The 205,900-nt window shown below is 70.8% G+C and carries 171 protein-coding genes, 1 tRNA gene and 6 pseudogenes (1 of these 178 cut by a window edge); 105 read left to right on the top strand and 73 right to left on the bottom strand.

All coding sequences use genetic code 11. The features are described from left to right. Positions 1-363 precede the first annotated feature (363 nt). The 6 genes and pseudogenes from AB0D34_RS18775 (at position 364) to AB0D34_RS18750 (ending at position 7,692) form a co-directional block, all read left to right on the top strand. Positions 364-1,968 (top strand): ABC transporter substrate-binding protein, encoded by a 1,605-nt coding sequence (locus tag AB0D34_RS18775; protein WP_362662810.1) that lies wholly within the window; start codon positions 364-366, stop codon positions 1,966-1,968. 12 nt (positions 1,969-1,980) lie between these two features. Further along, positions 1,981-2,940, top strand: a complete 960-nt coding sequence (locus AB0D34_RS18770) for an ABC transporter permease (RefSeq protein WP_362662808.1) — start codon at positions 1,981-1,983, stop codon at positions 2,938-2,940. Continuing rightward, positions 2,937-3,809 carry an ABC transporter permease gene (locus tag AB0D34_RS18765; RefSeq protein ID WP_362662807.1) on the top strand — a complete coding sequence of 291 codons (873 nt, stop codon included), beginning with the start codon at positions 2,937-2,939 and terminating at the stop codon, positions 3,807-3,809. Before AB0D34_RS18770 ends, AB0D34_RS18765 begins: the two co-directional genes overlap by 4 nt. A gap of 245 nt (positions 3,810-4,054) precedes the next feature. Next, positions 4,055-5,836, top strand: a complete 1,782-nt coding sequence (locus AB0D34_RS18760; RefSeq protein ID WP_362662977.1) for an ABC transporter ATP-binding protein — start codon at positions 4,055-4,057, stop codon at positions 5,834-5,836. Further along, positions 5,827-6,876, top strand: coding sequence for an LLM class flavin-dependent oxidoreductase (locus AB0D34_RS18755; protein ID WP_362662805.1), 1,050 nt, complete (start codon positions 5,827-5,829; stop codon positions 6,874-6,876). The genes AB0D34_RS18760 and AB0D34_RS18755 overlap by 10 nt, the downstream gene beginning before the upstream one ends. Then, positions 6,869-7,692, top strand: a pseudogene (locus tag AB0D34_RS18750) (sulfurtransferase). The gene AB0D34_RS18755 and the pseudogene AB0D34_RS18750 overlap by 8 nt, the downstream one beginning before the upstream one ends. A 23-nt stretch (positions 7,693-7,715) precedes the next feature. On the opposite strand, the gene AB0D34_RS18745 reads toward AB0D34_RS18750, so the two are convergent. Further along, complete coding sequence (locus AB0D34_RS18745) at positions 7,716-9,506, bottom strand: LLM class flavin-dependent oxidoreductase (protein WP_362662803.1); 1,791 nt, start codon at positions 9,504-9,506, stop codon at positions 7,716-7,718. A gap of 88 nt (positions 9,507-9,594) precedes the next feature. Continuing rightward, positions 9,595-11,046, bottom strand: coding sequence for an MFS transporter (locus AB0D34_RS18740; RefSeq protein ID WP_362662801.1), 1,452 nt, complete (start codon positions 11,044-11,046; stop codon positions 9,595-9,597). 135 nt (positions 11,047-11,181) lie between these two features. Here AB0D34_RS18740 and AB0D34_RS18735 point away from each other — a divergent pair, with 135 nt between their 5' ends. The 3 genes from AB0D34_RS18735 (at position 11,182) to AB0D34_RS18725 (ending at position 14,207) form a co-directional block, all read left to right on the top strand. Further along, a complete protein-coding gene (locus tag AB0D34_RS18735) occupies positions 11,182-11,673 on the top strand; it encodes a MarR family transcriptional regulator (RefSeq protein WP_362662799.1) in 492 nt (163 codons plus the stop codon). A 175-nt stretch (positions 11,674-11,848) separates the two neighbouring features. Next, complete coding sequence (locus AB0D34_RS18730) at positions 11,849-12,574, top strand: response regulator transcription factor (protein ID WP_362662797.1); 726 nt, start codon at positions 11,849-11,851, stop codon at positions 12,572-12,574. Positions 12,575-12,770: 196 nt separating this feature from the next. Continuing rightward, positions 12,771-14,207, top strand: coding sequence for an FAD-dependent oxidoreductase (locus AB0D34_RS18725; RefSeq protein ID WP_362662795.1), 1,437 nt, complete (start codon positions 12,771-12,773; stop codon positions 14,205-14,207). Between the two features lie 65 nt (positions 14,208-14,272). Here the strand turns inward: AB0D34_RS18725 and AB0D34_RS18720 are convergent, their stop codons facing one another. Then, positions 14,273-15,076 (bottom strand): SDR family NAD(P)-dependent oxidoreductase, encoded by an 804-nt coding sequence (locus AB0D34_RS18720; protein ID WP_362662793.1) that lies wholly within the window; start codon positions 15,074-15,076, stop codon positions 14,273-14,275. Positions 15,077-15,152: 76 nt separating this feature from the next. Further along, positions 15,153-16,247 (bottom strand): FAD-dependent oxidoreductase, encoded by a 1,095-nt coding sequence (locus tag AB0D34_RS18715; RefSeq protein WP_362662791.1) that lies wholly within the window; start codon positions 16,245-16,247, stop codon positions 15,153-15,155. Positions 16,248-16,397: 150 nt separating this feature from the next. On the opposite strand from AB0D34_RS18715, the gene AB0D34_RS18710 reads away from it, so the two are divergent. From AB0D34_RS18710 to AB0D34_RS18690, 5 genes are all read left to right on the top strand, one after another. Next, positions 16,398-17,312, top strand: coding sequence for an NADP-dependent oxidoreductase (locus AB0D34_RS18710; RefSeq protein WP_362662789.1), 915 nt, complete (start codon positions 16,398-16,400; stop codon positions 17,310-17,312). Positions 17,313-17,358: 46 nt separating this feature from the next. Next, complete coding sequence (locus AB0D34_RS18705; RefSeq protein WP_362662787.1) at positions 17,359-18,096, top strand: TetR/AcrR family transcriptional regulator; 738 nt, start codon at positions 17,359-17,361, stop codon at positions 18,094-18,096. 207 nt (positions 18,097-18,303) lie between these two features. Further along, positions 18,304-18,570, top strand: coding sequence for a hypothetical protein (locus AB0D34_RS18700; protein WP_362662785.1), 267 nt, complete (start codon positions 18,304-18,306; stop codon positions 18,568-18,570). A gap of 192 nt (positions 18,571-18,762) precedes the next feature. After that, the gene (locus AB0D34_RS18695; protein ID WP_362662784.1) at positions 18,763-18,936 is read left to right on the top strand and encodes a hypothetical protein; all 174 of its coding nucleotides are present in this window, start codon (positions 18,763-18,765) and stop codon (positions 18,934-18,936) included. Between the two features lie 185 nt (positions 18,937-19,121). Continuing rightward, the gene (locus tag AB0D34_RS18690) at positions 19,122-19,655 is read left to right on the top strand and encodes a hypothetical protein (protein WP_362662782.1); all 534 of its coding nucleotides are present in this window, start codon (positions 19,122-19,124) and stop codon (positions 19,653-19,655) included. A gap of 311 nt (positions 19,656-19,966) precedes the next feature. Here the strand turns inward: AB0D34_RS18690 and AB0D34_RS18685 are convergent, their stop codons facing one another. Then, entirely contained in the window at positions 19,967-21,130 is a 1,164-nt protein-coding gene (locus AB0D34_RS18685) for a magnesium and cobalt transport protein CorA (protein ID WP_362662780.1), read from the bottom strand. Here AB0D34_RS18685 and AB0D34_RS18680 point away from each other — a divergent pair. Next, the gene (locus AB0D34_RS18680) at positions 21,011-22,327 is read left to right on the top strand and encodes a winged helix DNA-binding domain-containing protein (protein ID WP_362662779.1); all 1,317 of its coding nucleotides are present in this window, start codon (positions 21,011-21,013) and stop codon (positions 22,325-22,327) included. The genes AB0D34_RS18685 and AB0D34_RS18680 overlap by 120 nt on opposite strands. 85 nt (positions 22,328-22,412) lie before the next feature. Here the strand turns inward: AB0D34_RS18680 and AB0D34_RS18675 are convergent. The 4 genes and pseudogenes from AB0D34_RS18675 to AB0D34_RS18660 all read right to left on the bottom strand — a co-directional run. Continuing rightward, positions 22,413-22,670: pseudogene (locus tag AB0D34_RS18675) on the bottom strand (LysE family transporter); the annotation flags it as partial. A gap of 117 nt (positions 22,671-22,787) precedes the next feature. Next, the gene (locus AB0D34_RS18670) at positions 22,788-23,579 is read right to left on the bottom strand and encodes a serine protease (protein WP_362662777.1); all 792 of its coding nucleotides are present in this window, start codon (positions 23,577-23,579) and stop codon (positions 22,788-22,790) included. A 216-nt stretch (positions 23,580-23,795) separates the two neighbouring features. Further along, a complete protein-coding gene (locus AB0D34_RS18665; protein WP_362662775.1) occupies positions 23,796-26,621 on the bottom strand; it encodes an AAA family ATPase in 2,826 nt (941 codons plus the stop codon). A 163-nt stretch (positions 26,622-26,784) separates the two neighbouring features. Beyond that, a complete protein-coding gene (locus AB0D34_RS18660; RefSeq protein ID WP_362662976.1) occupies positions 26,785-27,615 on the bottom strand; it encodes a helix-turn-helix transcriptional regulator in 831 nt (276 codons plus the stop codon). 116 nt (positions 27,616-27,731) lie between these two features. Between AB0D34_RS18660 and AB0D34_RS18655 the strand changes: the two genes are divergently transcribed. Continuing rightward, positions 27,732-29,399, top strand: coding sequence for an AMP-binding protein (locus AB0D34_RS18655; protein WP_362662774.1), 1,668 nt, complete (start codon positions 27,732-27,734; stop codon positions 29,397-29,399). Beyond that, positions 29,396-30,985: an AMP-binding protein gene (locus AB0D34_RS18650; RefSeq protein ID WP_362662772.1), complete on the top strand. Its 1,590-nt coding sequence runs from the start codon at positions 29,396-29,398 to the stop codon at positions 30,983-30,985. The genes AB0D34_RS18655 and AB0D34_RS18650 overlap by 4 nt, the downstream gene beginning before the upstream one ends. A 238-nt stretch (positions 30,986-31,223) precedes the next feature. Here AB0D34_RS18650 and AB0D34_RS18645 read toward each other — a convergent pair whose 3' ends face one another. Next, complete coding sequence (locus AB0D34_RS18645) at positions 31,224-31,919, bottom strand: hypothetical protein (RefSeq protein WP_362662770.1); 696 nt, start codon at positions 31,917-31,919, stop codon at positions 31,224-31,226. Between the two features lie 156 nt (positions 31,920-32,075). Between AB0D34_RS18645 and gcl the strand changes: the two genes are divergently transcribed. Beyond that, the gene (gene gcl, locus AB0D34_RS18640) at positions 32,076-33,860 is read left to right on the top strand and encodes a glyoxylate carboligase (protein ID WP_362662768.1); all 1,785 of its coding nucleotides are present in this window, start codon (positions 32,076-32,078) and stop codon (positions 33,858-33,860) included. A gap of 230 nt (positions 33,861-34,090) precedes the next feature. Here the strand turns inward: gcl and AB0D34_RS18635 are convergent, their stop codons facing one another. The 3 genes from AB0D34_RS18635 to AB0D34_RS18625 form a co-directional block, all read right to left on the bottom strand. Continuing rightward, complete coding sequence (locus tag AB0D34_RS18635) at positions 34,091-34,330, bottom strand: hypothetical protein (RefSeq protein WP_356590107.1); 240 nt, start codon at positions 34,328-34,330, stop codon at positions 34,091-34,093. Between the two features lie 344 nt (positions 34,331-34,674). Then, positions 34,675-35,565 carry a 2-hydroxy-3-oxopropionate reductase gene (locus AB0D34_RS18630; RefSeq protein ID WP_362662766.1) on the bottom strand — a complete coding sequence of 297 codons (891 nt, stop codon included), beginning with the start codon at positions 35,563-35,565 and terminating at the stop codon, positions 34,675-34,677. A 28-nt stretch (positions 35,566-35,593) separates the two neighbouring features. Then, complete coding sequence (locus AB0D34_RS18625; RefSeq protein ID WP_362662764.1) at positions 35,594-36,415, bottom strand: TIM barrel protein; 822 nt, start codon at positions 36,413-36,415, stop codon at positions 35,594-35,596. Between the two features lie 139 nt (positions 36,416-36,554). Here AB0D34_RS18625 and AB0D34_RS18620 point away from each other — a divergent pair, with 139 nt between their 5' ends. The 6 genes from AB0D34_RS18620 (at position 36,555) to AB0D34_RS18595 (ending at position 40,549) form a co-directional block, all read left to right on the top strand. Beyond that, positions 36,555-36,806, top strand: coding sequence for a hypothetical protein (locus AB0D34_RS18620; protein ID WP_362662762.1), 252 nt, complete (start codon positions 36,555-36,557; stop codon positions 36,804-36,806). Positions 36,807-36,853: 47 nt separating this feature from the next. Beyond that, entirely contained in the window at positions 36,854-37,162 is a 309-nt protein-coding gene (locus tag AB0D34_RS18615; RefSeq protein WP_362662975.1) for a helix-turn-helix domain-containing protein, read from the top strand. Positions 37,163-37,246: 84 nt separating this feature from the next. Continuing rightward, entirely contained in the window at positions 37,247-37,759 is a 513-nt protein-coding gene (gene uraD, locus AB0D34_RS18610; RefSeq protein ID WP_362662761.1) for a 2-oxo-4-hydroxy-4-carboxy-5-ureidoimidazoline decarboxylase, read from the top strand. Positions 37,760-37,761: 2 nt separating this feature from the next. Next, positions 37,762-38,157: a hydroxyisourate hydrolase gene (uraH, locus tag AB0D34_RS18605; protein ID WP_362662759.1), complete on the top strand. Its 396-nt coding sequence runs from the start codon at positions 37,762-37,764 to the stop codon at positions 38,155-38,157. Positions 38,158-38,163: 6 nt separating this feature from the next. Further along, positions 38,164-39,060: a factor-independent urate hydroxylase gene (gene pucL / locus AB0D34_RS18600; RefSeq protein ID WP_362662757.1), complete on the top strand. Its 897-nt coding sequence runs from the start codon at positions 38,164-38,166 to the stop codon at positions 39,058-39,060. A 112-nt stretch (positions 39,061-39,172) separates the two neighbouring features. Next, positions 39,173-40,549, top strand: a complete 1,377-nt coding sequence (locus tag AB0D34_RS18595) for an 8-oxoguanine deaminase (RefSeq protein ID WP_362662756.1) — start codon at positions 39,173-39,175, stop codon at positions 40,547-40,549. A 143-nt stretch (positions 40,550-40,692) separates the two neighbouring features. On the opposite strand, the gene AB0D34_RS18590 is transcribed toward AB0D34_RS18595, so the two are convergent. The 3 genes from AB0D34_RS18590 to AB0D34_RS18580 form a co-directional block, all read right to left on the bottom strand. Further along, positions 40,693-41,502: a chitosanase gene (locus AB0D34_RS18590; protein ID WP_362662755.1), complete on the bottom strand. Its 810-nt coding sequence runs from the start codon at positions 41,500-41,502 to the stop codon at positions 40,693-40,695. Between the two features lie 30 nt (positions 41,503-41,532). Then, positions 41,533-42,219, bottom strand: a complete 687-nt coding sequence (locus AB0D34_RS18585; protein WP_362662753.1) for a 2-phosphosulfolactate phosphatase — start codon at positions 42,217-42,219, stop codon at positions 41,533-41,535. Between the two features lie 149 nt (positions 42,220-42,368). Beyond that, complete coding sequence (locus tag AB0D34_RS18580; protein WP_362662751.1) at positions 42,369-43,805, bottom strand: MFS transporter; 1,437 nt, start codon at positions 43,803-43,805, stop codon at positions 42,369-42,371. Positions 43,806-43,916: 111 nt separating this feature from the next. Here AB0D34_RS18580 and AB0D34_RS18575 point away from each other — a divergent pair, with 111 nt between their 5' ends. Continuing rightward, complete coding sequence (locus AB0D34_RS18575) at positions 43,917-44,312, top strand: helix-turn-helix domain-containing protein (protein WP_362662750.1); 396 nt, start codon at positions 43,917-43,919, stop codon at positions 44,310-44,312. Position 44,313: 1 nt separating this feature from the next. On the opposite strand, the gene AB0D34_RS18570 is transcribed toward AB0D34_RS18575, so the two are convergent. From AB0D34_RS18570 to AB0D34_RS18550, 5 genes are all read right to left on the bottom strand, one after another. Beyond that, the gene (locus AB0D34_RS18570) at positions 44,314-44,730 is read right to left on the bottom strand and encodes an acyl-CoA thioesterase (protein WP_362662748.1); all 417 of its coding nucleotides are present in this window, start codon (positions 44,728-44,730) and stop codon (positions 44,314-44,316) included. A 55-nt stretch (positions 44,731-44,785) separates the two neighbouring features. Continuing rightward, on the bottom strand, positions 44,786-45,418 hold the full coding sequence (locus AB0D34_RS18565) for a hypothetical protein (protein WP_362662746.1): 633 nt from the start codon (positions 45,416-45,418) through the stop codon (positions 44,786-44,788). A gap of 136 nt (positions 45,419-45,554) precedes the next feature. Further along, positions 45,555-45,944, bottom strand: a complete 390-nt coding sequence (locus AB0D34_RS18560; protein WP_362662744.1) for a hypothetical protein — start codon at positions 45,942-45,944, stop codon at positions 45,555-45,557. A 12-nt stretch (positions 45,945-45,956) separates the two neighbouring features. Next, positions 45,957-48,269, bottom strand: coding sequence for a hypothetical protein (locus AB0D34_RS18555; RefSeq protein ID WP_362662743.1), 2,313 nt, complete (start codon positions 48,267-48,269; stop codon positions 45,957-45,959). A 93-nt stretch (positions 48,270-48,362) separates the two neighbouring features. Then, complete coding sequence (locus tag AB0D34_RS18550) at positions 48,363-49,571, bottom strand: pyridoxal phosphate-dependent aminotransferase (protein ID WP_362662741.1); 1,209 nt, start codon at positions 49,569-49,571, stop codon at positions 48,363-48,365. Positions 49,572-49,658: 87 nt separating this feature from the next. On the opposite strand from AB0D34_RS18550, the gene AB0D34_RS18545 reads away from it, so the two are divergent. Next, a complete protein-coding gene (locus tag AB0D34_RS18545) occupies positions 49,659-50,285 on the top strand; it encodes a winged helix-turn-helix transcriptional regulator (protein ID WP_362662739.1) in 627 nt (208 codons plus the stop codon). 42 nt (positions 50,286-50,327) lie between these two features. On the opposite strand, the gene AB0D34_RS18540 is transcribed toward AB0D34_RS18545, so the two are convergent. From AB0D34_RS18540 to AB0D34_RS18530, 3 genes are read right to left on the bottom strand one after another with little or no spacing between them, the layout of a single operon-like run. After that, positions 50,328-51,143, bottom strand: a complete 816-nt coding sequence (locus AB0D34_RS18540) for a hypothetical protein (protein WP_362662737.1) — start codon at positions 51,141-51,143, stop codon at positions 50,328-50,330. Next, positions 51,143-52,408 (bottom strand): VWA domain-containing protein, encoded by a 1,266-nt coding sequence (locus AB0D34_RS18535; protein ID WP_362662735.1) that lies wholly within the window; start codon positions 52,406-52,408, stop codon positions 51,143-51,145. The genes AB0D34_RS18540 and AB0D34_RS18535 overlap by 1 nt, the downstream gene beginning before the upstream one ends. A gap of 9 nt (positions 52,409-52,417) precedes the next feature. Further along, a complete protein-coding gene (locus AB0D34_RS18530) occupies positions 52,418-53,929 on the bottom strand; it encodes an IucA/IucC family protein (RefSeq protein WP_362662733.1) in 1,512 nt (503 codons plus the stop codon). A gap of 74 nt (positions 53,930-54,003) precedes the next feature. On the opposite strand from AB0D34_RS18530, the gene AB0D34_RS18525 reads away from it, so the two are divergent. Genes AB0D34_RS18525 through AB0D34_RS18515 form a run of 3 tightly spaced genes read left to right on the top strand, consistent with a single transcriptional unit; the run spans position 54,004 to position 56,760 of the window. Next, complete coding sequence (locus tag AB0D34_RS18525) at positions 54,004-55,548, top strand: IucA/IucC family protein (RefSeq protein ID WP_362662732.1); 1,545 nt, start codon at positions 54,004-54,006, stop codon at positions 55,546-55,548. A gap of 22 nt (positions 55,549-55,570) precedes the next feature. Further along, positions 55,571-56,476, top strand: a complete 906-nt coding sequence (locus AB0D34_RS18520; RefSeq protein WP_362662730.1) for a HipA family kinase — start codon at positions 55,571-55,573, stop codon at positions 56,474-56,476. Continuing rightward, on the top strand, positions 56,473-56,760 hold the full coding sequence (locus AB0D34_RS18515) for an Rdx family protein (RefSeq protein ID WP_362662729.1): 288 nt from the start codon (positions 56,473-56,475) through the stop codon (positions 56,758-56,760). Before AB0D34_RS18520 ends, AB0D34_RS18515 begins: the two co-directional genes overlap by 4 nt. A gap of 11 nt (positions 56,761-56,771) precedes the next feature. Here AB0D34_RS18515 and aceB read toward each other — a convergent pair whose 3' ends face one another. Both aceB and AB0D34_RS18505 read right to left on the bottom strand, forming a co-directional pair. Continuing rightward, positions 56,772-58,397 carry a malate synthase A gene (aceB, locus tag AB0D34_RS18510; protein ID WP_362662728.1) on the bottom strand — a complete coding sequence of 542 codons (1,626 nt, stop codon included), beginning with the start codon at positions 58,395-58,397 and terminating at the stop codon, positions 56,772-56,774. A 184-nt stretch (positions 58,398-58,581) separates the two neighbouring features. After that, complete coding sequence (locus AB0D34_RS18505) at positions 58,582-59,181, bottom strand: nucleotidyltransferase family protein (protein WP_362662726.1); 600 nt, start codon at positions 59,179-59,181, stop codon at positions 58,582-58,584. A 204-nt stretch (positions 59,182-59,385) separates the two neighbouring features. Between AB0D34_RS18505 and AB0D34_RS18500 the strand changes: the two genes are divergently transcribed. Further along, complete coding sequence (locus tag AB0D34_RS18500) at positions 59,386-59,667, top strand: DUF5955 family protein (RefSeq protein WP_362662725.1); 282 nt, start codon at positions 59,386-59,388, stop codon at positions 59,665-59,667. 240 nt (positions 59,668-59,907) lie between these two features. On the opposite strand, the gene AB0D34_RS18495 is transcribed toward AB0D34_RS18500, so the two are convergent. Next, positions 59,908-60,702 carry an IclR family transcriptional regulator gene (locus AB0D34_RS18495; protein ID WP_362662723.1) on the bottom strand — a complete coding sequence of 265 codons (795 nt, stop codon included), beginning with the start codon at positions 60,700-60,702 and terminating at the stop codon, positions 59,908-59,910. Between the two features lie 262 nt (positions 60,703-60,964). Here AB0D34_RS18495 and allB point away from each other — a divergent pair, with 262 nt between their 5' ends. Both allB and alc read left to right on the top strand, forming a co-directional pair. Then, positions 60,965-62,299, top strand: a complete 1,335-nt coding sequence (gene allB / locus AB0D34_RS18490; protein ID WP_362662721.1) for an allantoinase AllB — start codon at positions 60,965-60,967, stop codon at positions 62,297-62,299. Between the two features lie 39 nt (positions 62,300-62,338). Then, positions 62,339-63,454, top strand: coding sequence for an allantoicase (alc, locus tag AB0D34_RS18485; RefSeq protein ID WP_362662719.1), 1,116 nt, complete (start codon positions 62,339-62,341; stop codon positions 63,452-63,454). A gap of 151 nt (positions 63,455-63,605) precedes the next feature. Here the strand turns inward: alc and AB0D34_RS18480 are convergent, their stop codons facing one another. Next, positions 63,606-64,361: an SDR family oxidoreductase gene (locus AB0D34_RS18480; RefSeq protein WP_362662974.1), complete on the bottom strand. Its 756-nt coding sequence runs from the start codon at positions 64,359-64,361 to the stop codon at positions 63,606-63,608. A gap of 153 nt (positions 64,362-64,514) precedes the next feature. On the opposite strand from AB0D34_RS18480, the gene AB0D34_RS18475 reads away from it, so the two are divergent. Beyond that, a complete protein-coding gene (locus AB0D34_RS18475; RefSeq protein ID WP_362662717.1) occupies positions 64,515-65,141 on the top strand; it encodes a dihydrofolate reductase family protein in 627 nt (208 codons plus the stop codon). A gap of 23 nt (positions 65,142-65,164) precedes the next feature. Here AB0D34_RS18475 and paaK read toward each other — a convergent pair whose 3' ends face one another. Together paaK and AB0D34_RS18465 are read right to left on the bottom strand one after the other, a co-directional pair. Beyond that, positions 65,165-66,511, bottom strand: a complete 1,347-nt coding sequence (gene paaK, locus AB0D34_RS18470) for a phenylacetate--CoA ligase PaaK (RefSeq protein ID WP_362662715.1) — start codon at positions 66,509-66,511, stop codon at positions 65,165-65,167. Further along, positions 66,511-66,797, bottom strand: a pseudogene (locus AB0D34_RS18465) (phenylacetic acid degradation protein PaaD); the annotation flags it as partial. The gene paaK and the pseudogene AB0D34_RS18465, both read right to left, overlap by 1 nt. A 206-nt stretch (positions 66,798-67,003) precedes the next feature. Between AB0D34_RS18465 and paaA the strand changes: the two are divergent. The 5 genes from paaA to paaE are packed head-to-tail and all read left to right on the top strand — an operon-like array spanning position 67,004 to position 70,780. Further along, complete coding sequence (gene paaA, locus AB0D34_RS18460) at positions 67,004-67,984, top strand: 1,2-phenylacetyl-CoA epoxidase subunit PaaA (protein WP_362662713.1); 981 nt, start codon at positions 67,004-67,006, stop codon at positions 67,982-67,984. Beyond that, positions 67,981-68,283, top strand: coding sequence for a 1,2-phenylacetyl-CoA epoxidase subunit PaaB (gene paaB / locus AB0D34_RS18455; RefSeq protein WP_362662711.1), 303 nt, complete (start codon positions 67,981-67,983; stop codon positions 68,281-68,283). The genes paaA and paaB overlap by 4 nt, the downstream gene beginning before the upstream one ends. 28 nt (positions 68,284-68,311) lie before the next feature. Next, the gene (paaC, locus tag AB0D34_RS18450) at positions 68,312-69,145 is read left to right on the top strand and encodes a 1,2-phenylacetyl-CoA epoxidase subunit PaaC (RefSeq protein ID WP_362662973.1); all 834 of its coding nucleotides are present in this window, start codon (positions 68,312-68,314) and stop codon (positions 69,143-69,145) included. Beyond that, on the top strand, positions 69,139-69,654 hold the full coding sequence (gene paaD, locus AB0D34_RS18445) for a 1,2-phenylacetyl-CoA epoxidase subunit PaaD (protein WP_362662709.1): 516 nt from the start codon (positions 69,139-69,141) through the stop codon (positions 69,652-69,654). Before paaC ends, paaD begins: the two co-directional genes overlap by 7 nt. A gap of 1 nt (position 69,655) precedes the next feature. Then, positions 69,656-70,780, top strand: a complete 1,125-nt coding sequence (gene paaE / locus AB0D34_RS18440; protein ID WP_362662708.1) for a 1,2-phenylacetyl-CoA epoxidase subunit PaaE — start codon at positions 69,656-69,658, stop codon at positions 70,778-70,780. A 95-nt stretch (positions 70,781-70,875) separates the two neighbouring features. On the opposite strand, the gene AB0D34_RS18435 is transcribed toward paaE, so the two are convergent. Both AB0D34_RS18435 and AB0D34_RS18430 read right to left on the bottom strand, forming a co-directional pair. Next, positions 70,876-71,262 (bottom strand): ribonuclease domain-containing protein, encoded by a 387-nt coding sequence (locus AB0D34_RS18435; RefSeq protein ID WP_362662706.1) that lies wholly within the window; start codon positions 71,260-71,262, stop codon positions 70,876-70,878. Between the two features lie 109 nt (positions 71,263-71,371). After that, a complete protein-coding gene (locus tag AB0D34_RS18430) occupies positions 71,372-71,572 on the bottom strand; it encodes a hypothetical protein (protein ID WP_362662705.1) in 201 nt (66 codons plus the stop codon). A gap of 169 nt (positions 71,573-71,741) precedes the next feature. Between AB0D34_RS18430 and AB0D34_RS18425 the strand changes: the two genes are divergently transcribed. The 3 genes from AB0D34_RS18425 to AB0D34_RS18415 all read left to right on the top strand — a co-directional run bounded on the left by AB0D34_RS18425 (position 71,742) and on the right by AB0D34_RS18415 (position 75,000). Beyond that, the gene (locus AB0D34_RS18425) at positions 71,742-73,001 is read left to right on the top strand and encodes a histidine kinase (RefSeq protein ID WP_362662703.1); all 1,260 of its coding nucleotides are present in this window, start codon (positions 71,742-71,744) and stop codon (positions 72,999-73,001) included. Between the two features lie 81 nt (positions 73,002-73,082). Continuing rightward, entirely contained in the window at positions 73,083-73,772 is a 690-nt protein-coding gene (locus AB0D34_RS18420) for a response regulator transcription factor (protein ID WP_362662701.1), read from the top strand. A 40-nt stretch (positions 73,773-73,812) separates the two neighbouring features. Continuing rightward, a complete protein-coding gene (locus AB0D34_RS18415) occupies positions 73,813-75,000 on the top strand; it encodes a cytochrome P450 (RefSeq protein ID WP_362662699.1) in 1,188 nt (395 codons plus the stop codon). Between the two features lie 407 nt (positions 75,001-75,407). On the opposite strand, the gene AB0D34_RS18410 is transcribed toward AB0D34_RS18415, so the two are convergent. After that, positions 75,408-76,430: a Gfo/Idh/MocA family oxidoreductase gene (locus AB0D34_RS18410; RefSeq protein WP_362662697.1), complete on the bottom strand. Its 1,023-nt coding sequence runs from the start codon at positions 76,428-76,430 to the stop codon at positions 75,408-75,410. 130 nt (positions 76,431-76,560) lie between these two features. Here AB0D34_RS18410 and AB0D34_RS18405 point away from each other — a divergent pair, with 130 nt between their 5' ends. From AB0D34_RS18405 to pcaC, 6 genes are all read left to right on the top strand, one after another. Continuing rightward, entirely contained in the window at positions 76,561-77,298 is a 738-nt protein-coding gene (locus tag AB0D34_RS18405) for a GntR family transcriptional regulator (protein WP_362662972.1), read from the top strand. A gap of 142 nt (positions 77,299-77,440) precedes the next feature. Further along, a complete protein-coding gene (locus AB0D34_RS18400; RefSeq protein WP_123763956.1) occupies positions 77,441-78,589 on the top strand; it encodes an ROK family glucokinase in 1,149 nt (382 codons plus the stop codon). After that, positions 78,586-79,170, top strand: a complete 585-nt coding sequence (locus tag AB0D34_RS18395) for a sugar kinase (protein ID WP_362662695.1) — start codon at positions 78,586-78,588, stop codon at positions 79,168-79,170. Before AB0D34_RS18400 ends, AB0D34_RS18395 begins: the two co-directional genes overlap by 4 nt. A gap of 89 nt (positions 79,171-79,259) precedes the next feature. After that, positions 79,260-82,127, top strand: coding sequence for an SNF2-related protein (locus tag AB0D34_RS18390; protein ID WP_362662694.1), 2,868 nt, complete (start codon positions 79,260-79,262; stop codon positions 82,125-82,127). A gap of 530 nt (positions 82,128-82,657) precedes the next feature. Beyond that, a complete protein-coding gene (locus AB0D34_RS18385) occupies positions 82,658-84,499 on the top strand; it encodes an SWIM zinc finger family protein (protein ID WP_362662692.1) in 1,842 nt (613 codons plus the stop codon). Between the two features lie 243 nt (positions 84,500-84,742). Further along, a complete protein-coding gene (gene pcaC / locus AB0D34_RS18380; RefSeq protein WP_362662690.1) occupies positions 84,743-86,041 on the top strand; it encodes a 4-carboxymuconolactone decarboxylase in 1,299 nt (432 codons plus the stop codon). Positions 86,042-86,227: 186 nt separating this feature from the next. Here pcaC and AB0D34_RS18375 read toward each other — a convergent pair whose 3' ends face one another. Continuing rightward, positions 86,228-86,755: a DUF309 domain-containing protein gene (locus AB0D34_RS18375; protein ID WP_362662688.1), complete on the bottom strand. Its 528-nt coding sequence runs from the start codon at positions 86,753-86,755 to the stop codon at positions 86,228-86,230. A 100-nt stretch (positions 86,756-86,855) separates the two neighbouring features. Between AB0D34_RS18375 and AB0D34_RS18370 the strand changes: the two genes are divergently transcribed. Further along, a tRNA-Pro gene (locus tag AB0D34_RS18370) sits at positions 86,856-86,929 on the top strand. A gap of 169 nt (positions 86,930-87,098) precedes the next feature. On the opposite strand, the gene AB0D34_RS18365 is transcribed toward AB0D34_RS18370, so the two are convergent. Further along, a complete protein-coding gene (locus AB0D34_RS18365; RefSeq protein WP_362662686.1) occupies positions 87,099-88,289 on the bottom strand; it encodes an MFS transporter in 1,191 nt (396 codons plus the stop codon). Between the two features lie 242 nt (positions 88,290-88,531). Between AB0D34_RS18365 and AB0D34_RS18360 the strand changes: the two genes are divergently transcribed. From AB0D34_RS18360 to AB0D34_RS18325, 8 genes are all read left to right on the top strand, one after another. Next, the gene (locus AB0D34_RS18360; protein WP_362662684.1) at positions 88,532-91,852 is read left to right on the top strand and encodes an EAL domain-containing protein; all 3,321 of its coding nucleotides are present in this window, start codon (positions 88,532-88,534) and stop codon (positions 91,850-91,852) included. A gap of 37 nt (positions 91,853-91,889) precedes the next feature. Then, positions 91,890-95,168, top strand: a complete 3,279-nt coding sequence (locus AB0D34_RS18355) for an amino acid adenylation domain-containing protein (RefSeq protein WP_362662682.1) — start codon at positions 91,890-91,892, stop codon at positions 95,166-95,168. Next, positions 95,165-95,953, top strand: coding sequence for a leucyl/phenylalanyl-tRNA--protein transferase (locus tag AB0D34_RS18350; protein WP_362662680.1), 789 nt, complete (start codon positions 95,165-95,167; stop codon positions 95,951-95,953). The genes AB0D34_RS18355 and AB0D34_RS18350 overlap by 4 nt, the downstream gene beginning before the upstream one ends. A 181-nt stretch (positions 95,954-96,134) precedes the next feature. After that, the gene (locus tag AB0D34_RS18345; protein ID WP_362662678.1) at positions 96,135-96,551 is read left to right on the top strand and encodes a response regulator; all 417 of its coding nucleotides are present in this window, start codon (positions 96,135-96,137) and stop codon (positions 96,549-96,551) included. Further along, the gene (locus tag AB0D34_RS18340; protein ID WP_362662676.1) at positions 96,551-96,925 is read left to right on the top strand and encodes a response regulator; all 375 of its coding nucleotides are present in this window, start codon (positions 96,551-96,553) and stop codon (positions 96,923-96,925) included. Before AB0D34_RS18345 ends, AB0D34_RS18340 begins: the two co-directional genes overlap by 1 nt. After that, a complete protein-coding gene (locus AB0D34_RS18335; protein WP_362662674.1) occupies positions 96,922-98,022 on the top strand; it encodes a HEAT repeat domain-containing protein in 1,101 nt (366 codons plus the stop codon). The genes AB0D34_RS18340 and AB0D34_RS18335 overlap by 4 nt, the downstream gene beginning before the upstream one ends. A gap of 2 nt (positions 98,023-98,024) precedes the next feature. Then, positions 98,025-99,506 carry a glycosyltransferase family 2 protein gene (locus tag AB0D34_RS18330; RefSeq protein WP_362662971.1) on the top strand — a complete coding sequence of 494 codons (1,482 nt, stop codon included), beginning with the start codon at positions 98,025-98,027 and terminating at the stop codon, positions 99,504-99,506. Continuing rightward, on the top strand, positions 99,503-101,602 hold the full coding sequence (locus AB0D34_RS18325) for an ATP-binding protein (RefSeq protein WP_362662672.1): 2,100 nt from the start codon (positions 99,503-99,505) through the stop codon (positions 101,600-101,602). The genes AB0D34_RS18330 and AB0D34_RS18325 overlap by 4 nt, the downstream gene beginning before the upstream one ends. 38 nt (positions 101,603-101,640) lie before the next feature. Here AB0D34_RS18325 and AB0D34_RS18320 read toward each other — a convergent pair whose 3' ends face one another. After that, entirely contained in the window at positions 101,641-102,570 is a 930-nt protein-coding gene (locus AB0D34_RS18320; protein ID WP_362662670.1) for a glycoside hydrolase family 16 protein, read from the bottom strand. A gap of 302 nt (positions 102,571-102,872) precedes the next feature. Between AB0D34_RS18320 and AB0D34_RS18315 the strand changes: the two genes are divergently transcribed. Together AB0D34_RS18315 and AB0D34_RS18310 are read left to right on the top strand one after the other, a co-directional pair. After that, positions 102,873-105,656 (top strand): response regulator, encoded by a 2,784-nt coding sequence (locus AB0D34_RS18315; protein ID WP_362662668.1) that lies wholly within the window; start codon positions 102,873-102,875, stop codon positions 105,654-105,656. 58 nt (positions 105,657-105,714) lie between these two features. After that, a complete protein-coding gene (locus tag AB0D34_RS18310) occupies positions 105,715-107,256 on the top strand; it encodes a GGDEF domain-containing protein (RefSeq protein ID WP_362662667.1) in 1,542 nt (513 codons plus the stop codon). A 513-nt stretch (positions 107,257-107,769) separates the two neighbouring features. Here the strand turns inward: AB0D34_RS18310 and AB0D34_RS18305 are convergent. Together AB0D34_RS18305 and AB0D34_RS18300 are read right to left on the bottom strand one after the other, a co-directional pair. Further along, a complete protein-coding gene (locus AB0D34_RS18305) occupies positions 107,770-109,014 on the bottom strand; it encodes a glycoside hydrolase family 16 protein (RefSeq protein ID WP_362662665.1) in 1,245 nt (414 codons plus the stop codon). 1,383 nt (positions 109,015-110,397) lie between these two features. Then, positions 110,398-111,039 (bottom strand): TetR/AcrR family transcriptional regulator, encoded by a 642-nt coding sequence (locus AB0D34_RS18300; protein WP_362662663.1) that lies wholly within the window; start codon positions 111,037-111,039, stop codon positions 110,398-110,400. 261 nt (positions 111,040-111,300) lie between these two features. Between AB0D34_RS18300 and AB0D34_RS18295 the strand changes: the two genes are divergently transcribed. Continuing rightward, positions 111,301-112,374 (top strand): phosphotransferase, encoded by a 1,074-nt coding sequence (locus tag AB0D34_RS18295; RefSeq protein ID WP_362662661.1) that lies wholly within the window; start codon positions 111,301-111,303, stop codon positions 112,372-112,374. Positions 112,375-112,520: 146 nt separating this feature from the next. Then, entirely contained in the window at positions 112,521-113,606 is a 1,086-nt protein-coding gene (locus AB0D34_RS18290) for a GNAT family N-acetyltransferase (RefSeq protein ID WP_362662659.1), read from the top strand. Between the two features lie 12 nt (positions 113,607-113,618). On the opposite strand, the gene AB0D34_RS18285 is transcribed toward AB0D34_RS18290, so the two are convergent. Continuing rightward, on the bottom strand, positions 113,619-114,464 hold the full coding sequence (locus AB0D34_RS18285) for an alkaline phosphatase family protein (protein ID WP_362662658.1): 846 nt from the start codon (positions 114,462-114,464) through the stop codon (positions 113,619-113,621). A 464-nt stretch (positions 114,465-114,928) separates the two neighbouring features. Between AB0D34_RS18285 and AB0D34_RS18280 the strand changes: the two genes are divergently transcribed. The 7 genes from AB0D34_RS18280 to AB0D34_RS18250 all read left to right on the top strand — a co-directional run bounded on the left by AB0D34_RS18280 (position 114,929) and on the right by AB0D34_RS18250 (position 122,650). After that, positions 114,929-116,758, top strand: a complete 1,830-nt coding sequence (locus AB0D34_RS18280; RefSeq protein WP_362662656.1) for a glycosyltransferase — start codon at positions 114,929-114,931, stop codon at positions 116,756-116,758. After that, a complete protein-coding gene (locus AB0D34_RS18275) occupies positions 116,755-117,180 on the top strand; it encodes a hypothetical protein (RefSeq protein WP_362662654.1) in 426 nt (141 codons plus the stop codon). The genes AB0D34_RS18280 and AB0D34_RS18275 overlap by 4 nt, the downstream gene beginning before the upstream one ends. Before the next feature lie 255 nt (positions 117,181-117,435). Further along, positions 117,436-118,188 (top strand): glycosyltransferase family 2 protein, encoded by a 753-nt coding sequence (locus AB0D34_RS18270; RefSeq protein ID WP_362662652.1) that lies wholly within the window; start codon positions 117,436-117,438, stop codon positions 118,186-118,188. Beyond that, positions 118,185-119,480: a glycosyltransferase gene (locus AB0D34_RS18265; protein ID WP_362662650.1), complete on the top strand. Its 1,296-nt coding sequence runs from the start codon at positions 118,185-118,187 to the stop codon at positions 119,478-119,480. The genes AB0D34_RS18270 and AB0D34_RS18265 overlap by 4 nt, the downstream gene beginning before the upstream one ends. Before the next feature lie 55 nt (positions 119,481-119,535). Then, positions 119,536-120,834: a hypothetical protein gene (locus tag AB0D34_RS18260; protein WP_362662649.1), complete on the top strand. Its 1,299-nt coding sequence runs from the start codon at positions 119,536-119,538 to the stop codon at positions 120,832-120,834. Further along, entirely contained in the window at positions 120,831-121,838 is a 1,008-nt protein-coding gene (locus AB0D34_RS18255) for a glycosyltransferase family 2 protein (protein ID WP_362662647.1), read from the top strand. The genes AB0D34_RS18260 and AB0D34_RS18255 overlap by 4 nt, the downstream gene beginning before the upstream one ends. Then, complete coding sequence (locus AB0D34_RS18250) at positions 121,835-122,650, top strand: polysaccharide deacetylase family protein (RefSeq protein WP_362662646.1); 816 nt, start codon at positions 121,835-121,837, stop codon at positions 122,648-122,650. Before AB0D34_RS18255 ends, AB0D34_RS18250 begins: the two co-directional genes overlap by 4 nt. Positions 122,651-122,695: 45 nt before the next feature. Here AB0D34_RS18250 and AB0D34_RS18245 read toward each other — a convergent pair whose 3' ends face one another. The 3 genes from AB0D34_RS18245 to AB0D34_RS18235 all read right to left on the bottom strand — a co-directional run bounded on the left by AB0D34_RS18245 (position 122,696) and on the right by AB0D34_RS18235 (position 125,955). Next, complete coding sequence (locus AB0D34_RS18245) at positions 122,696-123,508, bottom strand: glycoside hydrolase family 16 protein (RefSeq protein ID WP_362662644.1); 813 nt, start codon at positions 123,506-123,508, stop codon at positions 122,696-122,698. Further along, complete coding sequence (locus AB0D34_RS18240) at positions 123,505-124,788, bottom strand: NAD(P)-binding domain-containing protein (protein WP_362662642.1); 1,284 nt, start codon at positions 124,786-124,788, stop codon at positions 123,505-123,507. The genes AB0D34_RS18245 and AB0D34_RS18240 overlap by 4 nt, the downstream gene beginning before the upstream one ends. A gap of 111 nt (positions 124,789-124,899) precedes the next feature. Then, positions 124,900-125,955, bottom strand: coding sequence for a phosphotransferase (locus AB0D34_RS18235; RefSeq protein ID WP_362662640.1), 1,056 nt, complete (start codon positions 125,953-125,955; stop codon positions 124,900-124,902). A 140-nt stretch (positions 125,956-126,095) separates the two neighbouring features. On the opposite strand from AB0D34_RS18235, the gene AB0D34_RS18230 reads away from it, so the two are divergent. Further along, positions 126,096-127,325: an ATP-grasp domain-containing protein gene (locus tag AB0D34_RS18230; RefSeq protein ID WP_362662638.1), complete on the top strand. Its 1,230-nt coding sequence runs from the start codon at positions 126,096-126,098 to the stop codon at positions 127,323-127,325. On the opposite strand, the gene AB0D34_RS18225 is transcribed toward AB0D34_RS18230, so the two are convergent. Next, positions 127,312-128,145, bottom strand: a complete 834-nt coding sequence (locus AB0D34_RS18225; protein WP_362662636.1) for a class I SAM-dependent methyltransferase — start codon at positions 128,143-128,145, stop codon at positions 127,312-127,314. The two genes, AB0D34_RS18230 and AB0D34_RS18225, sit on opposite strands and share 14 nt — an antisense overlap. A 144-nt stretch (positions 128,146-128,289) precedes the next feature. On the opposite strand from AB0D34_RS18225, the gene AB0D34_RS18220 reads away from it, so the two are divergent. From AB0D34_RS18220 to AB0D34_RS18210, 3 genes are all read left to right on the top strand, one after another. Then, positions 128,290-129,615 (top strand): UDP-glucose/GDP-mannose dehydrogenase family protein, encoded by a 1,326-nt coding sequence (locus tag AB0D34_RS18220; protein WP_123763995.1) that lies wholly within the window; start codon positions 128,290-128,292, stop codon positions 129,613-129,615. A gap of 16 nt (positions 129,616-129,631) precedes the next feature. Continuing rightward, on the top strand, positions 129,632-130,609 hold the full coding sequence (locus AB0D34_RS18215) for a UDP-glucuronic acid decarboxylase family protein (protein ID WP_362662634.1): 978 nt from the start codon (positions 129,632-129,634) through the stop codon (positions 130,607-130,609). Between the two features lie 475 nt (positions 130,610-131,084). Then, positions 131,085-132,902 carry a glycoside hydrolase family 15 protein gene (locus AB0D34_RS18210; protein WP_362662632.1) on the top strand — a complete coding sequence of 606 codons (1,818 nt, stop codon included), beginning with the start codon at positions 131,085-131,087 and terminating at the stop codon, positions 132,900-132,902. Between the two features lie 62 nt (positions 132,903-132,964). On the opposite strand, the gene AB0D34_RS18205 is transcribed toward AB0D34_RS18210, so the two are convergent. From AB0D34_RS18205 to AB0D34_RS18195, 3 genes are all read right to left on the bottom strand, one after another. Continuing rightward, the gene (locus AB0D34_RS18205) at positions 132,965-136,090 is read right to left on the bottom strand and encodes a bifunctional diguanylate cyclase/phosphodiesterase (RefSeq protein ID WP_362662630.1); all 3,126 of its coding nucleotides are present in this window, start codon (positions 136,088-136,090) and stop codon (positions 132,965-132,967) included. Positions 136,091-136,272: 182 nt separating this feature from the next. Next, positions 136,273-137,331, bottom strand: a complete 1,059-nt coding sequence (gene galE / locus AB0D34_RS18200; protein WP_362662629.1) for a UDP-glucose 4-epimerase GalE — start codon at positions 137,329-137,331, stop codon at positions 136,273-136,275. An 828-nt stretch (positions 137,332-138,159) separates the two neighbouring features. Continuing rightward, a complete protein-coding gene (locus tag AB0D34_RS18195) occupies positions 138,160-138,363 on the bottom strand; it encodes a hypothetical protein (protein ID WP_362662627.1) in 204 nt (67 codons plus the stop codon). Positions 138,364-139,046: 683 nt separating this feature from the next. Here AB0D34_RS18195 and AB0D34_RS18190 point away from each other — a divergent pair. Beyond that, the gene (locus AB0D34_RS18190) at positions 139,047-139,682 is read left to right on the top strand and encodes an MBL fold metallo-hydrolase (RefSeq protein ID WP_362662625.1); all 636 of its coding nucleotides are present in this window, start codon (positions 139,047-139,049) and stop codon (positions 139,680-139,682) included. A 30-nt stretch (positions 139,683-139,712) separates the two neighbouring features. Then, complete coding sequence (locus tag AB0D34_RS18185) at positions 139,713-140,492, top strand: exodeoxyribonuclease III (RefSeq protein WP_362662624.1); 780 nt, start codon at positions 139,713-139,715, stop codon at positions 140,490-140,492. Between the two features lie 11 nt (positions 140,493-140,503). Here AB0D34_RS18185 and AB0D34_RS18180 read toward each other — a convergent pair. Further along, positions 140,504-142,049 (bottom strand): annotated as a pseudogene (locus tag AB0D34_RS18180) (GDSL-type esterase/lipase family protein). A gap of 231 nt (positions 142,050-142,280) precedes the next feature. Between AB0D34_RS18180 and AB0D34_RS18175 the strand changes: the two are divergent. Further along, on the top strand, positions 142,281-142,688 hold the full coding sequence (locus tag AB0D34_RS18175; RefSeq protein ID WP_362662622.1) for a DUF6278 family protein: 408 nt from the start codon (positions 142,281-142,283) through the stop codon (positions 142,686-142,688). Between the two features lie 126 nt (positions 142,689-142,814). Continuing rightward, positions 142,815-143,561, top strand: coding sequence for an amino acid ABC transporter ATP-binding protein (locus tag AB0D34_RS18170; RefSeq protein WP_362662620.1), 747 nt, complete (start codon positions 142,815-142,817; stop codon positions 143,559-143,561). Positions 143,562-143,731: 170 nt separating this feature from the next. On the opposite strand, the gene AB0D34_RS18165 is transcribed toward AB0D34_RS18170, so the two are convergent. Together AB0D34_RS18165 and AB0D34_RS18160 are read right to left on the bottom strand one after the other, a co-directional pair. Beyond that, positions 143,732-145,297, bottom strand: coding sequence for a CocE/NonD family hydrolase (locus AB0D34_RS18165; protein ID WP_362662619.1), 1,566 nt, complete (start codon positions 145,295-145,297; stop codon positions 143,732-143,734). Positions 145,298-145,413: 116 nt separating this feature from the next. Then, positions 145,414-146,175, bottom strand: coding sequence for a hypothetical protein (locus tag AB0D34_RS18160; RefSeq protein WP_362662618.1), 762 nt, complete (start codon positions 146,173-146,175; stop codon positions 145,414-145,416). A gap of 144 nt (positions 146,176-146,319) precedes the next feature. On the opposite strand from AB0D34_RS18160, the gene ggt reads away from it, so the two are divergent. Further along, a complete protein-coding gene (ggt, locus tag AB0D34_RS18155; RefSeq protein WP_362662616.1) occupies positions 146,320-148,125 on the top strand; it encodes a gamma-glutamyltransferase in 1,806 nt (601 codons plus the stop codon). A 54-nt stretch (positions 148,126-148,179) separates the two neighbouring features. Here the strand turns inward: ggt and AB0D34_RS18150 are convergent, their stop codons facing one another. The 3 genes from AB0D34_RS18150 to map form a co-directional block, all read right to left on the bottom strand. After that, on the bottom strand, positions 148,180-150,687 hold the full coding sequence (locus AB0D34_RS18150; protein WP_362662615.1) for an ATP-dependent Clp protease ATP-binding subunit: 2,508 nt from the start codon (positions 150,685-150,687) through the stop codon (positions 148,180-148,182). Positions 150,688-150,806: 119 nt separating this feature from the next. Continuing rightward, positions 150,807-151,589, bottom strand: coding sequence for a sporulation protein (locus AB0D34_RS18145; protein WP_362662613.1), 783 nt, complete (start codon positions 151,587-151,589; stop codon positions 150,807-150,809). Positions 151,590-151,633: 44 nt separating this feature from the next. Then, positions 151,634-152,401: a type I methionyl aminopeptidase gene (map, locus tag AB0D34_RS18140; protein WP_362662611.1), complete on the bottom strand. Its 768-nt coding sequence runs from the start codon at positions 152,399-152,401 to the stop codon at positions 151,634-151,636. Positions 152,402-152,434: 33 nt separating this feature from the next. Here map and AB0D34_RS18135 point away from each other — a divergent pair, with 33 nt between their 5' ends. From AB0D34_RS18135 to AB0D34_RS18095, 9 genes are all read left to right on the top strand, one after another. Beyond that, complete coding sequence (locus AB0D34_RS18135) at positions 152,435-152,686, top strand: helix-turn-helix transcriptional regulator (protein WP_362662609.1); 252 nt, start codon at positions 152,435-152,437, stop codon at positions 152,684-152,686. Positions 152,687-152,820: 134 nt separating this feature from the next. After that, positions 152,821-154,527 carry a hypothetical protein gene (locus AB0D34_RS18130; protein WP_362662607.1) on the top strand — a complete coding sequence of 569 codons (1,707 nt, stop codon included), beginning with the start codon at positions 152,821-152,823 and terminating at the stop codon, positions 154,525-154,527. 181 nt (positions 154,528-154,708) lie between these two features. Then, a complete protein-coding gene (locus AB0D34_RS18125) occupies positions 154,709-155,551 on the top strand; it encodes a nitrilase-related carbon-nitrogen hydrolase (protein ID WP_362662605.1) in 843 nt (280 codons plus the stop codon). After that, entirely contained in the window at positions 155,548-156,837 is a 1,290-nt protein-coding gene (locus AB0D34_RS18120) for an aspartate aminotransferase family protein (protein ID WP_362662603.1), read from the top strand. The genes AB0D34_RS18125 and AB0D34_RS18120 overlap by 4 nt, the downstream gene beginning before the upstream one ends. Positions 156,838-156,860: 23 nt before the next feature. Continuing rightward, on the top strand, positions 156,861-158,417 hold the full coding sequence (locus AB0D34_RS18115; protein WP_362662601.1) for a PucR family transcriptional regulator: 1,557 nt from the start codon (positions 156,861-156,863) through the stop codon (positions 158,415-158,417). Between the two features lie 155 nt (positions 158,418-158,572). Next, complete coding sequence (locus AB0D34_RS18110) at positions 158,573-159,415, top strand: nitrilase-related carbon-nitrogen hydrolase (protein WP_164421243.1); 843 nt, start codon at positions 158,573-158,575, stop codon at positions 159,413-159,415. A 31-nt stretch (positions 159,416-159,446) separates the two neighbouring features. After that, a complete protein-coding gene (gene hydA, locus AB0D34_RS18105; RefSeq protein ID WP_362662599.1) occupies positions 159,447-160,841 on the top strand; it encodes a dihydropyrimidinase in 1,395 nt (464 codons plus the stop codon). A gap of 11 nt (positions 160,842-160,852) precedes the next feature. Next, positions 160,853-161,872 carry a TIGR03842 family LLM class F420-dependent oxidoreductase gene (locus tag AB0D34_RS18100; RefSeq protein WP_362662597.1) on the top strand — a complete coding sequence of 340 codons (1,020 nt, stop codon included), beginning with the start codon at positions 160,853-160,855 and terminating at the stop codon, positions 161,870-161,872. Between the two features lie 115 nt (positions 161,873-161,987). Next, on the top strand, positions 161,988-163,544 hold the full coding sequence (locus AB0D34_RS18095) for an NCS1 family nucleobase:cation symporter-1 (protein WP_362662595.1): 1,557 nt from the start codon (positions 161,988-161,990) through the stop codon (positions 163,542-163,544). Positions 163,545-163,563: 19 nt separating this feature from the next. Here the strand turns inward: AB0D34_RS18095 and AB0D34_RS18090 are convergent, their stop codons facing one another. Further along, on the bottom strand, positions 163,564-164,229 hold the full coding sequence (locus AB0D34_RS18090; protein WP_362662594.1) for a hypothetical protein: 666 nt from the start codon (positions 164,227-164,229) through the stop codon (positions 163,564-163,566). Positions 164,230-164,412: 183 nt separating this feature from the next. After that, positions 164,413-164,832, bottom strand: a pseudogene (locus tag AB0D34_RS18085) (DNA-binding protein); the annotation flags it as partial. Here AB0D34_RS18085 and AB0D34_RS18080 point away from each other — a divergent pair. After that, positions 164,801-165,349: pseudogene (locus AB0D34_RS18080) on the top strand (response regulator transcription factor). The pseudogenes AB0D34_RS18085 and AB0D34_RS18080 sit on opposite strands and share 32 nt — an antisense overlap. 43 nt (positions 165,350-165,392) lie before the next feature. Beyond that, a complete protein-coding gene (locus AB0D34_RS18075) occupies positions 165,393-166,214 on the top strand; it encodes a class I SAM-dependent methyltransferase (RefSeq protein ID WP_362662592.1) in 822 nt (273 codons plus the stop codon). 53 nt (positions 166,215-166,267) lie between these two features. On the opposite strand, the gene AB0D34_RS18070 is transcribed toward AB0D34_RS18075, so the two are convergent. Next, positions 166,268-167,260 (bottom strand): phospholipase D-like domain-containing protein, encoded by a 993-nt coding sequence (locus AB0D34_RS18070; RefSeq protein ID WP_362662970.1) that lies wholly within the window; start codon positions 167,258-167,260, stop codon positions 166,268-166,270. Positions 167,261-167,855: 595 nt separating this feature from the next. Here AB0D34_RS18070 and AB0D34_RS18065 point away from each other — a divergent pair. Beyond that, positions 167,856-168,719, top strand: coding sequence for an ANTAR domain-containing protein (locus AB0D34_RS18065; protein ID WP_362662590.1), 864 nt, complete (start codon positions 167,856-167,858; stop codon positions 168,717-168,719). Between the two features lie 38 nt (positions 168,720-168,757). On the opposite strand, the gene AB0D34_RS18060 is transcribed toward AB0D34_RS18065, so the two are convergent. The 4 genes from AB0D34_RS18060 to AB0D34_RS18045 all read right to left on the bottom strand — a co-directional run bounded on the left by AB0D34_RS18060 (position 168,758) and on the right by AB0D34_RS18045 (position 172,534). After that, on the bottom strand, positions 168,758-169,663 hold the full coding sequence (locus AB0D34_RS18060; protein ID WP_362662588.1) for a hypothetical protein: 906 nt from the start codon (positions 169,661-169,663) through the stop codon (positions 168,758-168,760). 78 nt (positions 169,664-169,741) lie between these two features. After that, positions 169,742-170,503: a ZIP family zinc transporter gene (locus AB0D34_RS18055; protein ID WP_362662586.1), complete on the bottom strand. Its 762-nt coding sequence runs from the start codon at positions 170,501-170,503 to the stop codon at positions 169,742-169,744. Between the two features lie 76 nt (positions 170,504-170,579). Continuing rightward, positions 170,580-170,846, bottom strand: coding sequence for a hypothetical protein (locus AB0D34_RS18050; protein ID WP_362662584.1), 267 nt, complete (start codon positions 170,844-170,846; stop codon positions 170,580-170,582). A gap of 29 nt (positions 170,847-170,875) precedes the next feature. Then, the gene (locus AB0D34_RS18045) at positions 170,876-172,534 is read right to left on the bottom strand and encodes a penicillin-binding transpeptidase domain-containing protein (RefSeq protein ID WP_362662583.1); all 1,659 of its coding nucleotides are present in this window, start codon (positions 172,532-172,534) and stop codon (positions 170,876-170,878) included. 171 nt (positions 172,535-172,705) lie between these two features. Between AB0D34_RS18045 and AB0D34_RS18040 the strand changes: the two genes are divergently transcribed. The 7 genes from AB0D34_RS18040 (at position 172,706) to AB0D34_RS18010 (ending at position 183,063) form a co-directional block, all read left to right on the top strand. Next, positions 172,706-174,532 carry a gamma-glutamyltransferase gene (locus AB0D34_RS18040; RefSeq protein ID WP_362662581.1) on the top strand — a complete coding sequence of 609 codons (1,827 nt, stop codon included), beginning with the start codon at positions 172,706-172,708 and terminating at the stop codon, positions 174,530-174,532. 120 nt (positions 174,533-174,652) lie between these two features. After that, positions 174,653-175,498, top strand: a complete 846-nt coding sequence (locus tag AB0D34_RS18035) for an inositol monophosphatase family protein (protein WP_362662579.1) — start codon at positions 174,653-174,655, stop codon at positions 175,496-175,498. 179 nt (positions 175,499-175,677) lie between these two features. Continuing rightward, a complete protein-coding gene (locus AB0D34_RS18030; RefSeq protein WP_362662577.1) occupies positions 175,678-177,090 on the top strand; it encodes an NAD(P)/FAD-dependent oxidoreductase in 1,413 nt (470 codons plus the stop codon). Positions 177,091-177,162: 72 nt separating this feature from the next. After that, positions 177,163-177,420 (top strand): hypothetical protein, encoded by a 258-nt coding sequence (locus AB0D34_RS18025; RefSeq protein WP_362662575.1) that lies wholly within the window; start codon positions 177,163-177,165, stop codon positions 177,418-177,420. Between the two features lie 307 nt (positions 177,421-177,727). Continuing rightward, entirely contained in the window at positions 177,728-178,237 is a 510-nt protein-coding gene (locus AB0D34_RS18020) for an O-acetyl-ADP-ribose deacetylase (RefSeq protein ID WP_362662573.1), read from the top strand. 181 nt (positions 178,238-178,418) lie between these two features. Further along, positions 178,419-178,979, top strand: coding sequence for a hypothetical protein (locus AB0D34_RS18015; RefSeq protein ID WP_362662571.1), 561 nt, complete (start codon positions 178,419-178,421; stop codon positions 178,977-178,979). 226 nt (positions 178,980-179,205) lie between these two features. Further along, complete coding sequence (locus AB0D34_RS18010; protein WP_362662570.1) at positions 179,206-183,063, top strand: glycoside hydrolase family 2 TIM barrel-domain containing protein; 3,858 nt, start codon at positions 179,206-179,208, stop codon at positions 183,061-183,063. A gap of 102 nt (positions 183,064-183,165) precedes the next feature. On the opposite strand, the gene AB0D34_RS18005 is transcribed toward AB0D34_RS18010, so the two are convergent. After that, a complete protein-coding gene (locus AB0D34_RS18005) occupies positions 183,166-183,522 on the bottom strand; it encodes a metalloregulator ArsR/SmtB family transcription factor (protein ID WP_362662569.1) in 357 nt (118 codons plus the stop codon). 57 nt (positions 183,523-183,579) lie between these two features. Between AB0D34_RS18005 and AB0D34_RS18000 the strand changes: the two genes are divergently transcribed. From AB0D34_RS18000 to AB0D34_RS17985, 4 genes are all read left to right on the top strand, one after another. Next, a complete protein-coding gene (locus AB0D34_RS18000) occupies positions 183,580-185,571 on the top strand; it encodes a heavy metal translocating P-type ATPase (RefSeq protein WP_362662969.1) in 1,992 nt (663 codons plus the stop codon). 61 nt (positions 185,572-185,632) lie between these two features. Next, positions 185,633-187,126, top strand: a complete 1,494-nt coding sequence (locus AB0D34_RS17995) for an AlkA N-terminal domain-containing protein (protein WP_362662968.1) — start codon at positions 185,633-185,635, stop codon at positions 187,124-187,126. A gap of 28 nt (positions 187,127-187,154) precedes the next feature. After that, positions 187,155-187,640 carry a methylated-DNA--[protein]-cysteine S-methyltransferase gene (locus AB0D34_RS17990; protein WP_362662567.1) on the top strand — a complete coding sequence of 162 codons (486 nt, stop codon included), beginning with the start codon at positions 187,155-187,157 and terminating at the stop codon, positions 187,638-187,640. An 18-nt stretch (positions 187,641-187,658) separates the two neighbouring features. After that, positions 187,659-188,423, top strand: a complete 765-nt coding sequence (locus tag AB0D34_RS17985) for a DeoR/GlpR family DNA-binding transcription regulator (protein ID WP_362662565.1) — start codon at positions 187,659-187,661, stop codon at positions 188,421-188,423. On the opposite strand, the gene AB0D34_RS17980 is transcribed toward AB0D34_RS17985, so the two are convergent. From AB0D34_RS17980 to AB0D34_RS17955, 6 genes are all read right to left on the bottom strand, one after another. Beyond that, complete coding sequence (locus tag AB0D34_RS17980; protein ID WP_362662563.1) at positions 188,420-188,926, bottom strand: GNAT family N-acetyltransferase; 507 nt, start codon at positions 188,924-188,926, stop codon at positions 188,420-188,422. The genes AB0D34_RS17985 and AB0D34_RS17980 overlap by 4 nt on opposite strands. A gap of 286 nt (positions 188,927-189,212) precedes the next feature. Further along, on the bottom strand, positions 189,213-189,950 hold the full coding sequence (locus tag AB0D34_RS17975) for a Sir2 family NAD-dependent protein deacetylase (protein ID WP_362662562.1): 738 nt from the start codon (positions 189,948-189,950) through the stop codon (positions 189,213-189,215). A gap of 102 nt (positions 189,951-190,052) precedes the next feature. After that, positions 190,053-190,547 carry an NUDIX hydrolase gene (locus tag AB0D34_RS17970; protein ID WP_362662560.1) on the bottom strand — a complete coding sequence of 165 codons (495 nt, stop codon included), beginning with the start codon at positions 190,545-190,547 and terminating at the stop codon, positions 190,053-190,055. Next, complete coding sequence (locus AB0D34_RS17965) at positions 190,544-190,894, bottom strand: hypothetical protein (RefSeq protein WP_362662558.1); 351 nt, start codon at positions 190,892-190,894, stop codon at positions 190,544-190,546. The genes AB0D34_RS17970 and AB0D34_RS17965 overlap by 4 nt, the downstream gene beginning before the upstream one ends. 59 nt (positions 190,895-190,953) lie before the next feature. Beyond that, the gene (locus AB0D34_RS17960; protein WP_362662557.1) at positions 190,954-191,211 is read right to left on the bottom strand and encodes a hypothetical protein; all 258 of its coding nucleotides are present in this window, start codon (positions 191,209-191,211) and stop codon (positions 190,954-190,956) included. 27 nt (positions 191,212-191,238) lie between these two features. Continuing rightward, positions 191,239-192,312, bottom strand: coding sequence for an ADP-ribosylglycohydrolase family protein (locus AB0D34_RS17955; RefSeq protein WP_362662555.1), 1,074 nt, complete (start codon positions 192,310-192,312; stop codon positions 191,239-191,241). Between the two features lie 167 nt (positions 192,313-192,479). On the opposite strand from AB0D34_RS17955, the gene AB0D34_RS17950 reads away from it, so the two are divergent. Further along, complete coding sequence (locus AB0D34_RS17950; protein ID WP_362662967.1) at positions 192,480-193,598, top strand: glycerate kinase; 1,119 nt, start codon at positions 192,480-192,482, stop codon at positions 193,596-193,598. 143 nt (positions 193,599-193,741) lie between these two features. Here AB0D34_RS17950 and AB0D34_RS17945 read toward each other — a convergent pair whose 3' ends face one another. After that, on the bottom strand, positions 193,742-194,938 hold the full coding sequence (locus AB0D34_RS17945; RefSeq protein ID WP_362662553.1) for a helix-turn-helix domain-containing protein: 1,197 nt from the start codon (positions 194,936-194,938) through the stop codon (positions 193,742-193,744). A gap of 181 nt (positions 194,939-195,119) precedes the next feature. Between AB0D34_RS17945 and AB0D34_RS17940 the strand changes: the two genes are divergently transcribed. From AB0D34_RS17940 to AB0D34_RS17920, 5 genes are read left to right on the top strand one after another with little or no spacing between them, the layout of a single operon-like run. Beyond that, on the top strand, positions 195,120-195,914 hold the full coding sequence (locus AB0D34_RS17940) for an ABC transporter ATP-binding protein (RefSeq protein ID WP_362662551.1): 795 nt from the start codon (positions 195,120-195,122) through the stop codon (positions 195,912-195,914). 3 nt (positions 195,915-195,917) lie between these two features. Beyond that, entirely contained in the window at positions 195,918-196,682 is a 765-nt protein-coding gene (locus AB0D34_RS17935; protein WP_362662549.1) for an ABC transporter ATP-binding protein, read from the top strand. Continuing rightward, the gene (locus AB0D34_RS17930) at positions 196,679-197,569 is read left to right on the top strand and encodes a branched-chain amino acid ABC transporter permease (protein WP_362662547.1); all 891 of its coding nucleotides are present in this window, start codon (positions 196,679-196,681) and stop codon (positions 197,567-197,569) included. The genes AB0D34_RS17935 and AB0D34_RS17930 overlap by 4 nt, the downstream gene beginning before the upstream one ends. Beyond that, a complete protein-coding gene (locus AB0D34_RS17925) occupies positions 197,562-198,641 on the top strand; it encodes a branched-chain amino acid ABC transporter permease (protein WP_362662545.1) in 1,080 nt (359 codons plus the stop codon). Before AB0D34_RS17930 ends, AB0D34_RS17925 begins: the two co-directional genes overlap by 8 nt. Then, positions 198,638-199,909: an ABC transporter substrate-binding protein gene (locus tag AB0D34_RS17920; protein ID WP_362662543.1), complete on the top strand. Its 1,272-nt coding sequence runs from the start codon at positions 198,638-198,640 to the stop codon at positions 199,907-199,909. Before AB0D34_RS17925 ends, AB0D34_RS17920 begins: the two co-directional genes overlap by 4 nt. A gap of 74 nt (positions 199,910-199,983) precedes the next feature. Here the strand turns inward: AB0D34_RS17920 and pssA are convergent, their stop codons facing one another. The 6 genes from pssA to AB0D34_RS17890 all read right to left on the bottom strand — a co-directional run. Continuing rightward, positions 199,984-200,838: a CDP-diacylglycerol--serine O-phosphatidyltransferase gene (pssA, locus tag AB0D34_RS17915; protein WP_362662541.1), complete on the bottom strand. Its 855-nt coding sequence runs from the start codon at positions 200,836-200,838 to the stop codon at positions 199,984-199,986. Continuing rightward, positions 200,825-201,481 carry a phosphatidylserine decarboxylase gene (locus tag AB0D34_RS17910; protein WP_362662539.1) on the bottom strand — a complete coding sequence of 219 codons (657 nt, stop codon included), beginning with the start codon at positions 201,479-201,481 and terminating at the stop codon, positions 200,825-200,827. Before AB0D34_RS17910 ends, pssA begins: the two co-directional genes overlap by 14 nt. A gap of 170 nt (positions 201,482-201,651) precedes the next feature. Continuing rightward, the gene (locus tag AB0D34_RS17905; RefSeq protein ID WP_362662537.1) at positions 201,652-202,857 is read right to left on the bottom strand and encodes an acyl-CoA dehydrogenase family protein; all 1,206 of its coding nucleotides are present in this window, start codon (positions 202,855-202,857) and stop codon (positions 201,652-201,654) included. 5 nt (positions 202,858-202,862) lie between these two features. Further along, entirely contained in the window at positions 202,863-203,369 is a 507-nt protein-coding gene (locus AB0D34_RS17900) for a MaoC family dehydratase (RefSeq protein ID WP_356590282.1), read from the bottom strand. 5 nt (positions 203,370-203,374) lie between these two features. Next, entirely contained in the window at positions 203,375-204,334 is a 960-nt protein-coding gene (locus tag AB0D34_RS17895) for a CoA ester lyase (protein ID WP_031475710.1), read from the bottom strand. Then, a protein-coding gene (locus tag AB0D34_RS17890) for a protein meaA (protein WP_362662534.1) crosses the window boundary here: on the bottom strand, positions 204,331-205,900 show its 3' portion. Its footprint extends 479 nt past the window's final position; 1,570 of the gene's 2,049 nt are visible here — the last part of the coding sequence; its start codon lies beyond the right edge, outside the window; its stop codon occupies positions 204,331-204,333. Before AB0D34_RS17890 ends, AB0D34_RS17895 begins: the two co-directional genes overlap by 4 nt.

The following is a 205,900-nucleotide window of genomic DNA, read 5'->3' as shown; positions in this document are numbered from 1 at the left end:
GATGACCGAGGCCGCGTCCGCCGTCCCGTGGCGTTCGCCGAGGATCGGCGGCCCGGCTTCCGCAGGGGCTGAGGCGCTTGCCGAGGGCCGGCGTCCTGGTTCCCCGCGGGGCCGTGGCGGCCGTCCGTGGGGCGGTTGCCAGGGGCTGATGACCGAGGCCGCGTCCGCCGTCCCGTGGCGTTCGCCGAGGATCGGCGGCCCGGCTTCCGCAGGGGCTGAGGCGCTTGCCGAGGGCCGGCGTCCCGGTTCCCCGCGGGGGCCGTTCCCCCGTCCGTGAGGCGTAGGCCTCGCCCCCTCGCCGTTTCCACCCGCCGTTCCCCCTGGGTCCTTCGAGACCCGAGTTCCCTTGAGAAAGGTCCTGAGATGCTCACCAGAACCACCCGCTCGCGCCGTCGGCTCCGTCTTGCGGGCGCGCTGCTCGCGGTCGTCCTGCCCGTCGCCGCGTGTTCGGGCGGGGGCGGGGACTCGGGCGGTACGAGTGACGGGGCGCCGCACGACGGGGGGACGCTGCTGGTCGGGGCCGAGGCGGATCCGGGGTGCCTGGATCCGCAGCAGACGGCGCAGATCAGCGCCATCGACATCACCCGGTCCGTGGTCGACTCGCTCACCGCCCAGGATCCGAGGTCCGGCAAGATCGTGCCGTGGCTGGCGAAGTCGTTCACGACCAGCGCGGACGGCAGCGCGTTCACGTTCGTGCTGCGCGACGGCGTCACCTTCAGCGACGGCAAGCCCGTCGACGCGGCGGCGGTGAAGGCCACCTTCGACAACCTGGTGAAGCTGCCCGCGAACGGCGCCCCCAGCTATCTGATCGGCTACCGGGGCACGAAGGTGACCGACGCGCACACCCTCACCGTCAGGTTCGCGACGGCCAACGCCCAGTTCCTCCAGGCCACTTCGACCGTCGGCCTGGGGATCCTGTCGCCCGGGTCGTTCACGGCCTCGCCCGCCGACCGCTGCCGGGGCAGGTTCATCGGCTCGGGCCCGTACGTCCTGGACCACTACACCACCAACCAGGAAGCCGTGCTGAAGAAGCGGGCGGACTACGCCTGGCCGTCGTCCCTCGCCACCCACCAGGGCGCCGCCCACCTCGACGAGGTGAAGTTCACGTTCATCCCGGAGGCCGGCGCCCGCACCGGCGCCCTCTCCTCCGGCCAGGTCGACATCGCCAAGGCCCTCCAGCCCACGGACGAGGCCCAGTTCAAGGGCAACGGCTTCCGCGTCCTGTCGGCGCCGGGCCCCGGGCTGGTACCGCCGCTCTCCCTCAACCACCAGGGGATCCTCGCCGACCAGAAGGTCCGCGAGGCGCTCCTCAAGGGCATCGACCGGCAGGGGCTCGTCGACTCGGTGTTCAGCGACTCGTACAAGCCCGCCACGAGCGTGCTGTCCTCGACGACGCCGTACTACGAGGACTTCTCCGACAGACTCCGCTACGACCCGCAGGGCGCCGAATCCCTGCTGGACGGGGCGGGTTGGAAGAAGGGCAAGGACGGTGTCCGTGAGAAGGACGGCAAACCGCTCGCCCTCACCTGGCTGATCCCCGCGCCGATGCCGCCCGCGAACGAGGCCGTGCAGCAGCAGCTGAGGAAGATCGGAGTCGACGTGAAACTGAAGGCCGTCGCCCCCGCCGTCTACGTCGAGCAGCAGCAGAAGGGCAACTTCGACCTTACCGCCGTCGGCGTCACCCGCGCGGACCCCGACGTCCTGCGCAACATCTTCTACACCAAGAGCGCCAACCTCTGGCACCTGCCGCCGAGCAAACTCGACACCTACCTGGAGCAGGAGGTGGCGGCGACCGACACCAAGACCCGCCAGACCGCCGTGTCCCACGCGGTCCGCTGGATCCTCGACCACGCCGACACCGTCCCGCTGTACGAGGGCGCCCAGGTCCACGGCGTCTCCGACAAGGTCAAGGGCTTCACGCTCGACGCCTCCAACCGGTTCGACCTGTACGACACCTGGCTGGGCTGAGGGAGGCCGACCGTGCACACAGCCCTGTACGTGGCCACCCGGACACTGCGCGCGGTGTTCGTCGTCTGGGCCGCGTTCACCCTCACCTTCGTCGCGCTGCGGCTGCTGCCCGGCGACCCGGTCGCACTCATGCTCAGCGGACGCGGCGGCTTCGCCGAACTGACATCGCAGCAGGTCGCCGAGGCGCGCGCGGAACTCGGCTTCGACCGGCCGCTGATCGTCCAGTACGGCTCCGCGCTCGCCGGCGCGCTCCACGGTGACCTCGGCGCGTCCCTCCAGACCGGCCAGCCGGTCTCCCGCATGATCGCCGACGCGGTCCCGCCGACCCTCCAGGTCGGCACCCTCGCGCTGCTCCTCGCACTGACCCTGGGCACCTTGCTCGGGGTCGCCGCGAACCTCACCGCGAGCCCTCTCCTGCGCCAACTCCTGCGCTCAATCCCGTCGTTCGCGGTGTCCCTGCCCTCCTTCTGGGTGGGGCTCGTACTGATCCAGTTCCTCGCCTTCCGCTGGCACCTCTTTCCCTCCCTCGGCGACAGCGGCTTCGACAGCGTGATCCTGCCCGCCTGCACCATGGCGATCCCGGGTGCCGCACTCGTCGCCCAGGTCCTCGGCAAGTCCCTCCACACGACCCTCCAGGAGCCGTACGCCGACACTGTCCGCGCGACCGGCGCGGGCCGGACCCGGCTCCTGTTCGGCCACGGGCTGCGCAACGCGGCCATCCCGGCCGCGACCGTCGCCGGGATGCTCGTCGGCTCGCTGATAGGCGGCGCGGTCGTCGTCGAGACGGTATTCTCACGGCCCGGCATGGGCCGCATCACCCAGTCCGCGGTCTCCGCGCAGGACCTGCCGGTCGTACAGGGGGTGGTGGTGGTCGCCGCCCTGGCCTTCGCGGTGGTCAACCTGCTGGTCGACCTGCTGTATCCGGTGCTCGACCCCCGCATCCGCGCCACGGGACGGCTGGTGACCGCATGACGACGCTGACTCGACCGCCCGTCGAGCCGGACCGGGAGCCCCCACGGCTTCACCGCGTGTTCTCGGCCCCACTCCGCTCACCGGGCGTCACGCTCTCCGTCCTCGTCCTCCTGCTGGTCCTCGGCTGGGCCCTGGTACCGGACTGGTTCACCTCCCGCAGCGCCCTCACCGGCGTACCGGCGGACCGCTTCCGGCCGCCGAGCAGCCAACACCTCTTCGGAACAGACCAGTTGGGCCGCGACATCTATGCCCGAGTGGTCCACGGCGCAGCCCTGTCGCTGCGCGCCACCGCGTTGGCCATCCTCATCGCCCTGGGCGGCGGAGTGGTCCTCGGGCTCGTCGCCGGGTTCTTCGGCCGCTGGACGGACGCGGTCATCATGCGGGCCGTCGAGGTGACGATGTCCGTCCCGCCGCTCCTGCTCTCCCTGACCCTCGTCACCGCGCTCGGCGTGGGCAGCGGCCAGATCGCCGTCGCCATCGGCGCGACCAGCGTCGCCGCGTTCACCCGGGTCATGCGGGCGGAAGTACTGCGGGTACGGGCCGCACCGTACGTCGAGGCCGCGATCCTCTGCGGAGCGCGATGGTGGCGCATCCTGCCCCGCTACATCCTCCCGTCCGCCGTCGGCCCCGTCCTGGCCCTGGCCGCCCTCGACTTCGGCCTCGTCGTCCTCGCCGTCTCCAGCCTGGGCTTCCTCGGCTACGGCGAACCACCACCGGCCCCCGAATGGGGCTCCCTCGTCGCCGACGGCCGCAACTACCTCGCCACGGCCTGGTGGCAGACCACTCTGCCCAGTCTCACGGTCACGGTCGTCGTCCTCGCGGCGAACCGGCTGTCACGGGTGCTCGAAGCGGAAGGGGGGCATCGGTGAATCCGATGGAACCGGTGCGTGATCACGACTCGGCGGGGGGCCGCGGTTCCCGTGCGGAGGCGTCGGCGTGGGGTCTTTCCGTGTACGGACGTGACGAGGCGCCGGACAACGACGGCTCCGGCGACGGCTCGGCGAGGGACCGGGGCTCTGGGGCGGAGGCCGGGCGCGATGACGGCGCGGCCGGGAGTACCGGTGCTTGCGCTGCGGTTCCCCCTGCGCAGTCGGCCGGAGAGCCGCTGCTGTCCGTGCGAGGGCTGCGGATCGGGTACCGCGCCGCGCGTGGCACGCACCTCGCTGTGGACGGGCTGGATCTGAGAGCGGCGGCCGGCGAGATCACCGCTGTGGTGGGGGAGTCCGGGTCGGGAAAGAGCAGCACCGCCCATGCGCTGGTCGGGCTGTTGCCGGCCGGGGGCGTGGTGCTGGGCGGTTCTGTCCGGCTCCAGGGCGAGGAGCTGACCGGGCTCGGGGAGCGGGCGTGGCGGCAGGTGCGGGGTCGGCGTATCGGGCTGATCCCGCAGGACCCCGGTGTCAGCCTCGACCCGGTCAAGCCCGTCGGCGCGCAGGTCGCCGAGGTACTGCGGGTACACGGCCTGGCCACCCGCAGGGACGCGTCCGCCCGAGCCGTCGACCTCCTCGCCGAGGCCGGACTGCCCGACCCGGCACAACGAGCCCGCCAGTACCCCCACGAACTCTCCGGTGGCATGCGCCAACGCGTGCTCATCGCCATCGCCACCGCCGCCCGCCCCCGCCTCCTCGTCGCCGACGAACCCACCTCGGCCCTCGACGTGACGGTCCAACGCCAGCTCCTCGACCACCTCCAGGAAGTCGTCAGCACCACCGGCACCGCCATGCTCCTGGTCACCCACGACCTCGCAGTGGTCGCCGACCGGGCGCAGCACGTGGTGGTGATGTCGCAGGGGCGAGTGGTGGAGGCGGGGCCTGCCGGCCGGGTACTCGCAGACCCCCGCCACCCGTACACACGCGAGCTGCTGGCGGACGCACCGACCCTCACCCCCCGGCCTCGGCGTGGCCCTTCCGGTAGGGCGGGCTCGGTCCCGGTGACTGCGCCCGGCACCACATCGGTGGATGCGCCCGGTGACACGCCCCCGCTCATGGCCCGGCTTCTTGGCCGCCGCTCCCCCTCCCGCACGGCTGACCCCGCGCCGGCGGATGCGGCCACGCGCTCCACTCGGCCCGCCTTCGGCGAACCGGCCTCACCGGCACCGCTGTTGAGCGTCACCGGTCTCACCCGGGCTTTCCCCGTCCGGGGGCCGGTGCTGTCACGACGTCGTACACGCACCGCCGTCGACGGGGTCGGGTTCGTACTGGGCAGGGGCGAGACCCTCGGTGTGGTGGGGGAGTCCGGGTCGGGGAAGTCGACAACCGCGCGGATGATCCTCGGGCTGGAGCGGGTCGACAGCGGCACGGTGCTGCTCGACGGGGTCGATGTCACCGCCGCCCGGGGAGCCGCGCGGCGGGCGCTGCACCGTCGTATCCAGCTGATCTATCAGAATCCCCACGCCTCGCTGAACCCCCGTTTCACCGTGGGGGAGTTGCTGACCGAGCCGTTGCGAAACCACGGGATCGGGAGCAGGGCCGAGTGGGGCGGGGAGGTACGACGGCTCCTCGACGATGTGGCGCTGCCGGCCGGCGTGGAGCGGCGCAAGGCGGCCGAGCTGTCCGGGGGCCAGCGGCAACGGGTCGCCATCGCACGGGCGTTGGCGCTCGGACCGGAAGTGCTGGTGTGCGACGAGCCGGTGTCCGCCCTCGACGTCACCATCCAGGCCCGGATCCTGGAGCTGCTCCTCGGGCTTCAGGAGCGGCGTGGGCTGAGTTATCTGTTCATCTCTCACGACCTGGCCGTCGTCGCGCAGGTCAGTGACCGGATCGCGGTCATGCGCCGCGGTCGGATCGTGGAGAGCGGGCCCGCGGAGGAACTGCTGAGGGCGCCGCAACACCCCTACACCCGGCAGCTGTTGGCCGCCGTGCCGGGCCGCAGCGCGACGGAGGACATTCCATGCAGCTAGGGCTCATCACCTTCGGCAGTCTTCTGCCCGACCCCCTCACCGGCAAGACCCTCACCCAGCAGCAGCGGCTGCGGGACGTGGTGCGCGCGGCGGCCGAGGCGGAGGACGCCGGGTTCGTCTGGTACACCGTCGGCGAGCACCACTTCGGGGAGCGGGACGTCATCTCCTCGCCCGCGCTGGTGCTGGCCGCGATCGCGGAACACACGTCGACGATCAGGCTGGCCACAGGGACCACACTCGTCGCCAACCGCGACCCCGTACTCGTCGCCGAGGACTACGCGCTCGTCGACCTCCTGTCCGGCGGCCGGCTCGAACTCATCGCGGGCGGCTCCTTCTTCCCGGAGCCGTACGCGGTGTTCGGCCAGTCCCCCGAGTCGAAGGCGGCGCGCAAACGGGAGAACACCGAACTGCTGATCCGGTTGTGGACCGAGGAACGGGTCACCTGGCAGGGACAGTTCAGGCCACCGCTGGCCGAAGTCACCGTACAGCCGCGCCCGTTGCAGCCGAAGCCGCCGCTGTGGATCAGCGGTGGCGTCGGGTCGGAGTCCGTACAACTCGCGGTGGAACACGGGCTGCCGCTGGTCGTCGGGACCACCGCGCGTGAACCCGGCACGTTCGTACCGGTCTTCGACGCGTACCGCACCCTGTGGCAGGAGAGCGGACGTACCGACCCGCCCGGCAGGCTGGGCGCCGCCAGCCACGTCTTCGTCGCCGAGTCCTCCCAGCGGGCGCGGTCCGTGTGGGCCTCCTACATCAGCAACTACCTGACCGTGAAGAAGCCCGGCACCACGCACGTCACGACCCCGCCGGACTTCGACACGTACATCGGCGACAACGGGCCCGCGATCTGCGGCAGCCCCGCCGAGGTCGTCGACAAACTGGGCCGCCTGCACGAATTGTGGGGCCACGACCTGCACCTCCTCGCCATCGACGTCGGCGGCATCCCGTACGCGGAGGTCCAGGCGGCCACCGAACTGACCGCCGCCGAGGTCCTTCCCCAGCTCGCCGGTCTCGGGACCGAGGCGGTGACCCGTGCCTGAGCTGCCGCCCGTGGTCGACGCCGGGTGGGTGCGCGCCCACCGCGACACCCTCGTCCTCGCCGACGTCCGCTGGTTCCTGGACGGCCGCAGCGGCTACGAGGCCTACCTCAGTGGCCATCTGCCCGGCGCGGTCTGGGTCGACGTCGACACGGTCCTGTCCGCCCGGCCCGACGAGACCGGCGGTCGCCACCCCCTCCCCGATCCGGCCCTGTTCGCTCGGGCGTTGGGTGCGCTCGGCATCGGGGACGGTACGACCGTGGTGGCGTACGACGCCGACGGTGGGCCGTACGCCGCCCGGCTGGTGTGGCTGCTGCGCCGCACCGGCCGGCCCGCCGCCCTGCTCGACGGCGGGCTGACCGGCTGGCCCGGCGAGACCGAGACCGGCGCCGTCGTACTCCCGCAGGCGCGGCTGACGCCGGTGAAGTGGCCCCAGGAGGCGCTGCGGAGTGCCGATCAGGTCGCGGCGGGCGACGCGATCGTCCTCGACGCCCGTGCCGCCGACCGCTACTCCGGTGCGAACGTCCTGCCGACGGACGTCCGCTCCGGCCACATCCCCGGCGCCCGCAGCGCCCCCTGGAGCGCGAACCTCAACCGGGACGGCTCACGCCTGATCAACTCAGGGCACATTACCGGGCGTTGGGAGTCGATGACGGCACCGGTGTGGTCGTCTACTGCGGCAGCGGAGTCACTGCCTGCCACGACCTCCTCGCCCTCGAACACGCCGGCATCACCGGCGCGGCCCTCTACCCGGGCTCCTGGTCCGCCTGGTCGGCGGACCTGTCCCGGCCGGTGGCGACGGGCGGGGAGCCCGGGTAGGGCGAGCGGTTCGGGACCGGCGTTCACCAGCCCGTCCCGAACCTCGCCATCGGCTCGATCAACTCCCGCTCCTCGTACGCGAGATGCGACAGGAGCGCGTCGGTGAGCAGGTCCATCACCGTCCGCAGCGCCTCCCGTTCCTTCTCGGCGCCCTCCTCGCGGACGAAGGCGACCAGTTCGCGGTCGATGCGCTCGATCAGCCCGTGGATGGCGTGGTGCTCCTCGGTGAGCCGGTCCAGCACCTCACCGAGCCGGGGGTCGGAGCGGCGCAGGTGGGGAAAGAGGTCTCCGTCCTCCCGGGTGTGGTGCAGGGTGGTGATCCGGCAGTACGACGCGCAGTACGCGCCGAGCGTCCAGGAGTTCTGCCGCAGACTCAGCTGCTGGATCTCCGACCGCGCGTCCCCCGGGGCGAGGGTGTCGGCCAGCACCTCGCGCACCACCTCGCGGAGCCGGTCGAGATCGGCGCGGAGCTGGTCGTGCGCGGCGACGAGATTCCGGGCCGGCTCCTGCTCGCGACGCGGATAGCGCCGCTCCGGGTCGGGGGGCGGCCCGACGGGGCGCGTCGACTCGTCCCACAACCGCTCGGCGGACCGCCACGCCTTCGGGGGCGGGGTGGGCCGTACGGTCAGCGGATCTCTGGAAGAGGTGGCTCGGGGGCGGTTCGGGGCGAAGGCGGCCGGGGCCCCAGCACCACCTGTACGCCGTCCCGCGACACTGTCCCGGCCACGTGCTGCTTCCGCGACACTGTCCCGGCCACGTGCTGCTTCCGCGACACTGTCCCGGCCACGTGCTGCTTCCGCGACACTGTCCCGGCCACGTGCCGCGTCCGCGACACCGTCCCGGCCCCTTGCCGCGTCCGCGACAGCCTTACGCTGCCCGGTGGTGCCGACCCGGCCACGTGCCGCGCCCGAGCCGTCCGCCGAACTCGGTGTGTCAGTCGCACGTTTGCGTTCCGCCGTCACCAACTCCCGTGTCGCCGGTGCCACCTCCGCCGCGAACGCCTGGAGCAGGGCCGGCTGATGGGCGGGCAGCAGGAAGCAGCTGGTGCCGTGTTCCAGGGTGAGCGCGGCGAGTTGCTCGGGCCAGGCGTCGAGCGGGCCCTGCGGGAAGCCGCCCGGCCCCGGTGAGAGGTTGTACAGCCGGCGTACCTCGAAAGGGTGGCGGCCGGCGGCGACCGCCGCCTCGTCGACGAGCCGGTGCCCTGCGGCCAGGTGGCCCGGCGGTACGTGCGGAACGCTGGGCAGCCAGCCGTCCGACGCCGCACCGGTCAGCTGCAGCATGCGGCGGCCGACGGCGCCGACCCAGATTCCGATGGGATGCGCGGGCACAGGGCCCGCGGTGGCGCCGTCGAGCCCGTAGTGCTCGCCGGGTACGCGGACCCGGCGGCCTTCGCTCCACAGCGCACGGATGACGTCGATGGCCTCGCGGGTCGCCCGCACCGCCTCGCCGGGCCCGCGGCGCGGTCCGCCGTCGCCGGCGATGGCGTCCCAGTAGGCCCCGGCCCCCAGCCCCAGTTCGACCCGGCCCCCGCTGAGCAGGTCCAGGCCGGCGGCGGTGCGGGCCAGCACGGCGGGCGGGCGCAGCGGGAGGTTCGCGACGTTCGGGAAGACCCGTACGCGGGTGGTGGACGCGGCGATCACAGCGAGCGCCATCCACGCGTCGAGCAGTTCCGGCCGGTAAGGGTGGTCCGGCACGCTCACCAGATCCAGTCCCGCCCGGTCGGCGACCCGGGCCAGCGCCACCGCGTCGTCGGCGTGCTCCGCACTCGGCACCAGGACGGCACCGAAGAGGAGGTCGTGTCCGTAGTCAGGCATCTGTGTGCGAACTCCTGTTCATCGGCGCGCGACTGGGGCCCAAGAGGAGCGTGCTTGGAAACGTGGGGGTCCCCGCACACCCATCCCCTCAAGCCGCCGACCGCGACTGCTCCTTGCCGGGAGCCGCCACCGGCGCCGGAGTCCTGCCCCAGAACCTTCCCGGCCCCGCCAGCGCGGCCAGCGTCGCGACACCCAGGGCGATCGCCGACATGACGAACGCGGCGGTGTAGCCGGACTCGGCGGGTACCCGAGTGCCGGGGATCGTCTTGGAGGCGACGATCGACGCGGCGATCTGGGCGCCGAGGGAGCCGCCGATCGTACGCATGATCGTGTTGATGCCGGTCGCCTCGCCGGTCTGGCCGCGGTCCACCGCGCTGACGACGAGGTTCGCGAGGGCGGCGAAGGCGAAGCCGACACCGATGCCGAGGACCCCGGAGCCGACGTACATGGTCCACTCGGTGTCGTGCGCGACCGCGTAGACCACGAAGCCGGCGACGCCGATCAGGCAGGCCAGGACCAGCGGTAACTTCCAGCCGACGGCCGCGCCGATGCGCCCGGCGAGGGGGCTGGCGATCAGCATCGTCACGGCCATCGGCACCATGAACAGCCCGGCTTCGGTGACGGACGCGTCGAAGCCGTACCCGGCCCGGGACGGGGTCTGGGCGAGCAGCGGCACCAGGGTGAACGCGCCGTACATGCCGAAGCCGATGATGAGCGCGGTGATGTGACTGGTCAGCACGGCGGGTCGGCGCAGCAGTTCGAGGTCGATGAGGGGCTCGCGGACCTTGCTCTCGGCGTATACGAACACGGCGAGCAGCACCACGGCGGCGAGGAACAGGCCGACGATCCCGCCGGACGTCCAGCCCCACGACTTGCCCTCGCTGATGGCGAGCAGCAGGGCCACGACACCCGCGCTCAGCAGCACCACACCGGCCCAGTCGATGCGTCCGGGGTTGGTGACCGAGGACTCCCGGATGAACGCGGTGACGGCGGCGATGCCGAGCAGGATGACGACCAGTCCGAGCCAGAAGATCCAGTGCCAGTCGAGGGCGTCGACGATCGGGCCGGGGATGACGAGCCCGACGCCGAAGCCGATGCCGAACGTGGAGGAGATCAGGCCGATCGCCACCGGCACCCGCTCACCCGGGAACTGGTCGCGCACGATCCCGAACGCCAGCGGGAAGGCGGCCGACCCGACACCCTGCACCGCGCGTGCCGCGATCAGCAGGGCGAGCGAGTCGGACAGCGCGGCGAGCAGGGTGCCCGCGGCGAAGACGGTGAGGCTGGCGATCAGCACCCGGCGCTTGCCGAACATGTCACCGACCCGCCCCAGCAGGGCAGTCGCCACCGACGCGGTGAGCAGGAAGGAACTGAGTACCCAGGAGACGGCCGTCGTGGAGGCGTCGAACTCGCGCTGAAGGTCGGGCAGGGCGGGCACGACCATCGTCTGCATCAGGGAGAAGGACAGGACGGCCAGGAGCAGGGCGGCGAACGGGGCGGCGGTGCCGCGCTGTGCGCCGGGGACTGGTGTGTCGGTCATGGAGCGGTCCTCCGGGGACGGGCGCCTCGGTCCGCTGTTTCGGAGCACGGATCGAGCGCCGAACTAGTATCGCCTTGGAATAATTCCATGATGTCATCATCACGTCCAGTCATCGTGTTCCCTTATCGTGAACGCATGAGCGAAACCCCTGAATCCGCTGCGGGCGCCTCCGTCCAGGACGGCGCGTCCCGCCCGCCGAGCCTGCTGGCGCTGCCGTCCTACCTCGCCGGGCACATGGCGCGAATCGGCCACGACGCGCTCGTCGAGGCGGTGGGCAGGCATGGGCTGCGGCTGCCGCACTTCGCGACCCTGACCGCGCTCTCGGACTTCGGCCCGCTGCCCCAGCACGTGCTGGCGGACCGGCTCGGCTTCCAGCGCAGCCACCTGGGCGGCTACCTGGACGCGGTCGAGGAGCGCGGGCTGGTGCGCCGCACCCGCGACCGGTCCGACCGCCGTCGGCAACTCGTCGAACTGACCGACGAGGGGGCCCGGTTGCAGCGCCGGTTGTGGCAGGTGGCCCAGGAGTCCCAGGACTCCTTCCTCGGCTGCTTCACCCCCGAGGAGCGGAACACGCTGACGACGCTGCTGCGCAGGCTGCTGGACGCCGACGACCGGGCGCACGCCTGATAAGACGCAACCGGCTTTCGTGAAGACGATTCGGCGCGCCAGGTGACCGAAAGTCGTTTCATGTTGCTGCAACAGAAAATTCACTGCGCCGGATGGAATGTGCGGCCCCGGTTTCGTAGAATCGTGCGTGAGTTTTTCCGTCGTGCGATGAGCACGGCTTACCGGGGGAGAGAGTATGACTCAAACGTCAGAGTTCTTGCCGGGGTCTCTTTTACTCAACCAGCGCGCGGTACCCGGCACCGCGGGCTGGCGCATCCTGCTGGTCGAGGGCGACGCCTCCGAGGCCGGTGCCCTGGAGGAGGCGCTGCGCCGGCACGGCCACGAGGTGGCCGCCGTGGACCGGGGCAGCGTCGCCCTGGCGGCCCACGAGAGCGTGGACCTCGTCCTGACGGAGCTCGAACTGCCGGACCTGGACGGACTGGAGGTGTGCAAGGCCATCCGTGCCGTCAGCTGTGTCCCGCTGATCGTCGTCACCGTGCGCGGCTCGGAGCTGGACAGAGTCCTCGGACTCCAGGCCGGCGCGGACGACTACCTGGTCAAGCCGTACGGCTTCCGTGAGTTGATGGCCCGCATCGACGCGGTCATGAGGCGGGTGCGCAACCAGAACGGGCAGGGCCGGGCGATCGACCACGGCCCGCTGCACATCGACGTGAAATCCCGCGAGGTCTGCGTGGACGGCCACGGCGTGGACCTGACCCGCAAGGAGTTCGACCTCCTCTGCCTGCTCGCCTCACACCCCGACACGGTCATCCCGCGCAAGCGCCTGCTCCAGCAGGTGTGGGGCGACTCCTGGTCCCGGCGGACCGTCGACACCCACGTCAGCAGCCTCCGCAGAAAGCTCGGCGACAGCCGCTGGGTCGTCACCGTACGCGGCGTCGGATTCCGCCTCGGACACGCCTGAATTTCCGCCGATGGCAACGATAAGGGCTCCGTGCGGCCTTTTTGCATAACTCTTGTCGCCGCGGCGGAATAGATCGAGGTGCCCGCCAGAAAAACACTCGCGCGGCGCCGGACCCGGAAATGGATTCCGGCGCCACCGCGTTTTCCGACCCCTACAGGGGCGGACTCCGATTTCCACCGATGGAAGCGAGTCGCGGATGTCTCACACGTATGAGTCCCCCGTCGTCGTGGCCGGCGCAGGCCCCACCGGGCTGCTGCTCGCCGGGGATCTCGCGGCGGCCGGCGTCGACGTCGTCGTACTGGAGAAGCGCCCGAAGGGCATCAGCAACCTGACCCGCGCCTTCGGCGTGCACGCCCGGACCCTCGAACTCCTCGATGCCCGGGGGCTCGCCGACGAACTCGTCCTCACCGGGCAGACCATCCGCGAGCTGCGGCTGTTCGGGGCGGTTCCGTTCGACATCGGCACGCTGCCGTCCCGGTTCCCCTTCCTGCTGGTCACCCCGCAGTACGAGGTGGAGAAGCTGCTGCTGCGCCGGGCTCTGAAGAACGGCGCGGTCATCCGGTACGGCACGGAGGTCACCGGTCTGGAGCAGGGCGGAGACGGCGTCACCGTGTCGGTGCGGACGGCGGCGGGCGACACGACCGTACGGACCGGGTATCTCGTCGGCGCCGACGGGGCGCGCAGCGCCGTGCGGGAGGCGCTCGGGCTGCCCTTCCCCGGCAAGGTGGTGATCCGGTCGGTCGCGCTCGCCGACGTGAGGTTCACCGAGGAGCCGCCCCTCGTGGTGCGGGTGCACGGAACCGGCGGCGCGTTCGGTTTCATCGCACCCTTCGGCGACGGCTACTGGCGGGTCGGCGGCTGGGACCGCGCGCACCGGGGTGAACCCGACGACGCCCCGGTCGAGTTCGAGGAGCTGCGCGCACTCATCGAGCGGGCCTTCGGCTCCGACTTCGGGATGCACGACCCGCGCTGGCTGTCCCGCTTCCACAGCGACGAACGCCAGGTCCCGGACTACCGCGTCGGGCGCGTCCTGCTGGCCGGCGACGCCGCCCACCAGCACTCCCCGGCCGGCGGCCAGGGCATGAACACCGGCCTCCAGGACGCCGCCAACCTCGGCTGGAAGCTGGCGGCGGTACACCACGGCCGGTCCGCCGACGCCCTGCTGGACACCTACCACGCCGAACGCCACCCCATCGGCAAGGCGGTCCTGCGCAGCAGCGGCCTCAACCTGCGCCTCGCCATGGCCCACAACCCGCTGGAGATCGCCCTGCGCGCCGTACGCAAGCTGGTGGTCACCCACGTCCGCCCGGTGACCCGGCAGGCCGTCGGAGAGATCACCGGCATCGGTTTCTCCTACCCCGCCCCGAGAGGCGCGCACCCTCTCACCGGCAAGCGCGCCCCCGACCTGGAACTGGACCGAGGGCGCCTGTACGAGGTGCTGCGCGAGGGACGTTTCGTGCTGGCCCTGCCTCCGGGTACGGAGACCGGCGGGCTTGCGCGGGACGGGCTGGTCGTCGCCCACCGCACCGGCGGCGACGAGGCGCTCCTGGTCCGCCCCGACGGCTACTACGCCTGGGCGGGGGCGCCGCAGGTCCAGGTCATCGAGGCGGGCCTCGCACCCTGGACGGGCTGAGCGGACCTGGCGGACCGCGTCGGAGCGGTCCGCCACCACCGGCCGCACGCAGACCATCCCGGCCCTCAGCGCGGCGGCATCGGCGACAGCGTCGGCAGGTGGGCGAGGAAGCCGCCGTCCACGGAGAGCACCTGCCCGGTGATGAACGAGGCGGCCGGGGAGGCGAGGAACGCCACCAACTGGCTCACGTCCTCGGGAGTACCGAGGCGCGGGATCAGGTTCGCGCTCTGGAACATCTGCTGCACCGGCACCGGCATGTCCGCCTCAAGCGCCGGCGTGCGGACCAGCCCCGGCGCGACCGCGTTGCAGCGGATACCGTCCGCGCCGTACGCGGCGGCCACGAACCGGGTCAGCGCGATCAGCCCGCCCTTGGAGCTGCCGTAGGCGACCATCACCCGGTCACCGGACAGGCCCTGGCCGCTGGTGATGTTGATGATCGAGCCCCCGCCGCGCTCGATCATCACCGGAACCGTGTGCTTGCACAGCAGCATCGGCCCCCGCAGGTTGACCGCGAGGACCTGGTCCCACAGCTCCACCGACATCGACACGACGTCCCGGTCCTGCCGGATCGCCGAGGTCAGCGCCGCGTTGTTGTCCAGGACGTCGATGCCGCCGAAGGTGTCGACGGCGAAGTCCACCAGCCGCTCGACGCTCGCCTCGGAGGATATGTCGACGTCGTGCCCGACCACCGGGAGTCCCTGCGCGGCCAGCTTCTCGGCCGCCGCCTTCGCGGTGTCGGCCTCGACGTCCGCGAGGACGACCTGCGCCCCCGCGACCGCCAGCGCCTCCACCGTCGCGACGCCGATACCTCCCGCGCCGCCGGTGACCACGGCCACCTTGCCGACCAGGGACTGCGTTCCGTTCGTCATCGGTCAACGACCTCTCGTAGCCAGGCGGATATGCGGAGAAGTGGCGCTGCACGGTCGTAGCGGGTGTCCGCAATGGTCAGACGGAGACGCCGAACAGCTCGCCGAACCGCCCGAGCAGCAGGTCGGAGCCCTTGTAGCCGGAGGTCTCCGCCGCGCCCAGCACGACCGGACCGTCGGGGCCCGGCACCTGCGAGGCGCCGCCGGTCGAACCCAGCGGCACGAGCACCGCGTCCGGCCCCGGCCGGTAGCTCTGCTCGACCGGGCGCCCGGCGGCCAGCGCCCTGATGTTGGCCGCGACCGTGACGGCGTGTTCGGTGGCCGCCTTGGAGCGCTTCGGCTCGGGCACGGCCGTGACGTCACCGATGGCGAACACGTTCGGCGCGCCCGCCACCCGCAGGTGCTCGTCGACCTCCACATGCCCGTCCGGCCGCCGGGCGGCGGCGAGTTCACCGGCCAGCATGTCGCTGAGCGGCGTCATGCCGTAGCAGCGGAACCACAGGTCCGCGTCGATCCGGACGCCGGCCTCGGTGGTGACCGAGAACGGCTCGCGCACCCCCGCGGACGTCGACGGCGGGGCGGTCAGCGCGCTGCCCAGCTCCAACCGCACGCCCCGCTGGGCCAGTTGCTCGCGCAACGCGCCGCGCAGCTCGGGCAGATAACGCCCGCCCAGCACGTCCTCGGCGGGGTCGACCACGACCACCTCCGTCTGCGGCCACCGCTCGGTGATCTCCCCGGCCAGCTCAAGCCCGACGGGACCGGCCCCGAGCAGCAACACCCGGGAGGAGGCGGCGAGTTCAGCCCGTGTGTCCGCGTGCCGCAGCACGGAGGCGGCACTGTCCTCGGTGTCCGGCTTCGCCGGGTAGGGGTACGACGAACCGGTGGCGAGGACCACGTAGTCCGCCGCGATGCGGGTGCCGTCGGCCGTGGTGACACCTCCCGCGTCCACCGCCACGGCACGGGCGCGCACGTGTCGGCCCCGGGCGAACAGCCCGTCGTACCCGAAGTAGATCCGCCGGGCCCACTCCTCGTCGACCAGCCCGCGCAGGGCCGCGACCGCGTGGACGAAGGCGTCCTTGGGATCTATCAGGACGACGTCGAAGTCCGGGTCCAGCTCACGGGCCAGCGCAGCCCCTCCGTACCCGCCGCCGACGATCGCGACCGTGCTGCCCATACGTTGCGCTCCTTGTGCTCACCGCGTCGGTTACCACCGGCGGAAGACAGGGCTCCGCCGACGCCCGGGAAGCCTAACCGGGCGCCTGGGTAAAGTGCAATCTGTATGGCAATTAAGCCCGGAAGTCAGACAGAGACATCGAGGTGTCGCATGCCCGTGGCCTATGTGTACGACCGTTTCGGCGGACCGGAGGTCGAGCACTTCGCCGACCTCCCGCGACCGGTTCCGGGCCCCGGTGACCTGCTGGTGGCCGTACGCGCGGCCGGCGTCAACCCCGTTGACTGGAAACGCCGTTCGGGCCGCCGCCCGGCCGGGGCGCCCGCTGTCGTGCTGCCCGCCGTGATGGGCGGCGAGGCGGCCGGCAGGGTCGTCGCGCTCGGCCCCGGCGTCACTGGCTTCGACGTGGGCGACGCGGTCCTCGGCGGTCCGACGACAGGCGGGTTCGCGCAGTACACCCTGCTGCCCGCGCGAGCGGCGGTCCGCAAACCGCCGGAGGTCTCCTGGACCGACGCCGCGGCCCTGCCCATCGCCGCCGCCACCGGCTACGGCGCGGTACGCCAACTCGCCCTCCCGCCGGGCGCGACGCTGCTGGTGACCGGTGTCGGGGGAGGTGTGGGCGTGGCAGCCGCGCAGGTCGCGATGGGGTTGGGGCTGACCGTGGTGGGCTCGGCGGCCGAGGACAAGCGGGCGTTCGTCGAGGACCTCGGTGTACGGTTCGTCGCCTCCGGTCCCGGCCTCGCCGCGCGGATACCGGGCCGCGTGGACGGGGTACTCGACCTGGTCGGCGGAGAGGTCCTGCGCGAGAGCGCGGCGCTCCTGGCGGACCGTACGAAACTGGTGAGCGGCGCCGACCGGGACGCCGTCGCCGCACTCGGCGGCGCGCCGGTGGGGTCGGTGCGCGACCCCGCGCTCCTGAGCGCGGTCGTGGAACTGGTCCGCACCGGCGCCCTGGACCCGAAGGTGACGCACGTGATCCCGTTCGAGCAGGCACCGCGGGCGGTCCGGGCCGTGGAGGACGGACACAGCCGGGGCAAGACCGTCCTGGAGATGCCACCCTTGCCCTGAGAGCCCGAGCGGCGGACGCTCGGTCCCCAAGGAAGTAAAATGCATCGTGCATGGCAATGTGGCCGACGGGCCATCTGATCCACCGGAGGCTCCCCTGAACACCACACCCGCGGCCCCAGCGGCCCCCGAGGACCCCGACGCGCCGCCACGCCTCGGCCGACCCGGCGGCAGAGCCGCGAAGCGCCGGGCCATCACCCAGGGCGCGCGTACCGTCTTCGGCCGCGAGGGATACAGCCGCACCAGCATCGAGGCCATCGCCGCCGAGGCCGGGGTGTCCACCCGCACGATCTACAACCACTTCCAGGGCAAGGACCACCTCTTCTCGGAGGTCGTCCATGACAGCGCCGGCCAGGTCGCGGACGCCTTCATCGCGACGGTGGCCGAACAGCTCTCCGGCACCGACGCCCGCGCCGACCTGATCGCCCTCGGTCGCGCCCTCGTCGGCCAGCGCACCCAGTTCCCCGAGCACTTCGCGATGATCCGGCAGATCAAGGCCGAGGTGCAGCACTTCTCGCCCGCCCTGATCGACACCTGGCAGAAGGCAGGACCGCTGCGCGTCCAGCACGAGGTGTCCCGGCGCCTCTCCCAGCTCACCGATGCCGGCCTCCTGCGCATCTCCAGCCCCGCTCGCGCCACCCTCCACTTCGTCGCCCTGGTCAACTCCGAGGTCACCATCAGCCCCTACGCCAGCCGCGCCCCGAGCCCGGCACAGGTCCGCGCCTGCGTCACCCGCGCGGTCGACGCGTTCCTGCATGGTTACGGGGGCGCCGCCGGCAAGGACTGAGCGTGGCCCGTCGCCACGGTGGCGCCGCCGGCCGTCCGGTGCTCAGCCCTCCGTTCGCGGACCGCGAGGACCCGCGCGTGGCCGACGAACCGTCTGCGACGCGGACGATCTTCGGTGGAATCCGCGCGAGTCTTCGCCGGATCTACTTCACTCCGGAATCGTGCTCTCCGGCGCCGATCTCGTCTGCTGGCGGCGCAAGCAGCAGCAGTGGAGCTCGATCGCCGAACGGGCTCCCGCGCCACGGCCGACTACCTTCACCGCGTCTTCGAGCCCACCGCCCGCGCCATCGCCGGCCTGGAGCAGGCGCTGGTCGGCATGGGCCTGCTCGAAGAAGCGCGCTCCTTGGATCTGCGACGCCCCAAGGACTACTTCGAGCGCGTCTGGAGAACCGCCTTCCGAGCCTCCGACCTCGCAAAGCTCAATGACGCCGACGACACGGAGCTGGACCCGTTGGACCTTGGGGAGGTCTCATGACCACGCAGACCGAGCCCCGGACCGCCCCGCGGTCGCGGCCCGCCGGCAAGCCTCCGCCCTCATGCTCGACCGGATCCGCGACGCCCTCGGGCAGATGCTCCGCGAACGATCCCGGGTGACCTTCGCCGCGGTCGCCCGCCGGGCGGACGTCTCACGCACGTTCCTCTACCAGAACGGCGAAGCGCACGGCTCGTGGAGGACGCGGCCGAGTCGGCTGCGGGCCAGACGGTCAAGGACCGGACGGAGAAGGCCGCCAACGCCGAAGCGACCTGGCGCGAGCGGGCCCTCGACGCCGAGGAGATCATCAAGGCGGACCAGGCCCGCCGGGCGCGCAGTGACGGCGTCTCCTGGAGCATCCGCAGATAGCTGACCATTCGCTCGGGTTCCGCCTCGAGCATCCGCGTCATCACGTCGAACACCCGGCGCAGCGCCTCCCAGGGCCGCTCCTCGTCGGGCCGGGCGGCGAGCGCGTCGGTGACCTGCCGACCGATCTCGTCCAGGTCGGCCAGAACGAGGACGAGGACGCGCCCGGGCTGCTCGACGACTTCGCCGTGATCGAGGACGGGCTCGACGAGATGGCCGCCGACATGGAGGCGATCACGAAGACGGTTGAGACGATTGGAGTGCTGACCGAGCAGTCCGGCACCGAGATGCTCGATCTGACCCAGGCGAACGCGCCCATGAGCGCGCGGCTCGCAGCCATCGCCCGGTACGCGGAGACGATCAGCGCGCCCGCCGGCGAGCTGAACGCCGTCGCTACGGCGTTCGCAGAGCGAATGACGACGCTGGACAGTGGGGTGCGGGCCGCGCTGGGCCTCATCGAGATGACACCGCCCGACGAACGAGGCGACGAGGCGGACGAGTTCTTGGAGCAACTCATGTCCGTGGACGAAGCCGCGCAGCACGGTCTGGCACAGATGGGCTCCTTCGGCCTCTCCGCGGGCGCCATGGTCCGGGTGAGCCGGCACCTGCGCAAACCGGTGAAGGAGATTTCCGCTGCGGTGAAGCAACTGACCTCCGCCATCACGAGGATGGGGGAGTGGGCGGCCAAGGCCCGCGCGCTGGCCCACAGCGCCACCGCATGACACTTCCGCGAAGGGACCCGAATCCTCCCCAGGGCTCGGGTCCCGTGCCATCACGCCTTCTGCCTGCACACGCCGCTACCAACTCCCTGTTCTTGGGAGTGCCTATGCCTTACACCTCATAACAGCGGTCCGGTGCGCTGCAGGTTGGAGGCCATGCCTCCACTGTGGCGGTCGCGCGGGGTCGGGCGCTTGTGGCTTCAACCAAGGAGTCAATGTCACGGGGCGAAGTCGCCGGCGCAGGGCCTGTGTCGTCGGCTGATTCTTCCCAGATTCTCCCCAGCGGCACAAGAACTGAGCTCGGTAAGAAGGACTCAGAGCCAGTCCCGCCGCTTGAAGATCACGTACAAACTTGCGCAGACCACCCCCATGAGGCCGATCGCGAAGGGATACCCGAAGCTCCAGCCCAACTCAGGCATGTGGTCGAAGTTCATGCCGTAGATGGTTCCGACCAACGTGGGAGCAAACAGAATCGCCGCCCACGACGAGATCTTCTTGATCTCCTCGTTCTGTTCGAAGCCCGCCTCGGCCAACGCCCGCATCTCCGCGTTCTGTTGCTGGGTGACGAGGGTCGCGTTGACCGTGAGGATGTCGGTGAGGGCCTGGCGGAAGCCGTCGACTCGTTCGCTGGTGTGGGTGACGTGGTCGGCGACGTCCCGCAGGTAGCGTTGCAGTTCCTCGTCCGTGCCGTACTTCGCGAAGCCGGCCATCAGGGCGTGCAGCATGCCGACCAGGGGGCGGGTGGCGCGCTGGAACTCGACCATCTCGCGGGAGAGTTCGTAGATACGGCGGGAGACCTCCGGGTCGCCGCGGAAGACCTCCGTCTCGATCTCGTCGATGTCGTTCTGGACGCCCGAGACGACCGGCGCGTAGCCGTCGACTACCGCGTCCAGTATGGCGTAGAGGACGGCTTCGGGGCCCAGCTTCAGCAGCTCCGGCGTCTCCTCCATGCGGTGGCGGACCGCGGAGAGGTCGGGGGCCGCCCCGTGCCGGACCGTGATCACGAAGTCCGGGCCGACGAACACATGCAGCTCGCCGAAGTCGACCTCCTCCGGGGCGTCCAGATAGCGGGCGGCTCGCAGGACGACGAAGAGCGTGTCGCCGTAGCGCTCCAGCTTCGGGCGCTGGTGGGCCTCCATCGCGTCCTCGACGGACAGTGGATGCAGGTCGAACTCCGCGGCCAGGGAGAGGAGTTCACCCTCGGTGGGGCGGGCCAGGCCGATCCACGCCATGCCGGACGGCTGTTCGTGCAGCTCCCGGTAGGTTTCCGCGAGCGTGGCGGGGGAGGAGACGCGGACTCCGTCGCGGTAGAGGGTTGCGGACAGAACATGTCCGCAAGCCCCTCTAGCGTGTTCCGTATGACCAAGACGACCGGGTCGGCCCCCCTGCTCAGCCCCCGCGCCCTCAACCGCGCGACCCTCGACCGCCAGCTGCTCCTGCGCCGGGCCAATCTGTCCGCGAAGGACGCCGTCGGGCATCTGCTCGGCCTCCAGGCCCAGAACGTCAAGCCGCCGTACTACGCCCTCGCCGCCCGGCTCGACGGCTTCGCCCCCGAGGAGCTGTCCGCGCTCATGGCCGACCGCGAGGTCGTCCGGATCGTCACCATGCGCTCGACCATCCACACCCACACCGCCGAGGACTGCCTCACGCTACGACCCCTCGTGCAGCCCGCCCGCGACCGCGAACTCACCAACTTCCGCAAGGGACTTCACGGCGTCGACCTCGACCGTCTCGCCGTCCTCGCCCGGGAACTCGTCGAGGCCGAGCCGCGCACCATGAAACAGCTGCGTGAGGCGCTGGCCGCCGAGTGGCCGGACGCCGACCCACAGGCCCTGGCCATCGCCGCCCGCTGCAAACTCCCGCTCGTCCAGGTCACCCCAGGCGGGCTGTGGGGCAGGAGCGGCCAGGTGGCGCTCACCACGGCGGAGCACTGGCTGGGCCGCCCCCTCGGCGGGCCGTCGGAGCATTCGGGTCCGGCTGACACCGGGCCGTCGGAGCATTCGGGCCACGCTGACACCGAGCCGTCGGCGCACCGGCGGGACCGCTCAGGCGCCGAGCCGTCCGGCCACCGGCCGCCCCGCCACCCCGCCGAGCCGTCCGGCCACCGGCCGCCCCGCCACCCCGCCGAGCAGCCGGAGCTGCCCTCCGCGCAACCCGTCACCCCGACCCCCACCCCCGACGCCACCGTCCTCCGCTACCTCGCCGCCTTCGGCCCGGCCTCCGTCAAGGACATGCAGACCTGGGCCGGTCTGACCAGGCTCCGGGAGTCCTTCGAGCGGCTGCGGCCCGGGCTGCTGACCTTCCGGGACGAGCACGGCGTCGAGCTCTTCGACCTCCCCGACGCCCCCCGCCCCGGCGAGGACACCCCGGCCCCGCCCCGCTTCCTGCCGGAGTTCGACAACCTGCTGCTCCCCCACGCCGACCGCACCCGCGTGGTGCCGCCGGAGTACTGGGGCCGCAGCTGGCAGGGCAACCAGGCCTACTGCACGCTCCTCGTCGACGGTTTCCTCGCGGGCGTATGGAGGCTCACGGAGGACGCGCTGGTCGTCGAACCCTTCGGCCGGCTCACCAAGGCCCAGCGGGAGGACGTCACGGAGGAGGGGGAACGGATGCTGGCCACGCTGCACCCGGGGACGCCGTACGACCTCCGGTTCGGGACGGTCGTAGGAAAGTGACCACCTGAAAGGTGATCACCTGAAGGGATTCTCAGGACTCGCCCCGCGCCGGTCCGGCAGACCGGGAGGTGATCGCCGGCGCCTACAGATCGGCCCGGTGGCGGAAGGCCTGGACACCGAGGAGGACCAGGTACGCGACGCCGGCCGGTTTCACCGCCAGATACACGGCCGCCGACCGCTCCACCAGCGAACCGATCCCGACCGCGACGGCCACTACCAGCGGATACGAGGCGAAGACGCTGCCGATCGCCGTCGCAGTCCGGCGACCGTGGGCGCGGCCGATGACGGCCAGCACGCTCGGGCCCGGGACCACGATCATGAGCGACGACAGCACCGTGGTCATTCAAAAACGGATCGCACACATGGACAGGGGGCGCTGCGGGCCGCTCGTGGAGGCCCGCAACGCCCCCTTGCTTCTCACCCGAGCGCCGGTGGGACGCTCAGGAGAACCTCTGGGGACCTACGAGTTGACCTGCGCGGTCACCAGGCTGGAGAAGGTGGTCAGCCGGGTGTAGACACCCGGGTAACCCGCCTGCGCACAGCCCTCTCCCCAGGAAGTGATCCCTGCCAGGACGCCCCCGATGAGCAGGGGACCGCCGCTGTCGCCCTGGCAGGTGTCTGTACCGCCGGATGTGTATCCGGCGCAAACCATGTCGCTCGCGACGAAGTCGGAGCCGTAGGAACTGGCACAGCTGGAGTTGGACACGATCGGCACGGTCGCGGTCCGCAGCTGGTTGGAGGAGCTGCCGTTCTCCGAGGTGGTGCCCCAGCCGAGGATGCGGGCGGTGGTGCCGGCCGCGTACACGCTGGTCTGGGACGAGGAGACGTACGACGCCGTGGTGTACGGCATCGAGGTCGAGAGGGTGAGGACGGCCACGTCGTCGCCGTTGGTGGCGTCCGTGTAGTCCGGGTTGATCCAGATCTTGCTGACTCTGCTGACCGTGCCGTTGGTGCCGTTGAGGTAGGTGCGGCCGCCGACGACCCTCACGCTGCTGGTGGTCTCGCCGACCATGCAGTGGGCCGCGGTGACGACCTTGGTCGCCGAGACCAGGGTGCCGCCGCAGAACTGGTTCTGCGAGGCGTCCGTGATCTGCATCATGAACGGGTACGAGGTCGTGGTCGTCGTCGTACCGCCGACGATGGGCTGGGGAGCGGCGACAGCGGTGGGGGCGCTGAGCAACGCGGTGGCGGCGGCAGCGGCCGTCGCCAGGCCGACGGCGGCGGCCTTCTTCGCACGGGTGAGACCGAACATCGGTGAGTCTCCTCAGGGTTGCCGGTGGGGGGTCGCGCGGGTGTGGGGGGTTGGTACACGGGGGTCGCGGGACCGACCCCCGTATGCCCGGGCGAGCGGCACGTTCATAAGCTAGAACGCGGAAGTTCCCCTTCCCAATGAGGGAACCCCCTAAGGGAGTTGGGCAGGGAAAACCCTCGGTCGGCCCTGTGCGGACCAGGGGTGACGGGCCCTCGGCTACGGCCTGCGTCCCGCCGCCAGCCTGACGATGTCCACCCGGGAGCGGATCCCGAGCTTGCGGTAGACCCGCGTGAGGGTCGCCTCGACCGTCTTCACGCTGATGAACAGCCGCGCGGCTATCTCCCGGTTGGTGGCGCCCTCCATGACGAGCGCCGCCACCTGACGCTCCATCGAGGCGAGCCCTTCGAGACCGGCGAGGCCTTCCAGACCGTCCGGTGCGGCCACGGGAGCGGCCGCGTTTTCCGTCGGCCGGGCCAGCGCGGCCGCCTCCACCTGACGCAGCCAGGGCAGCGCCCGGCAGCGCCTGAAGAGCCGGGCCGCCTCGTCGTACGACGTCGGTCCCGGCCGTCGGGTGCGCAGCTGGGCCAGGGCGAACGCGGCCCGGGCCTCCTCCAGGCCGTGGCCCAGCTTGGCGAGCCGGTCCTGAACCGACGTCAACCGGTCGAGAGCGGCCTCGTGTTCACCCCGCGCCGCCCGCACCAGCGCCTCGGCCCGGTCCAGTACGGCGAGCACGCTCTCGCGGCCCAGCCGGAGCGCGTTCACCCGCGTGACGTCGATGACGTCCTGCGCCTCCCCGATCTCCCCGATCCGTACGAGGGCCTCGGCGAGGTCGCCCTGCCAGCGCCCGCGGGCCGGGTCGGTGATGCCGAGCCCCTGCTCCAGCTCGCGCACCCGCCGCAGCGAACGCACCGCGCCCTGCGCGTCCCCGGCGACGAACTGGGCGTATCCGAGGGCGGTCAGGCCCCTGGACTCGTACATCTGGTCGCCGTTCTCCTCGGCGTGGTCGACCGCCTCCCGGGCCAGCTCCAGCGCCCGCTCGACGTTTCCGCCCGAGGCCTCCGCGAAGGAGGCGAGCACGGCCGAGGCCACCTCGCCGATCCCGGTGTCGCGGGCCATCATCAGGCTCTCCCGGGCGAGGTCCAGCGCCCGTCCGCAGTGCCCGGAGCGCAGCTCGGTCTCGGCCAGCCCGCGCAGGAAGTGCACCTCGCTCTCGACCGACCCGCGCCGCCGGACCTCCCGCAGCAGCGCGGTCACGGTGGCGCGGGCCTCGGGCAGCTGGTCGCTCATGATCAGCCAGCGGAAGCGGGAGTACCCGGCGCCGTTGTGGTGGCAGGAGACCCGCGGGTCCTGGGGCTCCTTCAGGGCGCGCTTGATGGTCGCGGGGGCGTCCGGGTGGCCCATCAGGGTCTCGATCTGGGCCTGGAAGGACAGCGCCATCAGCTCGTTGTAGCGGTCGTCGGCCCGTGCGGCCAGCGCCGCCGCGCGCGCCGCCTCCTCGCGCGCCTCGTCGAAGTCGCCCTCGACGAGCAGCGCCCGCCAGGCCAGCTGGTAGCGGATCAGGGAGAGCAGTCCGGGGTCGTCACCCGCGTCGGCCAGCGCCTGCGGGAAGACCGCGTCGACCTCCGTCATCGCGTGGCCCGCGGTGTCGATCACGATGATCCAGGCCCGCACCCGGTCCGCGGGCACGGTGGCCCGGGTGAGCACGTCCCGGGCGATGTCCCGGGCGAGGTCCAGCTCACCGGCCGTGATGGCGTCCTCGGCCGCCGTGAGCCGTCGTACGTCCGGAGCGGGCTCGGTGTCGGCCGGGGTGTGCCGGGCCGACAGCAGTCCCAGGGAGGCGGCCATCGAAGGGGCGCCCCGGTCCCGGGCCAGGGCCGCGGCCTCGGCGAGCCGGGCGGCCACCTCCGGATCGGTGCCGTTGGTCGCGAGGGCCAGGTGGCGGGCCCGCTCGATCGGGTCGGAGGCGGCCCTGGACAGCGCACGGTGCGCGTCCCGCCGTTCCTGCGCGGGCGCCTCCGCGTACAGCGCGGCTGAGATCAGCGGATGCGCGAACCGTACGGCGGGACCCTCGGCCTCCGTCGCCAGCAGACCCAGCGCGGCCGCCTGGGCCATCTCGGCCTCGGCGTCGGCGCGGCCCGCCGCGTGCAGCAGGGACGGGGTGGGACGGGCGCCCGCGCTCGCCACCAGGAGGGTTCTGCGGGCCTCCTCGGACAGCATCTCCAGGCGGCTGAGCACCAGGGCCCGGAGCGAGGTGGGAACCGGCAGCGGTTCACCGGGCCGGGGCGGGGTCGGATTCTCGGAGAGCGCGCGGCCCAGCTCCAGGGCGTAGAACGGGTTGCCGCCGCTGGTGCGGTGGATGTCGCGGACGGTGGAGCGCTGCAGACCGGTGTAGCCGCGGTGGTCGAGCAGCGCGGCCACCTGGGCGCGGGTGAGCGGGTTGAAGCGGACGGCGAGACTGTCCGGGGGCAACGCGCGTAGATGGCGGTCGTACTCGGGGCCGTCGGTCCGGACGGCGCACAGCATCCGTACGGGGATGTCGCCGAGCCTGCGGGCGGCGAAGCCGAGCAGCTCCAGGCTCGCGGGGTCCAGCCACTGCATGTCGTCGGCGACGATCAGGACAGGTCCCTCGGCGGCGAGGGCGCGCAGCGCCGACAGCACGGCCAGGCGCAGGGCGAGGCCGTCGCTCTGAAGGGTGGACTCGCCGCGTCCGGTCAGCGCGGATTCGAGCGCCGTGCGCTGGGCGGCGGGCAGCTTGTCGGAGATGTCGTCCAGGACCAGGCCGAAGAGGTCGGCCAGAGCCAGGAAGGGGAGATGGGATTCCGACTCGGTGGCCGAGCAGCGCAACACGGTACGGGCCGCTTCGCCGCATTCCGCGGTCAGGGACCTGAGGACGGTCGACTTTCCAATTCCGGCGGGCCCGTGCAGCAGCACGCTGCCGCCGCGGGCCAGCTGCTCACGGGCCTGGGCGAACAGCTCGTCCCGGCCGATGACCAGGTCAGGGCGGCATCTCGCAGGCTCCTGGAAGTCGCGTGGCACGGTCACCGCTCCCCTCCCTGTGTCGTGTCCTGGCCAATATTAGGCAAGGTGCTTTGAAATTCGGCCGGAAGACGTGGTGAGGGAGATAACAACCCGTTCCGCATAGGTAAATTCAAAGCGCCCGTGGATGAATGAGATGTCTACGGATGTTACGGGAGCGGCCGGATTGTCACGGGAGCAGTCCCGCCCGGCGCGCTGCGACCACCGCCTCGCCCCGCGTTCTGGCCCCGAGCTTGCGCATGGCGGAGCGCAGGTAGGCCTTGACGGTCTCGGCGGTCACACCCAGCCGGTCGGCCGCCCCGGCGTTCGTCGCCCCGGCCGCCACACACGCCAGGACGTCCAGCTCGCGCGGCGCCAGGGCAGCGCCCGCCGAAGGTACGGCGTCCGTGGTCAGGAGCGCGCAGGCGTCCAGCAGTTCGGCCCGCAGCGCGGGGTCGGTGATCCGCGGGGCCAGCGCCCGCAGCGCGGCGTGCGCCTCCCGGACCTGCTCCCGGGCGGCGGTGTCACCGGGCCGTGGCTCGGCCCGCGCCGCCACCAGCATGTCCCGCGCCTCGTCGTCGACGACCAGCGCCTGCTCCACGTCCCGCGCCGCGTCCACGGCCGCCGTGAGCGTACGGTCGCCGAGCGGCCCGGCATCGCGCAGGGCGCCGTAGAGCACGCCCCGCACCCGGCGCCGTACGACCACCGGCACGGCCAGCACCGCGCGCAGGCCCTCGGCGGCCACGGCGGTGTCGTACTCGTGGCTGATCTGCCGGGACACGGAGTAGTCCGCGACGGCGCACGGACGGGCCAGCGCGACGGCCTTGCCGCCGAGGCCGTTGCCCGCGGTCACGGCGAGAGCGAGGAGCGCGGTGGTGTCCGTACCGCTCAGTTCGCTGATCCGGATCCGCCGCCGCCCGGACTCCACCAGGCCGCCGAAGGCGACCGGAAGCCCCGTGCCGCGCCGCAGCCGGACGAGCGCACGTCGGATCTCCACCGCACCGGCCGCGTCCACCGTCACCTGTTCGTCCCTTCGCTGCGGCACACACCCCCGTTCGGGGGTAGTGAGACCTGCATCACGGATTACACGATGGCAGAGAGCCGCCCGGCAATGGTCCGGCACGAGGAGGACACGAGATGACGGCCACAGAGGACTTCCGCGGGGCGCGGGACTTCCTGTTGCAGCACCGCGAGGACTACGCCACGGCGTACGAGGGATTCGCCTGGCCTCGCCCGCAGCACTTCAACTGGGCGCTCGACTGGTTCGACGTCATCGCGCAGGGCAACGACCGCACCGCCCTGCACATCGTCGAGGAGGACGGCGGCGAGGTCCGGCTGACCTTCGCCGAGATGGCCGAACGGTCCAACCGGGTCGCCAACCTGCTGCGTGAGCGCGGGGTGGAGGCCGAGGACCGCATCCTCGTCATGCTGGGCAACCAGGCCGAGCTGTGGGAGACCGCCCTCGCCGCGATGAAGCTGCGGGCCGTCGTCATCCCCGCGACCCCGCTGCTGGGCCCCGCCGACCTGCGTGACCGCGTCGAACGCGGCCGGGTGCGGCACGTCGTGGTGCGGGCCGAGGACACCGGCAAGTTCGACGAGGTGCCCGGCGACTACACGCGCATCGCCGTCGGAGGCGTACCGGAGGGCTGGCAGCCGTACGAGGACGCGTACACCACCCCCGAGGAGTTCCTGCCCGACGGCCCGACCCTCGCCGACGACCCGCTGATGCTGTATTTCACCTCCGGTACGACAGCCCGGCCCAAGCTGGTCGAGCACACCCACACCTCGTATCCGATCGGGCATCTGGCGACCATGTACTGGATCGGCCTCAAGCCCGGTGACGTGCACCTCAACATCTCCTCGCCCGGCTGGGCCAAGCACGCCTGGTCCAACCTGTTCGCGCCGTGGAACGCCGAGGCGACCGTCTTCATCCACAACTACACCCGCTTCGACGCGGGCCGGCTGATGGCGGAGATGGACCGCGCGGGGGTGACGACCTTCTGCGCCCCGCCGACCGTGTGGCGCATGCTCATCCAGGCCGATCTGACCCAGCTGCGGCACAAGCCGCGCGAGGTGGTGGCCGCGGGGGAGCCCCTGAACCCCGAGGTCATCGAGCAGGTCCGGCGGGCCTGGGGCATCACCATCCGGGACGGCTTCGGCCAGACCGAGACGGCCGTCCAGGTCTCCAACAGCCCCGGCCAGCCGCTGAAGACCGGCTCCATGGGCCGTCCGAGCCCCGGCTTCACGGTGGAGCTCCTCGACCCGGTGTCCGGCGCGCCCGGTGTGACCGAGGGCGAGATCGCGCTGGACCTGTCGGCCCGGCCGGTCGGCCTGATGACCGGCTACCACGGCGACCCGGACCGTACGGCGGAGGCGATGGCGGGCGGTTACTACCGGACCGGGGACGTGGCGTCGAGGGACGCGGACGGGTACCTGACCTACATCGGGCGCAGCGACGACGTCTTCAAGGCCTCCGACTACAAGATCAGCCCCTTCGAGCTGGAGAGCGCGCTTCTCGAACACGAGGCGGTGGCCGAGGCGGCCGTCGTGCCCGCCCCAGACGAGCTGCGGCTCGCGGTCCCGAAGGCGTACGTCGTGCTGGCGGAGGGCTGGGAGCCCGGACCCGACACGGCCAAGGTGCTCTTCGAGCACTCCCGGGAGGCCCTGGCGCCGTACAAGCGCATCCGCCGCCTGGAGTTCGCAGACCTGCCCAAGACCGTCTCCGGCAAGATCCGCCGGATCGAACTGCGTGAGGCGACGGCGGCCGGGTCGGACGCCGAGTACCGCGAGGAGGACTTCCGATGAGCAGCTCGTACACCCATGGAACCGGCGCGACTCCGCTCCTCGGCGACACCATCGGCGCCAACCTGGACCGCGCGGTGGCCACCTGGCCGGAGCGGGAGGCGCTCGTCGACGTGCCGTCCGGGCGGCGGTGGACCTACGCCCAGTTCGGTGCCGATGTGGACGAGCTGGCGTCGGCGTTGCAGGCCTCCGGGATCGTCAAGGGCGACCGGGTGGGGATCTGGGCGGTCAACTGCCCCGAGTGGGTGCTCGTCCAGTACGCCACCGCGCGCATCGGCGCGGTCATGGTGAACATCAACCCGGCGTACCGCACGCACGAGGTGGAGTATGTCCTCAACCAGGCGGGCGTCTCCCTGCTGTTCGCCTCGCTCAGTCACAAGACCAGTGACTACCGGGCGATGGTCGACGAAGTGCGGGGCAGGTGCCGGGAGTTGCGGGAGGTCGTGTACTTCGGCGACCCGAGCTGGGAGGCGTTGCTGGGACGCGGGGGCGGTTCCGCCGAGTACCCGGAGCTGTCCTGCGACGACCCCATCAACATCCAGTACACCTCGGGCACGACGGGTTTCCCCAAGGGGGCCACCCTCTCCCACCACAACATCCTCAACAACGGTTACTTCGTGGGGGAGTTGATCGCCTACAGCGAGCAGGACCGGATCTGCATCCCCGTCCCCTTCTACCACTGCTTCGGCATGGTCATGGGCAACCTGGCGGCGACCTCGCACGGCGCCTGCATGGTCATCCCGGCCCCCTCCTTCGACCCGACGGCGACCCTGCGCACGGTCCAGCAGGAGCGCTGCACCTCGCTGTACGGCGTCCCGACCATGTTCATCGCGGAGCTCAACCTCCCCGACTTCGCGACCTACGACCTCTCCTCGCTGCGCACCGGCATCATGGCGGGCTCGCCGTGCCCGGTGGAGGTGATGAAGCGGGTGGTCGCCGAGATGCACATGGCGGAGGTCTCCATCTGCTACGGCATGACCGAGACGTCCCCTGTGTCGTTGCAGACGCGGAGGGAGGACGACCTGGAACACCGCACCGGCACGGTCGGGCGGGTGCTGCCGCACATCGAGGTCAAGGTCGTCGACCCGGCCACCGGGGTCACCCAACCCCGGGGCGCCGCAGGGGAGTTGTGCACCCGCGGCTACAGCGTGATGCTCGGCTACTGGGACGAGCCCGAGAAGACGGCCGAGGCCGTCGACGCCGCGCGCTGGATGCACACCGGTGACCTGGCGATGATGCGCGAGGACGGCTATGTCGAGATCGTCGGCCGCATCAAGGACATGATCATCCGGGGTGGCGAGAACATCTACCCGCGCGAGATCGAGGAGTTCCTCTACGCCCACCCGAAGATCGCGGACGTCCAGGTGGTCGGGGTGCCGCATGAGCGGTACGGCGAGGAGGTGCTGGCCTGCGTGATCCCGCGGGACCCGGCACAGCCGCCGACGCTGGAGGAACTGCGCGCCTTCTGCGACGGTCGGCTGGCCCACTACAAGGTCCCGAGCCGGCTGCGGATCCTGGAGTCCTTCCCCATGACGGTGTCCGGAAAGGTGCGCAAGATCGAGCTGCGGGAGACGTACGCGGAGGGGTGAGGACTGTGCCGGCCGGTGCCGGTGCCGGTGCCGGTGTGGGTGTGGGTGCTGGTGCCGGATCCTGGTGCACAGCCTCTCGGGCGGACAGTCACCGGCGGCGCCCGGCGCGTGCCGGGATCGGTCTGCCGGGTGCGGACGTCGGCTTGGCGATGCGGGACCTGTTCGAGGACGTGCGGGGCCGCCTCTCTGCGCAACCCCGGGAACCGTGGGCCGCGCACCTGACGACGTGATGCGGGGCCTACCCTCCCAGCTCGTCGGCCAGGCCGTTCACCGGCTGCGGGGTGCCCGTCAGGTCCAGGACGAACAGGGGGACGCCGAGGGAGTCGGCACGGGTGCGGGCCTCGGTGGTGTAGCCGGCCAGTGAGAAGTAGACGCAGTGCGCGGACTCCGTCATGGCCGTCAGCCACAGGCACTCCACGTCCCGCGGCGAGGCGGGCCGTACGGTCGGGTCCACCTGGGCCAGCAGACCGCGCGCCGCGAGCCCGATGCCGGACGGCGGCCGCTGGTCCGCGCGCCGGATGTCCTGGTAACCGAGCCAGCGCAGATACAGCGCGGCGACGGTGACCGCGTCGCGCGCGGTGCGGATCGTGATCGGCTGGAACGCTCGGCGCGGGCGAGCGGGGGAGTTCCCGTCCGTCTCCGTCGCCGTCTTCGCGTCCTCCTCCGGGCAGGTGTCCCCGGTCACCGGAATCCGCAGGACCGCCCCGCAGGCGCAGCCCAACTCCGGCTGCGGCCACTGCGCTCCGCGGCCGCAGACCGCGCACTCCACGGTGACCCACGCCTCGTCCCACACCTGGTGGGTGACAGCCGTGGGCGTGCCGTGCCGGTCCAGCGGCGGGTGGACGGGCGCGCCGCACTCGCAGGGGTACGACGGCGCCGCGTAGAGGTGCTCGCGCCGGCAGGCCGGACAGCGCACCGACACGCTCTCGGACATGGCCACATCGTCCTCCAGGACCCGCCCGGTTGTCCGCCTCTTGACGGTCTTCACCCACCCACCTACATTGCTTCCAGATAGTAGAAAACTTATTCCGTAATACGGAAGTGCTCGCGGCGGGGCGCGACGGGAGTACGCATCCGACAGGAGTACTCGATGGCTCGAATGACCGCTGCCCGCGCGGCAGTTGAGATCCTCAAGCGCGAAGGCGTCGCGGACGCGTTCGGCGTGCCCGGCGCGGCGATCAACCCCTTCTACGCGGCGCTCAACGCCGCCGGCGGCATCCACCACACCCTCGCCCGCCATGTCGAGGGCGCCTCGCACATGGCCGAGGGCTACACCCGCACCCACCCGGGCAACATCGGCGTCTGCATCGGTACGTCGGGACCCGCGGGCACCGACATGATCACCGGCCTCTACTCCGCGACCGGCGACTCCATCCCGATCCTGTGCATCACGGGCCAGGCCCCGACCGCCGTGATCCACAAGGAGGACTTCCAGGCCGTCGACATCGCCGCCATCGCCGCGCCGGTGACGAAGATGGCGGTCACCGTCCTGGAGGCCGCCCAGGTCCCCGGCGTCTTCCAGCAGGCCTTCCACCTCATGCGCTCCGGACGTCCAGGTCCGGTCCTGATCGACCTGCCGATCGACGTCCAGCTGACGGAGATCGAGTTCGACCCGGAGACCTACGAGCCGCTCCCGGTCTACAAACCGGCCGCGAGCCGCGCGCAGATCGAGAAGGCGATCGGGATGCTGAACGCCTCCGAGCGCCCCCTGATCGTCGCCGGCGGCGGAGTCATCAACTCCGACGCCGCCGAACTCCTCGTCGAGTTCGCCGAGTTGACCGGCGTCCCGGTCGTCCCGACCCTCATGGGCTGGGGCGTGCTGCCCGACGACCACGAACTGAACGCCGGCATGGTCGGCCTGCAGACCTCGCACCGCTACGGCAACGCCACCTTCCTGGAGTCCGACTTCGTCCTCGGTATCGGCAACCGCTGGGCCAACCGCCACACCGGCAAGCTGGACGTCTACACGGCGGGCCGGAAGTTCGTCCACGTCGACGTCGAGCCCACCCAGATCGGCCGGATCTTCGCGCCGGACTACGGCATCGCCTCGGACGCCAGGGCCGCCCTGGCCCTCTTCGTCGAGGTGGCAAGGGAGTTGAAGGCGGCGGGCAGGCTCCCCGACCGCTCGGCCTGGGCGGCCGCGGCCCAGGAGAAGAAGGCGACGCTCCAGCGCCGTACGCACTTCGACGACATGCCCATCAAGCCGCAGCGCGTCTACGAGGAGATGAACAAGGCCTTCGGCCCGGAGACCCGGTACGTCTCCACGATCGGCCTCTCCCAGATCGCCGGTGCCCAGATGCTGCACGTCTTCAGGCCCCGCCACTGGATCAACTGCGGCCAGGCGGGCCCGCTCGGCTGGACGATCCCGGCCGCGCTGGGCGTCGCCAAGGCCGACCCGGAGGCACAGGTCGTGGCCCTGTCCGGGGACTACGACTTCCAGTTCATGATCGAGGAGTTGGCCGTCGGGGCCCAGCACCGGATCCCGTACGTCCACGTCCTGGTGAACAACTCCTACCTGGGCCTGATCCGCCAGGCCCAGCGCGCCTTCGACATCGACTTCCAGGTCAACCTGGAGTTCGAGAACGTCAACTCCCCGGAGTTGGGCCTCTACGGCGTCGACCACGTCAAGGTCGCCGAGGGGCTCGGCTGCAAGGCGATCCGGGTGACGGACCCGGCGGAGCTGGGCGCGGCCCTCGAACAGGCCAAGAAGCTCGCCGCCGAGTTCCGGGTGCCGGTGGTCGTGGAGGCGATCCTGGAGCGCGTCACCAACATCTCGATGTCCACGACCAACGACATAGGAAACGTGGTCGAGTTCGAGGAGATCGCGACGGAGCCGGCCCACGCGCCGACGTCGATCAGGCCGCTCGAGGTCTGACCCCGGGCACAGCTGAAGGGCGGTCCCACCGTGAAGGTCGGACCGCCCTTTTCCCGTGCCCGGCTCCCCCCGAAGCCGTCCCCCTTCGTGTGGCCCGCCGCCCCCGTGCCGGCGGGCCTCACGTGTAGAGAATGTGCCCGAGGCAGGGGCCTGTTGAAGCCCCCTGACCCATGTTCAGAGGTTGATTTGAGGATTCCGTAGCGGGTGTACGACCGCTGTCGTACGCCCGCTCACCGCTCGTGGTGCTCGGAAAGCCCCGGCCAGTCGTCCGGACCGCCGCCCTGCCACTCCACGATGTCGTCGTCCTCGACCTCGATCCGGTCCAGGTCGGCGAGCCGGAGCAGCTCGACGACGTCGTCCAGGTGTGAGGCGACGCCGAGATTCTCGTCGTCCGCGGTGACCCGCCGCGACCCGTCCAGCGCCGGGGCGTGCACCACGACATGAGGATGCTGTGCTGGATGTGCTGCCATGCCTTCAGAGTCCTGCGATCCGCGGCGCTCCGCACCCCGGGAACGCGGCGGAGCGCCGGATACGGGACCGTCCGTATCCGGCGCTCTGGGTTCCTGCGGGTCTTGCCGGGACCGCGGCGGCCGCGACGGAACCGGGAACGCGCTCCTTCCCTCAGGTCGAAGAAGGAGGGCCCGGGACCTTCACCACCGCACTGGCTCGCCTGCCGCCGCGGTCCATCCCCTGCCCGCACCCGGTACCGGGTGCGGGCAGGGAGTCCCAGTCGTGGGTATGGGTTCCGGTCCGCGGCGGCGCCTGGGCGCGACAGGACAGATGTCAGCGCCGCCGCGGACCGGAAGTCAGAGTGTCAGACCTGGGCGCCGGACAGCCGCCCCACGCCCCGCAGCAGCGCCGAGTGGTCCAGGCCCCCGTCGCCCTGCGCACGCAGGCTCGCGACCAGCTGGGCGACCACGGCGCCGACCGGCAGGGCCGCGCCGACATTGCGGGCGGCGTCGGTGACGATGCCCATGTCCTTGTGGTGGAGGTCGATCCGGAAACCGGGCTTGAAGTCGCGCTGAAGGAAGTTGTCCTTCTTGCGTGTCAGTACGGTCGAGCCCGCGAGGCCCCCGTTGAGGACGTCCAGGGCCGCCTTGAGGTTCACGCCCGACTTCTCCAGGAAGACCACGGCCTCGGCGCACGCCTGGATGTTCACGGCGACGATCAGCTGGTTCGCGGCCTTCACGGTCTGGCCCGAGCCGTGCGGACCGCACAGCACGATGGTCTTGCCGAGCGCCTCGAAGACCGGCTCGGCCTCGTCGAAGTCGGCCTGTTCACCGCCGACCATGATGGACAGCACGGCCTCGATCGCGCCCGCCTCACCGCCGGAGACGGGGGCGTCCAGGACCCGGATGCCCTTGTCCTTGGCCGCCTTCGCCAGGTCCACCGAGGTCTGCGGGGTGATCGAGGACATGTCGATCAGCAGGGCGCCGGAGCGGGCGTTCTCCAGGATGCCCTCCGGGCCGTACGCGATGGCCTCGACCTGCGGAGAGGCCGGAACCATCGTGATCACGACGTCGGCGTCCCGCACGGCCTCGGCGATCGAAGCGGCGGCGGTGCCACCGGCGGCGGCCAGCCGGTCCAGCTTGTCCTGTTCGAGGGTGAAGCCGGTGACGTCGTAACCCGCCTTGACGAGGTTCTCGGACATGGGGGAGCCCATGATGCCGAGGCCTATCCAGGCGATCTTGGGGAGGTTGCTCATGATGGGGGTGCCTCTCAGGTGAAGGGGGTCAGCGGGCGAGCCAGTCGAAGGCCTCGGCGCTCGGGCGGTCGCCCGGCTTGTACTCGAGGCCGACCCAGCCGTCGTAACCCGCCTTCCTCAGCTGGTCGAGGAGGTCTTCGAGGGGCAGCGAGCCGGTTCCCGGAGCGCCGCGGCCCGGGTTGTCGGCGATCTGGACGTGGCCGGTCTTCGGGGCGAACTCCTCGATCACCGCCGGCAGGTCCTCGCCGTTCATGGACAGGTGGTACAGGTCCATGAGGAAGCGCGCGTTGTCCAGGCCGGTCGCCTGGTTCACCTTGTCGACGATCCCGACCGCGGCAGGGGCCGACACCAGCGGGTACCGCGGTGACTCCGGCTTGTTGAGCGCCTCGATCAGGAGGATCGCGCCGATCCGGTCGGCCGCGCGGGCCGCGAGGACCAGGTTCTCCAGCGCGAGCGCGTCCTGCTCGGCCGGGTCCACGCCGTCGACGCGGTTGCCGTACAGGGCGTTGAGCGCCTTGGCGCCCAGTGATCCGGCGAAGTCGGCGGCCACGTCGATGTTGGCGCGGAACCGCTCCGACTCCTCGCCGGGGAGGGAAAGGGCGCCGCGGTCCGGGCCCGGCAGCTCGCCGGCGTAGAAGTTCAGGCCCGTGAGCTGGACATCCGCGTCCTCGATCGCCTTCTTCAGGGCGTCGAGCTCGGAGCGCTCGGGGGTGGGGGTGTCGATCCAGGGCCACCACAGCTCGACCGCGGTGAAGCCGGCCGCGGCGGCTGCCGCGGGGCGCTCCAGGAGCGGGAGTTCCGTGAAGAGGATCGACAGGTTGACGTTGAAGCGCTGCTCCGTGAATCCCATGGGGTCCTGGCGCTCCCTTCCGTGTCGAGTGTTTCCGTATTGCGGAAGTTGGTTTCTGCTTATTGGAAGATTGCCGTCGGGTCGAAAGGGTTGTCAAGAGGGCCCGGCGGAAAACGGCACCGCGGGTTAGGTTGTGCGCGTGCGATTGAGAGTGGAGTTCACGACCGAGCCCTTCGACCTCGACGAGGCCCCGGCGCACGCGCTCGTGGCCCGCGAGGTCATCGAGGCGGCCGACCTGGACGCGGTCGACGTCGGGCCGTTCGGCAACACGGCGGAAGGCGGCGCCGACGAGATGCTCACCGCCGTGGACGCCCTGCTGCGCAAGGCCCTGGAGGCAGGCGCCACCCGGATCTCGCTCCAGCTCAACGTCATCGGGGAGGGTGGCGAGTGACCGGCGACGAGCCCTTCATTGCTGCGGTCAAGCCCCTGGTCGACGCCATGGGCGGCGAGATGCTCCCGCCGGACGAGGCCGGGCCCGACGACGTCGTGCTCTCCTGGGAGGGTGTCGACGTCGTCGCCGTACGGCTGCCGCAGCTCGCGGACTCCCTCGACCACATCCTGGCCGCCATGGAGCGCAAGAAGGGCAAGCCGCTCGCGGACCTGGACCGCAAGGCCAAGCAGGAGGTCGTACGGATACTCGAGGCGCGCGGCGCCTTCTCCGTACGGCACGGCGTGGAGACCGTGGCGAGCGCCCTCGGCGTCAGTCGCTTCACGGTCTACAACTATCTGAACCGGGACAAATCGTAGGCGGCGGGGCTCAGCCGGTTTCGTAACCCCGAATTTTCAACAAAGTGTTGACGTGAAGTCGCGTGGGGGCGTTAGCTGACTCCCGTGACTTCGACTTCCACGCCCTCCGGCCTGGCCCGGTTCAACGTCCTGGAGGAGCACGCGGCCCACGCGGTCCTCCTGGAGGCGTGCGCCTCCACGGCGTGGGCTCGGCGTCTGCTCGCCGCCCGCCCCTACGCCACCGCGGACGACCTCTACGCCACCAGCGACACCGCCACGGCCGAGCTGACCGCCGACGACCTCGCCGAGGCGATGGCCGGCCACCCGCCGATCGGCCGCCCCAAGCCGGGCGACCCCGCCTCGGCCCGCGAGCAGCGCGGTATGGCCGGCGCTTCCGAGGAGCTCAGGGCGGAGATGCTCGAACTGAACCTGGCGTACCAGGAGCGGTTCGGCCATGTCTTCCTGATCTGCGCGACCGGCTGCACCGGCGAGCAGATGCGGGACGCGCTCAAGGAGCGGATCGGCAACGGTCCTGACCAGGAACGCGAGATCGTCCGCGTCGAGCTGGGCAAGATCAACCGTATCCGGCTCGCCCGCATCGCCGAAGAGGACGCCTGACCATGAGCACGAGCACCACCGCCTCCGTGTCCACGCACATCCTGGACACCAGCGTCGGCCGCCCCGCCGAGGCAGTCGCCGTCCGGCTCGCGGCCCGCGGCGGCCGCGACGCGGACTGGCAGGCGCTCGGCGGCTCCGCGACCGACGCCGACGGGCGGTGCAAGGACCTCCCGGCGCTGCCGGAGGGCACCACCCACGTACGGCTCGATTTCGAGGTCGAACCGTACTTCTTGAAGAAGCAAGCCGATGCGCAGCAGGACGCCCCCGCGAATCGGGACAGCGGTGCCGGAGTGTTCTTCCCGGAGGTGGCGATCACGTTCGCCGTCGTGCCGGGCGAGCACTACCACGTACCGCTGCTGCTCAACCCGTTCGGCTACTCCGTTTACCGAGGGAGCTAGCTACAGATGCCCATCTTTCTGGGACAGAACCAGTACGGCAAGGCCGAGAACCGAGTCGTCAAGATCACGCGGGACGGCGCCACCCACCACATCAAGGACCTCAACGTCTCGGTGTCGCTGAGCGGCGACATGGACGAGGTCCACTACTCCGGCTCCAACGCCCACGTCCTGCCGACCGACACCACCAAGAACACGGTGTACGCGTTCGCCAAGGAGCACGGCATCGAGTCCGCCGAGCAGTTCGGCATCCACCTCGCCCGCCACTTCGTGACCTCGCAGGAGCCGATCCACCGGGCGCGAATCCGGATCGAGGAGTACGCCTGGGAGCGGATCGAGGTGCCGGGGGAGGCCAGGCACTCGTTCGTGCGCAAGGGTCAGGAGACCCGGCTGACCCAGATCACCTACGACGGCTCGTCGTGGGAGGTCGTCTCCGGCCTCAAGGACCTGACCGTACTGAACTCCACCGACTCCGAGTTCTGGGGCTACGTCAAGGACAAGTACACGACCCTGCCCGAGGCGTACGACCGGATCCTGGCCACCGAGGTCTCCGGCCGCTGGCGCTTCAACTGGACCGACGACACGCAGGACATGCCCGACTGGGACACGTCGTACGAGCAGACGAAGCAGCACATGCTCCGCGCCTTCGCCGAGACCTACTCGCTCTCGCTCCAGCAGACCCTGTACCAGATGGGTTCGCGGATCATCGAGAACCGCGGTGAGATCGACGAGGTCCGCTTCTCGCTGCCGAACAAGCACCACTTCCTCGTCGACCTGGAGCCCTTCGGCCTCAAGAACGACAATGAGGTGTACTTCGCTGCCGACCGGCCCTACGGCCTCATCGAGGCCACCGTTCTGAGGGACGGCTGCGAGGCGAAGATCCCGGTCGACCTCAGCAACCTCTAGCAACTCCCTTGCGGCACCCGCGGCCGGGACGTTCGACGGAGCTTCCCGGCCGCGGCACTCAAATCCCCGGGGTCCTGCCGTGCCCACTCCACCTCAGCGCAAAGGACGAACCATGGCAGCAGACCGGCGCATCGTCATCGAGAACTGTTCGATCGCGACCGTGGACGCGCACGACACCGAGTACCCGAGCGGGTACGTCGTCGTCGCCGGCAACCGCATCGAGTCGCTCGGCGCGGGCAGGGCGCCCGAGGGCCTGGAAAACGTCGACCGCCGTATCGACGCCACCGGCCACCTCGTGACCCCCGGCCTGGTCAACACCCACCACCACTACTACCAGTGGATCACCCGGGGCCTGGCCACCGACCACAACCTCTTCAACTGGCTCGTCGCGCTCTACCCGACGTGGGCGCGCATCGACGAGGAGATGGTCTACGCGGCCGCCCAGGGGTCGCTCGCGATGATGGCCCGCGGTGGCGTCACCACCGCGATGGACCACCACTACGTCTTCCCCGCCGGTTCCGGTGACCTGTCCGGCGCGATCATCCGCGCCGCCCGCGAGACGGGGGTCCGCTTCACCCTGGCCCGCGGCTCCATGGACCGCAGCGAGAAGGACGGCGGGCTGCCCCCGGACTTCGCCGTCGAGACCCTCGAAGGCGCCCTCGCCGCCACCGAGGCCACCGTCAAGGAGCACCACGACTCCTCCTTCGACGCGATGACCCAGGTCGCCGTCGCGCCCTGCTCGCCGTTCTCCGTCTCCACCGAACTCCTGCGCCAGGGTGCCGAGTTGGCTCGCCGTCTGGGCGTACGGCTGCACACCCACGGCTCCGAGACCGTGGAGGAGGAGCAGTTCTGCAAGGAACTGTTCGGCATGGGACCCACCGACTACTTCGAGTCGACCGGCTGGCTCGGCGAGGACGTGTGGATGGCGCACTGCGTCCACATGAACGACTCCGACATCGCCGCCTTCGCCCGCACGAAGACCGGCGTCGCCCACTGCCCGTCCTCCAACGCCCGTCTCGCGGCCGGTATCGCCCGCGTCCCGGACATGCTCGCGGCCGGTGTCCCGGTCGGCCTCGGCGTCGACGGTACGGCGTCCAACGAGTCCGGCGAACTCCACACCGAGCTGCGCAACGCCCTGCTCATCAACCGCCTCGGAGCGCACCGGGAAGCGGCCCTGAACGCCCGCCAGGCCCTGCGCCTCGGAACGTACGGCGGCGCCCAGGTCCTGGGCCGCGCGGCCGAGACCGGCTCCCTGGAGGCGGGCAAGCTCGCCGACCTCGTGCTGTGGAAGCTCGACACCCTCGCCCATGCGTCGATGGCCGACCCGGTGACCGCGCTGGTCTTCGGCGCGGCGGCGCCGGTCACGGCCTCGTTCGTGAATGGCCGTCAGATCGTGGAGAACAGCCGCCTGTTGCACGTCGACGAGGACGCCGTCGCGCGCTCGACGCGGGAGCAGGCGCGGCGGCTGGCGCGGATCGCCGGTCACTGATGCTCGTACGGCCCTAAGGCCTCGGTCTCCGGTCGGGAGGGACGGCTCCCGACCGGCAGCCGTGGACCCGCTTTCCGCGTTCCACGGCGGCCGTGCCCGGGGCGCGTGTTGGACGCACGCGCCCCGGAACGGTCCACGTCCCCTCAGCCGATCTCGTAACTGTCCCCGTACACCTTCCACTTGAGCGGTGTGTCCAGGTCGAGGTTGCCGGCCTTGAGGAAGACCCGCTGGGCCGTCTCGACCCGGCTCACGTCACGGTGCGCCACCTCCTGCTTCATCGCCCACACCCGGGCGTCCAGGAAGGCGTGCAGGTACGCGGTCTCGTCGCCGCCGTCCGGGGGAGTGTCCGCACCCTCGCGGGCCCGGCCGCGGATGCCGCCGAAGCTGAGAGCGTCAGTGCCGGGGCCGTGCATGACCATCGCGTCGTAGTAGACGAACTGGCCGAGCGTGCCGAGGCCGTCCTCCTTGGCGCGCGCGACCGCCGGGTCGAAGTAGACGCGGTCACGCTCGTCCCGCTGTGCCGTGCGGAACGCGGAGGTCTTCGCCGCCGCCCGCCAGGCCGCCGGGAAGCCCGGGTCGAGACCGTCGTGCGAGTCGGTCCCGTCCACCGCGCGCAGGGCGGGCAGGTACGGGGCCAGGGGGTTGCCCGGGGCCCGGTCCGTGTAGAGCTCGACCAGCGCCAGCATGTCGCTCGTGCCGGAGCAGAAACCGATGATGCCGGCGGTGTAGCCCCGGCCGTCCCCGATGTCCTCGATGTACTCGTACTGCGCCTTCCAGTCCAGCGAGGAGTTCTCCGCGCTGGACACCAGCCGCATCGCGATGTCCTTCTTGGCCGGGACGTCGAGCCCGGTCGGGTCCGCGTCCTCGGCGGACGGCCGCCGGGTGCTCAGCACTCCGGCTCCGAGGGCGGCGAGCAGGGTGCGGCGGGCGGCTGTTCTGGACAGGAGGGCCACGTCGTCTCCAAGTGGGGTGCCGACGGCAGGTCACTGTGAAATGGCGTGTGTGCGCAGGACCATGAGCGAGTCCTCCGAGGTCGCCACCATGGCGAAGGGAAACCGGTCGACCTCGAGACAGAGCGCGACGTCGTCGGGGTGGACACCTTGCCGCACCCCCTCCACCAGCTCGGCGGCGGCACGCGACTCGGCGGCACGACGGAGGAACCCGGCGGCGTCCGTCCCGGTCCCGGTGGCCCTACGGGCGATGTACTGAGCACATGCCAGATCCTCCTCCGCCTGCCCGTCCTCGCCGGTGACCACGAACGTGACACGCTCACTCCGGTGCCTCCGCAGCAGTGCGGCCGTCGCCCCCGCCACCACGAAACCGGCGCACAGCACCAGTGGCGACTCCCTGACCGCGAGGGCGCCGACCGTTCCCGCCGTGGTCTTCTGCACGACGGTCCGTCCGGAGAGGTCCATGGACCGCAGCAGCCCCGGCGAGTTGACCGTGTCGAACCCGGGCGCGGGCGGCCCGTCCTTGAGCGCCACCCAGTCCGGGTGGCGGGCCTTGAGCGCCAGGGCTCCTTCGAGCGACTCGGCGAGAACGATCTTCTCCGCGCCCTGGGCAAAGGCCCAGGCGGCCACGGTGAAGGCACGCATGACGTCGACGACGACGGCCACGGGCGGCGCTTCGGTGTGTTCCAGATCCGCGATACCAAGGAAACGGGAGTCCATTCCGACCATGATCACTGAAGCCCCGCCCAACGTTCCACGGCTTTTCCAAGGGTCCCGAAAGCGCCCTGAAGGGGCGCGGGGAACTGCGCGACTGGCCACAAAGCACCTGCAACCGCAAGGCGGCATGGCGAGGCACATCCCTAGGCGCCCTACCCCCGCACCCGCCCACCCGGCCGCAACACCACCGCAGCCAACCCCACCGCCGCCACCGCAACGACCGCCCCCACCCGAAACGCCAGCTGGTACCCCTCAGCAGTCGCCGACACCAGCTCAGCTCCTTCCGCAAGCTTCCCCTCCGTCCGACTCGCCGCCACCACCGACAGCACCGCAAGCCCCAGCGAACCCCCCACCACCTGCGTGGTGTTGAACAGCCCGGACGCCAGCCCCGCGTCCTCCTCCCGTGCCCCCGCCATCGCGAGCCCCGTCAACGCGGGCATCGCCGCCGCGAACCCGGTGGCCAGCAACAGCAGGACCGGAAGGACGTCCACGAGATAGGAGCCGTCGGCCGGGGCACGGCTCAGCAGGGCCATCCCGGCGGCGATGAGAACGAGCCCCGCCAGCAGCACCCGGTAGGCCCCGAACCGGCCGATGGTCCGCGCGGACAGCCCCAGCATCAGCACCCCGATCGCGACCGGCGCCGGCAGGAACGCCGTACCGGTGAGCAGCTCACCGAAGCCCAGAACCCGTTGGACATACAGCGCACCGAGGAACTGGAAGCCGTACATCGTCGCGATCATCAGGATCTGTACGGCGTTGGCACCGGACAGCAGCCGGGAGCCGAACAGCCGCAGCCGCAGCAGCGGGCGGGCGGCGCGTGCCTGACGCAGGGTGAACGCCGTGAACAGGGTCAGGGCGAGGGCGGCGAGGAGAAGCGTGGTGGTCAGGTCGCGGTCGCCGGAGCCGACGATCACGTACACCGTCAGCATCAGCGCCCCGGTGATCAGCGCGGCCCCCGGATAGTCCGCCCCCCGGCCGAGCCCCTCGCCGTTCTCGTGGGCGAGGACGCGGACAGCCGCCCACAGGGCCACGATCCCGATCGGCAGATTGATCAGGAAGATCCAGTGCCAGTTCAGGGCCTGGGTCAGCGCGCCGCCGAGGAACGTGCCCAGCGCCCCGCCCGCCGCCCCGACCGCGCTGAACACCGCGATCGCACGGGCCTGTTGCCGCGGCTCGGGGAACAGGGAGACCAGCATGCCGAGCACCACCGCCGAGGTCATCGCCCCGCCCACGCCCTGCAGGGCACGCGCCGCGATCAGCACGCCCTGACCGGTCGCCACCCCGCACAGCACGGACGCGACCGTGAACACGGCGAGCCCCGCGACGAACATCCGCTTGCGCCCGACCAGGTCGCCGAGCCGGCCCACCAGCAGCAGCAGCCCGCCGAACGGGATCAGATAGGCGTTGACCACCCAGGCCAGCCCACTCGCCGAGAACCCGAGGTCGTTCTGGACGGCCGGCATGGCTACGGTGACGATGTTGCCGTCCAGGACGGTCATGAGGGTTCCCGCGCACAGGACGACGAGAGCCGTCCAGCGGGAGTACGTTCGGTGCAACGTGGGTGTCGAGGTCTCGACTGTGGCCGTCATGGCGACGTGGCCTCCGCATTCTCCGTGGGTTCCGACAAGTGGCGTTGGTGCACGACTTGTAACGGGGAACATCGTCAGTGACCATGGAGAGCGGCGTAAGGAGGCAGTCCGATGTCCCAGAGGAACACCGGTGTTACCGTCCATGTCGTGAACGCGCACGCGTGTCCGGTGCGGGAAGTTCTTGACAGGGTCTCCGGCAAATGGAGCGTGCAGATCCTGGTCGCGGCCGCCCACGGACCCATCCGCTTCACCGAGTTGGAGCGCAGCATCGAGGGCATCAGCCGCCGTATGCTCACCCTGACCCTGCGCAACCTGGAGCGCGACGGCCTCGTCACCCGCACCGTCCACCCCACGGTGCCGCCCCGGGTCGAGTACGAACTCACCCCGGTAGCCCTTGAGTTGCACGAGACCCTGCAACGCCTGACCGACTGGGCCGAGCGCAACAGGGTCTACATCGCCGAGGCGCGGGCGCAGTACGACGACGAGCGGGAGCCGGAACCGGTCTGATCTACAGCAGGCTCGGGTCCGACGCGAGCCCCTTGAAGACCTCGCCCGCGTTCGCGACCAGTCGCCGCTCCTTGAGGTCCATCAGGCCGCCGACCGCGGTGATCTCGGCCGCCACGGTGCCGTCCTTCTTGCGGATCGTCTGCTGTATCCGGAAGGTCTTGCCCTCGCCCCACTCGAACGCGCAGCTCACCTCCACCTCGTCACCGGCCAGCAGCTCCCGCCGGTAGCGGATGGTCGTCTCCAACGCGACCGGGCCCACTCCGCTGCCGATGAGTTCTGCCTGGGTGATCCCGGCGGCCCTGAGCAGCGACCAGCGGGCGTGTTCCGCGTAGTTGAGGTACACGCTCTGGTTGAGATGGCCCTGCACGTCCGTCTCGTACCCGCGGACGGTCACCGGTACGGAAAACGGCTCGCTCACGTCAATCCCCTCTCACGGCACGGCAGTTACGGTCCTTGATCCTGACACGTGCCCGCTACACGCGGCGCGGGGAGGCCAGCAGGTACCGGGTTCTGGTGCGCGGCTCGGTGTACTCGCCGACCTGCCAGCCGGCGCCCTCCAGGGTGATCGCGCAGGCCCGCAGTGCCCCGGCGTCCGGTACGTGCACGGCGACGGCCTCCGGCTGCGGAGTGGCGCGCACCCGGTAGCCGGGCGAGCCACCCGCTTCCGGCGTATGCCCGGCCGCCTCCAGGGCGAGCGCGGCCGCCTGCACCAGATGGGTGCGCTCCCAGCCGCAGGGCCGGTCCGTGGCCCGGTCGGGACTGGTCATCCGGCGCAGCTCCAGCAGCCCCTGCCAGGCACTGTGCACCTCACGCACCCGGGCCGCAGAGGTGTCCGCGGGCTCCTCGGTGCCGCCTATGTGCGCCGAGAACACACCGGTGGCCGGGGGGAGGGAGACCGGCGCGGGCGACGGTGCCTCCTCGACCGTCTCGCGTATGCGGTGCCCGGCCGGTGTCAGGAAGTGGTCGTGCGGCGGCCGCGGATGCCGGAAGGCCAGCCCACGCTTCACGAGGGCGTCGAGCTGACTGTCCGTGCCCTTCAAGCGCCCGGTGACGGGGTCGGCGGCGTCGATGACACGCCGTTGCGCGGCGGTGGGCGGACGGGTCATGACGGGCACCTCCCCGGAAAGCGGCCTGGTCGAAGGGCCGACACGCTCCCGCGATCAGCCCACTCGAAGACTACGACCCGGGTCTGACACTCCACTCGGTGTTCGCATGTGCCGTGTCCACCCCGGCCGCGTGGTCTCAGATCCCCGGCAGCCCCTGCACCGACTGCGCGAGCTGCCCCACCGCGACGACGAGCGGGGTCACCGGCTGGACGAACTCGTTGAGCCGGTCGAGGGCCCGCCGCAGGACCGTGGGCTGCGGTTCGGCCTCGTCGAGCTCCTCGCGCAGGCGTCGCAGTTCCCTGTCGGTCGCGTCGGGATCGGCCAGCGCCGCCCGGTGTTCCACCAGCAACCGCTCGACCAGCGCGAGGAGTTCGGCCGTACGCTCCGCGTCCTGCGGCTGGAAGGACACCGAGCCGGAGAACGCCTGGGCGTGATCGCCGATGGCCTGGTTGCCCACGTAGTGGGTGCCGCCGCTGATCATGAGACCGTTGTTGACGGGAGGGTCCTGTCGTCTGTCGTCGCTCATGGATGAGGCCTCCTACTTGGCGCCGCCGACGGCGCTCGGGGCGGTCGTGCCGGGCTGCCGCGGGACGTTCTGCGTGGCGGTCGCGCCGGTGCCGATCGCCTGGTTGCCGATGATGCTCGTGCCGCCCTGCTGGATGAGGCCCTGGTTGAGGATGGTCTGCTGCTGGGCGCGGAAGTCGGTGGTGTCGTAGCCGCGCGCGTCGAGGAACTCGCGGATCGCGGCGAGGGTGTGGCGCCCCACCAGGGAGGTGATCCGCGCGGCGTCCACGACCTGGAAGTAGTTGTGGTAGTCCGGGCTCACCGCCAGCTCCCGGACGCTGACGCGGGCGCCGAAGTCGTAGACCGGATCCTGTTCCAGCGCCTTGAGCTCGTCCGTCATCCGTCTGCTGTGCCGTTCCTCGAAGCGGGCCTGGCGCAGCGCCCGGAACGGCGCGGCGAAGAAGGCGGCGGCGGTGCGCGGAACGGCGTCGAGCAGCAGCCCGCGCCGTGCGCCGGGGGAGAGGGGGCCGCGCAGCCGGTCCACGACGTGGTACTCGGCGCGCACCGGGCCGAGCACGTGGTTGCTGCAGTACAGGTGGAGCGTGGTGCCCGCGGTCGAGAAGTGCAGGAACACGCTCGGCACCACGTCCCCGCCCCACAACGGCACATGGACCGCCAGACAGTGGCGGACCGCTCCCGTGGGACGCTCCATGATCCGCTCGACCTCGTCGGCCGACAGCCGTGCGACGGGAGCGAGGCTCGTGGTCCTGATGAACCGCTCGTCGTCACCGACGCTGGTGCCGCTCACGAACACCCGGTCCTCGATGACGAGCGAATCGAGGACCTCGGTGCCGTCCACCGCGCTCCCGTCGACCGGACCGCGGCCGGCGGCCGCCCGGAGCCGTGCGCGTACATGGTCGACGAGCTCGGAGACGGTGAACGCCTCCGGTGCGGCGGACCGCGAGACCCCGCCGGCGGGGCCCTCCGCGGGCAGCAGCGGCACGGCGAGCGGCCACCGCGAGGCCGCCGACGCGTAGCCGAGGAAGGGCGTGTAGCCGCTGTACACCGTGACGTTGCCGTCCTGCGCGTCCCTGAGGACCGCCAGCCGCTCGGCCATCCACCGGCGCCGCGGCACGGTGGGGCGGGGCTGCCGGGGGAACGCCTCGCGGGTCATGGTCGTGCGCAGCAGCCGGTCGACGTCGAGATCATGGCGTACGACGGTGACGTACGCGAACGCCACCGCACCGAAGGACAGCAGGGCGGCCGGCACCCCGCCGAGATAGGAGCCCAGCAGCCAGCTCACGAAGCCGGGAGTGGGCAGCTGCGAGACGAGGGCACCGAAGAGGAAGGCGACGAGCACCGTGACGCCGGCCGCGATTCCGCTGCCCACCAGCACCCTGACCTCGGGCTGGGGCCGGCCGCGGGTGGCCAGACTCGGCCGGCCGTTCGGCCGCCGGGTGGCCGACAGGAGCAGCGCGACGAACAGCAGCCACAGGGGCGCGAACACCGCCACCACGGTGAAGGCCGCGGTCAGCCGCTGGTCGCGGCTGTGCCGCAGCTCCTGGGCCGTCAGACAGTGCCGTACCACCTTCACCAGGTCGACGCCGGGCGAGGCCGCCACGGCGCCGGCCTCGTCGGCCAGGACGTCCTCCACCACCCGGTCGGCGAATCCCTCGTCCACGTAGGCCGCGGCGCACAGATACCGGGTGACGTCACCCGGCGCGCTCCCGACCGGCATGTGGACCGGCGCGGTCGTCATGCCGAGCCCTCCCTCTCTCCAGCGACGGAGCGGCGCCGCCCCGGCGCCGACGGAGCCTGTTCCCGGCAGCCGGGCGGTCAGCAGCGCGAGCAGGGCGCCGACCTCCAGGCCGAAGATGAGGGCGCTGCGCAGCAGGTCCTTCAGCAGGCTGCCGGGCGGCGTCAGTAGTTCGTCGGGGACGAAGGCCTCGTACAGGCCCCACCACGTCAGGTTGGCCAGCGTGGACGCCAGCACACCCACGGTGAGGCAGCGGATCCAGGTCGACCTCCCGCGGGCCGACAGCCGGGACGCGAGGTGGGCGAGACCCACGAGCAGCACCAGGACGGCGAGATCGTTCACGACCAGTGCGGAGGTGCTGCCGTACCGCTCGGAGGAGACCGCCCAGCCCGGCAGGAACGCCGCCTCCAGGAACCAGCGCAGGGTCTCCTCGTCGGTCCGCAGTTGCCTGAAGAACTCCTCCTCGTAGAAGTCCCGCACCGGCCCCTGCACCCAGGGGCTGCCCGCCAGGACCACGAGCAGGATCAGGAGCGTGAGACGGCCACGTAAGGCCGAGGGCCTGCTTGGCGCGCGCAGACGAGACAAGAACACGCGGGACCCCCATCCCCTGATCCCCCCGGATCAGTTGCCGCACTCCAGGGCATCCCCGCTCTCCGTGAACCTGAACCCCGTCGACAACAACTGCTACTGCCGATATCCGCTCAGGAAGCGCCCGATCCGCCCGATCGCCGCCTCCAGGTCCTCCGCGTAGGGCAATGTCAGGATGCGGAAGTGGTCCGGTGTCGGCCAGTTGAAGCCGGTGCCCTGGACGACCTGGATCTTCTCCCTCAGCAGGAGGTCCAGGACGAACTTCTCGTCGTCGTGGATCTTGTGGACCTTGGGGTCGAGACGCGGGAACGCGTACAGCGACCCCTTCGGCTTCACGCAGGACACCCCGGGGATCTCGTTGAGCTTCTCCCAGGCCACCGTGCGCTGTTCGTGCAGACGCCCGCCGGGCATGGTCAGCTCGCGGATGGACTGGCGGCCGCCGAGCGCGGCCTGGATGGCGTACTGCGCGGGCGCGTTGGCGCACAGCCGCATGGAGGCCAGCATGGTCAGGCCCTCCAGGTAGTTCTTCGCGTGCTGCTTCGGCCCGGTGACCACCAGCCAGCCCGAACGGAAGCCGGCCACCCGGTACGTCTTCGACAGACCGCAGAAGGTCAGCACGACCAGGTCGGGCGCGAGGGCCGCGGCCGAGTGGTGCACGGCGTCGTCGTACAGGATCTGGTCGTAGATCTCGTCGGCGAAGACCATCAGGCCGTGCCGGCGGGCGAGATCGAGGATGCCCTCGATGATCTCCTTCGGGTAGACCGCGCCGGTGGGGTTGTTCGGGTTGATGATGACGACGGCTTTGGTGCGGTCCGTGATCTTCGACGCCATGTCGTCCAGGTCCGGGTACCAGTCGGCCTGTTCGTCGCAGAGGTAGTGGACCGCCTTGCCGCCGGCGAGCGTGGTGACCGCCGTCCACAGGGGGAAGTCCGGGGCGGGGATGAGGACTTCGTCGCCGTCCTCGACGAGCGCCTGTACGGCCATGGAGACCAGCTCGGAGACGCCGTTGCCGAGGAAGACGTCGTCGACGCCGACTTCGAGGCCCAGGGTCTGGTAGCGCTGGGCGACCGCGCGGCGGGCGGAGAGGATGCCCCGGGAGTCCGTGTAGCCGTGCGCCTGGGGGAGCATCCGGATCATGTCCTGGAGGATCTCCTCCGGCGCCTCGAAGCCGAACAGCGCGGGGTTGCCGGTGTTGAGGCGCAGGACGCTGTGCCCCGCCTCCTCCAGCGCGTTGGCGTGCTCGATCACCGGGCCGCGGATCTCGTAACAGACCTCGCTGAGCTTGCTCGACTGCCGGAACTCCATGCGCTGCTGCCTCTCCGGTTTCCTGTGTTGCTTGGTTTTACCAAGTAGGAGCTTGGAAAGTCCAACAACTTGTCTAGACTGCGTCGCATGTCACCTCGCCGAAGCTACGACCAGTACTGTTCCGCGGCCCGCGCCCTCGACCTCGTGGGCGACCGCTGGACCCTGCTGATCGTCCGGGAACTGCTGGCAGGCCCGCGCCGCTACACGGACCTGCACGCCGACCTGCCGGGCGTGAGCACGGACGTACTGGCCTCACGGCTGAAGGACATGGAGCGCGACGGCCTGACCACCCGACGCCGACTGCCCCCACCCGGAGCGGCCTACGTGTACGAACTCACCCCGCGCGGCCGCGAGTTGCTGCCCGTGCTCCAGGCCCTCGGCACCTGGGGCGGGCCCGAACTGGGTGAACGGCGGCCCACCGACGCCGTACGCGCGCACTGGTTCGCACTGCCACTGCTGCGCTCGCTGGAGGGCGAGGGCCTCGTCGAAGTGCGCCTTGAGGAGGGGGACTTCCATGTGTACGTCGGCGCGCAGGAGGGTCCCGCGTACGGCGACGGCCCGGCCCCCGGGGAGCCCGACGCCCGGCTCGTCCTGGACGCGGGGACCTGCGGGGCCCTGAGCCGGGGGGAGTTGAGCCTGCCGGACGCGGTGCGGGACGGGCGGGTCGAGGTGACCGGGGACGGCACGATCGCCAAGGCGCTGCGGGAGGCGTGAACGCGAAGAAGGCCCGCCGGAGCGGGCCTTCTTGATGAGCCGTCAGCTTCCCGGCGGCACCCGGGACGGCCGTCCCGCCCCGCGTGTCAGCGCGTACCCGCCGACGCCCGCCAGCGCCGCCAGCGCGCCGCCCACCGCAGTCCACACCCAGCGGTCGGACCACCAGCCGGAGGACCAGCCGTCCTCGGGCTCGATCGCGGACAGCACCGCGGACGAGGACTCCTCCGAACTGTCGTCCTGCGCCTCGGACTTCACCGTGATCCCCGGCACCAGAGGCTCGGCCAGCGAACCGTCCACCGCGGCCGAGCCGCCGATGTCCTTGGAGTCGACGCGCACCTCGGTGCTGACCGGGAGGCCCAGATCGGCGGTGGTGAGGCCGACGACCGTGAGCCGGACGTAGTACGTGCCCGGCAGCGGGTCGTTGGCCCAGGTCTCCGACCAGGCACGGACCGTGCGCAGGGTGCAGGCCAGCTCGACGCTGCCCACGTCCGCCGCCGCGATACGCGTCTGGGCGCCGTACTGGCAGGACTGGCGGCGCCGCAGACCGTCGTACACGTCGATCTGCCAGGTCTGCGCGCCATGGGTCTGGGGCAGCTTCACCGTGGCCTTGACGGTGGGGCGCTGGCCGGAGTCCGCCGGGAACGACCAGTACAGGTAGTCGCCCGTGGAACCGCTCGCCGTGGCCGTCTGGCCCTGCTCGATCTCGGTCGCCGTACGGAAGGAGGTGCCCGCCGAGGTGGGCGCGTCACCGTCCGTCGAGGCCGAATCCGTGGGCGAGGGCGTGGAGTCGGCGGCCGCCGGTGCCACCGCGAGGCCGAGCATCAGCGCCGCGGCGCCCAACACGCGTGTGATCCGCATCAGTTGGTCCTCCAGACCGCGACCCGCCAGCGTGACAGCCAGCCCCACAGCAGACCGGCGACGAAGCCGGCCAGGATCAGCGCGCCGAGCAGCCACCAGCCGCGCCCGAGGCCGAAGGAGGCCACGTCGCTCGCCTTCGACGGCCCGTCCACCACGTCGACCGTCAGCTCGAGCGGCAGACCCGGGGAGGTCTTCACTCCGGAGGCCGCCGAGAAGGAGTTGGTGACCTGGACGCACACGGCCTCCGCGGCCGCGTCCTCGTCGTCGCTCTCGGCCTTCGGGTACCTGAGCCCCGTCGAGATCACATCGGTACGGCCGTTGCCCGCCGCCTCGCCGCGCACGATCTCCCGGCCGTGCACGGTCACCGCCCGCAGCAGCACTCCGTACGAGGGGTTCACGGCCCGGTCGGCCGCCACGCTCACCGAAGTCCGCAGCTCCTGGCCCGGCTCGACGTCCACCCGGTACCAGCGCTGCTGGGTGAACTCCTCGCGGTCGGTGTACAGCCCGGACTTCAGGGTCGGTGCCGCGGCGCAGGTGTCGGCGCCCTCGGTGGCCACCGGCGTCACCACCGGGTCGGCCGCCCGGTCCACCAACTGGTTGACCTTGTCGGTGAGTTCGTCGGTGTGCTCGACCGAGGTGTAGGTGCCGCCGGTCGCCTCGGCGATGCAGCTCAGCTGCTTGCTCATCTTGGTGTTCGGGACCAGACCGAGGGTGTCGATGGTCAGGTCGACACCCTCGGCGGCGATCTCGCGGGCCACCTCGCACGGGTCGAGCGGGGCGCAGGTGTCCTCACCGTCGGTGATCAGCACGATCCGCTTGGAGCCGTCCCCGGCCGTGAAGTCGTCGGCCGCCTTGAGCAGCGCGGGACCGATCGGGGTCCAGCCGGTGGGGGAGAGGGTCGCGACCGCCGTCTTGGCCTCGGTCCGGTCCAGGGTGCTGACCGGGTACAGCTGGGCGGTGTCCTTGCAGCCCGTCTTCCGGTCATCGCCCGGGTAGTTGGCGCCGAGGGTCCGGATGCCGAGCTGGACGTTCTCCGGGGTCGCGTCGAGTACCTCGTTGAAGGCCTGCTTCGCCGCCGCCATCCGGGTGCCGCCGTCGATGTCGGTCGCCCGCATCGAACCGCTCACATCGAGGACGAGGTCGACCTGGGGCGCGGTCCCACCAGTGGGTTCACCGGCGACCGCCGTGGCCGGGAAGGCCGCCCCGGCCGTCAGGGCGACGAGCAGGGCGCACACTCCCGCCGCCAGCCGTTTTCTTGTGATCATCGCCGGATCCTATTGATCAGGTGCGCCGGGCTCCAAAACGAGCGGGTTGGGCAGCCGCGTCCACTGGTCGCCCGGTGTCCCCGGCGACAGCCGCATCAGCGTCAACGCCTTTGCGGGCAGCGGCTCTTCGAGCAGCGCGGCCAGATCCGGGGTGCGCGGCAGATCCCGTACGGCCGTCTCCAGCGCCTCACGCAACGCCGTCGCCGAACCCGCCGTGGCAGCGAGTGCCCCGGCCACCAGGGAGCCGAACAGCTTGCGCCGCAGGGTGGTTTCGTCGTCCGTGACGACCCGTCCGGACAGGGCCGGGACCGGGATGCCGTGCCGGGCCAGCCGCGTGGGGCTGATCCGGATGTCGGCGAGGTCCCGGTAGACCAGGCGCACCGGCGCGTCGGACTCGGACAGCACGACGAGGAGGTTCTGGCCGTGCGCCTCCAGGGATACCCCGAGATCGAGCAGACGCAGCCCGGCAGTGAGGGCCAGCCGGGCGAAGTCGGCCAACCAGGCCGGATCGTCGGGCAGTTCGGTGGAGGTGAGGGCCGCCACGGGCAGCACCCGGTCGCCGTAGGCCTGGGGCGACTCCCGCACCACCGCCGCGAGATCGGGGGAGCCGGCCGTCGCGGCTCCCAGGGTGCGGGTGAAGTGCAACAGGCCGTCCATGCGCGCCGACAGGGTCTCGGCGAACGCGGAGAGGGTCGCGGAAATCCCGATGGAGTAGCCGGAGATGTCCCGCACCGAGGACGTCAGCCGGGCGCTCAGCGCGGTCTTGACGTGCTGCGGACCATCGGCGAGGGCGAGGGTGCGCAGGGACATCAGCGGGTGCGCGTCGACGCCGTCCGAGACCGTCCGCTTCAGTACGTGCTCCGCCTGCCAGGGATGCACGGGCAGCAACAGCCGCTTCCCGTCCCGCAGTTCCGACGGCCACTCACCCGTCACCAGACACTCGTCCGCCGGGACCGGGACGAACCCCAGCCGCACGAGTGGCCGGTGCTCGGGCCCGTAGGCCAGCTGCTCGGCCACCGAGAAGCCGGGCCGGGAGCGGCAGTTGGGGTGATACGGGTGCCCGTCCACGACCCGCTGTTCCCACTCCCAGTCGTGCCCGGGCCACTTCTCCACCTTCGCTGTCTGTCCGGCCCTCGACAACGCCAACGACGTGACGCTGTCGGCGAGTTCGAGAGCGAGGTCCGCGCCGTGCGGTACGCCCAGGTCGGTCGTCAGCCGGGCCGGATCGTCGTAGGCGACCTCGTCCAGCCGTACGACGGTGACATAAGGGGCCGTGGCGAACGGGTCCGGGTGCGGTCCGTGCAGCCGGCGGCCGTCCGAAAGGCGCAGGGTGAGTCCTTCCCGGCCCGCCTCCCGCCCGGTGACCCAGGGCAGCGGCTCGTGGGTCAGTCCACGCCACAGCCGGGTCAGCACGGCCGCCCGGGCGCCGGGCAGTTCGGCCGGGTACCGCGCCGCGAGGTCGGGGCGTACGGCGGCCAGCTCTTCGGCGAACTCGGCCTCGGCGGCGGAGGGACGGTGCACGGGCGGACTCCTCGGGTACGAGTGGTGTCACGGTGGGGCGGTGACGGCAGACATACTGATCGTCATCGCCCCAGATGAACCGTAGAGAACGAGTGGATCGCGTGGATCTCCTGCCCCCGTCGGCCAATACCGCCGTCGCACACCGCGCCGACGCGTACGCGGCGGCACCTCTGCTCAACTGTCTGCTGCGCGAGGTGGCCGAACCGCTCCCGGAACCCGGCGAACGCCGGGTGTACCGGCTCCCCGGCGGGAGACTGCTGCGCGTGCGGGGCGACCGGCGACCCGCCGAGCCAGAGGTGGCCACGGCGGACGGGGTGCCCACGGCGGACGGCTGGCGGCGCGTCGGCCACACCGAACTCGTCAAACTCGTCGCCGAGGTACTGACCCGGCACACCGGCGTCCCCAACCACGAACTGCCCGCCGAGATGAGCGACAGCCGGGACGCGGTCGCCGCGCTGCTCACGGCACGCGCGCGTGCGGCGGCGCCGTCCGACCCGTATCTGCGCTCCGAGCAGTGCCTCGTCACCGGCCACCCGTACCACCCCGCTCCCAAGGCCCGCGGCGGCGGTCCGGTCGCCGCCTGGCTGCCGTACGCCCCCGAAGCCCATGCCCGTTTCCCGCTGGTCCTGCTCGGCCTGCGGGAGGACTGCGTCGTCGAGGAGGGCGACACCTCGGCCCTCGACGCGCTCGGCGAGGCCCCGCCCGGCTACCGGCTGCTGCCCGCACACCCCTGGCAGCTCGACCTGGTGGGCTCCGCCGAGGCCTGTGCGGAGGCCTTCGCGGACGGCCGGCTGATCCGGCTGGGCACCACCGGCTTCGAGGCCTGGCCGACGGCGGCGATCCGCACGGTGTACGCCCCCGCTGAGGATCTCTTCCTGAAGTTCAGCCTCGACGTCCGCATCACGAACGACATCAGGCGACTCTGGCGCCACGATCTGCTCAAACTCCGCCGTACGGATGAAGCGACAGTGCGGGCGTTCACCGAGAGCTCCGGCTCCGCCGCCTGGCTGAGCGATCGCGGCTACCGCACCGCCGACTTCGCCTTCGAGGAACTCGCGGTCCTGGTGCGGGACGGCCTGCGGGACCGTGTGCGGCCGGGCACGACCCCGCTGCTCGCCGCGGCTCTCGTGGAGGGCTTCGAGGGCAACCCGCTCGACGGCACCGATGATCCGGCGGCCTGGTGGGAGGCGTATCTGGGCGCGGTCGTCCCGCCCGTCCTCGCGGCCTTCGGCGACCACGGCGTCGTACTCGAAGCGCATCTTCAGAACACGCTGGTCGCCGTGGACGCCGACGGTACGCCCGTGCAGGCGCTGTTCCGGGACGCGGAGGGCGTGAAGCTGCTGCCGGAGGTCCCGCGCGCGGCCGGGTGGGAGCGGCTGGTGTACTGCCTGGTCGTGAACCACCTGTGCGAGGTCGCCGCGGCCCTCGCCGAACGGCACCCCGGCTTCGACCCCTGGCCCGCCGCCCGCCGCGAACTGTGCCGCCACGACCTCCCCGAGGCCGCCGCGCTGCTCACCTCGCCCACCCTCCCCGGCAAGACGAACCTGCTGCTGCGGTGGACCGGCGCGGACGGGGCGGACGCCCGCTACCTGCCGCTGCCGAATCCGCTGGCCGGGTGAACGCTGGCATACCCTGGCCGGTGTGCTGCGCGATGTGACTGCTGTTCGATACGTGACCCCGCTGAGGTCCGGCGGCTCCGTCCCCGCCGTCGTCGAGGCCGACGACCTCGGCACCTACGTCGTGAAGTTCACCGGCTCCGCCCAGGGCCGCAAGGCGCTGGTCGCCGAGGTGGTCGTGGGAGAGCTCGCGCGGGCGCTGGGGCTGCGGTTCCCGGAGCTGGTGCTGGTGCACTTCGATCCGTCGGTCGCCGACGGCGAGCCCCACCAGGAGGTCCGCGAACTCCACAGCGCGAGCGCCGGCCTCAACCTCGGCATGGACTACCTGCCGGGCGCCCGCGACCTCACCCCCGAGCTCGCCCAGGTGTTCCCGGTCGACCCGCTGGAGGCCGGCCGGATCGTCTGGCTCGACGCGCTCACCGTCAACGTCGACCGTACGGTCCACAGCTCGAACCTCATGGTCTGGCCCACGCTCGGCATCGCACCCCCGCGCCTGTGGCTGATCGACCACGGTGCCGCCCTCGTCTTCCACCACCGCTGGGACGGGTCCGACCCGACGAAGGCGTACGACTTCCGCCACCACGCCCTCGGGCATCACGGCCCCGATGTGCGCGCCGCCGACGCGGAACTCGCGCCCAAGGTCACCCTCGACGTCCTGCGCGAGGTCACGGCGGCCGTCCCCGACGCCTGGCTCACCGACTTCGCGACTCCGGACCAGGCACGTGAGGCCTACGTGACGTACCTCCACGCGCGCGTACGGGCCTCCGAGGCATGGCTCCCCACCGACTTCCCCACCCGGGAGGAACTCGCCGCCGAGGAGGCACTCCGGGCGGCGAGGACACAGCAAGGCCGGCCCCAGTGGCTGAAGCAGGTCCCCGACCTGCACGGCAAACCGGCCGCGGAACAGGATTGGTCGGTGCACCTCGGATGACGGAGCCTTCTTCGGACCCCCGACGGGTCGAGATCGAGTACTGCACCCAGTGCCGCTGGCTGCCGCGTGCCGCCTGGCTGGCGCAGGAGCTGCTCACCACGTTCGAGACGGAGCTTTCCGAACTCGTGCTGAAGCCCGGCAAGGGCGGGATCTTCGTCGTCCGCGTCGACGACGAGATCGTCTGGGACCGGAAGGAGCAGGGTTTCCCGGAGCCCACGGCCGTGAAGCAGGCCGTACGCGACCGAGTGGCCCCGGGGAAGTCCCTGGGCCACTCGGACAAGTGAGCTTGTGAAGATCAGCCGCGCAGCTGCTCGTACGCCGGCAGCGTGAGGAAGTCGGCGTAGTCGTCGTCGAGGGAGACCTGGAGCAGCAGGTCGTGGGCCTGCTGCCAGTGACCGGCCGCGAAGGCCTCCTCACCGAGCTCGGCACGGATGTTCGCGAGCTCTTCGGCGGCGACCTTGCGGGCCAGCTCCGGCGTGGCCCGCTCGCCGTTCTCGAACTCGACGCCCGCGTTGATCCACTGCCAGATCTGCGAGCGGGAGATCTCCGCGGTGGCCGCGTCCTCCATGAGGTTGAAGATGGCCACCGCGCCGAGCCCGCGCAGCCACGCCTCGATGTAACGGATGCCCACCTGAACGGCGTTGACCAGCCCGTTGTACGTCGGCCTGGCCTCCAGGGAGTCGACGGCGATCAGGTCGGCCGCCGCCACGTGGACGTCCTCGCGCAGCCGGTCCTTCTGGTTCGGCTTGTCGCCGAGCACCTTGTCGAAGGACTCCATGGCGATCGGGACCAGGTCGGGGTGGGCGACCCAGGAGCCGTCGAAGCCGTCGCCGGCCTCACGGTCCTTGTCGGCACGGACCTTCTCGAAGGCCACCTTGTTGACCTCGGCGTCCCGGCGGGACGGGATGAACGCCGCCATGCCGCCGATCGCGTGCGCGCCGCGCTTGTGGCAGGTGCGCACGAGGAGTTCGGTGTACGCCCGCATGAACGGGGCCGTCATCGTGACCGCGTTGCGGTCCGGCAGGACGAACTTGGCGCCGCCGTCACGGAAGTTCTTGACGATGGAGAACAGGTAGTCCCAGCGGCCCGCGTTCAATCCCGAGGCGTGGTCGCGGAGTTCGTAGAGGATCTCCTCCATCTCGTACGCGGCCGTGATCGTCTCGATCAGGACGGTCGCGCGGACGGTGCCCTGCGGGATGCCGCAGTACTCCTGTGCGAAGACGAACACGTCGTTCCACAGGCGGGCTTCGAGGTGCGACTCGGTCTTCGGGAGGTAGAAGTACGGGCCCTTGCCGAGGTCGAGCAGACGCTGGGCGTTGTGGAAGAAGTACAGGCCGAAGTCGACCAGGGCACCGGGCACCTGGGCGCCGTTCGCGTCGACCAGGTGCCGCTCGTTGAGGTGCCAGCCACGCGGACGCATGACGACGGTGGCGAGCTCGTCGTTCGGGCGCAGGGCGTACGACTTGCCGGACTTCTCGTCGGTGAAGTCGATGTTCCGGGTGTACGCGTCCGCGAGGTTGACCTGCCCGAGGACGACGTTCTCCCAGGTCGGCGCCGAGGCGTCCTCGAAGTCCGCGAGCCACACCTTGGCCCCGGAGTTCAGGGCGTTGATGGTCATCTTGCGGTCGGTGGGGCCGGTGATCTCGACCCGGCGGTCGTCCAGGGCCGCGGGGGAGGGGGCCACCTTCCAGGAGTCGTCCGCGCGGATCGCGGCGGTCTCCGGGAGGAAGTCGAGGGTGGAGGTACGGGCGATCTCGGCGCGGCGCTCGGCGCGGCGGGCCAGGAGCTCGTCACGCCGGGGCGTGAACCGGCGGTGCAGCTCGGCCACGAAGGCGAGGGCCGCCTCGGTGAGGACCTCCTCCTGCCGCGGCAGGGGCTCGGCGTCGACGATGGCCAGCGGGGACGGCGCTGGTGCGGACATGAGCTGTCACTTCCTTCAGCGGTGGCACCGGGTGCCAGTCGAACCGGGTACACGAGCGGCGCCCCTCGTAAGGGCAGGGCGCTTCTGAACAGTGGATACTAGTTTCCTCATCGTGGAAGTTCAATCGTTTGTTGATATCGAGATTCTTCGAGTCGAGCCAAGGTGGCTCTGCGTGCCACCGCGTTCACTCAAGGTGCGCCAGATCCGCCGTGGTGTCGATGTCGTACGGCTCGGCCACGTCCCCGCACTCGACGAGCACGATCGCTCCCCGGTGCTCCTTCAGATAGGCGCGTGCCCCCCGGTCCCCGGTCGCAGTCGCGGCGATCCCGGCCCAGTGCGCGGCACCGAAGAGCACGGGGTGACCGCGTACGCCGTCGTAGGCGGCCGAGACGAGGGAGGTCTCGTCCTCGTACGCGCCGAGCACCCGGGTGACCGCTTCCGGCCCGATACCGGGCTGGTCGACCAGCGAGACCAGCGCGGCCCGCGCCCCCGTCCCGGCGAGCGAGTCGAGCCCGGCCCGCAGCGACGACCCCATGCCCTCGGCCCACTCCGGGTTCTCCACCAGCACACAGTCGCCGAGCTCCGCCCGCTCCCGTACGACCGCTGCCGCGGCCCCCAGGACCACGTGCACGCGGGTGCAGCCGGCCGCCCGCAGGACGCCGACCGCGTGTTCGACGAGCGGGCGGCCCCGGTGTTCGAGCAGTGCCTTGGGCCGTCCGCCGAGGCGCCGCCCGCCGCCCGCGGCCAGGAGCAGCCCGGCGACCTGCTGTTCGTTCTCCGTCATCCCTCCTGCATACCTGACCTGTCGGGGTGTGCCGGGTTTCCACGGGCTGAATTTCGGTCCGTACGGTGGCGCCCGGCGCCCTGCGTGGCGTTTACTGACCCGCGTCCCTCGGGGTCTGACCAACGCCGACGGGGCTTCACGGTGCTGGGCGCACGAAGGCGTGCGAGGGGGAGAGCTGTGTTGCGGAGCTTGGGGCAGAGGCCAGTGACCGGCAGCGACAACGATGTGAGAGTGGCGGAACTGCGGACCGCGGTGTCCCGGCTGCGCCGCGAACTCGCCGCGCACCCGGCCGAGTTCCCCGACCGGGGCATCGCCGAGGACGAACTCGCGGCGCTGGCCGCCATGACGATCGACGGCCCGCCCGAAGTCCCGCGCCTGCGGCGGTCCTTGCTGCTGATCGCGGGGGCTATCGGGTCGGTGAGCGCGTTGTCGCGGGGGCTGTCGGCGGTACGGGACGCGGTGGAACTGTTCGGGGAGCCGCGCTGATCGCTCCGCGGGTGGGGCCGGGCGCCGTCGGGGGTGCCAGGTACTGCAGTCGGGCGGCTGCGGGCCGGTGGGGGCTGGTCGCGCAGTTCCCCGCGCCCCTAGGGGGTTGCAGTCACCCCGGTCTCCAACACGCAAGCCCCCACCGGGGCCGCACAGGCCGCCGCAGGCATTTCAGGGGCGCGGGGAACTGCGCAAAAACGCCCGCCCCCACCCAGCCCGCACAGGCCACCGCACGCACCGTCACGCCGGGTTCTGGCTGGCCAGTGCCTCGGACAGCTCCCCGGCCACCTGCTGCAGCACCGGCACGATCTTCTCCGTCGCCGCCTCGGTGACCCGCCCCGCCGGACCGGAGATCGAAATCGCCGCCGCGGTGGGGGAGTTGGGCACCGACACCGCGAGACAGCGGACGCCGATCTCCTGCTCGTTGTCGTCGACGGCGTACCCCTGGCCGCGCACCGCCTCCAGGGCCGCGAGGAAGCCGTCCGGCGTGGTGATGGTCTTCTCCGTCGCGGCCGGCATGCCGGTGCGGGCGAGGAGGGCGCGGACCTCGGCGTCGGGGGTGTGGGCGAGCAGGGCTTTGCCGACGCCCGTGGAGTGCGGCAGGACACGCCGGCCGACCTCGGTGAACATCCGCATGGAGTGCTTCGACGGCACCTGGGCGACGTAGACGATCTCGTCCCCGTCGAGCAGCGCCATGTTGGCCGTCTCGCCGGTCTCCTCGACCAGGCGGGCGAGATAGGGCCGGGCCCAGGTGCCGAGCAGCCGGGAGGCCGACTCGCCGAGGCGGATCAGGCGGGGGCCGAGGGCGTATCGCCGGTTGGGCTGCTGACGGACGTATCCGCAGGTCACGAGGGTACGCATCAGGCGGTGGATGGTGGGCAGCGGCAGCCCGCTGCTCGCGGACAGTTCGCTCAGTCCGACTTCTCCGCCCGCGTCCGCCATCCGCTCCAGCAGATCGAAGGCGCGCTCGAGGGACTGGACCCCGCCACCGGCGGATTTGGCGGAGTCGGTGGTGCTGGCGCTGGACGTCGGCACGGCGCGTTCCTTTCGGAGCTGCCTTTCGGGTCTGGGCAGGAGGCAGAAGCCTACCCGGCAGTCGGTTGACTCCCCGCTGGCGCATAGCTACGTTCTGCTTGCTGGAATTATAATTCCGCCTTGCGGAAACGTCCAGAGTGGCGACGGCGGGTGCACTGTGAGGAAGTGTGCCCTTGACGGCGCTCGAACGGGAGTGAAGACTCCTTCAACAGAAAGTTGAATTCCGTTACGCGGAAGTTAACGGTGGCCGAGAGGGGTCCGGGTGTCCGACACTGAACTGGTGCTGCGCTCGACGCGCGTCATCACACCCGAAGGGACGCGGCCCGCGTCCGTCGCGGTCGCCGGCGGCAGGATCACGGCCGTCCTTCCGTACGACGCCCCTGCGGGCGGCGCCCGTCTGGAGGACCTCGGCGACGACGTCCTGCTGCCCGGCCTGGTCGACACCCACGTACACGTCAACGACCCCGGCCGCACGGAATGGGAGGGCTTCTGGACCGCCACGCGTGCGGCGGCGGCCGGCGGTATCACCACCCTCGTCGACATGCCCCTCAACTCCCTCCCGCCCACGACGACGGTCGACAACCTCCGTACGAAGCAGGAGGTCGCAGCCGACAAGGCCCACATCGACGTCGGCTTCTGGGGCGGCGCCCTGCCCGACAACGTCAAGGACCTGCGTCCGCTGCACGAGTCGGGTGTCTTCGGCTTCAAGGCGTTCCTGTCGCCGTCCGGCGTCGACGAGTTCCCGCATCTCGACCAGGATGGGCTCGCCCGGTCCCTGGCCGAGATCGCCTCCTTCGGCGGTCTGTTGATCGTGCACGCCGAGGACCCGCACCACCTGGAGGCCGCCCCGCAGCAGGGCGGCCCCAAGTACGCCGACTTCCTGGCCTCCCGGCCGCGCGACGCCGAGGACACCGCGATCGCCCAACTCATCGCCCAGGCCAAGCGGTTGGACGCGCGCGTGCACGTCCTCCATCTGTCGTCGAGTGACGCGCTCCCGCTGATCGCCCGGGCGAAGGCGGAGGGCGTCCGCATCACCGTCGAGACCTGCCCGCACTATCTGACGTTGACCGCCGAGGAAGTCCCGGACGGGGCAAGTGAGTTCAAGTGCTGCCCGCCCATCCGCGAGTCCGCCAACCAGGACCTGCTGTGGCGGGCGCTGGCCGACGGCACGATCGACTGCGTGGTCACCGACCACTCGCCGTCCACCGCCGACCTCAAGACGGGCGACTTCGCCACCGCCTGGGGCGGCATCTCGGGCCTCCAACTGAGCCTGGCCGCGGTGTGGACGGAGGCCCGCAGGCGCGGGCGCTCCCTGGAGGACGTGGTCCGCTGGATGTCCGCGCGGACCTCGGAGCTGGTCGGCCTGGACCAGAAGGGTGCCATCGAGGCCGGCCGCGACGCCGACTTCGCGGTCCTCGCACCGGACGAGACCTTCACCGTGGATCCGGCGGCCCTCCAGCACCGCAACCGCGTCACGGCGTACGCGGGCAGGACCCTGTACGGCGTCGTGAAGTCCACCTGGCTGCGCGGCGAACGCATCGTGTCCGACGGCGAGTTCACCTCCCCGAAGGGGCAACTGCTCACCCGTACGCCCTGATTCCACCCGCACCGGCTCACTCCCGAAAGGCATCCAGACGTGACGGCGATACCCAGCTTCACCGGCGACGCGAACCCGTACGGAGGCGGTGACCCGTACGCGGACTACCGCACCGCGGACTTCCCCTTCTCCCAGTACGCCGACCTCGCCGCGCGGACGCTCGGCGCCGGAGTCATCGCCGCCAACGACGAGTTCTTCGCCCAGCGGGAGAACCTGCTGGTGCCCGGCCGGGCCGAGTTCGACCCCGAGCACTTCGGGCACAAGGGCAAGATCATGGACGGCTGGGAGACACGCCGCCGCCGTGGCGCCTCGGCCGAACACCCATGGCCGACGGCCGAGGACCACGACTGGGCACTGGTCCGCCTCGGCGCGCCCGGCGTGATCCGGGGGATCGTGGTCGACACGGCACACTTCCGCGGCAACTACCCGCAGGCGGTGTCGGTCGAGGGCACCTGCGTCTCCGGCTCACCGTCCCCGCAGGAACTCCTCGGCGACGATGCGAAGTGGACGACCCTGGTCCCGCGCACGCCGGTGGGCGGCCACGCGGCGAACGGCTTCGCCGTCTCCCTCGAACAGCGCTTCACCCACCTGCGGGTCAACCAGCACCCCGACGGCGGCATCGCCCGTCTGCGGGTGCACGGCGAGGTCGTCCCGGACCCCGAGTGGCTCGCGGTCCTCGGCACCTTCGACGTGGTCGCCCTGGAGAACGGCGGCCAGGCGGAGGACGCCTCGAACCTCTTCTACTCCCCGGCCTCCAACACCATCCAGCCGGGCCGCTCCCGCAAGATGGACGACGGCTGGGAGACCCGGCGCCGCCGCGACCAGGGCCACGACTGGATCCGCTACCGCCTGGTGGCCCAGTCCCAGATCCGCGCGCTGGAGATCGACACGGCGTACCTGAAGGGCAACAGCGCGGGCTGGGCCTCGGTCTCGATCCGAGACGGTGAGGACGGCGACTGGCGCGAAATCCTCCCGCGCACCCGCCTCCAGCCCGACACCAACCACCGCTTCGTCCTGCCCACCCCGGCAGTGGGCACCCACGCCCGCGTGGACATCTTCCCGGACGGCGGAATCTCCCGCCTACGCCTGTTCGGCTCCCTGACGGAACCGGGCGCGGCCACGCTGAGGGCGAGGCACCAGGAGCTGGGCGGCTGAGTCCGATATCAGCCCGTCCGGCGTTTGAGGACGAGGCCCCTTCAGGGCCGATGGGGGTCTGGGGGCGCAGCCCCCAGGAACCGGGGTCGAAGGGGCGGCGCCCCTGGGGACGGGACGGGTAGGGGCGGCGGGGGCGAGGAAAACCCCCACCTCACGCCGCATGCCCCCCGTCCACCGAGAACTCCGCCCCGGTGACGTACTCCGCACCCGCCAGATAAGCCACCATGTCCGCCACCTCCCCCACCTCCCCGAACCGCCCCACCGCGGTCATCGCAGCCTGCCCCGCCGCGAACCGCCCGTCCGCCGGATTCATGTCGGTGTCGATTGGCCCGGGATGAACGATGTTCGCCGTGATCCCCCGCGCCCCCAACTCCCGCGCCAGCGCCTTCGTCAGCCCGACCAGCGCCGACTTGCTCGTCGTATAGAGAACGCCCCCCGGCCCCGGCACCCGCTGGGTCATACAACTACCGATCGTGATGATCCGCCCACCCGCCCGCATCCGCGCCGCCGCGGCCCGCGACGCGAGGAACACCCCGCGGACATTGACCGCCAGCACCCGGTCGACATCGGCGAGGGACAGCTCGTCCAACGGCCCGAGCACCCCCACCCCCGCGTTGTTCACCAGCACGTCGATACCGCCCAGCGCCTCCGCCGTACGATCCACCGCCCCCGCCGCCTCCGCCGCGTCCGCGGAGTCCGCCCGCAGGCCCACCGCCCTGCGCCCCAGCGCCTCGACGGCCCGTACGACGTCCTCCGCCGCCTCCTTGCCCCGTACATAGGTCACGGCCACGTCCGCGCCCTCCCGGGCCAGCCGCAGCGCCGTGGCCGCTCCGATCCCCCTGCTGCCCCCGGTGACGAGCGCGACCTTGCCGTTCAGCGTTCCGTACGTCGTTGTCATGGACCCCATCCCACCGCGTCGGCCCGCGGCCTGCTGGCGGCGTACGGACATCGACCTCCACCGGCGAGTTCGCGCCCCATGGCACCCGGGCCGATGAGTTGCGCCCCCCACCGGGGTCTGAGCTGATGACAACAGACCCCACCAAGAGAGAAGGCACCCGTCATGGGCAAGCTCGTCTCCCAGATCTTCGTCAGCCTCGACGGCGTCTACCAGGCCCCCGGCGGCCCTCAGGAGGACCCCAGGGACGGCTTCGGACAGGGCGGCTGGACCGTGCCGTACGGCGACGAGGACTTCGGCAGCTTCGTCGCCGAGGTCTTCGGAGAGGTCGGCGCGTTCCTCCTGGGCCGCCGTACGTACGACATCTTCGCCGCGTACTGGCCCAAGGTGACCGACCCCGCCGACCCCGTCGCCGGCAAACTCAACGCCCTGCCGAAGTACGTCGTCTCGTCCACCCTCACGGCCCCCGAGTGGGCCGGCACCACCGTGGTCTCCGGTGACCTGGCCAAGGAGGTCACCGCCCTCAAGGAACGCACCGACGGCGAGCTCCAGGTGCACGGCAGCGGTGCCCTTCTCCAGTCGCTGCTGGACCTCGGCCTCGTCGACACGCTCCACCTGATCACGTTCCCGGTGGTCCTCGGCGCGGGCCGCCGGCTCTTCAAGGAGGGCGCCACACCGACCGCCTTCCGGCACACCGGTGGACGGATCACCTCCACGGGCGCCTCGATCCAGTCGTACGACCTCGCGGGCCGCCCGGAATACGGCTCCTACGTACTCCCCGAGAACACCTGATCGCCCAGAACGCGAGGGGGCGTTCACACACCCCGCAGATCCTTGACCCGGCGGAGTTTGCCCAGTGATCGTTCCAGGGTCTCCGGATCGACGATCACCACCTCGACGCTCACGCCGACGCCGTCCTTGACGCCCTTGGCGATCGCCTCGGCGGCGGCCTCGCGCTGTTCCGGGGTGGCGCCCTGGCGTGCCTCCACACGGACGGTCATGTGATCCATCCGGCCTGGCCGGCTCAGCTGGATCTGGAAGTGCGGGGCGACGGAGGGGGTGCGCAGCACGATCTCCTCGATCTGGCTGGGGAAGACGTTCACCCCGCGCAGGATGATCATGTCGTCGCTGCGGCCGGTGATCTTCTCGATGCGACGGAAGGCGGGCCTGGCGGTGCCGGGCAGCAGCCGGGTCAGATCGCGGGTGCGGTAGCGGATGATCGGCAGGGCCTCCTTGGTGAGGGAGGTGAAGACCAGTTCGCCGCCCTCGCCCTCGGGCATGACCCCGTCCAGGAGGGGGTCGACGACCTCGGGGTAGAAGTGGTCCTCCCACACGTGCAGACCGTCCTTGGTCTCCACGCACTCCTGGGCGACGCCCGGGCCGATCACCTCCGACAGGCCGTATATGTCGACGGCGTGGATGTCCATCCGCTCCTCGATCTCGCGGCGCATCTCCTCGGTCCAGGGCTCGGCGCCGAAGATGCCGACCCGCAGGGAAGTGGAGCGCCGGTCGACGCCCTGGCGCTCGAACTCGTCGAGAAGGGTGAGCATGTAGGAGGGCGTGACCATGATGATCTCGGGCTCGAAGTCCTGGATGATCTGCACCTGGCGCGCGGTCATGCCGCCCGAGGCGGGGATCACCGTGCAGCCGGCCCGTTCGGCGCCGTAGTGGGCGCCGAGACCGCCGGTGAACAGGCCGTAGCCGTAGGAGATGTGCACCTTGTGGCCGGGGCGGCCGCCGGCCGCGCGGATCGAGCGGGCGACCACGTCGGCCCACAGGGAGATGTCGTTCTCGGTGTATCCGACGACGGTCGGACGTCCGGTGGTGCCGCTGGAGGCGTGAACACGGCGGACCTGGTCCATCGGGACGGCGAACATGCCGAAGGGGTACGTCTCGCGCAGGTCGGCCTTCGTGGTGAACGGGAAGCGGGCCAGGTCCTCCAGCGCGCGACAGTCCTCGGGCGCCACGCCGGCCTCGTCGAACTTCTTGCGGTACAGCTCGACGTTGTCGTAGGCGTGCCGCAGGGTCGTGCGCAGTCGGCGCAGCTGAAGTGCTCGGAGATCCTCGCGGGACATCCGCTCCGCCTCGTCCCGCAGTTCGTCGGGGAGGGGCTCACCTCGGCGGGCCGTCGTGACCGCCGGGCCCTCGGTGCTGCTGCTCATCACGGCTCCTTCTTCTCTGTACCGCGCGCCTCGCGGCCGCCGGCTCCCGTGCCCCGGAGGCTACGACTAGGCCACGGAACTCCGCGATCACCTCGCCGGTCGTAGATGCCGCTGCGGCCGAACCGGGTGCGGTCCTGGGCGGTGGCCACCAGTACGTCGCCCTCGCGCGCGGGAGCGACGAAAGTCGGCGCCGGCCCCGGCGGCCACGGTGACGGGCCGTGGCTTTGCAGGCGCAGGCCGAGTCGGCGAGGAGGAACACACAGCCGGCGATCCCGTGCCCGTTGAGGGCTTGCGGCACCGATTTCACCACCTTGCCCCCGACCGACCATTCGGTTAGCGTGCGGCACGGCCAGGTAATCCAGCCGGGCCATCGCGTGTCAAGGGATGGCTGAACGCCCGCCGGGCGGGCGCTGACGGATCCCGCACTAGCCGGACGTGAGGGGTGAGCCGTATCATGGACCGAACGAACGGTCGGTTGGGGAAGGTGGAGGCATGAGTACGACGCAGACCGGCTCGGAGGGTGGCGCGGAGCCGGAACTCCAGGCGCACTTCGACGCGACGATCGCCCGTGACCAGCGGATCGAACCGCGCGACTGGATGCCCGACGGCTACCGCAGGACCCTGGTCCGGCAGATCGCCCAGCATGCCCACTCGGAGATCATCGGCATGCAGCCGGAGGGCGAGTGGATCACCCGGGCGCCCTCGCTGCGCCGCAAGGCCATCCTGTTCGCGAAGGTCCAGGACGAGGCCGGGCACGGTCTGTATCTGTACTCCGCCGCCGAGACGCTGGGCGCCGACCGGGCCGACCTGACCGAGCGGCTGATCGAGGGCCGCCAGAAGTACTCGTCGATCTTCAACTACCCGACGCCCACCTTCGCCGACGTCGGGGTGATCGGCTGGTTCGTGGACGGCGCTGCCATCTGCAACCAGGTGCCGCTGTGCCGCTCGTCGTACGGGCCGTACGCGCGCGCGATGGTGCGGATTTGCAAGGAGGAGTCCTTCCACCAGCGCCAGGGCTACGAACTGCTGATGACGATGATGCGCGGCACCGAAGCCCAGCGCGAGATGGTCCAGGACGCGGTCAACCGCTGGTGGTGGCCGTCCCTGATGATGTTCGGCCCGCCGGACGGCGACTCGCCCAACTCGGCCGCCTCCATGGCCTGGAAGATCAAACGGCACAGCAACGACGAACTGCGGCAGCGCTTCGTGGACATGACCGTCCCGCAGGCAGAGAAGCTCGGAGTGACGCTCCCCGACCCGGACTTGCGCTGGAACGAGGAGCGCGGCCGCCATGACTTCGGCACCCCCGACTGGTCCGAGCTGACCAGGGTCATCAAGGGCGACGGGCCATGCAACGCCCAGCGTGTCGAGCGGCGCCGCACCGCCCACGACGAGGGTGCCTGGGTCCGGGAGGCGGCCGTGGCCCACGCGGCGAAGCAGACGGCACGCGCGCGTGAAGGAGCGACGGCATGAGCGACACACAGAGTCCGAAGGCCGGCTGGCCGCTGTACGAGGTGTTCGTGCGCGGCAAGCGCGGACTGAACCACGTCCACGTCGGCTCGCTGCACGCCGCCGACGACCGGATGGCGCTCACCCACGCGCGCGACCTCTACACGCGCCGCAACGAGGGCGTGAGCATATGGGTGGTGCGCTCGGAGCACATCGCGGCGTCCACGCGCGACGAGAAGGACCCCTTCTTCGCGCCCAGCGCCGACAAGGTGTACCGGCACCCCACCTTCTATGACATCCCCGACGACGTCCCGCACATCTGAGGAGCAGGAGATGAGTGACGAGCAGGGGATGGGCGACGACCACGTCTACATGACGCTCGCCGAGGGCCACGACGACGGAAGCGACGCCCGCTGGGCCTTCGGTACCGGCTTCGAGGACCCGCTGCACGGAGTGGACCCCACCGTGCCCGCCGGCGTCGACCGGGCGGGGCTCGCCGAGTGCTGTCTGGCGCTCGCCGACGACGCCCTGGTCTCCGCGCAGCGACTGGCCGAGTGGACCACCCGCGCCCCCGAGCTGGAGGAGGAGGTGGCGCTGGCCAACATCGGCCTCGACCTGCTCGGCCAGGCCCGTCTGCTGTACGCGCGCGTGGGGCAGGTCGACGGCTCCGGCCGCGACGAGGACGCATACGCCTACTTCCGCGCCCCGGACGACTTCCGCAACGTACGTCTGGCCGAACTCCCGAACGGGGACTTCGCGTTCAGCGTCGTGCGGCTGCTGGTGCTGTCCGCCTGGCGGCTCGCCCACTTCGAGCGGCTGACCGCCGACGACGACCCGGTGCTCGCCGCGGTCGCCGCCAAGGGCGTGAAGGAACTGGCGTACCACCGGCAGTGGGCCGCCGAGTGGGCGGTGCGGCTCGGCGACGGCACGCAGGAGTCGCACCGGCGCATGCGCGTGGCCTTCGAGCAAGTGGCCCCCTATCTGGGGGAGTTGTTCACGGCGTACGACGTCCGGGACGAGGTCGTCGCGGTGCTGGAGCAGGTCGCGGACGCGGCCGGGCTGCCACTGCCCGCCTGGCGCCCGCTGGCGGGTGCCGGCCGCGGGGGCGAACACACCGAGCACCTCGCCCCGCTGCTGGCCGAGTTGCAGAGCGTGGCCCGGGCCCACCCGGAGGCGACATGGTGACCACCCTCACGGACGTCGAACGCGCCCGGCACATCGCCGAGCGGGTGCCGGACCCCGAGCTGCCCATGCTGACCCTGGCCGACCTGGGTGTGCTGCGCGGCGTCGAGATCACCGCTCAGGGCACGGTCGTCGCCGACCTCACCCCGACCTACTCCGGCTGTCCGGCCATGGCCGAGATGCGCGCCGAGGTGGCCGCCCGGCTCCAGGCGGCCGGGTACGCGCGCGTGGAGGTCCGTACGGTGCTGAACCCGCCGTGGACCACGGACTGGATCACCCCCGCCGGGCGCCGCAAGCTCGCCGAGCACGGCATCGCACCCCCGGGACCGGCGGCCCGTCCCATGACCGGCCCGGTGCCGCTGGTGCTGTCGCCGACCCGGCGCACCCTGCGGTGCCCGCGCTGCGGCAGCGCCGACACCGAGGAGACCTCCCGGTTCGGCGCCACCGCGTGCAAGGCACTGTGGCGCTGCCGCGCCTGCCAGGAGCCGTTCGAACACCTCAAGGAGATCTGAGATGGCAGAGCTGTTGTCCACGGAGCGCGACCGCGGTGCCTCCGTCGCGGTGCGGGGCGGGCGTCGCCGCCCGGCCTTCCACGCCCTGCGCGTCGCCTCCGTACAGCGGCTGTGCGAGGACGCCGTCGCCGTCGGCTTCGACGTGCCGGACGACCTGGCCGCCGAGTACGCCTTCTCGCCCGGTCAGTCGCTCACCCTGCGCCGCGAGATCGACGGGCGGGACGAACGGCGTTCGTACTCGATCTGCTCCCCGGTCGGCACGCGCCCGCGTATCGGGGTACGGGAGGTGCCCGGCGGCCTGTTCTCCTCCTGGCTGGTCCACGAGGTGCGGCCCGGTGACGTGGTCGAGGTGATGGTCCCGACCGGCGCGTTCACCCCGGACCTCACCGACCCCGGCCACCACGTCCTGATCGCCGCCGGATCCGGCATCACCCCGATGCTCTCCATCGCCGAGTCGCTCCTGGCCGCCGACGACCGCAACCGGGTCACGCTCTTCTACGGCAACCGCCGCACCGACACGGTGATGTTCGCCGACGAACTCGCCGACCTGAAGGACCTCCACCCCACCCGCTTCCAGCTCGCCCACGTGCTCTCGCGCGAGCCCCGCGAGGCCGACGTGCTCTCCGGACGCCTGGACGCGGAGCGGCTCGCCGCGCTCGTCGACGGCCTGGTCGACGTCGAGGGCGCCGACCACTGGTGGCTGTGCGGTCCACACGGCATGGTCCGTGACGCCCAGGAGGTCCTCGCCGGGCTCGGGGTGCCGGGGGAACGGGTCCATCGGGAGCTGTTCTTCGCCGACGACGCGCCGGTACGGGAGGTACGCCACGAGGATGCCGCGCCGGACGGCCCGGTCAGCCAGGTCACCATCACCCTCGACGGCCGCTCGACCACCGCCGCACTGCCGCGCGCCGCGTCGATCCTGGACGGCGCCCAGAAGACCCGCCCGGACCTGCCCTTCGCCTGCAAGGGCGGCGTCTGCGGCACCTGCCGGGCCCTGGTCACCGAGGGCGAGGCCGACATGCGCCGCAACTACGCCCTCGAAGCCGGCGAGGTCGACGCCGGCTACGTCCTGACCTGCCAGACCCACCCCGTCTCCGAGACGCTCACGGTCGACTTCGACAGCTGAGCGGGATGCCTCGCCCCGCGACCGGCGGTGATGTGGGGGGGTGCGCGGGGCGAGGGCTACGGGGTCGAACCGACCGGAACCGAGCCGTGGGGGACTCAGCAGCCGAAGTCGACCAGGTCGAACGTGGCGTAGTGGTCGGAGGTGTAGTAGTCCTCCTGGGTCTCCTCACCGGTGACGATGCGGCGCGCACCGCGGGTCGAGGAACCCGGGGTGATCACGGTGTACTCGTGGTAGTAGCCGGTCGACTGGCTCGGCAGGACACCTTCCCGGTTCTGGAAGACGGTGCCGTCCTGCGAGTAGGGGTAGGGGCCGCCCTGGTCGATGAGGTCCAGGGTGTCGTGCGCCTGGGAGGGCAGGTCGCTGTAACAGATGCTGCCGACGGCGGCGGCCGCCGGGGTGGCGGTGACGGTACCGCCGACGAGCAGAGCGGACAGGACGGCGGCAGCGGCGCCGATTCGGGTGATCCGTGGGGGGAATCGCATGCCCTCATGATGACGCGCGTAGACAGTGGCATGTCAATGACAACTCCGGAGATTTTCCCGTCACGTCCGATGAGTTTTCCGGAAGTTAACTTCGCACGCCGGCCCGCGGTCAGCCGGGCTTCCGGCTCTCCGCGGCGGCGAACAGAGCGAAGGCCAGCACGATCAGGGCGACGCTCGCGTAGACCTCGTAGCCGTCGAGGAAGCCGATCCGCTGGACGAGCCCGATGTGCCAGTCGGTGAACTCGTGCAGCAGACCCGTCGCGCCCTGCACCAGGGCGAGGAAACCGAGCAACTCCAGCAATTGCTTCATGAGGAGACCCTCGTCCCGCGGACCCGTCCCGGGCATCGGCCGTGGGGCGGGACCCGTTCCGCGAAAGCATCGGCCCCGCAGGAGCTCGTACGCCCAAAGTCTGCGGTGCTGCGACTTTGGTCGCGGATCCCGTTCGTGGACGGGAGATCCGAGCCCTCACTGCGTAGATTTGTCGACCGTGAGCGGTGACGAGACGGTGTCCGACCCCCAGGCCTTCCCCGGCCGGCGCTGGCTGATGCCGTCCGCCGTGATTCACGAGTTCGACCCCGCCGCCGTACGGCCCGGACGGCGGCCCCGGCGCACCGCGCGTGACTGGATCGTCGACTTCTCCTGCTTCCTGGTGGCCGTCCTCGTCGGCATCACCGGCGCGGAGTCGGTGACCAGCAACCCGCATGTCTCGGAATCCCTTGCCACCGTCGACCAACTCCTCGGTGCCCTCGCCTGCGGCGCGGTATGGCTGCGCCGCCGCTGGCCCGTGGCGCTGGCCGTGGCCACGCTGCCGGTCGGGATGGTCTCGGACACCGCGGGCGGCGCGTGCCTGATCGCCCTGTTCACCCTCGCCGTGCACCGCCCCTTCCGGTACGTGGCCTGGGTGGGCGGAGCCAACATCGCGCTGGTCCCCGTCTACTTCTGGCTGCGCCCCGCCTCCGACCTGCCGTACGTCGTGTCGGTCGCCCTCTTCGGCCTGCTGACCGCGGCGGTGGTCGCCTGGGGCATGGTCGTGCGCGCCAAACGGCAGCTCATGTTCAGCCTGCGCGACCGCGCCCGGCGCGCCGAGACCGAGGCACGGCTGCGGGCCGAGCAGGCCCAGCGGCTGGCCCGGGAGGCCATCGCGCGCGAGATGCACGACGTCCTCGCGCACCGGCTGACCCTGCTCAGCGTCCATGCGGGCGCCCTGGAGTTCCGGCCGGACGCGCCCCGGGAGGAGGTCGCGCGGGCGGCCGGTGTCATCCGGGAGAGCGCGCACGAGGCGCTCCAGGACCTGCGGGAGATCATCGGTGTGCTGCGGGCGGCGGACCACGACGACACGGGCCGCCCCCAGCCGACCCTGGCCGCCCTGGACACCCTGGTCGCCGAGTCCCGCGAGGCCGGCATGAAGGTCGTCCTCGACAACCACGTCACCGACCCCGCCGCCGTACCCGCCGCCGTCGGCCGCACCGCCTACCGCATCGCCCAGGAGGGCCTCACCAACGCCCGCAAGCACGCCCCCGGCACGGAGGTCACGGTCACCGTCTCCGGCCGCCCGGGCGAGGGCCTCGTCGTGACCGTCCGCAACCCCGCACCCGAGGGCGGGGTACCGCACGTCCCCGGCTCGGGGCAGGGCCTGATCGGCCTCACCGAGCGCGCCGCGCTGGCGGGGGGCCGGCTGGAGCACGGGGTGGAGGAGGACGGGGCGTTCGGGGTGCGGGCGTGGCTGCCGTGGGGGTGACGTTCCTGGTGTCGTCGTCAGGGCAACTCGCGCGGCCACAAGGGTGATTGCGCCCTGCCTCCGCGTGATTACGTAGGGTCCATGACTGTGATCAGACTGCTCCTGGTCGACGACGACCCCCTGGTGCGGGCCGGCCTGTCCCTGATGATGGGCGGGGCCGAGGACATCGAGATCGTCGGTGAGGCGGCGGACGGCACCGAGGTCGAGGCCGCCGTCGACCGGACCCATCCGGACGTCGTCCTCATGGACATCCGGATGCCGTCGGTCGACGGCCTCGCGGCCACCGAGCGCCTGCGCGGCCGCCCCGACGCCCCGCAGGTGGTCGTCCTGACCACGTTCCACGCGGACGAACAGGTCCTGCGCGCACTGCGCGCGGGAGCCGCCGGATTCGTCCTCAAGGACACCCCGCCCGCCGAGATCCTCGCCGCCGTGCGCCGGGTCGCGGCCGGTGACCCCGTCCTGTCGCCCACCGTCACCCGGCAGTTGATGGAACACGCGGCCGGAACCGCCGCCGACACCCGACGGGCACGCGCGCGTGAGCGCGTCGCGGCCCTCAACGACCGCGAGCGCGAGGTCGCCGTCGCGGTCGGCCAGGGCCTGTCCAACGCCGAGATCGCCGCCGCCCTCTACATGAGCGTCGCCACCGTCAAGACCCACGTCTCCCGCGTCCTGGCCAAGCTCGACCTCAACAACCGGGTGCAGATCGCCCTGTTGGTGTACGACGCGGGACTGCTGGAGCGATCGCCGGAACCCGAGCAGGACGGGCACTAGGCGTCGATCCCGGGCGTTGACCGTGTGAAGGGGGAGTCTCATGACCGAAGCAGTGATCGATCTGGGGAAGTACGGAGAGGCGTTCCGCGCCGATCCGCACCCCGTGTACGCCGAGTTGCGCGCTCTCGGCCCCGTCCACCGGGTACGACCACCCGGCTCCGACGCCGACTACTCGACCTGGCTCGTCGTCGGCCACGAGGAGGCACGAGCGGCGCTCGCCGACCCACGGCTCTCCAAGGACGGCCGCAAGATCGGCATGCTCTTCCACGACGAGGAGCTCATCGGCCGCCACCTGCTCGGCAGCGACCCGCCCGAGCACACCCGGCTGCGCGCCCTCGTCTCCCGCGCCTTCACCATGCGCCGGGTGGAGCAACTCCGGCCCAGGATCCAGGAGATCACCGACGACCTCCTCGACGCGATGCTGCCGTACGGCCGCGGTGACCTGGTGCGGTCCCTCGCCTACCCGCTGCCGATCACCGTGATCTGCGAACTCCTCGGCGTACCCGAGATGGACCGCACCGAGTTCCGGAAACTGTCCACGGAGGTCGTGGCACCGACCAGCCCCGAGAGTTCGTACGACGCCGTCCTGCGCCTCGGCGAGTACCTGACGGAGCTCATCGAGGACAAGCGGTGCGCGGGACCGAGCGACGACCTGCTCGGCGACCTCATCCGCACCACCGCCGAGGACGGCGACCGGCTCTCCCCGGCGGAACTGCGCGGTATGGCCTTCCTGCTGCTGATAGCGGGCCACGAGACCACGGTCAACCTCATCACCAACGCCGTGCACACCCTGCTCACCCACCCCGGCCAACTCGCCGCCCTGCGCGCCGACATGAGCCTCGTCGACAGCGCGGTCGAGGAGACGCTGCGCTATGAGGGCCCGGTGGAGAACGCGACGTTCCGGTACGCCGTGGAACCCCTGGACATAGCGGGCAGGTCCATAGCCAAGGGCGACCCGGTGATGATCTGCCTCGGCGCGGCCGACCGCGACGGCTCCCGCTACCCGGCCCCGGACCGCTTCGACATCCGCCGGGACCCCCGCGGCCACCTCGCCTTCGGCCACGGCATCCACTACTGCCTGGGCGCCCCCCTGGCCCGCCTGGAAGCCGGCACGGCGATACGGGCCCTCCTGGACCGCGCCCCGGACCTCGCCCTCGACGGACCGCCGGGGGAGTGGCTGCCGGGGATGCTGATCAGGGGGGTGCGGAGTTTGCCGGTGCGGTGGTAGGGGGCGGGGTCTGGAGGTGCGGTGATACGGGGAGGGGGCCGGCGTCTGGCGGTGCTTGGCGCTCGGGCTCGGCGGCAGGCTCGACCGGTGCGGGGGAGTGCCCGGCGGTCGGGCTCGGTCGGGCTGGGTCGGGCGGCGGGGCTGGCGTGGGTGCTCGGCAGTCGGCCTTGTCCGGAGTGGCCGGTGGATGGTCGTGTCTGCCCGGCTCGGCCGGTTCGGCCGGGCCTCCCGAGAGCTCGGTTGCAGGGCCTGCGCCGCTCCGCGGGACCCCGAGCGGCGCCTGTGTCCTGAGCCGTTCCGGTGGCCGGATGACCCCTGGTTCGCCGGCGCCTCCGGCGCGGCCAGGCCCCCGCCGACCCGGCCGTACGGCTGCGGTCTCAGTGGTGCGCCCCGCGCCCCGGCCGCCCTCAGAACGCGGCCGTGCTCGACCCGCCCGGGATCTCCGCCAGCCGTACGGCCCTGCGCTCGCGGCGGGACACCTCGCACGCCTCGGCGATCCGTAGTGCCTGGAGGGCCTCACGCCCGTCGCAGGGGTTGGCCCGCTCGCCCCGGACCACCTCGATGAACGCGGCCAGCTCGGCCTCGTAGGCCGGTCCGAACCGCTCCAGGAACCCCGTCCACGGCTTGTCCGCCGCGGGCGGCCCGGTGGGCTCCGTGGACGCGATCGGCGTGCGGTCGTCCAGCCCCACCACGATCTGGTCCAGCTCCCCGGCGAGCTCCATGCGCACGTCGTACCCGGCCCCGTTCAGCCGCGTGGCCGTCGCCGTGGCGAGGGTCCCGTCGTCGAGCGTGAGCAGGGTGGCAGCGGTGTCGACGTCCCCCGCGGCCCGGAACATCGGCGGCCCGGCGTCGGACCCGGCCGCGTAGACGTCGACGATCTCGTGCCCGGTCACCCAGCGCAGGATGTCGAAGTCGTGGATCTGGGTGTCCCGGTAGAGCCCGCCGGACAGCGGCAGCCATTCGACCGGCGGCGGCGCCTGGTCGGAGGTCAGCGCCCGCACGGTGTGCAGCCGTCCCAGCCGCCCCGAGCGCACCGCCTCCCGCGCGCCCGTGTAGCCGGTGTCGAAACGACGCTGGAAACCCATCTGCAGAATCGTCCCGGCGGTCTCCACCTCGGCGATCGCGTGCAGGGTGCCGGGCAGATCGAGTGCGATGGGCTTCTCGCAGAACACCGGCAGTCCCGAGCGTGCCGCCCGGCCGATCAGCTCGGCATGGGCCGAGGTCGCCGTAGTGATCACCACGGCGTCGACGCCCCACTTGAAGATCTCGTCGACGCCCGGGGCCGCGGTCTCCCCGAGGCGGTTCGCGAGCTCCTGGGCCCGCGCTCCGTCCGCGTCCGTGAGTATTAAGGAACCGACCTCCCGATGGCGGCTGAGCGTGTTCGCATGAATGGTGCCGATGCGGCCCGTCCCTATGACCCCGATGCGCATGTGAACAAAATGTGGGCGATGGCCGCCCGCTGTCAATCCGTATGTCCGGACAACCGAACTACACAACTTCCCGTCAACAACGCACGGAGCTACGCTCGCTCCCGTGCCGAAACCAGAAGTAGACCCGACCGTGACCCTTGAGCTCAGCGTGGACCGCAGCAGCCCGGTGCCGTTGTACTTCCAGCTGTCCCAGCAGTTGGAGGCCGCGATCGAACACGGGACGCTCACCCCCGGCAGCCTGCTGGGCAACGAGATCGAGCTCGCCGCCCGGCTCGGTCTGTCCCGGCCCACCGTCCGCCAGGCCATCCAGTCCCTGGTCGACAAGGGCCTGCTCGTGCGCCGCCGCGGAGTCGGCACCCAGGTCGTGCACAGCCAGGTCAAACGCCCGCTGGAGCTGAGCAGCCTCTATGACGACCTGGAGGCGGCCGGCCAGCGCCCCGCGACGAAGGTCCTGGCCAACACGGTCATCGAGGCCACCGCCGAGATCGCCGCGGCACTCGGCGTCCCCGAGGGCAGCGACGTGCACCGGGTGGAGCGGTTGCGCCTCGCACACGGCGAGCCGATGGCACACCTCTGCAACTACATCCCCCCGGCCCTGCTCGACCTCGACACCGCACAACTGGAGAACACCGGCCTGTACCGCATGATGCGCGCGGCCGGCATCACCCTGCACAGCGCCCGCCAGTCCATCGGAGCGAGAGCGGCCACGGCCGAGGAGGCGGAACGCCTGGCGGAGGAGGCGGGAGCACCGCTGCTCACGATGCAGCGCGTGACGTTCGACGACACGGGCAGAGCGGTGGAGTACGGCACGCATACGTACCGTCCAACTCGCTACTCATTCGAATTCCAGCTACTGGTGCGCCCTTAGGGGCGCCGGGCTGCATCGATTTGCGGCTCCGCCGCGTGGGCGCGCTCAGCCCTCACGCACCCGTACGCGGCGACGAATCGCGCACCCCCCTTTGCTGCCCCGTTCGGCACCTGCCGTGAGCGTGCGGCAGAATCGGGCCTTGATGAGCACCTACGGCAACTTCAGCGCCCCCATAGGCTCCCGCCGCGCCCCCGCCCTGCGGACCGTCGGCACGAGGGAACGCCGCTCACACCTGACGGCACCCCGCGTGCCCACGGTCGGCATCGACATCGGCGGCACCAAGGTCATGGCGGGTGTCGTCGACGCCGACGGCAACATCCTGGAGAAGGTCCGCACCGAGACCCCGGACAAGTCCAAGAGCCCCAAGGTCGTCGAGGACACCATCGTCGAGCTGGTCCTGGACCTCTCCGACCGCCACGACGTCCACGCCGTCGGCATCGGCGCGGCGGGCTGGGTCGACGCCGACCGCAACCGCGTGCTGTTCGCCCCCCACCTGTCCTGGCGCAACGAGCCCCTCCGGGACCGCATCGCCGGCCGTCTCGCGGTGCCCGTCCTGGTGGACAACGACGCCAACACCGCCGCCTGGGCCGAGTGGCGCTTCGGCGCCGGCCGCGGCGAGGACCACCTCGTCATGATCACGCTCGGCACCGGCATCGGCGGCGCGATCCTGGAGGACGGCCAGGTCAAGCGCGGCAAATACGGCGTCGCCGGCGAGTTCGGCCACATGCAGGTCGTCCCCGGCGGCCACCGCTGCCCGTGCGGCAACCGCGGCTGCTGGGAGCAGTACAGCTCCGGAAACGCCCTGGTCCGCGAGGCCCGTGAGCTGGCAGCTGCCGACTCGCCCGTCGCCTACGGGATCATCGAGCACGTCAAGGGCAACATCGGCGACATCACCGGCCCGATGATCACCGAGCTGGCCCGTGAGGGCGACGCGATGTGCATCGAGCTGCTCCAGGACATCGGCCAGTGGCTCGGCGTCGGCATCGCCAACCTCGCGGCCGCCCTCGACCCGTCCTGCTTCGTCATCGGCGGCGGTGTCTCGGCCGCCGACGACCTGCTGATCGGCCCCGCGCGGGACGCGTTCAAGCGCCAGCTCACCGGCCGCGGCTACCGCCCCGAGGCCCGGATCGCCCGCGCCCAGCTGGGCCCCGAGGCCGGCATGGTCGGCGCCGCCGACCTCGCCCGCCTGGTCGCCCGCCGCTTCCGCCGCGCCAACCGGCGCCGGGTGGAGCGCCACGAGCGCTACGAACGGTACGTGGAGGCCCGCCGTACGTCCCGGGACACCGCATGACGGCTTCCATGCCACGCCAGGCCCCGGCGCCCCCGGGGGGACCCGAGCGGCCCACCGAGGACCGCCGCCACATGATCCGCCGCCGGGCGATCACGCTGCTCATCATCGGCCTGCTCATCGGCGTCCCGGCCGGCTACCTGGTGATCTCCGCCAACCAGAGCCGCGACAGCGGCAAGGACAAGGAGGCCAAGTACTCGGCGACGGGCCTCACGCCCGGCTGGCCGTCCAAGGTCCAGCGACGCCTTTACCAGGTGCCCGTGCCGCACCCCGCGGACCTGGTCGCCTCCTATGAGACCAACAACTGGAAGACCAGCCGTCTGTACGTCCAGTTCCGGACGACCGACGCCGGCCTGGCCGCCTTCCTCAGCGGCATGGGCGTCAGCCGCGCCGACCTCAAGAAGAACGACGTCTCCATCAGCGAGCGGGACCGGAAGGTCAGCGGCTGGAACTTCGACACCCCGCGCTCCTGGTGGGGCCTGACCCACGCGCAGAAGGACCCGGCGCCCACCCAGGACGTCATGGTCAACCTCACCGTGCCGAACGCCCCGAAGGTGTACGTCGTCTCGCGCACCGTCCCCTGACCCGGCCGGTCGCCGGAGCCGATTGTCAGACCCCGCCCGTAGAGTCGAAGACGACTGATCCGGCATGCGGGCGGGAGGTGACAGGACGTATGAGCGACAGGGCCATGGTGGCCGAGCGCGGGGGTGAGCGGCAGGGATCCGCCGTCCCCGTCCGGCTCGCCGCCGTCTTCCTGCCCGCGCCCCTTCCCCGTGAGGGCCGGATCGCGTTCTGGGACCCCGAGGGCTCGCCCCTGGCGACCGAGAGCCCGGAGGCCGACGCCGCTTCGGTGGAGCGCACCGAGCTCACAGTCGTACGACCGCATGGAGCCGGAGTCCGACGCAGGACCGCCCCCGCCCTCACGCTCCCGCTCGGCGAGGCCCTGCCCCTGCTGGTCCGGGCCCGGCGCGATCCCGCCGCCCACCCCGCCACCGCCTGCTGGGGCGCGGCCACCCTGCACGCGCTGCGGCTCACGGCCCGCGGCCGACTGCTGCCCGGCCTCACCGCCACCGGGCACGACGCCTGGCGGGCCGGACCGCTGGACCCGGACGACATCGCCCACCTCCGCGCGGTCGCGGCCGCCCTGCCCCCTGAGGGTCACGCGGTGCCGCTCCCCGGCCCGGGCGCGCTGCGGCTGCCCGAACCGGAAGCGCTGATGCGCTCCTTCCTGGACGCGGTCGCGGACACCCTGCCCCGGACCCCGGCCGCCCCGTTCGCCTCCGGCAAGCCCTTCGCGGCCCGGGCACCACAGCGGCTGCCGCATGCCCACGACTGGGCCGCGGAGGTCGCCGCCGGCATGGACGCGGGCGTGCGGATCTCGCTCCGCCTCGACCTGTCGGCGTACCACCTGTTCAACGCCGACGACGCCGGTGCGCGCAGCGCGGGCGCCGCGATCGTCCAGGTGCACAGCCTCGCCGACCCGACCCTGGTGGCCGACGCGGCGGCGCTGTGGGCGGGGGACGCCGACGCCGTCTTCGGGCCACGCGCCCGCGTGGACGCGGCCCTCGCGGTGCGGCGGGCCGCCCGGGTCTGGCCACCCCTGGACCGGCTCTCCGAGCAGGACGTGCCCGACGTACTGGCGCTGTCCGACGAGGAGTTGGGCGAGCTGCTCGGTGTGGCGGCGACCCGGCTCGCGGCGGCCGGGGTGGCCGTGCACTGGCCGCGGGACCTGGCGCACGACCTCGCCGCGGCGGCGGTGGTCCGGCCCGCTCCGGGCTCGGCGACCGACGGCACCGGCTTCTTCGAGAGCGAGGAACTCCTCCAGTTCCGCTGGCAGTTGGCGCTCGGCGGCGACCCGCTCAGCGAGGCCGAGATGGACGCCCTGGCCGAGGCCCACCGTCCCGTCGTACGCCTCAGGGACCAGTGGGTGCTGGTCGACCCCGCTCTCGTCCGCAAGGCCCGCAAACGCGAACTGGGCCTGCTCGACCCGGTCGACGCCCTGTCCGTCGCTCTGACCGGCAGCGCGGAGGTCGACGGCGAGACGGTGGAAGCCGTACCGGTCGGCGCGCTCGCCGCCCTGCGCGACCGCCTGACGGCCGGCGTACGCCCCGCCGAACCGCCGCCCGGCCTGCATGCCACCCTCCGCGACTACCAACTCCGCGGTCTGGCCTGGCTGGACCTCATGACCTCCCTCGGCCTCGGCGGCTGCCTCGCCGACGACATGGGCCTCGGCAAGACGATCACCGTCATCGCCCTGCACCTGCGCCGGGCCCGCCGCGAGCCGACCCTCGTGGTCTGCCCGGCCTCCCTCCTCGGCAACTGGCAGCGGGAGATCACCCGGTTCGCGCCCGGCGTCCCCGTCCGCCGTTTCCACGGCACGGAGCGCAATCTGGACGACCTCGACGGCGGCTTCGTCCTCACCACGTACGGCACCATGCGCGCGGCTGCCGCGCGGCTGGCCGAGCAGCGCTGGGGCATGGTCGTCGCGGACGAGGCCCAGCACGTCAAGAACCCGTACTCCGCGACCGCGAAGGCCCTGCGCACGATCCCGACACCCGCGCGTGTGGCCCTGACCGGCACCCCGGTCGAGAACAACCTCTCGGAGCTGTGGGCCCTGCTCGACTGGACGACCCCCGGGCTCCTCGGCCCGCTGAAGTCCTTCCGCGCCCGCCACGCGCGCGCGGTGGAGAACGGCGAGGACGAGGAGGCGGTGACCCGGCTGGCCCGTCTGGTCCGCCCCTTCCTCCTGCGCCGCAAGAAGTCCGACCCGGGGATCGTCCCCGAGCTCCCGCCCAAGACCGAGACGGACCATCCGGTCCCGCTCACGCGCGAACAGGCCTCGTTGTACGAGGCGGTGGTGCGCGAGTCGTTGCTGGCGATCGAGACGGCGGAGGGCATCGCGCGCAGGGGCCTGGTGCTGAAGCTGCTGGGGGCGCTGAAGCAGATCTGCGACCACCCGGCGCTGTACCTGAAGGAGGAGGTCGCGCCCGCGGCCGGTGACCGCCTCGTGGCCCGCTCCGGCAAACTGGCCCTGCTGGACGAGTTGTTGGACACCCTGCTGGCGGAGGACGGCTCTGCGCTCGTCTTCACGCAGTACGTGGGGATGGCCCGCCTGATCACCGCCCACCTCGCCGCCCGCGCGGTCCCGGTGGACCTGCTGCACGGCGGCACTCCGGTGCCGGAGCGCGAGCGCATGGTGGACCGTTTCCAGAGCGGGGCGATCCCGGTGCTCGTCCTGTCGTTGAAGGCGGCGGGCACGGGCCTGAACCTCACCCGCGCGGGTCACGTCATCCACTTCGACCGCTGGTGGAACCCCGCCGTCGAGGAACAGGCCACCGACCGCGCCTACCGCATCGGCCAGACCCAGCCGGTCCAGGTCCACCGCCTCATCACCGAGGGCACCGTGGAGGACCGCATCGCCGAGATGCTCGAATCCAAGCGCGCCCTCGCCGACGCGATCCTCGGCTCCGGCGAGTCCGCCCTCACCGAACTCACCGACCGCGAACTGACCGACCTGGTCTCCCTCCGGAGGCCGTCATGACCCCGGGCCCGGCCGACGAGGCCCGCCGAGCCCTGCGGGCAGCACGGGAGCGGGCAGCCCGCGAGGCGACGGAGAGCGGGGCCGGGGCGCCGGCTACCGGGGACACACAGGGGGCGGGCGAGGCTGGTACGCCGGAAAACCCTGCGGTGGAGGAGGCACGGGGCTCTGCGGCGCCCGGGGCGGGCAGTTCTGTGGCTGAGGGGGGTGGGGGTGCTGCGGCGCGGGGGGCGGGCGGTGCGGTGGGCGAGGGGCTTGGCCGTTCTGTGGTGGAGGGGGCGGGTGGTTCGTCGGTTGGGGGATTTGGCAGTTCTGTGGTGTCCGGGGCGGGTAGTTCCGTGGCTGAGGGGGGTGGGGGTTCTGCGGTGCGGGGGGCGGGCGGTGCGGTGGGCGAGGGGCTTGGCCGTTCTGTGGTGGAGGGGGCGGGTGGTTCGTCGGTTGGGGGATTTGGCAGTTCTGCGGTGCCCGGGGCGGACAGTTCCGTGGCTGAGGGGGGCGGGAGTCTTGCGGCGCGGGCGGCGCTCCGGGATGCCGTGGCCGCCAGACGGTCGGCCGCGGGTACGGCCCGGGACGACGCCGTAGTCCCTTCGGACGCGGGCGACGACACCGAGGCCCCCACTGCCGCCGACAGTTCCACGGCCGGGGAGGCGGACCGAGCTCCCGACGCCACCCCCGGCAACGCCGCCCGCCCTCTCGACACGCGCCCCGCCGACGCCGCCCGAGAAGCGCTGCGGGCGGCGCGCAAGAGGCGGGCGGATGCCGAAGCCGCCGAGGTGGAGGCCGCACGCGCGCGTCGGTCGCGCCGTACCGCCCCGGCCGCGCCCCGGGACCGAAGCCGAACCCCGCGTCCCGCCCCCGGTGTACGGGCGCGTGATGTGCGGGAGTTGCTGGCCGACGCCTTCCGGATGCCTGACGACGCGGCCCTGACGGCGGAGGAGCCCGAGGACAACAACGGTACGCGGCAGAGGAGTTCCGAGCCGGAGACACCCGTACCCGACGACGGTCCCCAGGGCACCCACACCGACGAACCCGCCGCACGCCCCGACGCCGACACCCCCTGGCCCCCCACCGCACATCCCCCCGCCCCGGCCTCCCCCCACCGCCCTCACTCCATGGCCGCCCCCAGCCGGGACAACGACCTGCGCCGCACCTTCCCCGCCTTCCAGCCCCGCTCCTCGGAAGACACCCACTTCGCCGCCACCTGGTGGGGCAACGCCTGGGTCGCCGCGCTGGAGGAGGGCGCACTGGACGCCAAGCGGCTTGCGCGGGGCCGGGGTTATGCCGAGCAGGGGCATGTGGACGCGATCACCGTGACCCCGGGGCTCGTGCTCGCCTACGTGCAGGGCAGCCGCCCCCGCCCGTACCGCGTACAGGTGCGGCTGCGGACGCTCGGCGACGCCGACTGGGACCGGTTCCTGGACCACGCCGCCGACCGGACCGGACACATCGCCGCCCTGCTCGACAGGGAGATGCCCGAGGCGCTGGCCGAGTGCGGAGTGCCGTTGCTCCCCGGACCCGGCGACCTCGAACCGCAGTGCAGCTGCCCCGACCGCGGTCACCCCTGCAAGCACGCCGCCGCCCTCTGCTACCAGACGGCCCGCCTGCTGGACGCCGACCCCTTCGTCCTGCTTCTCCTGCGCGGCCGGGGCGAGCGTGAGCTGCTCGACGCCCTGTCCCGCCTCAGCGCCGCCCGCGCGGCCCGTGCCGCCCAGGAACAGGAGCCGGCCCCACTGCCGGGCGTACGGGCCGCCGAAGCCCTCGCGCCCCGTCGGCTCCCGCCGCTCCCCGCCCCACTGCCGGTCCCCCCGCACCCCGAGCAGCCACCGGCGTACCCGGCGTCCCCGGGCGGCCCCGACCCCTTCGCCCTGGACCAGCTGGCCACCGACGCGGCCGCCCGCGCCCACGCCCTGCTCGGCACCGGCCGCGACCCGGTCGGTGAACTGACCCTGTGGCAGGACGCGGTACGGCTCGCCGCGGCCCGCCCCGGTTCCGGACTCACCGCGGGCACCCGCGCCCTCTACGCCTCCCTGGCCACCGCCACCGACCGCACCCCGGCCGACCTGGCCCGCGCGGTCGCCGCCTGGCGTCAAGGCGGACTCGAAGGTCTCGCCGTACTCGAAGAGCCCTGGGACCCTCCGGCCGGCCGCTTCGACCGGGCCAGGCCGCTGCTCCTGGCCGCCGACCTCCCCGCCTTCCGCCCCTGGCGCAACCATCTCACCCACCCCCGCGGCCACGTCCAGCTCCGCCTGGGCCGCGACGGCCTCTGGTACGCCTACGAGTCGGAACCGGGCCACGACGACTGGTGGCCGCGCGGCACCCCGGACCTGGACCCCGTCGGCGCCCTCACGGGCCTGGGCACGCCGGGCGACCTCTGACCACCCGCGACCGAGAACGCCGACGGCCCGCCCGGCCCGCCCGGTCCACGCGCTCCGACGCCCCACAGGCCCCTACGGCCACCGACCGAGAGCCCTCCGGCACCCCTTCGACGCCCCTTCGTCCCCGCGGTCCCGCATCCGGTGAAGGCTGTGTGAGAGTTCCCCGTCGATGTTCGGGAGCCAGGTGTGGGGGGTGGGGGTGCAGGGACCGGACGGTAAGAAAAGGCGGTTAGCGTGGGGGCCGTGAGTGAGACGAAGACCCCCGCCCTCCAGTACCGCTTCGACGGCCCGGAAGACGCCCCGGTCCTGATCCTGGGGCCGTCGCTCGGGACCACGTGGCACATGTGGGACCGCCAGGTCCCGGAGCTGGTCAAGCAGTGGCGCGTCTTCCGGTTCGACCTGCCGGGACACGGCGGCGCACACGCCTACCCGGTCGGCTCCGTCGGCGAACTGACCGACCGGCTGCTCGCCACGCTCGACCAGTTCGGCGTGCAGCGCTTCGGCTACGCGGGCTGCGCGCTCGGCGGCGCGGTCGGCATGGAGCTGGCGCTGCGCCACCCGGAACGGCTCGCCTCGCTCGCGCTGATCGCCGCCTCCCCGCGCTTCGGCACGGCCGACGAGTTCCGGCAGCGGGGGGTGATCGTACGGACGAACGGGCTGGACCCCATCGCCCGGACATCCCCGGAGCGCTGGTTCACCTCCGGGTTCGCCGCCGCTCAGCCCGCGATCACCGACTGGGCCGTGCAGATGGTGCGCACCACCGACCCCGGCTGCTACATCGCGGCCTGCGAGGCGCTCGCCGCGTTCGACGTGCGGGCCGACCTGGCGAGCGTCGGGGTGCCGACCCTGGTGCTCGTCGGCTCCGACGACCAGGTCACCGGACCGGCCGAGGCCCGCACCCTGGTCGCGGGCATCCCGGACGCCCGGCTCGCCGTCGTCCCCGGCGCCTCCCACCTGGTGCCGGTGGAACAGCCCGCCGCCGTCACCGACCTGCTGGTCAGACACTTCTCCACCGCCTGGCAGCCCGCCTTCGACTCGTCCACCGGCCAGACGGCGATCCCCGCGGCCCCGGTCAAGCCGGTCCTGACGGCCGCGCCGCCGCAGCCCGTGCCGATCGCCGAGATCGCCCCGGCCGCCCCCCACCCCCACTCGGCGGTCCGGCCCGATCCGTACGACGCCGGTCTCAAGGTGCGCCGCGAGGTGCTCGGCGACGCGCACGTCGACCGGGCGCTCGCGCAGGCCGACGAGTTCTCGGGCGACTTCCAGGAGTTCATCACCCGCTACGCCTGGGGCGAGATCTGGGACCGGCCCGGCCTCGACCGCCGCGCACGCAGCTGCGTCACCCTCACCGCGCTGGTCGCGGGCGGACACCTGGACGAGCTCGCCTCCCACACCCGGGCCGCCCTGCGCAACGGCCTCACCCCCTCCGAGATCAAGGAGGTGCTGCTCCAGGCGGCCGTGTACTGCGGTGTCCCGGCGGCCAACAGCGCGTTCAAGGTGGCCCAGCAGGTCATCCGCGAGGAGACCACGCCCACCGAGTGATCGTCCGAGATGATCGTCACGAAGGCGACGTTGCGGCAACGCGCGTCCAGCACGGTTGGCTGGGAGACGGCCGGGCGGTGCGGTTTCCGCGGCGACTGTCACAAGGGCACGATCACATGGCTGGGCCATCCGTGCATGCGGGGACGGCCCGCGCGGGTAGTCCGGACGGCGGCTCGTCCGGGGTCCCTACAGGGCCTCTCGCCTCTGCCCGCGCAGCCGGGGTGCCCGCGCCGCCGCGTCGACGCTCGCGCCGGTCTCCACGACGTCCGCGAGCCGTCGCGCCCAGTCCGCCAGACCCACGAGATCCATCCCGTACGGCGAGGGCTGCCCGAGCTCCGCCGCCCACTCCTGCACGCCCCCGGCACCGCGGCGCAGCAGCCTCGCCCCGCCCGTGACGTTTCCCCGGGCCGCGTGGGTCAGCCCCACGGCGAGCTGGGCCAGCCCCCGCCACAGCGCCCGCTCCTCGTCGGGACCCGACTTCCAGGCGTCCTCGAAGACCTCGTGCGCGTGGAAGGGGCGCCCCGCGTCCAGCAGCTCCTGCGCCTCGGCCACGGTGTCCTCGGGGCTGCGCAGCACGCCCTCCGGCTGCCGTGCGACACCGTCGGCGCCGTACGGCAGCGGCCGCCCGAGCCCGTCCCGCGGCCGGGCGTTGCGTGCCCGCCCCTCGCCGTCCCGGTCCCGCGCGTCCTGCCGTCCTGAGGATGTACTGGCCATACGTCGATTGTCCCGCGCCCGGTGCCCGCTTGGGCCCGGCCCCGGCGGGGGGTAAATTTTCGGTACGCGCGTTCCCGTGGTCCATCGCGGGGCAGCGCACCGGGACGTGGCGCAGCTTGGTAGCGCACTTGACTGGGGGTCAAGGGGCCGCAGGTTCAAATCCTGTCGTCCTGAGCGTGCGAAGGGTCTTCGCAGGCGTGAGCCTGCGGGGCCCTTCTTCGCGTGGGTCGGATTCCCGCTTCGAGGTGGCGGATGACGCTCATCGCCATCTCGGGTGAGGGCGGGGGCCATTCCAACCGCACACAAGGTTGCCGCAACCACTCACGGTGGGGCCCGGCCGTACTCACTGCGCGCCGGCGCGGGTCAGCCGTGGCAGGGCCAGGGAGATTGTCGAGGCGGCGAGCAGGGCCGCCGCGCACGGCACCCCGTAGCCCACCGAGGCCCCCGCCATGTCGACCACCCACCCGGCGGTGGCGTAGCCCAGCGCCACCCCTACGGAGAGGCCCGAGACGATCCAGGTGATGCTCTCAGTGAGCTGGGCGGCCGGCGCCAGGTGGCCCACCAGTCCCATTGTGGTGATCAGGACCGGCGCGACGGCCATGCCCGCCACGAAGAGCATCCCCGCCAGCGCCGCGAGGCTCCGCGCGAACAACAACGGTGCCATCGTCACGGCCATCACCCAGACGCCGGCCAGCAACCGCCGGGTGATTGCCCCCCGCGGACTGATCGCACCGAAGGCCGCGCCCGCCAGGCCCGAGCCGAGCGCGTACACGCCGAGCAGCACGCCGGAGAGAGCCTTGTTGTGGTGCGCGTCGGCGAACGCCACCGTCGTGACCTCCACCGAACCGTAGGACGCGCCCACCGACGTCAGCGTCAGCACCAGCAGGCCGAGTCCCGGGACGCGCAGGGCGTTGGCCGCAGCGCGCTGCGGCTCGGGGCGCACCGGCGGTTCCGTACGCCGCTGGGCCGCGAACAGCAGGACGCCCACGGTGAGCAGGACCGCGGCCATCAGCGGTCCGGCCTCGGCGCCGACGCTGGTCGACAGCGTGATCGCCAGGGCGGGGCCGATGACGTAGATCACCTCGTCGAGCACCGACTCCAGGGAGAACGCGGTGTGCAACAGCCGCGGTGACTGCCGGTGGAGCTCCGCCCAGCGGGACCTGACGAGCGCGCCCATGCTGGGCATGCAGCCCGCTACCGCCGCCGCGACGTACAACGTCCAGTCCGGGGCGGCGTACCGGGCGCACAGCACCAGCGCACAGATGGCGGCGACCGTCACGGCCGTCGCCGGGAGGACGACCCGGCGCTGGCCATGACGGTCGACCAGCCGGGAGATCTGCGGTCCGATCGCCGCGGCGGCGAGCGCCTGTGTGGCGGAGACCGCGCCGGCGAGCCAGTACTCACCGCCGAGTTGCGACAGCATGATGACGATGCCGACGCCGGTCATCGACAGCGGAAGGCGTGAAATGAAGCCCGCAGCGGAGAAGAGCAGACTCCCCGCGGGAGAGAAGATCCGGCGGTAATCGGAGAGCATGGGACTCCACGCTCCATCAGGAGCCGATCGTCGCTGGGCGGATCCGGTCCGGTTGCTGCGTCCTTCTCGTACTCCATTTTCGCGCATGGCGCGGTATCTCGCGACGCGGCGCGGTATCTCGCCGTGCGCGTGCGGCAAATGGCAATCCGGGTAAGCTGGGTGGGAGACACGTCGATATCTCGGCGAGAAGGAGCCCGCATAACGGCGGCCGTGTATGCCGGAGACCGCGTATACCGGCGATCGTGTTCATAGGCGACCAGGCCGAGTCCCGGCTCGGAGAATTCTCCTCATGTCAGCCCGATTTCTTCACGGGCTTCTCCGCGGCCCGGGGCCTTTCGCCAAGCTCGGCCCGCCCGGCAAGTGCCCGTCCCCGGAGGTTAGTTGGGATGAACGCGCGACTGCGAAGCCAGGCTGCGATGGCTGCTGTCAGTACATGCATCGTCGCACTGACGGCGTTCTACTACGTATTCCCGGAACATCGGATGATCTTCGTCGCCATTGGGGTGACCGGAGTTTTCGGTACTGTCCTTGGTGTCTTTCTCAACCACCCAGCGCACCGACTCCCCTGGCTGTTGCTCGCCGCGGGAAACCTCGCCTTCGTCGCGGGCCAGGCCACGCAGATCATCCTCATCGAGTTGCTCCAGGAGGAGATGCCGTTTCCGTCGATCGCCGACGGCTTCTATCTCGTGGCATATCCGCTCTACGCGGCCGGCCTGCTGAGCTTTGTCCACTGGCGCACAAGTTGGCGCGACCGCGCGAGCCTCGTCGACGCGCTGACGCTGACAGCCGGCCTGGCGCTGCTGTCGTGGCTCTTCCTCATCGATCCGTATGCCCGCGTCGAGGGCCTCACCTGGGTGCAGAAGGCGTTCTCCATCGCCTACCCGCTCGGCGACATCCTCGTACTGGCGATGTTGCTGCGCCTGCTAGCCGGCCGCGGCGGCAAGAGCCGCTCGCTCATGCTGCTCACCGCGGGCACTGTCGGCCTGCTCACCACCGACGTGGCATACGGCCTGATTCAACTGAACGGGACCTGGCGCACGGGTACGGTGGTCGATCTCGGCTGGGCCGTCCTGTACGGCGCCTGGGCGGCCGCCGCGCTCGATCCCACCATGCGGTCGCTCACCCAGCCGGTGGCATGGCGCGGCGAGACCGGCACCGGGCGGCTGAGCCTGCTCGCCCTGGCGTCGTTGATTGCGCCGGTCATCCTCCTGACGCAGGCGGTGCGCGGGGTGAGGGCCAACGTCGGTGTCATCGGGGTGTTCTCCGCGGTGCTCTTCCTCCTCGTCCTCTACCGCCTGGCAGGCGTGGTGGCGACCCACCGGCGGGCGGTAGGCCGGGAGAAGGTGCTGCGCAACGCGGTGTCGTCGCTGGGCGGAGCGGGCGATCTGCGGGATCTGGCCGTCGCCGTCCACTCCGCGGTGACGGAGTTGATGCCGCACAGCCCGCCGCGTTCCGCACTGCTCACCCTGCCGGACACCCTCTGGGTGAACGGGGCACACAGCGGCGTACAGGGGCCCCTGTCCGCGCAGGCGACCGCAGCCGTACGGGAACTGATCGCGTCCGGCGAGATCCGCCTGGTCACCCTGGACGGTGTGGGACCCGATCTTGCCGCCCGCCTCACGGGCTCGGACGATGAGCCGACCCGCGCCGTCCACGCGCTGGTCTGCCCGCTCACCTCGCAGGTCCACCCCTCTGGCGACCCGCTGATCGGGGCGCTGATCGTGGCCGGGGACGAGCACGACCTGCTCGTGCTCCGCGACACGCTGGCGACTCTCGCCGCGCAGTCGGCACTTGCCGCGGCGCGGGTCGCCCTGGCCGACGAAGTCAACCGGCGCAACAGCGAGATGTACTTCCGTACGCTGGTGCAGAACGCCTCCGACGTCATCCTGATCCTCGACGACGACGACCGGGTCCGTTACGCCAGCCCCTCCGCCGACCAGGTGCTCGGCGTTCCGGATCTGGAGGGCACCCTGCTCGTCGAGCTGGTGCCGCCGCAGGACAGCCGCGCGGTGGTCGAAACGCTCGGTCGGATACGGAACCGCGAGTACCAGACCAGGCGCGAGCACTGGCGCATGGTCCGCACCGACCGGGCGACCATCGAAGTCGAGGTGAGGTGGAGCGACCTGCGCGAGGAGGCCACCGTCGGCGGGGTGGTGCTCACCCTGCGGGACGTGACCGAACAGCGCAAACTCGAACGCGAACTCACCCACCAGGCGTTCCATGACTCGCTCACCGGTCTGGCCAACCGCGTGCTCTTCCAGGAGCGGATCAACCACGCCCTGGTACAGGCTCAACGCGAGGGCACCGTGGTCGGCGTGCTCTTCGTCGACGTGGACGAATTCAAGGTCGTCAACGACATACACGGCCACGGCGTGGGCGACGAACTCCTGGTCGCGCTGTCACTCCGGCTGCAGACCACCGTCCGTGCCTCGGACACCGCCGCGCGCGTAGGTGGCGACGAGTTCGCACTGCTGGTGGAGGGCTCAGCCACGCCGGCGGGCGTGGAAAAGTTCACCGAGCACGTGATGTCCGTGTTCGCCGAGCCGTTCCGACTCAGCGTGGGGCCGGTGAGCACGTACGCCAGTGTCGGCGTCGCGACGACGGAGGACAGCATCGACTCGGTCGAACTGCTGTCACACGCCGATCTCGCGCTGTACGCGGCGAAGACGGCGGGCAAGCGCCAGTGGCGCCGCTATCACCCGGAGCTGCAGAGCGGCATGGCCGAGCGTGCCAAGTTGCAGGCCGGCTTGGACAGTTCGTCGATCGAGACGTCGTTCATGGTGCTGTACCAGCCCATCGTGGAACTGGCCAGCGGGCAGATCGCCGGGTTCGAGGCGCTCGTTCGCTGGCCCCACGCCACGCGCGGCATGGTAATGCCGGAGCAGTTCATCAGGCTGGCCGAGGAGAGCGGGCAGATCGTCCCGCTCGGCGCCTGGGTGCTTGATCAGGCCTCGGCGGAGGCTGTCCGGTGGGAGGACTCCGTGCTGCGCCACGGGGCGGCTGACCGCAAGGCACCTTACGTCAGTGTGAACGTGTCGCCGCGTCAGTTCCGGGACGACGAGTTCCACAACGTTGTGCGGCGTGCCCTGCAACTCTCCGGCATCGAACCGTCGTCTCTCGTACTGGAACTGACCGAAAATGTGCTGATGTACAACGACGATCGCATCCTGGCTGAGATGAGTTCGCTCACCGACCTCGGGATCCGCTTCGCGATCGACGACTTCGGAACGGGCTACTCGTCGCTGAGCTATCTGCGTGAGTTCCCGATCTCGATACTCAAGATCGACAAGTCGTTCGTCGACCAACTCGGGCGTTCGACCGAGCAGTACGCCCTGGTCGAGGGCATCGCGCATCTCGCCGACACACTCGGCCTCACGGTGATCGCCGAAGGAGTGGAGGACGTGAGGCAGCAGGAACTGCTGGTCTCCATGGGCTGCCGACTCGGCCAGGGCTATCTCTTCGCCCAGCCGGTCAGCGCCGAGGAGGCGGAGCAGCTCATCCTCGCGCCGCCGCTCGGCCGCCTGGCAGAATTGCCCGGGGCGCCCGCGGAAAGGAAACGGTGATGGCGGCTGCCCTCTCCCGCGACGCAGGAGGTCCCTGGTGACGGAACGTGATCACCTGTCGACAGAGTCGGCTGCGCGGTGTGTCGTGCTGCGCAACGACGAGCAGCAGTACGCGATCTGGCCCGCCGACCACCGGATTCCGGCCGGATGGCATCGGATCGGCGGACCGGAGTCCGCCGAGTGGTGCGGGAGCCTGGTCGACCGGCTGTGGACCGACATGCGGCCTGTGAGCGCCCGCGCCGGGGGGTGGCCCCCGGGACCCGGGCGGGGCACCGTGCCCGAGCTGGTCCGGGAGCGGGCGCGACGTGAGCCGTCCGCTCTCGCGGTGCTCTCGGACGAGGGACGGCTCAGCTACGCCGAGCTGACCGGCCGCGCCGACCGGCTTGCCCACCGGCTGCGGGAGTCGGGTGTCGCCGCGGAGTCCGTCGTCACCGTGTGCCTCGACCGGGTGCCCGAACTGGTCGTCGCGCTGCTGGCCGTGTTGAGCTCCGGCGGCGCGTTCCTGCCCCTGGACCCGGCGACTCCGCGGCAACGGATGGCCGCGCTGGTCGGGGAGACCGGTTCACGCCTCATCGTCTCCAGCCGCGAGCACGCCCCGATGTTCGTCGAGTGCGAGGCGCGGATCGTTCACACCGGGGAACCGGACGGGCAGGCGTCACCGACGGGGCCGCGGTCGACCCCTCCCGGCCCCCGGCCGGACGACCTCGCCTACGTGATCTACACCTCCGGATCCACCGGACCTCCCAAGGGAGTGATGATCACCCACCGGTCGCTGGCCCACTCCCTCACCGCGGTGGCCCGGGCATACGAACTGAGGCCCGGCGACCGGGTGCTGCACGCTGCGGCGCTCGGTTTCGACACGTCACTGGAGCAGATCTTCGCGCCGCTGATCAGCGGCGCGACACTCGTCCTCGCGGGAACACATATGTGGGCGCCCACCGACCTGTTGCACCGCCTTCCGGAGCACGGGATCACCGTCGCCGACCTGACCCCCGCCTACTGGCATCGGATCGTCTCCGTCCCGGACCGCGACGCGAGTCTCGCGTCGCTGCGGCTCGTCATCGTCGGCGGCGAGATCGTCACGGCGAAGGACTGCCGCGCCATTCGGCACCGCATCCCCGGCGCGCGGCTCGTCAACGCCTACGGACTCACCGAGACCACCATCACCTCCACGCTCTGCGAACTGAACGAGGAAGTGCTCGCCGCGCCGGACACCGCCGTCGCCCCGATCGGCAGGCCCCTGGAGGGGAATCACGTCCACGTGCTCGACGCCGAACTGCTCCCGGTGCCGCCGGGCGGCCGCGGCGAGATCTACCTCGGCGGCCCGGGGCTGGCACGCGGTATCTGGCGACAACCCGCCCTGACCGCACGGCAGTTCCTGCCAGACCCGCACGGCTCGGCGCCCGGGGGCCGGATGTATCGCACCGGGGATCTGGGCCGTCGACGCTCGGACGGCAACCTGGAAGTCCTGGGCCGGGTCGACGACCAGATGAAGATCCGCGGGTTCCGGGTCGACCCGGCTGAGGTCGAGGCCGCACTGGTGTCGCAGCCGGAGATCGGCCAGGCGATGGTGGTGGCCCGGACGCGCGCCGGCGGCGGCCGAGACCTCGTCGCGTACTTCACGCCGACCTCGCCGCCGACCGGCGGCGAGGCGGTGCTGCGCGCACGGCTGCGGTCGGCACTCGCCGAGGTCCTGCCGGGCCACATGATCCCGTCGGTCTTCCACGCGGTGGAGCGGCTGCCCGTCACGCCCGGCGGGAAACTCGACCGCAGGGCCGTGCCGGAACCCCTGGCCCCGGCTCTGACGGTCGGCGTCGACGACTGTCCGGTGCCGCAGGGGATGGCCCAGTTGTGGGGCCAGATCCTGGAAGTGGACTATGTCCGTCCGCACGACGACTTCTTCGAGCTGGGCGGCAACTCGTTGCTGGCCATGGAGATGCTCGCCCGGACCCGCGTCGTGTTCGGCATCGGCGTCACACAGATCCGCGACCTGACCCGTTCACTGCTGCGGTATCCGACGCTCGCCGCGTTCGCCGAGTCCGTGCGCCAGGCACGTGCCGGCACACTGGCCCACCCGGACGGCGGGAGCGTCGACTTCGCCGCCGAGACCGATCGGCACCTTCCGGCAGTGGGCCGTGACGCGTCGGCTCCGGCGCCCCGGCGCCCCGGCGACGTCCTCCTCACCGGGGCGACGGGGTTCTGCGGCGCGTACATGATCGAGGAGTTGCTGCGCAGGACGACGGGACGGATCCTCTGCCTGGTCAGGGCCTCCGACGACCAGCGCGGCATGGAGCGGATTCGCGCGAGCCACCGGCGGTACACCCTCAGCGATCTGTCCAGCGAGCGCGTCCAGCCGGTCGTCGGCGACCTGGGCAAGCCCGGACTGGGGCTGTCCCCAAGCCGGTTCGAGGAGCTGGCGTCGACCATCGACGCCGTCTACCACTTCGGCGGCCAGGTCAACTTCATCTACCCGTACCACGAGTTGCGTGCGGCCAACGTCGATGGAACGTACGAGATCATTCGCCTCGCCGCCCGCCGGGCCGTCCCCGTCCACTTCACCTCCAGCATGGCGGTGCTCGCCGGATTCGGGCCGGCCGGGGTGCGCGAGGTGACGGAGAACACGCCGCTGCGCTTCCCCGAGTACCTGTCGGTGGGATACGTGGAGACCAAATGGGTCGGCGAAGCACTGCTGAAGAAGGCGTCCGACGCGGGCCTGCCGGTCGCCGTCTACCGCCTGATGGACATCACGGGCCGCAACGGAACCGGCGTGATGAACACCAGCAGCGAGCTGGCCGCCCTCTTCGGCTTCATAGCGCGAACCGGGCTCTGCCCGGACGCCCGGCTGCTGCTGGACTTCCTGCCGGCCGATCACCTCGCCCGCGCCATCGGACACATCTCCACCCGCCATCCCGCTCGCGGTGAGGTCTACCACCTCACCAACCCCCGCCCAGCGCTGCTGAATTCGCTCGCCGAGCGCCTGCGCAGGCGGGGTTACCCGGTCCAGGAGATCCCGTACGCCGAGTGGATCGCCGCTCTGGTGAAGTACGCGGCCGGGCACCCCACGGACCCGATCACCCCCTTCGTCCCGCTCTTCGTCGACCGGTGCGCGCGCGCCGACATCACCGTGAGCGAGATGTACTTCCAGGGCGTTTTCACGGAGTTCACGCGTGACAACGCCGAACGGGCGCTGGCGGGCGCAGGGATCGACATTCCGCCGGTGGACGAGGAGATGATGGACCGCTACATCGACTTCCTCCAGCAGGCCGACGACGTCCGGCCGGTGAAGAGTCAAGGGCAGGAAGCGGCACAGTGGTGAGCCGATGCCCTCGCTGGGAGGCGCTGGATGTGCTGGAAGCGGCGCCCGACGGTCCGGTGGCCTTCGGCGCCGACCTCAGTCCCGCCGGCCTCCTGGAGGCGTACCGCGCCGGCGTGTATCCGTTCCCGGCGTCCGACGAGTACACCCGCGCCCTCAACGAGGTGGTCTTCGCCGATCAGGTCCAGGAGGGCCGCATCCGGCTCGTGGGAGAGGAGTCGGCCGATCCCTACGCCGTCTCCTGGTGGTGTCCCGACCCCAGACCGGTGCTGCCGGTGTCGGCCACGCACCTCAGTCGGAGCCTCGCCCGGCGGCTGCGCAACCGCCTGCCGTGGTCGACCAGCCTGGACCGGCGGTTCGAGGAGGTCGTCCGCGAATGCCGTGCCGGCAGGGTCCCCCTTTGGCTCACCGACGAGTTGATCGCAAGCCTGGTCCGCCTGCACGATCTGGGGCATGCTCACAGCGTCGAGGTGTGGGAGGACGGCGATCTGATCGGCGGTGTCTTCGGTCTGCGGGTCGGATCGGTCTTCAGCATGGACTCGATGTTCTTCCACCGTCCCGGCGCCGCGAAGGTCGCGGTGACCGACCTCGCGGCGCGCTTCGCTCAGGCCGGCGGCGAGCTGCTCGACGCACAGCGGGACAGCCCGCACGTCCGTGACCTGGGCTGCGTTCTCGTGCCGCGAGAGCAGTACGTGCAGTGCCTCCACAGCACCGCGCGCGACACTCTCCCGATACCCACTGCCACCTTGCCCGCCCGCCGCCTCGCCCAGCCGACGGGATCGCGCTGACCGCGTTCGTCGCGCTGCTCGCCCCGTACCGTGCGAGGTACGCGAGCCCGGGGTGCGCGAGCCGTCACCAAGGGAGGTGGCGACCTGAGATTCCTCTGCCCGCTGCTCCGCGTGCCCGTGCCGCGCTCCGACTGGGGCCGATGAGGCATATGTGGTGAAAGTGCACTGTTGGATCTAGTTTATGACTGACGGGTCCGACTTCGTGGACAGGACGGTGATGTTCCCACCGCGCGTACTCGTGATCGAGGACGACCAGGATGTGAGCGCCCTGCTGGAGCGGCACTTCCGCGAGCGGGGGTGCCCCGTGGCCGTCGCGTGTTCGGGGGAGGAGGGGCTCGGCCTCGCCTTCGCCGACCCTCCGGACATCGCGGTCGTCGACGTGATGCTGCCCGGTATCGACGGACGGGAGGTCGTCCGCAGACTGCGGGCGGACGAGCGGACGAGGAGGTGCCGTCTGGTCGTCTCCTCGGTGCTCGACCCGGAAGATCTGATCGGCCTCGCGGACGAGGTGCTGGCCAAGCCGTTCCGGCAGTCGGCCGTGGCGCGGCTCGTGGACTCCTACCGGAGCTCCGTGGCCCAGGAGTCCCAGGAGGAGTAATGGCTCATGTCCTGATAGCCGACGACGACGCGGACATCCGGGATCTGGTGGCGTTCAAGCTGGCCCAGAGCGGTCACCAGGTCACGGCCGTGGAGGACGGCATGGCGGCGCTCCGCGCGGCGCGTGAGAACACGGTGGACCTGGCACTGCTCGACATACGGATGCCGGGTATGTCGGGCCTGGACGTATGCCGGGAGCTGCGCGCGGCGGCCGAGACCGCGACGCTCCCCGTCATCATGATCACCGCCCGGTCCCAGGAAGGGGACGTCGAGGTCGGCTTCGCGGCGGGAGCCGACGACTACATCATCAAGCCGTTCAGCCCGCGGGAGCTGTCCAGCAGGGTCACAGCCGTGCTCAACCGGGTGGACCGGTGATCCCCGCCGGCGTCATCAGCGGCGCGCTGCTCTGCCTGTCGGCCGTCGTCCTGACGCTGGGCCTGCTGATCGTCGGCAACCGTTTCGTCCGCAGGCACCGACAGCGCAGACGCGAGCGGATCGCGGCACCGGTACGCGGTCCCCTGCTCCAGCTCCTGTGCGCGGAGGAGGACGAACAGACCGAACTGCTGCACCGGCTGGCGGGGATCGACAGGCGGACCTGGGTCGCCCTGGAGCCGACCCTGACGGCGCTGCTGGGCAAGGTCTCCGGCGGAGCCCGTACGGCGCTGGTCCGCCTGTACGAGCTGCGGGGGGCCGGCGTGGACGCCATCGCCGACCTGTCGAGCCGCAGCGCGGCCCGGCGGGGGCGCGCCGCGCAGGTGCTCGGTCAGCTCTGTCACCGTCCCGCCGCCCCGTCGCTCTGCCGTCTGCTGGCCGATCACGATCCCGAGGTACGCCTGGCCGCCGCGCGGGCGCTGGGCCGGTGCGGGGGACCGGAGGCAGTGCCGTACCTCCTGGAGTCCCTCCACGGATCGCGGACCGTGCCGCCCGGTGTGGTCACCGGGGCGCTGGTCTCCCTGGGACCGGAGGCACAGCGGGGTCTCGCCGCGGGACTGGAACATCCGCAGCCTCTCGCCAGAGCCGTGACCATCGAGGTCCTCGGCGCGACCGGCGTGGTCTCCCATACGTCCGAGATCGCCCGTGCACTGCGCGAGGACCCCCAGATCGAAGTACGCATCAAAGCGGCACGCGCGCTGGGCAGACTGGGCATGCCCGACGGCCTGGAGCCGCTGCTGGCGGCCGTCCGGCCCGGTGGGTCGGTCGCCCTGCGCATGGTGGGCGCCGGGGCCCTCGGCAGTCTGGGAGCCGTCGCCGCGACGGGCCCGCTGGCGGAGCTGCTCGGCGATCCCGACCCGCATGTGGCAGCCAACGCGGCTCGCTCGCTGCTGCAGCTCGGTCCGGAAGCGCTCGCCGCGCTGCGCGCGGCGGCCGACGACCGCTCCGGCGGGCCGGCCGCCGCCCAGGCCAGAGCCGCGCTTGCCGCATCGGCGGTCGGGGGCGCACGCCACGGTGTCCGCGCGGAGGTGGCGCTGTGAGCATGTTGGCCGGCGAACCGTGGGCGTCGCTGCTGGGCGCGGTGCACTCGCTGATCACCGTGTGCGACAGCGTGGTGATCGTGTACTTCGTGGCCATCAACACCAGTTATCTGGTGCTGATCCTCATCGCCCTCGGGGAGTTCGTCAGAACGCTGCGCCGGGCTCCCTTCGCGGGCTATGACGAGGCTGCCACCAGCCCCTTCACACCGCCGGTTTCGGTGATCATGCCCGCGCACAACGAAGCAGCCGGCATCGTCGAAGCCGTACGGGCCATGCTGCTGCTGAACTACCCGGAGTTCGAGGTCGTCGTCGTCGACGACGGCTCCACCGACGGCACGCTGGATGCCCTGAGGGACGCCTTTGACCTCGCAGAGGTGGAGTACGTGGTGCCCGAGGACGTCCCCGTACGCGGCAGGGTCACCTCCGTCCATCTGCCCAGGGGCGGCCCGGTGCGTCTGGTGGTGGCCCGCAAGGACAACGGCGGCAAGGCCGACGCGCTCAACGTCGGGATCAACCTGGCGCGCTATCCGCTGCTGTGCATGGTGGACGCGGACTCGATCCTCGACTCCCAGGCGCTGCTCGCGGTGGCCAAACCGTTCTGCGACGATCCGCTGCGGGTGATCGCCTCCGGTGGTGTGGTCGGCCTCGCCAACGGCTGCACCGTCGTGGCGGGGCGTGTGGTCGAGGCGCGTGTTCCCCCGGATCTGCTCGGCCGTGTTCAGGTGGTCGAGTATCTGCGCGCCTTCCTGCTCGGCCGCACCGGATGGTCCAAGCTCGGCAGCCTGCTGATCATCGCCGGTGCCTTCGGTCTCTTCCGCAAGGACGCGGTCGTGGCGGCCGGCGGAATGGACCCGGACTGCATCGGCGAGGACGCAGAGCTGGTCATCCGCCTCCACAAGCACATGCGCGAGCAGGGCCGCGACTACCGCATCGTCTTCGTCGCCGAGCCGATCTCCTGGAGCGAGGCGCCCTCGAAGCTGAAGGTCCTGGCCCACCAGCGGCGGCGCTGGCACCGCGGCCTGACGGAGATCCTGCTCAAGCACCGCCGCATGATCGGCAACCCCCGCTACGGCCGCATCGGCCTGCTGGCACTGCCTTTCTACGTGCTCTTCGAACTGCTGGCCCCGCTGGTGGAGCTCGCGGGACTGGTTCTCGTACCCCTGGGCGTACTGGTCGGCGCGGTGAACGCGGACTTCCTCTGGCACTTCCTGCTCGCCGCCTACGCCTACGCCGTCGTCGTCGGCATGGTGTCGGTCGCGGTGGAGGAGTACGTCTTCCACCGGTTCACGCGGTGGCGGGACGTCTGGGGCGGCCTCGTCGGGGTGGTCGCCGAGAACATCGGATACCGCCAGCTGACGGCGTGGTGGCGGCTGCGCGGCATGTGGGACGCGCTGCGCCGATCTCCTCAGGTGTGGGGTGCCATGACCCGTGCCGGATTCGACTCTTCCGGCGAGGTGAGGAAGAGCGGAGGTGATCGTGCATGAGCCGTGCTTCCGTTCGGGGCGGTGGCCGGGTGGCGCACCGGCTCGGCCTCGCATTCGGACTGCTGACCCTTCTGATCGCCCTGTGCGGAGTCGGCACACTGACCGGCGCGCTGGTGCTGGAGACCCAGCGTGACCGCGTCGCCGACAGGGTCCAGCCCGCCGAGGGCGACAATCTGCGCCTGCTCAACGCTGCCGTCAGCGCGCAGCGTTCGATGCGGGGCTATTTGGTCACCGGCGACCAAAGCGAGCTCGCCGCCTTCCGCGCGGCCCGGGACGGCATTCCGTCCGTCATCGACGACATCCGCGGACACGACGTCGCGGACGAACGTAATGTCGCGACGCAGCAGCGGCAGCTGGACGCGTATCTGCGCGTCGCCGACGACCAGGCGCACGCCACTGCGGGAAGCGCGCAGGCCGTCGCCCTCACCCGCGAGGCCACCCGGCGGTTCCAGGCGTTCGAGGTGACCAACGCCCGCCTGAACGACCAGCTGAACGAAGAGGTGCAGCGTCAGGACGAGCACGCCGACACGGTGATCCGGGCGGGCATCGCCGGGCTCGGCGCCGCGCTGATCGCGGCCCTCGCCGTGGCCGTGTACACGTCGGTGCACGCCACGCGCGCCCTGACCGGGCCCCTGCGGAGCACCGAGTGGACGCTCGGCAGGCTCACCCTGGGGGACCATGCGGCCCGGGCCGAGGTGACGGGGCCGGAGGAGATCCGGGCGGTGGCGCGGTCGGTCAACCTGCTCGCGGACGAGAGAGACCGGCTGCGCGCGGACGAGGAGGAACGCCGGCGACTGTCGAAGGCCGCGAGGGAGACCGGCATCCGGATCAGGGGCCGCCTCGACGTCGACCATGTTCTCGACGCAGCGTGTACCGGTATCGGCGAGGTCCTGGCCGCCGACTACGTCTTCATCCTGCTCGCCGAGAACGGCGGCTCCGAGTTTCCGGTGGCCCGGCTGTGGTCCGCGGAGCGGGGCCTGCTGCCCGACGAGGAGCGCAGGCGCATACCGACGCTCCCGGCGGACGTGGTCCACGATCACTACCGGCGGGGGACTGTCTGGCTGGTCACCGACCTGCCCCAGTACATGTCCGAGACCAGGCCGATGCCAGGTGCCCCGGGGTCCTTCGGAGAGATCGGTATGCCGACCGAGAACCGCATCGCCGCAGCGGCGCTGGGCCTGGATTCGGCGGTGATCACCCCCATAGGGGTGGGGGAGGAACCGATCGGTGCCGTCTCCGTGGCCCGCACCAGCGCCGACCGCCCCTGGCGGCCGGTGGACATCGAGATCGCCGAGTCCATGGCCAGCGGCGTCGGCCGGGCACTGCACACCGCTCTGCTCTACGAGCAGGAGTCCAGCCTGGTGGAAAAGCTGCGCGCCCTGGACAAGGCCAAGAGCGACTTCCTGTCCACCGTCTCCCATGAGCTGCGCACCCCGTTGACCAGCATCGTGGGATACATCGAACTGCTGAAGGACGAGGACACCGGTCTGCTCTCCCCGTCCCAGCTGCACATGCTGGACGTCGTCGACCGCAACGCCAACCGGCTGCGGGCGCTGATCGAGGACCTGCTCACGCTCTCCAGGATCGAGTCGGGAGCGTTCACCTCCCGGAAGGCACCGATCGACCTGCGACGGCTGGTGGCTTCGGCGGCCGAGGCGATCAAACCGGCCGCCGAGGCCGCCTCGGTATCACTGGAGACGTGCTGCCCCGAGCAGCCGCTGGTCCTGGAGGCGGACGGCGAACAACTCGACCGGGTCCTGATGAACCTGCTGTCCAACGCGGTGAAGTTCACCCGCGACGGCGGGAAGGTCAGCGTACGAGCCGACGCGCAGGACGGGGAGGCGGTCCTGAGCGTGAGCGACACCGGCATCGGCATCCCCGCAGCCGAACAGGAGAAGCTCTTCCAGCGGTTCTTCCGCGCCTCGAACGCCACCGAGCAGGCCATCCCGGGAACCGGTCTGGGGCTGACCATCGTGCGCACGATCGTGGCGAACCACGGCGGCCGGACGGAGGTGCGCTCCGAAGAGGGCCGGGGTACCACGATCACCGCCTGGCTGCCGCTCACCGGTACGGATGGTGCGGAGGGCTCCACCTGAATGGCGGTGCCGCAGGTTGAGGGTTCGGATGTGTCCTGTCAGACGGTGTCCTCGAAGGCCACGCCCCGCGTCCGGTAGTCGTCGACGACGCCCTGCACCTGGGGCGGGGTCAGCACCTGGTCCTTGAGGTGGTACACGTAGTCGACCTTCTCCTCGTACGCGCGCGCCTTCCTGCTGTTCGTGCCCAGGAGGTCGATCAGCCAGTGGTTGAAGCGGATGTCCATCGACGTCTCGGGCAGGTACGGTTCCCCGTGCGAGGCGAAGAGCCTTCCGTCGATGTAGTAGTTGATGTGCTCGGTGTCGACCGTGACGACCAGGTCGTGCCAGCCGGCGAAACCGGCGCGCTCCTGGGTGGTGGTGGAGACGGACTGCCAGGGGGCCTCCTGGTAGGTCTCCCACGAGGTGGCGAGCAGGGCGCTGTCGGGGATGCCCCATCCGCCGTTGGGCAGGTACTCGTAGTCGAGTTCGCTGTAGTCCGGGTCCATGAGGTAGTTCAGCGGCGAGTAGGTGAAGAAAGCCTGCACGATATGGTCGCGGTCTGGTCCGGACACCGGCACGTCGCTGAAGCGGACGCGGGCGGCGTAGGTGCCGCGGTGGAACTTGCGCTGCTGGTAGAGCTCGGTCTGCTCGGTGCCGGCTGCTGTGCCGTTGGTGCCCGAGCGCATGGTCATGATGGAGTTGCCGGACTCGGTGGCGAAGGTGATGTTCTGCGGCTTCCAGGTGGCACCCCCTACGCCGGGCCCGCCCTGACCGGACTTCAGGGTCCAGCCGTGCAGGGGGATCTGCGGATCGGTGTGGTCGGCGTAGTCGAAGTCGTCGAACAGTGCCTGGCCGGCGACAGGCTGAGCGGCCGTCGTGCCCAGGGCGGGGGCGGGTGCCGTGGTGCCGGCTAGGGCAGCGCAGACCAGTCCAGTCGCGGTAAGTGCGAGACCGCTCGTTTTCCCGAGAGCCGGGGCGAATTTGGTCATCGGGGGCGTGCCCTTCGTGCAGAGGGAACCTGAATCACCGTCAGAAGACTGGCATGGGAAGCCATGAGCACGACGGTGCCTGGCGACCAGGCCACCCGATTGCCACAGCCGACCGCAGCCCCGGGTGGGCGTTCGCTCTGTCGATTTGCGATCTTCAGTCGTGCATTCTTTTCTGGAAATGTTCGACGAGCGGATCGCTTTATCTCATCTCCGTCGTCGCACGCCGCACCGAAACCGTTGCGACCGGTCTGTCGGTGGTCACGGCCGCGTTGTGGTCGTGTCTGACAATGTGGAGGCGGACGATGGAACCCGGACCCACCCGAGCGCAATATGCGGCCGACGACGAGGAGCGGTTTCGGCTGCTGCTGAAGAACTCTCCGGACATGGTCTTCCGCCGGACGATGGACGGCGTCTACCGAGAGGTGTCCGCCGGGGGGCAGGCAATGCTCGGTCGGCCGGTCGAGGAGATCGTGGGCACGTCGGTGGAGTCCTGGGTCCATCCGGGCGATGTGGAGGAATTCGAGTGGGCGGAGCGGGATCTGCTCCGCGACGGCCGGGTGGCGGTGTGTTTGCGTCTGCGGCATGCCGACAGGCACTGGATGTGGACGGAGACGACGTCCTGGGTGGTGCGGGACCCCGCCGGCGAGCCGTTCGAAGTGCGCGGGTTCATCCGTGAGGCGGAGGGCCAGCGGCGCAGGGAGCAAGCGCTGCGGCTGTTGCAGGATCAGGCGCGTTCGGTCATCGAGACCGCCCGGGATGCCTTCGTCTCCATCGACGAGGACGGCCTGGTCATCGGCTGGAACCTGAGCGCCGAGAGGCTGTTCGGGTTCAGCCACCGCGAGGCGATGGGCCGTCCGCTGACAGAGACGATCATTCCTGAGCGGTACCGCGCCGAACACAGGGCCGGTCTGCAGCGGGTGCTGGCCGGCGGGGAGGCTCATGTGCTGGGCCGTCAGATCGAGCTCACCGCCCTCCACCATGACGGCCACGAGATCCCCGTCGAACTGGCGGTGTGGCGGCTGAAGTCGGCGAAGGCGCGCTGCTTCAACGCCTTCATCCGGGACATCAGCGAGCGCAAGCACACCGAGGCCGCCCTGGCGGAGGCCCGCGACCAGGCGATCGCCGCTTCCCAGGCGAAGTCGCAGTTCGTCGCCTCCATGAGTCACGAGATCCGCACCCCCATGAACGGCGTCATCGGGCTGAGCGACCTGCTGCTGGGCACCGAACTGGATGCCGAGCAGCGCCGTTACACGGAGGGCATCCAGGCAGCCGGCACGGCACTGCTGTCGCTGATCAACGACATCCTGGACTTCTCCAAGCTGGAAGCGGGCAAGCTGGAACTGGACGAGGTCGCTTTCAGCCCACAGGTGCTGGTGGAGGAGGTCGTCTCGCTCGTAGCGCAGACCGACCAGGCCCGGGGCCTGGAACTGCTCAGCGACTGTCATCCCGACCTGCCCGCGATGGTGCTCGGAGACTCCGGCCGACTGCGGCAGATCCTGCTCAACCTGGCGTCCAACGCGGTGAAGTTCACCGAATCCGGCGAGGTCCTGCTCCGTGCCTGCCCAGCCCCGTCCCGGCCGCCCGCCGATCAGGCGCCGTGGCTGCGGTTCGAGGTGGCAGACACCGGCATCGGCATCGCCGCGGCCGATCAGGATCGGATGTTCGACGCTTTCTCCCAGGCCGATGCCTCCACCACCCGCCGCTACGGAGGCACCGGTCTGGGCCTGGCCATCTGCCGCAGGCTCACCGAGGCCATGGGAGGATCCATCGGCCTCACCAGCCGGCCCGGCCAGGGCAGCACCTTCTTCTTCACCGTCCCTGTACGCGCACCTGACACCCCCGAACAGCCCACGGCCCCTCTGTACCCCGACGCCCTTCGCGGGCTGCGGGTCCTGGTCGTCGACGACAACGACACCAACCGGCTCATCCTCGACACACAGCTGCGCAGATGGCACATCCAGCCGACCGTGGTCACCGGTGGCCCCGAGGCCCTGGTGGCCCTGCACGAGGCAGCGGCCGCGGGTCGTCCCTTTGCCCTGGTCCTGCTGGACATGTACATGCCTGAAATGGACGGCATGGAACTCGCCCGCCGGATCACCATCGACCAGAACTTCGCGCACGTGCGCCTGCTGCTGCTCACCTCCGGCCCCCGACTGCCCGACGCCGAGCTGCAGGCGGCAGGCATCGACCGCAGCCTACCCAAGCCCGTCCACCAGTCCGAGCTCCTGGACGCCCTGGTCGAACTCACCAGCCGGACACCGCCGGTGGCCACGGCGGCTCCGGCAGCGCAGGTCCCCACCACGCCCCAGCCCGCCCACCGGGGCCGTCTCCTGCTGGTCGAGGACAACGAGATCAACCAGATGGTCGCCCAGGGCATGCTCACCCGCCTCGGCTACAGCACGGACACCGCCGCCGACGGCATCGAAGCGCTGAGCATGGCCGAGGCACACGACTACCAGGCCGTGCTGATGGACTGCCGCATGCCCCGGATGGACGGCTTCAGCGCCACCCGGGAACTGCGCCGCCGGGAACGGGACAACGGCGGTCACCTGCCGGTGATCGCCATGACCGCAGGTGCCCTGGCCGAGGATCGGGAACGGTGCCTGGCCGCGGGCATGGACGACTACGTCTCCAAACCCGTCACCGCCGACCAGCTGGAACAGGCACTCGCCCGATGGGTCCCTCCCACCCACCCACAGGCGGACAAGGAGGACCTCCGCGCCTCCATCGAGGATCGGCTGAACGAACTACGCGGCGACGGCACCCCGGCCGAGCACGAACTGGTGGACCGGCTGGTGGACCACTTCCTCACCCGGGCACCCGAGATGACCAGCGCACTCTTCCACGCACTGGACCGCCACGACACCGCGGAGATCGCAGATCTGGCACACAGCTTCAAAGGCGCTGCCGGCAACATGGGAGCCGAGGGCCTCGCCGTCTGCTGCCAGGAGCTGGAAGAGCACGCGCGGGCCGGGGACCCGACCTCACTGGCCGATGTCGCTCCCCGCCTCCAGGTCGAACTCGACCGTACCTGTCGCACTCTTGAGGCGCTCCGCTCCCACCCTCCCGGCCACGAATCTGGATGAGGAGCCGCAGTGTACCGGCGCCCGGAGGCGTGCGGGCCGGAGGAGTGAAGGAGAGCCTGTGGGCAAGGTCCAAGTGCTGTCGCCGTCCTGCCGCGATGCGCCGGCCTGGGCGTACGCGGCAGCAGGGACCGCGGTGATCGTCACCTATCTGGTCACCTCCTCACCGGCGCGCTTCATGCTGGCCGCACTGATCTCCGCCTCCGTCGTCTTCGCGATCGCGGTGGGGGTGACCAGGAACAGGCCCCCATCGGTCCTTCCGTGGTGCCTCCTCGCGGCGGGCATGGCGCCGTACGCGGCCGCGGACACGATCTGGGGCCTGTACCAGGTCCGCGACGCCGACGTTCCGTTCCCGGGCGTTGCCGACATGCTCTACCTGGGCAGCTACCTGTTGTTCACCGCGGGCCTGGTGACGCTGGCCCGGCAGCAGTCAGGCCGCCTGCACTGGGCGGGGCTGCTGGACGCGGGAATCATCACGCTGGGGTTCGGCATTCTGTCGTGGGCGTTCATCATCGCCCCCTACCTGCGCAGCGAGCTGTCCGCGTGGCCGCTCGCGGTGTCCATCGCCTATCCCGTCACCGACCTGGTGCTGTTGTCCGTGGCCGCGCGGCTGATGCTCACCACCGGCATGCGCACACCGTCGTTTCTCCTGTGCATCGGATGGCTGGTGGTCCTGCTCGTTGCCGACGGCCTCTACTACGGAACGTCGGCGTCGACCGGGACCGCGATCGCGGAGGACGTGTCCGAGGTGGGGTGGATGGTCTCGTCCCTCCTGCTGGGGGCGGCGGCGCTGCACTCGTCCGTCGCCCAGACGGCACAGTCGGCGCAGGACCAGGAGAGGCTGCCCCGGCGGCGACTGTCGGTCCTGGTCGGGCTCATCCTGATGGGACCCCTGATCGTGCTGGCCGATGTCGGTGGCATCCGGGACGAGCCCGTGAACGTCACGGTGATCGTCGGTCTGATGGCGAGCCTGTCGCTGCTGCTGGTGCTGCGCGTCGCGTTCCTGGCCCAGTACGCCCAGCTCAGGGCCGCCGAAGCGCGGATGCAGGCCCACGACCTCGCGGCATCACTGCGAGAGCAGGCAGAGCTCCAGAAGCAGCTGAGCCATCAGGCGACCCACGACCCGTTGACCGGTCTGGCCAATCGAGCGCTGCTGAACGATCGCCTCACGTCTGCTCTCGGCCGGTGCTCCGCCTCTTTCTCCGTCGGACTGCTGATGCTCGATCTCGACGGCTTCAAGGACGTCAACGACACGCTGGGGCACCCGGCCGGCGACGAACTGCTGGTCGACGTCGCACGGCGGCTGACGAGCAGGGTTCGCGAGCAGGACATCGTTGCCAGGATCGGCGGGGACGAATTCGCACTCCTCGTGGAAGGCGTGGCCGCGAGCACACTGCACGACTACACCACCCGGATCCTCGACTCCTTCAAAGACTCCTTCACCCTCGACCACGACCATTCGGTCCACGTGACAACAAGCATCGGAGCACGGAGCATCACCAGGCCGACCACGCCGGCAGAAGCGCTGCGGGACGCCGACACCGCCCTGTACCGAGCCAAAACCGCGGGCAAGAACCGGGCCGCGTTTTTCGAATCGCCGTAGCGGTCCTCAACCGGGGGCCGACGTCGGCGTAAACGTCGATGAGTATCTGCCGGAAGAGCTCGGGGGAGGTTGCCGTGCTGGAGGAAAGGCGGCGCCGCCGTGTTCGCACAGCCGTCAGACGCGGTTCGGGGGCCTGAGCGCCGGAAGATTGTCCGGCCCGTACGGGCCGGTTGGGTAGCGGCGGCAAGGCGGCAAAAGTCAGACGGCGTCGGCCCGGAGGGCTCAGCAGTTCAGCGTCGGCGCCGCTCAGGCTGCCATCGGGGAAGAGGGCGCCGGGCAGTTCGCGAGGGCAGGTGGCTGTGCTGGACCAGACGGATTCCGACGACGAAAGACGCGTGCTCTTTCTGCAGCCCGCCCCCTCCCGGAAGTTGCGCGGACATCACCCACGCATATCAGTTGGGAGTGGTAAAGACCCTGGAAGGCGGGCGACCGTCAGCACACCGCAAATCGCTGCGGCGAGTGGGCGTCACGGGCCTAGGGGAGAGCCCGCGACGCCCACCTGATTCGGCAGGCTCAGTGCTGCCAGACCCTCACGTAGTCGACCATCATGTCGGCGGGAGTCAGCCTCGGCCCGCCGTGCTGATCGCTGACCCCGTTGTTGAGAATCAGGTACATCGGCTGTGACGTGATTCCCGTGGTGATCTGTCCGACCTGCTTTCCGTCGTAGTAGTAGGTGACCGAACCCGCTTTCCATTCAGCGCCGTAGGTGTGCCATCCAGTGAAATTGCCGGAGGCGCAGCCGCCAGGGCCACCCGCGTTGGAATGGAAGTGATAGCACGCCTGTCCGCTCAGCCCTTCCATGACGTCCATTTCACCGTCGGCCGGCCAGTTCTGCCCATCGGTCCAGAATGCGGGCCAGTTGGCGATCTGAGTGCCGGAGGCCGGCGAGTAGATCCTGGCCTCGAAGGCGCCGTAGGTGAACTGGGCCTTGCCGTTGCTCTCGACCAGGCCCGAGCGGTACGGGTAGGTCGTGCCGTTGTTCGCCGTGGTCTGCTGCTGGATGGCCGTGAGGTGCAGCGAGCCACCGCTGACGCTGACCTGGGACGGGGCATAGGCGCCGATCTCGGCCGAGTTGACCGGCTTCGTGATGCAGGTGGGGCAGCCAAGCCAGTTCGGATTCCAGTGGGTGGAATCGAGCGTGGTGCCGCTGAACTCGTCGCCGAAAACCTTACGCCAGGTGCCGGGCATACCCAGCGGGGCGTCCGCGCTGGTTGGCGCGGGCTGGATTGGTGTCGGCGTCGTCGTAGGCGTGGGAGTGGGTGTAGGCGTGGGAGTGGGTGTAGGCGTGGGCGTGGGCGAAGGTGTAGTGGGGCTCGAACTCGTGCCGCCGGACGTGAAACTCTTCACCGGGGCGAGGCTGCGCCACGTGCCCTGCACCTTGTACGCAACGAAATAGGTGTACGTGCCCGCAGGGAACGTGCGGCTGCCCGAGGTGTAGGTCGTCTCGGAGGCGCTCAGCCTCGCCGTGCGCGCACCAGGAAAGTCATAGGTCGAACCGTTCGTCGAGCGTGCAGCGACCTCTAGCTCCTGCACCTTCGTAGGGCGGTTGGAATGGAGTGTGGCGGTGGCCGTGAATTGTCCGCCGGCCGCCGCCGTGACCGACAGGGAATCGACGATCACACCGGTCGACGTCGATGTCGACTGGGTTGCCTGCGCCGTGGTGGCGGCGGCAATGATCGCGGCGGCAACTATGAACGGCGACAACTTGTGGGCCAAGGTGAGCCGGGGACGGCGTCTGTTTCCTTTGGTCATGCGCATGTGGTGGTGGACCTTTCCCCCCGCGTGTCCGGCAGTGGGTCGCGTCGGGAGTGCCCCGAACGGAGTGGACTTTGCGCGAGCCAATTCCGGTGCGCAACCACCGTGCGCATCTCAAGGGCCGGTTGCTATGGCGTTGTGCTCTCAAATGCGTATGTGCCGAGGGAAGGTTGAGAGAATTGGACCTTTCTTGTGATGTGCGCCATAGCGAATTCCCGCTCGTCCCATTTGAGGTGAAAAATGGGATAAAGTGATGAGGATTCGGACGTGAGGGTGAGGGGTGCGGCAGGAAGAGCCGTTCCAGTCGGGCCGCACCTGGGTGGCTGTCTGCAGGGCGCTCCGGGGGTCGGCCCGCACCGCGGCGTGGACGGGCCGCGGCCTGGAAGGGGCGGTCGGGCAGTGCCCATGGGTGACCCTGCAAGGAATCCCGTCGGGCCGGACCCGCACGAAGAAGGGTCTTCACAGCTACGAGCTGCGAAGACCCTTCACTCTGTCGGGGCCACGGGATTTGAGCCTGCGATACCTTGACGTCGAGTCAAATGTGGCGACCCGCGGGTGATGTACAAGGTCGTGGACACGGTCACCACGGAGGCCGACGTGGAGAACGAGCCCGAGGAAACCGGTCGTGGGCAACACCGGTTGATCGCGCTCGGCGACGAACCGCACAAGCCATGAGTCGTCAGGCGCACCTGCTACGGGAGCTCGTCGCGCGGGAAGGACGTTCACCGAGGATGCGGGCATCCGACTCAAGAAGACGACCCCGCGGGCCGTGTGCCGGCTGCTGGCGCTGATGCATCCGCTCAGCGCCGTAATACGCGGTTCGATCCCCGTGGCCACCATCCGCGAACTGTACGAGGCAGGGCTGCGCGATCCCTGCCGTATGGCGGACGGGCGTCGGCGGGAGCGGGTGGACCCGCTCGACGGGGGCGGCTACCGAAACAGGCCCACGACCCCTCCGGTACTGCGGAAGTAGTCCATCACCGTGGGCCAGAACAGGTGCAGGTCCCAGGCGGCCTGGACGGCCGTGGAAGGAGGCTCACCTGTTCGCTGAATCACGCGGGGCGGGTCTGCAAAGCCGTTGGCGCGTAAGACGAATACTCCGCAGCCGGGGTGGGCCCGCGCGGCTACGTCCATGGTCATCAGGTGCGCCTGTCGGGTGCCGTCCACGAGCCGCTCGACCTTCGTGACGGACAGGCCGTCCAGGTGATCACAGGACCACGAGCTTCCTGCATCCGAGGGCCGCGCCGCATACCCACCATCAGTTGATCCCGCTGGTCGGGGCGTCGGCAGTGGCGCAACTGCAGGAGAAACTCAAGGTGGTGGATCTGGAACGGACCGCGGCGCCGCGGCCCCGGGTGGACGCGGCGCACTCAGCGCTGAGGACCGTCAGGCTTCTGTTCCCGCCAACCGATCGAGCAGCGCGTCCAGTCCGGTTGCCAGCTCCTCCTGTCCACCCGGCTCGGCGAGGGCGGCGGCCGTCTCCCGCAGCATGGGCAGCTCCTGGGGTGACAGGCGGTGGAGGCCGAGACGGAACGCGGGATCGGTCTCCTCGGGGTTGTCCACCGTGGGGCGCAGTTCCACGGACACGTAGCCGAGGAGCCAGGCGGTGAACGCCCGGAAGACGGCGGAGGCGCGGGCCTCGTCCAGACCGGCCTGCCTGAGTAGGGCGAGCACCCGCTCGTGGTCCCGCAGGACGGCGAGCGGCCGTCGCGCCAGCGGGACCGCCAGCATGCGCGTGGCCAGCAGTGGGACCGCCTGCGGATGTGCGAGGCAGACCTCGTACATCGCCCGCGCTATGCGGTGGAGCTCGGAGCGCCACGCGCCCTCGGTGGCGGCTTCGGGATCCGCGCTCAGGCGTTCCTCGAGCTCCAGGTAAAGGGCCTCGACCAGGCCGTCCAGAAGGTCATCCTTGCTCGCCGCGTATCGGTAGAGCGCCATCGCCTCCACGCCGAGCTCGGCGCCGAGTCGGCGCATGCTCAGCGTCGAGAGCCCTTCACGGTCGACCAGATCCAGAGCAGCGGCCAACATGCGTTCCCGACTGAGCCTGCCATACCGCCCGTGGTCGCTGGCGCGCCGGGCCGGGTCAGCCCCTGACGCTTTCTCCATCGTCCTGTCTCCCGTTCCGTTCACCGGCTGGCGAACACCTGACCGCCCGTTTACGATGTAAACATACACGGCTGGACATAGGCTCGTCCAGGATCTCGACACAGCTGGAGATCGGAGAGATCCACCCGCCCGGTGGGCGGGTGTCGGCGACAGCGAAATAGCTCTGGCCCGAGAGGACACCGGATGACCCTGACAGCGGAACTGCGCGGAAGGCTGCCGATGCGTCCTTTCGGTCCACTGACCCGCCCCGTGGATTTCCTGACAGTCCGACGGCTCGCGGGTGATCTTTGCGGGAAGAGCGCTCTGTACGGCGGTCTCAGCGGGACCCGGCGGACGCTCTCCGACCTCCTGGTGTTCCGACTCGACGGCGACAGCCTGCCCCCCGTCGTGGTCAAGCACCCCCGAAGCCCCCGCGCGATCGCATCGCTCGCGCAGGAATGCGAAGCCGTGCGGCGGCTGGAACGGGACGAGCGTCTTGGAGCATGGCGGCACCTCCTGCCGGTGGTGGAGGAGTGCCGTTTGCACGCCCCGCTGCCCTGCGTGGTGGAGCGGTGCCTGCCCGGCCTCGAAGGGGACATGCTGTTGCGCGTCCGCCCGCAGCTTGCGAATCGGATGGCGGTTTCCGCGCTCGGCGTGATCCGCGAACTGCACCGGGCTACCGGAACAACCGTGGACGTCACCGCTTACCTGGGCGGTTGGATCGATCCTCGGCTGGCCGCCCTCGCCGAAGAGGTCCGTTGGTGCCGCCATGGCAGGGGCGCGGAGGCATTGTGTGTGCTGCGTGACCGCCTGGTGCGCGCACTGACCGGACGCAGACTGACGATTGCGTGGACGCACGGCGACTTCCATCCCGGGAACGTGCTGCTCGGGCGCCGGCACGGAGCGCCACTAGGAGTGATCGACTGGGCGGGTGCCGTGCCTGAGGGCCCTTCAGTCGTCGACTGCTACACCTTCGTGCTGACCATGCGGCACCAGCGCGACGCGCTGAAACTCGGACGGATCGTCGCCGATGTGGTGCGACGGGCGTCCCTGCTGCCGGAGGACCGGTGGCTGCTCGGCGAGGTGGGGGCGCAGGCGGCCGATGGGGAGGGGCCCCCGGTCGACGGCGAACGGGAGACGGCGCTCACCCTGCTGACATGGCTGTGGCACGTGGCCGGAAACGTGACGAAGTCGAGCCGCTACGGACGCAGCCACCGATGGATCGCGGACAACGTCATTCCCGTGCTTGACGGCGTGGCCGCAGGCGGGAGCCCGTGACGGCACTCGCCGTTCCGCGACGCCGCCGGATACCGGGCCGAGATGCCCGGCCCGCCCGCCCCGCCTAGCATCGGACGTGGGGGCGTGGGTCCTCGGTCCGCGAGCGTCGTCCTTGCGGGGCCCGCACGCCCGGCAGGAGAAGGCCCGTGAACGCACCTGCTGTGCTCCTGATGAACACCCCGGCGGGTCTCGCACACGTCACCACTCCGGCGCCACGTCACGTCTGGTGGGAACTGGCCGGCGAGGACGCGGACACCCATGTGACCCAGACTCCGGCTTGGCTGGACTGTCTGTGCGACACGGGGCCGTACCGGGACGTCAGCCGCCTCTACGAGTTCGAGGGAGGCCGTCGGCTCGTGTTCCCCCTCGTCGCCAGGAAGCACCGCCCGCAGCGCCTGGACATGGAGGAGTCCTGGCCGGCCGACTGGGGCATTGGGGGGCCGGTGTGCCCGGGAGGCGTGAGCCCGGCGGAGGCACGCGCGGTCTTCGACGACCTCGCGCGGCGGAGTGCCCTTCGGGTCGGGGTGCGATTCCGGCCGGCGGACCAAGCCCTGTGGGCGAATGCCGCACCCGCGGGCTTCCAGTCCGAGCCCCACATGACACAGATGGTGGATCTCGACGGTGGCTTCGGCACCGTCTGGGAGCGCCGCTTCAGATCTCATGTGCGGCGCCAGGTCCGCCGGGCCGAGCGCTCGGACGTAGAGGCCGAGGTGGACCGTACCGGCCGGCTCGTCCCTGTCTTCTACGACTTGTACCGGAAGTCGATCGTGCGCTGGGCCGAACAGCAGCACGAGCCGCTGGCGCTGGCCCGCTGGCGCAGGACGCGGGCGTTCCCCATGCGCAGGCTGGAAGCGGTGGCTGCCCGGTTCGGCGAGGGATGCGCGATCTGGATGGCCTGGAGCGGCGGAGAGCCCGCCGGGGCGCTCGTGGTCCTGCGCCACGGTCGTCACGCCAAGTTGTGGCGCGCTGCGATGGATCGGAAACTGGCCCATCCGGTCCGTGCGATTCCCCAGCTGTACCGGCTGGCGATCGAGGAGGCGTGCGCCGAGGGCTGCCGGACGTTCGACATGGGCGAGTCCAGCCCTGGGTCCTCCCTCGCCTCGTTCAAGGAGGGGTTCGGAGCGGAGAACTTCTCCTCCCCGCGCTACCTTCGTGAACGGCTTCCCGTCTCGGCGGCCGAGCGCGGGCTGCGGGCAGCCGTCAAACGCGTCATCCGCTTTCAGGACGCCTGACGTTCCATCCTCTCAGTCATTCGGCCACACGTCAACGGCGTCTGCATCGGCGCTGTGTCCCAGCGGCTTCAGGTCATATGCGTCCAGCAGGGTGCGGAGCAGACCGTACAGATTGTTCGGCTGGTCATGGTTGCCCGGCTGGACGTGCTCGCCGACGAGAATGGTGGGAATGCGGTTGGGTTGGTCGCCTCCCGATTCGTCCTCGTCCCAGGTGACCACGAGCAGACTGTTGTGAGTCCTCGCCCAGTTCGCGTAGTCGCCGAGGCTGTCCCGCAGCCAGGTGTCTGCCTGCCGCACGCTGCCGTCGTGCATGTCGTGCTCCAGGTCCGGGATGACGAACGCAACTGTTGGCAGATCCGTGAAGTCACGCGGAAAGTCGGTCCACGGACGGTTCACGGAGGCGGGAAGGCTGCTGAAGTTCACCCAGGGGTTGTGCCGGCGGACGTACGCACCGCTGGTGCAGCCGGTGAAGCCGACATGGGGCATGCTCTGCGCGTAGCCGACGAAGGTCAGGTCAGCCTGCAGGAGTTGAGAGCCGAGATTGCGGGCCGTGAGGGTGTGCGGGCAGGAATTGTCGCCCACTCCCTGGGTGGATCCCGAAAAGAGCGCCAGGTAATTGGGCTGACTCGGATGGGTGATGGCGTAGAACTGGGTGAGTGAGGCACCCTGTCGGGTCAGTTCGTTGAGGTACGGGGCATCCGGGTTTCCGATGATGTCGTTGTACCCCCGGTTCTCCTCGATCACCACGACGATGTGGTCCGGACGGGGGATTCCGGCCTGAGCCGATGAATGGTCACAGCCGGCTGTCGCCAGGAGCATCGCCATCACGGCCGCCCACGCGACGAGCCCCCTCGCCATGAGACGTCCCGGCCCCGGTCGTGGGCTCCTCGCCAGTGACTTCACCGTTCTCCCTCCGGGAACCGTTCCGACGCGCAGCTTCCGTGCCACTCCGAGCTGTCATTTGCAGCGATCGGCAGTACCGTCACAATCAGTACTAATACCCCATATTGCTTGAAATGCGCCGCTGCTGCGCACCGGCGGACGGAGTGCCGTCAACCGGTGTCACTCATCGGCCGTTCGCTGGGATGGGAGACCGATGGACAGGCCGGATACGGGAGGCAGCACATGAGTCGCCTGAACATGCCTGCCGACCATGCTGGGAGGGGAGCGGGTCCGGCTCAGGAGTGGGCCTCCGGCGTCACGAGCACGCCCTCGCTCGGTCGGTGTCCGCCAGGGGCGAGGCGGGTGGTGAGGCCCCACCACGGCCGAAGCCCTTGGTGGCGGAACGCCGTTGGAGCACCGGTTCCCGGGGAGAGGTCTTCATGGGCAAGCTCCAGACGCTGACGAGCGGGCGCGTCGCGTCCTTCACCAGCGCCGTAGCACGGTGGCCAGGCTCGGCCGCCGACCGGCGCCGCTCGAACAGCACGACGGCACGCCAGTGGACGGCGCGCTTCGTACTCCCTGTGGCCCTCGCACTGTGGCTGCTGTCTCTGCGTCATGTGGAACTCGGCGAGATGCGCGACTACGGCCTGCTGCAGGTGCTGCCGGTGCTCTTCTGGGTCGCCCTCGGCCTGCTCACCTTCGGCTTCTGCCTGGTGCTGACCGACCGACGGACCGCCGGTGGCTGGTTCACGGGCTACGTCCTGGGGCTGATCGCGGTCATCCACGCGACCCCCACGCTGCTCTACCCGACACTGCGCTACAGCTGGGCGTGGAAGCACGTCGCTGTCGTGGACGCGGTGATCCGCAACCGCGGTGAAGTGCCTCACGCGGAGAAGCTGGACCTCTACAACCAGTGGCCGGGATTCTTCGACCTCAACGCGCTCTTCGTCCAGTCCGCCGGCCTGGACTCGGCCCTCGGCTACGCGACCTGGACCCCGCCCGTCTTCAACGCCTTGCTGCTCGCCCCTCTGCTGCTGCTCTATCGGACGGTCACGCGTGACCGCCGACTGGTCTGGGGCGGAGCGTGGATCTACTACTCGTGTTCCTGGGTGGGCCAGGACTACTTCGCCCCCCAGGCCTTCGCGTTCCTGCTCTTCGTGACGGTGATCGCCCTGGTCATGGGACAGTTGCCCACCTCCGTGCTGTATCGTCCGGGCGGCATCCGCACAGACCGATGGCCCGTCGGCCGGTTCATGCTGGTCGTGCTGGTTCAGTTCGTCATCGTCTCCTCGCACCCGCTCACCCCGCTGATGCTGCTCAGCGCGTTGGTGATGCTGTCGATTCCGCGCCGCAACAGGCGCGTGGTGCTGCCTCCCCTGGCCAGTGCGCTGCTCCTCACCGTGGCCTGGGACGCCACCGTCGCCCGGCCCTACATCTCGGACAACGTGAGCAGCTTCCTGGACGCGCTGCTGCAACCCGACAGCAACGTCGTCTCCGGGCTGGCCGCGCTGGGTGCCGCGGCACCAGGCCATGTCGTGGTGTCCTGGGTCGACCGGAGTCTGTCGGCCGGCGTGTTCCTGCTGGCGGCCGCCGCCTTCCTGGTCCGCCCGTGGGTCCGCCGCACAGGCCTGGCCCTGCTCGTCCTGGCTCCGCTGCCGGTCCTGACAGCGAACGCCTACGGGGGAGAGATGATCTTCCGCGCCTATCTGTTCGCACTGCCTTCGGCCGCTTTCCTGATCGCGGCCCTGCTCTTCAAGTGGAGCAAGCGTCCACGCCTTCGCGCCATTGCCGTCTTCCCGCTGCTGCTCGCTCTGCTCGGGGGGCTTGTCTTCGGCTATTACGGCAAGGAAGCGGCGGACTACTTCACGAAGAGTGAGGTCGCTGCAGGGCGCTTCGTCGCGGCCACCGCTCCTCCCGGGTCCACGATCGTCTCCCTCACCTCGGCCGTGCCCGGACTGTACCTGCGCTATGACGAAAACCAACGGGTGCAGTTGGACCAGCAGGACATCAGCGACCGGCGGCGTCTGGTGAGAGACCCGGTGGCAGGCCTGGAGGGGTTCGTCCAGCGGGCTACCCCTGCACGGCCCGCCTACATCATCCTCAGCCGGGCTCAGGCCGCCGACACCTACCTCAGGGGGGTCCTGCCGGCAGACACCATGCAGCGCATGGACTCGACCCTGTCGAAGACCTGGGGCTACATCCCCGTGTACCGCAGCAAGGACGCGGTGGTCTACCGGTATCAGGGCGGGAAGAGCGGAGACGGGTCATGACCCCCCTGCGCTGGGCACTGGCGCTGTCCGGCTGGGCGGTCCTGGCGGTAGCCACCTACCTGCCGGACGCGGGCGTCCCGCTCGTCGCGGCCACGACGGTGTTCCTGCTCGTCTGCCCCGGCCTGGCGGCGTCCCGGTGGGCCCGGTCCGCCCCGGCGTACGCCAGGGACCGGGCGGCTGTTCTGGAGGCGGGCGTTCTGACCCTTGTGCTCAGCCTGTCACTGGGGGTACTCGTCGCCGAGACCTTGTATCTGAGCGACACGTTCACCGTTACCCGGGCGCTGCTCGCCCTCGCCGTCGCCACATCTGTTCTGGCCCTCACTCCCAAGCGCCGTGGACGCCACAGGGCGCCGCGTGCCGCCAGGGACGCGGGTGCGCCGGCGGCTGCCGCCGATCGGCCCCAACCGCGCGCCTCGGAGTGAGGCGCCACGGCGGTCTCGCTCAGGCGCCGCACCGGTCCACCTGAGGCGTCGCAGCACTCCTGCGCAACCCGAAACGCCGGCTCGGTCCCTGCCTGTCCGGCAGGGACCGAGCCGGCGTGTGTCCGCGTCATCCGTCCCCGACATCCGGGTTGCCTGAAATATCCCGTTGCCCCCACTTGACGTTGTTTGAGAAACGGGTAAAAGTGTACATATACGTCGTAAACATATGCCGTAGACACTCGGAGAAACGTGATCATGTACAACGACCCGATCATCAGCAACGAGGAAAAGGCCCGGCCGCCCGCCATCGTGAGCCTGGTCGTCCCGGCCCGCAACGAGGCGCGGAACATACCGTGGGTCTTCGAGCAGATCCCGGCCTGTGTGGACGAGGTCATCCTCGTCGACGGCGAGTCCAGCGACGCCACGGTCCCCATGGCGCAGCACTGCCTGCCGACCGTGCGCAACGTGAGGCAGAGCGGCCCCGGCAAGGGCAACGCCCTGCGTACCGGCTTCCTTGAGGCGAAGGGCGACTACGTGGTGATGATGGATGCCGACGGCAGTATGTCGCCGGCCGAAATCCCCCACTTCCTTCACTTCCTGGAGCACGGCTACGACTTCGTCAAGGGCTCGAGATTCGTCGCGGGCGGCGGCTCCCTCGACATCACCCCCATCCGGCGGATGGGTAACCATGTGCTCCTGGCCGCCACCAACCGGCTCTACCATGCTTCCCTGACCGATCTGTGCTACGGCTTCTGTGCCTTCCGGCGCAGCTTCCTGGACCAACTCGACCTGCATGCCGCCGGCTTCGAGATCGAGGCCGAGATGATCGCGCACGCCTTGCGCTCCGGTCTGCGCATCGCCGAGGTCCCCAGTCTGGAACTGCCCCGGCGCAACGGTCGCTCCAATCTCCATGCCATATCCGACGGGCGCCGGGTGCTGCGCACCCTGCTCTCGGAACGGCCGGGTGCACGGTCCTCCACGGCCCGGGGCGAGAGGAGCGCATCGTGAACTCCGTCCCGGTGCGCTCCGCCCCCGTCCGGCCCCCGGTGCCGGTGGTCGACATCGACCTGGCCCGTCCAGGCGAGTTCCGGCTGCCCGGCGACCGGGGGCCGGTCCGCCCGCAGGGACAGGTTCGGGCCCTCGTACGACTACACGGCCTTCCCTTGGGCATGGTCAGCGCCGCGGACACCTCCGGCCCCGCGGGTCTCTGGCGGGCGGTGGCCAATGCCGCCTACGTGGAACTGGCCGGTCAGCTCGCCCGGCACCGCGCCGTGGAGCGGACCGGAACACCGGACGGTGGCACCGACGGGGGTGAGCGGCGCCACGTACTCCACAAGGCACCCTTCATCAGCGTGGTCGTGGCCACCCGTGACCGGTCGGAGCAACTGCGCTGCTGTCTGCGCTCGCTCCTGCGGTCGGAGTACCCCGAGTTCGAGATCATCGTGGTCGACAACGCCCCGGCCGACGGTGCGACCGAAGCCCTGGTCCGCGAAACTTTCGCGGGGCAGGTTCGGTACGTCCGCGAACCCGTCGCCGGGCTGGCCCGCGCCCACAACCTGGGGCTCGCCCGGGCACGCGGCTCCGTCGTCGCCTTCACGGACGACGACACGCTCGTAGACCCTCGATGGCTGTCGGCCCTGGCCGAGACCTTCACGCACGACGCGCGGATCGGCTGTGTCACCGGGCTGATCGTGCCCGCCGAACTGGAGACCCCGGCCCAGACCGTCCTGGAGCGGCAGGGCGGTTTCGCGAAGGGGTACGTACCGCGTACCTGGTCGCTGTTCGATCCGCCGACGGACCCGCTGTTCCCCTTCACCGCGGGACGCTTCGGCTCCGGTGCCAACATGGCCTTCCGTACCGAGGTGCTCCGCTCCCTCGGCGGCTTCGACATCGCGACCGGTGCCGGGACCCCGGGCCGGGGCGGCGACGACCTGCTCGCCTTCTTCGAGGTCCTGACGGCCGGTCACAAGCTCTCCTACCAGCCGAGTGCCATCGTCTGGCACTGTCACCGCCGCACGTGGGACGCCGTGGCCGGCCAGGTGTTCGGCTATGGCGCCGGACTCGGTGCCTATCTCACCGGCGCGCTGCTGAAGAACCCCCGGAGGCTGCCCGCCCTGCTGCGGCGGCTGCCCCGCGGCATCCGCTACGCCATGACCAGATCGCGCGACCGCAGCGCCGATCCCGAGGCCGACTGGTCCAGGCGCCTGGCGCTTCTGGAAGTGCGAGGGATGGTCTACGGCCCCTGCGGCTATCTCCGCGGACGTCTCACCGGCGTCGGTGCAGGCAACCGACAAGGTTGAGGTGAGCGGCTTGGACACCAGTTCGGTAACCGACTCGACTGCGAGTGCGACGGGTATGCGACGACGCTCCCCCTCCGCCGTGCTGCGCGCCGGCGTCGCCGCCGCGCTCCCCGGTGAACCCGTACTGCGCACCGGGCACGTCCTTGCGGTCAGTTCCCTCATCAACTCGGGTCTCGGCTTCTTCTTCTGGATTTTCGCGACGCGCTGGTACGACGAGCGCACCGTCGGCCTGAGCTACTCGGCTCTCTCGGCATCCTTGCTGCTCACGGGCATCGGGCAGCTCAACCTGAACGACTTCCTGGTGCGGTTCGTGCCGTCCGCCGGTCGCCGCACCCGCCGCCTGGTCCTCACGTGCTATGCGGCGAGCACGTCCTTCAGCCTGGTGGTGGCCGTGGCCTTCCTGGCGATGGTGCCGGTGGTCGCACCCAGGCTCGAATTCCTGCTGACACCGGTCACCGCGGGCTGCTTCGTGGTGGCAACCGCCGGTTACGCCGTCTTCGTTCTGCAGGACGGCGCCCTCACCGCGGTCCGCCGCCCAGGCTGGGTCGTGGGCGAGAACGTGATATTCGCCGTCACGAAGATGGTGCTGCTGGCTCTCTGCGCCGCCCTGGGCCTCTTCTCCGGGATCCTGCTCTCGTGGGCGGGAGCTCTCGTGGTCTCGCTGATCGTGGCCAACTTCCTCCTGATGGGCAGGGCCATTCCCCGGCACGAGCGGGAAACGAAGACCATGCCAAAACCGCCCCGCCTGCTCAGGTATGCCGCGGCGGACTGGGTCGGCTCCCTGTTCCGGATGGCCGCGTACACCATTCCCCCGCTGATCGTGCTGAACATCCTCGGTGCCGAGCAGAGCGCCTACTTCTCGGTGGCCTGGAATGTCGCCTACGTGCCCTACCTGCTCGCCCGCAACATGGGAACGTCCCTGCTTGCGGAGTCGATGCGCGGGCCCGAACGACTCGTGGAACACGCTCTGCGCGTACTGCGCCACGCGGGTCTGCTGCTGCTCGGCACCACGGTCGTCCTGGTCGCCGCTGCACCGCAGATCCTGTCGCTCTTCGGTGCCGCGTACGCAGCCGAAGGAAGCACTGTGCTGCGGGTACTGGCATTGTCCGCGCTGCCGAACCTTCTGCTGAGCGTGGCCATCGACGTGGCCCGGGCACGGCGGCGCCTGCGCTGGGCGGTGGGGCTGCAGGTGGTCATGTGCGTCCTGGTGCTCGGGCTCACCCGTCTGCTGCTGCCCGAACTCGGCGTCGTGGGCGCCGGCGTCGCCTGGCTCGTCACCCAGGGCGTGATCGCCGTCTGCCTGCTCATGTGCTGGTCCCGCTGGCTCGTCCCCATGACTGAAAGGTCATCATGAACAACGCACCCTTCACCGAACGCACCGTCCCCACCCTGTCGGTCGTCATCTGTGCCTATACCCTCGATCGCTGGGAGGACCTGCGGGCCGCCATCGGGTCGGTGCAGTCCCAGGACCCTCCCGCCGACGAGGTCGTGCTGGTGGTCGACCACAACCAGGCACTCCTGGAGCGGGCCGAGCAGGAGCTGTCCGACGTCCTGGTGGTCCCCAACCAGAGGCGGCGCGGCCTGTCCGGGGGGCGCAACACCGGGGTGGCAGTGTCCCACGGCGATGTGGTGGCCTTCCTCGACGACGACGCGACCGCCGAACCGGGATGGACGGGCCGTCTGCTGGCACCGTACGCCGATCCCCGGGTGGTGGGCGTCGGCGGGCTGGTCCGGCCGTGGTGGGTGGCCGGGCGGCCGGTGTGGTTCCCGCCGGAGTTCGACTGGGTGGTGGGCTGCTCCTACCGGGGACAGCCCCAGCGGGCGGCCCCGGTCCGCAACTTCATCGGCGCCAACATGTCCTTCCGCAGAGGGGAACTGCTCGCCGTCGGCGGTTTCCTCGACGCCCTGGGACGCGTGGGCACCCGTCCGGTGGCGAGCTGCGACGAGACGGACCTGTCCCTGCGTATCGCGGCCCACCACCCGGAGGCCGTGCTGCTGTATGAGCCCGCCGCCGAGGTACGGCACCGGGTCCCCGAGTCTCGCGCCAGCTGGGCCTACTTCCGGAACCGCTGCTACGTGGAGGGGCTGTCCAAGGCGTTGGTGGCCCGACGCTGCGGCAGCGGGCCGGCGCTGGCCAACGAGCGCGCGTATGTGCGGTCGGCCATCTCGCGGGCCCTCGCCCGGAACCTGATCCGGATCCGGCGCCCCGGCGCGCTGCGTGCGATCGGGGCACTGTCCGCGGGGACGTGCGCCACCGTCACCGGTTACCTCGTCGGATGGGTCAGGCCGCTGGATTCCCAAGGCCTCTCCTGGCGTCCCCGTACTTCGTTGCAGCCCCGAGAGACGGTTCGCTCATGACTGCCGTACACGTCTTCCTCTACCACGCGGTGTCCGACGACTCACCGCCGTGGCTCGCGCCGTTCACGGTGACTCCACGCACGTTCGTGGAGCACCTGGACATGATCGCCGACAGCGGAATGCACGTGGTCCCCCTGCGGCAGCTGGTCGCGGCACAGCTCGGCGGCCCTCCCCTGCCACCCCGGTCCGCGGTGCTGACCTTCGACGACGGATACGCTGACTTCGCCTTCACGGTGGCTCCGCTGCTCGCCGCACGGGGACTTCCCGCCACTCTGTACGTGACCACGCGCGCCCTGAGGGCCGCGGGGAGGCCCTCAGGCGGCGGACCCTTCCCGTATGTGGACATGCTCAGCTGGGCCCAGGTCAGGGAGCTGGACGCGGCCGGAGTCGAGATCGGCGGACACAGCATGACCCATCCGCAACTGGACACTCTGCCCCGGAAGTCGGCGATGGAGGAGGTGGCCGGCTGCAAGCGGGAGATCGAGGACGCGCTCGGGCATCCCGTCGTCTCGTTCGCCTACCCGCACGGCTACTCCAGCCGCGCCGTTCGCGCGCTGGTGCGGGAGGCCGGCTGGACCTCGGCCGCCGCCATCCGGGCGGACTCGGCCTTCAGCTCGGACGGGGACGACCCTCTGTGGTTCGCCCGGCTCATGGTCCGGGCCGACACCGGCCGGGAACGCTTCACACTCTGGGCCGGCGGTACGGGCGCCCCCATGGCACCGTTCGCCGAGAGCCTGCGGACCCGTGGCTGGCGGGCGTACCGCCGGGCGAGAGCGGCGACCGGACGGCCGTACCGGGGGCTTCCCGCCTGACCCCGGGCCGGAAGCCGCGGACGCCCGGGCCGCTCTGACGGCGCGTCAACGCTGCCAGACCCGGACCCAGTCCACGACCATGCGCGCCGAGACGGTCCCAGAGGGCGGGGCGTGAGGAAGACCGACGGCCAGGTTGATGAGAACCTCCATGGGCACGTGGGGAATCCGCTCGGAGGCGGTCACCCGGAACCGTTCGACCCCGTCCACGTACCAGACCAGTTTGTCCTTCTCCCAGAGCACCGCGAAGACGTGATGGTCATCGGGGAAACCGGCCGCTGTGAAGGTTCCCTGCTGCTTCCTCTTGTTGCCCTCCGCGTTCCGCCAATGCACGAACATGGAGAGCTCACGCGTGGTGCCGAGGAACTCCATGATGTCGATCTCGGGTGGGGTGAAGCGGCTCGCGGGCATCATCCAGAACGCGGGTGCCATCCCGCCCTGCGCCGGGATGCGGATCGCCGCCTCGAAGTAGCCGTAGGTGAAGGTCTCTCGTGGCTTCGCGTACCAGTTGTCCCGGCCGGTGGAGATCATGCCTGACACCCAGGGATATTCCTCCCCGTCGCTGCCGCGGATGGCACGGCGTTGGGCGGTGAGGGTCAGGTTTCCCCCGCCCACGGAGACCTGACCGGGCTGGTACCACTCCAGTTCGTTGTTGGAGCTGATGGTGCAGCCGTCCTCGTTCCAGTCGTAGCACGTGGTCCAGCGGTCCTTGTCGAGTCGTGAGCCGTCGAAGTCGTCGTGGAAGACGAGTCGCCAGTCCCCGGACACCGGAGGCTTGGGCGCCGGGGCGCCGGGCGTGGAACCGCAGGCACACGCCAGCAGCAGCATGAGGACACCGAACACCGCGCCTCGTGACGTCATGCTTTCGCGCGAGTCCCGGCCGCGACGGACCCGGCCACTTTGCGCGCGGCGAATCCGGTACCGGCGACGAACCGCAGCACGGGGCCGAAGGTGGGTGCCGCGGCCAGTCCGGTGAAGAACAGTCCGGGCACGGAGGACTCGAACCCGGACGACAGCCGCGGGGCACCGCGGAACGTCCGTACCTGCCTGCGGAGTTCGGGCGCCAGTAGTCCGAGCCGGTCGACGTCCACCCGGTATCCCGTGGCCAGCAGCAGATGGTCGACGCTCAACACCTCCGTACGCCCGTCGGCCTCCAGCAGCTCGAGGCGCAGAGTGCCGTCCGCGACCTCCGCGGAGCGGACCGTACGGCGGCACAGCACCGGGAAGCGGTCGTCCACACGGTGCCGCAGCCACCAGCCGCCGGACGGACCGAGCACGGTGTGCAGCAGGCGCATCCGCAGACTCTCCGGCAGATGGCGGTAGGCCTCGCCCCCGTAGCTGCACGCAAGCAGCGACCAGCCAGGTCCGAGCGGCGAACCCGGCTTGACGATCCGTACGGGGCGTGGCCGGTCGGCCAGGCGGTCGGTCTCCGGCGGGCCGCCGAACGCGACGGACTCGGCGCGGGCGATCACGGTGGGACGGGCACCGGCCTCGTGCAACAGCGCGGCGCTCTCCAGTGCCGACTGGCCGGCACCGAGGACGGCGACCCGCTGCCCCGCGAACCGGGTCAGATCACGGTGCCGGCTGGTGTGGGAGACCAGCTCCTCGGGGAAGGGACCGCCCAGTTCGGGCGGCTCGTGGGCGAACGGGACCTGCCCGGTGGCCATCACCACGTTCTCGGCGAGGAACTCCTCTCCGGAGTCCAGGACGATCCCGAACAGCCCGTCCGCCGCCTGAACGGTTCGTACCCTCTGGCGCTCCACTTCGGGTACGCGGCGCTCCTGGAACCACCGTCCGTAGGCGATCATCTCGTCGATGGGGATGGGGTACAGGTCACCCACGGATCCGAGTCCCCGCGCGGCCCGGAAGTCTTCGAGGCGGTATCCCGCTTCTGGGGCGGAGATGGCGGAGGCGGCGGGTACCGACTTCAGATACATGCCCACGGGCATGTTGGAGTGCCAGGACTCCATGGGGTCACCGAACACCCGCCGTGGTGTTCCTGCCGCGCTCAGCCAAGCGGCCGTGGCCAGCCCGTAGGGGCCGGCACCGATGACAACGGTGGGCAGCCGCTGACGGGGGGCACTGGTCTCCCCGTTTTTGGCCGTTCTGCGCCGGGCGGTGAATCCGATGTTCGCGGGCATGGTCACTCCCTTCTCAGGCCCACAAGGGGCTCTGCCAACAGCGTGCTCCGGTACCGCCCACGGCTCGGGACCCCGGAAACTTCGACCTCGTGTCGCGCGGCGCCGGTGCCGTCATGGCCGGGCACCGGCCCAACGGGCGGACTCCCGCAGGACGGGCGCGACCGTGTCGGTGAGCCACCCGTGGCTGTGGCCGAACCTCGGGGACTTGCGGAGGTTGCCCGCGACATGCCACAGCCAGGTCAGCAGGGGGATCGCCACCGGATCGCCGGCACCGCGGTCAGGGTCCACCCCGGCGAGAGCCAGCAGGTCGCGGTCGGCATCCGGCACCCGGCCGGCGCGCAACGTATCGGCGACCAGTTCACCCAGTGAGCGGCCGGTGAGGACACTGCGCAGGGCCAGCACGAAGGTGTAGGCGTCGATCTCGCAGGGCCCGTCCGCGTGGCCGTTGCTCCAGTCGAAGACACCGGTGACCCGGAGGGGTTCCCCTCCGAGCAGTACGTTGCCGGGGTGGTAGTCGCCATGGGTCCAGCCCTCGGTCAGCACGGTGCCGGCCAGGGCCGCGTCCAGCCGGTGGCGCAGCGCCTCGAATTCCGTGGCTCTGCGGCCGGATCCGTAACGGGAGATCCCGGCGGAGAGAACCGCCAGCTGCGACTCGCACCAGGGCAGGGCCCGCTCGGCCGCCCTACGGCGACGCCCGGTGGTGGCCTGCAGATCCGCCCACAGACGTAGGGCCGGAGCGACCGCGGGGTATGGGTCGTGAGGGGCGTCCCGGATCAGTTTCTCCAGCGGGAATCCCGGGAGCGTGGTCTGGGCGAGTGTCCCCGAGGGCCCGGGCTGGCCGACCACTCGGGGCAGCAGTGGACGCCAGGGGTCGAGCCGCTCGTCGGCGTAGAGCCGCTGCAGGATTTCCCGCTCCCGGGCCGTGATGGCGGCCGCGGACTCGGTCCTGGGGTGTTTGACCACCACGCTCCCCGCGCCGCGCCGCAGTTCGAACACCAGGAGACCCGCTTGGAGCCGGGAGGAGCGCCGGACCACGGTGATGTCGCTGCGACCGATGCCGCGCACGAGCCGGTGGGCCCGGAGGCGGTCGTCGAGGCCACCCAACGCACGGGGGAAGTAGAGGGGCAGGAAACCGCAGAGGGAGGACACCTTGGCGGGAGTCTTCATACCAGACCTTGCCGAACCGTCTGCGAGCACGATCCGCTCTGCTCGCGATAGGGATATGGGCGATATGTTAGCTTTACGCCGATTCTAGAGTGGAGCCCGCATTTCTTCCTGCCGGGAGATCCCTTCTCAGAGAGGAGTGAGTGGTCGCCTTGCTGGACAACGCGGTGCCGGTACTCCTCGCCAGGATCGGCAACTACCCGCAGCATCACGGCAGCGTGGGCGTCGTGCGCACGCTCGGCCGGCTGGGTGTGCCGGTCCACGCCGTGGTCGAGGACCGCTTCACCCCTGTTGCGCTCTCGCGCCATCTGACGCGCAGGATCGTGTGGCCGACGACCGGCACGGAGGAACCGGAGCGGCTCGTGGAGGGTCTGCTGTCCATCGGCCGGGAGATCGGTGGCCGGAGCGTGGCGGTGCCGACCGACGACGAGGCGGCGATCCTGCTGGCGGAGTACGCCGACCGGCTGAAGGAGTTCTTCCTGCTCCCGCCCGTGCCGGCTCACCTGCCGCGGCTGCTGGCCTGCAAGGCGAGCCTGCACCGGATCTGCGCCGAGGTCGGCGTGCCCTCGCCGCGGTCACGGGCGCCGCGCAACCGCGACGAACTGGTCGACGCGGGCCGCGAGTTCGGCTATCCGCTGGTGCTCAAGAACCTGGAGCCGTTCAGCCGACTGCGTACCCCGGCCGTACGCGGCAGCACCGCGATGGTGCGCGACGAACGCGAACTGCTCGACCGATTCCCGAACGGCGCGCCGCCGGTCCTCGTGCAGGAGTACATTCCGAGGCAGCAGGCGGAGGACTGGATCACCCACCTCTACTGTGGTCCGGGCGGTGTGCCGCGCGTCCTGTTCACCGGCTTGAAACTGCGCTCCTGGCCACCGTACGCAGGAGTGACCACCCGGGCAGTGGCGCTGCGCAACCCCGAACTGGCCGAGCTGGCGGAGCGGCTGTGCCGCTGCATCGGCTACAGCGGAGTGGCGGACCTCGACTGGCGTTACGACCGTCGGGACGGGCAGTACAAGCTCGTGGACTTCAACCCGCGTACGGGCGCCCAGTTCCGCCTTTTCGAGAACAGCAACGGAGTCGATGTCGTCCGCGCCATGCATCTGGACCTGACCGGCCGAGCAGTACCTGATGGCCCTCAGGTCGAGGGGCGGGCCTTCGTCGCCGGCCAGTTGGACTTCCCCTCGGTGGCGGCGTGGCTGCGCGAGGAGCGCCGACTGCCGTCGGACATCCTGCACGGGCGGCCCACGGAACGGGCCTGGCTCTGCCGGGACGATCCCCTTCCGGCCGTGGTCGAGGCGATCCGCTTCACCGGTCTGGTGGCGCGCCGCCTGATGCGGTCGGCGCGTCCCGGTCGGCTCAAGTCGCCTTGACCGGGTGTCCGGTGGGCTGCATGCGCACGATGCCGAACAGGCCTTCTCCGTCGGCGGACGGACAGATCAGTGCGCGGGCCTGCGGAGCACTGCGTGTCCAGTCGGCGAATCCTTGGTGCGTGCTGATGTCGTCGACGAACATCATGCCGCCGGGGTGCAGTACCTGACCGACGCACTTCATCTCGAACCGCGTGTTCCTGGCGGTGTGCAAACTGTCGTGGACGAACATGTCAACCCGGCCGAGCTCCCGCAGGAGCCCTGGAAGCCGCCGTCTGCTGGACCCCTCGATGTACGACCATCTCGACCGGCGGTGGGCGGGCACCGCGATTCCCGTCTGCGCCCTGAGATCGCGTTCGAAGGGGTGCGGAAGGTCCACGCTCCACAAGTGCCCCTCGCCGTTGCGTTCCAAGGCCTCCAGCACGATTCGGCTGGTGATGCCCCGGGCGACGCCCGTCTCGACTGCCACTGTGGGACGCGTATGGAGCACCGTGCACCACAGAGCCCGTCCCAGAGCCGCGTCAGCGTCGCTGTACTGGCCGTAGGTGTGGCGTCCGAACGCGAATCCGCAGTCGTGGAGTTCCTCGGCCACGGTGTCCCACAGCTCCTGGCCGATGCGCCGCTCGGGGCAGGGCCACGGAGCGTCGAGCCACTGATGGAGCCGGGCCTCCCAGAGCTTGTCGACGTCGTAGTCGACGGCGTGCTCGAAGTAACTGGCCAGCCCCTCCGGGACGAGACGGGCCGCCTCCAGTGGATCCGTGACGAATGACCCCGCCAGATGGCGAAGGCGGCTGACCGTCTCACTTCGGAAGATCTTTTCCATGATTGCCGGCTTTCGTTTCCGTCTGCCTTCGGGACCTCTTCGGGCGATGGGTTGACCTGACCCCCCTTCTGGGTAACTATGTACGTATACATCGTAAATATACACCTTTCATCCCAGCCGCACACACCGCCCATGGAGAGCGACATGCGCCTGACAGTCATCGGCACCGGATACGTCGGAGCAGTCCACGCCGCCTGCATGGCGGAGATCGGGCACGAGGTCCTGGGCCTCGACGTCGACGAGGAGCGGATCGCCGCGCTCGCCGCCGGACACCCCCCGTTCTACGAGCCCGGTCTGTCCCGGATGCTCCAACGGGCGGTGACGACAGGACGGTTGCGCTTCACCACCTCGCCGGCCGAGGCCGCCCGGTTCGCCGACACCCACTTCGTCTGCGTCGGCACCCCGCAGCAGTCCGACTCGGGCGCCGCCGACCTGCGCCATGTCGAGGGCGTGGTGGACGCGCTGGCACCGGGGCTGCGCCGGGCCGGCCACAACGGAGCCCTGGTGGTCGGCAAGTCGACCGTGCCGGTCGGTACGGCGGACCGGCTGGCCGCACGGCTGCGCGCGGCCGGTGCCGACGCCGACGTCGCCTGGAACCCGGAGTTCCTGCGCGAGGGATGCGCGGTCCAGGACACCCTCCGGCCGGAGCGCATCGTGGCGGGCGTCCGCTCGGCGCGCGCCGAGGCGCGGCTGCGCGCGGTCTACGCATCCCTCCTGGCCGCCGGTACGCCGTTCATAGCCACCGACACCGCCACCGCCGAACTCGTCAAGGTGGCCTCGAACTCCTTTCTGGCCACCAAGATCTCCTTCATCAACGCCATGGCCGAGATCTGCGACGCCACGGGCGCGGACGTGCTCACCCTGGCCGAGGCGATGGGCGCCGACTCCCGTATCGGGCCCCGTTTCCTGGCCCCCGGTCTCGGCTTCGGCGGCAGCTGCCTGCCCAAGGACATCCGGGCCTTCGCCGCGCGGGCCAAGGAAATCGGCCGGGGCGATTCGGTGGCGTTCCTCCACGAGGTCGACGAGATCAACACACGGCAGCGCAGGCGCATCGTCGACCTCGCGCAGCGGCTCGTCGGCGGGACCTTCGCGGACCGCGGCGTCGCGGTCCTGGGGGCCGCCTTCAAGCCCGGCAGCGACGACGTGCGGGACTCGCCGGCGCTCGCGGTGGCGGAGGAGCTCCGCCGCCGCGGGGCCCGGGTCCGCGTGCACGATCCCGAAGCCGTCGACAACGCCCGGGCCGCATACCCGGCACTGCAGTACGCCCTGGACGTCGCCAAGGCGTGCGAGCGGGCCGACGTCGTACTGCACCTCACCGAATGGCCCCAGTACCAGGAACTCGACCCAGCGGCCCTCGCCACTGTGGTGCGCAACCCGGCCATGGTCGACGCCCGCAACACCCTTGACGCCCAGGCCTGGCACTCGGCGGGCTGGCGGCTGTGTGCCCCGGGCCGTCCGCGGCTCGGCTGATCGGCAGGAGGATCCCATGCGTGTGGTGATTGCCGGTGGAAGCGGCTTCCTTGGATCGCATCTGTGCGAAGCCCTGCTGGACCGGGGCGACCGTGTCTGCTGCCTGGACGACTTCTCCTCGGGTCGCGCCGCGAACGTCGGCCACCTCCTGCGCGAGTCCGGATTCGAGTGCGTCCCGTGCGACGTCACGGGGCGGATCAGAGTCACCGGGAAGGTGGACGCCGTCGTCCACCTCGCGAGCGCCGCCTCACCGTTCGACTACTCCCGGCGCCCGCTGCAGACGCTGGCCGCCGGCAGCCGGGGCACGGAGAACCTGTTGAGGCTGGCTCTCCGGCACCAGGCCCGCTTCGTCCTGGCCTCCACCAGTGAGGTCTACGGCGACCCCGAGGTGCACCCGCAGAACGAGGACTACTGGGGGCACGTCAACCCCGTCGGACCGCGCAGCGTCTACGACGAGGCCAAGCGCTTCGCCGAGGCCCTCACCATGGCGTACCGTCGCAGCGAGGGCGCCGACGCCGGCATCGTGCGGATCTTCAACACATACGGACCGCGCATGCGGCCGCACGACGGCCGGGTGGTCTCCACCTTCATCCGGCAGGCGCTGGACGGGGAGGCGCTGACCATCTTCGGGGACGGCGGCCAGACCCGCAGCTTCTGCTACGTGGACGACCTGATCCGCGGCCTGCTGGCCATGGTCGACACCCATGGGGCGGGTCCGTTCAACCTGGGCAACCCCAGCGAGCGGACCATGCGTGAGCTCGCCGCGATGGTGCTGCTGATCACCGGCTCGGACGGCGGACTGCGCTTCCTGCCCCTTCCCGTCGACGACCCGGTCCGTCGGCGCCCCGACATCACGCGTGCTCGCGAGGGGCTCGGCTGGCAGCCGACGGTGCCGCTGGAAGCGGGGCTGCGCCGCACTGTCGCCTGGTTCGCGGCCCACTCGGACACATCCGTACGCCCCCAGGAGCACTCCTCGGTGGGACGGTCATCATGAACGCGCTCGTCCCGTGCGGCGGAGCTGGAACCCGGCTCCGCATCGTCGGCGACATTCCCGGTGTCGTCCACGACTTCCACCGCGAACGGCCCGACGCCCGCATCCTGATGACCGAGGGGCCCGAGCCGACCGCCTTCGGCATCGTCGGACCGGGCGGGCCGGGTGGTGGGCCCGGAGGTGAACTCGCGGCACCCGACGCGCGACCTGGCGTCGGTCGGGGTCTGCCTCTTCACCCCTGTCCTGTCCGAGGCCGTACGGTCGTCCCGGCGCGGCGGGCTGAAGATCACCTACGCTCTCCCGCGGCGGCTCGACCATGGTCGCTACGGGTGCGTCGTGGCCAAGGGGCCCACGGAGACCACCCGCCGGTACCCCGCGCACCGCTCCTGGGGGGAGCCGCGGGTGCGGCGGGCCGAGCTGCCGAGGGCCCGACCCGCGCGCGCCCCGCCACCCAGCTGCGGGTACGGAGACACCGATCATGAGCGCGCCCATCGAGGACTACGCCCTCCTCAGCGACCTCGAAACCGCCGCCATGGTCGGCAGGAGCGGTTCGATCGACTGGCTGTGTCTGCCCCGTTTCGACTCGCCCGCCTGTCTGGCCGCGCTGCTGGGCACCGAGGACAACGGCTTCTGGCGGGTCGCTCCGGTTGCGGCACCCGCTACCTGTAACCGCCGCGCCTACCGGCCCGACACGCTGATCCTGGACACCTGGTGGGAGACCGCGGAGGGAGCGGTCCGGGTCACCGACTTCATGCCGCCCCGCGCCCAACTGCCGTGCATCGTCCGCGTGATCGAGGGCCTTTCGGGCGCCGTGCCGGTACGCAGCGAACTGCGTCTGCGCTTCCACCAGGGCCGCGTGGTGCCCTGGGTCAGGGTCACCGACGACTCCACCGTCGCGGTCGCCGGGCCGGACTCCGTGTGGCTGGGCGCGGACGGCCCCGTGCGCGCCCTCGGCAAAGACGGCTCCACGGTCCTCGACTTCACCGTCCTGCCCGGCCAGCGGCTCGCCCTCACCCTGGTGTGGTCGCCCTCGCACCACCCTGCGCCGCCCGCATCGGTGTCCGCCCCGGCGGAGTCGATGCTCAAGGAGACCAACGACTTCTGGCGACGTTGGGCGGGCCAGTGCCGCTACCAGGGGCCGTGGCGGGACGCCGTGGTGCGCTCGCTGATCACCCTGAAGGCACTCACCTTCGCGCCCACCGGCGGCATCGTCGCCGCGCCGACCACGTCGCTGCCCGGGTGCATCGGCGGCGAACGCAACTGGGACTACCGGTACTGCTGGCTGCGCGACTCCGCACTCACCCTGTCCTGCCTGCTGCGCAGCGGCTACCGGGACGAGGCGGCGGCCTGGCTGGACTGGCTGGTGCGGGCCATTGCCGGTGACCCGGCCGACCTGCAGACCGTGTACGGCCTCGGCGGACAGCGGCTGCTGCCGGAGACCGAGGCGCCCTGGCTGCCCGGCTACGAGGGTTCGCAGCCGGTAAGGTTCGGGAACTCCGCCGTCGGCCAGTTCCAGCTGGACGTGTACGGCGAGGTCCTGGACGCGCTGTACTTGTCCCTGCGGGCGAGCATCCCCATGCCCGCCCATGTGTGGGACCTGGTCGGAGAGATGATGGGCTTCCTGCAGCGGCACTGGCGGGAACCCGACCAGGGCTTGTGGCAGGTTCGGGGGCCGCGGCGGCAGTTCGTCCACTCCAAGGTCATGGTGTGGGTGGCCGCCGATCGTGCCCTGCGCATGGGGGAGCTGCTGGGCCGCAACGGTTCTTCGGCCGAGTGGCGGGCCATGCGGGACGAGGTGCACCGGCAGGTCCTCCGTCAGGGCTGGGACGCGGAGCAGCGGTCCTTCGTGCAGTCCTATGGTTCCGCCGACCTGGACGCCTCGGCCCTGCTGATGCCCCGGCTCGGCTTCCTGCCCGCCGGGGACCCGAGGGTGCTGTGCACCGTCCGCGAGACGCAGCGGCTGGACCACGGGGGGTTCCTACGGCGGTACGCGCCGGGCGGTGACGGCCTGCACGGGGTGGACGGTATGCACGGCCGCGAGGGCGCGTTCGTGGCGTGCACCCTGTGGTACGCCGACGCCCTCGCCGCGACCGGGCACGCCGAACAGGCCCGCGAGGCCTTCGAGCGGGTGCTCGCCGTCCGCAACGACGTCGGACTGCTCTCGGAGCAGTGGGACCCGGACGCCGGACGCCAGATGGGCAATGCACCGAAGGCGTTCAGCCACATCGCCCTGGCGGAGACGGCGTTCGCCCTGTCAGCAGTACCATCCCGCAGTCCCCGTAACCGGGAAGCGTAGGGTCGGGGCTGATCAGGGTCACCGCAGGCCCGTCGCCCAGTGGCGTGAACCCACCACCGGGATCACGCACGGCGCCGCCCGCGGCCGAACTCCGACGAGTCCGCAGGCCACCGTGGTGCCGTCGCGCCGGACGGAGGGGTGTGGTCGGACCGGTGCAGGACGACCTCACTCTCCTCCAGGCTCATCGGCGGGGCGAACAGGTATCCCTGCCCGAACCGACAGCCGATGGAGGCGAGCAGCTCGCGCTGTGCCTCTTCCTCGATGCCCTCGGCGATCACCTGCAGGCCGAGCGTGTCGGCCAGGTGGACGATTCCCTCGACGAGTGCCACCTGCTTGGGGTCCTCCGGGATGTCGTCGATGAACGTCTTGTCGATCTTGAGCACGTCGATGGGGAAATCCCGCAGATAGCGCAGCGAGGAGAACCCTGTGCCGAAGTCGTCGACCGCGATGCGAACCCCGAGGTCCTTCAGCGTCCCAAGGAGTGCGTCGATGTGGTCGTCCCGCCGCATGAGCACCGACTCGGTCAGCTCCAGCTGCAGTGAGTCCGGGGTGAGGCCGGCGCTGTCGAGGGACCTGCGCACCTCGTTCAGGAAGCCGGTGTCCCGCCATTGGCGGGCGGACACGTTGACGCTGACGTACGGTCGCGGTACGGGCCGTGGGGTCCGATTTTGCAGTCGGGCGATGTCGGCCGCGGCGTTCCGTAGTACCCAGGCTCCCAACGGCGTGATCTGCCCGGTCTCCTCGGCTAGCGCGATGAACTGGAGCGGTGGGATCGTCCCACGTCGGGTGTGCGGCCAGCGGGCCAGTGCCTCGAAGCCGACGACCTCGCCCAAGGTGATGTCCACCACCGGCTGGTAGAGCAGGTTGAATTCCTCGTCGGCGATCGCCCGGTCCAGTCGTGCCCGCAGGTCGTGGCGCTCCGCCATGTTGTCACGCAGATCCGGCTGGAAGCGGCGCCACTGGCGCTTACCCGCGCTCTTGGCCGAGTACAGGGCCAGATCGGCGAGGGCCAGCAGCTCTTCGGGATCCGCGCTGTCCCACGCAGTGGCCACGCCCACGCTGGCGGAGACGCTCACCGAGTCGTCGGCCAACCGGAAGGGCCGGTTGAGACTCTGGATCACCTGTGCGGCCAGAAGTTCGGCATCGACGGGCTGTCTCGCACCCTCCATCAGCACCGCGAACTCGTCACCACCCAGACGCGCCGCGGTGTCGGTGCGGCGCAGCGTCCTCGACAGGCGCTCTCCCACCGTGGTGAGCAGCTGGTCGCCGACCGAATGGCCCAGTGTGTCGTTGACGATTTTGAAGTCGTCCAGGTCGATGAAGAGCAGACAGGTGAGAGTCGACTCCCGGCGTCCGCGCAGCAGGGCGCGCTCGGTCCGCTCCAGCAGGAGCGTCCGGTTGGGCAGACCGGTCAGTGGATCGTGGAAGGCCCGCTGGGTGAGTTCGTGCTCCAGTTGACGCTGTTCGGTCACGTCCCGGAGCGTGATCACCAGTCCACCGACGGTCTTGTCCTGCCGCAGGTCACGGCACCGCACCTCCACTTCGATGTGGCTGCCGTCGTTGAGCACCCACCAGTAGTCGTGGGCCTCCTCCTGGTTGTTGCCACGCAGGATTGTCAGCGTCCGGTGCACCCGGCCGCGATCCCGCGCGTCCACCAGTTCCTGCAGTGCCGTGCCTGTCAGTGCGGCGTTGCCGAAGACGGCTGCGGCGGACGGACTGGCGTAACGCACGGTTGTGTCGTCGTTGAGGATGAGGATGACGTCCGAGGCGTTGTGCACCAGAGTCCGGAAGTACGCCTCGCTCTCCTTCCGGGTGATCTCCCGCCGGAGCGCCGCGCGTTCCGCTGCCAGACCCGCGTACGAGGCCAGGATCTCCAGCGTTTCGCGTATCTCGGTGAGCCGCTGCTCGGGTCCCGCGGCCAGCAGTACGCCAGGGAGCTCTCCGCCGGTCGGGCGGTCGGGCTGGACCATGGGGCACACCAGGGCGGTCGGCAGGTCGCCGAGCCGGCCGGCGATGTCCGGACCCAGCTCCGCGACGGTGGCGATGAGGGTGCCGGAGAGTGCGGCGGCGGTCGGCTCGCCCTGTGGGCTGCCGTCCGTGCCGGTGCTGCGCCGTTCGCCGGGCGACCCGGCCAGGAGGGGGTACAGCCCCAGGGCCTGCTGGGCCGACAGCAGCATGCTCGCGTGCCGCACCTTCGGCCCGAACAGTGCCGTGACCGCCGTGTTGCAGGACTGTTCGATCTCCTGCGCTCCTTCTGCCGCGACGAGTGAGGCGGTCGCCGTGCGCAGGGTCAGTTCACGCGCCACGGACTTGCGGTGTGCCACGATCATGTCCGCGAGGCGGAGGATCACGAGCACGATCAGCAGGCTGGAGAAGGCGGCCAGCACCGCCGCGTCGTTGACGGTGCCCAACTGTTCCTCGAAGAACAGGATCGTGGGCGCGACCAGCGTGGCCGCGGCGAGCAGCGGGAGCCGATGCCAGGGCGGGAGGGGAGACTGGGGCCGGCGTTCCGGCTCGGTCAGTTCCCTCATGGAGGGGTGCAGGCCGGCCAGTCCCCAGGCCGTGTAGAAGACGATCCAGCCGGAGTCCAGCACGGTGCCGGCCTGCGATGAGCCGTCGAGCTGCAGGATTCCGTGGGCGATGTCGAAACCGAGCAGGGCGACGGTGCCCAGGGCCAGCAACTGCAGGGAGCGTTCGCGGCCCGGGAAGGGGCCGGGGACGAGCAGTCGGACCAGCATCGCCAGCACCAGGACGTCGCCCAGCGGGTAGGCGATGCGGATCGCGCGCTGCTCCCAGGTCAGGCCCTCGAGCACGGTGAGCGGTTGCACCAGGTAGACCCAGACCGGTAGCGCGAGCCCGGCCGTGATGATCAACGCGTCCAGGAGGCTGGGCAGGTCACGGTCCACCCGGCGGTACCGGACGAGGCCGAACAATCCCACTGCCAGGAGGGGGTACACAGCGAGGTGGCACGCGTCCCCCGGCGACGGGAACGGATCGGAGGCCTGGAAGTACTGCTCCTGCACGTTGTAGTAGGTGTCGCCCGCCGCGAAGGCCAGCAGCCCGGCGGCGAGCACCAGCCAGGGCCATCGGTGCGTCGGCCGATTGACGTGGACACCGGTGAGAATGGCCGCGGCGCCTGCCAGGCTTACGAGCGCCCACATGGGGGTCCGCAAGCTGGGAATGGTCATGTAGAGAGCGATGGCACACGCGGCCGAGGTGACGTAGCCAATCATCAGCCGGTGGGCCGGCAGCAATCGCAAAACGAGCCTCCCCTGCTTGGAGGAGGCCGGGCGCGAACCACGCGTCGACCTGGGCCTTCTTCACCGATCGTAGGCACGTGAGGCGCCGGCTGCATCTCGGCACCGGTCGGTCAGCGCTCCTTCGCCCCGGGCCGCCGGGCAGACCCTGCGTAGCCGTGGGGATTGAGCCGCTGGAAGCGCCAGGCGTCCCGGCACATGTCGTCGAGGTCCCGTAGCGCGCGCCAATCCCAGGCACGCGCCACGGCGCCGGCGTCCGCGATGAGTTCGGCCACGTCGCCGGGGCGCCGCGGCACGACGTCGTACGGAATGGGTCCGCCGCACGCCGCGGAGAACGCGGCGACAACATCGAGGACCGAACTGCCGCGGCCGAGACCGAGGTTGTAGACATGCATGCCCGGGGCGTCGACGAGGTGGTCGAGCGCGACACGATGCGCCTCGACGGTGTCCATGACGTGGATGTAGTCGCGGATCGCGGTTCCGTCGTGCGTGGGGTAGTCGCCCCCGTACACGGGGAGCCGTTCCCGCAGGCCGACGGCCACCTGCGCCAGGTACGGCATCAGGTTGTCGGGAGTGCCGCAGGGGTCCTCGCCGAGCAGTCCGCTGGGGTGGGCGCCGACCGGGTTGAAGTAGCGCAGACACAGCACGGTGTACTCGGGGCACCTGCGGCAGACGTCGGCGAGGATCTGTTCGCAGGCCCACTTGGAGGCCGCGTACGGATTGGTGGGCCGGGCGGGGGTGGCTTCGTCGAGCGGTCCGTGTCCGGCGTCGCCGTAGATCGAGCAGGAGGAGGAGAACACGAGCTGGTGTACGCCGTGCTCATGCATGGTCCGCAACAGGGCGGTCGTGCCGCCGACGTTGGTGTCGTAGTACTCGATGGGCTTCCGTGTCGACTCGCCCACCGCCTTGTGCGCGGCAAAGTGCACGACGGCGTCCACGGAGTGGCGGTCGAAAACGGCCGAGAGGGCATGTCGATCACGGATGTCCAGTTCGTAGACGGCCCCGACGAAACGGCCGGCGATGCGTTCCACGCGGGCGAAGACCTGTGGTGTGCTGTTGGAGTAGTTGTCGACCACGATCAACTCATAGCCGTGGTCGAGCAGTTCGACGCAGGCGTGACTGCCGATGAAACCGGCTCCGCCGGTGACCAGAACCGTTGACGGTGCACTCATGGGCGCGGCTCCTTCGTGCGCACGGCGTCAGTCCGTGTCCACCACTCCCCACCGGCCCAGGCCGGTGGGGAGTGGTGGACAGAAGGTGTGACGGGCACGGATGTCGGCAGCGACGACAGGAACCCGGGGGCGAGTGACAGCCGCGCCGTCGGCAGAGCGGACGAAGTGATAGACGTTCATCCGCGGCAGACGGGTGAGCACCGCGACCGGCGGCAGCATGGTCCGTTGACGGTGGTCAGACCGAGGAGCGGGTAGTACGCCGCCGAAGTATGGGCGAAGTGCAGGCGCGCGACGACGGGCAGTCGTTCGAGGCGGCGCGCCAGCGGATCCAGCAGCATGACGATGAGGCTCCGGGACCAGCGGTACTCCGGTGTGGCCAGGTCTGGAAAGGGGAGTGGCCCCGCTCCCGTGACCCGGCTGGATGAGACCGGGCCGGACGGCCTTGTGGGGGGATCCGACCCCGGCCGGTCGGGATCGACCTGGCGCACCCGCAGGGCGGTGAGACAGAAGTGACTGGGCAGCCCGGTGGGGCAGATCAGTAGTGTTCCGTTGATGATCAGTTCTGCCCGGCCGGAAGGGTGCTGCGCCTACAGCCGCCGGGAGCAGGGGCAGAAACAGACGACGGAAGCCGCCCGGCCAAGGGCGATCACCAGACCGGAAGATGTCGCCCTCCGAGATGTGGGCAAGTCGGCGTTCTGCTCTAGGAGGATCTGCCGAAATCGGCTCACTGCGCGCCATAGCGCGACCCTTCTGACTGCGATGCAGGGAGACACTGTATGTTTACGTCGTATATGCGATTCTGCGCCTATTGTTCCCGGGCGTCAAGGGTCATAGGCGGGAGGACATCACCGGCGAGGGCGCGGAGTCGGTCGTGCCGAGCGAGGTACGCGAGACATCGCCCAGAGGTGCCGTCTCAGCGGCGACGGTCGCCGCGGACGACTGAGCGGAGCGCACGCCGGTCACGGCCCTGAAACGGTCGGCCATCCGCCGCAGCCGCCCCACGGGCGAACCGAGCCTGCGGACAGCGGACACCGCGTGGCACCCCGGTGCTGCCCACCGTCCGGTCACCCGGCAGGCGGTTACGGGCCGCGAGTGCCATGGTGGCCGTTGTCCCGCGGGCCCGGGCGTATGTCCGGGCCGTGTCGCCTACGCGCGGGAACGTCCTCGGCGCAGGACTTCTCGGCTCCGGTGTCGACGAGTTTGCGACCGACCGCCCCTTCGGGCACCCCGCGCTGTGCCACCAGCTCGGTTGGCGTCGGCGTACCCGATGCGCGCCCACGCGCCGAGTACGCATCGTGCAAAGGGTGAAGTGGTCTTTGCAGGCAGCGGCTTGTGAGGGCCCATTTCGTGTGGTCGTGTGCGTGAGAGGCCTTACGAACCGTGGAGTCGGCAGAGCAGGTCGAAGACCGAAACGCCAAGCGCTGTGGCAGCAGCGACCTCTCGGGCCGGCCGTTGCGATGTCCTCTTGGCCGGGTCCAAGTCGGCCGGGAGTCCGGCGGTGAAGAACTCGCGAGGGCACATGGTCGGGGCTCCTTGCCGGTGCGACGGGTTATGCGGATAGCCGAGCCGAGCGGATCTCGACGGCGGCACTCCGCAACCGCGCGGTGCATTGCGGGTAGTGAGGCGCGGTGGGGTCGGGGCCCTGGAGGAAGGGCGGCGGGAGAGCACCTGCCGGTGGTGCCCGTCCGCGCGGGACGAGGGGCAGGATGGATCCCATGAAGCTCACGAAGAAGTCGCACGCCTGCGTCCGCCTGGAGAAGGACGGGCAGACCCTCGTCCTCGACCCCGGAGGATTCAGCGAGGAGGATGCCGCCCTCGGCGCCGACGCGATCCTCGTCACCCACGAGCACCCGGACCACTTCAGCGAGGAACGGCTGCGGACGGCCCTGGGCGCCAACCCGGCCGCAGGGATCTGGACACTGCGCTCGGTTGCCGAGAAGATCTCCGCCGCCTTCCCGGGCCGCGTACACACCGTCGGCCATGGCGACACCTTCACCGCCGCCGGCTTCGACGTCCAGGTCCACGGTGAACTGCACGCGGTCATCCACCCGGACATCCCGCGCATCACCAACGTCGGCTACCTGATCGACGCCGGTCGCGTCTTCCACCCCGGCGACGCTCTCACCGTCCCCGACCACGCCGTCGAGACGCTGATGCTGCCCGTCATGGCCCCCTGGAGCAAGATCTCCGAGGTCATCGACTACGTCCGTGAGGTCAAGCCCCAGCGCGCCTACGACATCCACGACGCCCTCCTCACCGACCTCGCCCGTCCCATCTACGACAACCAGATCGGCACCCTCGGCGGCACGGAGCACCTGCGGCTGAAGCCCGGGGAGAGCACGGCTCTGTGAGTGTCAGTGCCGCCCGGTAGGTTGTCGGGCATGCGCATCGCGACCTGGAACGTCAACTCGATCACCGCCCGTCTCCCGAGGCTGCTGGCCTGGCTGGAGAGCACCGGCACCGATGTGCTGTGCCTCCAGGAGGCCAAGCTCGCCGAGGAGCAGTTCCCGTTCGACCAGCTGCGCGAGGCGGGCTACGAGGCGGCGGTCCACGCGACCGGGCGGTGGAACGGCGTGGCGGTGATCTCCCGGGTGGGCCTGGAGGACGTCGTCAAGGGCCTGCCCGGCGACCCCGGCTACGACGGCGCCCCCGAACCCCGCGCCATCTCCGCGACCTGCGGCCCGGTCCGCGTGTGGTCGGTGTACGTACCGAACGGCCGCGAGGTCGACCACCCGCACTACGCCTACAAGCTCCAGTGGTTCGAGGCCCTCAAGGCCTCCGTCGCCGGCGACGCGGCGGGCAGTCGCCCCTTCGCGGTCCTGGGCGACTACAACGTGGCGCCGACGGACGACGACGTCTACGACGTGGCCGCCTTCGAAGGCCTCACCCATGTCACCCCGGCCGAGCGCGCAGCCCTCGCCTCCCTGCGCGAGGCGGGCCTGTCGGACGTGGTCCCGCGCCCCCTCAAGTACGACCACCCGTTCACGTACTGGGACTACCGCCAGCTCTGCTTCCCCAAGAACCGCGGCATGCGCATCGACCTGGTGTACGGCAACGAACCGTTCGCGAAGGCCGTCACCGACGCGTACGTCGACCGGGAGGAGCGCAAGGGCAAGGGGGCGTCCGACCACGCACCGGTGGTCGTGGACCTGGACGTCTAGACCCCAGGGCTTCACAGCAGCGTCAGGTCCACCGACTCCGCGAGCGCGGTGAGCCCCGAGTCTCCCGGATGCAGATGGTCCCCGCTGTCGTACCCGGCCCGCATGCGCTCGGGGCGGGCCGGGTCGCGCACCACGCCGTCGAAGTCCAGGACGCCGTCCAACACCCCGGCGTCCCGGATCCAGGAGTTGACCGCGAGCCGCTCGGCGTCGACGGCGGCCGTGCACCGCGCCTCGCCCGCGCAGGGCAGGATCGTCGCCGCGAGCATCCGCAGCCCTCGCGCGTGCCCCCGCTCCGCGAGCTCCCGCAGTCCCGCCACGACCTCCCGCGCGGACGCCCCCGACCGCAGGTCGTTGACCCCCTCGAACACCACGACCGTACGCACCGACGCCTGGGCCAGCACATCCCGGTCGAACCGGCTGAGGGCGCTCACCCCCTGGGTGACCGTGGAGACCCCGTCACCGAAATACCCGTCGAAGACCACACGGTTCCCGGAGATCCCCTGGTTGAGCACCCCACAGGCCGGCACCACCCCTTGCTCCTGCAGCCGTGCGGCCGGCACGTCCGGCCACCGCCGGTCCCGCTCACATACGACCGCTGTGCCCCGAGCTGGTGGACCGGCGCCGCCGCCACCGTCCCCGGCAGATGGAAGCTCACCAGCAGATCGGCGCCCGCGGGCACCTCGAAGCCGAGCGGACCGCTGAATGCCTGCGCCCCGGCCGGGATCTCGACACCGGGCACCCCGCGAAGGCCACCGCCACGGGTCTCTCCCACGCCGTGGCGCCTACCGCCCGCACCGCCACACTCGCGCTGTCGATCCGCACCGGCACCGCTGCGAAGGTGTTGTCGAACCGCAGCCGCACCCGGGGACCACCCGCCGAGGTGTGCACCACGAGCCGCAGCGTCCGGTCGGTCCACGGCCCCACGGCCAGGAAGCCGGAGACCGCGGCTGCCCAACTCCCGCTCCAGCCGACTCCCTTGGCCCGCACGGACAGCGCGAACACGTGCATGCCGGGCGCGTGCGGCAGCCGTACCGAAGCCACCTCGCGATCGGGCGCCAGCGGGACTGTCACGACGTACAGCCGCGCCTTCTCGGTGAATTGACCCTCGGGTGTGTTCACATGCGGCAGCGCGACCGCCTTGGTGGCGAGCGGGCCGCGCCGCCAGTCGGGGGCGGCCAGCCGGTACCCCGAACTGCTGCCGCCCCGGTACGTCACGGTCCCCGAGCCCGTGACCGGTTCTCCGCCCGTGCCCGTCACCAGAAAGGCGAGCGCGTTCCCGCGGCCGCTCACGCGTACGTCCTGCCCGGCGGCCCGCACATGGTCGGGAGCGCCGGCCCTCCGGTCCGGCCAAGTCAGCGCGGCCGCCTGCACGGTGAGGGTGCGGCCCGGGGTCCAGCCGGCGGCGGCGAGGTCCTGTGCCGAGAGGGAGGCGCCCGAGCCGTCGAGGTCCGCCTCACCGGGCCGGGCGTCGTCGCTGACGGCGGTACTGTCGAAGAGCCGCTCCAGGGGCAGCGGCACCGGCCTCTCCTGGAAGACCGGCTCCGCCCCGGCAGCCATGCCCCCTGGCGCAAGGGCCGCGAACAGAGCGAGAACCACCGCGCCACCCCGGACACGTCGGTGCACAGACGGTCTCCTTCTGCCCATAGGGGATGAAAAAGCGCATCGCGAAGCTAAGGAGACATCCGCGGCAGGTCAACGCGCCATGCGTGAAGTCGGCGCGAAGTCGAGCGGAAACGACGGCCCGCGCGCCTGTGGTGCCCACGGCCGGGTGAGTGACACGCTGGGCGTATGAAGATCCCTTTTCTGGGGGGCCGGAGCGAGAAGCCCGGGACCCGTGACCCCGAGGGCATCGCCGAGCTTCTCTCCGAGTGCGAGCTCCTGCGCTCCCACGCGTCCCGTTCGGGTGTCCAACTGGACGACACGGCGGCCTCGTTGGAGGCGCTCGACCAACTGGTGCCGGGCTGGCGGGACGACGAGGAGATCCTGCTCTGGCTCGGCAACGACGCCGGGCTGTATCTCGGGACCGTCATCGTGCGGACCGTTCCCGGTGCGGCCTGGGATCTGCGGGCGGACGGGCAGCCCGTGATCCGGTTGGAGTCCGGCCGTGAGTTCGATGTCGTGGCAGCCGGTCACGAGTGGGCCGGCAGCGGAGTGCCCGAGCTCTCCCAGCTCTACGCGGAGGTCGCCGAGGAGTGAATCCATGGCCGTAAGTGCGGTGTAAATACGGCTAATGACCGGAAAGTGCGTGTCGTTCCTTATGCGCGATCTTGCCTCGATAGGTTGCGGCAACCACGACACAGCTGAGAGTGAGTAGGGCTGGGCATGGCCGTCGTCGATCCGTTGATCGAACTGCGTGACGTCAACAAGTACTACGGGGAGCTGCATGTCCTGCAGGACATCACCCTCACCGTCGGCAAGGGGGAGGTGGTCGTGGTCATCGGCCCTTCGGGGTCGGGCAAGTCCACGCTCTGCAGGACGATCAACCGTCTGGAGACCATCAAGTCCGGTTCCATCACGCTCGACGGACAGCCGCTGCCCGAGGAGGGCAAGGCCCTCGCGAAGCTCCGTGCCGAGGTCGGCATGGTCTTCCAGTCCTTCAATCTGTTCGCCCACAAGACGGTTCTGCAGAACGTCTCACTGGCCCAGGTCAAGGTCCGCGGACGCAAGAAGGACGAGGCCGACCGGCGCTCCCGTCAACTCCTCGACCGGGTGGGCCTCGCCGACCAGGCCGACAAGTACCCCGCCCAGCTGTCCGGCGGCCAGCAGCAGCGCGTGGCCATCGCCCGTGCCCTCGCCATGGAGCCCAAGGCCCTGCTGTTCGACGAGCCCACCTCGGCCCTCGACCCGGAGATGATCAACGAGGTCCTGGAGGTCATGCAGCAACTGGCCCGGGAGGGCATGACCATGGTCGTCGTGACCCACGAGATGGGCTTCGCCCGCTCGGCCGCCAACCGTGTGGTGTTCATGTCCGACGGCCGGATCGTCGAGGACCGCGCCCCCGACGACTTCTTCACCAACCCGGACAGCGAGCGCGCCAGGGACTTCCTCTCCAAGATCCTCAAGCACTGAGCGGAGCGACGGCCATGTCTTCGAGCCTCGACTACGATGGTCCGCTCACCCTCACGGTGATGGCGACCAGGCCTCCAGGGACGCTGCTGCCGCGTGAGGGTCCCCCCACGGCCCTTGAACCGTAGGGGGCAGCAGTCACAGAGCCATACCCGCCCGGCGTCGGCCGGAGATCACTGTTCGCGCAGCGGAATCGACACGTACGACGGGTCGTTCGCCGGCGAGGAGAAGGTCAGCTGAGCGCCGGACGGGTTGTGCTCGATGTAGAGCGGGTCGACCGTGTCGACCACCAGGGCCAGACGGTGCCCTGCCGGGACGTCGTAGGCCGTGGAGAACAGCTCCAGGTCGACGTCGAACGGCTTCCCGGGCGTCTGCCCGTGGAAGGTGTACGGCGCGTTGGAGACCAGCTTGCCGAGGCCGAGCGGCCCCACGTCGTACAGGTAGGCGACGAGGGTGCCGCTCTCCTTGGTGGGAGTGAGCGTGGTGTGCAACTTCGCGGTGCCGCGCACCTGTTGGGCGGCCGTGTACTTCTCCGACCGCCATACGGCGGCCCAGCGGCGCGGAAGCAGGGGGATCGAGGCGACCGGGGGAGCCTGGGCGATCTGGTCGAGGATGCTGGACAGGAAGACGATCCCGCCGTCGGCGCCGGAGTCGACGTTGGTGTGGATCGTGGTCGTGCCCGAAAGGGCGATCTTCTTCTGGGTGGCGCCGACGGACTTCCAGTCGGGGTAGCCCTCGTAGCCGCCCGTGGAACGGGACTTGAGCCGGACCGGCTCCTCGCGGTTGATCCCGTTGTCCGCGCTTTTGAGGTAGTGGTCGAACCAGCGCTCGGTGTCGGTCCACACGTCGTTGGGCAGGCCGAACAGCCCGGTCAGCTCGGCCGTGGCGTGGTCGCCGGGGCGCAGCTCCAGTCTCTTCGGGCCGGTGAGCTTCTCGTAGAAGTCGGCGTACTGGTTGGGCGGGAAGACCGTGTCGCCCCAGGCGTTGGCCATCATGACCGCGGCGCCGTTCTTGTTCAGCTGGTCCACGTATGTGTCGGCCGAACGTTTCTTCCCCCAATTGATCATGTCCTGTTCCTTCGACAGGTTCGACGCGTAGAAGTTGTCGAAGATCTGCCGGATTTCGGCGCTCTGGCGGCCGGTGACCAGGCTCGCGCCGTCCAGCAGGGCCGCGGCCTGGACGTGCTGGGTGCGGCCGGAGTAGATCGAGTCGATCAGGTCGGCCCAGCCGCTGAGGGCGGCGACCGCCTTGATGCGCTTGTCGTGTGCGGCGGCGAGGAGACTGATTCCGGCGCCGTAGGAGACGCCTCCCATGCCGATGTGCTGCGCGTCCGCCGGGGTGTTGGCGAGCGCCCAGTCGATGACCTTGGACGCGTCGGCTATGTCGGGAGGGCCCGCCACTTCTATCTCCCCACCCGACTGCCAGAACCCGCGGACGTTGTAAGTGACCACGACATAACCGGAGTTCGCGAGTTTCTGGGCCTGGGCCAGGTACTCGACCTGGGGCAGGCCCCAGCTCGTGGGCATGACCAGCAGCGGGTAGCGCTGCGAACTGTCGGTTCCTGCGGGCGTGATGACGTTCGCCTTGAGGACCGTGCCGCCGTCGCCGCTGATGTCGACGAAGCGGATGGCGTCGGCCGCCTGCGCGGTGGGGGCGAGTCCGAGGGCGCTACCGGCGATCAGAGTCGCGGAGACGGCGCCCACGGTGGTCGTACGCAGGGCCTTGCGAGGGTGTCCCACGGGTCACTCCCTACTCGTGTCAGTGGAAAGTGACCAGACGGTAACCTCGGCGCTTTACCAGAGGTAACCCGTCGGTAAGTTACGCAGGAGTAACGATTGTTGTGGTGTGAATCAATTCAGGAGGCGCGGTGTGAGTTCCGTGCGGGAGCAGGGGTCGGCGGCGGAGCCTGGGCCGCGCGGGTCACGTCGGCGACCAGTTCGGCGACATCGGGGCCGTAGGCATGCGAGTTGACCACCTTCAGCAGGAGGACGAACGGGTTGTTGCCGTACTTGCGGGCCAGCCGCTCGTGGTTGCGGGCCAGGTAGCGGGTCGCGGCCTGGTTGGTGATCGCGGTCTGGCCGCAGAACAGGAAGACGGGCCGGCTCAGTCCGGGCTGACCTGCGGTCAGGCGGGCCAGCAGGACGTACTCGGACACCCCCTTCTCCAGGAGGTAACGCTCGCTACCGATCTGGAACGTCATCCGGACCGGGCCCGGTTCCGACGAGTCGATGATCACCTGCACCCCGGGCAGCATGGCGCTCATGTGCGCCATCATCCGGCGGTTCGACGACGGGCCGCCGACGCAGAACTCCGTGCGCTCCCCGAAGCCCTGCCGGGCCACGTCCTGGGCGACCACTTCGGCGTGCGCTCCGCAGTCCTTGATGAGGGCGGAGAGTTCGAGGAGGGCGAACACGTCGTAGCGGTGCACCGTGAGATCGGTGCCGCCGGCGTCCCGGTTGACGACCAGCAGCGACTCCGAGTTGGCCGGCAGTCCGAAGAAGGCCTGCTTGCGGCGGAGTTTCCGCCTCCACAGGTACGTCCTGGTGAGCCAGCCGAGCACCGCGCTGATGCCGGCGGCGACCACGCCGAGGACGATGTTGCGCACGTCGTCATTCATGTGCGCGCATGCTAGCGGCCCGACACGACTGGTACGTATCGGTGTTCGAAGTGTGGCATTCGCATGACACCTGTCCCGAAGGGGGCTGTCGGGGCCCCCGCGATGTGGTTACGCTGCGCGGACGGTCCTGGACTGGAGGTAAGGATGCGTCGCCCTGTCGCACGGAAACTGTCGGTCCTGGCGGTCTCGGCCGCCGTGGTGTCGGTGGGGGCGGCAGCCCCGCCGCAGACCACCTCGACACCCTCGGCACCCGGGAAAGTGCCCGTCGCCGTCGGTTACGGCGGTGCCGTCTCCAGCGTCGACGCCGACGCCTCCGCCGCCGGTATCGAAGTCCTGCGCAAGGGCGGCAACGCGGTCGACGCGGCCGTCGCCACCGCCGCTGCGCTCGGCGTCACCGAGCCGTACTCCTCCGGCATCGGCGGGGGCGGCTACTTCGTCTACTACGACGCCAAGTCCCGTACGGTGCACACCATCGACGGCCGCGAGACGGCACCGCTGACTGCCGACTCGAACCTGTTCGTGGAGAACGGCAAGCCGCTCGCCTTCGCCGACGCCGTCAGCAGCGGACTGAGCGTCGGCACGCCGGGCACCCCGGCCACCTGGGCCGAGGCGCTCGGCGAGTGGGGCAGCAGATCGCTCGGCAACGTCCTGAAGCCCGCCGAGCGGATCGCCCGTGACGGGTTCGTCGTGGACGACACCTTCCGCTCGCAGACCGCGTCCAACGAGACCCGGTTCCGGTACTTCCCGGACACCGCGAAGCTGTTCCTGCCGGGCGGGCAGCTGCCGGTCGTCGGGTCCACCTTCAAGAACCCCGATCTCGCCCGCACGTACGCGGAGTTGGGCCGCAAGGGTGTCGGTGCGATCTACCACGGCGACCTCGGTGACGACATCGTCGACACCGTCAACAAGCCGCCGGTGGACCCGGGTTCCGGGTGGATCGCACGGCCGGGGCAGCTGTCCGAGAAGGATCTCGCTGCCTACCGGGCCAAGCTGCAGAAGCCGACCAAGACTTCGTACCGAGGGCTCGGCGTCTACTCCATCGCGCCTTCCTCCTCCGGCGGCACGACCGTCGGTGAAGCCCTCAACATCCTCGAACGCACGGACCTTTCGAAGGCCAGTGAGGTCCAGTACCTGCACCATTTCATCGAGGCCAGCCGGATCTCGTTCGCGGACCGGGGGCGCTGGGTCGGTGACCCCGCCTTCGAGGACGTACCGACGAAGGGACTGCTGTCGCAGCAGTTCGCCGACTCGCGGGCGTGCCTGATCAGGGACGACGCGGTGCTCACCAGTCCGCTGGCGCCGGGGGATCCGCGTGATCCCGGGGCCTGCCGGGACCGGGGGACGGCGGCTCCGACGACGTACGAGGGTGAGAACACCACGCATCTGACGGTGGCCGACAAGTGGGGGAACGTCGTCTCCTACACGCTGACCATCGAGCAGACCGGAGGCAGTGCGATCACCGTTCCGGGCCGCGGGTTCATTCTCAACAACGAGCTGACGGACTTCTCGTTCACGCCGGCGAACCCCGCCGTGCATGACCCGAACCTGCCGGGGCCCGGTAAGCGGCCGCGGTCTTCCATCTCGCCGACGATCGTGCTCGACCGGCACAACAAGCCTGTGGTGGCGCTCGGTTCGCCCGGTGGGGCGACGATCATCACCACGGTGCTGCAGGTGTTGACCGAGTTCGTGGATCGTGGGTTGCCGTTGGTGGATGCGATCGCTGCGCCTCGGGCGAGTCAGCGGAATGCTGCGCAGACCGAGCTGGAGCCGGGGTTGTACAGCAGTGGGGTGCGGTCTCAACTGGAGGCCATTGGGCACTCGTTCAAGTTGAATCCGGAGATCGGGGCGGCTACTGGTGTTCAGCGGTTGCCCGGTGGGAAGTGGCTTGCTGCTGCGGAGACTGTTCGGCGGGGCGGAGGATCGGCCCAAGTGGTCTATCCCGCTTCGTAGTCGGCTGCGGGTGCGTGGGGGCTGGTCGCGCAGTTCCCCGCGCCCCTAAAAGACTCACCTGAACGTCAGAGCGCCTGCTGCCGCGTCTACTGTCACCCGGCCGCCGTCCTTGATCGTGCCGTTCAGGAGTAGTAGGGAGAGTTGGTTGTCGACCTCTCGCTGGATCGTGCGGCGCAGCGGTCGGGCGCCGTACTCCGGCTGGTAGCCGCGTTCCGCCAGCCAGTCCACCGCGCTGTCCGTGAAGTCGACCGTGACGCCCTGGGCGTGGAGCAGGCGGCGGGTGCTCTGCAGCAACAGCTTGGTGATCTCCCGTAGTTGCTCTCCTGTGAGCTGACGGAAGACGACTATCTCGTCGATGCGGTTCAGGAACTCGGGGCGGAAGTGGTCCCGCAGGGGGCGCAGGATCTGTTCCCGGCGGGCCTCCTCGTCCGTGCCGCCCGACCCGAAACCGATGCCCGCGCCCCTGCGGGTGATCGCCTCCGAGCCCAGGTTGCTCGTCATCGCGATCACCGTGTTGGTGAAGTCGACCGTGCGGCCCTGGGAGTCGGTGAGCCGTCCGTCGTCGAGGACCTGGAGGAGGATGTTGAAGACGTCCGGGTGGGCCTTCTCCACCTCGTCCAGGAGGAGCAGCGAGTACGGGTGCCTGCGAACCACCTCGGTGAGCTGGCCGGCCTCCTCGTGGCCCACGTATCCGGGCGGGGCGCCGATCAGGCGGCTGACCGTGTGGCGTTCCTGGTACTCGCTCATGTCCAGGCGGATCATGCGCTCCTCGCTGCCGAACAGTGACTCGGCGAGGGCGCGGGCCAGTTCGGTCTTGCCGACTCCGGTCGGGCCGAGGAAGAGGAAGCTGCCGATCGGGCGGTCGGGGCTCGCGAGGCCCGCGCGGGAGCGCAGTACGGCGTCCGAGACGACCCGTACGGCCTCGTCCTGGCCGATGACCCGCCCATGCAGGTGGTTCTCCAGGCCGAGCAGGCGGTCCTTCTCCTCCTCGGTGAGGCTGCTGACCGGAATGCCGGTGAGCCGGGACACCACCTCGGCGACCGCCTCCGCCGTGACCTCCAGGTGCTGGCCCTCGTCGGCCTCGTCGTCCCCGGTGGCCTCGCCGATCCGCTGCTTCAACTCGGCGATCCGGTCACGCAGTCGGGTGGCCTGCTCGTACTGCTCGTCGGCGACCGCCTGGTCCTTGTCGCGGGTCAACTGCTCGACCTCGCGCTCCAGGGCCCGTACATCGGTGCCCTTGGTGCGGGCACGGAGTCGTACCCGCGCTCCCGCCTGGTCGATGAGGTCGATCGCCTTGTCCGGCAGGCGGCGGTCGGGGAGATAGCGGTCGGACAGCTCCACGGCGGCCACCAGCGCCTCGTCGGCGTAGCGGACCTGGTGGTGGGCCTCGTAGCGGTCGCTCAGCCCGCGCAGGATCTCGATCGCGTCCGTGGGAGTGGGCTCCGGGACCAGGATCGGCTGGAAGCGGCGGGCCAGGGCCGCGTCCTTCTCGATCCGGCGGAACTCCTCCAGCGTGGTCGCGCCCACGATGTGCAGCTCGCCGCGGGCCAGGGCGGGCTTGAGGATGTTGGCGGCGTCCATCGAACCGCCCTCGCCGCCCCCGCCCGCGCCGACGACGGTGTGCAGTTCGTCGATGAACACGATCAGCCGGTCGGAGTTGTCGCGGATCTCGCCCACGATGTTCGTCAGGCGCTCCTCGAAGTCGCCCCGGTAGCGGGTGCCCGCGACCACTCCGGTCAGGTCGAGGGCGAAGACCCGTCGACCGGTCAGTACGTCGGGCACGTCACCGTCCACGATCCGCTGGGCCAGGCCCTCCACGATGGCGGTCTTGCCGACGCCCGCGTCTCCGATGAGCACCGGGTTGTTCTTGCCGCGCCGGGACAGCACCTCGATGGTCTGTTCGATCTCCGCGTCGCGGCCGATCACGGGGTCGATACGGCCCTGACGGGCCAGGTCGGTCAGGTCGCGGCCGTACTTGTCCAGGGTGGGTGTGCTCGTGCTGCGGGGTGCCTCGCCGCGGGGCTGTCCGGCGTCCGGGGCCGCCTCGGGAGGCAGGCCGGTGGAGGCGAACCTGGCCGAGTTCAGGATGTGCCCGGCCGCCGAGTCGGGGTTCGCGGCCAGGGCGCTGAGCACGTGTTCCGGGCCGATGTAACCGGCGCCCCGGGCCCGCGCCAGTTCGTGGGCGTCGAGCAGGGCGCGCTTGGCGGCCGGGGTCAGGGACAGCGAGGTCGGTGGGGGCGCCTCCTCCGGCTGGTGCTGTACGGGGCCGGAGCGCTCGTCGATCTCCGAGGCGAGGGAGTCGGGGTCGGCGCCGGCCCGGCTCAGCAGCGTCCGGGTCGGCTCGGCGGCGAGCGCGGCCCGCAGCAGGTGCTGGGTGTCCAGGTCCCGGCTGCCGTGCTCGGCGGCGTACTGCGCGGCGCCCCGCACCAGCTCCCGGGCCGGCTGGCTCAGCAGCTGGCCGAGGTTGATCTGGCGGGGGCCGGGACGCGGTCCGCCGAAGAAACGGGCGAGAAACTCTCCGAAGGCGTCATAGCCTTCCGGTCCGCTGAAACCGCTGGTCATGGCGTTCCCATCCGGCATCCCCGCGCGGCCGGGGACGCCCTCGCTGATCGACGTGCCGGGTCGGGTAACCAGGGCGGAAGCCGGTTACACCTTCGCACGGATGCGCGGGTGGGGCACTTTCAGTGATCGTCCAGCAGGGTCAGTTCGCTCAGGACCTTGCGGACCTGCGGCCGCCAGTCGACCGTGCCGACCTCGTGGTGGGCGGCGGGGAAGCGGCGGGCCGGGGGTTTGTCCTCCCAGTGCCGCTCGTCGGGGGCGGCACGCCGGACATGGATCATGGCACCGACGGCGTTCGTCTGGAAGGTGACCTCCAGCGCCTCCGGGCGGTCCTGGCCGGGAGCGTGGCCGGTGAGCCGGAAGGTCTGGATGATCCCGAGACGCTGTTCGGTGCCTGGGACGTCGCTCTCGACTACGTCCGCCGAGTCACAGAGGTAACCCTCCTCCGCGAACAGGTCGAGGATCGCCTCGTGCAACGGAAGCGGCGCGACATGCAGCAGGTCGTCGTCGACGTCGATACCGCCCTCCTCGTCGTCGCCGCGCGTGATCCGGCTCTTCACGGACAGGGCGACGCCCAGGGCCCGTCCGCCGAGTTCGCTCAACGGGGTCTCCCAGGGCAGCCGTTGCGAGAAGGTGAGCCGTCGCTCCTCGCCCGCGCGGAGGGTGACCTGGCCGGGCTCCGCCGAGTGCGTGTCGACCTCGTACTCGCTCTCCCGGCCGTCGTGGTCGGTGCACCGGACGTGCACACACAGGTCGAGGTAGTCGATGTACGTCTCGCGCCGCCCGCCCCTGAGCAGGACCTCGCCCCGCAACTCCCCGCCGGGCATCGCCGGTCCGAGGATCCGTGTGTCCACCTCGATGGCCTCGCCCGGACCGCCGATCCCGAACAGTCGCTTGAACCCCATGTGCGCCCCTCCCCGAGCCCGCCATGATCAGCCCGCAGGGTAGCTCAGCGCGCGGTCAGGACGCGTGGCCCGGCGTCGGTGATTGCCACGGTGTGCTCGGTGTGCGCGGCCCGTGAGCCGTCGTTCGTCTTGAGTGTCCAGCCGTCCGGCGCCGCGTGGTACTCGTCCGTGCCGCCTGCGATGAGCATCGGTTCGATCGCGAGCACCATGCCGTGCCGCAGCGCGAGGCCCCGCCCCGGGCGCCCCTCGTTCGGCACCGGCGGGTCCTCGTGCATCCGGCGGCCGATGCCGTGTCCGCCGAAGTCGTCCATGATGCCGTACCCGCCCTCCCGGCACACGGTGCCGATGGCGTGCGCGATGTCCCCGATGCGGTTGCCCACGACCGCCGCCCCGATCCCGGCCGCGAGTGCCCGCTCGGCGGTCTCGACCAGCCGTACGTCGGCGGCGCGCGGCCTGCCCACGGTGAAGCTGATCGCCGAGTCGCCCGCCCAGCCGCCGAGTTCGGCACCGCAGTCGATCGAGACGAGGTCGCCGTCGCGCAGCCGGTACGCGGTCGGGATGCCGTGCACGATCGCGTCGTTGACCGAGGCGCAGATGACGGCCGGGAAGGGGGTGGACGCGAAGGACGGCCGGTACCCGAGGAAGGGCGAGGCCGCCCCGGCCTCCCGCAGCACCTCCCGGGCCACCTCGTCCAGCTCCAGCAGGGAAACACCCACGTCAGCGGCTTTCCGTACGGCGGTCAGGGCGCGCCCCACCACCTGTCCCGCCTCGTACATGGCGTCGATCGATGTGTCCGTCTTCAGTTCCACCATGCCAATTACTATACCGGTATTAGAATGGGGAGCATGGTGCGCACCCCTCTCACCCCAGAAGAACGCGAACGTGGCGAGCGGCTCGGCCGGCTGCTGCGCGAGGCCCGCGGTGGCCGGAGCATGACGGAGGTCGCGGCGACCGCCGGGATCTCCGCGGAGACCCTCCGGAAGATCGAGACCGGGCGGGCGCCGACCCCGGCGTTCTTCACGGTCGCCGCGCTCGCCCGGGCCCTCGACCTGTCCATGGACGAGCTGGCCGGACTGTGCGAGCTCGCGGGTGTGTGAAGGGAGTTCGCTCAGCGGTCAAGGCCGGGTCATGAGGCTCCTGCTGCTCCTTTGAAAACTTGCCGTAGCCCGTTCGTAACACTGCTGGTGTTGCCTTACGGACCGGAGTACTCCGGTCTAACGGGAGTTGAGCGATGGCAGTGGATCAACTCCCGGGCCAAGTGCGGGAGTTCGCGAACTACCTGGGCGGCGTACTGGGGCGCCTCGATCAGGGTAGCGGCTGGTGCGCGGTGTTCTGGCAGCGCGACCCGGACGGTATGCAGGCCTGCCTCGACGGCCGCGAAGTGCCGCCCTGGGACGTGGTGGAGTCGCTCCTGCAGGACCTCTCCGCCGAGTACGGCCCCGAGGTCGCCCGCGCGGAGGCCGAGCGGGCCAGGACCCTGCACGCCGGTGCCCAGTCCGCCCACGACCGACGCCCCGGCGGCCGGGACGCCCTCGGCGACCGCTTCGACGTCATGCTCCGCGAACAGCGCTACGCCGCCGAACGGCAGGCCGAACTGGGCCGCCTGCTCGCCACCGCCGCCACCCGGACCGACGCCGACGCCATCCGCCTCGATCTCGCCTGGTCCCGCGACGACCACGAACGCGCCGTCCGCCGGTGCGCCGAACTCCAGTCCCGAATGGCCGAGTTGGACCGCCACCGGTCGGACGCAGAGCGGGCGCAGGCGATCCGGCGGGGGCCGTTGGCCGACGGCAGAGCGTTCCGCGAGGCGTACGGGGGCGGGGGGCGAGGGGACAGCGCCTGGGGCGACGTCCGGGAGGGGGCGGGCGCTGGGCGCGGGCCCGGCGGCTACGAGGACGGTGGACAGGGGAGCCTCGGCCACGAGGCCGCCGTACACGGAGGCGGCGATTTTCCGGACATGCCGCAGCAGCGGGACACCCACTCGGCGGCCGGAGCGATCCGGAGCGGACACACCCCGCAGTGGTCGGACCTCTCCGACACGCCCCACCCCCGAACCGGTGGACACCCGCAGCAGCCGACGGACGCGAACGGCACGGCGTACACCCCCGCTGGGCAGGCCCCGGCCACCAGCCCCGACCGACCCCACCGGACCGACGCCGCCGCCCAGCCACCGGAGGCCCCCGCTCCCGCGCCCAAGCAGCGCAAACGTCGTCGCGGCAGTGCCCGTTTCGCCGGGATGGCCGAGCAGGAGGCCGCCCCCGTCGTCGTACCGCCGACCGCCGTACCGGATCTGCCCGCCGCGCCCGCCGCCCGGGGCCGTACCCTGCGTGGGGCGCGGTTCGCGGGGGCAGCGGACGCGGGGGACGTGCGGCCGCCGGCGCGTGGTGAGCCGGTGGATGTCGCGGACGGAGCGGCCGCGCGGGAGACCGCCGACACCGTCGTGACGCTCGTCCGGCTGCGCTCGGAGGGGCGTACCGGCGAGGCGCACGCGCTGCTCGTCGAGGTGGCCCACTGGCCCGCCGCCCGTTTTCCGCTGCTCGCCGCGGAGCTCAAGGCTGCCGGTCTCGGCGCCGACTGGGCGAGCCTGCTCTGGGAGGCCGCCTCACTGCCCGCCGACCGGCTGGTGGCCGCCGCGGACGCGCTGGTCGCGGCCGGGCGGGGTACCGACGGGGAGCAGGTCCTGCGGCAGGGTGTCGCACGGCCCGCAGGCGAGATCGGCGAGGCAGTGCTCGGGCTGGTCGCCGAGGGCCGCCGCCGTGAGGTCTCCGCCCTCCTCGACGCCTACGTCCGTGTCCGCACCCCCGAAGAGGCCGCCCGCAGCGCCGAACCCGACCCGGGGACCCTCGTACCGCTGCTCCTGGCGGCCGCGCGGGGTGTCTCCGACGAGCGGCACTGGGACCTGGTGCACGCCCTGCGGGTCGCCGGGTTCTCCGCCTGACAGGTCCCCCACAACCCTGCTGACCGGCCACGTCACTCGCCCAGTGGAGTGTGAAACGTGATCGACTTCGCGGGTTAACGGCGATGGTCTTGGCAAGCCTCTCCAGGAGGCTTACGTTCGTCCCTCTACGGCCGTGTCTACGGGCGTAGAGGCTCTGACGTCCCCGCCGAAGGAGCAGCTCATGGCCAACGTCGTTCGTGCCGCTCTGGTCCAGGCCACCTGGACCGGCGACACCGAGTCCATGGTGGCGAAACACGAGGAGCACGCCCGCGAGGCGGCCCGACAGGGCGCGAAGATCATCGGGTTCCAGGAAGTGTTCAACGCCCCCTACTTCTGCCAGGTCCAGGAACCCGAGCACTACCGCTGGGCCGAGCCGGTGCCCGACGGTCCCACCACGCGTCGTATGCAGGAACTCGCCCGCGAGACCGGCATGGTGGTCGTCGTGCCGGTGTTCGAGGTCGAGCAGTCCGGCTTCTACTACAACACCGCGGTCGTGATCGACGCCGACGGGAGCATCCTCGGCAAGTACCGCAAGCACCACATCCCGCAGGTCAAGGGCTTCTGGGAGAAGTACTACTTCAAGCCCGGCAACCTCGGCTGGCCGGTGTTCGACACCGCCGTCGGCAAGGTCGGCGTCTACATCTGCTACGACCGCCACTTCCCGGAGGGCTGGCGACAGCTCGGCCTCAACGGCGCCCAGCTCGTCTACAACCCGTCCGCCACCCACCGGGGTCTCTCCTCCCACCTGTGGCGCCTGGAGCAGCCCGCGGCCGCCGTGGCCAACGAGTACTTCGTCGCAGCCATCAACCGGGTCGGTGTCGAGGAGTACGGCGACAACGACTTCTACGGGACCTCGTACTTCGTCGACCCGCGCGGCCAGTTCGTGGGGGACACGGCGAGCGACAAGGAGGAGGAACTGGTCGTCCGCGACCTGGACTTCGACCTCATCGAGGACGTGCGGCAGCAGTGGGCCTTCTACCGCGACCGCCGCCCCGACGCCTACGAAGGGCTGGTGCAGCCGTGACCGAGGACCTGCTGGGACGTCACCGGGCCGTCCTGCCCGACTGGCTCGCCCTCTACTACGAGGACCCGCTGGAGATCACGCACGGCGAGGGCCGGTACGTCTGGGACTCCGAGGGCAACAAGTACCTCGACTTCTTCGGCGGCATCCTGACGACGATGACCGCGCACGCGCTGCCCGAGGTCACCAAGGCGGTGAGCGAACAGGCCGGGCGGATCATCCACTCGTCCACCCTGTACCTCAACCGGCCGATGGTCGAAATGGCCGAGAGGATCAGCCAGTTGTCCGGCATCCCGGACGCGCGCGTCTTCTTCACCACCTCCGGCACCGAGGCCAACGACACAGCCCTGCTGCTCGCCACCACCTACCGCCGCAGCAACACCATCCTGGCGATGCGCAACAGCTACCACGGCCGCTCCTTCAGCGCGGTCGGCATCACCGGCAACCGCGGCTGGTCGCCCACCTCGCTGTCCCCGCTCCAGACGCTGTACGTCCACGGAGGCGTGCGGACCCGCGGCCCGTACGCCTCGCTCAGCGACGACGACTTCATCGCGGCCTGCGTCGACGACCTCCAGGACCTGCTCGGCCACACCCGCCCGCCCGCAGCCCTCATCGCCGAGCCGATCCAGGGCGTCGGCGGCTTCACCTCCCCGCCCGACGGCCTCTACGCCGCCTTCCGCGAGGTGCTCCACGAGAGGGGCATCCTGTGGATCGCCGACGAGGTGCAGACCGGCTGGGGCCGCACCGGCGACCACTTCTGGGGCTGGCAGGCACACGATCAAAACGGGCCGCCGGACATCCTCACCTTCGCCAAGGGCATCGGCAACGGCATGTCCATCGGCGGGGTCGTCGCCCGCGCCGAGATCATGAACTGCCTGGACTCCAACAGCATCTCGACCTTCGGTGGCACCCAGATCACCATGGCGGCCGGCCTCGCGAACCTGTCGTACCTCCTGGAACACGACCTCCAGGGCAACGCCCGGCGGGTCGGCGGACTGCTGATCGAGCGGTTGCGAGCGGTCGCGGCACAGGTTCCGGGTGTACGGGAGGTGCGCGGGCGTGGGCTGATGCTCGGCGTCGAGCTGGTGAAGCCCGGCACCGACGAGGCCGACCCGCAGACCGCGTCCGCCGTGCTCGAGGCGGCCCGCGCCGAGGGGCTGCTGCTCGGCAAGGGCGGCGGGCACAACACCAGCGCCCTCAGGATCGCCCCGCCCCTGTCACTGACCGTCGCGGAGGCCGAAGAGGGCGCCGCGATCCTCGAACACGCTCTGAGGAGCACCATCCAGTAGGTCCACAGCAAGGGAACACCGTCATGAGCACCACCTTGGAGCCCCTGGAGTCCTTGGAGCCGACGCTGTCGGTCCGCCAGGTCCTCATGCTGGAACGGGTCCTCGCCGGGGAGCCCGAGGTGGTGGCCGGTGCCGGTCAGCTCGACCGCGCCGTGCGCTGGGTGCACGTGGCCGAGGCGGCCGACGTCGGCGTGATGCTCAGCGGCGGCGAGATGGTCCTCACCACCGGCGTGCTGCTCGCCGGTGACGAGAGCAAGCAGGCCGAGTACATCCAGTCCCTGCACCGCGCGGAGGCCGCGGCCGTCGTCCTCGGACTCGGCCGCGCCTTCCCGGCCCCGCCGGACGTGATGCGCCGGGCCGCCGAGCGGTGCGGGCTGCCCATGGTCGTCCTCCACCGGCCCTTCCCCTTCGCGGAGTTGACGGAAGAGGTCCAAGCCCGGCTGGTGCGACGGAAGTTCGCCGCCGTCAGCATGTCCGAGGCCGTGCGCACGGCCCTCACCGGACTCATCACCGCCGGTGCCCCGCTCCAGCGGATGCTCGACGAGATCGCCCACCACAGCGGCTGTCCCGTCGTCGTCACCAACCTCGCCCACCGCGTCCTCGCCACCGCGGGGGAGCGGTCCGCGGTGGACGACGTGCTGCGCGACTGGGAGCGCATCGCCCGCCAGGCCGGCGGCAGCGAGGGCGACGGCTGGATCCGCGCCGAACTGGGCGGGCGCGGGGAGCGCTGGGGCCAGATCATGCTGTGCGGCTACCGGGGAGACACGGCTACGGGGCGCCTCCTCGCCGACCGCGCTGCCGAGTCCCTCGTCCTGCACCGCATGCTCGGCGGCACCTCCGCCCACACCTGGGAGGAACAGTCCGCGCAGAGCCTGCTCACCGACCTGGTCAGCGGGGTCGTACCGGCCCGGCAGCTCCTGCCCCGTGCGCGGGCGGCCGGACTGCCCGTCAACCGGCGCACCTTCGTGCCGCTCGTCGTACGGGACGGCGATCCCGCCGAACTCGACCGGGTGCTACGGCTGTTGGGGCTGCCCGGGATCGTCGCCGAACTCGCCGACGGGGCGACCGCGGTGCTGCTGAGCCTGGCCCGGGACCAGGACGCCACGGTGCTCACGGCGAACTTCGCGGCCCGGCTGACGAGGACGGTGGTGGCCGCCGCCGACCCCAGGAGCGCCTGGGACGACGTGCCCGCCGGTATGCGTGAGGCACGGCATGTCGCGGACGCCGTCCCCTCGGGGGCACTCGACCTTCCGGCCGTCGTCCGCCTCAAGGACGTCCATCTGCGCGGCCTGATCCGACTGCTGCGCGACGACCCGCATGTGCAGTCCTTCGCGGAGCGCGAGCTGGACGGGCTGTTGTGCGACTCGGGCTCGGGGGAGGGCCTGCTGGCCGTCCTGCGCACCTATCTCGCCACCGGCCGCAACAAGTCCCGCACCGCCCAGCTCCACCACGTCTCGCGCCCCGCGCTCTACCGGCGCCTCGAAGCGATACAGGGCCGGCTCGGCGTCGACCTCGACGACTTCGAGCAGGCCGCCTCCGTACACATCGCACTCCTCGCGCACGACGCGCAACAGAGCTGAAACATGCCATGACCTGGGAAAACGGCGGTGAAACATGGGCTCACGAGAGGGTGACACCGTGGCACGCCGCAGGCCTGCAGACGTGACACCGTGCAACTCAAAGCCGGTTTTCGGACTTCCTAGTCTTCTCGCACACCGAGCGACCGGAGGTCCCGATGAGCAGAGTGATTCGTGCCGCCCTTTTCCAGACCGCGTGGACGGGCGACAAGGAGTCGATGATCCAGGTACACGAGCAGGCGGCCCGGGACGCGGCCGCGCAGGGTGCTCAGGTCCTGTGCTTCCAGGAGCTGTTCTACGGACCGTACTTCTGCCAGGTCCAGGACAAGGCGTTCTACGAGTACGCCGAGCAGATCCCCGACGGGCCCATCGTCAAGCGATTCCAGGCGCTGGCCAAGGAGTTGGGCATCGTCCTGATCCTGCCGATGTACGAGGAGGAGCAGCCCGGCGTCCTCTACAACACCGCCGCCGTGATCGACGCGGACGGCTCGTACCTCGGCAAGTACCGCAAGCACCACATCCCACAAGTCCCGGGATTCTGGGAGAAGTTCTACTTCCGGCCCGGCAATCTGGGCTGGCCGATCTTCGACACCAAGGTCGGGAGGATCGGCGTCTACATCTGCTACGACCGCCACTTCCCGGAGGGCTGGCGGGCGTTGGGCCTCGCGGGTGCCGAGATCGTCTTCAACCCGTCGGCCACCTCGCGCGGCCTGTCCGCCTACCTCTGGCAGCTGGAGCAGCCGGCCGCGGCCGTCGCCAACGAGTACTTCGTCGGCGCGATCAACCGGGTGGGTGTCGAGGAGCTGGGCGACAACGACTTCTACGGGACGACGTACTTCGTCGACCCGGAGGCGCAGTTCGTCGGCGAGGTGGCGAGCGACAAGGAGACCGAACTGGTCGTCCGCGACCTGGACATGGCCAAGCTCCGCGAGGTCCGCGACCGCTGGCAGTTCTACCGCGACCGCCGCCCGGACGCCTACCCGCCGCTGACCGCACCCTGACCGAACCAACCACCCTGGCAGGAGAGGGAACATGAGCAGCCGTACCGTCATCCGCGGTGGTCTCGTCATCACCGCGTCGGACGAGATCCACGCCGACGTGCTGATCGAGGACGGCCGCATCGCCGCCCTCGCCGTGCCCGGTACCCAGAGCTGGACCGCGGACCGCACGATCGACGCCACCGGGAAGTACGTCATCCCCGGTGGCGTCGACGCCCACACCCACATGGAGCTGCCCTTCGGCGGCACCTTCGCCTCCGACACCTTCGAGACCGGCACCCGGGCCGCCGCCTGGGGCGGTACGACGACCATCGTCGACTTCGCGGTGCAGAGCGTCGGCCACACCCTGCGCGAGGGACTGGACGCCTGGCACGCCAAGGCCGAGGGCAACTGCGCCATCGACTACGGCTTCCACATGATCGTCTCCGATGTGAACCAGGAGACGCTCAAGGAGATGGACCTGCTGGTGGAGGAGGGCGTGACCTCCTTCAAGCAGTTCATGGCCTACCCCGGCGTCTTCTACTCCGACGACGGCCAGATCCTGCGCGCCATGCAGCGCTCCGCCGAGAACGGCGGCCTGATCATGATGCACGCCGAGAACGGCATCGCGATCGACGTGCTGGTGGAGCAGGCGCTGGCCCGGGGAGAGACCGACCCGCGCTACCACGGCGAGGTCCGCAAGGCGCTCCTCGAAGCCGAGGCCACCCACCGCGCCATCAAGCTCGCGCAGGTCGCCGGCGCGCCCCTGTACGTCGTGCACGTCTCGGCCATGGAGGCAGTGGCCGAGCTGGCACGGGCGCGTGACGAGGGGCTCAACGTGTTCGGCGAGACCTGCCCGCAGTACCTGTTCCTGTCCACGGACAACCTCGCCGAGCCGGACTTCGAGGGCTCGAAGTACGTGTGCAGCACGCCGCTTCGGCCCAAGGAACACCAGGCCAAGCTCTGGCAGGGGCTGCGCACCAACGACCTCCAGGTCGTCTCCACCGACCACTGCCCCTTCTGCTTCGTCGGGCAGAAGGAACTCGGCCGCGGCGACTTCTCGAAGATCCCCAACGGCCTTCCCGGCGTCGAGAACCGCATGGACCTGCTCCACCAGGGCGTGGTCGAGGGGCGCATCTCGCGCCGCCGCTGGATCGAGATCGCCTGCGCCACCCCGGCCCGGATGTTCGGCCTGTACCCGAAGAAGGGCACCATCGCCCCGGGAGCCGACGCCGACGTCGTCATCTACGACCCGCACGCCGAGCAGATCGTCTCCGCCGAGACCCACCACATGAACGTCGACTACTCGGCGTACGAAGGAAAGCGCCTCACGGGCCGGGTCGAGACGGTTCTCTCGCGCGGCGAACTTGTCATCAGCGAGCGGGAGTACACCGGACGCGCCGGACACGGCACGTACACCCCCCGCTCCACCTGTCAGTACCTCAACTAGGAGTGGCGCCCATGGACTTCGGACTCGTCCTGCAGACGGATCCGCCCGCCTCGAAGGTCATCAGCCTGATGAAGCGGGCCGAACGCAACGGCTTCACCTACGGGTGGACCTTCGACTCCGCCGTGCTCTGGCAGGAGCCGTTCGTGATCTACAGTCAGATCCTCTCCAATACCTCGAAGTTGACGGTCGGCCCGATGGTCACCAACCCGGGCACCCGCACCTGGGAGGTCACCGCCTCCACCTTCGCCACCCTCAACGACATGTTCGGCAACCGCACGGTCTGCGGCATCGGCCGTGGCGACTCCGCGATGCGTGTCGCGGGCCGTACGCCCAACACCCTCGCCCGGATCAGCGAGGCCATGAAGGTCATCCGGGCGCTCGGCTCCGGTCAGGAGGCCGACCTCGGCGGCACGGTCGTCAAGTTCCCGTGGATCAAGGAGGGCGCCGAACTCCCCGTGTGGATGGCGGCGTACGGGCCCAAGGCGCTGAAGATGACCGGTGAGGAGGCCGACGGGTTCATCCTCCAGCTGGCCGACCTGTACCTCACCGAGTACATGGTGAAGGCCGTCAAGGACGCGGCCGTCGCAGCCGGTCGGGATCCCTCAGAGGTCAAGATCTGTGTCGCCGCCCCCGCCTACGTCACCGAGGACGACTCGCCCGAGGCGCTCGCCCACGCGCGCGAGCAGTGCCGCTGGTTCGGCGGGATGGTCGGCAACCACGTGGCCGACCTGGTCTCCAAGTACGGCGCGCACTCGGCCGCCGTACCCGACGAGCTGACGGACTACATCAAGGCACGTGAGGGGTACGACTACTCGCACCACGGACGCGCCGACAACCCCGACACCGCGTTTGTGCCCGACGAGATCGTCGACCGGTTCTGTGTCATCGGACCGGTCGAGAAGCACATCGAGAAGCTGAACGCGCTGCGCGAGCTGGGCGTCGACCAGTTCGCCGTGTACGACATGCACGACGCGCAGGAGGCGACCATCGACGCGTACGGCTCGAAGGTCATCCCTGCCGTCAACGCCTGACCCCCCGTCCCCCCACACCTTGTTCGCCCCTCTCCTCCCCGCCGTCCCGGGGCGGAGAGGGGTCCAAGGCCCCCGCACGGCCTTTCCCGTCCCGCTCTGATCGATTGGCCTGCCCATGACCGAAACAGTCCCCACGGGGTCGCCGATATCGCAGAACGCGGCCACCGCCGGCCGCGTCGAGCTCGCCCCCGAGGCCTTCCCCGCCGACAGTCCCTTCGCCAACGAGGACCTGCGTCCCGTACCGGTCTCCGAGCGCAAGTGGACGACGTACAACTTCGCGGCCCTGTGGATCTCCATGGCGCACTGCATCCCCAGCTGGACCCTGGCCTCCGGCCTGGTCGCGCTCGGCATGGACTGGAAGCAGGCCGTCTTCACCATCGCCCTGGCCAACATCATCGTGCTGCTGCCGATGCTGGCCACCGGGCATGCCGGACCCAAGTACGGCATCCCCTTCCCGGTGCTCGCCCGCGCCTCCTTCGGGCTGCGCGGCGCCAACATCCCCGCGCTGATCCGGGCGGCCGTGGCCTGTGGCTGGTTCGGCATCCAGACCTGGATCGGCGGCAGCGGCATCTTCGCGCTGGGCTCCAAGCTCACCGGCGGTCACTGGGAGGACGCGGGCAAGATCGCCGGTAACCCGTGGCCGCTGTGGCTGTGCTTCCTGCTGTTCTGGGCGCTCCAGATCGCGATCATCTACCGCGGCATGGACTTCCTGCGGCACTTCGAGAACTGGGCCGCGCCCTTCGTGATCGTCGGCGCCCTGGTCCTGCTGGTCTGGATCGCGGTCAAGGCGGACGGCTTCGGTGCGCTGCTTGACCAGCCGTCCAAGCTCGGCTGGGGGCCCGACTTCTGGCCGGTCTTCTTCCCGTCCCTGATGGGAATGATCGGCTTCTGGGCGACCTTGTCCCTGAACATCCCTGACTTCACGCGTTTCGGCGCCAGTCAGAAGGCGCAGACCTGGGGGCAGGCCCTCGGCCTTCCCACGACGATGACGCTCTTCGCGGTCCTCGCCGTGCTGGTCACCTCCGGCTCCGAGGTCGTCTACGGCGAGGCCATCTGGGACCCGGTCGCGCTGGCGGCCAAGACGGACAACGCCTTCGGTCTGCTCTTCGCGCTGATCATCGTGCTCGTGGCCACGATCTCCGTGAACATCGCGGCGAACGTGGTCTCACCGGCGTACGACCTCTCCAACCTGGCTCCGAAGTTCATCAACTTCCGCACGGGCGCGCTGATCACGGGTGTCGTGGGCATCCTGATCTTCCCGTGGAAGCTGATCTCCACGCCGGAGTTCTACATCTTCACCTGGCTCGGGGTGGTCGGCGGTCTGCTCGGCACGGTCGCGGGCATCCTCATCGCCGACTACTGGATCGTCCGGCGTACGGTCCTGCACCTCGTGGACCTGTACACACCCGGCGGTCGCTACTGGTACACCAACGGCTGGAACTGGCGGGCCATCGTCGCCTTCGTGGTCGGCGGTCTGCTCGCGGTCGGCGGGTCGTACTCCGCGGTGGGCGCGGACGGCAAGAAGACGGGGCCGTTCCCGACCGACGGTCTGATCCCGTTCCTCAAGCCGCTGGCCGACTACGGCTGGGCGGTGGGCCTGGGCGCGTCGCTGCTGCTGTACATCGCGCTGATGCTGCCGAAGGGCAGGGAGCAGGAAGGCATCGCGGCCTGACGGTGGGCGGTCAGGAGGCTCAGGCCTTCTGACCGCTCTGCAGCGCCGCCACCGCCTCCTTGGCGGCCTTGATGGCACCCTTGTTGATCTCGTCCGTGCTGGGCGCCTTCTTCGACTCGAAGTCGCTGCCGTTGTACGTCACGGTCACCAGCGCGTTGGACGCCTGGATGATGACCACGCCCTCACGGGTCTGCTGCTTGTCCTCGGTGGTGAGGTTCACCACCGAGTACCCGGCGTCCCCGACCCCCGGCACGTTTCCGCCGCCGCTCTTCTCGGCGATGTTCTCCTTGTACGACTTCGCGGCCGCCGCGTCGGACTCCGTGATCTCGAAGGACACGTCGAGCCAGCGGTAGTCGTACCCCTTGAGCGCGTTCCAGGAGCAGGTGCGGCGCAGGTTGGTGTCCGTCGAGGGGATCTCCTTGCCGGCCGTCTTGGCGCCCGGCACCAGCGACTTGATCGTCGCCGCGCCGATGCTGCCGCAGGGCGCGGGGGAGGTGGCGTACTGCTTGGAGGCCGCTGCCGTGGACGCACCCGAGGGCGACTCCTCGGCGGACTGCGGCGTCGCCTCCTTCTCGGCGGCCGGGGTCGCGGCCGGGCCGGAGGTCAGCGCCCAGCCCGCCGCGGCGAGCACGAGGACGGGGGAGATGCGCGCGGTGAGGGCGAGCGGCAGGGAAAGAGTTCGCACGGCGCACTTTTCGTGGGGGACGGACGGTGCGGACGGGCCCGCACTGCGGACGGGACGCCAGTTTCACATGTCTCCCTGTGGGGGCGGAAGTGTGAACTCGCTCCGTGCCTGCGCCGTCACTGCGCTCTGCCGTCGATGCGTCATGTGTCCGTTTATGTCCGGACGATGGGGCGGTAGAGCGCCGACCAGGCAGTGGTCGGTGTGCTCGGGGCGCCGACATGCCGCCACGTCCTCGTCGGTGATCCGGTACGGCGCGAGCGCGGTCAGCAGCACCAGGCGCGCGCCGGGACGTTCCAGCCGGTCCGGCAACCCGCTCAGGTCGAGTGGCGGATGCGAGCCGTCCCAGTCCAGCGGTGTCTCCTCCACGAGGTCCTGCTCGTCGATGTCGAGGAGGCCCGCGCCCGTCATGGCCGCCCGGAGCAGCGCCGCGTACGCGAGGCCGACGGGGGTCCCGCCCGCCCACGCCTGGGCCTCGCCGGGTCGAGCAGGTCGAGCAGTTCCAGGGCGGCGCCGGGTCGGGCGGGGCGGCGTACGGCCCGCGAGGCTGCGTACCGCGCGGAACCGCTGGACGTTGCCCGGCAGCAGGTTCTCGGTCAGCAGGGCTCGCCCTGTGTCGGTCTCGGGGGAGTCGGCGGACGGTGAGCGGGGTGTCGAGCGGGTACGCGCGCAGGTATCCGACATCGCGCTGATCGACGTACAGATGCCGGTGATGACGGGCATCGAGGCGACCCGCAGAATCGCCGCGGATCCGGTGCCGGCGGCGGTCCGCGTGGTGATCCTCACCAACTACGGCCATGACGAGTACGTCTTCGAGGCGCTGCGGGCGGGCGCGAGCGGCTTCCTGCGAGGCGGTGGCCCGGGGTGAGGCAATGCTGTCGCCGGCCGTCACCCGCACCCTGATCGGCGAGTTCGTCTCCCGCCCACCCGACCGCTCCAGCGACCCCGGCCTGGAATGCCTCACCCGCCGCGAACGCGAGGTCACGGCCCTGGCCGCGCGCGGTCTGACCAACGAGGAGATCGCCGAGCACATGGTGATCAGCCCCTTCACGGCCAAGACGCACGAGCCCAACTGGTCGTGTTCGCCTACGAGTCGGGGCTGGTGACCGCGCGCGGCGGCTGATATTCCGTTGCCCGCCCGCACCGGCGATCAGCACTCTGGGGTGATGACGGAGACGACACCGCGAGTGCACCAGGAGATCCTCGCCTACTACGCCCGGGGCGCGGAGGACGCCCGCCTGAGACCAGGAGGCGCCCCCGCCGGGCGGCTGGAGTTCTGGCGTACGCAGGACGTGCTGCGACGGCTGCTGCCCGCGGCGCCCGCGCGAGTACTGGACGTCGGAGGCGGCAGCGGCGTGCACGCGGAGTGGCTCGCCGAGGACGGGTACCAGGTCGAACTCGTCGATCCGGTACCGCTCCACGTCCAGCAGGCCGCGCGGATCCCCGGGGTCACCGCCCGCACCGGCGACGCGCGCGAGCTGTCTGCGCCGGAGGACACGTACGACGCCGTGCTGATGCTCGGGCCGCTGTACCACCTGCCCGAACGGGCCGACCGGGTAAGGGCGTTGGCGGAGGCGCACCGGGTGGTCCGGCCGGGCGGACCGGTGGTCGCGGCCACCATCAACCGGTTCGCGCAGCTGCACGACCTGCTGCGAGAGGAGCGCTACTTCACCCCGGAACACCGCGACCGCACCGACGCCGTGCTCGTGGACGGCCGCCACCCCTACCACGACGAGGGCTTCTTCACCGTCGCCCAGTTCGCCCAACCGGACGAGGTGACGGCGGAGTTCACCGACGCGCGGCTGGCCGTCGAGGGCCAGTACGGCGTCGAGGGCGTCGCCTGGCTGATGGGCGGCATCGAGGACTGGCTGGACGACCCCGAGCGCCGGGAGACCGTACTGGCGGCGTGCCGGCACATCGAGTCCGAGCCGACGCTGCTGGGGGCGAGCGGGCATCTGCTCACCGCGGGCAGACGGCCGTCGGTGTGACGGGGCGGCCGTCTGCCCGGTGGTGACCGCGGTGGCCTCCGGGCCCCCAGGGGTCAGGCGGCCGTACCGCCCGCGTAGTCGCTGTTGAAGGTGGTCTCGACGGTGGTGGCCACGGACTGGGCCACCCCGGTGCCGGTCAGGATGATGCCCAACTCGCGGTTGTTGGTGAGCGAGTTGCTGCTGATGTTCATGGAGCCCGCCTCCACCTCCTGGGTAGCGAGACCGTAGTCGGCGACCATGGCCTTGGCGTGGATGTAGAAGCCGTCGGGGTCGGAGTACCCGACGACGGTGCCGCCCGCCGCCTCGATCTCGGAGACCTCGGTCGCGTAGTCGCCCGGGGTCTCCAGCACCACCCGTACCTTCACCCCCGCCTTCGCGCGCGCGGCGATGGCGTCCACGACCGCGCTGTCGCTGAACTCCAGTTCCTCCACGTCGAGCGTCTTGGTGGCGGCGTTGACAACGGACAGCAGACGGCTGCGGGAGTCGGTGGGGGACCAGAGCAGGTGGTCGCCGTCGGTGGGGGTGACCGAGGTGCCGGCGTAGTCCGCGGCGAAGACCTTCTCGATCGCGGCGACATCGCGGCTGTCGTCGGTGAACACGCCGTAGTCACGGCCGGTCGCGTAGTACTGGGAGGTGAGATTGCCGGTGAGGACAAGGGACTTGGCGCCGTCCACGGTGATCGTCTTCTGGTGCGTGTAGACGAAGCTCGACGGCGACCACACGACGCCGACGCCCGCGTTCGTCAGCGCGGTGTAGGCCGAGTTGTTGGCGCTCTGGTGGGCACGGTCCAGGACGACCCGGACGGTGACGCCCTTGCTCTTGAGGGCGATGAGGTCATTGACGGCCGTCGTGTCCTCCAGCTCGTACATGGTCATGTCGAGGGAAGTGGTGGCCGAGTTGACGAAGTCGTAGATCGTGGGCTGCCCGCCGCTCTGTGAGAAGGCGAAGGCGGTGTAGGTCGCGGCACTGGCGGGGACGGAGGTGGCGAGTACGGCGGCACCGGCGGCGACGGCGACACCGGTACGGGCGAGGACCTTCCACAACATGCGTGACTCCTGGTCGAGTTGGGCCCGCGTGGGGGTGGCGGACGTGCGCATGACACCACGCGCGTAGAACGCGGAGGAAGGGAAGGTGGGTGAACTCGGGGTTACCGGGGGTCCGGAGGGTCGGGCAAAAGGGACTTCGTGCAGGTGGGGCGTGGTTCATGGAGTTCTCGTGCGATCGCAAAATCTTCGTAGGCTTCGCGGCCGCGGTCGTAACTGTGCAACCGCGCAGGAGGCGGCGATGGTGGTGCCCTGTGCGCGGGGGCGGACCCGGACGAGGTCGCCCAGTGGGCCGTGAACCCGGTGCCGGGGCCTCCCGGCAGCCACCGCTCGCCCTCCCCGGCCAGGGAGACGGCGCCGCACAGCGAGAACGGCACGCGCCCTGGCCGGTCCACCCCGTCATGGTGGATCGCCGCCCTGCCGGCACTGGTCATCGGTCCGTCGCGTCGCATCCCACGCCCCCGGAGCGAGCGAGGTGTTTCCGCCGGATGGATCTGGTTAGGCTCGTCTGGGGTGCTTGGGAAGCAGGTACGCCCGCGGCGGCTCAGCAGAGCCGGTCGCGGCCCACGTTGTCTGCCGTACGAACGGAGCGCCTGTCATGACTCAGCTGCCCGCCGAGCCACCCCCGGGAGACCTCCCGGCCATCGACGCCGCCGGTGGACCCGACAAGGAGACGCTGCTCTGGCAGCAGGAGGATCTCGACCGGCGCAACCGCCTGTACGGCCACGCCGGAGTAGCCCGAGCTGAGAACGTGCTGCTGAAGCGCTACGGCCTGGCCTCCGCCGAGGAGGCGTTCGCCCTGTTGAGGGACACCTCGCAGCAGTTCAACATCAAGCTCTCCACGCTCGCCGACGCGGTGGTGCGCACGCCTGCTCCGGACCAGGACTCGCGGCTGTGGTTTCCCGGCCGGGCCCGCCACAGCCCGCCTCGTGCTCCCGGCCTGCCGGTGGACAGCGGCCGCGGCAGCCAGGGTGCTGTTCTCAAGACGGTCCTGCACCGGGTGCTGTCCATCACGGAGACACCGATGGGCAACGTCCAGCTGGCCGAGAGCGGCCGACTGAGGCTCGCCCGGCACACCGGGCTCAACAAGTACTTCACCGACTTCTTCGCCTTCGTCGACGCGCCGACGACCGCGTGCTCGCAGGCGGTCGCCCAGCGCAGGCAGGTCACCGTACGGGACGTGACGACCGCGGCCGTGTTCGACGAGGGCTCACGCCACGCCATCCTGCAGACGGGCAGCCGCGCCGCGCACAGCGTTCCGCTCGTCGACCGAAACGGCGTGCCGGTGGGGATGGTGTCCTCCCACCACGAACGGCCACTGGCCGGCTTCACCCGCGCTCAGCTGGCAGCGTTGCAGCAGACCGGCGCTGACACAGGCCGCTGGTTGTCCTGGCACTGGTACACCGTCGTCCTGGACGCTCTGGAAAGCCTCCACGCCACCGCCACCGGCGCGCCCAGCTGACCTGTCCGTCGAAGCTGCCGCGTCTCCGTCATGGATGATCAGTCGCCGTCGGTCAGCCTCTTGAGACGGGCTGCCGCCGCTTCCGCGCGGCGCTGAGCCTGCCGGAGCACGCGCTCGTCGGCCCGTTCCCGATCGCGGGCCCGGCGCTCCTTCGCCTCGGCCTGACGGGCCTGCGACTCGAGATCCTTCAGCTCCTCGGCCAGCTGACGCGCGCGCCGCCGCAATCCGGCGAGCTTTTCCTCGGCGTCCTGTACGTCCTGACGGTGCTGCTCCGTGCGCTGCTGCTGCTCGTGAACTTCCTGCTCGGCCCGGTCGGCTTCACGGAGTGCCTCCGCGATGCGTCTGCGCCGCCGCTCGTCCGCCTCCGTCCGGTCCGTCCTCTCCGTCGTCTCCGTCCTCTCCGTCACCGTCCTCTCCGTCCGGTCCTGCCGGGGCGAGGGAGAAGGGACGACACGCAGCCCTCTGCCTGCGGCGGCGAAGCCGGTGGGGGCGGTGAGTGGCTTGGCCAGCCGGGCCGATGCCCACTGCTGTGCCGCGTCCGGATCGGACAACACCGCACGCAGCGTCTCCTCGATCTGTCGTTGGGCGTCCTCGCCGATGTTCTGCCCGGCCTCGGCGGCCAGCTGACGGGCCTGCCTGGACAGGGCGGCGATCAGGGCATGCTGCCGGCGGGAGAGTTCCCGCAGCTGGTCGCCGTCCATGTCGCGGTGTGCCGCGCGCAGCCCCGCACCCAGTCGCAGCAGCGGTTCCACCTCACCCGGCATCTCCCGCACCAGCAGATTGCTCGCCCAGGCCGACAGGGTCGGCCGGTGTAGCGCCTTGATCTCCTCGGCGAGCTCGCGGTTCCCGTCGGTGCGGGCTTTCGCGGCGCGCTGGTTGCGGACGGCGGTGAACTCGTCGGGCCGCAGTCCGTACAGCTCGTCAGCGACAGCATCGAGATCCACCGGCGTCCCTCCGCTGTGTCGGTATGTCGATTTTCTCATTCTCCGGGCGGGAGTGCGTGGGGTGAGGGACCGACGCGGTCAGCTGTGAGAGAGGGCGAAGGAGACCAGGAAGCCGCTCGCGGTGATCAGCCCGATGGCCAGATGGGCGTCGTCGAACGCCTCGGGGATCATCGTGTCGGCGATCATGGCGAGGATCGCGCCGGCGGCTACTGCGGTCACCGCGGCGATCATGGTGGGGGAGAGGGAGCCGACGACGGTGTAGCCGAGGACGGCCGAGACGGTGCTCGCGGCGGCGATCGCCGCCCAGACGCCGAAGATGTATCCCTTGGTGCGGCCGGCCTGCTTCATGCCCGCCGAACTGGACAGTCCCTCGGGCACGTTGCTGATGAGGACCGCTGCCACGGTCACCAGGCTGACCGCGCCGCCGTCGAGCAGGCTGACGCCGATCACCGCGGACTCCGGCACCCCGTCGAGCAGCGCACCGAGTGCGAGCGCCATGCCGGAACCGCCCTGCTGGGCTTCCGAGGGCTGCGCCGCAGCCTGCGTGTGACCGGAACGCTTGCGGTGCCGGGCGCCCCGGCGGGCCAGCCACACGTTGCCCGCGGTGTAGGCCAGGGCGCCGATGAGGGTGCCGACGGCTGCGGGGGCGAGCCCTGCCTCGTCGTACGCCTCCCCGACCAGCTCGAAGGAGACCGCTGACAACAGCACCCCCGCACCGAAGGCCATCACGGTCGCGATCACCTTCTGCGGCACCCGCAGCCCGTACCCCAGTGCCGCACCGAGCAACAGCGCCGAGCCCGCCACCAGCCCCCACAGGCCGGCCTGTACCACTTCAGCCATGCGACGCGTCTACCCGGTACGGATGTGGATCAACAGGCGACCGGCGCGGACGGCGCCGCGAAGGGCAGGCTGGCGCTCAGCCGCGCCGGACGGAGAGCAGGCGCGCCGCCACGGCCAGCACCAGGCCGACCGCGACGAGGTACAGGCCAAGACGGTCTTCGGGCACCGCCGGTGACCACACCCGCCAGGCCGACGGCGTGTAACTGTCGGCCGCGAGGTAGTCCGCGTACACCCTGGGAGGCGCGCTGGTCCGGCCGCGCACCCACAGCAGGGCGCCTATGGTGGCGCAGGTCGCTGATATCGCATACAGGGCCGTGCCCCGGTGCCGGGCCGGTCTGGACATGGGTTCTCCCCCCGCTCGCTGGCTTCGGATCAGTTCTCGGTCAGCAGGTGTCGTACGACGTATCCGGCGGAGTTCACGCCGGAGCTGCCGCCTTCGACCAGTGCCGCGACGGCGATGCGGGAGTTGTACGCGGTCAGCCAGCCGTTGGTGTGGTCGGCTTCCTCCGCGGTGCCGGTTTTGGCGCCCACGCCGGCCAGGCCGCCGAGGCGCGGGGCTGCGGTGCCGCCGGTGGCCACGCCGCGCATCATCGACTGCAGGTAGCCGGCCGTACGGCTGGAGATCTGCTGCGGCGCGCTGTCCTGGTGCTGTCCCGGCAGGATGATCGGCTGCTCGAAGCCGGCGTTGCGAACTGTCGCCGCCACCGACGCCATGAACAGCGGTGTGGCGGTGACCCTGCCCTGTCCGATGAACTGGGCCGCCTGGTCGCCGCCCTGGACGTCGGCCGGGATGCTCGGGTCGGTGGTGGCGACGCCGCCGCCGATGGACCAGCTGCCCATGCCGAAGACGCCCACGGCCTCGTCGTGCAGGGCGGAGGCGTCGCCGTTGTTGACGAGGTAGTGGAAGCCGTCCTTGATGAAGGAGGTGTTGCACGACACGGCGAACGCGTGCGCGACGGTGGAGGCGGAGTCGGCCGTCACGCCCGGGTCGTTGTGGAAGGTCTGGCTGTTCGCCGTGATCGAGTCCGTGCACGGGGCCGGACTGCTCGGCGTGAGGCCGGCCTTGTCGAACAGGGCCGCCGACGTGATGATCTTCATGGTGGAGCCCGGCGACTTGATGCCGTTGATGGCGATGTCGCCGTCCGCGCCCGTGTGGGCGACCGCGAGGATGTGGCCGGTCCGCCAGTCCAGCGCCACCGTCCCGGCGGGCTTGCCCTGCAGGGGCGAGTCCTTCACCGCGCTCTCGGCCACGGCCTGGAGGTGCGCGTCGATGGTCGTCCTGATCTTCGGGGCCTTGCCCTTGGAGAAGACCTTCAATGTCTTGACCCCGCCACCACCGGAGTCCACCACGGCCACGCCCGTGCCGGTGCTGCCGCCACCGGGTTCGGTGTTCTGGCGGATCGTCGCTGCGATGTCCCGCAGCGAGGGGAACGCGGACAGGTCCGTTGTCCCGTCGCTCGCGACGACCTCGGCCGTACTCGCGTTCGCGGGGAGCTTTCCCGCCGTCAGCGACTGGTCGTCGCCCAGGCCGGGGTAGAGCACCGAACTGTTCCAGTGCACCGCCGTCCGACCGTCCGTGCTCTGCAGTACCGCCACCGCGCTCGGATAGGTCCAGGTGCCGCCCGCCACCTTTGCCGTGACGTCGAAGGTGACCTTGGTGGCGCCGGACGTGACCGTCGACGGCCCGGCCGACACCACATGGCCGAACGTCAGCTTCGTCAGTCGCAGCCCGTCGGTGTACCCGTGCAGCGCCTGGGCGGCCGTACTCGGCGCATCGGTGTCGCTCGACGCCGTGTCGAGGCGCTGCTGCGACCAGCCCTCCAGGAACGCCCGGGTCAGCTTGACGGCCTTGGCGTCCGACGGCGGTGAGGTCGACACCGCCGCGGGGTCGAAGCTGTGCGCCGCCTTGGTCCGAACGTCGCCCGCAGGCCCCGAGGCCAGGCCGTGGACGATGTTGTACGCGCCGTATCCCCCGAGGACGAGCACTGCCGTACACGTACCGGCCATGCCGACCTTCACCGCTCTGTTCATGGAGCGGATCGTATATTTGTGCCCACTGCAGGTAAGCCAGATTCTGGTAAAGCGTTGCCCACCGGCAGGTCCTTCAGGCGTCGGCGCAGCGCTTCCTGACGCGGCGTCACCGCGGTGCCGGGAGGGGCTCTCTCCCCTCGCGTAAACGGAAGCAGCGAAGTGAGAGGCCCTATGTTCACCACCCGTCCCACCCTCCAGGGCACTTTCGGCATGGTGTCCTCCACCCACTGGCTGGCCTCTCAGTCGGCGATGGCGGTCCTGGAGGACGGCGGCAACGCGTACGACGCGGCGGTCGCCGGCGCCTTCGTGCTGCACGTCGTCGAGCCGCACCTCAACGGTCCCGCCGGTGAGGTGCCGATCCTGCTGGCGCCGGCCGGCGAAGAGGTGCGGGTGCTGTGCGGGCAGGGTGTCGCGCCGGCCGGGGCGACCGTGGCCCACTACCGGCAGCTCGGTCTGGATCTGGTCCCCGGCACCGGCCCCCTCGCCGCCGCGGTTCCCGGCGCCTTCGACGCCTGGATGCTGCTCCTGCGCGACCACGGCACCAAGTCCCTCGCCGATGTCCTCAAGTACGCCGTCGGGTACGCCGAGGACGGGCACGCGCCCGTGGGGAACGTCGGCGCGACCGTCGAGAGCGTGCGGGAGCTGTTCGAGACGGAGTGGACCTCGTCGGCGGAGGTGTATCTGCCGGGAGGCGACGCTCCCCGCCCAGGTGCGCTGTTCCGCAACCCCGCCCTCGCCGCCACCTGGAAGCGGCTGCTCGCGGAGGTGGCGGGGGCCGGCGACCGGGTCGCGCAGATCGAGGCGGCACGCGAGGTGTGGCGTACCGGTTTCATCGCCGAGGCACTCGTACGGCAGGCGCGGCGGCCCACCATGGACACCAGCGGCTCCCGGCACACCGGCACGCTCACGGCCGCCGATCTCGCCGGGTGGTCCGCGACCTACGAGGCGCCGGCGACGTACGACTGGAACGGCTGGACCCTGTGCAAGGCCGGCCCCTGGAGCCAGGGCCCGGTGCTCCTCCAGCAACTCGCGCTGCTGCCGCCCGAACTGCCGCGGTACGGGTCCGCGGAGTACGTCCATCTCCTGGTCGAGGGCTGCAAGCTGGCCATGGCCGACCGGGAGGCCTGGTACGGGGACGCGGCCGAAGTGCCGCTCGGGGAGCTGCTGTCGGAGGAGTACAACGCCGGGCGGCGCGAACTCGTCGGAGACAAGGCCTCGTACGAGCTGCGGCCGGGCGGTCCTGGGGGACGGGTTCCGCGACTGAGCGCGCACGCGCGTGTGGTCGTCACCGAGGATCCCGGGTTCAGTCCGATGGGGGTGGGGGAACCCACGGTGGCCAAGAGGCCGACCTCGCCGGTGCCGGGTGAGCCGCAGACCGGTTCCGATGGTGCCACCCGGGGCGACACCTGCCATCTCGACGTCGTCGACCGCTGGGGCAACATGGTCGCCGCCACGCCCAGCGGAGGGTGGCTGCAGTCCAACCCCGTCGTGCCCGAACTGGGCTTCCCGCTGGGCACCCGGCTCCAGATGGCCTGGCTGGAGGAAGGCCTGCCCAACTCCCTCACGCCGGGCCGCCGCCCCCGCACCACCCTCACCCCCTCGATCGCCCTGCGGGACGGGGTGCCGGTCATGGCCTTCGGGACACCCGGCGGGGATCAGCAGGACCAGTGGCAGCTCCACTTCTTCCTGTCCGTCGCCCTGCGCTCCCCGGTCCGCGGCGGCCTCGACCTCCAGGGCGCGATCGACGCCCCCAACTGGCACAACGACAGCTTCCCGGGGTCCTTCTATCCGCGGGGCATGCGACCGGGGAGCGTCACGGTGGAGGCACGGACGGACCCGGAGGTCGTGGCGGAGCTACGGCGACGGGGGCACGACGTGACGGTGGGGGCGCCGTGGTCGGAGGGACGGTTGTGCGCCGTCGCGCGGGACCCGGAGACGGGGGTTCTGTCGGCGGGGGCGAACCCTCGGGGGATGCAGGGGTATGCGGTGGGGCGGTGACCCGGTGGCCCCGGGCCCGAGGACGCGGAGCCACCCCACGGATCCTGGTGTTCACGGTGATTCCACCCCGCATCCACCACGCGGGCGGGGATTGTCAGTCCCGCGTGCTCTCATGGAGGCATGATCGAAGACACGGAAACCATCGACGAGTTTCTCGACCAGCACGCGGGTGACGTCGAAGAGGCGATCCGCAAGGCCGCCGCGGCCGAGATCATGCCGCGCTTCCGGCGGCTCGCCGCGCACGAGGTCGTCCAGAAGGCCGGCCCGCACGACCTGGTCACGGACGCCGACCGGCTGGCCGAGCAGTACCTCACCGAGGCGCTCGGCGCACTGCTGCCCGGCTCCGTCGTGGTCGGCGAGGAGGCGGTGCACGCCAACCCGGCGTCGTACGAGGCGATACAGGGCGAAACCCCGGTCTGGATCGTCGACCCCGTCGACGGCACCCGGCAGTTCGTGCAGGGCGACCCCGGTTTCTGCACGCTGGTCGCGCTCGCGAGGAACGGCGTCCTGCTCGCCTCCTGGACCTACGCACCGGCCCGGGACCAGCTGGCCACGGCGATACGGGGCAGGGGCGCGTTCCTCGACGGCGAGCGGCTGTACGCGGGCACACCCGACCCCGGCCGGGACCTCCAGGTGGCCACCTCCCACCCGGACTACACGACGGAGGCGGAGAAGCGGGCCCTGCTCGGCCTGTGGACGGACGGCGTCGCACTGCGCCCGTGCGGCTCGGCAGGCCTGGAGTATCTCGCCGTGGCCCGCGGCGAGTCGGACGCGGTCGCGTTCTCCTGGGAGTTGGCCTGGGACCACGCGGCGGGCCTGCTGCTGGTCGAGGAGGCGGGCGGCGCCCACCTGACCCTCACCGGCGACCCGTTCCGCATCACGGGAGGCAACACCCTGCCTTTCACAGCGGCCCGCGACACGGCGACGGCGCGCAGGGTACGGGGGCTGCTGGCGGGGGAGGCCTGACAGGACGCCGAGGGCGGGGGCAGCGGGGCAGCGGGGGCGAAGGCGGGGGCAGCGGGGGCGAAGAGGGGTTTCGAACAGCCCGCCTCCCCGACTTACCCCCGAACCCCGAGACTGTCAGTCCCCCGGCATATCCTGATCCTCTGGCCATCGGCTGACGAAGGGGTCCGAAGGTGCCGTCGATGCTCGATGCGGTCGTGGTGGGTGCGGGGCCGAACGGACTGACGGCTGCCGTGGAGCTGGCCCGGCGCGGTTTCTCCGTGGCGGTGTTCGAGGCGCGCGACACCGTGGGCGGCGGTGCCCGTACCGAGGAGCTGACCCTCCCCGGCTTCCTGCACGACCCGTGCTCCGCGGCCCACCCGCTCGGTATCAACTCCCCGGCGTTCCGCGCCCTGCCCCTGGAACGCTACGGCCTGGAGTGGCTGCACGCCGAACTGCCGATGGCGCACCCCTTCACCGACGGCACCGCCGCCGTGCTGTCGAGGTCGGTCGCCGAGACGGCCGCCTCCTTCGGGCCGCGTGACGCGGGGACGTACAGGAGGCTCGTCGAGCCGTTCCTGCCCAAGTGGGACACCCTGGCCCGCGACTTCATGTCGCTGCCCCTGACCGCGCTGCCCCGCGACCCGGTGACCCTGGCCCGCTTCGGCCTCGTCGGCCTGCCCCCGTCGACCTGGCTGATGCGCCGCTTCCGGGACGAGCGTGCCAAGACCCTGTTCGCCGGGCTCGTCGCCCATGTCATGGCCCCGCTCAGCGGCTTCGCCACCGGCGCCATCGGCCTGGTCTTCGCCCTCGCGGCACACGCCCGGGGCTGGCCCGTGGCCCGGGGCGGCTCGCAGTCCATCTCCGACGCGCTGACCGCGTACCTCAAGGACCTCGGCGGGACCGTCCACACCGACTACGAGGTCAAGCGGCTCGACGACCTGCCGCCCGCCCGCGCGTATGTCTTCGACACCTCGCCCACCGCCCTGGCCCGCATCGCCGGCCTCGGCAACTACTACGACGGCTACCGCTACGGCCCGGGCGTCTTCAAGGTCGACTACGCCCTCGACGGCCCCGTGCCGTGGACCGCGAAGGAGGCGCGCAGCGCGGGCACCGTGCAGATCGGCGCGGACAGGGCGGAGATCGGTGCCGCGCTGCGTGCCGCGTCCCGGGAGGGCCGGGCGCCCGACCGGCCGTTCATGATCACCGTGCAGCCCAGCGTCGTCGATCCCGGCCGGGCCCCCGCCGGAAAGCAGGTCTTCTGGGTCTACGGCCATGTCCCCAGCGGCTGGACCGGCGACCTCACCGACGCCGTGGAGCGTCAACTGGAGCGCTTCGCCCCGGGTTTCCGTGACCGGGTCCTCGCCCGTGCCACCGCCGGCCCGCCCGAACTGGCCGCCCGCAACGCCAACTACGTCGGCGGAGACATCGCCTCCGGCGCCGTCAGCGGACTCCAGATCATGCTGCGCCCCAAGCTCTCCCTGTTCCCCTACGGCACCCCGCACCCGGCCGTCTTCATCTGTTCGTCGGCCACCCCGCCGGGGCCGGGTGTGCACGGCATGTCGGGACACAACGCCGCGAAGGCGGTCTGGCGGAGGTTGAGACAGGAGGGCTGAGGTTCACCAGTCGGCTGCAACGGCAAGCGGGACGTCCGGTGACCTCGCCCAACTGGTCCGAGCCCCGCCGCGTTGAGCGTCCCAGGCGATGTGATCGCGGGAGCGGCCGCGACCGGACACGCCGTGAACGCCCGTGTCCTCGGCACCGTCGGCTCCGCCGTCTGCCTCTACTGGGCGAGCATGGCGCTCAACGAGTCCGTCGACGCCACCGTCGACGCCGTGGAACGCCCCCAGCGTCCGGTGCCCCTCCGGCCGGGTCCCGCGCCGGACCGCGCTCGCCGTGGCCGGCGGACTGACCGCCGGGGCCTCCTGGGAGCGCGCTCCCTCTGACCAGGCTGATCTGGGCCTGCGACCCGGGGCTCAAGTCGACTTCTGCGGGCCCGCCGGGCGCCCGTACCCTTGATGTCCTCTCCGGAGCGCCGGCCGCGGCGCGGGCCTCTTCCGTGCGCCGGGAGGCCTTCGGGCACATCGCCACCACCCCGTCTCCGGCCACGGTCGGCACCCCGCACTCAACTTCGGATCGGCCTGGCCTCTCTGTTCCGCCGACTGCCGAACCTGCCCCCGACGGACCCACCCGACCCGCTCCCCCTGTCGACGAGCACGGCCCGCGGCCGGACGAGCTGGAAGAGTGGCCGTCATGACCACCATCCGGCTCGTCCAGGGCGACATCACGCGGGAGAGCGCCGACGCGATCGTCAACGCCGCGAACTCCTCCCTCCTCGGCGGGGGAGGAGTCGACGGCGCCATCCACCGCCGCGGCGGCCCCGCGATCCTGGCGGACTGCCGCAAGCTGCGCGCCTCTCACTACGGCAAGGGTCTCGCCACGGGCCAAGCCGTCGCCACCACCGCGGGCGAGCTGGACGCCCAGTGGGTGATCCACACCGTCGGCCCCCGCCACAGCCGTGACGAGGACCGCTCCGACCTGCTTGCCTCCTGCTACCGCGAGTCTCTGCGCGTCGCCGACGAACTCGGCGCCCGGACCGTCGCCTTCCCGGCCGTCTCCGCCGGCATCTACGGCTGGCCGATCGACGACGCCGCCCGGATCGCGGTGGCGACCGTACGGGAGACGCCGACCGCCGTCGAGGAGGTCCGGTTCGTACTGTTCGACGACCAGGCGTACCAGGCGTTCGCGAGGCACGTCTCCTGACCCCCGGTCACGCGCGGCACACCCTTACGGGCGAACGCGTTCCGGGCACCGAGGACATGGCTGTATGGGGTCGCGGTGGCGCGAGCGGCCCGCCGGGGCGATCCGGCGGCCCGCGATCGGTTGCAGGGCGCCGGAGCCCTTCCGACGGTGGGCCCAAGGAAGTTCTCCGAAAGGAACACGCATGCGCCCCCTCGTCTCCCGCGGCCGTCTCCTGCCGCCCCTGGTCTGTGCCGCGCTGATCCTCGGCCCGGTCGGCACCGCGGCCGCCGTAACCGACGCGGGCCGCGCGGCGTCGGACCACGGGGTGTCGCAGCCGGTCGTCTGGTACGGCACCGACAACGCGGGCACCCTGGAAGACCGCCTCGACGCGCTGGACCGTGCCGAGCAGGACACCGTCCTCCAGCCCCTCCTGGACGCCGTCACCGACATCGCCGCCCTGGACGGCACCCACCTCGACGCGCGCGAGGCGGCCGCCCACGCGAAGGCCGTGGAAGCGGCGAACACCGAGGTCCAGGAACAGCTGCGGCAGCCGAGCGGCACGGACCGGTCCGCGGCCGCGGCGGCCGATCCGGTCTCCGACCTCCTCGACACGATCCAGTCCACCGTCGACAGCCTGCTCACGTCACTGACCTCCCTGGACCTGGGCGGTGTGCTGAGTGCGGTCACCGGCGTCCTGGGCTCCGTGCTCGGTGCCGTCACCGGCCTCCTCGGCGGCGGCCTGCCCTCGGTGCCGGCCGTCTGACACCACGGCACGACAGCATCAGGGCACCCCCGCGTGAACACACGCGGGGGTGCCCGTGTGTCGCGATGTCCCCAGGACCTCACAGACACCGACATAGTCATTGCCTCGGAAGCGCTCGGGATCTAGGTTGAGTCGCATCCTGTGCCTCAAAGTCACCATTAGCGCACAGGAATTGACGCTCCCTCAGTACGTACACCGCACTGTCGTCCCGAGGAAGGTTCCGCTGATGTCCCATCCGTTTCCGCCCGCCCCCATCAGCCGTCGGCGTCTGCTGGAGGGAGGAGCGGCCGTCCTCGGCGCACTCGCCCTCTCCTCCGGCCCCCTGTCCGCCCGCGGCCATGCGGCGGAGGGCGCCCCGGAGTGGAACGGCGCCATCGACCTCTTCCGGGTGGGCACCGAGCCCCCGCACACCACCCTCATGCCGTACGGCACCGTCGGCCAGGCCCTCACCGCCGACCGCACCCGCTCGCCGTACCGTCTGAGCCTCGACGGCACCTGGAAGTTCGCCTACGCCGACCGCCCCGACGACCGGGACACCGACTTCTACGGCACCGGCGTGGACGACTCCGACTGGGACACCATTCCCGTGCCTTCGACATGGCAGGTGCATGGCTACGACTTCCCGATCTACATCAACATCACTTACCCCTGGTGGGGCCCCAACGGGCTCGGCGAGGAGGCCCAGCCGCCCGCCGCCCCGACCCGCTACAACCCCGTCGGCCAGTACAGGCGCACCTTCACCGTCCCGAAGGACTGGTCGGGCCGCCGGACCTTCCTGCACTTCGAGGGCGTCAAGTCCGCCCACTACGTGTGGATCAACGGCGAACTCGTCGGCTACCACGAGGACTCCTACACCGCCGCCGAGTACGACATCACCGAGCACCTCAAGCCGGGCACCAACCAGATAGCCGTGGAGGTCTACCGCTACTCCGACGGGGACTGGCTGGAGGACCAGGACATGATCCGGCTGAGCGGCATCTTCCGCTCGGTCTACCTGTACTCCACCCCGGCCGTCCACCTGCGCGACTTCAAGCTGGACACCCCGCTCGGCGACGACTACACCTCCGCCGAGCTCTCGGTCACCGCGAGCGTGCGGGACTACGGCGGCGACAACCAGGGCCGCTACACCGTCGAGACGCAGCTCTACGACGCCGGCGGCCACGCGGTCTGGTCCCGGCCGCTCCAGCAGACCGTGGCCCTCGACGCCGGCGCCGAGACGACCGTACAGGCCGCGAAGGCCGTACCGGCGCCCAAGCTGTGGTCGGCCGAGCACCCGAACCTGTACACCGCCGTCCTGCGGCTGCGCGACCCCGCGGGCAAGGTGATCGAGACGCTCTCGCACCGCGTCGGCCTGCGTGAATTCGCCCTGAAGGACGGGCTGATGCGCATCAACGGCAAACCCGTGTCCTTCCGCGGCACCAACCGTCACGAGATGCACCCCGACCGCGGCACCGCGCTCACCCGCGCGGACCTCGTGCAGGACATCACGATCATCAAGCGGCTGAACATCAACTCCGTGCGCACCTCGCACTACCCCAACAACCCGCTGTGGTACGAACTTGCCGACGAGTACGGCCTCTACCTGGTCGACGAGACCAACCTGGAGACCCACGGCATCCGCGGCGAGTACCCCGGCAACCACCCCGACTGGAGCGCGGCCTGCGTGGCCCGTGCGCAGAACATGGTCCACCGCGACAAGAACCACGCCTCGGTGGTCATCTGGTCCCTGGGCAACGAGGCGGGCGGCGGCAGCACCTTCGTCACCATGCGCGACTGGATCAAGTCGTACGACAGCACGCGCGTCGTCCAGTACGAGGGCGACGACCGGCCCACCATCAGCGACATCCGCTCGGAGATGTACGAGAGCCCCGCACGCGTGGAGCAGCGCGCCAAGGACACCTCCGACACCCGGCCGTACGTGATGATCGAGTACTGCCACGCCATGGGGAACTCCAACGGCAACTTCAAGAAGTACTGGGACATCGTCCGACGCCACCCCGTCCTCCAGGGCGGCTGGATCTGGGACTTCGTCGACCAGTCCCTCACCGAGCCGGTCCCGGTACGGCAGTTGCTGACCGAGACCGGACCCGGCGCGCTTGTGGGTGAAGTCCTGCCCGCCCGTGCGAAGTTCGACCGTGACAAGGGTGTCTCCGGCGGTACGGTCTTCGCCCGCGACGCCCGTCTCGACCTCAGGGGCTCGCTGACGCTGGAGGCCTGGGTCACCCCGAAGGTGACGGGTTATCACCAGCCCATCGTCGTCAAGGGGGACACCCAGTACGCCCTCAAACAGTCCGGGAGGACACTGGAGTTCTTCATCTACGGCGGCGGCCAGTGGGTCACCGCCACCTGGCCGCTCCCGGACGACTGGACGGGCAGGGAACACCACGTCGCCGGGGTCTTCGACGCCGACGCGGGCACGTTGACCCTCCACGTGGACGGACAGGTCAGGGCCACCCGGACCACCACCCAGAAGCCCAGCGGCAACACCGCGCCCCTCGCGCTGGCCGTCGATGTCGACAACCCCACAAGGGAGTTCAGCGGCACCATCAGGAAGGCGCGCGTGTACGGCCGTGCCCTGAGCGCCGCCGAACTGGCCTCCGACAGCCGGGGGCCCGGTGACGACGGCGTGCGGTTCTGGTTCGACGCGGCGACCGTGGGGGTCAAGGAGAAGCGGCCCGCACAGAAGACCTTCTTCGCGTTCGGCGGCGACTGGGGCGACAACCCCAACGACGGCGCCTTCGTCGCGGACGGCATCGTCACCGCCGACCGCGGCCACACCGGCAAGGCCGCCGAGGTCAAGCGGATCTACCAGGCGGTCGACGCGGCCTGGGCTCCGGGCGGGGCGGTGACCCTCACCAACGAGAACCTCTTCACCAACCTCAGGGAATTCGGCGTGAGTTGGACGCTCACGGCCGACGGCAAGGTGGTCCAGCGCGGGAAGCTCACCCGCGACCAGCTGAACGTGCCACCCCTGTCCAGCAAGGAGATCAACGTCCCGTACAAGCTCCCGAGCACCCCGGCGCCGGGCAGCGAGTACTTCCTCCAACTCTCCTTCACCACCAAGGAGTCCACGCCCTGGGCGAGGTCCGGCTTCGAGGTGGCCCGGCAGCAGCTCGCCGTCGACGCGGGCAGCCCGGCAGTGACACCGGTACCGCTGACGAAGGTCCCGACGCTGACCTACCGGGAGGCGTCCGGCCAAGTCACCGTCACCGGCAGGGGTTTCTCCGTCACCGTCGACAGGAGCAGCGGGACCATCACCTCGTACCAGGCCCATGGGACCCGCCTGATCACCGGTGGGCCCGTGCCGAACTACTGGCGGGCGCCCACCGACAACGACCACGGCAACGGGCAGCACACCCGCAACCAGACCTGGCGCGACGCCGGTGCGAACCGCGAGGTCACCGACGTGAGCGTGCGGGCGCTGGGGGACCGGGCCGTCGAGATCAAGGTGAGCGGCACCCTGCCGACGGCCACCGAGTCGACGTACACCACGACCTACACCGTCTTCGGGAACGGCGAGGTCAAGGTCGACAACACCCTTCATCCCGGGGCGAGTTCACTGCCGTACATACCGGAGGTCGGCACGATCCTGTTCCTGCCGCGCCGCCTGGACCGGCTGCACTACTACGGCCGCGGGCCCGAGGAGAACCACTGGGACCGCAACGACGGTACCGACGTGGGGCTCTACTCCGGGACCGTCGCCGAACAGTGGACCTCCTACATCCGCCCGCAGGAGAACGGCAACAAGACCGACGTCCGCTGGGCCGCCCTGACCGGGCGCGACGGCGTCGGACTGCTCGTCTGCGGTGAGCCCCTCCTGGAGGTCAACGCCTCGCACTTCACCCCGGAGGACCTGTCCACCGGGGTGCGCCACGACTACCAGCTCACGCCGCGCGACGCGGTCGTCCTGCGCGTCAACCACCGGCAGATGGGCGTCGGCGGCGACAACAGCTGGGGCGCGCACACCCACGACGAGTACAAACTCCTCGCCAACCGGGACTACTCGTACACCTACCGGCTGCGCCCCCTCACGGATGTGACGCAGGCCACGGCAACCTCTCGGCGGCCGACGGCGACCACATAACGCGCCGGGGGTTGAGGAGTTCGGCGCACCAGGGGTGAGGCGTTCTGTTCGGGGGCGCCTCACCCCGATTTCGTGGGCGCCGCACCCTCTTTCGTCGAGGTGTCACTCCGCCGTGTCGCTGATCCCGAGCCGCAGATGCTCCACGTGGTACACCGCCTGGTCGAGCAGCTCGGCGACATGGTGGTCGTGCAGCGCGTACACCACCGACCGGCCCTGACGCTCGCCCACGACCAGGCCCAGGTTGCGCAGCAGCCGCAGCTGGTGCGAGCAGGCGGACTGCTCCATGCCCACCTCTGCGGCCAACTCCGTGGCCGGCAGCGGCCCTTCGCGCAGCCTCGCGAGGATCAGCAGACGGGACGGGGTGGAGAGGGCCTGGAGCGTGGTGGCCACCTTGGCGACATTGGCCGCGTCCAGGCGTACGCGCTCTTCGTCGGTGGTGGTGACGGCTCCATGACCCATGGGCGCTATCTTACTCACTGCACATGAACAGATGAATGAGTCTTCATGTGTTCCTGTATGATGGCTCGGGTGTCCACGACTCTCGCTCCCGCTCGTGTCCCCTCGTCCACCCCGCCGGCGGTCCGCCGCCGCACCCGTGTCCTGGCGCTTCCCGAGGCCCGCTGGGCGCTCGCGTCCACCGTCGCCTTCCTGCTCGGCCTCGCGCTCGACCTGGGAGGTCTGCCGTGGTGGGCCTACGGCCCGCTGTACGCGGTCGCCTATGCCACCGGCGGCTGGGAACCGGCTCTCGAAGGGCTGCGGGCGCTGCGCGAGAGGACTCTGGACGTCGACCTGCTGATGATCGTGGCGGCGCTGGGCGCGGCCGCGATCGGGCAGGTCCTGGACGGGGCCCTGCTGATCGTGATCTTCGCGAGCTCCGGCGCGCTGGAGGCGCTGGCCACGGCCCGTACGGCCGACTCGGTGCGGGGGCTGCTGGATCTCGCGCCCTCGATGGCGACCCGCGTGACGGAGGACGGCGAGCAGACGGTCCCCGCGGGTGAACTCGCCGTGGGAGACGTACTGTTGATCCGTCCCGGTGAGCGCATCGGAGCCGACGGACGGGTCCTGGACGGGGCGAGCGAGGCCGACCAGGCCACCATCACCGGCGAGCCCCTCCCGGTCCCCAAGGGCCCCGGCGACGAGGTCTTCGCCGGCACCCTCAACGGCACCGGCGCGCTGCGCGTCCGCGTGGAGCGCGACCCCGCCGACTCCGTGATCGCCCGCATCGTGACGCTGGTCGAGGAGGCCTCGCGCACCAAGGCGCCGACGCAGCTGTTCATCGAGCGGATCGAGCAGCGGTACGCGGTGGGGATCGTGGCGGCCACGCTCGCCGTCTTCGGTGTCCCGCTGCTGTTCGGGGAGGACCTCACGGACGCGCTGCTGCGTGCGATGACCTTCATGATCGTCGCCTCGCCGTGCGCGGTCGTCCTCGCGACCATGCCCCCGCTGCTGTCCGCCATCGCCAACGCCGGACGCCACGGCGTCCTGGTCAAGTCGGCGGTCGCGATGGAACGGCTGGGGGAGGTGGACGCCGTGGCCCTCGACAAGACGGGGACGCTGACGGAGGGCGCGCCGGAGGTGTCGCAGGTACGACCGCTGCCGGGCTCGGGGCTCGACGAGGACGGGTTGCTCGCGCTGGCCGCGGCGGCCGAGCACCGGAGCGAGCATCCGCTGGCCCGGGCGGTTGTGCGGGCGGCGCGGGAGCGCGGTCTGCGGATCGCGGACGCGCGGGACTTCGCCGCCGTACCCGGGCGCGGGGTGACGGCGGTGGTCGGCGGTCGGGTGATCGAGGTCGGCCGGGCGACGGGCATGGGTGACGCGGAGGCCACGGGGGCCGGCATGGCCGAAGGGAGCGCGGCCGTCCCCGGCACCGAGAACGGCGACACCCTGGTCCTCGTCACCGGTGACGGCGTCCCCCTCGGCACCCTCGCCCTCACCGACCGGCTCCGCCCAGCCGCCTCCGCCACCACTGCCGCGCTCACCGCACTGACCGGCACCGCCCCCGTCCTGCTCACCGGCGACAATGCCGGGGCCGCCGCCCGGGTCGCCGCGGCCACCGGGCTCACCGACGTCCGCGCCGACCTGCTGCCCGAGGGCAAGGTGGACGCCGTACGGGAGCTGCAGGACGCCGGTCGCAAGGTGCTGTTCGTCGGGGACGGGGTCAACGACGCGCCCGCGCTCGCCGCCGCCCACTCCGGTATCGCGATGGGACGGGCGGGCTCCGACCTGGCGCTGGAGACGGCGGACGCGGTGGTGGTGCGGGACGAGCTCGCGACCGTTCCGGCGGTCGTACGGCTGTCCCGGGCCGCCCGCCGACTGGTCGTCCAGAACCTGGTGATCGCGGGTACCTTCATCACCGGACTCGTCCTGTGGGACCTCCTCGGACACCTCCCGCTGCCGCTCGGTGTCGCGGGGCACGAGGGCTCGACGGTCCTCGTCGGCCTCAACGGACTGCGGCTCCTTCGCGAGTCCGCGTGGCGGTCCGGGCAGGCCCAGGACCCGCGAGGTTGATGTCGGATTCTCGCCAGCCCGGTACCGGCGGGTGGTCGATGCTGGACGCATGCAGACGGGGATGTACACCGAGACCGAGCGCTGTGTGCGCGCCGTGCGGTCGAAGGACGCGCGGTTCGACGGATGGTTCTTCACGGCCGTCCTGGCCACCCGCATCTACTGCCGGCCGAGCTGCCCGGTCGTACCGCCCAAGCCCGAGAACATGACGTTCTATCCGAGCGCGGCCGCCTGCCAGCAGGCCGGTTTCCGGGCCTGCAAGCGGTGCCGGCCCGACACCAGCCCGGGCTCGCCGGAGTGGAACCAGCGCGCCGACCTCGTGGCCCGCGCGATGCGGCTGATCGCCGACGGAGTGGTCGACCGCGAAGGCGTACCCGGCCTCGCGGCCCGCCTCGGCTACAGCACCCGCCAGATCGAACGCCAGCTGCTCGCGGAGCTGGGCGCGGGCCCGCTCGCCCTGGCCCGGGCCCAGCGCGCCCAGACGGCGCGGATCCTCATCGAGACGACCGCGCTCCCGATGGCCGACATCGCCTTCGCGGCCGGCTTCTCCGCGATCCGCACCTTCAACGACACCGTGCGCGAGGTCTTCGCCCTCTCGCCGAGCGACCTGCGCGCCCGGGCGCCGAGGAGGGCGGTGGACGGAGCTCCGAGGTGGGAGGTGGGAGGCAGTCCGGGGATGCTGAGTCTGCGCCTGCCGTTCCGCGTGCCCCTCAACCCGGACAACCTCTTCGGCCACCTCGCGGCGACCGCCGTCCCCGGTGTGGAGGAGTGGCGGGACGGGGCGTACCGGCGCACGCTGCGACTGCCGTACGGACACGGCATCGTGGCCCTCACCCCGCAGCCCGACCACATCGCCTGCCGGCTGCTGCTCAGCGACCTGCGTGACCTGACCGTCGCCATCAGCCGCTGTCGCCGCATGCTCGACCTGGACGCCGATCCCGTCGCGATCGACGACCAGCTGCGCACGGACCCGCTCCTGGCACCCCTGGTGGACAAGGCGCCGGGCCGACGCGTCCCGCGCACGGTCGACGAGGCGGAGTTCGCCGTTCGGGCCGTGCTGGGCCAGCAGGTCTCCACGGCCGCGGCCCGTACGCACGCGGCGCGTCTGGTCACGGCCCACGGCGTACCGGTGGACGACCCCGAGGGCGGCCTGACGCACCTCTTCCCGTCCCCCGAGGCACTGGCCACGGTGGACCCCGCCTCGCTCGCGATGCCCCGCACCCGCCGTGCGACCTTCACCACGCTGGTCGGCCAACTGGCCGACGGCACCCTTCAGTTGGGCGTGGCGACCGAGTGGACGGAGACCCGCACCCGTCTCCTCGGCCTCCCCGGCTTCGGCCCCTGGACGGCCGACGTCATCGCCATGCGCGCCCTCGGCGACCCGGACGCCTTCCTCCCCACCGACCTCGGCATCCGCCGCGCGGCCCAGGAGTTGGGCCTGCCGTCCACCCCGGCCGCGCTGACGGCCCGGGCGGCGGCCTGGCGGCCCTGGCGGGCCTACGCGGTCCAGTACCTGTGGGCGACCGACAGCCACCCGATCAACTTCCTGCCCGTATAAGCACGTTCAAGACGTTCGAGGACCCTTGATGACCAAGCAGCACACCGTGATCGACAGCCCCTACGGCCCCCTGACCCTCGTCGCCGACGAAGGCGTCCTGTGCGGCCTCTACATGACCGACCAACGCCACCGCCCACCGGAGGAGACCTTCGGCGAGCCGGACGACGGCCCCTTCGGGGAGCCCTTGGAGCAACTGCAGGCCTACTTCCAGGGCGACTTGCAGGAGTTCGGCATCGAACTCCGCCTGCACGGAACCCCGTTCCAGCGCGCGGTATGGGACCAGCTCCGCCGGATCCCCTACGGCGAGACCCGCTCCTACGGCGAACTGGCCGACGCCCTGGGCAATCCCGGAGCCTCCCGCGCGGTCGGCCTCGCCAACGGCAAGAACCCCATCGGCATCATCGTCCCCTGTCACCGAGTGGTCGGAGCGGACGGCAGCCTCACGGGGTACGGGGGTGGACTGGAGCGCAAGCAGCGGCTGCTGGACTTCGAGCGGGGGGCGGCGCTGTTCTGATGTGTAGTGTTCCTGCCTGTGCTGGCTGAACAACGACACCAACTCATTCTGAAGGCTTTGCGTTCCGGCGGCACCGTCACGGTGACGGACCTCGCCGACCGACTGGAGGCCAGCGCCGCGACCGTCCGCCGGGACCTCCTCAAACTGGAGGAGGACGGCCTGCTCACCCGCGTCCACGGGGGAGCGGTCATCGAGGAACGGCCCACGCCCTTCGCCGAGTCCGCCGAAGCCCAGGTGCCGGAGAAGGACGCGATCGCCGCCCTGGCCGCCGAGATGATCGAGGACGGCCAGTCGGTCATCCTCGACTCCGGCACGACCGTGCACCGCCTGGCCCGCCTGTTGCACGGGCGCCGTATCACCGTCATCACCAACAACCTCGGCGTGTACGAGGAGTTGCTCCCCGACGAAGACGTCCAACTGATGCTGCTCGGCGGCATGGTCATCCGGGAGTCACGCATGCTGGACGGCTTCATGGCCGAGGACAACCTCCGTCAGGTCCACGCGGACTGGCTCTTCATGGGGGCCTGCGGGGTCCGCCCCGGCGGCCAGGTCATGGACACCACGGTGGCCGAGGTGCCGGCCCGCCGCGCCATGATCACCGCCGGGGACAGGGTCGTACTCCTCGCGGACAGCACCAAGTTCCCCGGCACCGGCATGGTCAAGATCTGCGACCCCGAGGACCTGGACACCGTGGTGACCGCTCACTCCTCGGACCCGGCAACGTGCGCGGCGCTGGAGGAGGCGGGCGTGCGGGTGGTCCGGGTGGAAGCCGGTCGGTCCTAGTCGCCGTCTCCTTCCACCAGATCGCGCTGGTACCAGTTGCCCCGCTTTCCGCCGATGTCGGCCGGATCCGCCGGGCCGACCGCGACAAAGCCCGCTTTGCTGAGCACTCTCTGGGACGCGATGTTCTCGTGGGCGGTGGCCGCTCGCAGTCTGCGCAGCCCGTAACGGGTCACCGCCAGCCGGCACAGTTCCCGGACCGTCGTCGTCGCCACGCCCCGGCCGCCGGCATGTTGGGCGACCCGGTAGCCGAGGTTCGCGGTGCCGTCCTCGAGGTCGACCAGGTTGAACCGGCCGAGTACCGAGCCGTCGTCGTCGAGCAGCACGTGGAAGGCACAGAGGCCGGTCTCCTGCTCGGCCAGCAGGGCTTCGAACCGCTCGGAGAACCGGTCGAAGAAGGCATCGCCGCGGTCGGAGACGGACGCGGCGAAGTAGGCACGGTTGGCCAATTCGAAGGCCAGGACCGCGGGGGCGTGATCAGGGTGCAGTCGCTGCAGTTCGGGCATCGGTGCGGGCCTCGACTCTCGGAACATCGGCAGTCGGCAGGGCAACATCAAGCATGTCGCTGCTGACCAGACCATTCATGGTGGCCGGCACGGACGATTCGCGACGGCCATGGATCCGCATGCCATGCGGGGGCTGGTGACCGTGCCAGGCGCTGCCGTCACCGCCGGCGGGACCTCGCAGGACGTTGTTGACGGTGCTCGTGGTGGCGGTGAAGTCGCGTCCCAACGCATCACCTCTGCGTCTGCATCCGGTCATCGCCTGTGTCGGTGTGCGCAGAGACTCCGTTCATGGCTTCCCGAACGACCCGATCCTGCTCATGAGTTCGGGCAGCGCCGTGCCGATCGGCTCGCGGATCACCTCCTCGGCCCGGTCGTCGTACGGCGTCGGGTCCGCGTTGACGATGACGAGCCGGGCGCCATGGTCGGCGGCGACGCCCGCGAGGCCGGCCGCGGGGTGGACCTGGAGGGTTGTGCCGACGGCGATGAACACCTGGCAGGCCTTGGAGATCGCGGCGGCCTCACCCAGCACCACCGGGTCGAGACGCTCGCCGAACATCACGGTCGCCGACTTCAGGATGCCGCCGCAGTCCAGGCACGGTGGGTCCTCCTCGCCGGCCTCGACGCGGGCGAGCGCGTCCTCCATCGGGCCGCGGGCATGGCACTTGGTGCACACCACCTCCCGTGCGGTGCCGTGCAGTTCGAGGACCTTGCGGGCGGGCATCCCGGCGAGCTGGTGCAGCCCGTCGACGTTCTGCGTGATCACCCGCACCGGCACGCCGGACTTCTCCAGCTCTGCCACCGCCACATGCGCGGCGTTGGGCTCGGCCTTCAGCGTCCGGTTCGCACGCCGCATCTGCCACGAGCGGCGCCGGATCTCCGGGTCGCCCATGTAGTAGTCGTACGTCACGAGCTTCTCGGCCTCGGGGTCCCGCCGCCACAGGCCGTTGGGGCCGCGGTAGTCGGGGATCCCGGAGTCGGTGGAGATACCGGCGCCGCTCAGGAGCGCGACGAGGGGCTTGGTCATGGTGCCGAGGGTAGGGCGGGTGATGCCGGTCGAGCGAACAGATATCCGACCGGCTGAGGAGCCGGTGGGGCAAGGCAGAGCTGCGAGTTGCATCCGCTCGCGTCAGCCCACCCGATGCCCGTTCTCCAGCTCCGCCGTCCCCGAGCCCTCCGCCAGCACGTCCAGCGCGGTCAGGACGCGGCGGCCGAGGGAGCCCGGCAGGTGCTCGGGGAGGTCCTCGCGTGGGACGAGGCGCCAGGAGAGGAGCTCCTCCTCCTGGAGGCGGATCGCCTTGAGGTCGTTCTCGGTGAGGACTCCGCCGTCGTAGAGGTAGGCGACCAGCGGCGGGCGGGCCGTGCCGTGCACCCAGTCCACCGCGAGCAGGCGGCCGAGCTCACGGTCCAGGCCGATCTCCTCGGCGGTCTCGCGGCGCGCGCCCTGGCGCGGGGTCTCGCCCTGGTCGGACTCGATCGTGCCGCCCGGGAGTGCCCAGCCCTCACGGTAGTTGGGCTCGACGAGCAGCACCCGGCCCTCGGCGTCCCGGAAGAGGGCGGCGGCTCCGGCGAGGATGCGGGGGAGACCGGCGATGTACGTGGCGAAGTCCTGGATGGTCGTCATCCCCGCAGCGTAGTCAGCTCCCGCGGCCGCTCCGGCACCTCTCGACAGGCGGCCACCGGCACCGCCGTCGTCTCGCGCCGGTCAGCGGCGGGATCGACGGGCCGGGTGTACCGGTAGCACTGGGCGGCGCCCGAGGTGTCACGCACGAGTACGCGGACCGTCACCGTGCGCCCCTCGCGCACCACGTCCTCGACCTCGTACGACTGCCCCGGCAGCGCGAGGGCCTGCTGCACCCTCGCGCGCGTCAGGTCCTTCGCGGGCAGGCCCGTGAGACGCTCGCGCGCCCGTTCGGAGCTGAAGCCGATGGACAGGCTCGCTCTGCACGCGGCGTAGTCCCGCACGGTCACCTCCGACGTCCATGCCCGGTCACCGCCGTGGACGCCGAAGACGAAGGTGAAGCACCGGCTCACCCGGTCGGGGCCGTGGAAGAGGAGCTGGGGCTCCTGGTCGTGGACGCCGGCGCCTCGGTGTGCCGCCAGACGACTCCCGTCAGTGTGGCAGTGCCCGTGTCGGAGCTCGCGCCGAGCGCACGGGCGGTCCGCGCCGCGTGCCAGATGTCGTACCAGAAGTACGCCACCACGCACACCGGGATGACGAGCAGGACGAGACAGCAGGTGGCCACGGGATGGGACGACGTCCGCCCCGTGGCCGCTTCTCGGTCCATCCACCGAGCGTAGAGCGCGACCCGCGCTCAGGTGTCCGTCTCCGCCAACCGCACCGTCCGCTCCGCCAGCTCGCTGATGTGCACCCCGTCGAACCCGAACACCGCACTGCGCACCCGGTCCTCCAACGGCTCCTTCCACTGCGCGGGAATCGCGTCCGCGCCGGTGAGCACCCCGGCCACCGAACCGGCCGTGGCCCCGTTCGAGTCGGTGTCGAGGCCGCCCCGGACCGTCAGCGTGATGGTGCGGGTGAAGTCGCCGTCGCCGTACAGGAGCCCCGCGGTCAGCACGGCCGCGTTCGGGATCGTGTGGATCCAGCCCAGCCCGGCGGTCTCCTCCGCGACCGTCGTCAGGGTGTCCTCCCAGGTCATCCGGGTGTCATGGAGGGACACGACCCGCCGTACGGTCCGCGCGAGACGGCTGCTCGCGGGGATCACGGCGAGCGCCTGGTCCACGGCCTGCCGCACGGTGTCCACCGTGAACGCCGCCGAGACCATCGCCGCCGCCCACATCGCCCCGTACACCCCGTTCCCGGTGTGCGAGAGCACCGCGTCCCGGCGGGCCAGCGAGGCGGCGCGGCGTGGGGCGCCGGGGCAGGTCCAGCCGTAGATGTCGGCGCGGATGAGCGCCCCGATCCACTCCTGGCACGGGTTGTCGTACGTCGCCGTCAGCGGCGGCTTCAGCCCGTTGGCGAGGTTGCGGTACGCGGCCCGCTCGGCGGTGAACGTCTGCAGATACGGCAGCCTCAGCAGCCACAGGTCGCCCACCTGCTCGGTGCTGAAGGCGAAGCCGTGCGTCTCCAGGAGGTGGAGGCCGAGGATGGCGTAGTCGACGTCGTCGTCGCGGCAGCTGCCGTGGATGCGGCCGCGCACGCACTCACGCCACTCGGGCCGCAGCTCGAAGCCGTCGCTCTCGCCGACGGGCTCGGGCAGGTAGTCGGTCAGGGGCAGGGCGGCGGCCTGCCGTAGATAGCGGTCGATCCGGTCCCGCGTCCACAGGTCGCCCTGCTCGACCGGCTTGCCGAGCATGTTGCCCGCGATCCGGCCCAGCCAGCCCCCGAGGATGCGGTCGGTGAGCTCTGGCTCAGTGCCCACAGGGGTCATAGCTCCGGTTTACCCCATTCCGCGGGCCCGCACAGAGGGGACGCAGTGCCTTCTCAGGCTTGGGCGGTGCATGACGCCGGGGCGCGTCTGCGGTTAAGGTCGCAACGGCGCGACTGGCCTTGACGTGCGCGAGGCCCGGAGAGCAAGGGGAAGACGTGACACAGCGCGTGCTCATCGCCGCGGACAAGTTCAAGGGCTCGCTCACGGCCGTACAGGTCGCGGAGCGGGTGACGGCCGGGCTGCGCCGGGTCGTGCCGGGCGTGGAGGTGGAGGCGCTGCCCGTCGCCGACGGCGGTGACGGCACCGTCGCCGCGGCCGTCGCGGCCGGTTTCGAGCGCCGGGAGGTGGCGGTCGCCGGGCCGCTGGGCCAGGAGGTCACGGCCGCCTTCGCGGTCCGCGCGGAGACCGCGGTCGTGGAGATGGCCGAGGCCAGCGGACTGCAGCGGCTGCCCGCGGGCGTCTTCGCGCCGCTCACGGCATCGACGTACGGCTCCGGAGAGCTGCTGCGCGCCGCGCTGGACGCCGGTGCCCGCACGATCGTGTTCGGCGTCGGCGGCAGCGCCACCACCGACGGCGGCGCCGGGATGCTCTCCGCGCTCGGCGCCCGCTTCCTGGACGCCGACGGCGAGCCCGTGACCCCCGGCGGCGGAGGCCTCGCCGACCTCGCCTCGGCCGACCTGTCGGGCCTGGACCCGCGGCTCGCGGCCGTCGAGTTCATCCTGGCCAGCGACGTCGACAACCCGCTGACCGGCCCCAAGGGCGCCCCCGCGGTCTACGGCCCGCAAAAGGGCGCCTCCCCGGACGACGTGAAGATCCTCGACGAGGCGCTGGCCCACTACGCCAAGGTGCTGGAGGAGTCCGTCGGCGCGAAGGCCGCCGGGTACGCCGCCTCACCGGGTGCGGGCGCGGCGGGCGGCATCGGTTACGGCGCCCTCCTCGTCGGCGCCGTGTTCCGCCCCGGCATCGAGGTCATGCTCGACGTGCTCGGCTTCGCGCCCGCGCTGGAGTGGGCGGACCTGGTGATCACCGGCGAGGGCTCCCTCGACGAGCAGACCCTGCACGGCAAGGCCCCGGCGGGCGTCGCAGCGGCCGCCCGCGCGAAGGGCAAGGAGGTCGTCGCGGTCTGCGGCCGCCTCGCGCTGCCCCCCGAGGCCATCGGCCGGGCCGGCATCCGCCGCGCCTACCCGCTCACCGACGCCGAGCCGGACGTCCAGCGGTGCATCGCGGAGGCGGGCCCGATCCTGGAGGACGTGGCGGAACGGATCGGCCGGGACTTCCTGACCTGAGGCGAAGGGTGGGGGCTGGGCGTGCGAGCCGCAGCCGCCAGTGGCACGGTGCGGTGGCAGTGAGCCGGTGAGCCAGTCGGCTATGGGTCGCCGCCCGCCCGTTCCGAGGTGGCACCCTCACCGTCGGCCACCCGCGCCGCCCTTCACCTCCGCGCCCCCGACAACCGGTACGCGTCCAACGCCAGCGTCATCTCGATCAGGTCCCGCGGCCGGGCCAGCGACCGGGACGTCAGCTGCTCCAGCCGCCGTAGCCGGTTGAAGACCGTGTTGCGGTGGCAGTACAGCCGTCCGGCGGCCCGCCCCGCCGAGCCCTCGCACACCAGCCACACGTCGAGGGTCTCCAGGAGTACGGCCCGGTCGGCGGGCTCCAGCTCCAGGAGCGCGCCGAACACGTCGGACACCAGCCGGTCGGCCAGCTCCGGCTGGCTCACCACCAGCGCGGTCGGCATCCGCTGATCAAGGCGTACGACCGCGGTGGCGTCCGGCGGGCAGGTGCGCAACGCCAGCTCGGCCAGCCGCCGGGCCCGCCCCAGCTCGGCGAGCCCCGGCACCACCGGACTGATCCCGCCGGGCCCGGAGCAGCGTCCCTCCAGCGCCCGCGCCACACCGTCCAGCCCCTGTCCCGGCGCGAGTGCCACGACCGCAACCTCGCCGTCGGCCCGCATCCGCCAGATGAACCGGAACCCCGCGCCCCGCACCGGCCGCTCGGTCGCCTCCCGCCGCTCGGCCCGCAGCACGACCACCGCGTACGGCCCGTGCTCCGGCAGATCGAGCCCCGCGGCCGCCCGGGCCGCGAGCCCGGGAGTCGCCTGCCCTTCCAGCAGCGCGTCGAGCAGGGCCTGCAACTGCTCGTCCGTCCGCCGCCTGAGCTCCGCCTCGGTGGCGCGGTACGCCTCCGAGGCCGCCTGCGCCTGCGCGTCCACCGCCGACCACACCATCGTCGTCGACCGCATCAGCGCCGCGAGCCGCTCCGGCTCCCGCCCGGCGGCCCCCTCGACCAGCGCGTCCCACACCAGATAGCCGGCGTTGCGGTACGCGTGCACGAGCAGGTCCAGCGGCAGCCCCTGCCGGGCCCGGCGCCGGCCCGCGTCCTCGGCGTACTCCAGGTCCCGGCGCGGTGAGTCCCGGGGCGCGGAGATCGTCTCGATGCCGATCCGCATCGCCTCCTCCGCCTCCCGCCACTGCTGGTCGTACGGCAGCACCTGGCCGTAGACGGGGGAGTGGTCGGTGAGTTGCCTGAGGTGCTCGTCGACGAGCTCGGGCACCCGTTCCAGCAGAGCCGTGCAGGACTCCGCGAGCAGCTTCCAGTCATGACCGGTCCGCGGCCGTCGCCCTCCCATGCCCGGAGGATGCCACCGGGACCCGGCCGCGCACAGGCCCCTGACACGCGGTGTTGTGCACGCGCACAACGGCGGCACCGGCCCGCTGGGCACCCGCAGCGATTCGGCCGCGGGCCGTGGACGGACGCCTTCGCCGGTGCTGGGGTGAGCGCCACACCGAGTGCGGACAAGGGGGGAGTCCATGACCGGAGCCGGACTGGTCGTCCGTGACCTGTCGGTCGGATACGGCCCCGTGCGGGCCCTGCGCCGGGTGTCCCTGGAGGTGCCCGCGGGGGCCGTGGTGACGGTGCTCGGCGGCAACGGCGCGGGCAAGTCCACGCTGCTGCGCGCGATCAGCCGCACCCTGTCCTTCCACGGCGGCGCGGTCACCGAGGGCACGGTGACCCTGGACGGCCGCCGCCTCCACGGACTGGCCCCGGACCGCGTGGTCGCCGCCGGAGTCTCCCAAGTACCGGAGGGAAGACGGGTGTTCGCCCGTATGACGGTCGCCGACAACCTGCGCGCGGGCGCACTCGGCGGCACCGGACCGGGCCGGTCCACGGCCCTCGCCCGCGTCCACGAACTCTTCCCCGTGCTCGCCGAACGCGCGGGCCAGCGAGCCGGACTCCTCTCCGGCGGCGAACAGCAGATGCTCGCGGTCGCCCGCGCCCTGATGGCCGGTCCGCGTGTACTGCTCCTCGACGAACCCTCCCTCGGCCTCGCCCCGCTCATGGCCCGGCGGATCGCCGACACCGTCCAGGAGATCAACGCCCAGGGCACCTCCGTCCTCCTCGTCGAACAGAACGCGGCACTCGCCCTGCGGCTCGCCACCCGCGCGTACGTCCTCGAAGTCGGCGAAGTCACCCTGTCCGGCCCCGCCGCCGAACTGTCCGCCTCCGACGAGGTCCGCCGCCGCTACCTGGGCGTGGTCGACGAGGACGCGGCGGCCGACGCGACCCAGGTCGTGGAGCGCACCCTGACCCGTTGGAAGGGGTGACCCATGGACCCCCTCGAAGTACGCGGCCTCACCGTCCGCTTCGCCGGACTCACCGCCCTCGACGACGTCGGCTTCACCGTGCGCCCCGGCACCGTCCACGCCCTCATCGGCCCCAACGGCGCCGGAAAGTCCACCTGCTTCAACGTCCTCTCCGGCGTCTACCGGGCCACCGAAGGCAGCGTCCGCCTCGGCCCGCACGAACTGACCGGCATGCCCGCACACCGCATCGCCGCCCTCGGAGTCGCCCGCATCTTCCAGAACCTCGCGCTGCCGCCCCGCGCCTCCGTCGAGGACTGCCTGCTCCTCGGCCGGCACCGGCTCACCCGCACCGGCTTCCTCGCCGCCGGACTACGACTCCCCTCGGCGGCCCGCGAGGAACGGCTCCACCGTGAACGCGTCCGGGAGATCGCCGAGTTCGTCGGCATCGCGGACTGCCTGGACCGTCCGGCGGGCTCGCTCCCGTACGGGCAGCGGAAGCTCGCCGAACTCGCCCGCGCGCTCTGCATGGAACCCCGCCTGCTGCTCCTCGACGAGCCGGTCGCGGGCATGACCGCCGACGAACGGCGCCGAACAGCCTCGGTGATCGCGGGAGTTCGCGACTCCCTCGGCATCTCGATCGTGCTGGTGGAACACGACATGGGGGTGGTGATGCGGCTCGCGGACGCGGTGACCGTACTGGACTTCGGGCGCCGGATCGCCGACGGCGCCCCCGTCGACGTACAGAACGATCCGGCCGTCGTACGGGCGTACCTGGGGGCCGCGTCATGAGCACCTTCGCCGAAATCCTGCTGAACGGCGTCTCGTTGGGGTCGGTGTACGCGCTCATCGCACTCGGCTTCGTGGTGATCTTCCGGGCCACCGAGGTCGTCAACTTCGCCCACGCGTCACTGCTGTTGGCGGGCGGATACGTCACCGCCACCCTCCACGACGACCTCGGTTTCTGGCCCGCGCTCCTCGTCGGCATCGCGGGCGCCGCGCTGGTGGGGGCCGCCGTGGAGTTCCTCGTGATGCGGCGCTACCGGGGCAGCGACCACAGTGTTCTGGCGATCGTCACCATCGGCGTCGACATCCTGCTGACGACCGAACTGACCCGCCGTATCGGCACGGACGTACTGGCGCTCGGGGACCCGTGGGGCGATGCCGTGCTGAAGCTCGGGCCGATCTCCCTGGCCCACACCCGGATCGCCGCGTTCGTCGCCGCCGCGCTGCTCATCACCGCGTTCCTGCTGGTCTTCCGGTACACGTCGTGGGGTGTGGCGATGCGGGCGGCCGCGGAGAGTGCGGAGACGGCCGCGCTGATGGGCGTACGGCTGGGGCGGGTGTCGCTCGGCGCCTGGGCGGTGGCGGGCGGACTGGCCGCCGTGGCAGCCCTGTTCCTGACCGTGTTCCCGACGCCCGGCCTGGAGCGAGCGACCTCGCTCGCCGCTCTGAAGGCCTTCCCGGCGGCCATCCTCGGCGGCCTTGACTCGACGACCGGCGCGCTGGTGGGCGGCCTGCTGGTCGGCGTCACGGAGTCGCTCGCGACCGGCTACCAGAGCGATCTGACCTTCCTGGGGCGCGGGTTGGGCGATCTCGCGCCGTACCTCGTGATGGTCGCGATCCTGCTCATACGGCCCGCCGGGCTGTTCGGCACGAAGGAGCTCGCCCGTGTCTGAGGTCCTGCTGAAGCCGCTGCGGGTGGTCCGGACGCGGACGTGGGCCTGGGGCGCCGGAGCCGTCGTCCTGTTGGCCCTGCCCTTCTACCTGGACCGGTTCTGGCTCCAGGCGGGCCTGTTCGCCATGGCCGCCGCGATCGGCGCGATCGGCATCAACCTCCTCACCGGCGCCACCGGCCAGCTCTCCATGGGGCACGCCTTCTTCCTCGCCGTTGGGGCCTACGGCTACTGCGTGTTCGCGGCGGACGGCGGCGACGGACTGACCGGCCTGGGGCTGCCGGCCTGGCTCGCGGCCGTGCTCGCGGTGCTCGTCGCGGGTGTCGCCGGCGGGCTGTTCAGCCCCATCTCCGGGCGCCTCAGCGGCGCCTATCTGGGCATCGCCACGCTCGCGCTCGTCTTCATCGGCCAGCACGTGATGTTCAACGCGCACGACCTGACCGGCGGCGCCAACGGCCGTGACGTACCACCGCTGAGCCTGTTCGGCCTCACCTTCGACGACCGTGAACTCCTGGTCGCGGCCGTGCCGTTCGGGTCCGCGGAGAAGCTCTGGTACGCCGGTCTCGTCCTGCTTCTGGCGGGGGCCCTGTTCGCCCGGGGCGTCCTGCGCGGACGCCCCGGCCGGGCCATGAACGCCATCCGGGACCACCGCATCGCCGCCGGGGTGCTCGGTGTTCCGGTCGCCCGCCACCGGGCCGCGGTCTTCGTGCTGTCGTCGATGTACGCGGGCCTCGCGGGCGTTCTCCTCGCCCTCGTCTTCCAGCGGACGGTGCCCGACTACTTCGGCATCACGCTCTCGCTGGAGTACCTCGCGATGATCGTCATCGGGGGGCTCGGCTCGGTCTCCGGGGCGGTGGCGGGAGCCGTGTTCGTCTCCCTGCTCCCGCAGCTGCTGACCCGTTACAGCGATGCGTTGCCCCTGGTCTCCGCCCCCGGCACGGGCGGGATCGCACCGGGCGAGGCATCCCGGTACCTCTACGGCGCCGCCGTCGTGCTGGTGGTGCTGTTCCTGCCCGGCGGCCTGGTCAGCGTGGCCGCCCGGCGTCGCACCAGAACCCACACGGAGGAACGATGATCACGACGACGCACGCGACCAGGACCACCGCCGGTGCCCTCGCCGTGTTGCTGCTGCTGGCCGGATGCAGCTCCAAGGCCAAGGACTCCGACGGGGACGGCTCCAAGGCGGCAGCGGGCGGCGTGAAGACCGGCGACGGCATCTCCGGGAGGACGATCACCCTCGGCGCGCTCACCGACATGACCGGCGTCTACGCGACCCTCGGCAAGAGCGTCACCCAGGCCCAGCAGCTCTATGTGAAGCAGCTGAACGCCGCCGGAGGCGTCTGCGGCTACAAGGTGGCCCTCTCGGTCCGCGACCACGGCTACGACCCGCAGAAGGCCGTCTCCGGATACACCGAGCTGGAGCCGAAGGTGCTGGGCTTCGCGCAGTTCATCGGCTCGCCGTTCGTCGCCGCGGTCAAACAGCGCGTCGACGGCCAGGACAAGGGTCTTGTGCTGCCGCAGGCCTGGTCGTCGGCGCTCCTCGGGAGCCCCTACATCCGGGTCATCGGATCCACGTACGACATCGAGACGATCAACGCGATCGACTTCCTGATCAAGGAGAAGGGAGTGAAGAAGGGGGACAGGATCGGTCACGTCTACTTCGAGGGCGACTACGGCGAGAGCGCGCTGGCCGGTTCGAAGCACATGGCGAAGGAGTCGGGCCTGACCGTCGTCGAGCAGAAGATCAAGCCCACCGACAACGACATGACCGCCCAGGTCGCCGCCCTCAAGCAGGCCGGGGTCAAGGCGATCGTGATCAGTGCGGGTCCGCGTCAGGCGGCGTCCCTGGTCGGGGTGGCCGCGGCGGGCGGCTTCGACGTGCCGATCATCGGCAACAACTCGGCCTTCGCGCCGCAGCTCCTGGCGACCCAGGCGGGCCCGGCCCTGATGAAGAACTACTACGTGGCCTCGCCCTCGCTGCCCATCGGCGCGGACACCCCCGAGGCGAAGAAACTCGTCGCCGACTACCGGGCCGCCTATCCGGACGACGCCCTGGACAACGGCATCGTCGCCGGCTGGACCGCCGCGTCGGCCTTCGGCGAGGCCCTGAAGAAGGCCTGCGCCGACAAGGACCTCACCAGGGAGGGCGTGGACAAGGCCCTGCTGTCGATCGACTCGTACGACATCGGCTTCGGCATCTCCCAGGACTTCACCGACCCCAAGTCCCCCTCCTCCCACGAGAGCGTGATCCTCCAGCCGGACAAGAGCGTCACGGGCGGCATGAGGGTCGTACGGGAGGCGGGGGCGTCGGAGGTGGCTGAGGCGTATACGCCGGGGGCGTGAGACGCCGAGGGACCCCGGACGCAGAAGGGCCCCGAGCCGAGTGGCTCGGGGCCTTCACCGTCGTACGAGAACCACTACGGCAGCTGGGCCGCCCGCGCCTCGCGCCGGTTGCCGCGGAAGTTGTTCACCCGGCGGGCCGTGGCGAACAGCGGGATCACCGCGCCCGTGACGAGCTGCAGGGCGCAGCCGGTCTGGAGCAGGAGCTGGCCGCTGGGGGCGCCGAAGGCCCAGGCAGCGAGCAGACCCATCGCCAGCACGATCCAGGCGAGCATCGCCCCCGCGAGCCGCCCCCGCGGCTTCGGGTACTCCACCCGGCTCACCATCAGCCACGCGGTACCCAGGATCGCGAGGAGCGTCGCCACGAAGGGCAGCTCAAGGAGCACGATCGCGACCACCGTCAGCGCGCCGAACGGCGACGGCATGCCCTGGAACATTCCGTTCGCGGGCGTCACACAGGAGAATCTGGCCAGCCGCAGGACCACCGCCAGCAGCACCACCACGGCTCCCACCGCCGCCACCCGCTGCGACGCGTCGTCGGCGACCATGCCGTAGACGAGCACGAAGTACGCCGGAGCGAGGCCGAAGCTGATCAGGTCGGAGAGGTTGTCCAGCTCCGCACCCATCGGGGACGAGCGCAGCTTGCGCGCCACCAGGCCGTCGAAGAGGTCGAAGACCGCCGCGCACAGCATCAGGATGACCGCCGTGGCCGCGCTGTTGCGCGCCATGCCGGACTCCTGGCTGTCGGTGAGGTGCGGGATCAGGATGCCGGTGGTGGTGAAGTACACCGCCATGAAGCCGCACGTGGCGTTGCCGAGGGTGAGGGTGTCCGCTATTGAGAGGCGGAGAGACAGCGGCATCTCCTCCTCGTCGTCGGCCTCGTCTGCCTCGGGCACCCAGCCCGCCTGGGTCTCGGGATCAATCACGGTCAATGCGAGTCACCCCAGCCGTCGTCTTCTGGCCGACCTCGACCGCGACCTCCACGCCCTCGGGCAGGTAGATGTCGACGCGCGAGCCGAAGCGGATCAGACCGATCCGGTCACCCTGCTCGACCTTCGTGCCCTGCGGGATGTAGGGGACGATACGACGGGCCACCGCGCCGGCGATCTGGATCATCTCGATGTCACCGAGTTCGGTGTCGAAGTGCCAGACGACGCGCTCGTTGTTCTCGCTCTCCTTGTTGAACGCCGGAACGAACCCACCGGGGATGTGCTCGACCGACGCCACCGTGCCGGAGAGCGGCGCGCGGTTGACGTGGACGTTGAGCGGGCTCATGAAGATCGCGACGCGGGTGCGACCGTCCTTCCACGGCATGATGCTCTGCACCACACCGTCGGCCGGGGAGACGACCCGGCCCTGGGCGATCTCACGCTCGGGGTCGCGGAAGAACCACAGCATGCCCGCCGCCAGCGCGGTGGTGGGCACGGCGACGGCCTTCGCGACGCCGGAGCGACGCGCGCGCAGCAGACTGACGGCTGCGGTGGCGACGGTCGGAAGGAGCCACGGCGATGCTCCGCGCGCGAGGCGTACGCCTGCCAGGCTGTCGCGAGGTGCAGAGGTTTGGCTGTGGGGCATGGATGACCTTCGTAGCGGATGATGCCGCGCACTAGACGGGGGACGGCGGCTTTCCGGGATCGTACCGGTCGTGGGCCACAACTGGGCAAGCCAGGAAGCCGAGTCGACGGCTGAAGCGCGTTGACGGGGTGTGATCTTCTTCTCCAAGAAAACACCCCGTATCCGGACATCTAGCCCTGGAATCGATACTCTTCGAGCAGTCGCCGACCGATGATCATTTTCTGGATTTCGGCGGTACCTTCACCGATCAGCAGCATCGGAGCCTCTCGGTAGAGGCGCTCGATCTCGTACTCCTTGGAGAAGCCGTAGCCGCCGTGGATCCGGAAGGCGTCCTCCACGACCTCTTTGCAGTACTCGGAGGCGAGGTACTTCGCCATCCCTGCCTCAAGGTCGTTTCGCTCCCCGGAGTCCTTTTTGCGTGCCGCATTGACCATCATCGCATGCGCGGCCTCGACCTTGGTAGCCATCTCGGCCAGCTTGAACTGGATGGCCTGGTGCTGGGCGATCGCCTTGCCGAAGGTGTGCCGCTGCTGGGCGTACTGGACGCCCAGTTCGAAGGCACGCTGAGCGACGCCACAGCCACGCGCCGCCACGTTGACGCGGCCGACCTCGACCCCGTCCATCATTTGGTAAAAACCTCGCCCGGTGGCCCCGCCGAGCACGCGATCGGCCGGAAGTCGCAGGCCATCCATGATCATTTCGGTGGTGTCGACACCCTTGTAGCCCATCTTGTCGATCTTCCCGGGGATGGTGAGGCCGGGGCGGACCTCTCCGAAGCCGGGCTCCTTCTCGATCAGGAAGGTCGTCATCGACTTGTGGGGCGCGGTGCCCTCAGGGTGTCCTTCATCACTTCGGACGAGGACGGCGACCAGACTTGACGTTCCGCCATTGGTCAGCCACATCTTCTGGCCGTTCAGGACGTACTCGTCACCGTCCTTGACCGCCTTCGACGTGATGGCGGACACGTCCGAACCCAGACCCGGCTCCGACATCGAGAAGGCGCCCCGGATGTCGCCGGCCGCCATGCGCGGCAGGTAGTGGTCCTTCTGCTCCTGCGTGCCGTGCTGCTTGAGCATGTACGCCACGATGAAGTGGGTGTTGATGATGCCGGACACCGACATCCAGCCGCGGGCGATCTCCTCGACGCACAGCGCGTACGTCAGCAGGGACTCGCCGAGACCGCCGTACTCCTCGGGGATCATCAGGCCGAACAGGCCCAACTCCTTGAGCCCGTCGACGATCTGCTGCGGGTACTCGTCGCGGTGCTCCAGCTCGGTCGCGACCGGGATGATCTCCTTGTCCACGAAGTCGCGGACGGTGGAGAGGATCTCCTGCTGGATGTCGGTCAGACCGGCGGTCTGGGCGAGGCGTGCCATGGGGGTCAGCCCTCCTGAAGTTCCGGGCGGCCGGGCTGCTCGCCGCCGCGCTCCTTGATGTAGGTCTCGGTGGGGACCATGACCTTGCGGCGGAACACGCAGACCAGCGTGCCGTCCTGCTTGTAGCCCTTGGTCTCGACGTGGACGATCCCGCGGTCGTTCTTCGACTTGGAGGGCCACTTGTCGAGCACGGTCGTCTGGCCGTAGATCGTGTCCCCGTGGAAGGTCGGCGCCACGTGCTTGAGCGACTCGATCTCCAGGTTGGCGATCGCCTTGCCGGAGACGTCCGGCACGGACATGCCGAGCAGCAGGGAGTAGATGTAGTTCCCGACCACCACGTTCTTGCCGAAGTCCGTCGTCTTCTCGGCGTAGTTGACGTCCATGTGGAGCGGGTGGTGGTTCATGGTCAGGAGACAGAAGAGGTGGTCGTCGTACTCCGTGACCGTCTTCCCGGGCCAGTGCTTGTAGACCGCCCCGACCTCGAACTCCTCGTAGGTGCGTCCGAACTGCATCGCGCTCAGGCCTCCGGGATCTCGAACTTGGACGTCCGCTGCATGCCGGCGGCCCGTCCCTTGCCGGAGATGACCAGCGCCATCTTGCGGCTGGCCTCGTCGATCATCTCGTCGCCGAGCATCGCCGAGCCCTTCTTGCCGCCCGCCTCGGACGTGTAGTAGTCGTACGCGTCCAGGATCAGCTCGGCGTGGTCGTAGTCCTCCTGGGAGGGCGAGAAGATCTCGTTGGACGCCTCGACCTGCCCCGGGTGCAGCACCCACTTGCCGTCGAAACCGAGGGCCGCGGCACGCTGGGCGACCTCGCGGTAGCCGTCGATGTTGCGGATCTGGAGGTAGGGGCCGTCGATCGCCTGGAGGTTGTTGGCGCGGGCGGCCATCAGGATCTTCATCAGGATGTAGTGGTAGGCGTCCGCCGGGTAGCCGGGCGGCTGCTCGCCCACGACCAGCGACTTCATGTTGATCGACGCCATGAAGTCGGCCGGGCCGAAGATGATCGTCTCGACGCGCTGGGACGCGGTCGCGATCTCGTTGACGTTGTTGAGGCCCTGCGCGTTCTCGATCTGCGCCTCGATGCCGATCTTGCCGACCTCGAAGCCCATGGTCTTCTCGATCTGGGTCAGCAGGAGGTCCAGCGCGACGATCTGCTCGGCCGTCTGCACCTTCGGCAGCATGATGCAGTCGAGGTTCTGGCCGGCCCCCTCGACGACCGTGACGACATCGCGGTACGTCCACTCGGTCGTCCAGTCGTTGACGCGCACGACCCTCGTCTTGCCGGTCCAGTCACCCTCGTTGAGGAACTTGACGATGGTGTGCCGCGCCTCGGGCTTGGCGAGCGGGGCGCACGCGTCCTCCAGGTCGAGGAAGACCTGGTCCGCCGGGAGGCCCTGCGCCTTCTCCAGGAAGCGGGGGTTGCTTCCCGGTACCGCGAGACACGAGCGGCGGGGACGCAGACGGTTGACGGTCATGCGGGGACCTCCAGGGGATCGAGCTTGTTCGCTTTCCGGATCTCGTCGACGATGCGGCCGATGATGCCGGTGATGTCGAAGTCCTTCGGGGTGAAGACGGCGGCCACTCCGGCGGCCCGCAGCTGCTCGGCATCTCCATTGGGGATGATCCCACCGGCGATGACGGGTACATCTGTGGCACCGGCCACATGCAGCCGTTCCAGTACGTCCGGCACCAGCTGGGCGTGCGAGCCGGACAGGATGGACAGTCCGACCGCGTGCACGTCCTCGGCGAGGGCCGCGTCCACGATCTGCTCCGGGGTCAGCCGGATGCCCTGGTAGACCACCTCGAAGCCGGCGTCACGCGCGCGTACGGCGATCTGCTCGGCCCCGTTGGAGTGCCCGTCCAGACCCGGCTTGCCGACCAGGAAGCGCAGCTTGCCGACGCCGAGGTCCTTGGCGGTCACCTCGACCCGGCGGCGGACGTCGGCCATCGCCGAGCCCTCCTCCGCGGGGACCGCCACCGGCGCCGAGGAGACACCCGTGGGCGCCCGGAACTCGCCGAACACCTCGCGCAGCGCCCCGGCCCACTCGCCGGTCGTGGCACCGGCGCGGGCGCACTCCAGGGTGGCCTCCATGAGGTTGCCGGTGCCCTTGGCGGCCTCCTTCAGCCTCTCCAGCGCCTTGCACGGGCGCGGGTGGTTGAAGGGCGGCTGGTAGCGGGTGTCGCGCCAGTTCTGCAGGCCGGCGATCACGCGGGCCTCGACGGCCGGGTCCACCGTCTGGATAGCGGTGTCCAGGTCGGCCGTGAGCGGGTTCGGCTCGGTGCCTTCGAAGGCGTTGACACCGATGATCTTCTCCTGGCCGGACTCGATCCGGCCCCGCCGCTCGGCGTGCGAGGCGACCAGCTGCGACTTGAGGTAGCCGGACTCGACGGCGGCCATCGCGCCGCCCATCTCCTGGATACGGTCGATCTCCGCGAGCGAGGACGCGACCAGCTCGTCCACCTTCGCCTCGATCACCTTCGACCCCTCGAAGATGTCCTCGTACTCCAGCAGGTCGCTCTCGTACGCCAGCACCTGCTGGATGCGCAGCGACCACTGCTGGTCCCAGGGCCGGGGGAGGCCGAGGGCCTCGTTCCAGGCGGGCAGCTGCACAGCACGCGCGCGTGCGTCCTTGGAGAGGGTCACGGCCAGCATTTCGAGGACGATCCGCTGGACGTTGTTCTCCGGCTGCGCCTCGGTCAGACCGAGGGAGTTGACCTGGACGCCGTACCGGAAGCGGCGGTGCTTGGGGTTCTCGATGCCGTAGCGCTCGCGGGTCACCTGGTCCCAGATGCGGCCGAAGGCCCGCATCTTGCACATCTCCTCGATGAACCGGACGCCCGCGTTCACGAAGAAGGAGATACGGCCGACGACGTCGCCCATGCGCTCCTGCGGCACCTGCCCCGAGTCCCGGACTGCGTCCAGGACCGCGATCGCCGTCGACATCGCGTACGCGATCTCCTGGACCGGCGTGGCGCCCGCCTCCTGCAGGTGGTAGCTGCAGATGTTGATCGGGTTCCACCTCGGGAGGTGGGAGACCGTG

It is taken from the genome of Streptomyces sp. NPDC048420 (assembly GCF_040651535.1).
GTDB lineage: Bacteria > Actinomycetota > Actinomycetes > Streptomycetales > Streptomycetaceae > Streptomyces.
This window is presented reverse-complemented; position numbering and strand designations above follow the sequence as displayed.

Coding starts and splice junctions, on each gene's coding strand:
- AB0D34_RS18250 (WP_362662646.1), top strand. CDS start 121,835: ATGACTGCCGTACACGTCTTCCTCTACCACGCGGTGTCCGACGACTCA.
- AB0D34_RS18505 (WP_362662726.1), bottom strand. CDS start 59,181: ATGACGGAGAACGAACAGCAGGTCGCCGGGCTGCTCCTGGCCGCGGGC.
- aceB (WP_362662728.1), bottom strand. CDS start 58,397: ATGTCCGCACCAGCGCCGTCCCCGCTGGCCATCGTCGACGCCGAGCCC.
- AB0D34_RS18130 (WP_362662607.1), top strand. CDS start 152,821: ATGGCAGTGGATCAACTCCCGGGCCAAGTGCGGGAGTTCGCGAACTAC.
- AB0D34_RS17940 (WP_362662551.1), top strand. CDS start 195,120: ATGACCGGAGCCGGACTGGTCGTCCGTGACCTGTCGGTCGGATACGGC.
- AB0D34_RS18685 (WP_362662780.1), bottom strand. CDS start 21,130: ATGCCCGACGGCGTCCTTCGCGGACAGATTGGCCCGGCGCAGGAGCAG.
- AB0D34_RS18535 (WP_362662735.1), bottom strand. CDS start 52,408: ATGATCACAAGAAAACGGCTGGCGGCGGGAGTGTGCGCCCTGCTCGTC.
- AB0D34_RS18390 (WP_362662694.1), top strand. CDS start 79,260: ATGAGCGACAGGGCCATGGTGGCCGAGCGCGGGGGTGAGCGGCAGGGA.
- AB0D34_RS18095 (WP_362662595.1), top strand. CDS start 161,988: ATGACCGAAACAGTCCCCACGGGGTCGCCGATATCGCAGAACGCGGCC.
- AB0D34_RS18215 (WP_362662634.1), top strand. CDS start 129,632: ATGCGTGTGGTGATTGCCGGTGGAAGCGGCTTCCTTGGATCGCATCTG.
- AB0D34_RS18545 (WP_362662739.1), top strand. CDS start 49,659: ATGTCACCTCGCCGAAGCTACGACCAGTACTGTTCCGCGGCCCGCGCC.
- AB0D34_RS18285 (WP_362662658.1), bottom strand. CDS start 114,464: ATGGCGAGGGGGCTCGTCGCGTGGGCGGCCGTGATGGCGATGCTCCTG.
- AB0D34_RS18145 (WP_362662613.1), bottom strand. CDS start 151,589: ATGGGGTTCAAGCGACTGTTCGGGATCGGCGGTCCGGGCGAGGCCATC.
- AB0D34_RS18625 (WP_362662764.1), bottom strand. CDS start 36,415: ATGGGATTCACGGAGCAGCGCTTCAACGTCAACCTGTCGATCCTCTTC.
- AB0D34_RS18560 (WP_362662744.1), bottom strand. CDS start 45,944: ATGAGCGACGACAGACGACAGGACCCTCCCGTCAACAACGGTCTCATG.
- AB0D34_RS17910 (WP_362662539.1), bottom strand. CDS start 201,481: ATGCCCCACAGCCAAACCTCTGCACCTCGCGACAGCCTGGCAGGCGTA.
- AB0D34_RS18245 (WP_362662644.1), bottom strand. CDS start 123,508: ATGACGTCACGAGGCGCGGTGTTCGGTGTCCTCATGCTGCTGCTGGCG.
- AB0D34_RS18320 (WP_362662670.1), bottom strand. CDS start 102,570: ATGACCAAATTCGCCCCGGCTCTCGGGAAAACGAGCGGTCTCGCACTT.
- ggt (WP_362662616.1), top strand. CDS start 146,320: ATGCGTCGCCCTGTCGCACGGAAACTGTCGGTCCTGGCGGTCTCGGCC.
- AB0D34_RS17895 (WP_031475710.1), bottom strand. CDS start 204,334: ATGACCGTCAACCGTCTGCGTCCCCGCCGCTCGTGTCTCGCGGTACCG.
- AB0D34_RS18720 (WP_362662793.1), bottom strand. CDS start 15,076: ATGACGAACGGAACGCAGTCCCTGGTCGGCAAGGTGGCCGTGGTCACC.
- AB0D34_RS18070 (WP_362662970.1), bottom strand. CDS start 167,260: ATGTTGTGGAAGGTCCTCGCCCGTACCGGTGTCGCCGTCGCCGCCGGT.
- AB0D34_RS18630 (WP_362662766.1), bottom strand. CDS start 35,565: ATGAGCAACCTCCCCAAGATCGCCTGGATAGGCCTCGGCATCATGGGC.
- AB0D34_RS17920 (WP_362662543.1), top strand. CDS start 198,638: ATGATCACGACGACGCACGCGACCAGGACCACCGCCGGTGCCCTCGCC.
- AB0D34_RS18235 (WP_362662640.1), bottom strand. CDS start 125,955: ATGAAGACTCCCGCCAAGGTGTCCTCCCTCTGCGGTTTCCTGCCCCTC.
- paaE (WP_362662708.1), top strand. CDS start 69,656: ATGGCAGAGCTGTTGTCCACGGAGCGCGACCGCGGTGCCTCCGTCGCG.
- paaD (WP_362662709.1), top strand. CDS start 69,139: ATGGTGACCACCCTCACGGACGTCGAACGCGCCCGGCACATCGCCGAG.
- AB0D34_RS18410 (WP_362662697.1), bottom strand. CDS start 76,430: ATGCGCATCGGGGTCATAGGGACGGGCCGCATCGGCACCATTCATGCG.
- paaC (WP_362662973.1), top strand. CDS start 68,312: ATGGGCGACGACCACGTCTACATGACGCTCGCCGAGGGCCACGACGAC.
- AB0D34_RS18580 (WP_362662751.1), bottom strand. CDS start 43,805: ATGACGGCCACAGTCGAGACCTCGACACCCACGTTGCACCGAACGTAC.
- paaB (WP_362662711.1), top strand. CDS start 67,981: ATGAGCGACACACAGAGTCCGAAGGCCGGCTGGCCGCTGTACGAGGTG.
- AB0D34_RS18550 (WP_362662741.1), bottom strand. CDS start 49,571: ATGGAGTTCCGGCAGTCGAGCAAGCTCAGCGAGGTCTGTTACGAGATC.
- AB0D34_RS18375 (WP_362662688.1), bottom strand. CDS start 86,755: ATGGCCAGTACATCCTCAGGACGGCAGGACGCGCGGGACCGGGACGGC.
- AB0D34_RS17975 (WP_362662562.1), bottom strand. CDS start 189,950: ATGACCAAGCCCCTCGTCGCGCTCCTGAGCGGCGCCGGTATCTCCACC.
- AB0D34_RS18190 (WP_362662625.1), top strand. CDS start 139,047: ATGAAGCTCACGAAGAAGTCGCACGCCTGCGTCCGCCTGGAGAAGGAC.
- AB0D34_RS18110 (WP_164421243.1), top strand. CDS start 158,573: ATGAGCAGAGTGATTCGTGCCGCCCTTTTCCAGACCGCGTGGACGGGC.
- AB0D34_RS17960 (WP_362662557.1), bottom strand. CDS start 191,211: ATGGACCGAGAAGCGGCCACGGGGCGGACGTCGTCCCATCCCGTGGCC.
- AB0D34_RS18135 (WP_362662609.1), top strand. CDS start 152,435: ATGGTGCGCACCCCTCTCACCCCAGAAGAACGCGAACGTGGCGAGCGG.
- AB0D34_RS18175 (WP_362662622.1), top strand. CDS start 142,281: ATGAAGATCCCTTTTCTGGGGGGCCGGAGCGAGAAGCCCGGGACCCGT.
- AB0D34_RS18255 (WP_362662647.1), top strand. CDS start 120,831: ATGAACAACGCACCCTTCACCGAACGCACCGTCCCCACCCTGTCGGTC.
- AB0D34_RS18040 (WP_362662581.1), top strand. CDS start 172,706: ATGTTCACCACCCGTCCCACCCTCCAGGGCACTTTCGGCATGGTGTCC.
- AB0D34_RS18100 (WP_362662597.1), top strand. CDS start 160,853: ATGGACTTCGGACTCGTCCTGCAGACGGATCCGCCCGCCTCGAAGGTC.
- AB0D34_RS18160 (WP_362662618.1), bottom strand. CDS start 146,175: ATGAATGACGACGTGCGCAACATCGTCCTCGGCGTGGTCGCCGCCGGC.
- AB0D34_RS17905 (WP_362662537.1), bottom strand. CDS start 202,857: ATGGCACGCCTCGCCCAGACCGCCGGTCTGACCGACATCCAGCAGGAG.
- AB0D34_RS18475 (WP_362662717.1), top strand. CDS start 64,515: ATGGGCAAGCTCGTCTCCCAGATCTTCGTCAGCCTCGACGGCGTCTAC.
- AB0D34_RS18045 (WP_362662583.1), bottom strand. CDS start 172,534: ATGAACAGAGCGGTGAAGGTCGGCATGGCCGGTACGTGTACGGCAGTG.
- AB0D34_RS18755 (WP_362662805.1), top strand. CDS start 5,827: ATGCAGCTAGGGCTCATCACCTTCGGCAGTCTTCTGCCCGACCCCCTC.
- AB0D34_RS18015 (WP_362662571.1), top strand. CDS start 178,419: ATGCGCCCCCTCGTCTCCCGCGGCCGTCTCCTGCCGCCCCTGGTCTGT.
- pucL (WP_362662757.1), top strand. CDS start 38,164: ATGCCCATCTTTCTGGGACAGAACCAGTACGGCAAGGCCGAGAACCGA.
- AB0D34_RS18300 (WP_362662663.1), bottom strand. CDS start 111,039: ATGTTGGCCGCTGCTCTGGATCTGGTCGACCGTGAAGGGCTCTCGACG.
- AB0D34_RS18220 (WP_123763995.1), top strand. CDS start 128,290: ATGCGCCTGACAGTCATCGGCACCGGATACGTCGGAGCAGTCCACGCC.
- AB0D34_RS18325 (WP_362662672.1), top strand. CDS start 99,503: ATGAGCCGTGCTTCCGTTCGGGGCGGTGGCCGGGTGGCGCACCGGCTC.
- AB0D34_RS18715 (WP_362662791.1), bottom strand. CDS start 16,247: ATGGGCAGCACGGTCGCGATCGTCGGCGGCGGGTACGGAGGGGCTGCG.
- uraH (WP_362662759.1), top strand. CDS start 37,762: ATGAGCACGAGCACCACCGCCTCCGTGTCCACGCACATCCTGGACACC.
- AB0D34_RS17930 (WP_362662547.1), top strand. CDS start 196,679: ATGAGCACCTTCGCCGAAATCCTGCTGAACGGCGTCTCGTTGGGGTCG.
- AB0D34_RS18435 (WP_362662706.1), bottom strand. CDS start 71,262: ATGCGATTCCCCCCACGGATCACCCGAATCGGCGCCGCTGCCGCCGTC.
- AB0D34_RS18345 (WP_362662678.1), top strand. CDS start 96,135: ATGACTGACGGGTCCGACTTCGTGGACAGGACGGTGATGTTCCCACCG.
- AB0D34_RS18295 (WP_362662661.1), top strand. CDS start 111,301: ATGACCCTGACAGCGGAACTGCGCGGAAGGCTGCCGATGCGTCCTTTC.
- AB0D34_RS18740 (WP_362662801.1), bottom strand. CDS start 11,046: ATGACCGACACACCAGTCCCCGGCGCACAGCGCGGCACCGCCGCCCCG.
- AB0D34_RS18005 (WP_362662569.1), bottom strand. CDS start 183,522: ATGGGTCATGGAGCCGTCACCACCACCGACGAAGAGCGCGTACGCCTG.
- AB0D34_RS18340 (WP_362662676.1), top strand. CDS start 96,551: ATGGCTCATGTCCTGATAGCCGACGACGACGCGGACATCCGGGATCTG.
- AB0D34_RS18655 (WP_362662774.1), top strand. CDS start 27,732: ATGACGGCCACAGAGGACTTCCGCGGGGCGCGGGACTTCCTGTTGCAG.
- map (WP_362662611.1), bottom strand. CDS start 152,401: ATGGTGGAACTGAAGACGGACACATCGATCGACGCCATGTACGAGGCG.
- AB0D34_RS18420 (WP_362662701.1), top strand. CDS start 73,083: ATGACTGTGATCAGACTGCTCCTGGTCGACGACGACCCCCTGGTGCGG.
- AB0D34_RS18280 (WP_362662656.1), top strand. CDS start 114,929: ATGGGCAAGCTCCAGACGCTGACGAGCGGGCGCGTCGCGTCCTTCACC.
- AB0D34_RS18745 (WP_362662803.1), bottom strand. CDS start 9,506: ATGCCTGACTACGGACACGACCTCCTCTTCGGTGCCGTCCTGGTGCCG.
- AB0D34_RS18030 (WP_362662577.1), top strand. CDS start 175,678: ATGCTCGATGCGGTCGTGGTGGGTGCGGGGCCGAACGGACTGACGGCT.
- AB0D34_RS18035 (WP_362662579.1), top strand. CDS start 174,653: ATGATCGAAGACACGGAAACCATCGACGAGTTTCTCGACCAGCACGCG.
- AB0D34_RS18670 (WP_362662777.1), bottom strand. CDS start 23,579: ATGTTCGGTCTCACCCGTGCGAAGAAGGCCGCCGCCGTCGGCCTGGCG.
- hydA (WP_362662599.1), top strand. CDS start 159,447: ATGAGCAGCCGTACCGTCATCCGCGGTGGTCTCGTCATCACCGCGTCG.
- AB0D34_RS18525 (WP_362662732.1), top strand. CDS start 54,004: ATGAACCGTAGAGAACGAGTGGATCGCGTGGATCTCCTGCCCCCGTCG.
- AB0D34_RS17900 (WP_356590282.1), bottom strand. CDS start 203,369: ATGCAGTTCGGACGCACCTACGAGGAGTTCGAGGTCGGGGCGGTCTAC.
- AB0D34_RS18400 (WP_123763956.1), top strand. CDS start 77,441: ATGAGCACCTACGGCAACTTCAGCGCCCCCATAGGCTCCCGCCGCGCC.
- AB0D34_RS18050 (WP_362662584.1), bottom strand. CDS start 170,846: ATGTCCAGACCGGCCCGGCACCGGGGCACGGCCCTGTATGCGATATCA.
- AB0D34_RS18275 (WP_362662654.1), top strand. CDS start 116,755: ATGACCCCCCTGCGCTGGGCACTGGCGCTGTCCGGCTGGGCGGTCCTG.
- paaA (WP_362662713.1), top strand. CDS start 67,004: ATGAGTACGACGCAGACCGGCTCGGAGGGTGGCGCGGAGCCGGAACTC.
- AB0D34_RS18595 (WP_362662756.1), top strand. CDS start 39,173: ATGGCAGCAGACCGGCGCATCGTCATCGAGAACTGTTCGATCGCGACC.
- AB0D34_RS18730 (WP_362662797.1), top strand. CDS start 11,849: ATGACTCAAACGTCAGAGTTCTTGCCGGGGTCTCTTTTACTCAACCAG.
- gcl (WP_362662768.1), top strand. CDS start 32,076: ATGGCTCGAATGACCGCTGCCCGCGCGGCAGTTGAGATCCTCAAGCGC.
- AB0D34_RS18765 (WP_362662807.1), top strand. CDS start 2,937: ATGACGACGCTGACTCGACCGCCCGTCGAGCCGGACCGGGAGCCCCCA.
- AB0D34_RS18635 (WP_356590107.1), bottom strand. CDS start 34,330: ATGGCAGCACATCCAGCACAGCATCCTCATGTCGTGGTGCACGCCCCG.
- AB0D34_RS18365 (WP_362662686.1), bottom strand. CDS start 88,289: ATGCTCTCCGATTACCGCCGGATCTTCTCTCCCGCGGGGAGTCTGCTC.
- AB0D34_RS18260 (WP_362662649.1), top strand. CDS start 119,536: ATGCGACGACGCTCCCCCTCCGCCGTGCTGCGCGCCGGCGTCGCCGCC.
- AB0D34_RS18680 (WP_362662779.1), top strand. CDS start 21,011: ATGACCAAGACGACCGGGTCGGCCCCCCTGCTCAGCCCCCGCGCCCTC.
- AB0D34_RS18205 (WP_362662630.1), bottom strand. CDS start 136,090: ATGACCATTCCCAGCTTGCGGACCCCCATGTGGGCGCTCGTAAGCCTG.
- galE (WP_362662629.1), bottom strand. CDS start 137,331: ATGAGTGCACCGTCAACGGTTCTGGTCACCGGCGGAGCCGGTTTCATC.
- AB0D34_RS18065 (WP_362662590.1), top strand. CDS start 167,856: ATGACTCAGCTGCCCGCCGAGCCACCCCCGGGAGACCTCCCGGCCATC.
- AB0D34_RS18645 (WP_362662770.1), bottom strand. CDS start 31,919: ATGTCCGAGAGCGTGTCGGTGCGCTGTCCGGCCTGCCGGCGCGAGCAC.
- AB0D34_RS18225 (WP_362662636.1), bottom strand. CDS start 128,145: ATGGAAAAGATCTTCCGAAGTGAGACGGTCAGCCGCCTTCGCCATCTG.
- AB0D34_RS18270 (WP_362662652.1), top strand. CDS start 117,436: ATGTACAACGACCCGATCATCAGCAACGAGGAAAAGGCCCGGCCGCCC.
- AB0D34_RS18240 (WP_362662642.1), bottom strand. CDS start 124,788: ATGCCCGCGAACATCGGATTCACCGCCCGGCGCAGAACGGCCAAAAAC.
- AB0D34_RS18575 (WP_362662750.1), top strand. CDS start 43,917: ATGTCCCAGAGGAACACCGGTGTTACCGTCCATGTCGTGAACGCGCAC.
- AB0D34_RS18315 (WP_362662668.1), top strand. CDS start 102,873: ATGGAACCCGGACCCACCCGAGCGCAATATGCGGCCGACGACGAGGAG.
- AB0D34_RS17970 (WP_362662560.1), bottom strand. CDS start 190,547: ATGACGACCATCCAGGACTTCGCCACGTACATCGCCGGTCTCCCCCGC.
- AB0D34_RS18775 (WP_362662810.1), top strand. CDS start 364: ATGCTCACCAGAACCACCCGCTCGCGCCGTCGGCTCCGTCTTGCGGGC.
- AB0D34_RS18650 (WP_362662772.1), top strand. CDS start 29,396: ATGAGCAGCTCGTACACCCATGGAACCGGCGCGACTCCGCTCCTCGGC.
- AB0D34_RS18075 (WP_362662592.1), top strand. CDS start 165,393: ATGACGGAGACGACACCGCGAGTGCACCAGGAGATCCTCGCCTACTAC.
- AB0D34_RS18725 (WP_362662795.1), top strand. CDS start 12,771: ATGTCTCACACGTATGAGTCCCCCGTCGTCGTGGCCGGCGCAGGCCCC.
- AB0D34_RS18735 (WP_362662799.1), top strand. CDS start 11,182: ATGAGCGAAACCCCTGAATCCGCTGCGGGCGCCTCCGTCCAGGACGGC.
- AB0D34_RS18185 (WP_362662624.1), top strand. CDS start 139,713: ATGCGCATCGCGACCTGGAACGTCAACTCGATCACCGCCCGTCTCCCG.
- AB0D34_RS18150 (WP_362662615.1), bottom strand. CDS start 150,687: ATGACCAGCGGTTTCAGCGGACCGGAAGGCTATGACGCCTTCGGAGAG.
- AB0D34_RS18415 (WP_362662699.1), top strand. CDS start 73,813: ATGACCGAAGCAGTGATCGATCTGGGGAAGTACGGAGAGGCGTTCCGC.
- AB0D34_RS18210 (WP_362662632.1), top strand. CDS start 131,085: ATGAGCGCGCCCATCGAGGACTACGCCCTCCTCAGCGACCTCGAAACC.
- AB0D34_RS18020 (WP_362662573.1), top strand. CDS start 177,728: ATGACCACCATCCGGCTCGTCCAGGGCGACATCACGCGGGAGAGCGCC.
- AB0D34_RS18430 (WP_362662705.1), bottom strand. CDS start 71,572: ATGAAGCAATTGCTGGAGTTGCTCGGTTTCCTCGCCCTGGTGCAGGGC.
- AB0D34_RS18395 (WP_362662695.1), top strand. CDS start 78,586: ATGACGGCTTCCATGCCACGCCAGGCCCCGGCGCCCCCGGGGGGACCC.
- AB0D34_RS18000 (WP_362662969.1), top strand. CDS start 183,580: ATGATGGCTCGGGTGTCCACGACTCTCGCTCCCGCTCGTGTCCCCTCG.
- AB0D34_RS18585 (WP_362662753.1), bottom strand. CDS start 42,219: ATGGACTCCCGTTTCCTTGGTATCGCGGATCTGGAACACACCGAAGCG.
- AB0D34_RS18330 (WP_362662971.1), top strand. CDS start 98,025: ATGTTGGCCGGCGAACCGTGGGCGTCGCTGCTGGGCGCGGTGCACTCG.
- AB0D34_RS17945 (WP_362662553.1), bottom strand. CDS start 194,938: ATGGGAGGGCGACGGCCGCGGACCGGTCATGACTGGAAGCTGCTCGCG.
- AB0D34_RS18710 (WP_362662789.1), top strand. CDS start 16,398: ATGCCCGTGGCCTATGTGTACGACCGTTTCGGCGGACCGGAGGTCGAG.
- AB0D34_RS18615 (WP_362662975.1), top strand. CDS start 36,854: ATGGGCGGCGAGATGCTCCCGCCGGACGAGGCCGGGCCCGACGACGTC.
- AB0D34_RS18010 (WP_362662570.1), top strand. CDS start 179,206: ATGTCCCATCCGTTTCCGCCCGCCCCCATCAGCCGTCGGCGTCTGCTG.
- AB0D34_RS18480 (WP_362662974.1), bottom strand. CDS start 64,361: ATGGGGTCCATGACAACGACGTACGGAACGCTGAACGGCAAGGTCGCG.
- AB0D34_RS17990 (WP_362662567.1), top strand. CDS start 187,155: ATGACCAAGCAGCACACCGTGATCGACAGCCCCTACGGCCCCCTGACC.
- AB0D34_RS17935 (WP_362662549.1), top strand. CDS start 195,918: ATGGACCCCCTCGAAGTACGCGGCCTCACCGTCCGCTTCGCCGGACTC.
- AB0D34_RS18565 (WP_362662746.1), bottom strand. CDS start 45,418: ATGACCCGTCCGCCCACCGCCGCGCAACGGCGTGTCATCGACGCCGCC.
- paaK (WP_362662715.1), bottom strand. CDS start 66,511: ATGAGCAGCAGCACCGAGGGCCCGGCGGTCACGACGGCCCGCCGAGGT.
- AB0D34_RS17980 (WP_362662563.1), bottom strand. CDS start 188,926: ATGCCCGAACTGCAGCGACTGCACCCTGATCACGCCCCCGCGGTCCTG.
- AB0D34_RS18540 (WP_362662737.1), bottom strand. CDS start 51,143: ATGCGGATCACACGCGTGTTGGGCGCCGCGGCGCTGATGCTCGGCCTC.
- AB0D34_RS17995 (WP_362662968.1), top strand. CDS start 185,633: ATGTACACCGAGACCGAGCGCTGTGTGCGCGCCGTGCGGTCGAAGGAC.
- AB0D34_RS18055 (WP_362662586.1), bottom strand. CDS start 170,503: ATGGCTGAAGTGGTACAGGCCGGCCTGTGGGGGCTGGTGGCGGGCTCG.
- AB0D34_RS17955 (WP_362662555.1), bottom strand. CDS start 192,312: ATGACCCCTGTGGGCACTGAGCCAGAGCTCACCGACCGCATCCTCGGG.
- AB0D34_RS18115 (WP_362662601.1), top strand. CDS start 156,861: ATGAGCACCACCTTGGAGCCCCTGGAGTCCTTGGAGCCGACGCTGTCG.
- AB0D34_RS18170 (WP_362662620.1), top strand. CDS start 142,815: ATGGCCGTCGTCGATCCGTTGATCGAACTGCGTGACGTCAACAAGTAC.
- AB0D34_RS18515 (WP_362662729.1), top strand. CDS start 56,473: ATGACGGAGCCTTCTTCGGACCCCCGACGGGTCGAGATCGAGTACTGC.
- AB0D34_RS18305 (WP_362662665.1), bottom strand. CDS start 109,014: ATGCGCATGACCAAAGGAAACAGACGCCGTCCCCGGCTCACCTTGGCC.
- AB0D34_RS18125 (WP_362662605.1), top strand. CDS start 154,709: ATGGCCAACGTCGTTCGTGCCGCTCTGGTCCAGGCCACCTGGACCGGC.